Consider the following 162,329-nt stretch of genomic DNA (forward strand, 5'->3'; position numbering starts at 1 on the left):
AAAAATAATAGGCCTTTTAGTCAATAAAGCACTAATAGGATAGTAAAATTTTGTTAATTCTGTATATTTGATTCAAATTTATAAAAATGAAAAAAGTTATTTTAGCAAGCACATCCACTTTATACAGCGGTGGTTATTTAGAATATTTACTACCTACTTTAAGCAAGCATTTTGACGGAGTAAAGACTTTACTTTTTATACCGTATGCGCAACCAAACGGAATAAGTTATGACGAATACACTTCAAAAGTAAGGGAAGCTTTTTTAAAAATTGATATCACGGTAAAAGGAATACACGAATTTGAAAATACTATAGAAGCAGTACAAAATGCTGAAGCCATCTTTACAGGTGGTGGTAATACTTTTTTATTGGTAACCAAACTTTATGAAAAAGACTTAATCTCTATTTTAAAAGAGGTAATTGAAAATGGAACTCCTTATCTTGGAACAAGCGCGGGAAGCAATATTGGCGGTAAAACAATGAACACAACCAATGATATGCCTATCATTTTACCCCCTAGTTTTAACACATTGGGCTTAATTCCTTTTAATTTAAACCCTCATTATTTAGATCCAATTGAAGGGTCTACCCACATGGGCGAAACCCGAGAAATCCGTATTAACGAATTTCATAAACTAAATACGATTCCTGTTTTAGGATTACGAGAAGGAAGTTGGCTAGAAGTTTATAATAATAATATTTTTTTAAGAGGTGAACTTACTGCCAGACTTTTTAGATCGGGAGAGTTTCCTGTAGAAATGGCTCCTGAAGAAAATTTAAACTTTTTAACATAACAAGCAGGTATTAGAATCAAACGGATCTAGTTTTAAATAATTAAAAATTAGATCCGTTTTTTAATTATAGAAGCAACATCTTATTTATCACTTTAGTAAACTCAGATTGTCAAACTTTTTTCCTAATCCACAGGTTTGGACTTGATTTGTTTTGATTAGCAATATAAAAGTAATAAAAAAGCCCAAGAATTTCTTGGGCTTAGAGCGGAAGACGAGGCTCGAACTCGCGACAACCAGCTTGGAAGGCTGGAGCTCTACCAACTGAGCTACTTCCGCATTGCGAGTGCAAATATAAGCATGTTTTTTGTTTCTCCAAATTTTTTGAAGCATTTTTTTTAAAAAAATCGATCAATAACTTATTTACTCGATAAAATCTTATTTTAAAATGAATCTCTTCATTTATAAAATCTTATTTTTGTATATTATGATTATTTAAACAAGGAACTAAAAAGAGATATTTAATTCACTAAAAAAGAAATATTTATGAAGGTATATAAAAAGTCACAATTAAACATTTAATCTATCACTTCAACGACAGGAGAAATCACTTTATTATCAGTATTATCTGATTTCTCTCTATAGCTAAGACAAGATTGTGACCTTTTAGAACATCTTCATTTTTTTAAAGTGATCCATCAGATTTTTCATCAAATATTAATCTGTTTGATAAAATATATTATTCAATGCTAATTATCAGTTCCAAATAAAAGTAAGACTGTTTCATATAAAGATCAAACAAGAAAGCATGGGAATTATTATTAAATCATTTGGAACAGTTTTTGAAAATAAAATCCACATGATTAGTTTGGTTGAATACCAAAATAACCCCTGTAGATTTCTATGTTAAAATTAAAGGATCAAATACAAACGATTTTTGACATAATCAACATCAGTTTACACTATGTTATGCACAAAGAAATTAATATATGAAAAAGTTTTACTCAATACTACTATCTGTTTTAATATATGTAAGTTGTGCTAACAACACAAATCCTAGATTTTTTTCAACTGAAGAAAGTATAGAAAAAGCTTTGAAGAACGAAACTTTATTGGATAATTGGGATTTAGATGAAAACAGAATGGATTTATTAGAAGCTATCAGAAAATCGACAGAGGAGGGATTGAATCCAGAGGACTATCACTATTCTGAATTATTAAAATATGAAGATTCTATAGTCCTAACCTCTGACCAAAAAGAAAGTTACCACCAATTACTCACGATTGCTCTAATTAAATATAGTTCTCACTTAAGAAATGGAAAACTTAATGCTAATGAAATTTATTCTGACTGGGAAATAACACCAAAACCAATAGTAACGGATTCTATTTTATCTATTATTTTAGCAAAAAAACAAGTAGACAGTTTAATTAAGCAAAGTAAACCTCATCACTTTATTTATAATCAGTTGAAAAAGGCTTTGTTAAAGATTAACACTATGCCTGATGAAGTTTTTGATACTATTAAACCTAAATTAAACGAAAAACTATACTTTGGACTCAAAAACAGCGGTACAATTTCCAAAATTAAAAAGAGACTTCGACTATGGGGTGACTTAAAATCTAGTGACACGCTTGTCAATAAAACGTTTGATGAAAATTTAAAAAAAGCAATTATCTCATTTCAAAAGCGTCATGGTTTACAATCAGATGGCCTAATAGGTTTAGGTACTCTAAAAGCACTGAATTACAGCAAGGAATACCGCAAACGACAAATAATGGTAAATCTTGAAAGATGGCGATGGTTTCCTGCTGATTTAGGAAATAATTTTTTGGCTGTTAATCTTACTGATTTTGAACTACAGGTTGTAGAAAATAATGATACTACAAAAACTTATCGAGTAGTAATTGGTCAACCTAAACGCAAAACACCTATTTTATCTTCAAAAGTTGACAATATTATTTTTAATCCTACTTGGACGGTTCCCCCTACTATAATAAAAGAAGATCTAGTACCTGCTGCTACAAAAAGTAGAAATTATTTTTACAAAAGTAAAATCAAAATTTTTAATACTAAAAATAAAGAAATATCACCCTATTCTTGGAAACCTGAGGATGCTTTAACGTACAAATACGTTCAAAGTCCTGGTTATAACAATTCTTTAGGTTTAGTTAAAATAAATTTCAACAATAATCATTTGGTTTATATGCACGACACAAACCATCGGGAACTTTTTACAAATCAATATCGCGCTTTAAGTTCTGGCTGTGTTAGAATAGAAAAGCCCCTTCCTCTAGCGGAATATTTATTAAGAGACAAACTTAAAAAGGAGTATATAAAAGAAGAAGTTATTCAAAAAAACAAAACAAAAAACAGCGTTCCTACATACAAAAAGAAACTGATAGAAATACCTGTTTATTCATTAGCAGAAATTGACACTATTATTCAGAAGAAGGAAACAAAAGCTGTAAGAGTAAGTCAGAATTTCGGGATTCATTTTCTATACTTTACAGCTTGGTATGATAAGGGTTTGATACAATTTCGAAACGATATTTATCAATATGATTCTGAATTATATTTACGATTAAGTGATCAACTTACTAACAATATCATAAGCTCTAGTAGGGTGATAAATAAATAAACATGTTTTGTCTTTTACAGCATTTATCACATCATATTTAATTGCCTCAGGTATAGCTGGACACCCTTGACTCCTCCCTAAATAGCCTTGTATTTTTATAACAGCAGGATTAGCGTATTCGGCTCCGTGCATTACAACGGAACGATTTCTAGCATTGTCATTAATACCTCTTTCTTGTCCATCTAATTTAAGAGATAAACCATGCTTACCTATGTAGGTTTCTCCTGTTATATAAAAACCTAGGCTACTTTTACTAGAATTCAATTCATTTGAAAAACTACTAGCAAACTCACCTCCTGATTTCATTCCATGTGTAACCAAATTATTAAATAAAATTCTATTCGAAATTAAATCAATAACCCACATTCTTTTTTTAGTTGATGATAAACTAAAATCAATTACTGTTAATACTTCTTTTTCTATTAAACCTTTTTCTTTTAATGAATAATATCCTAACATTGCTTTCTTAAAACATTCCATAGGCGGTAGTACCAAATGGTTTGCGTCTAAAGAGAAATAGATCATCTCAATTTTGGCTAACGCAGCATAATCGCTTTTACTCGTTACCAAGTCAGAACTCACGTTATTAGCAGTCTTTGGGGAAAAAGACATTAAGAATAACAAAACAAGGGGTAAAAATCTGTAAACCATTGACAATCTTTTATTTATATTGTTATTACTACAATACAAATATCTAAAAAAAAATCCAGACGGCAAATTATTTCTGCATTTTGTCGGTTTTTTTTGCATTTTATCGATTTGTTGTTATATACGTTATATGGATTACATCTTTTTACCTCTTTTAAACTAGCAACTTCAATTATTTACTTTCTGTTAATAATTATCTCGTTTTTTAGTCTACTCCATATCAATGCAGCCAGAATAATAACTATAGTAACTTATTTTATATCCTATTAATCTCAAATTTTTCACTTAGACTCGAACGAAGTGAATTGACCAGGTTCTTCTTCCTTTTTATTTTTCTTTCACAACAAAATCTAGTGCGAAATCTGGAATAATTTCATCTCTAATTCACAAAAAAAATGACGTTTGATAAACTCGCTCTATAATATGTTCCAATTAAAGATTCTATTTAATTTCAAATTCCTAATTTTGAGGTTTCAAATAACACTTCTAAAGATGAGTAAAAAAGTAATTTTAATGATTCTTGATGGTTGGGGAAAATCACCTGACCCTAAAGTATCTGCTATAGATCAAGCCAATACTCCGTTCATAGACAATCTCTATACACGATTTCCGAATGCTACATTACGAACTGATGGACTTAATGTAGGATTACCTGACGGACAAATGGGAAATAGCGAAGTAGGTCACATGAACTTGGGTGCTGGAAGGATAGTGTATCAGGATTTAGCTAAAATTAATCTAGCAGTTCAAAACAAAACTTTAAATAATGAAAAGGTACTAATAAAGGCCTATGAATACGCTAAAAAAAATGACAAACCCGTACATTTTTTAGGATTAGTTTCAGATGGTGGTGTTCACTCGCATACGGATCATTTAAAGGGGCTATTAGATTCTGCACAAGATTATGGCTTAGAAAAAGTTTTTATTCATGCTTTTACAGATGGTCGTGATGTAGATCCTAAATCTGGGGAAAGACATATAAATGATTTAGCTGAATATTGTACGCATTCAGCGGCTAAAATTGCCACTATAACGGGGCGTTATTTTGCCATGGATCGTGACAAACGCTGGGAACGTATAAAAAAAGCGTATGATGTTATGGTACTAGGTATAGGTAAAAAGGCCAATGATCCTGTAACAGCTATACGAGAAAGTTATTTTAATAATATAACTGATGAATTTATAGAACCAATTGTATTAGTAAATGACAATCAAGAGCCTTTAGCTAAAATACAAAATGGGGATGTCGTTGTTTTCTTTAATTTCAGAACAGATAGAGGTCGTGAACTAACAGAAGTTCTTTCCCAAAAAGATCTTCAAGAGCAAAACATGAATCATTTAGACTTGTATTATGTAACGATGACCAACTATGATGACACTTATAAAAATGTACATGTTATTTATGATAAAGATAACATAACGGAAACATTAGGCGAAGTAGTAGCAAAAGCGGGTAAAAAACAAATTAGAATAGCTGAAACTGAAAAATATCCGCATGTTACCTTTTTCTTTTCTGGAGGTAGAGAAGAACCATTTGAAGGAGAAACCCGAATTTTGTGTCCATCGCCTAAAGTTGCTACCTATGATTTACAACCTGAGATGAGTGCTTTTGCCCTAAAAACTGCTTTAGTTTCAGAATTAAAAAATGGAAGTGTCGATTTTGTCTGTCTTAACTTTGCAAATGGTGACATGGTAGGACATACAGGCAATATGCAAGCAGCAATTAAAGCATGTGAAGCCGTAGATCAGTGTGTTCAAGAAGTTATAACAACCGCTTTAGAAAATTATTATACAACAATACTTATTGCTGATCATGGTAATTGTGATACCATGATTAACCCTGACGGAAGTCCTAATACGGCTCATACAACAAATCCTGTTCCTATTATTTTAATAGATCCTGAATTAAAAAATATTAATAGTGGTGTTTTAGGAGATATAGCGCCTACTATTTTGGAATTAATGGGGATTTGTAAACCAGAAGTTATGAGTGGAAAATCTCTTATATAAATCTTCCTTTGCAAGAAGTATTTAAGAAAGGTTAACCATCTAAAATGTTATTTAACTTTGCTCGCTTATTTTATTTGAATCTTTAATTTGTAAAATAGAGCGAGCAAAGTAAGTTAAATAAGACTAAGCATTTAGTATACTAAAAAATATTTTCACTAAGTTATTTCTTTTCGGTCTTTTTCCCTTATTTTCTGATTTTTTGTTCCCATTCCCAAGCACTCGTTAAAGCTTCTTCTAATGTAGATTCAGACTTCCATCCTAGAACTTCATTAGCTTTTGCTGTATGCGCATAGGCTTCAGTAATATCACCTTCTCTTCTTCCTACAATTTTATAAGGTAATTTTTGACCTGATACTTTCTCAAAAGTTGAAATCACTTCTAATACCGAACTTCCCGTTCCTGTTCCTACATTAAAAACCTCTACTTTTTCTACATTTTTTTTAGCTAAAAGACGTTCTAATGCTACTACGTGGGCTTTTGCTAAATCTACCACATGAATATAATCACGGATAGCTGTTCCATCTTCTGTAGGATAATCATCTCCAAAAACTGACAATTCTTGTCTTAATCCTATAGCTGTTTGTGTAATAAAAGGTATCAAATTCTGAGGAACACCTAATGGCAATTCTCCTATTTCAGTTGATGGATGTGCTCCAATTGGATTAAAATAACGCAATAAAACAGCATTTATGTTAGTTACTTTAGCTACATCTGTTATTATTTCTTCCCCTATTTGTTTTGTATTACCATAAGGTGATAGTGCAGATTGTACAGGAGCATCTTCTGTTATAGGCATTTTTTCTGCTTGCCCATAAACTGTACATGAAGAACTAAAAATAAAATGCGCTTCTGTTTTTTGTTCTAATTCTTGTAAAAGATAGACTAAAGCATTTATATTATTTTCATAATATAGTAATGGATTTTCTACACTTTCACCAACTGCTTTACTAGCTGCAAAATGAATTACTCCTTTTACATCTTGGTATTTTTGAAAAAAATCTTGAACTGACTTTTTATCACGCAAATCTATTTTTTCAAAAATAGGTTTCTTTCCTGTAATATTTTCAATTCGTTGCAAAACTTCTATCGACGAATTTGACAAATTATCTATTATAATTACCTCGAAACCTTTATTTTGTAATTCTACTACAGTATGAGACCCTATAAACCCCAAGCCTCCTGTTACTAATATTCTCATAAAATTTAATTAATTTGTTTATTATTATTTGTTATTGATTATTACTATCTATCCTATAAATTCTAACACTATTTCTGTAATAAATTTTATCTGTTCTTCATCTAATTCCGTATGCATCGGTAATGCAATTACTTCTTTAACTAACTGATTAGTAACTACAAAATCAGCGTCATTATAACGCACATCCGAATAGGCTTTTTGACTATGTAAAGGAATTGGATAATAAATTGCAGACGGTATTCCTTTTGATTGCAAATGTTCTAATAAGGCATCACGTTTGCCATTCGTAACTCGAAATACATATTGATGAAATACATGATCATCATGGTTAATATCAAATTGAGGTATAACAATATTAACATTTGAAGCTAAAGCGGCATTGTATTTGTGAGCGGCTTCTCTACGTGCTTTATTATAGGTATCTAAATGTGGGAGTTTTGTTTTTAATACACCTGCCTGAATACTATCCAAACGAGAATTTACCCCTACTACATCATGATGATAACGTATATACATCCCATGATTTACAATTCCTCTTATAACATGAGCTAATTGATCATCATTTGTAAAAATAGCTCCACCATCACCATAACAGCCTAAATTTTTAGATGGAAAAAAAGAAGTCGCTGCAACATGTCCTATGGCACCTACTTTTGCTTTTGAACCATCCTTAAAAGTATAATTAGCACCAATAGCTTGTGCATTATCTTCAATGACATATAAATTATTTTCACGCGCTATTTCCATTATTGCATCCATATTAGCTGCACGACCAAATAAATGCACTGGTACAATCGCTTTTGTTTTAGGTGTAATGGCTTTCTGAATTGCTTCAATAGAAATATTCATTGTATCAATGTCTACATCTACTAAAACAGGGGTTAACTGTAATAATGCAATTACTTCTACAGTAGCTGCAAAAGTAAAATCAGCTGTTATTACCTCATCTCCAGGTTTTAAACCTAATCCCATCATGGCAATTTGTAAAGCGTCTGTACCATTTGCACATGGAATTACATGTTTAACACCTAAATATTGTTCTAAATCAGATTGAAACTGCTGAACTAAAGGACCATTAATATAAGTTGTCGTATCTAAAACTTCCTGAATAGAAGCATTAACTTCTTCTTTAATTTTATCATATTGGCTTTTTAAATCAACCATTTGTATCTTTCTCATCGAGTAAATTTTAGATTACAAAGCTACTAATTTAATAGCTTTTCTACTAAATTTTAGAAAACTAATGTATTTTAGCATCATCAAATTTAATCTATGATTTTTCTATACAATATAATTATTCATTTTACGCAATTTTTTTTAAATATTGTGGCTCTTTTTAACCCTAAAATTAATTTATTTACTAAAGGTCGAAAAAATGTTTTTAAAACGTTAATTTCAAAAATTGATCCTACGGACAAAACCATTTGGTTTCATGCGGCTTCTTTAGGAGAATATGAACAGGGCTTACCTGTTATGGAAAAGATAAAAGAAACATTTCCTACTCATAAAATAATATTAACTTTTTTTTCTCCTTCAGGTTATGAAGTCAAAAAGGATAATACAATTGCGGATATTACGGTATACTTACCATTAGATACTAGGGCTAATGCTAAACGTTTTTTAAAAGTAATACATCCTGAAAAAGTTTTTTTTATTAAATACGAATATTGGCCTAATTATCTAAATGAGTTAGGAAAAAGAAAAATTGACACTTATCTTATTTCTGGTATATTTAGAACAAAACAATTGTTTTTTAAATGGTATGGAGGATTTTATCGAAATGCTCTAAAAAATTTTAATCATTTCTTTGTTCAAAACAGTTCTTCTAAGGATTTATTACAGACTATAGGTTTTTATAATTCCACGGTTTCTGGCGACACTCGTTTTGATCGAGTTGTAACTATTTTGGAAAGAAATAATTCTCTTCGTTTTATTGAAGAATTTAAAAACAATCAATTAACAGTTGTCATAGGTAGTTCTTGGCCTAAAGATGAGGAATTGCTAGTTCAATATATCAATCAATCCTCAGATGATGTAAAATTTATTATTGCACCACACAATATTAAAGGACCTCAGATATTAAATTTAATATCTAAAATCAGTAAATCTGTAGTATTATACTCTGAAATGAACAATCAATATCTAGCTGATTTTAATGTATTTGTTATAGATACTATTGGCATCTTAACTAAAATTTATTCTTATGCTGACATTGCGTATGTAGGGGGAGGCTTTGGGAATCCAGGAGTACATAATATTTTAGAACCAGCTACTTTTGGGGTACCTATAATAATTGGATCTAACTATTCACATTTTGCAGAAGCTACTGCTTTAGTACATCAAAAGGGTTGTATTTCTGTTTCAGATCAAACAGAATTAAATCAAGCTTTTGATTTACTCATTCAAAACAAAGATGAGAGACACGAAAAGGGACATATTTGCCAAACATTTGTCCAAATGAATGCTGGCGCAACCGAAACTATTATACATACTATTTCCAAATGATACATTTCAAACCAATAGAAAAAGATCAAATTAGCCTAGCCGTTCAAATGATGCAGGATTTTTATGCTATTGATAATTATCCTATAAATCCGTCTATTTCTTCAGCCTTATTTGATCAATTCATTTCTAATAACAATTTAGGTAAGTGCTGGTTTATATACCAGGAAAATAAAATTGTAGGATATATTATTCTTACTTTTATTTTTAGCTTTGAATACCAAGGCACTTTAGCTTTTATAGATGAATTATATCTTACTGAAAGTTCTAGAGGAAAAGGTATTGGAAAAAAAGCGTTGGATTTTATTAAAGAGCAGTCATTAAAACTAAATATAAAAATGATTTATTTAGAGGTTGAGGAACATAATAATAATGCTCAAAAATTATACACTTCAAATGACTTTATTATCCATAAAAGAAAAATAATGAAATATAAAATAACAAAATAACTTAACCCAAAATTCTACATTAGACTCGAACGAATTGAATTGGCAAAACCAATATCTTTTATTTTTCTTCCAATTCAAGCACGTACTCCAGTTTTATTCATCGAAATAGTTGACCATTTCCTCTTCTGGAATTTTCCGTGAGTACTTGAATTTATTAGAAAATTTTGTTACAAGAAAGAAGTCTAATACGGAATCTGGGGAAACAATTAAGAATCAACACGTAGTGGATTCTCTAAATTACAGAAATCACCCTCATTAAAAGTATACAATATACTTCATTCGTTTTCTTTAGTCAAGTCGACCTTGATTCGACAAAAAGGGAGAGTATTTACTAACCAAATATAAATATTACGTCCTTTATTATAGGATAACCTTTATTATTTATAGACTCATTTTTTCCTTAAATAGGCTAGCTTGTCTTCTTGATATTTCTATTTTTTGCTCATCATGTAAATGCACTAATAAATTTCCACTAAACCATAAGTCTATATTTTTAATATAATTGGTATTTATTATTTGGTTGCGATTAGCTCTAAAAAAATCTTCTGGAAGCTTTTTTTCAATTTGATTCAGCGATTTATTTAATATTGCTTTTTGGTCATTAAAAAAAACTTTGGTATAGTTTCCATCTACTTCAAAAAGATAGATATCTGCCACTTTTAACAACCAACATTTTTCACCATCTTTAATAAAAATCTGGTTAGACACTTCAACTTTTTGTTGAGCTTTTACTCTTTTATTTTCTAACTTTTGTTTAACTTTATCTATCGCTTTTGAAAATCTATTAGGACTTACAGGTTTCATTAAATAATCTAGAGCATTATATTCAAATGACTTTAAAGCGTATTCATCAAATGCTGTTGTAAAAATTGTAATAGGAACATTGTGTAACATCTCTAACAATTCAAAACCATCTTTTTCAGGCATATTGATATCTAAAAAAAGTAAATCTGGATTCATTGAATTAATCAATTCATAAGCTGTATCTACATTTTCAGCTTCTCCTAATACTTCTATTTCAGGAAAACTCTTGATAAGTTCTTTCAGTTCATTTCGTGCCAATCGAGAATCTTCTACTATAACTGCTTTAATTTTTATCATCTTGTGTAAATAAAGGAATTACAACTTTAGCTCTTACCATCTTATTTTCTTCTATGATTTCAAAAGTAGCTCTATTTGCATACAAAAGGAAAAGTCTTTCTTTTATATTTTTCAAACCTATTTGAGTAGAAGTACTCTTTTTTTTCAAGAAACCAGTATTTTCAACAATTAAATAAAGTTCATTCTTATTAATTTTTGAAATTAACTTAACAACTCCTCCTTCTTTTATATTAGACACACCATGTTTCACTGCATTTTCAACTAACATTTGAACAATCATAGGTGGAATAAAAAGTTTTAAAGTATTACAATCTATTTCTGTACGATATTCTAACCTATCTTCTAATTGTATTTTAGAAAGGGCAATGTAATTCCCTACCATTTCTATTTCTTCTTCTAAAACAATTTTATTTGTATCACTCTTAGTTAAGGAATAACGTAGCATTTCGGACAATCTAGTTAACATTTCTCTTGATTTTGAAGGATTTTCAAGAATTAACCCCCGAATATTATTCAAACTGTTAAACATAAAATGGGGGTTTATTTGACCTTTTAGAGTGTTTAATGTAATTTCTCTTAAATTAGTTTCTAATTCTAATTGTTTGATCCTAATCCCTTTTAAATATTTAAAAATTTTATATGACATTACAATAAAAAACCACACTAAAAAAGACACTGCAAACACAGGAATATTGGCCAATTTCATAAGAAAAGTCAACGTATTTTCTCTATCTAAAAAGTATCTTAATGGTATATTTAAAACGGGCCATAATAGGAGGTGATATAATAATTGAGAAAAAATAAAAACAAAGACAATACCTAAAAAAGAATTCTTTGAAATTTTTTCAATTTGAATTTTATAATCTATGTAAACGAGAATAATGTTAGATAACAAAAAACCTAACAAACCACATAATACCCCTTCTGATATAAAATAATATAATTTATTCCACTCTAAATTATCCCATTTTTCAACTTGAGAAAGTCTATACGATAGTTTATCAAAGGTTAAAATAGATAACAAATAAATTTGCCATCCAATAAAGTTCAAAACGTGATATCGCCAGTTTTTTATTAACTTCATTTAAAATAAAATTGCAATAATCAAATCTACTAACTTTGTTATTAAATGTAATATAAATTGTATCATACTATTATAATTTATCTTTAGTATAAAAACGAAGGCTAGGTTAACTAATCATTATGTTTACAAGTTTAAAATTTGCGATAATACAAAACTTGTATTTAATCCAAAAATATTTTATTAGCCGTTTAGCCCTCAATTCTATAAAAAAATTAAAATCCATTGATTAAAAAACACCTTTCTTAACCTTTAAAGTCATCCTATTTACTTAAAAATAGTCTAAAAAACATTTTTATAGAACCTCTTTTGATTCGTTTTCTACGTTTACCTTATTAAGAAAACACTTAAAAGAGCTTTTTTTTAAAAAATTTTTAATTAATCCTCTCATTTTTTACCTTTTTTTTAAAATAATAACTTCTATTCATTTTTTGATTGATGATTTCTATTCGTTTTTTGATTGATTTTTTATTTTTTTTTATAACGTATCAGATAAACAATAGACTAAAAAATAAGCCTACAAAAAATCTGTTTTTTTAATTTACAATTTAACCTAAATTACGCTTTAGAAACTTGTCGCAGAGAAAATGACTTGGAATATAAAAAAGCAACTCTTTTTGTCTAAACATAGCAAAACTACATCTATAGTAAAATTTTTCGTATATTTTTATTCTTCTCTACTCTTTTCATCTTCATTACAAAGTCTATTAAAAATTTAATTTTAACGGATTAAAGATAATACCAGAAGATCTTAATTCTTACTCAAAAATGATAAACGGTAAAATGAAATGACAAATGGTATTTCTTAATCAAAACTTAAAAAAAACTTCATAATTCTCCAAAAATTGTAACTTGCGTGCGCTATAAATACATATTATGAAATTTTTACGACTACTTCTTATTTTTGTGGTTTCTCCTTTTTTTGCTCAACAAGGCGGAATGTGGATTCCTTCTTTGTTAAAAGGAATGAATGAAACCGAAATGAAAAATCTTGGCATTAAAATATCAGCAGAAGATATTTATTCAGCCAACAAATCTAGTTTAAAAGACGCAGTTCCACACTTTGATGGAGGTTGCACTGCGGAAGTAATTTCTTCCAAAGGATTAATATTAACCAACCATCACTGCGGATATGACAATGTCCAAAGCCACTCAACAGTTGAACATGATTATTTAACTAACGGTTTTTGGGCTTACAAAATGGAGGAAGAACTTCCTAATAAAGATCTATTTGTAACTTTCATAGTTCGCATTGAAGATGTAACTTCTAAAGTTTTAGAAAACATCTCATCCATTTCATCTGAATTAGAAAAACAAAAGAAAATTCAGGAAAACATTATTCTTTTATCAAAAACATTACCTAAAGAGTCTTGGCAAGAAAATCAAATTAAAACTTTTTATGATGGCAATCAATATCTATTATTTGTAACAGAAACGTTTCGTGATGTTCGTTTAGTAGGTGCTCCTCCTAGTGCTATTGGTAAATTTGGTTCTGATACGGATAACTGGGTATGGCCCCGTCATGCAGGTGATTTTTCGTTATTCCGTATTTATGCCGATAAAAACAATCATCCAGCGGAATATTCAAAAGAGAATATACCTTACAAACCAAAGCACTTCTTCCCTATATCTATAAAAGGAGTAGAAGAAAATGATTTTACTATGGTTATGGGATATCCTGGTCGCACACAAGAATATCTACCTAGCTATGCTATTGAACAAATTATAAATGATTTAAATCCAGCACGCATTGAGCTTCGTGATGCCACTCTAAAAACACAGAACTCTTTTATGCGCAAAGACCCTGCAATTAAAATACAATACGCAGCAAAAAATGCTTCAATAGCCAATGCTTGGAAAAAATGGATGGGCGAAATAAAAGGATTAAAAAAAGCAAATGCCATCGAAGCTAAACGAAAATTTGAAGCAGAATTAACTGAAAAGATCAATAAAGCAGGCAAACAAGCAGAATATGGCAACTTATTAAATGAATTTAAAACAAATTACAACAATATCCGTGATTATGCCATTGCTCGTGATTATTTTACTGAAGTAGTAACGCGAAATTGTGAAATTTTAAATTTTGGCCATCGCCTGTATCAATTAGAACAGATTCTAAACACAAAAGGAGAACAAGTTTTTGATGATAAAAAAAACAGTTTGATTAAAAACCTTGAAAATTCATACAAAGATTTTAATCCAAATGTAGATGAAAAAGTTTTTGAACAATTGATCAACATCTATGCAACCAAATCACCTAAACAATTCTTACCTAAATCACTAAATAATATTAATGCGTCACAATTAGCATCTGATATTTTTCAAAATTCAAAACTAACAACTTATACGGGATTAAAAGATTTATTAAACGGTGATAGCAAAACTGTTATAGAAAAAATCAACCAAGACAAAGGTTATCTTTTAGCAAAATCAATGACGGAAGCTTATGATAAAAACGTAGCTCCTAGATACAATGAAATAAATTTGAAAAATATAGCATTACAACGCGCTTATATGAAAGCCATATTAGAATTAAGTCCTAAATCCGCTCGTATATTCCCCGACGCTAATAATACACTCCGTGTTACCTATGGAAAAGTAAAAGGATACAAACCTTCCGATGCTCTTATTTATTCTCCTTTTACCACTTTGGATGGCGTTATAGAAAAATACATCCCTGGTGATTATGAATTTGACGTACCCAAAAAACTGATTGATTTGTACAACTCTAAAAACTTTGGTCAATACGCAAATAAAGAAGGCAAAATGCCTGTTGCTTTTATTGCTACTAATCATACTACGGGCGGCAATTCTGGTTCTCCAGCATTAGACGCGAATGGCAATTTAATTGGTTGCAATTTTGATCGTGTATGGGAAGGCACTATGAGTGATCTTTTTTATAGTCCTGAAATTTGTAGAAACATCATGGTAGATGCTCGTTATATTTTATTTATAATAGACAAATTTGCAGGGGCTCAAAACTTGATTGAAGAAATAAAAATCATCAAACCAACAGGAACTTCTAAAAACAGATAAACAGTCTATTTATAGGGCTTTTTTATATATGAGGAAGCCCTATAAATACTGGCACAAATATTGTAATACATGACATTGTTGAGAAAGATTATTTTTTTAAAAAAAAAGTTTAGAAAAAATTTTTACATAATAAAAAATTTATATCTTTGCGACACGAATTAATAATTAACCTTTTATAATTAAGTAAGATGAAAAAAGTTGTTTTAACTATGGCTTTAGTTGCTATGATGAGTGTTTCTTGTAAAGATCAAGCTGCTGCTACTGAAGAAACTGCTGTAGAAGCTGTTGATACTGCTGCTGTTGAAGCTGTTGATTCTGCTGCTGCTGCTGTTGACACTGCTGCTGCTGCTGTTGATACTGCTGCTGCTGCTGTTAAAGAAGAAGTAAAAAAATAATTAGATAAAATCTAATATTTTTCAAAAAGAGCTCCGTTTATCGGGGCTTTTTCATTTTCAAAACCTTCCCCACCACACCTTACGCTTTTTTCCTACATTGTTCACCTTTTTTAAACCTCAAAACCAAAAACCTCCAACTCCGGAAACACAAATTCATTAGCCGCAAAATCCAACACCTCTGCCATAACTGCAGATCGCATCACCTCATCTACCCCCCTTTGCATCAACAATTGCGTAGTATACTTACGACTCGTTGCCACTTCTCTTTTTTCCACTATTAAGCGAAAATAAAACTTACCACTAGAAGTCTTAAAACGCATTATTGTTGCACACTCCAAACCCAACTTCAGTCTCTCTATATCCTCTTCACACTCAAAACGTAACTCATAACTATCACTAGTCATAATCGTCCTACCTTTCCTCGAAACGAATTCAAACTTATAATAACCATCCAAACGCTTACTAATCACAAAAGTCGCCATACAATAAAAAACAAATCAAACAAAAAAAAAAAAAAAAAGAAGCCGAAATTTTCAAACAAAAAACACTTCTTCGAAACAAAAGACCCTAAAAAGTAAAAAATAAAAAACCCAAAACCTATTTATTTCAAATATCCATAAAATAAAAAAGCCCTGATTCCTCAGAGCTTTTTCGTTGGTCTACAAGGATTCGAACCTTGAATGACTGAACCAAAATCAGTAGTGTTACCGTTACACCATAGACCATCAAACCTGCAATACTTCCGTTTTGCGAGTGCAAATATACAACCCTTTTTTTATTATTTCCAACTTTTTTAATCAAAAAAATCAATAAAAAAACAATTATACACACAAACAACTCAATGACAGACAATTAAAATAAAACCCAAAAAACACATCCCTCTTTCTCTTTACTTTCTTTATATAAAATAAAAAAAGATCAAAAAACAAGCCCTTGTTTTTATCGTTTTTCCAAACCAAACAACAACCACACCTATTAGACAATCAACAAACACACCACCTCTCACCAAAACAAACTTACACACCGCAATAAAAAACAAAAAAGCACTTCATCCCCAGAACACCTCACAAACTCCACTTTAAAACCCACCCTCTTTTATGCAATAGAAATAAAAAACAAAAAAGCCCTGATTTCTCAGGGCTTTTTTGTTGGTCTACAAGGATTCGAACCTTGAATGACTGAACCAAAATCAGTAGTGTTACCGTTACACCATAGACCAGTAAAATTGCTTAACTTTCGTTTTGCGAGTGCAAATATAAAAGCTTTTTTTAGTTTCGCAAAATTTTTAATTAAAAAAATTAAAAAAATCATTTTTAACCTTTTCTTTAAACAAAAAACAGTTTCTTTGTGTAAGAATTCAAAACACTTAACTATTAATATGTCATTCAACTTCAAAAAATGGAACACCCTACTAGGTTGGGTTACTTTTTTTATTGCACTGGTTGTTTATTCACTAACTGTTGAACCTACCATGAGTTTTTGGGATTGTGGCGAATATATTTCCACATCTGCTAAACTAGAAGTAGGCCATCCTCCAGGTGCACCTTTGTATCAAATGATCGGAGCTTTCTTTTCTATGTTTGCTATTAACAAAGAAAACATTGCTTTAATGGTAAACATGATGTCAGTTGTATCAAGTGCCTTTACAATTTTGTTTTTATTTTGGTCCGCCACTATACTTTTAAGAAAGCTCATTGGATCTGAAAAAGAGTTAAACAAAACTAACAGCATTGCTATTCTAGGGAGTTCTTTTATAGGTGCATTAGCTTTTACTTTTTCTGACAGCTTCTGGTTTAATGCTGTAGAAGCGGAGGTATATGCGATGGCAACTTTCTTAATCGCCATTTTGTTTTGGCTCGGACTTCGCTGGGAGGGAGACATGAACAAACCTAAAGGAAATCGCTGGCTACTCCTAATTGCCTTAGTGGTAGGTCTCTCCTTTGGCGTTCATTTTATGGCGTTATTAACAATTCCTTCTATTGGTTTTTTATACTACTTTAAACATTATGAAAAAGTAACTCTAAAAAGTTTTATCATAGCTAATATGGTTGTCATCTCCGTATTACTATTCATATTCAAGCTTCTTTTGCCTTGGACTATGACTTTTTTTGGAGCTACTGAGGTTTTTATTGTAAATAATATAGGATTACCTTTTAACTCTGGTACTATATTAGCCACTATACTTTTAATTGCTTTTTTTTATTTTGGATTAAAATATACACAACAAAAAGGAAATGTATTTTTAAATACTATCTTACTAACAATTTTGTTCATCTTTATAGGTTTTTCAACTTGGTTAATGCTTCCTATCCGTGCTAATGCCGACACTCCTATTAATGAAAACAAACCATCCGATGCGCGCGAACTTTTGGCTTATTATAATCGCGAACAGTATGGTGAACAAAAACTTTTTTATGGCCCTCAATTTTCAGACACCTATGCAGGATTAGATGAAAAGAATCCATATCTAGACGAAAAACCAAATTACGAACGTAATTACAAAACAGGTAAATATGTAATCGTAAACGATTACAAAAACGCTATACAAAATACAGACGATAATCATAAAGCTATACTGCCTCGTTTGTGGAGTAGCGAACACAATGTGAATTATATGAAATTCACATCGCCATTAGAATTTTCTGTAAAAGAAGAATACAATCAAGAACAAGAATTATTGCAAGTTGTATCTGAGTTTAGAAATGCTTTCAAATCAGGGAAATTAGATTTAGAAGATTATGACAAATTCTTAAAATCCTATGGAGAATATCTAAATATAGAAAAACCAAGTACGTTAGACAATCTTAGATTCATGGTAGAATATCAGTTTGGTTATATGTACTGGAGGTATTTAATGTGGAATTTTGCTGGACGTCAAAATGACGAACAAGGTAACTATGATCTTAAAGATGGAAATTGGCTAAGTGGTTTATCCTTTTTAGACAGTGCGCGTCTTACAAAACAAGAAAATCTTCCTGCTGACTGGAAAAATAATAAAGGACGTAACGTATATTATTTTATCCCTTTTATTTTAGGTTTAATGGGATTTTATTTTCATGCAAAAAAAGATTTAAAATCTTTTTATGTACTACTTTCTCTATTCTTATTTACAGGTTTAGCTCTTAAAATATACTTAAACGAGCGTCCTTTTGAAGTACGCGAACGAGATTACGCGTTGGTAGGCTCTTTTTATGTATTTGCTATTTGGATCGGATTAGGCGTATACGCTCTTTATGAATCTATCTATCAGTATATCCAACCTAAAATAGCATTACCGCTTACTTTGACTCTCTCTTTATTAGGTGCCCCCATTTTAATGGCTTCTGAAAACTGGGATGATCATGATCGTTCAAACAAATATACCGCGGTAACAGACGCTAAAGCTTACTTGGATTCTTGTGATAAAAATGCAATATTATTTACTATTGGTGATAATGACACTTTTCCATTGTGGTATGTACAAGAAATTGAAGGTTATAGAACTGACGTAAGAATTGTAAACACTAGTTTACTAATGACAGACTGGTATATTGATTCTATGCGTAAAAAAGCTTACGAATCAGATCCTATCCCTCTATCTTTTGAACATAAGGATTATGTAGATGGTAAACGTGACTATCTAATTTATGAAGAAAGGACAAAAGATCGTATCAGTATTAATGAGTTTATGGAGTTTGCACACAGTGACGACCCTAGAACATTAATTGAACTGAGAAACGGTCAGAAAGTACAATTCTATCCTACAAATAAAATCAGAATTCCTGTTGATAAAAATGCTGTAATATCTAATAAAGTTGTTAATCCAAAACAAAATGATTCTATTGTTCCTTATATTGATATAGATATTAAGGGAAGTGCTTTGTATAAAAATCGTTTAATGATGTTAGATATTGTTAGAAAAAACAACTGGAAACGCCCAATTTATTTCTCTACAGGAGCTTTTGGAGATGATGATTTCATCTGGATGAAAGAATATTTACAATTAGATGGTATGATTTATAAATTAGTTCCTATCAAAACACCTCTTCCAAAAGGAGCTTATAATTTTGACATGGGACAAATAGATACCGATAAAATGTACTCTATTTTTACTAAATTACAGTGGGGTAATGGCGATAGTCCTTCTATCTATCACGATCCTCAAACTCGTAAAAATTGTATATCTTATCGCACTCACATGTCACGTCTTATGACAAATCTAATAAACGAAGGAAAAACAGCTAAAGCAGAAAGGATAATTGACCTTGCTCTATCTAAGACTCCTATAGAATATTACGGTTTTTATAGTCTTATTGATCCTTTTGCAGAAGGCTATTATAAATTAGGCAAAAAAGAAAAAGCACGTGAAATAATAAAAAAAATAGCGTTAAAATATCAAGATGAATTACGTTATTATAGCGAATTACCTCAGAATGACCAACGTCAATTCTTTGCTAGTGATATTTACACTGATTTAATGCGTTATAAAGGCTTATTAGAAATAACAAAAATTCACAAAGATCAAGAGTTCCATAATCAAGAAAAGGAGGCTTTTAACAATCTCAACAAACGTTTTCCTTTTTTTGAAGTAGAAATGGAATAATATTTATAGTTTCAAAGAAAAATCATAAGGTTGTCCGAAAAGATTAAATCTTATTTCATTTCGATCAAAGGAGAAAATAGCATAATCATTAATAATGAAGACCTCTTTTCCTAACATCGAAGTAGCAAAAGTAAACTAACACTGAGTTACTATTTTTCTGATACTCTATTTTAAGCAAAAAGAGCGGTCTCATTTTAAGAGATCGCTTTTCTTTTGTAATAAGAATACTTTTTATATTTATAAAAGATTAAACTATTTTTATAAAAAAAACAGATATGTTTTATTGGGTCAAAACACAAAATTTTATTAGATGCTTATTTTTCAATTATATTTGGTTCATTCCTAATAAATCAAAAACAATTTATCTTACTTTTGATGACGGTCCAACTCCCGAAGTTACAGAATGGGTTTTAGATCTTTTAAAAGAACACAATATCAAAGCAACTTTCTTTTGTATTGGAAAGAACATCAAAGAATACCCTAAAATTTTTAAAAGAATTTTATCAGAAGGACATAGCATAGGAAATCATACATACAACCATATAAATGGATGGAAAAACTCAACACATGAATACCTAAATGATATCATATCTTGCGAAAAAACAATAGCAGAAAATTCGGGAATAAACCAATCCAATTTTAAAATTTTCAGACCTCCTTATGGAAAAATAAGACCTAATCAGTCCAAAGAATTAAAAAAAAGGGGATATAAAATTATAATGTGGGATATATTAACAGCTGATTTTGATTTATCAATAAGCAATGAAGAGTGTATAAAAAATGCTACCCAAAAAATTGAATCAGGTAGCATTATTGTTTTTCATGATAGTAAGAAGGCGTATCATCATTTAAAAAACTGTCTTCCTAAAGCGATCACTTTTTATAAAGAACAAGGTTTTAGTTTTGATATTATACGGAATTAAGACTTTAAAATTGTTCTTTAACAAGGTTAATAATAGTATTAGCATCTAATTCACCTGACTGACGCCATTTCATTTGTCCATCCTTATAAATCATCAAGGTTGGCAATCCTTTTATACGAAGTGCTTCTGCTAATTCTTGGTTTTTATCAACGTCAATTTTTATTACTTTGGCTCTATCACCTAATGCTGCTGCTACATCTTTTATAACAGGATGCATTGACTGAGAAGCTTCGTTCCAATCAGTATAAAAATCAATTAAAACAGGAACATGAGCACCTATTAACTCACCAAATTTTGACATATACGTACTTTTTAAATACAGTTTGCATTACAAATATACTGTTTTTAGCGATTTATGCTAATTTTTGAGCTTTTTTTAACTGAATTACTGTTATTTCTGGCATAATACCAACTCTTCCTGGATATGCGTGAAATCCAAACCCTCTATTTACATAAATATAACGTCCTAAATACTCATAACAACCTGCCCATTGTTTATACATATATTGTGCTAAACTCCATTTAAAGTAACCAGGGATTTCTATTCCAAATTGCATACCATGAGTATGCCCACTTAAAGTTAAATGAAATTTTTTATCATGATGCTTTATTACCTCCTCCCAATGGCTTGGATCATGGCTCATTAAAATTTTAAACTCTTCCTTTGTCAGTCCTTCTGAAGCCTTATCTATATCTCCTATCATACCAAAATGCTTACCCCAATTTTCGACTCCAACTAAAGCCAATGTAGCTCCATCTTTATGAATTTTAGTATATTGATTCAATAACAACTTAAAATTTATCTTTTGATGTATTCCTTTTATATTTTCAAAATTTTGATTTTTTGCTTTTTCTGATTTCCATTCTATATAAGCTCCATAATCATGATTCCCTAAAACAGAAAATTTACCAAAACGGTGTTCTTTAATACTTTTAAAAACGGAAATCCACGGATCCATTTCTTCTGCCTTTGCATTTACTATATCGCCTGTAAACAACAAAATATCTGAATCTTGTTGATTAATTAAATCAATAGCATATTGTATCTTTTCTGGATCATCAAAACTTCCTGAGTGAATATCGGAAATATGAGTAATTTTAAATCCATCAAAAGCATCTGGTAAATCATCAAAAAATAAATCTTGTTTAAAAACCTTAAAATTATATTTTCCTTTTGTTACTCCATAAATCAACGACAAAAAAGGAATAGTAGCCAAACCAAGAGCTACTTGACTAATAAATTTTCTTCTTTCAGGTAAAAAAGTGTTTCGATTATCATACTCTATAAAATAATTTGTTACTCCTGAAAGAAAACGAAAAACATCTTCTCCAAACATGAAAAGAGTTAAAATAATTTTAGGTAAATAAACGGTAAGTAACAATCCTAACGCAAACAAACTTTGTTTAGTCTGTCCTACTTTACGATCAAAATTGAAAACAGTATAAAATATAAATATATAAATCAATATACTTATACCTACTACTGTCCAAAATATCCATTTTGAACGTATTAAGGTTCGAAAGGCTTGTAATGAATAAATTTCTACCAGTAATAGTAAAATGGCAACTATTATAAAACGGAACAACATCTTCTTTTTTCAAGCAAAGTAACAAAATCGTGTTCAAGTTCACGCTACCTTTTAACAGAACTTTTATATTTTAAATCCTTTTTTATCTATTCTACCCCTAACTGAATTTCTTTTGTTATTATTTTTAGATGCGGAATTTAAAAACTTTTTTACTAGTGGAGTGCTTTAACTCAAATTACGCATTAGAAATCTGGATTTAAACTTTTCTATTGTTTGTAAAATGGTGTTTCTGTCCTATATTTCCCTATTTTCACTCCGTATCATAATCCCTTGCAAAAACTAAACTCTAGAACAAAAATCCTTATTTTCGCTTTAACCAAAAAAGTTTAAACCGCTTTATCCTTTTTAATTCAAATTATGTAGTAGAAATCTATTTATGAACAAAATACGTTTGAGCCTAAAAAATCAGGTTCTTTTTTTCGATATAACAAAACTAAGTTTACAAAAAAAATCTCTTTTTTTATCTTCATTACAAAATCTATCACACAATTTAGTTTTAAACTAAACGACAAGAAATTATTTACCTCTATCTTCTTTTAGCAAGTCCCCTAAATCATCTTCTTTTATATAAATTAATTGGACTTGTAATTGTAAGTAAAGAACGTTACTCAAAAAAATATTTTATATCCAATTTCAACTAACATATAGCAAATAACTTTTTATTTAATTATTAGAGTCATATTGGGTGTTATAATAGCATCAGTCGTTCCTCCTGTGTAACGCTGTGCATAAACCTCTACATAATCATTTATAGACAACTCTACAGAAGCATTTAAAGGTAGAACCAATATATCATTTGTTGTCAATCCTCTACCATATATTTTGTATTGTGATATGACTGTCCCATTTTTAGCAATATAAATTATATAAGTTCCAACAGCTGGCACTTGAAAAGAAATAGAACCTGTGACTTGAAATATTCTTTTCTTTTTTCCTACATATTTTAATCTGTTATTTACGCCTCCATCGGTAGAAAATCGAAATAAATTGGTAGAAGTAGATACCCCTTGAACTTTTACTATATTACTTGGATTAGAGGTATTAAACGATGTTGAAGCACCACTTCCCACTGGGTAATCAATCGCAAAATCAGCTACGGCCGAAGCATCGGTTTCAGTTGGGATACCTGGACAACGAACATTCCAATTATTATTAAAATTATATCCTGCATAACCTCCTACTGTATACGGATTCACGTATTTTCCTGTAGTAAGAGTACCTGTAAAAACAGTAGATTCTAATGTAGCATCACCTGTAATTACAGGATTTGAAGATACATCAAAGCCTATATTTGCTCCAGTAACTTCACTAAAACCTCCTTGTTTGGCTGCTAATGTAAAGGTTCCTATCAATTTTTCATATACTCCTGTATTATTACTAAACCACCCTGTATTACTCAATAATAATCTTGCTATATTTTCATACACTACACCATTTGCATTTCCATAATACTGAACAATACTGAGAAAAACTAACGCAAAATTTCTAAAAGAACCAACAGACGCGGAACTTGCTACTATGCAATCTCTAAAAATAAGACTTGCGGTTCCTCCTCCATCTATATTAAATACATTTCCTGAAAGGGCTGACAAAGTCAAAATGCGGATACTTCCTCCTGTAGTCCCTGTAAAAAGATCTCCTGAAGTTCTTACTAACTTATCTTCACCTGAATCTTGTCCACTCACATAGGCATTATTTAATTCTATAGGATAATTCAAAACAATTGTCCCATTTATTTCATACAACGTTCCTGAATCCAAAAGATATTTAGATCCTCCACCAGCAGCAAGCTCATCTGCTAACACGGTAGCTAGTACATCTGATGATCTTATTAATTTATACTTTAAACGACCATCTGAATTTATATTAATTCGGATCCAACTAGTAGCTGTTGTATCATAAAAATAAAACGACTTCAAATCTGTATCATATACTATTAATCCGTTTGCTGGATTGGTAATTGCCAACTTTTGAGCTGTTGTCATTCTAGGAGTTAACATTCCTTTATCGTTAGATACTATATCTAAAATAGAACTCGTATCAGGCGTTACGGTACCTATTCCTACTTGGGCTAACAAACCTGTTGTCATGAATAAAAAAAACAATAAGTAGGCAAGCAATGGTTTTTTTAGGGTTTTGTTTTTTTTCATTATTACATAAATTAACATTAAACACTAGAATTCACTTATAAAATTAACCTTTTTTTTCAATATAATAAAATAATAAGCCACCAAAACACAAAACTTAACATAAGGTTTTCACCTCCCTCTTGATTAAATCATATATATTATAGAAATCTTATTTTTGACAAGTCCTTTATCTAACAAGTTTTGTACTTTTGAATGCTTACAAAATAATAATCATGTCAACACAAAAACGTTTATTTCTACTCGACGCTTATGCGCTTATTTTTAGAGGTTATTATGCTTTTATTAAAAACCCTAGAATTAACTCTAAAGGATTAGACACTTCGGCTATTATTGGCTTTATGAATTCCTTAATGGATGTCATCAAACGTGAAAAACCGGATCATTTAGCGGTAGCATTTGACAAAGGAGGAAGCGATTATCGTTTAGAAATGTTTGCCGAGTATAAGGCTAATCGAGACGAAACACCTGAGGCTATTAAAATTGCCGTACCTTATATTCAAGAAATTTTAAATGCTATGCACATTCCGATCATAGAAGTCTCTGGTTATGAAGCGGATGATTTAATAGGTACATTGGCTAAAAAAGCGGAAAAACAAGGATATCAAGTTTTTATGGTTACACCAGATAAAGACTTTGGTCAGTTAGTATCTGAAAACATCTTTATGTACCGTCCTTCACGTGCTGGAAATGACATTGAAATCTGGGGTGTAGAAGAAGTAAAGGCGAAATTTGAAATAGAAAACCCTTTACAAGTAATCGACTTTTTAGGAATGATGGGAGATGCCGTAGATAATATTCCAGGCTTACCTGGTGTAGGCGAGAAAACAGCCAAAAAACTGTTAGCCGAATACGGTTCTATGGAAAATCTTTTAGCAAACACAGACAAGCTAAAAGGAAAAATGAAAGAAAACATTGAAAATAGCAAAGAAAAAGGAATTCTCTCCAAAAAACTAGCCACTATCCTATTGGATTGCCCTGTAGAGTTTGACGAAGAAAGTTTCGAACTCTCTAAACCTGATATTGAAAAAACCGATACTTTATTTCAAGAACTAGAATTCCGTCAAATGAAGGCTCAATTTGACAAATTATTTGGAGGAGGAAAAGAATATGACGAAATAGATACCACCGAATCTAGCTCTAAAAAAAACACAAAAAAAACGCCTGAAAACCAAATGGATTTATTTGGTTTTTCTGATCAGGAGGAAAACAAATCTATCGCTGGTTTTCAATACGCAAACCTTGATAACACAACACATTTTTACCAATTAGTTAACAATAACTTAGCTATTAACCTATTACTACAAAACTTACTAAAACAAACAGCTGTCTGTTTTGACACTGAAACCACAGGTATAGACACTACTAGTGCTGAATTAGTAGGCCTCGCTTTTTCTTGGGAAAAAGGCAAAGGATTTTACATCCCTTTTCCCGAAGACCAAGAAGAAACAAAAGAGTTAATACACAAGTTCAAACCATTTTTTGAAAATGAATCTATCACGAAAATAGGACAAAATATTAAATACGACTTAAAAATTTTAGCCAATTACGAAGTTGAAATAAAAGGCACTGTATTTGACACTATGATAGCCCATTATTTAATTAATCCTGATATGCGCCATAATATGGATGTATTATCAGAAACCTATTTACAATATAGTCCTAAATCTATCGAAACTTTAATAGGAAAAAAAGGGAAAAACCAATTATCAATGCGCCAAGTAGCATTGGAAGAAATTAAAGAATATGCTGTAGAGGATGCTGATATAACTTATCAACTAAAAGAACATTTCGAACCCATTTTAGAACGCGTAGGTACCCAAAAACTGTTTAATGAAATAGAAATTCCATTAGTTCAAGTTTTAGCGGATATGGAACGAGAAGGAATCAATCTTGATCAAAATTTCTTAAAATCTATGTCAATAGACATGCAAAAAGAAATTGATACTATAGAAAAAGACATCTATGAACAAGCTGGGGAAAAATTCAACTTAGCTTCCCCTAAACAATTAGGTGATATTTTATTTGAGAAGCTTCAAATTGGAGGGCCAAAACAAAAAAAAACCAAAACAGGACAATACGCAACAGGTGAAGAAATTTTAAGTTATCTTGCCAACGACCACAAAATAGTGCAGAACATTTTAGAATGGCGTCAACTTGTAAAATTAAAAAACACTTATGTAGATGCTCTTCCTTTACAGATTAACAGTAAAACAACTCGCGTACATACAGATTACATGCAAACAGTCGCGGCCACGGGAAGATTAAGCTCTAACAATCCTAACTTACAAAATATTCCTATTAGAACTGAAAGAGGCCGCCAAATCCGCAAAGCATTTATTGCTCGTGATGAAAATCACACATTACTTTCTGCGGATTACTCACAAATTGAATTACGTATTATAGCAGCACTTTCTGGAGAAGACACTATGATTACTGCTTTTAAAAATAACGAAGACATACACAAAAGCACTGCTGCAAAAGTCTTCAACATTCCTTTAGAAGAAGTAAACAAAGAACAACGTAGCAATGCTAAAACCGTTAATTTCGGAATTATTTATGGTGTATCGGCATTTGGCTTGAGCAATCAAACCTCATTATCAAGAAAAGAAAGCGCGGAACTAATTGAGGCTTATTACAATACTTATCCTAAACTAAAATCCTATATTACAAATCAAATTGATTTTGCTCGTGAAAATGGCTATGTAGAAACCATATCAGGACGTAGACGTTATTTAAAAGATATTAATTCAGCTAATGCTGTAGTTCGAAGTGCAGCAGAGCGTAATGCTGTAAATGCCCCTATCCAAGGTAGTGCTGCTGATATCATTAAAATTGCTATGATTAACATCCATAAACGCTTAAAAGAGGACCACTACCAATCTAAAATGTTGCTACAAGTTCATGACGAATTGGTATTTGATGTCCATAATTCCGAGCTAGAAAAAATCAAACCTATGATAAAAGAAGAAATGGAAAATGCTTTTAAAATGACAGTCCCTTTAGAAGTAGAAATCGGCGTAGGTAATGACTGGTTAGAAGCCCATTAAACATCCTTCTAAAAACAACTTTCATTTCGTTTAAAAAGAGATCTACACAAATTCTTGCTTGAATTGAAATGAAAGTTGTTTTTTTTTCTAAAATCGACCTCCTTCCCATCCCAACGATTCAACATCTGATTTGCTTGTGTAATAAAACCTCTCAAAAAATCAAGTACTCATAAAAAATTCTAGAAGAAGAAATAGACAACTATTTTGATGATTAACATTTGAACATATACTTAAATTGAAAGAAAATAAAGTAAAATAGATTAAGCTTAGCCGATTCACTGGGTCCGAGTCTAATTCGAAATTTGAATCTAACAAAGAGATTAAATCATTTATCCTTCAACCATATAATTCACAAATTACCTTTATTCATTAACTATCAAACATTTATATAGGCATTACACCTTACTTAGAAGCAAAAGGCAACCTATTTACAAAATGACCAAAATACATATAAACAATCCAATCAAGTCCTTCATACAGTATCACCAACAAACTAAAAGAGCATACAAAAGTTAACTTATTGAATGGCAATAAAAAAGAAAAACATTAAAGCTATTTGGTTTATTAATAAATAATTGTACTTTTGCACTCCCTTAATTGGGAATGGAATGTTTAATTAAAAAGTAATTATTGTGAACACATTAAGCTACAAGACAGTATCGGCAAACAAAGCTACTGCAGACAAACAGTGGATTGTTGTAGACGCTGAAGGTCATAACTTAGGTCGTCTTGCTTCAAAAGTTGCTATGCTTTTAAGAGGTAAGTACAAACCAAGTTATACGCCACACGTGGACTGTGGGGATAATGTAATTATTATCAACGCGGAAAAAATCAACCTTACAGGTAATAAGTTAGAGGACAAAACTTATGTTCGCTATACAGGTTACCCAGGAGGTCAAAGAACATTAACAGCTAAAGTAATGCAACAAAAGAACCCTGCATTATTAGTAGAAAAAGCTGTAAAAGGAATGTTACCTAAAAACAAATTAGGTGCTCAATTATTCCGTAATTTGAGTGTAAATGTAGGTTCAGAGCACAAACATGCGGCTCAAACACCTAAAACCGTTAATCTAAACGATCTTAAGTAATGGGAGTTATTCACAAAATCGGTAGAAGAAAATGTGCTGTGGCACGTGTTTATGTATCAGAAGGTACAGGAAACATCACTGTAAACAAAAAAGCATTTGAAACTTACTTCCCTACTGCAACTTTACAGTATAAAGTTATGCAACCATTAGCAATGACTGACAACGCTTCAAACTTTGATGTAAAAATCAACGTTTATGGTGGTGGTACAACTGGTCAAGCAGAAGCTGTACGTATGGCTATTGCTCGCGCTATGTGTGAAGTAGGAGAAGGAAATAGAGCAATCTTAAAACCTGAAGGATTACTAACTCGTGACCCTCGTATGGTAGAGCGTAAAAAATTCGGTCAGAAGAAAGCTCGTAAGAGATTCCAATTCTCTAAACGTTAATATTTATTATTATTTATTAAAAAAAACTAAGTTATGTTGCTTTTCCGTGCTGAGGCCGGAGATTAGTTTAGCATCTAAATGGGTTGAGATTATAAAAATTACATTTGTTAATTTAAATTTTAAAAACGCATTGCTAATTCAACAGAACGTAAACTATTTCTAAAATGGCAAATAAAGTAGAAGTTAAAGAATTACTAGAAGCAGGTGTTCACTTTGGACACATGACTAGAAAGTGGGATCCAAACATGGCTCCTTACATCTACATGGAGCGTAATGGTATCCACATTATCAACCTATACAAAACTGCAGCTAAAATTGAAGAAGCAAATGAAGCTTTGAAAAAAATCGCTGCATCTGGTAGAAAAATTTTATTCGTAGCTACCAAAAAACAAGCTAAAGATATCGTAGCTGAAAAAGCTAAAGCAGCTAACATGCCTTACATCACTGAAAGATGGCCAGGTGGTATGTTAACCAACTTCGTTACAATTCGTAAAGCTGTTAAAAAAATGGCTTCTATCGACAGAATGAAAAAAGACGGTACATTTGACACTTTATCTAAAAAAGAAAAGTTACAAATCGAGCGTTTACGTGCTAAGTTAGAAAAAAACTTAGGCTCTATCGCTGATATGTCAAGATTACCAGCTGCATTATTTGTAGTTGATATCAAAGCTGAACACATCGCAGTAAAAGAAGCTCAAAAATTAAACATTCCTGTATTTGCAATGGTTGATACAAACTCTGACCCACGTCAAGTTGACTATGTAATCCCTGCAAATGATGACGCTTCAAAATCTATTGATAAAGTATTATCATTAGTAACTGCTGCTATTACTGAAGGCTTATCAAACAGAACTTCAGAAAAAGAAGTAGAAGCAACTGAAGAAGCAAAAGCAGCTACAGCAGCTACAGCTTCTGAAGAATAATATTTTAAATTCCAGTCGCAAGTTCCAAATTCCATAAAATTATCAGTTTTGATAATTTGTTAAAATTGGAATTTAGAATTAGCTGATTGGAATTTTTTACTTTTAAAAATTATTAAATTTATTAAAATAAAAATAGTATGTCAACAATCACTGCTGCAGACGTAAATAAATTAAGACAAATTACAGGTGCCGGAATGATGGACTGTAAAAAAGCTTTGACTGAAGCTAATGGAGATTTCGATTTAGCTATCGAAAACTTACGCAAAAAAGGTCAAAAAGTAGCAGCTAACCGCTCTGATAGAGAATCTACCGAAGGAGCTGCTATTGCTGCTGTAAATACAGATAAAACAGTTGGTGTAGTTATTACATTAAACTGCGAAACTGATTTCGTAGGTAAAAACGAAGGTTTCGTAAAATTAGCTACTGATTTAGCAAACCAAGCTTTAGTTTACGCGACTAAAGAAGAATTATTAGCTTCTGACTTCGGAGGCATTACTGTAGCCGACAAGTTAATCGAACAAACAGGTGTAATTGGAGAAAAAATCGAAATCGGTTCTTTCGAAAGATTAGAAGGTGCTTTTATCGGTTCTTACATACATGCTGGAAACAAAATCGCTACTTTAACTGCATTATCTGCAAACGTAGAAGGTGCTGAAGAAGCAGCTAAAAGCGTTTCTATGCAAGCTGCCGCTATGAACCCAATTGCCCTAAACGAAGAAGGAGTTGATGCTGCTTTAATTGAAAAAGAAATTGAAATAGCAAAAGATCAATTAAGAGCTGAAGGCAAACCAGAAGCTATGTTAGACAATATTGCAAAAGGTAAATTAAACCGTTTCTTCAAAGACAACACTTTAATAAACCAAGATTTTATTAAAGACAGCTCTATGAGCGTTGCTCAGTATGTTAAAACAGTTGACGCTAACTTAACTGTTACTGGATTTAAAAGAGTTGCTTTAGGATAAAACCCTGAATATTTCAAAACAAAATAAAAGGTGTACTATAGTTTTTTTATAGGCACCTTTTTTATTTTTTAAAAGGTTTTCAAACACCTTCTTAAACCCTGATTACACATTATACTCGAACGAAGTAAATGAACAAAACAAATCCACTCTAACTCATTTTTACTCCAATTCAAGCACGCACGCCATATCTGCAAGAATTATTTTCTTTACCTTTTCATCTTCACTACAAAACCGAACACATATATTAAACAAAAAATGATTTTTGTTTATTTATCTCTTTGATTCTATGCTTTTTTTTCATAACTTTAACATATTATCAACCCAAAACACAAGCCTATGTCAGATTTTTTACAACAATTCGGAGAGGATCTAAAAAACAATGTTCCTGGTTTTATTGCAGTAGCAATAGCTGAAATTAAAAGTGGAATATCGTATTACACTTTATCAATGAACCCCAATTTTGACCCAGAATTAGCTTCCGCTTTCAATCTTGAAGTAGTAAAGGCTAAATTAAATGCAATTAATGCACTTGGACTCGATGAATATATAGAAGACATTATGATCAATCTTAAGAGTCAAATACACATTATTGACATTTCAGAAAACAACGAATATTTTATATACCTAGCCGTTGATTCAAAAAAAGCTAATTTAGGCATGACGAAAGCACTATTAAACAAGTACAAAAAAGACATTACGAAAAAAATGTAATTCCTTTTCAAATAAGATTGTCTGAAAATAGACCTTCAACTTAGCAAACAGGAAAAAAACCTTAAAAGAAGATAACATCCTGTCTTGCCTGAAATGATACAATTTTCAGACAATCTCTTAAAATATCTAAAAAACCCACGAAATCTTCCTTTCATTTATTCTAAAAACAAATAAAACTGCAAATAATACAACTTTATCAAGTGCATTATTCCTAAAATCCAATCACATATTCGTCGAAAAAATCAAATACAAAGTACTATTATAGTAGATCTTTACAAGATACTTAACAACCTCATTACAAAATATTTATCTTTATTTAGAAACAATAAAAATTAAATACAAGTAGAACATTTTCTACAAAAAATGAAAATAAAAATTTCATCATTACAATAAATTTGTATTGAAATTTAACCCTAAATACTTATTTATATGTCAGATTTTTTAAAACAATTTGGAGACGATTTAAAAAGCAATATCCCTGGTTTTTTAGCAGTTGCCGTTGCGGAAATTAAAAGCGGAATTTCTTATTACACATTGTCTTCAGACCCAAATTTTGATCCTGAACTAGCTTCTGCTTTTAACCTAGAAGTAGTAAAAGCTAAATTAAATGCCATTAGTGCATTAGGCCTTAATGAAACCATTGAAGATATCATGATTAATTTAAAATCTCAAATACACATCATTGATATTTCTGAAAACAATGAATATTTCATTTATCTAGCTGTTGACTCAAATAGAGCCAATTTAGGTATGACAAAAGCCCTGTTAAATAAATACAAAAAAGATATTACAAAAAAAATGTAATACCTCTCCAAACCTAAATCAACTCCCATAAACCATCTCCTAAAGATGGTTTTTTATTTTGAAAATCATCAACTTTATAGAAAGCTTTCTACAATTAAAATTTTTAAATCAATTTATATTCTATTATATTTGTTGAGTAAATTCTTACCCTAAAACACTCATTTATGTCAGATTTTTTAAAACAATTTGGAGAGGATCTTAAAAGCAATGTTCCTGGGTTTATAGCCGTTGCCATTTCTGAAATTAAAAGTGGAATCTCTTATTATACATTATCAGCAAATCCTAATTTTGATCCTGAGTTGGCTTCTGCTTTCAACTTAGAGGTTGTAAAGGCTCAATTAAATGCAATCAACGCATTAAGTCTTAACGAAACTATTGAGGATATAATGATTAATCTAAAATCTCAGATTCATATTATTGATATTTCAGAAAACAACGAATACTTTATTTATTTAGCCGTTGATTCTAGCAGAGCTAATTTAGGAATGACTAAGGCTTTATTAAACAAATACAAGAAAGACATTACTAAAAAAATGTAATCTTTTTAGTAAAAAAGATGTCCTCAAAAGTGATACAATATAACAAAAGGAGTCTTATAATCAATAAGTACAACTTATTTAATCCTGACTTTTACGTTTACCACCTTTAAAATTTTAAAATATCAACTACTCAGGACATCTTTTTTATTTTGACCATATTCCCTAAATACCGTTATCAAGTCTAAAGATTACTCCACCCCCACTATCAATTTACCCATACCTCACTCAGGAGGTTTTAATTTAAAAAAACAGTCTCTTTCATACATATTCAAAAAAAAAGACTCCTTAAAAGAAATAGATCGTATAAATAATATTATTTTTCCTTCTTAATTGATTCTAAATAAAACTCAACTTACAACAAAACGTTAAGCATATTATAAATTAAAAAAGGAAAAGCTATTTAAGGGTCATTTTCATTGTTTTTTCTTTCCAAATTTAGCAAACCACATTTTCCCAAATAATTTACTTACAAACAATAAAACAAATAATCAATCTCGTTCTAAACAAAATATAGTCTAATTTTTAACCCAAATTATGCGGTAAAATTTATTACAAATAAAGAAGAATTTTAAATCTAAAAAGTGCCTTTTTGATTGAATTCGAACTGTTCTTAAAAATTCATAATCTTGTCATTTATAGAACAGGAGCGAAATCACATACTCTAAACAATGTAACTTCTCCCTTGGATCGAAGCGACAAACTACGACTAGATTACGCCTTTTACTCCTTATCTACCAGAATTTTTTTTGTTCATTTTTTATCTTTTCATCTCGAGCATGAAATATAATCCAGAATCTGGGTTTAATATAATTTAAGACAACTGACACCTTTTACTCAAAACCTATAAAACCTTATTATTAGACATCCTTTTTAGGCGAAGTATCTAAAAAGTTAAACGCAACATCTAGTCTATCACGCCGACTAAAGGGAAAAGCCCCATTGTTTAGAGTATGCAATTTCTCCTTTTGATCAGATGATAAGATTACAAACTCTTAACACAGCTTCATAAGAACACAATTAAAACAAATATTTAAAAAAAATATATCAAAAAAATATATTAGAAACATTATTATTTAGAGCTAATAAAAATTAACAAAAGCAATATAATTTACAATTAAATAATTAAAAAATAACATTATTGTTTTTTAACTTTACGTGATAAACTTAACCCCTTTATATTATTTAAAATGTCAGACTTTTTAAAACAATTTGGAGAAGATCTCAAAAGTAATGTACCTGGATTCGTTGCTGTAGCTGTAGCAGAAGTAAAAAGTGGAATATCTTATTATTCTTTAACTGTAGAATCAAATTTTGACCCTGAACTAGCTTCTGCCTATAATCTAGAAGTCGTGAAAGCTAAATTAAATGCTATTCAAGCTTTAGGCTTAAATGAGACAATAGAAGATATCATGATTAATTTAAAATCACAAATTCATATTATTGATATTTCTGACAATAGCGAATATTTTATCTATTTAGCTGTTGATTCTACAAAAGCGAATTTAGGAATGACTAAAGCTTTATTAAACAAATACAAAAAAGATATTACAAAGAAGATGTAATTAAATTTATTTTCTTAGTTTAGATCTATATGACTGCCATTTGTTTTGGCAGTCATATCATTCTTAAAACAATAACGAAAAATAAACAAATCAATTACTCGATTAAAAGTAATAGAAAGCTTACAAAAATATAATTTTAAAAATCACTTTAAAATCTTTTTGTTATTTTTTTTTGTAATAAGTAATAATTTATTCGAAAATTGTTTTTTTACCTATCAATCGTTTCCACCACAAATACATTCAAAATAAAAAGTTAAAATCCCTCTCATTTAGTGGATTTTCCCGTAAATTTGTAATATTATTTCTACATAATACAACCCTCCCAATCTATCTTTAACAAAACGATCTTTAAGTAATGTTTGAATTATTTAACAAGAAAAAGCTTAATAAAATCAAACAGGCGTATGAAAAAAATTATTTTATTTCTATCGGTATTACTAATTATTGGATGCAATGCAGATTATAAATTAGATAAAAAACCTAAAGAATTTAATAAATTATTAAATTCAAAAGAGATATCTTCAATGAATGATTCTAATGAAGAAGATGTAAATGTTGTTTATTCGATTCCTTCAGAAAAGAGCAAATTTCCTATTATAATTGATCAAGAAGTTTATAATGAATTAGGAGATAGCCTATACACTCCTATAAAAGACATTAATACTATTAATAGTTTATTGATTCCAAAATATAAACAGGAAATCATATCTATAAACGACAACACACATCTATTCAGTAATTATAGTTTTGTAAAAATTGCCGAAAGAAAGATAAAAAATTTTAAGATCACTTTTTTTTCATCTCGTTACCATGGAAATAAATCTTTCACCACTACTTTTGTTAATGTAACAAAAGAAAATTCTAGTAAAATTATAGATTCAAAAAAAGTGGGTTATTATTATTCTTATCCAGGAGAAAGTAAGTTAGTGACTTTGGTAATGGATAAAAATGGAAAAATAGAAATTACCACCATGATTGATAGAGATAAACCGACTAGGGAAAATTTAAAGATCAATATGGATGGGAAAATTGTGGCTTCAAGGTAATCTCTTACAAAAATTTATAGTAAATACTGGTTTTGGAAAAAATTTAAAACTAGTAAATTGATTCAAATAAAATTGCAGAAATAAAACAAATTCAATTAAATACATGAAAAAAAATATTTTACTTTTGTCATCACTACTTATCATTGGCTGTAAATTTGACCCGCATTCTAAGGAAAAAAGCAAAAATAAAGAAGTTGCTTTAACAGAAGATACGCTTGTACAGAGCAATCAATCCAAAGAGAAAGAAGAAGATACTTCTTATATGATTCCTTCAGAAAAGGAAGCATTCCCGTTTATAATTGATCAAAAAGTTTATACTAAATTAAGTGATTTAGATAGTCAATATATCCTTATAAAAGACATTAATACTATTAATAAATTATTGATTCCAAAATACAAAAAGGAACTTATATCTATAAATAATAATTCTAACCTATTAAGTGATTATAGTTTTGTAAAAATAGCTGAAAGAAAAGTTAGAGATTTTAAAGTAACTTTCTTTTCGGCTCTCTACCATGGAGATGGGGATTTCATCACGACTTTTATTAATGTAACGAAAGAAAATTCTAGTAAAATTATAGATTCTAAAAAAGTTTGCGATTATTATTCTTACATGGGAGGAACAAAATTAGCTACTTTAATAATGGATAAAACAGGGAAATTAGAAATTACTACAACAATTGATAAAAAGAAACCTAATATGGAAAATCTAAAAATTGATATGGATGGAAGAATTATTTCTTCGAAATAATTTATTTTCAAAATTTATATCAAATTCATCAATTTTCAGAATCTCTTATTATAAAGTAGTATATTCAACACGTAGCTATCCTTAAAATCGTTTTTATACCTTATTTAAGCTTTATTTATTCTATTTTATAATATAGACAAGATCATCTTAGTTTCTCTAAAATTAATTATAGGAGCACTTTTTAGCGACAATAAAACTTTTTAAGCAAAGTATTTTTAATGGACTCAATATTAAAACTTCTTTTTTAAAAATCACCATTTATTTTAGAAATAAAAAAGGGTATCACACTATGGATACCCTTTTTTTATTTTTATTAATTTTTAGAATCTATATTGAACTGCAAAGTTCCAAGTTCTTCCTGATCCAAAAAAGGCTGTATTAGCGCCATTGATTCCTTTAAAATTTGCTGGAAAAACACTTCCATAAGTTGAATTAGTACCTGGTACATTTTGGTTATTTAAATAACTTCTTGTTGACTCTGTTATATAAAGTGTATCAAAAATGTTATTCATAGATAAACCAACGTTTACTAAATCTTCGTTATTAAGCTTGATCTTGTACTTTAAACTCGTATCAAATAACAAGAAAGAAGGTAATTTCAAGTCATTTACTGCATACGATTTTGGATACCAAACTGGATCATATTGTTCAGCTGGAGTATTACTATAAAAATTATCATGATATTTCCCTGTAAGGGTAAAAGATAATCTTCTAACAGGTTCTATCAACAATGAAAGACTACTCATCCACTCAGGTACACTTCCTATTCTGGTATCTTTTATATACAAATTTGTTGTTTGATTATTATCATATTCTATATATTTTGCATCTTTTGTATACACTCCTTCTCCAAATGAATGACTACTATAAATTGTAAATCTATTAAAAGGTTTATATGTAAAATCTAGTTCAACTCCTGAATTTCTTTTGCTTAGATCATGTGTAAAACCAGTAACTCCATAACCTGTTTCAAATAATTGTTCTGTAGAATTGTCTAAATAATTCATATAGGCTATTAAGTTTAAATTGAAGTTTTTACTTAAAAAAGTATACCCTGCTTCAACTGACTCAAAGTTTTCATTCTTAAAACCATCTTTGATTTTGTTAGTTCCAAAATCAAAAACATAGTTTAGGATAGGTACTCTGGATACTAAACCAGCGTTAAACCAAATATTATTTTTACTATTTACATTCCAGTTAGCCCCAAATTTTACATTGTAAGAATCTAAATTTACATGATTAGAAGATTCTGATAAATTAGTATTAAATATATCGTACGTTACTTTACTAAAATCATTTTCACTATATCCTCCTTGAAGTAGGAAGTTAAAATTCTTAAGATTTAACTGCAACTGTGAATAAGCGCCATAATACCATGTAATGTTTTCTTTATAATAATCTACTTTTATCGTTTTGATTGTTTTAAAAGGATTCCATAAATCATCTTTTAAAGAAAAAGTTTCTGTGGTATAGATTGATTTATTTTGTAATTGATCAACTAAATAACCATCTGCTCCAAATAAATCATTTAAATATTTAGTATGTCTAGAAACTGTTTTTCTTAAGTCGAGACCAACGTCTAACTTTAACTTAGATGTTAAGTTTGTTGAATAGTTAACTAAGCTTCCATATACTTGAGTTTTAGAAAAGTTTTCTGTTTGAGAAACGCCTGAATTTTTTGTATTAAATTCACTAGAGTTTAAGAATAACTTCTTTCCATTTATAACATAGGGCTCACGAAAATAGGTTACTGGCTGGTCATTCTTAATCAACACATTAGGCTTCAAACCTCTATTGTATGCTGCAATATAATTATAATCAATGGTATTATTAGAATCTAACAAATCACTAGATTCACCAAAAACATCAGTTCCTGTATAATCTTTAAAAGAAGTATTTCCATAAACACCGTAGCCTTTTAAAGCCAATATATTATTGCTGTTTATTTTATATTGCCATTCCAAACTCAAAGTTGGTGTATGGCTAGCTTGATTATTTAAAGCTATATTTTTACCATTATAATTATTATAAGTAGCGTTATAGCTTGTATTTAGGCCTGAATTAGTGGCAATATCACTTATAGTAGATATTCTATTTCTAAAATCAACCCAACTTGGCGCTCCTAATAATTTAAGTGTAAATTTGTGCTTATCTGTTTTATATCCCATTCCTAAATAATAACCTGTGGCATTAAAGGCTGTACCAGGAAAATACCCCGCACTAGAAGTATTTGATAATGATAAATTAAGACCAAATCCTTTGTCAACATTCCCTGTATTCAAATTCAAACTATATTTTCTGTAATCATTGTTTCCTGATTCAACTGATATATAGTTGTCGTATTTTGTAAAAGGGTCTCGCAATAAGAAGTTAACTGTACCTGCAACGGATGCGTTTACAAGTTTAGAAGAACCTAATCCTCTTTGAATTTGAATAGCATCTAAGGCATCACTTGCTGGAGCTATAAGCAACCAATTAACCTCACCACTTTCGAAGTCTCTTAAAGAGATACCATCTAATAAAGGTGTTATATTATTTTGATTATAGCCTCTAAGACGAAGTCTTGTTTTAGAGTAACTTCCTCCTAAACCAGTAGTGTACACTCCTGGTAATAAAGAAGCTCTTTCTATGAAATCTTTATTACTATTATGATTAAATTCGGTACTTTCAAAGATTGTATTGGTAGCTGTTGGTGATTTTCTTAAAAACGCTAAGTCGACTAAAGCCGATTCTGTTTCTAGATTTTTCAATAAATCTTCTTCTAAATAAATAGTACCTACATCTAATTTATTTTGAGTAAACTCTATAAATTTATACGTGGTCTTATATCCAGGTAGCTTTAATATTAGCTTTCCTGTCTTTTCTTTTGAGTTTAAGATAAAATTACCTGATTTATCTGTATGAACTTGATGAATATATTTCTTTTCGTCTGCACTGGCTAAAATCACTTTTACAGAAAAAAGATTGTCATCATTACCGTTTCTAATGTTACCAAAAACTTTAAATTGAGCAAAATTGGCTTGATTAAATACCATACTCAAGAAGAGTAGGAATTGCAGTTTTTTATTCATAGGTTTTTTTTTATAAGTGATAAGGGTTTAGTTAACAAGTTTGTGAGTTAAATAATTAACCAACTTTGCTTTGTTGGTATTTTTACAGTATAAAAATTTCTTTTTTGAGTTGGCTTCCAAATTTTTCAAAATAAAGGTTAAAAATTTATTTCCAATTGATAGTTCATATTTAGAATAATAAGATAATACTTTATCCGCTTCTATATTAGCTGATGCTAGTACTTGGTAGCGATCAAATTTTTTATCTAAACTGATTTGGTGATTTTCTAAATCTTCAATCTTAACAGGATTAAATTCTAATTCAATGGTACCGCCATTAAACAAAGCATAGGATGCCCAAGCTGATTGTCCTGTGAGATAAACATTTTTTTTATCTCTCATTTCATCGTTATAATAATATAACTGTTTAATATTTTCATTTAGTTTTAGAATTTCTAATTTTTTAGAATCATCATTTAGATATTCCAATTTTTGAAAATCACTATTGGGTATAACAGTTACCTTGAAACCATCTTTTTTTGTATAACTACAAAAAGTGGTTTGCGCTTCATTAATATTAATCAATGCTGCTTCGTCTTTGTCTTCTTTTTTTAGCAGCCCTTCAAAAATATATTCACAGCTCTTTTGATTAGTAAGAAAATCGATTTTTGAAATATTATTTATCAAAAGTTCTTTTTGAATATTGATCATTTCCACTTCAGAAAACAATTCTAAATCACTAATCAAAAATATTTTATCGGCCCCTACATTTTGTTCTAATTTTATTTTTTGAATGTTGGTATTTACTCCTGCTATTATTTTTTTTATCAGGCTCAAACGATCCCCATTAGGATCTGCCACGATTGGATCTGACCAAAAACTCTTAAGTTTAAACTCAGCGGCATCATCAGGCTTAGACTCTACAACAAGTACTTTTATTTCCTTATTATTAAATTCTAATCCCGCTATTTTTTTTTGAGCAAATCCGAAAAATGCTACTAAAAAAACAATAATTAAAAAAAAGTTTTTTTTGATCATAATAAAGACAAAAGGCTATCTAAAAATATTCAAAATCCGTTTTCATATTCAGTATAGTTAGTTTGTTTATATCTTGCTACTAAACGCAGATTTGAAAAAATGATTAATTAGATAATTCTTTTATTTGTTAATTACCATATTTTTTTTATCTTGTTAGATCTGTCCACTATGTAGGAAACTAACCATGCTGTTTGCCCTTGTTTAGCAAAGAATAATTTCTTTTCATTAATACTCGGAATATCCTCTAAGCAAACTAAAAGAAGAGCTGAACCTGCTATTAAATGTTTCTGAGAATACGTTTTTAAAACACGTTCTACTTCTTTATTTTTTTTAGCTAGTTCTTCAAATTTTTGAAAATTGTTCTTTACTATAGCATCATAATTTATTACATCTTCTAAAGTAAAGCTATTAAAATTATCTTTTGCTTCATTACCGTTATAAAGTGTATAAAAAGCCCATACAGCACCACCTGACATGTACACATTTTGTTTTTCTAAAGCTTGGGGTTTAGAATTGTACATGGCTTTTATTTGTTCTCTTAACATAGGAGTTAGTCCAAACAATTTTTCATTATATTCCCCTATACTTTCATTTTTGGCTTTCTTTTTAACAGTTTCTGTTAATGTGATACTTCCATAATCAAATGAAAGAGGAAAGAAAACAAAATTATCATTATTAAAGGTGTCTACATATCCTCCTTTAGTATTTCCTCCTCCAATATCTAAAACGGTTGAGTTTAAATAATTAATGGGAGGAATACATCCTTTTAGGAGCATTTTCCCTTCCGCTTGAGCATCTATAAAGTCAAGTTCTTTATTTGTTAATTTTTTAACTGCATCAACTAATTCTTTCGTATTAGATGCCATTGCTACACCAGAAGATCCTACTATAAAAATATTCTGTTCTGTAACTTTAAATTCATTTTTAACTCTTAAATAACTTCTATAAACTACTTCTGAAGCTATTTTAATATCTTCAGCTGCCAATTTACCATCAATCGCTATCCCTCGTGCAATACCTACATTTTCGGTCCAAAAGGATTTGATTTCATAACTTCCCTTTTTGATATTATCGACATCAAGGACTGAAATTTTAATTCCTTTACTTCCTATTTCAATTCCTCCAAAAAGGCTATCATCAAGAGATGCTGATGCAAATTGTGCAAAAACAAGTGATAGCAGTAAAAATATTTTTTTAACTTTCATAGTAAAAACATTATGCTGTTGTGTGTATTAAAAACAGTACGCAATTTACGCGTCTTTATTCAAAAAATCATGTAGAAAAAAAACTACAAGATGTACAGTATGAGAAAGCAATAATTTTTAAAACGAAATTATTACTTTACTATTTAATTAAACTTTCATTATTTCTGCTTCTTTAACAGCATAAAGTTCATCTACTTTTTTGATATAAGCATCTGTTAATTTTTGAACATTATCTTCTGCTGTTTTACAAGCATCTTCTGAGGTTCCTTCTTTTTCTAACTTTTTAATATCACTATTCGCTTCTTTACGAGCGTTTCGAACGCCAATTTTAGCATCTTCTGCTTCTGACTTTGCTTGTTTTGCTAATTCACGACGACGTTCTTCTGTTAAAGGAGGAACTGATATAATGATATTATCGCCATTATTCATAGGATTAAATCCAATATTTGCAATCATAATGGCTCTTTCTATAGGCTGAAGCATATTTTTTTCCCAAGGCGTTACGGTTATAGTACGCGCATCAGGAATATTAATATTTGCAACCTGAGAAAGAGGTGTTTGAGAACCATAATAATCTACGAAAACCCCTCCTAACATTTGCGGAGAAGCTTTTCCTGCTCTAATATTTAAAAACTCTTTTTCTAAGTGTGTCAAAGAACCTTCCATGGATTCTTTTGTACTATCTAATATAAAATTAATTTCTTCGGTCATACCTTTAATGAGTTTAGAGTTCAAATTTATTCAAAAAATGAATCAAAAATACTAAATATTAACAACGGTTCCTACATTTTCTCCTTCGCATATTTTTAACAAATTACCTTCTTTATTCATATCAAATACAATTATCGGCAATTTATTTTCTTGACTTAAAGTAAATGCTGTGGTATCCATTACATTTAATCCTTTGGCTAACACATCATTAAAGGAAATGTAATCAAATTTTACTGCATCAGGATTTTTTTCTGGATCTGCATTGTATACACCATCTACTCTAGTTCCTTTTAATATAACATCTGCATCTACTTCTATCCCTCTCAAAACAGCGGCTGTATCGGTTGTAAAATAGGGATTTCCTGTACCTGCACCAAAGATTACAATTCGTCCTTTTTCAAGATGTCTTACCGCTCTTCTTTTGATATAAGGTTCTGCTATTGCTTCTATCTTTAAGGCTGTTTGCAAACGGGTTAACATCCCCTTTTCTTCCAAAGCGCTTTGTAATGCCATACCGTTTATAACAGTAGCTAACATTCCCATATAATCTCCTTGTACTCTATCCATACCATTACTAGCACCAGCAACACCTCTGAAGATGTTTCCTCCTCCTATAACGATAGCAATTTCTACACCTAGGTCATGTATTTTTTTTATTTCCTCAGCGTATTCCGCTAATCTTTTTGGTTCTATTCCATATTGGCGTTCACCCATCAAGGCTTCTCCACTTAATTTTAAGAGTATTCTTTTATATTTCATTACGCGTTAATTTGCTATGCAAATATAAAAATTAAATCTTTATTTCGTAATTTCGTAAGTAAAGCAATTTTATTTCAGAAACCAGAAAGAGTTTTTTTATTTTTTTATGACAAAAATCAGTTTTTGTATTTTTTTTCGCCGTAACTTTACTGGTGTAAATAAGCAAATTTGGATTAAATATGGATTTAGAAATTAAAAAGCCATTACCTCTAAATGAGGAGGTCATTTGGGACACTACTAAAACTATTATGAGTAAAACAGACATCTATGGAACTATCGAATACGTTAATGAGGTATTTGTTGAGGTTTCTGGTTATCAAGAGTACGAATTAGTAGGACAGCCTCACAATATTCTTAGACACCCCGACATGCCTCAAATCATTTTTAAAGTTCTGTGGGAAAACATAAAAAAGGGGCAAAAATTTCACGGAATTATCAAAAATCTTTCAAAGTCAGGTCGTTATTATTGGGTGATAACAGATTTTGATTATGTGGTAGATGAAAACGCGAACATCACTAAATATATTGCCAGAAGAAAAGCTGTACCTAATGAAGTAATCAAAAAAGTAGAGGATTTATACACAAAGCTACTACAAATTGAAAAAGTACGAGGAATTGACGGAAGTGAAAAATTTTTAACAGGATACTTGGAAGAATTGGGTATGAGCTATGTTCAGCTAATAACTAAATTTATGGTAGACGAAACGAATGAAGAAGAAGAAAAGAAAGAATTAGAAGTAGCAAAAACAAATGATGATTTAGAGCATGTTCGTAGTGGATTTTTCTCTAAATTTTTTGCAACGAAACTTAACCTATTCTAATTTTTTATGGAATTTTTAAAAAGAAATCGAATACATTTTAACTTAGAAATAAAGATAATTGCCTTAATCACATTAATTAACCGAATGGGAGCCGTAGTGGTTCCCTTTTTATCAAAATATCTTAACGAAACACTTGGATTTACCTATTCTCAAATAGGTTGGATAATGGTTTGTTTTGGCATTGGCTCTTTAGTTGGAACATTTACTAGTGGTCGTTTATCAGACATCGTAGGATCCTACAAAGTAATGATTTTTAGCCTTTTTACAAGTGGTCTCATTTTTTTCCTTCTTAAATATGTAAAAACCTTTGAAACCATTTGCATTACCGTCTTTTTACTAACCACAATTGCGGACATGTATCGTCCAGCAATGATGTTAACCGTTAACAGCTATGTAAGTAAAGACATAAAATTACAATCGCTCTCTTTAATTCGATCTGCTTCAAATTTAGGTTTAGTTTTTGGCCCTGTAATTGGCGGATTAATTATATCTTACTGGAATTATAATGTCCTTTTTTGGGTAGATGGAATAACGTGTCTTTTGGCTATTTCTATTTTTTTCTTACTCGTAAAAGAACGCAAAGTTCCGTTTGATCTAAATCTAGCTAAAACTAATTTAGACAGATTAGCTCCAATTAAAGATATTCCTTTTGTATTAAACTGGATTATTGCCATGATTACAGGTTATTTATTTTTTCAAATTTTTACCATTTTACCTTTATTTCAGAAAAATTCTTTCCATTTAAAAGATGTTACAACGGGAATGCTTTTTGGATTTAGCGGTGTAGTTTTTATACTATTTGAAGTACGTTTAATCAATAAAATGCAGATAAAAAAAATAAATGAAACTTTGGCAATTGCAATTGGATTAGCACTGTTTTCCTTAGGCTACTTTTTCTTATACTCTATACATAACAGTTGGGTTTTATGGATTTTTATGGCACTTATGACTTTTGGAAATATGCTTACTTTTTCCTACGCAAGCGGTCTTGTATTAAAAAGGAGTCATAAAAATCATGAAGGAATATTTATGTCTGTATTTCAAATGAGTTATGGATTTGCCCATGTATTAAGTTCTAAAACAGGCTTATCTATTGTTCAATATCTTAGCTATGAAGCTAATTGGTTAATAAATTCTATAATAGCTATTATAGGAATTGGATTAACCTATCTTCTCTATTTAACTTTAAAAAAGGAACAGGTTTCTTTAAAAGAAAAAATAGCCAAACAATTGTTTAGCTAAATTATATACCATGTGATTGTAGAAGTCCTAAAAAGAAATTCATTATAAAAACATTTTAATGACTCATTCTGTTTTAGGACTTCTTTTCTTTTATAAACTAATACTTTTCTTGTATTTATTTAGCAATGCCTTCGTCATAGTTAAATTAGCTTCTGAAGCATCTACTACAAGATAAATCAAAAACTCATGATTATTTGAAACATCAATAACGTGATATTGAGAAGTTAACGAAATCGTTATATCTTGAATTTGTTGATTTTGTTTTAGTGCATGAATACCGTTTAGTTTAGCACGAACCATTTCTAAAATATAATTAGAATCAAGATCTATATTATAATCCTTTAAAACGGATTTTGAATGATAAATAATACCTTTGTAAATATCAAGAATACTAACAGCTATAAAGCCCGGCAAGTTTTTAGCAATAGATTCACCAAATTCTGTAAGTAGATCAGCCATTTTAAATTATTTTTTTGGGTAGCAAATGTAAGGAATATGATTTTTTTGGAGACTAAGTTTTGATTCATTTTTCAGGAATCTTCTCCAAGATATTTTTTTATGAGATAATGACTAAGATATATTAAGGGTGTCAATAAAACAGCTACACTTAATTTAAAGGTATATCCTGTTAAAGCGGAAGATATGAAAGTTTGAAAATTTATTTTTCCTGGTAACCAAAATGCGATTCCTAAAACAACAAAAGAATCTACTAATTGAGATATCACCGTAGAACCTGTGGCTCGCAACCAAATTTTAGTATCCCCTGTTTTTTGTTTTACAAAATGAAAAATACTTACATCTATTAATTGGGAAAAAATAAAAGCTATAACACTTCCTATAATAATCCACATACTTTGTCCAAATACTGCAATAAATTGAGCATCATCAACAGGGCTAATTCCTTTGGCAGAAGGTATAGATATAGCTAAAAAAAGCAGTAAAAATGCGTAAACAATAAGTCCCGCAGTTATATAAGAAAGCTTACGAACTCCTTTTTCTCCAAAATACTCATTAATCAAATCTGTTGTTAAAAAAACAATAGGCCAAGGAAGTATCCCAATACTCATTACAAATGGGCCTATCTGAATTAGCTTTCCTCCTATTAATTCTGCCACTATAGCATTTGTAATAAATATACCTGCTAAAACAGTAAACAGTACTTGTTTTCGATTTTTAAACATATAATCTTAAATCTATTCTTTTTAGGTCAAACAAAAAATTTGGCAGTTTTAAAACTACCAAATTTTTTTTACTTTTTTTGAGTATTCTGCCACGTAAGAAACCAACCAAGCTATATGTCCTTGTTTTGCAAAGTATAGTTTTTTTTCATCAATATTAGGTATTGCTTCAAGAGCTACAATTAAAATATTACTCCCTGATATTAAGTGTTTTTGCGAATATGTTTTTAAAACGCGATCTATTTCTGGATCTTTTTTTGCTAAATCTTCAAATTTTTTAAAGTTATTCTTTAAAATTGCATCGTAATTAATTACGTCTTCTAATTTAAATTCATTAAAATTTTCTTTTGCTATACCATTATAAAGCGTATAAAAGGCCCACACAGAACCTCCTGAAAGATAGATATTAGGCTTATCCAAGGCATTTTTACCTGAATTATACATAGCTCTTACCTGATCTCTTAATTCAGGCAAGTAACCGAATGCTTTTTCGGTAAAATCAGAAAGTGAATTTGATTTTGTTCTTTTATTTACAGCCTCTGTAAGAGTTATAGTTCCATAATTGAGATTAATAGGAAAAAACACAAAATTTTCATTATTAAGAACATCTATATATCCTCCTTTTGTATTACCTCCTCCAATATCTAAAACCATAGATGTCGCATAGTTTTCCGCCGGAATTAACCCTCTCATCAACATTTTACCTTCATTATTGGCCGTAATAAACTCTAAGTCCTTGTTGATAGCATTCTTTATTTTTTCTGTCAATTCATTCGTGTTCTTTGCTTGAGCAACTCCAGAAGATCCTACTACAAAAATATTTTCTACAGGTACATGAAATTCATTTTTTATTTTTAAAAAATCTGCTGCTACAACTTCTACAGCTTTCAAAATATCCTCATTAAGCAAATTTCCATCTATAGAAATACCTTTTGCTACACCTATATTATCAGTCCAAAAAGATTTTATTTCATAATCTCCTTTTTTAATGTTATCAACATCTATAACCGATACCTTTACTCCTTTACCTCCAATTTCAATTCCTCCATAAAGATTTTTACTTTGTGCTGTAGACAAAGTAATACTGGCAAACAAAAGAAAATGTGTAATTAACTTTTTAATTTTCATACTGTCAAATTTCATCCTCAATTTTAAGCAAATTTAAATACAAAAGCAAAAATAAAAGTAGAAATATTTCTATAGTTTTTATAGGATTTTACACCATTTCCTTTTTAAATTTGTCTAATATTTAAAACTTAACTTGTATATGAATTCAATTTTAAAAGACTTCAAAACTTTACCAAGAGAAGTTTGGTTTTTTTTCTTCATGATATTAATTAACAGAATGGGGGCTATGGTTGTTCCTTTCATGTCTAAATATCTATATGATGATCTAAAATTTGGCTACGCAGAAATAGGAACCATCATGATGTGCTTTGGTGCTGGTTCTATAGTTGGTACTTTTCTAGTAGGGAAAATCTCTAAAAACATTAGTAGTTATAAGCTAATGACTTACAGCATGTTTTTTAATGGCGTAATTTTATTTAGCTTACAATTTGTAAAAGGCTTCTATCCTTTATGCTTCACCGTTTTTATATTAAATGTTGTAGCTGATATGTTTAGACCTTCGATGATGGCTACTCTAAAAGACTTTGTTAAAAAAGAAGATAGAATTAAAGCCTTTTCTTTAATGAGAACCGCCTCTAATTTTGGCTTTATAATATCTCCTATCATTGCAGGTATATCAATTGCTACTGTTGGCTACTATTTACTTTTTTATATTGATGGTATATCATCTATCGTAGCAGTGGTGTTCTTTATAACTTTTGTAAAAGAAAAGAAATTGCTACACCAATTGACTTTCTCTAATTTGAATGAAGAAAAATTTGTTTTTCTAAAAGACAAATTACTATTAATACACTGTTTGATCACCATTATTACAGGTATCATATTTTTTCAAATATTTTCTGTATTACCATTGTATTATAGTGATGTCTTAAAATTATCTACAACATTCAACACTTACACATTGGTTTTTTATGGATTAGTTTTATTTTTCTTAGAAGTTGCCGTTGTATCATACATTAAAAAGAAAGAAATAAAAACCTTAAATGCCATTTTATACGGTTTACTTTCGATGTGTTTAGGGTATTTTATTTTAGTTGCTTTACAACAAACAATAGGAGTATTTCTTGCATTATCCTTCATAAGCTTTGGTGTTATGCTTACTTTTCCTTTTGCTGCTGATTTTGTACTTGAACGTTCTTATAAAAAAATGGAAGCTAAGTTCCTTTCTTATTTTCAAATGTGTTACGGAATAGCACAATTTTTAAGTGCCAAATTAAGTCTATTCATAATTCACCGACTAGGATATAACATTAATTTTATTTTAAATATTTTTTTAGGCATAACAGGAGTATTACTTTCTTATATATTGATTAATCTAGTAACAAAAGAAATAAAAGATAAAAAAGCAGCTATTCTAAACTCCTTTTTTAAGTAATTAAAAGCTTTAAACGAGAACCATTATGCTTGGAAAAGTTCATGAAATAGGAATTCAAGAATTTGACAAGGTCGAAAGTATTATTTTAAGATCAGGGCTTGTTTTAGACGAATTTCTAGGAGGAAGTAATGGTTCTTTGCCTTTACTCCAATATAAATTAGAACGAAATCAGTGTAAAATTTATACTTACGAAGTAAATAGGCAAGTTTATGGGTTTATACTATTACTAAACAAAAGAAGTATTATTTCAAAATTGGCATACGATTGGCATATTGCTTATTTGTATGTTGATGAAAACATGAGAAGAATAAAAATAGGCGAATCATTATTAGATCGTGCTATACAGTTTGCCTCATCTACTAAAGCTAATGAATTATCATTATACACAACTAAAGATAACCTTTCTGCTATAAAATTATATAAGAAAAAAGGGTTTTTAGAAAGTAACTTTTTAGCCAATTACCTTACTTTTAAACTATTTTTAAACGATCACAGGTAAGAATTTTATATTTTAGGTTTATGTTTATTCAAAAGCTAATCAGATTCTAAAAACTTTTTAAAGTCACCTAAAAAGGTGACTTTTTTATATAAATATTTTCTATATTTGATTTAAACGGTAACCTTCTTTTCATGAAACACTTTATCTTCTTTATATTACTTGTAATTACAGCTTCTTCTTGTGGCCCTAAGAGGCTCAAATGTGGACCAAAGCGTTGTGAAACGAACTACTTTAATAACAATTTGAATGAAAAAAATACAATTACTACTTATAACACTCCTCACATTTAACTTATCTGCTCAAGAAAAGAAACGGGATATAAAAGATGTAGAAGTAGAAACTTCATGTGGACTATGTCAATTTGGAACGAAAGATAAAAATTGTACCTTATCTATACGTTATCAAAATAAGGTATACAATGTTATTGGCACCACTATAGATGACCATGGAGATGCACATGCAAACGACGGATTTTGTAATACTATAAGAAAAGCTAAAGTTTCAGGAACATTAAAAGAAGGTATTTTTTTAGTACAAAAATTTAATTTAGTTCCTACAAATCAATAAATCATTTTTTTAAAAACTAAAAGTACAATCTATATTTAAATATTACTTTTTTTTCAGAACTTTGCAAACCTTTTGGATAATTCCCAAAAAAGATATGTTTTTTAGTGATGAAAAAGAAGATTGAAATTTTAGCTCCTGCAAAAGATTTAACTACAGGTATTGCTGCCATAAATGCTGGTGCTGATGCAGTATATGTAGGCGCGCCACAGTTTGGAGCTCGTTCTAGCGCACACAATTCTATTGAAGATGTAGCTGCCCTGGTTCAGTATGCACACCTTTATAATGTTCAAGTTTTTGTAGTAATCAATACTATTATTTATGACGGTGAATTAGAAACCTGTCGCCAATTAATTTGGAAATTATACGAAATAGGGGTCGACGCTCTTATTGTTCAAGACATGGGAGTATTAGAACTAGACTTACCTCCTATCCCTCTACATGCGAGTACACAAGCTAATAATCGCGATCCTAAAAAAATTAAATTCTTAGCAGACGCAGGTATTCAACGAGTAGTATTAGCTCGCGAATTAAATTTACACCAGATTAAAGAAATAAGCCAAGCAACTGATGTTGAATTAGAATTTTTTGTAACGGGTGCTTTATGTGTTTCGTTTAGTGGAAATTGTTACATGAGTGTAGCAAATGGCGAACGTTCAGCCAATAGAGGATCTTGCGCGCAAAACTGCCGACTACCTTATAACCTAATTGATGGACATGGCGAAACATTAATCCGTAATAGCCATTTATTATCCATAAAAGATTTTGATGTAACGGACCAAATACCCCATTTAATAGAAGCTGGAATTTGCTCTTTTAAAATTGAGGGTCGATTAAAAGATGTTGTATATGTTAAAAATAATGTATCTTTTTTACGAAAAAAATTAGACACATTTTTAGCTCAAAATAACGACAAATACACAAAAGCTTCTTCTGGAAGTTGCACTTATACTTTTGATTCCGAACTGACCCGCACCTTCAACCGCGGTTATACAGATTATTTTGTAAACGAAAGACACCAATCTATTGGTTCTTGGGACAGCCCTAAATCAAAAGGGCAGTATATCGGCAAATTAATCAAAACTGTTGGTAATTCTTATGTCATTGAAAATGGAGAATTACTAAACAATGGGGATGGACTCTGCTATATTAATGAAGATAAAATAGCTGAAGGTATTTATGTAAACAAAGCCGAAAATGGTTTTGTATACCCTAACGTATTAAAGGAAATAATGCCTGGTACTGAAATTTATCGTAATAATGACGCTGCTTTTATTAAATTAGTGGAAAGAGAAGACAGTGCGATAAGAAAAATAAGCACCTCATTATTATTGAAAGAAAACGAACATGGTTTTGAATTAATTGCTACGGATGAAGATGGTAATACAAGTACAGTACAATTAATACATCCTAAGGAAAAAACTAAAAATGGCGAATCTATAGCCGAAAACTTTAAAGTAAATTTAGCTAAAACAGGATTTACTCCTTATACCGCTGATGAAATAACCATTTCTTTTTCAGACAACTGGTTTCTCCCTATTTCTAAAATTAATGAAATGCGTAGAAATGTATATGAACAATTATCCGAAATTCGTTTACAAAACTACAATAGAAAAGAGTTTCAATTAGAAAAAACCTCGCATCCTTATCCTGAAACTAAACTGGATTTTACTTACAACGTAGCCAATAAAACCGCTCGTAAATTTTACGAACGTCATGGGGTTACCGAAATAGAAAAAGCATTTGAATTACAATGGGATCCAGGAAAATCACGTGTAATGACTACTAAATATTGTATTAAGTACGAATTGGAACGCTGTCCAAAATACCATCGCGAAAATATGGATCAAAAACTAAAAGAACCTTTAGTATTAAAGCAAGGTGAATTAGAGTATAAGTTAAAATTTAACTGCAAACCTTGTGAAATGGAAATTTGGGAAAAAGATGCCGAATTTGAAATTGAAGAAGATCATTTTCATTAATACATAAAAAATCCAAAAGGTCTTAATCTAATCATTTTAAAAAAAAAGAAATTAGATTATGCGCCCCCTCCTTTCGTGGGAGTGACAAACAAAACGTTGATCGTTTAGGAATAAATTATTCGGCGCTCTTGTCATCCCACGCCCAATGTCATTAAGTTAAGGAATTTTAGTTCAAAATTCACTTTGTTATATCGATGATTTTAAAAAGATTATGTAATTTCTTCTTACATCGAAATGAAAAACCAGACGATTAACTTAATGACATTGATCATGGTTCTAGTAAGGATCACATACAGTGAGTAACATTATACTTTAACCCTGATTACGTCTTAGAAATTTTCAAAAACATATTTTATTGATTGTTAGTACTATATAAATTACGAACTAGAATTACCAAATAAATAAATCATTTTATTTCAATAAGTTATAAAATTTATTTTTTCTAATGCGTAATCTGGGTTTAAAGGTTTTATCCCTTCACTCCGCTCGAGTTATCCCTTTGTCAACTCGAGCCAAGTAATGAAACAGGTGTAAAAAAATCTTTTTTTTTGCTTTTTATCTATTTGCCTAACGAAAAATTTTTAAAACTAGACACATCTATTATATCTTCTGTATCTGCATCATAAGTAATTTCTACTTGATCACCTACCCGTGTAATAGGTAATTGGTTAGATAGTTGTGAAGAACCTATAAATATTTTGCTTTCACCTTGTATCGTAAAATAGTAAAAACTATTCCCATTTTTCACATCATTTTGTATACGCGTTATTTCTGCTTTTATTCTTTTTTTATTTGTACCTGCTTCTAGTTTTATACTATCACCAGACATATTATACGCATTTTTATAAGCCATTAGAGTTTCCCGCATAGTATTTCCTACCCCAACAATTGTATAATCATGTATAGAAACCATAGCAAACATTTTTACCAAGCCACCTCTATCTTTTAACGTCATAACATAAGTTGGTATATTGTTAATATTATATGGAATAGGCAATGAAGCATTATATCCTTTTTCTTGTACTTTTCCTTGAGCTGAATTTTGTGCAGCAAATTCAGTTGCTCCACTTTGCTTATAAAACGTAGCTTGTTTAGTACGCGTATCGACTAATACAAATCCTACAGATGATTCGTCCTTTCCTACTGAGGTTAAACCTGTATACCAATAGGATTTATTATCTTTTCCATACACTAAACTCATATCTTCTGTTATTTTTAGTTTATCTGCATTAGAAAAATTCCAATACCCATGCACTAAATCTCCCCAATCATTTAATTGATCTTCAATAAAATTAATAGGTTGAATACGATCTACCCATTGGGGTGTTGTTGCTATAGTATATTCTTTTATAGTTCCTGTTTGTGCATCTACTACTAATACACCTGTAGCATCATTTCCTTTAAACCCTATTTTCTTATCGTATTTAGTAACTACCCAAAATGGTCTTCCTGTATCATCTACTTCAAATGTAAAATCTGTTAATCCAATAGTGTTGTATCCATTAAAATAAATATGTCTACGAATTTCATCCCCTAAATAAGCACTTGGTTGATATTTTATCTTTATGGTGTTTCCTTTATTAGTTTGCACCAATTTTACATCGCGTTCATTTGTTGCAGAAACCATTACATAACCCGCTGTCCCTTCTCTATTATTTAACCATTTAAAAAAACCAGAATGTAGCAAAGGGGCTACCCAATACAATTTATTATTAACTTTTTGAATGTAAAACTCACCTAAATGCACTTGACTACCTAAAGCAGGTTGGGAGCCTAATATTTTTTCACCTAATAGATAGGCTAGATCTTCATCTACTACCCGAACTTCATTTAACGAAATAGGTGCTATATGCTTAGAAATTTGATCTCCATTAGCTACTTTACCTATCAATTCTTGATATTTTTTAGTTTGTATCAAACGAGAACTAAAAATAGGCAGCACTAGTATATATACTAATAATATCCCTATGGCATATAATCCCACTTTTGAAGGTAGACTTACTATTTTTACTTGTTTTCCATCACGAGAAATTTGGAATTTGATGGAAAGAATACCCCATGCAAAAACTAAAACTAAAAGTAAAAGCGGTAGTTCTACAAAGCCATAATTGAGTACAGGTAAATTCAAATAAGTCAGAAAAAAACCTAATACAACTAGGATACATCCTTTAAATATATAATTCATAATATAAATGTTTGATGAGTGGTTAGACGCTATTCATTGATAAAAGTTACAAAAGTCGTTTCCCAAATAATTTTATGTATTTTTGTCCAAAATTCTGTTCAACAATTCTACTTTTAACTATAAAAAATATTTTTAATGAAAGCATATATTTTTCCAGGTCAAGGAGCACAATTTACCGGAATGGGTAAGGATTTATACGAATCATCAGAATTAGCTAAAACATTATTTGAACAAGCAAATACTATTCTAGGTTTTCGTATTACAGACATCATGTTTGAAGGCACTGCCGAAGAATTAAAAGAAACAAAAGTAACACAACCTGCCGTTTTTTTACATTCCGTTATTTCTGCTAAGGTTTTAGAGATAAAACCAGACATGGTAGCAGGACATTCTTTAGGTGAATTTTCGGCTTTAGTTGCAAATGGTGCTTTATCATTTGAGGATGGTTTAAAGTTAGTTTCACAACGTGCTTTGGCTATGCAAGAGGCTTGTGAAATGGTTCCTTCTACAATGGCTGCAGTTTTAAACCTAGACGATGCAGTAGTAGAAGCCATTTGTGCTTCTATAGATGGCGTAGTAGTAGCAGCTAATTACAACTGTCCAGGACAGTTGGTTATTTCAGGCGAGTTAAAAGCTGTAGAAATAGCTTGTGAAAAAATGAAAGAAGCAGGTGCTAAAAGAGCCTTAATTTTACCTGTTGGGGGTGCTTTTCACTCTCCTATGATGGAACCTGCAAGAGAAAAATTAGCCGCTGCTATTGAAAGTACTTCTTTTAACATACCTTCATGTCCCGTATATCAAAATGTAACGGCTAATGCCGTAAGCGATCCTGCTGAAATTAAAAATAATTTAATTGCGCAATTAACGGGGGCTGTAAAATGGACTCAATCTGTCAACCAAATGATTACAGATGGTGCAACTAGTTTTACCGAAGTTGGCCCTGGTAAAGTGCTTGTTGGTTTAGTAAACAAAATTAATAAAGAGGTAGCTACTATTTCTGCTTAATCTTATAGAACTATCACGCTAAAGGTAAAAATTTAGCGTGATAGTAATGTTTCATCATTTTACAAAAATTTCTTTCAATTGTCCGATGATGTTTCCGCTTCCTGAAATGGTGATTTCTCCAATTTTATCGGCAATTTTTTCTACGTATTCCATCTCTTTCAATTTCCAAAGCATTTCGTTTTCTTCCATCAATTTAGCGGTATTCAACATGCTTCTCATAGAAGCAGTTTCCTCACGTCTCATAATGGTGTTGGCTTGTGCTTTTTTTTCGGCAACCAAAACTTGGTTCATGATTTCTTTCATATCGCCTGGCAAAATCACGTCACGAATACCTGCATCAAAAACTGCTACGCCCAATGCCGTAACCTTGGTTTGTGTTTCTGCTAATATGGCTTGACCGATTTCATCTTTTTTAGTCAATAATTCATCCAAGGTATAACCGCCCACATAAGCACGCAATGCCAATTGCAACAAGATGTACAACTGTTTTTCATAGTCTTTATTTTCGGTCAACGCTTTTTGAATATCAGTAACTTGATATTTTGCAAAAAAGTTGATTCTCAAATTGGCTTTATCTTTCGTCAACAGTTCTTGGCCTGAAATTTCCATTTGTTGTTGACGCAAATCTGCGGTTTTTACTTCCAAAGTAGTCCCGTTATTCCAAAAATTATAGGTGCCTGCTTCCAAAACTTGAGTCAATTTACCATTAACAAACAACAACCCTTTTTCATAATTCAAAACATCAAATTTTTGGATAAAAGCTTTCATTTTTGGATGTTCCAATAGTTTTTTGTCTCTATTTTCAATGATTTCAGTTTGATTCAAATCAATCGTTTTAAAATCATATTGTGTAAATCCTTTCCAAAAAGCATATTTCCCAGCAGTTAGGACTTCTTTGAAATTATCATTTACATATTGCAAAACAATTTCGTTGTCTTTAACCGTAATCACATCCAATAAAGTGGCCAACTCTTCATTTTTCAATAAAATGTCCAAATGTGTTGGAGCTACAAATTCAAGCGTCATATTGTAGGTTATAAATTGGTACTGGTAAACGCCTTTCCAAAAGGCATATTTCCCTTTTTTTAATACCGTTTTGAAATTCTTATTTACAAATTGCAATACCACATGGTAATCAGCAACCTCAACTACTTCCAACATTTGAGCTAAGGTTTCATTTTTCAACAAAACATCCAATTCCAAATCAGTTTCAAAGGGTGTACGCATATCAAAATAACGTACTTCTAATTGTGTTCCAATCAAGAAGTGCTTACCTTCTGTCAAGACTTTTGTCAATTTCTTATTCTTAAAAACCAAACCAACTTGAAAGGTTTCTATGGTAATTCTTTGTATCATATTTTTCAATTTTTAGTGTATCTTTTTAAAAAATGTTCGAACGAAATCGCTTTATCCAAAGCGGAAATGAGTTGATTTACTTTACAGATTGAAAAGGGTTCAAATTCTGTTTAGCGTTCATATTTATTTAAAATTGAAGCTATCAAATCCAAAAGCAAAGCAATCTTCTAGTAAAAGCGAACCTAAATCAGGCTTTCTCAAAAGTGCTTGCTGATTCATTACACTGACGTATCAACTAAATAAGTCGCAAGCTTGTTCCGTTCTGAACATTCTTTTGTACTGGTGAATCTTTTTAAAGAGAGATTCCACTCTTTCAAAAAAACTACAGTGAAAGTGTAGCGCTCTAACCAACTGAGCTAACGCAACGTATTGCGTATCGGACTCGAACCGATGCGTTTGATTACAGAATCCCTAATTCTGTGCGTTTACCAATTTCGCCATTCTTCAACTCAATGAAGAAGTAGGACTCGAACCTACAAAATCAGTATTTTAAGGCAAATACTAAAACCATCAAATCAAGTTGCATAGTAAGTTGTAACACGCCTCACGCGTAACCCTCACCACATTAGTGCTATACCGAAACACCCAACTGGACTTGTTTGATATTTTTATAAATTAATGAACTTGTTTTCGTTGTACAAAGATTCAAAACTAACTACGCAATTAATTTACGTAGTTAGTAAATTAAACTTTAAAAGTCATAAATTCTTCTTTAATCATACTGATTATCAAAGTGTTTAACCGCTTGTTGATTGCTTTTTGACTTTCTTTGTCTAAAGATTCCAAAACAGTTTCATGTTCTTTTTTAAAATCGATCATGATGTCTTGGCTCATCCAACCCGTAAGTTTACCTATGCGTTTGGGGTGAAATTCACCTTCTTTGCTCAACACATTGTACAAACGGTTTTCAGTAGTAAACAATTTGATTAAACCCAGATTACGCGTTAGAGATTTTCAAAAAACATATTTTATTGATTGTTAGTACTATATAAAATTACGAACTAGAATTACCAAATAAATAAATCCTTTTATTTCAATAAATTATAAAATTTATTTTTCTAATGCGTAATCTGGGTTTAATAATATTGTACATTCTCTATCATGGGCAACTACATAGCAACCATCATAACATCCTCTTTCTCCAGACATTCCTAAATCCATTTCATTTGGGCGTGATAAAAAAGAGGTCAACATAAAGAAGACTATCAATAAGAAAGAAATGCTAACCATAGCGGTTAGGTCTACTCTTGGTTTTAAGTTTTTTGATTTACGTGTAAGGGGTTTTCTTCCGAAGGTATGTCTGGTTTCGCTCATGGTGCTAATTGTTGGTTTATAAAATACACCAAGAATTAGCACCATTTTTTAAAGAAAACCAAAAATTAGGCATACAATTCTTTTCTCATGGCTATAAGTATCTTTTCAACAGTAAGATAATGAGGTGTTTCCATAAGTGTGGTTTGGTTGTAAGTTTTTTCAATAATTTCCAAAAGATGCTCGGCTTTATCCATCAAAACCGCATAATCCAAATCGCCTGTTTTGATTTTCAAGAGTTCGTCACGGTTGGTCACACGGATATTTAATGTGCCTGTTTGCGCAATTTGCAATGCCGACTGTAATAATCGAACCGTGTGCATCATATTTTTACTGTCGTAATTTTTACCGTGCAACTGATTCAATTTATAACGCTCCTCGTTTCGTTTTGCAATCCAATCCCAATAGTCTTTATAATCTTTGCAATACTGAGAATAGGCATCCTGATTGCAATATAAATAACCTACTTCTTTTTCCCCTTTGGGAATAGAAGACAAAGACACTTCGTTGGACTTTTCATTTTTGATAATTCCTTTATAGCCTAGTGAAAGTTTGGTATCATAAAAAAGGGCGTACATTCCCCGAGAATGTGGCAGGTTAATCAAACCACATTGTTCTTGCGTGTAAGCATTTTGATGCAACCATTGTGGTAGCGTAATCGTTTTATAGCCTTGCAACACATAACAAAAATCCAAAAGTGATTTTCGTTCTTTCTCCATCGGATTCACAATTTTCTTATTGAGTCCCCTTGCTTTTTTGATTTGCGTCATGGCATAGCCCGCAAAAGTATCTTTACACAATTTGGATAAGAAATCTTCTAATCGCAACTGTTCCATAATAGGATGCTTGTATAAAATACAATCTGCTGGCGTGGCTAGGATTTCTAGAATGTTGGGATTGTTTTTAAGCAATAGCTCCACAAAACGCCCTAATTCGTAGTAGACTATATCGTTGGTTTCGTTACTAATTTGCGGAATATACTCCAACCCATAAAACTGCTCTTTGGGTAAATAATACACGCCTTTTATATCCGTATCGGATGTTGGGGTGTCCAGCCCAAAGGACTTGCTACCCTAGATTACTTCAAAGAGGATTAGGTTATTAGATTTAAGGTCTTGGATGGTCATACTTATATGTTTTCAAGGTACAAATTTGAAAATGAAGTACGCAGTTATTTTGCGTGGTTTTTTTTTGGCACGGAGTTTCACTGGCTAAGGCATAAATTTTCTAGGAGCGAAAGGCGAAAAGTTGTTTATATTCTGTTTGTTACATAGAGAAATGAGGGGTCTAATCTTTTTTTGAAAGTTTCTATTTTTAAATTTTATAACTCTTCAAAACCCTCTTTTGCATATTCTCTGCAATGCGCTTTGCATCCTGCAAATCACAATCTAAATTATCATAAATTAGTGCGGTTGCTAATGGCATTTGATTTTGCTTTAAAGCTAATAAAACTTCATTAACAGTTTCAGGTAGTAAATCTTCTTCTAAGTTTCCTTTCTTTCTCATTTTATTTTCTAATCCTGTTACTTCGTAATCCAATTTTTCTAGAATTTGTAGTCCATTATTAATTTGATATTGCTTTTGGACTGTAAAATCATACTTTTCAATACCAAGTTAAACAATTATTTCCTTAACAAAACTAGGTGTGTTAATATTAAGGATAATTTCTTCATCGTTTTTATAGGTTCTAAAATGACCTGAAAAAATCAAACTTCCTAGGTATAAATCATCGCGGATATCGAAATTTACCTTCACAAATTCGTTATTAGAATTCTTAGCTGGGTTAAAAATTTTCAAATCAAATCCCCCAACTACATATTTGTAGGTAATGTTTTCTATGGTTATGGTACGGAGTTTTGATTTCATAAGATATATTTTAATACGAGTACAAAATAAGGAAAGTTTTTGTATCACAACGTTTCACAAAGTAAGGTACGAAGTTTCTCAAAGTTTTTAACCGCAAAGAACGCTAGGTTTTACGCTAAGCTCGCAAAGTTGCTCTATCAAGTTTGTCACTCGGAACGAGGTTAACGCAAAAGAAAACGATTATTTTCAATTTTTCAATTTTTCAAATTAAATAACGTTATTTTAGAAATAACTTCGAAGATTATTAATTTTTGGCTGTGGAGGTCTTGATTGGTCTTTTAAATAAACTTTTATAAGGATTATTTTTAACATCATAAATTGTTAAAAACCTATAATTCATTTCTTTTATATAACTTAATGGTATTGCTTCTTTAGTTATGAATACATATTCAATTTTGAAAGAAGAATAGTCAATACTATCATTAAATACTCGAATAGAGTTTTTATTTTCTTTAAACCATTTCTCTCTTTCTTCAACTTTATTAATCCAACCTCTATTGTTTTTTGTAATGAAATTATTTATCTCTCTATTTATTTCATAGGGTGTTCTTGCAAAATTAGTATTCTTACTTTCAATGCAAAGTATTGTTTTAATTTCTAAATTTACTATCAAAATATCAAAATCTCCTAAATCAATAATACTTTTTAAAATATCTTTTTTCTTTGGACCAATTGTCACTTCCTTTTCAATAATAATACAATTCAAAGTAGATTTTAATAAATCATATAATTCGTTATTAAATACATCTCCTTTTTCCTTATTTATTTTCGATAAGAATGATTTCATTTTTGATTTTTTGGAATTATATCTACCCGAAAATATTAAATCATATAAATTCATAAAAGAATCATACAATGCTCTTGATCCAAAATAAATTATTTCTTCATTTTCGTTTGTTCTAATTATAAAAGGTTTTTGTAATAATGATAATTTCCTATTAAATCTCCACGGATAATTCTCTTTATTTTCATCATCAAAGTAATTAATTTGATTATTCACATTTACAACGATTGAAAAAGTATTAATGATTTTTTCTACTTCAATGAACTCAATCTTTAGCTTTTTACTTAAAGTAGAAATAAAATCTTTTTTTCTTTTTGAAACAACTGATTTCTTTTCTTCAAATGCTAATATTATACTTTCAAAAACAATATCTGTAAAACTATAATAATCAATTTCAAATTCGTCTTCAAAAGCGAGCATAAATTCATCTTTTTCAATATTATCATTAATATTTTTGTCTGTTTTGGGTAATTCAAAATGGTATTTCATAAATACATTAGAATAATCAAAAACATCTTCTCTGAATTTTTCATTATAAAATGGCTCAATATTCTTATCTCTAAATTCTTTACTGTTACCGATTCTTCCTGACTTTAAAATTGAAATTTCTATTTCAGATATATTAAAAATATGTTGATCATATAAGAAACCCCAATTAATTATGTTATTCATTAAAGCTATTGTTTCATCAAATTTATCACTGTTAAAATATTCATCTCCATTTGGAGGATTATTTATAACATATTCTATTAAACATCTAACACTTAAAGAGATCTGTGTGTTTTTTTTAAAATCATCAGAAATTAATTTTTGAATATCACAATAATCCTTAAAGCATTCAATCTTTGGAATCAATTGAAATTTACTGTGCTCTCTTTTAAAAATAATTAATTCGTAAAAACCAAGCAGTTTTGTAATAACATCTTCAAAATCGAATTTTGATATGTTATTTTTTATTAAGTTCTGAAAATGATTAATTATTTTTTTAAGTAATTCTTCTTTCTCAATTCCTTTTAAGATAATATCCTCTTTTGTTTCTGAATATCCTAATGATTTTGAAAGATTATCTAATTGATTATTTATATGATATAATGAAAGTTTTCTGTTATAATTTATTAGATTTTTAGGATTTTTTCGAACATCCATATCTGAAATTTGAAGTAATATTTTTTTCTTTTGATTTACAGGAATATTATCATTAATAAAAATATCAATTTCTTTCAAATCTAAATTTAAAATACGGTTATTGTTTGAATCATATATTTGAGATAAAATATATAAAATCCGTTTAATCAATAGTTGTTCGCCAAAGTTATCATTTCTAAAAATTACTTTATAAAAATATGAATCCAATTCAATATTAATTTCATTTTTATTTACTGAATAATTGATTTGTTCAAATGGGTCTATCGAATTATCTAATCTATCAAATTCTTCAAGAATGTTTTCAATATATTCAAAATCAATTTTAAACACTAAAGGCTTTATTTTATTGAGTTTCAAATATGGATTTAATCTTAATGATATTTCATTAAGCCAATATGCTATTCCAATACATATTTCAATAATAAAGTGATTCTTGTTAATTTCATTATTATCGTTCGAAGATTCAAACCAAATTTCTCTTTCGAATGCTCTTGATAATATTTTATTTGAAAATTTATCAATATTTTTAGTCCTATAAATAGGCAGATTAGCAGGTAAAAATTCTCTTTCAGCAGGAAGAAAAATAAAATCATCTTCATTTGGATATATTCCTAAATGAGCATCATTCTTAATAATTGCTTCAGTTTTAAAATCAAGCGCACTCCCAATTGTAACAAAAAGACCATCTGGTCTATAATTATCATCTATATAGAAACTCTCTTCATTTTTAATAAACATTGATATGTTGTCTAAAAAAAATGGAGTTATTAAATTGATTTTCGTTTTTGCTTTTGCAAAATTATATAAAGTAAGATTGTTTAATTTGTTGCTTTTATGAAGTATTAACAACTCATCCATTCTCAATCCTAAATGAATACATTTTTCATCTAAATCTTCAAACATAATCATTGTTGGTCTGCCTATTCCTAAAGTTATATTCAAATTAAATATCTCATATCTTTCGAAATCATTATTACTAATCAAATTATTATATGTTTGCTTTTTGTGTTTCAATATTTTATTTTGAATATCATTTCCAAAATAAGGTGTTAAAGGATAAACAGAATTATAGTCTTTAGCATCATCAAATTGATATGTTACATACGCTATTTTATCAGTATCAAAAATATAGATACCTTCATGAAACGGTAAATTATTTTGGATTAGATTAAAATCAATTTTTTTATAACCAAAATCATCTAATATAAAATTGCATTGTTCCCAACATTCTTTGGAAAATTGTTTTATTAAAGCATCCAAACAATTATGTTTTACTCCTAATTTATAAATATTAAAAACTATTGCAAAAACAAGATTTGTTGGTGAAATAACTATATAATCATTATCAATCTTGAGAATTGGCTTAAAAATTAAAGGGTTTTCATTAGGATCATTTGTTTTTAAATCATCTTTTGTTACATCAATTAAAAAGTTTTCTATTAAACTAAAATCTAAATGAATTTTATCACTTAATTCCTCAAACCTTTCTTTGCTAAAAATTAGTTTCCCCATATTCTTATCCAGGAAATCATCATTAGGAAAAAAAATATTATTTGAATCGGTATCTATATATGAAAGATTTCTTTCATAATTTAAAGATGAGCAAATTAAATCCGAAACTATAAGTAAAAAGAATGTTGAACCTAACGCTTCTTCAATAAAAGCATTTGGTAAAGAATTTTTATTTGAAAGTACATTAATTAATGATTGTAAAATATATACTTGTCCTTCGGTAACACCAGGAAAAACAATCATATTCCCTAAAGGGGTCATTATATTTTCTGTAAATAAATTTTCTGGGGGATCTTCCTGATAATTAAATGCATAACTTTTAGATAAATACTTATTTAATTTTTCAAAATCAATAGTCTTATCTTGGTGGTTTTCTGTTAGTAATACTTTTTTCTGAATTTCTTCTAATCGTATGTTTTTACCATGATTTTGTGGTAAAGATTTTAGTAATGCAATTACAGATAAAAGTTCTTTTTTATTGAATTGACTAAAAAAAGTTAAATCATTTTTATCTAATTTATTATTAAACAAATTTTCATTTTTAAAATTTCTAAAGTTATCATATGTTTTATTTAAACAACATTTTTTATATTTTAAACCACTTCCACATACACAGAAATCATTTCTACCAATTTTAGTCATATCAATCTTTATTTTATCAATTTCTTAAACACCCCATCCAACTCCTCACTCCTCTTCCTCCCACTTCCCAAACCACTTGCTTTTTCCTGATTAAACGCCATCGTTTCATTCAAAAAATCAGTAATCAAAACCTCCTTAGGATGCAAATAGCCTTCGGCTTGGTTGGCTTTTATGTCGAGTAACTCTCTTATTTTGTCTTGTATAACAGGTGGTGCCATAGGTAGTAAGTCGGTAAACAGTACGGGCGGAAAGCTATTGTTTTCCACTATCCATTTTCCAGCTAATGCCGTGCGTAAAGCATAAAAATAACTTTTGAGTTTTACGTGCTCTTGGTTACAGGCATCCATGAAATTACGGGTGGTACTCAAATAATGATGCAGGGTGGCAATGGGCGAAAAACAGTCGGTTGCCAATGCTCTTAAAGGGGCAATGGCTTGGGTGTTTTCATAATATACCACAGGGCTATACAACCATTCGAGCAAAGCTACATTGCTTTTGGCTAATAACTTTAGGGTTTTCCGTAAGTCCCAACCGCTACCGTCTAGGTTTTCAGTAGTCATAAACTCGATGGTGTCAGGTTGTTCCCAAAGCGAAAGGTAATAATTCAGCTCGTGTTTGTAAATAAAACGGATGTCGTAATCACTATCGGGTGAGGCAAATCCCCACGCACGACTGCCTGATTCTACGGCATAGAGGATTTCTACCCCTTTTTCCAATTCTATTTCTTTTAGTTTGTTTAGTATGTTGGTTTGCATGTTTCTCAAATTTAATAAATTAATACTATAAACCCACGTAAAATTACGTGGGTTATCAACAATTAATATTTTGCGTATCATTTTTATTTAAAACAAGATCAATCCTCTCTACTCCCATCATCCGCCATTCGAACCATTTTTGGAGTAAATTTTGCAACGACATCAACTAATTCTTTTTGTGATTCCATAACTAAATTGATATCCTTATAAGCCATTGGAGCTTCATCCAAACCTGCGCCAATAAGCGTCACTCCGTGATCTTGTAAAATGGATACCATATCATTCTTAGTAATATTCTTTATTGCTTGTGTTCTGCTCATTTGACGACCAGCGCCGTGTGAAGCTGAATTTATAGCTACTTCTTCTCCTTTTCCTCTCACTAAAAAACCCGGTGCGGTCATACTTCCTGGTATAATCCCCATCACACCTTTTCCTGCTGGGGTTGCTCCTTTTCGGTGTACAATAACCTCTTCTCCCTTATACGATTCTTTCCAGGCAAAATTATGATGATTTTCAACTTTTGCTAATATAGTTGCTCCCAAAGCTTTTTGAATTTTGTTATGAATAATTTCATGACAAGCCGAAGCGTAATCGCCAGCTAAATTCATTGCTATCCAATATTCTTGACCTAAATCCGAGTTTAAATCTAAGTATGCTAAATTTTGAGCTTCATGAGGCAACTTACATACTTGTTTTGCTAATTTAGTGTAATGTCCGGCTATTGTTGCACCAAAACCTCTAGAACCTGAGTGCGTTAATAAGGCAACATATTTTCCTTTTGGGATATTTAAAAAGATGTCCTCTTTTTCAAACTCCATTATCCCAAACTCAACAAAATGGTTTCCGCCTCCAGAAGTTCCTAATTGTGACCATGCTTTATCTTTAAGGTTGCTTAGAAATAGATTTTCATTAAAAGCTTTGTTCTGTAAAACGAAATGATCACTTTTATACTGACCGTGATAACCGTGTCCAGCTCCAAATTTTGAATTGGAAATCAATTCTTTCTTAAATTTTGCCTCATTTTCATAATAATAGAACTCCGAAATATCATAAACAGATAACGCCATTCTACAACCTATATCCACACCAACTCCATAAGGGATTATGGCATTTTTTGTTGCCAAAACACCACCAATAGGCAAGCCATATCCTTGATGAGCGTCTGGCATTAATGCACCCGCAACTGTAACAGGAAGTTTCATCGCAATTTCCATCTGTTTTTTCGCTCCTTCTTCTATATGATTTTCACCGTAAAGTACAAATGAATTTGGATCCTGAATAAGGTTAATGAAATCTTCGGGTTTCGTATTAGTCTGCTCTATTAATGCCGATGCCAACTTGCTGAAATTGTTATCGTCTAAAAAGTCTTCAGGGTTTCCTAAAACTTTTTTATAATGCTCCATCATCTGTTCACGAGTAAATCCCAAACGTTTTTTATTTATTTTCAAAGCTAAACCTAAAACAGGTCCCGATTGGTATCCCATCGCAATTAAATCATTTCCATTTATCTGTCTATTTTCCATAATCAAATCTCTTTCATATTGATGAACAAAGATTTAAAACAAACTACGCAATTATTTTACGTAGAAAAATATTCTTTTTATTTTTGAGCAAAACTATTCTGATGAATATCCAGAACCTATTTCTAGAAACCCTTTCTAAACTTGGCATCAGTCAAGCAGAAATTAATATAAAATGGGAATTATTACATAAAAATTATGCTAAAAAAAATCGCTACTATCATAATTGGATACATATTGAAGCCATGATTAAAAGTTGGTCAACACACAAAAAACAATTAGAAAATCCAGTTGAAGTGCTATTAGCGATATATTATCACGATGTTATTTATGTGAGCACCAAAAAGGACAATGAGTTAAAAAGTGCAGGATTAGCTTGCAAAGAATTAAAAGATGTTGAAGGCATTGATTTAAACATCATATACAATCTTATTTTATGTACGCAGACACACAAAGCTACGACCAACGATGCAAAGTGGCTCGTTGATTTTGATTTGCAAATATTAGGGAAAGATTGGGGAATTTATGAGAAGTATTGTAAACAAATTAGAAAAGAATACCGAATCTATCCCAACTTTATGTATAATCCAGGACGAAAAAAGGCATTAGAACATTTCTTAAAAAACGAATACATCTTTCAAACAAAAATTTTCAGAGATACATACGAATCCATAGCTAGAGAAAATATTAAAAAGGAAATTGAATGTCTTCTTAGATGATTAAAAGAATTAGAAAAAATCAAGAGCCATTGGGCAAAAGGCAATAGACATTATTAAAACTTGAATTTATTATTCTCATAAATTTTTGAAATCCTAAACTATTAAACTAAATAAATAATGGCTCAAAATAAAAATGCTTTAATCCGATATAAAACCATAGATAAATGTTTACAAAACAAATACCGTACATGGACATTAGAGGATTTGATAGAAGCGTGTTCAGTTGCTTTATATGAATATGAAGGCAAAGAGAATCCTGTCAGTAAACGTACCATTCAATTAGACATTCAAATGATGCGTAGCGAAAAACTAGGCTATAATGCGCCTATTGAGGTCTATGAAAAAAAATATTACCGCTATGCGGATGAGGACTTCACAATTACGGATATTCCGCTTACAGAAACGGATATTAATGTATTAACGGAAACGGTTTCTATGTTGAAACAATTTAAAGATTTTTCTTTGTTTAATGATGTTTCCGATATTTTACATCGATTGGAAGATAAAATCTATGCGGAAAAAACACATACACAACCCATCATTCATTTAGATAAAAATGAGAATTTGAAAGGGTTGCATTTTTTAGATGAGATCTATCAAGCTATAATTAAAAAAGTAGTACTTGTAATTACTTATAAATCATTCAAATCTAGAGAAGAGCAAACATTTAATTTTCATCCTTTTATTTTAAAGGAATTTAATAACAGATGGTTTGTTGTGGGAAAGAAAAAAGAGACGCAACCTATAAGTAATCTTGCATTAGACCGAATCATAAAAATTGATTATGATTTCAATACCCCGGTACTAGAACATAATTTCAATGCCGAAAAATATTACAAAAATGTGGTGGGGGTAACTACTAATGAGCGAGTACAACCTAAGGTAATCCAACTAAAAATAGATGCCTATAATGCACCTTATATTATTACCAAACCGATTCATAACACCCAACGTATAATACAACAGAATGACGATGGGAGTATTATTGTTAATTTATTTTTAATTGAAAATTTTGAATTAGAACGGATCATTTTGGGTTTTGGAGCCAGTATTGAGGTTTTAAAACCAGAACGTTTACGACACCGAATGCAGTTTGTTCTTGAAAAAGCGCTTAGAAATTATTCGTCTATCTTGGAATAATTTTTTTATTAGTAGGTAGTCTGTTTTTACGCATTGTTTTCTTTTTTGATAATAGAACATGAGTATGGTCTTTTACCTTCAATACTTTAAACCCAGATTCCGCATTAGAAAAAATAAATTTTATAACTTACTGAAATAGAAGGGTTTATTTATTTGATAATTCTAGTTCGTAATTTTATATAGTACTAAAAATCAATAAAATATGTTTTTTTTAAAATCTCTAACGCGTAATCAGGGTTAAAATAATTTCACTATCACTAACACGTCTTCTTTATGGTCAATTCCTTGTAAAATATCATCTATTAAACAAAAAATTAATATAATTATGTCTTTACTAAGCATCGGTTTTGTTTATTGGTTCGCAAAACAAATTTACTTAACCTTTGCTTTTCTTTTTTTTCCTTTTAAACTAGCAACTTGAATTAATTATATTAAATATCAGTATTACAAACAATATACTTTTTCTCATCTTACTGTACATTTGATTTTACAATTTTCCAGTGCCAGTGCCAAGTAGTTACTTTTGTATTAGCAGGAAATCCTGCCGAAGTACTTGCGTAGGACATAATATTTGTCGTTTTGAATTTAGTATAAACAAATTTCTGATTTTTATTGGTTATGGTTCCATCTTTATGAGTATGAAATAATCCTAACCCGTGAAGGCCTTCGTGATTTAGTGTATAATCATTTCTAATTTTAAATAAACATACATTTTTTTTTGCCTATATCTTGCACCTGACCCAATGTTCCTGAATAACCACCGCCTGGGAATACGACCATATCATAAGGCAATTCTGCAAAGCAAAAAACAATAAAATGATTTGCATATCTGCTATTACCTGTTAGGGCAAGAAATTTAGTTTTTAAATAAGTAAACATTTCTTTGCCTGTATAATCCTCATTTAACCCTCCATCAGTGGTATTTGTGTGTAATCCTGCTGCTGCTCTTACTGGATCATTAACGGCTTTTTCATAAATAAATCTACCATAAGTTTTAGCTCCTGTAGTTGGGTTTGTGGTAATGGTAAATTTGGAATCAGTAGTTAAATCAAATTCGTTAATTCCAATAGAGTTTGAATAGTCCTCAAATTTACCAAAGATTAAAAATTGATATAATGCATTTTGCAAATTAATATTTTCATTTGGATTAAATCGACCAGTAACTGCAATACCATTAATATTTGTTCTTACTTGCACAAAAACAAACTTTTGTTCTTTAATATTTTTCACAGCATTTTGTCCTGTTGTATTCTTATTAGGTAATACAATAATCTTGCCAGCAAGTTTACGAGCAAAAAAGTTGTTCAGCTGCTGGTCTTCTAGTATTTTTAAGGTTTATAGGCTGAATTATACCGTTTAAACTTTGAAAACACTGTAAAAAGCATTCATGTAAAACGGATAGCCTGTTATTGATTTAATTGTTTTATCATCAGATATTTTAATCAATTCTTCCATTTTTTGGTTTAAGTTGTCTAAAGTATCATAAATTTTCATTGCAATTTTATCTTTCATCCATTGCCACATTTTCTCAGCAGGGTTAAGTTCTGGGCAATATGGTGGAATTGGCAAAAGAAATATATTGTCAGGAATTATCACATCCTTTGTGGAATGAAATGCGGCATTATCAATTATCATAATCTTTAACTCTGTTGGCTTGTGATTGCTGAAATCTTCCAGATATTTTACAAATAATTCTTTGCAAACACTTTGTGTTGTCATACAAAAACTCTCACCTGTTATGGGGGAAAAACTTCCCCAGAGCCAATTATAAAGATAGCTATGTTTATAAGTACCGATGGCTTTTATTCCTTTTGCGGTAATAACTCTTTTCTGTTTTGTAATCAAACCGAAACGACTTTCATCCTGAAAATAGAGGTTTACAGATTCAAAGTTATTTTTATTAAGAATAATTCTACACTCTTCAAATTTGTTTTCAAGGTTTTTTAAAAAACGCCTCTGCGTTTTCATCCTTTTTATAGTGGGATTTTCTTGCAACTTTCAATTTTGATTGATGCTTGCGTTTGCAATGAGCATATAAAGCACCATAATTAACCGATTCGTTAAGCTCTTTTTCGAGAATCTTCAACAATTCAACATACGATGTTATTGTTGTTTTTGGATCATTCAATTTCTGCTCAATAGCATTGGCCATTTTCTCAGATATTTTCTTTGTATTATTTCCTCCACTTCTAACACTTAACATTTCAGAAATACCGCTTTTCAGATACTCCTGTGCCCAACCTCGTACAGTCTTCTCGGTTCTCCCTAATTTTTTAGCAATGGAACTATAAAAAACATATTTTCCTTTCTTAATTAGAATCAAAGTCTTTATTCTGTCTTTTTTCAAAGATCCAGATGTCTTTACTAGTAATTTATCTAAAAAATCAACATCTTCTTTTATTGCTATTTGGATTTTCTTTGGCATGCCTAAAGGTAAGTAATATTCCAGTAAATTCAAAATTTAAATAGTATAATCCTAACCCGTGAAGGCCTTCGTGATTTAGTGTATAATCATTTCTAATTTTAAATAAACATACATTTTTTTTTGCCTATATCTTGCACCTGACCTAATGTTCCTGAATAACCACCGTCTGGGAATACGACCATATCATAAGGTAATTCTGCAAAGCAAAAAATAACAAAATGATTTGCATATCTACTATTACCTGTTAGGGCAAGTAGTTTAATTTTTTTTAGAATTTAAGTATTGATCAAGCAAGCTTCCTTGTTTACCTTCTATAAATCTTTCTCCAACGTAAAGGGTTTCTCCTGTTGTACCATTAATAATATAGCAAACTAATTTTAATGGGTTAGTTTTATGATTACAATAAACTTCATATAGAGGAGTATTTAAATGTTTTTTTTCTTCACATCTATTTATATCATGAATCTGTTTTATGTCATAAATATCTATATCATAATCTGTTTTCATTTTTTTTGCTAAATCTTCTACCAAAAATTTATAGGGTAAATCTAGATTTGTTTCTTTTATTAGTTTTCCTGTCTCATCATATTCTTTAATAGAATTAATGGGGAAATTATAAAAGTCATTTCCTTCAGCAACAAGATTTAATTTATCATTATACACAAATGTTTGGATAAATGGTTTATTCTTCTTTTTTATTTTCAATATATAACCATTATTATTCGGAAAATATTGAATCATATCTCCATTCTTTTGAATTTTCATCCCAGTTATGTCATCAGTTGGCAAATCTGTATATTGATTTACATCAAATTTTTTCATATTATTAATTTCTGTGTTTGATTTTATTTGACTCCTACAAGATATAAAGATAAAAATACTTGTAATTAATACTACACTTCTCATTTTGCATTTTTTTTAATAATTTCCCATTGCCATTTCCACGTTGTTTTTCTTAATGCTCCATTATAGCTCATAATGTTATCTGTACCATGAAGAGAATCTGTATGTGCATGTTTGTATGCAAATTTTTGATTTGAATTGATAATTACACTATCTTTATGCGCATGGAATAGACCTAATCCGTGTAAACCTTCGTGACTTAATGTTAAATCATTTCTACCTTTAAATAAAACTAAATTTTTAATCCCAATTTCTTGAATTTGTCCAGCTGCATTATCATAAACATCATCAGCAATCACAAATACTGTAAAATAATCGTTGTATTTGCTATTCCCCGGTAATGCTAAAAATTTGCTGTGCATATCTTTAAAAAAATGAGGTACCTTATCTGTTGAATTAACTCTATAATCTTCATTAAATTTTCCTCTTAAGTCAAATTTGCCACCTCTACTATAATCAATATCAGTTGTTAAATCAAATGTCAATATATTTCCAGATGTATCTTTATCTTCTATTTTTGGAAAAATTAAAGATTGGTATAATGAATTTCGAAAACTTTTTTTCTCCGAATCTGTAAAAATTCCTAACTTAATGTTTGTTAAACCTCCTAATAAATTAGTTTTAACTTGCACAAAAACAAACTTTTGTTCTTTAATATTTTTCACTGCATTTTGTCCAATTGTATTCTTATTAGGCAATACAATAATCTTGCCAGCAAGTTTACGAGCAAAAAACTGTTCGGCCGCGGGTCTAGCTAGTGTACCTTTAGGGTAAACAAAAACTTTTATTTCTTGTTTTGTTGTAAATCCTTCAATGCATTTTATTTTTATAGTGTCAGCAGTGGCTTCACGTTTTGCTCCCAAAGCTTTGTCACTTATTAGTACAGGGTTTGCATCACTTCCGTCTAGCCCATTTATTTCAAAATAGCGTTTGTCAAAAACTATTCTTATTTGGTCTGGTGCATCTGTACCGCCTACTTCTACTAGTGTGCGGAGTTCTGCTTCAAAAGGAGGTTTTGGCATCCCAACAGGGACAGTTGTTGCGTCACTATAAGGTTTTGGGAATAAGTTTAAATAAGGAACAAAATAATCTTTTGTAAACGGCGCAGTTGCTGGTTTAGGAATAATATCGATAGGTATTTTATTGTATTCTTTCTCTAAGGACTTAAATGCTTCGTCTTTAGATTCATATTCAGTATTTGTGTCTCTGTGTGGAGCTTTGCCGTTGGGGGCTTCATAACCATTTTCTAGACAATCGTAATATTTAGCTTCTGTTGTTAAACCATTATCATCTACACGCAACCAGTCAAAACCAAATTGTCCTGTATAACTACCATCTTGCTTTGTTCTAAATTCAACAATACATTCAGTAGTTATTTTGCTAATTGTAGGAGCGGTTCTTGGATTTCCGTATGTAATTCCTTTTCCTGCAGTTATATTAACACTTCCTTCTAAAGAAGTTAAAGTAATAGGTCCTTTGGAATGAATATTGTATTCACCACCAACAATTTCTGTAATTTTTCCTCCAACAATTCTAGTTCTACTCATTATTAATGTTGTTTAGATTTTTCAGTTGAATTTATTTGAATTTCTTTTTCTGAATGTTTGTTTAAATTTTTTGTACTTATTAAATCCATTCCTTTACCTGAGCTAACAGAGGTTTTACCGCTTTTAGTTTCACTATGAACATCTCCTTCAATTACTTCCGTCAACTTTCCTGTTACCATGGTCATCATATCCATCGCAACGGTAGTGTTTTTCATGGCATCAATGGTTTCATTTTTATTCATTCCCGCACTTTCAGATATATTCATTCCAACGGAGGTTGTCATGTTTTTACCCACGTTAATAATCATATCTTCGCCTGCATTTACTATGAAATTCTTTGGCGCATTTACATTAATATTCCCATGACCGTCCATCGTACAAGTGTTGCCACTTGGGTCTTCAAGATGGATGCTGCCTTGAGCATCCATCATAGATGATTACTTTATTGGAACTGCTTTAGGTTTGATATTTCTTCTATAATCTTTTCTATAAATTATATTAAAATTGAATTTTTAAAACATTTATTAATATTTTGTTATCCAAATAAAAAACAGCGATAACCATTGAAATAAAAGAACTAACAGTATTGCTGTTTTATTAGGTTCAGAAATAGCCTTTAATTGTTGAATAGTTTTTAATTTTACTATTTCAGAAAAATTTTGTCCTTCTTTATCGAAATCAACATCATCTAATTTGATTTTTTTCATACCGAAAATGATGATTTTTCTTAACCATTTATTCTCTGTTCTGTCATTTTGAATATTTTGTATCAACAGTAATTTATTATGGGTAAAGTTTCCAGCATCTTTTAAAATTTTAGGCTGTTTACTTAGAAACTTTGATAGAAACTTATCAAATGCAGGTATTATTAAACTTTCTGACTTATCATTTATTATTTTATGAGTAAGTTTTGTTATGACATATTTATTTGTAAGTACAAAAAATAACATTGGACTCAAAAAAATTGTTAACAAACATAAAATAGCCCCTATTGGTCTAGTGGTTAAAAGCATAAGAGAAAAGGGAATAGCACTTACGTGTGCCGAATGACCACTATCTATCCCTCTTAATAGTAATATCAACTCAATTATAAAAACTATTATTGTAGAAACCAAACTTATAGTTATTATTTTAAAATATGTAAAAAAAGCGATTGAGAATAATTTGGTGGTATATTTGAAGTTATCCATTTTAGGGTGTCTTATTTTTTATATACTTTTCTAAATTCATAGTTTTCTTTTTCTTCACGAGCAATTTTAAGAAATTCTAGCGTGCCGTTAGAGGTGAAAGTTAATTCATAATACTGTAATCTACCCTCCTTACACTCGCATCCAGGAGCACGATAATCACCCCCAAATGTGTCCGTTGTATTGTGAGAATCATTTACCCCATCAATGTCTTGGTCAACATAGCCAAAGCGATCAGAAAAGGATAATTTCTCACGATTTTCATTGATTTCTTTAATTTTCATTCCTGCTTTTAATGGACTTCCGTGTAAATTAACAATGCCTTGGTAAGTGGTAAAAGGATAGACATAATTTTTCGGATGATTCTTTTCTTTAATCCTTTCTATTGACTTTAAAACATCGTCATATGATTCTCCCTCCATTTGAATTTTTTTCATTCTTTCCTCGTCATCCCTAGAGATTATTTTGACATCTTTAGCCTTACTTAATAATCCAGCTTTACCATCTGGGCTGTCAAGATTTACAAAATAAATATAAATTGCATCTACTATGTTTTCCCCTATTTCCCAATCGCTTACAGAAATTCCTAATTTATCCCAAGTATAACCTTGATCTGTCGTTCTATCTGGTTTTCCTAAAACTTTTTCCCATTGAGAGACCGAATCGCCTAAATCTAAGCGCTTTCCTTTGTAGTAAATACCACAACTATCGACTTTAATAGTGGCTTTTTCTAAATCTATTTCCTTATCTTGTTTCACTTGACAACTTACATTTATAAAAGTTAATATGATAACGTATAAAAATGATTTTATTTTCATTGACTGTTTTCTTTAAAATAGTTCATTATTTCTTTTATTTTTTTAACTGTTTTATCATTGAGAATTTCTGCCTCATGATGACTGTGCTCATAAATAGTAGCATATTTCAATTTTTCTAAAATATTAATAGGAGTTTTATTTAACCACTCTCTTATCAAATCAACTGTCCAATTTGATTTAGGTGAAGAAGGGTGTACAAAATATTTTTCAGCTACATAATTGGCTAATTGAGTATCATTCATCCCTTGCTTGAATTTCCTACCTACATCTTCAACTGCTATTTTTGCTAATTCAGCAGAAAGCTTATTTAGAGGATGTGTTAATGAATCTTTTGCTAGTTTTGAGTGAGACGGACAATTACCATATTTTGTATTTGTGTGACTTTGAGCTTCAGGGATTACTTCGTCAAAAGAATTAAGCATGATGTTAAACACTAATTTAGGAAAAATAGACATCACTTGAACACTGTAGTCCATCGCTTTTTGCTCTTGGGTATCATTTTCTTAGTTTTTAATAAAAAAACTATATTGTTGATAAACATTCATCTTCCACTTTCAAATCAAACAGCAAACCAAATACTTTTGAACTTAAAATGGTCGAAAGTCCACCTATTAGAAAATATTTTAAACATTCTATAATGATAATTATTTATACTTATAAATAGCCATAATAATATAACACACAATTAATAAAAGTATAGTTAAGGTTGAGAAACCAATAGGAATTAGCCATAAATTTATTCTCTCTTTAGCATTGAAATATAGAAAATACGAAAGAATTAAGACAAAAATACTTATGATAGCCCAAATATGTAATTCTATAAATGATTTTGGAATTTGAGCATCGCCATATTTATGTGTGTACAATAAATGAATACTTCCTAAAAATTGAAGTATAGTAATAGCCAAAGGAATTATTATAATTTTATTCATTTTAAACAGTTTCTTTATAAAAATTAAATTTTAGGCTCTCCCCTCATTTTTTCTTTTTCTTTATCAATCTATTTTTTTTCACTAGGACTTATCTGTTTCTCTGTCTTTTTCTTATATGCTTCTAGAGAGCCACCAGCAATAATATTTTCTCTGCCTCCTAAAATAGGATAAATTGAATTTGTAAAATATTTTTCCAGTTCCAATAAGGCATTATTAGTAATTCTTTCTTTTTCTTCTTTTTTAGATTCTTTACTCACTACTTCTTTTATGCCCTTGTAAAAAGTCAGAATCGAAACTGAGGCAAGAAAGGCATCTTGAGCCCCTTTGGACTCCCCATCTTTGTCAGGGTTACCATGCTTATCGGGATCCTGTGCTTCGTAACTTTGGAACTGTATCACCTTATTATCAGTATGCCTTTGAACATGTGATAAAGAATATGAATCTTGAACCATATGTAGTATCTTACCTATATGAAATAGCCCATCATCTCCAGACACATCTAACCCTTTTTTAAACCATTTTTTTGCTTGATCGACAATCAAATTTACAACTTGTTTGTTTGTATTTTTACCAGTTGGTGCCATAGAATGCCAAAACTGTTTACTTCCATGGTGAGACTCATAGGCTAATGTCCCTTTTTTATGTTCATTTCTCCAAGTATCATAATAACAAGTCTCAATCGAATCTTCGTTACCACATGGAACATCTGGCCAAGCACATCCTTCATCTAATCTAAAATCATATTTCACTCCGGCAATCTTAGCAGCTTTTTTTGTAATATCTTCGTGAATAGCTCCTCCTCCTCTAATTTTAACCCAGATTTCAAGAAAGTATTGTTCTTTGACAAATGAGAGCTAACTTGCACTTGCGAGCGAAGCCTATGTATAAAATGGTGAATTTATCCCCTCCCAGATTTTGGCTGAAATGTAAAAAGGCTTCCATTTGGAAGCCCTTTGAGACAATCAATGATGAAACACCATGTTATCTCGTATAGAATAATTTAAGCAAAGATATTACATTTCCTCGCATTTTAATAAAAAAATATTTTATGAAAAGTTTCGAAAAAATGCAAATTGTAAATCCCAATGCTGCAGGAATTGATGTTGGGTCACGTTCTCATTTTGTAGCCATAGGACAGGATGAAAATCAAATCAGAGAATTTAATGTTTATCAATCAGGATTATGCGCTTTGGTAGCTTATCTTCAAGAGAACAAGATTCGTAGTGTTGCTTTGGAGTCCACAGGGAGTTATTGGCAATCTTTGTTTATGATCTTGCAGGGAAATGGTTTTGAAGTTCTTTTGGTTCAAGGGACTCAAACAAAAAACCTCAAAGCAAAGACAGATGTGAAAGATGCACAATGGATACAGAAACTTCATTCTTTAGGGTTATTACGAGGTTCTTTTTTGCCCTCTGAAACCACTTTGCAGATAAGAACACTTCATAGACATCGTTCTAGTTTGATTGAACAAAGTTCAGGCTTTGTAAACAAAATGCAAAAAGCATTACGTTTAATGAACTTCAGACTCGACGTTGTGATAAGTGACATCACAGGAGTTTCTGGAATAAGAGTAATTGAGATGATACTATCAGGTGAAACTTCAGGTGAAAAATTAGCTGAATATTGCGACAAACGAGTTAAAAAAAGCAAAGAAGAAATAGCCGACGCTTTACAAGGTAAAATAAACAATGAATACCTACATGAGCTTTCCGATTGTTATGATATTTACAGACTTATTCAAGATAAAATAAAAAACACCGATACTCGTATTGATCAAGTGCTGAAAAATCAAACCAGAGAAATTGTTTTATCAGAAGATATCGAATTGGTAAAGAAACAGAATAAAGGGAAAAACCAACCCAAATTTGATGTACAGAAATATAGTTTAAAACTTTTTGGAGTAGATATCTTTGCTATAGAATCAGTTTGCTCAGGAACCGTTACTAGTTTTTTAGCCGAAATAGGCACCGATATATATAAATTCAAGACCTCCAAGCAATTTGTGAATTGGCTCAGGTTAGCTCCAAATAATAAAATTAGTGGAGGTAAGGTTTTGAGTAGCAGAACTCCAAAAGGGAAAAATAAATTTGCATTGACATTAAGAAATGCGGCAAATACAATTGAAAGAAAAAAAGAAGGTTACCTCGTTATGTTCTTTAAAAGGATTTCTTTTAAAAAAGGAAGAGGTGCTGCAATTACAGCAACAGCAAGAAAAATAGCAGTTATAATTTGGAATATGATAGTCAAAAAACAACATTATATACCAATAAATACAGACCAATATATTCAAGAAATGAAGAATAAAAAAACGATACAAATTAAAAAAATGATTAAAAAATACGGAATCGAAACTACTTCTTTATCAATTCCTTAAATTAAGTTAGATAGAATTACGCATTAGAAAAAATAAATTTTATAACTTACTGAAATAGAAGGGTTTATTTATTTGATAATTCTAGTTCGTAATTTTATATAGTACTAACAATCAATAAAATATGTTTTTTTAAAATCTCTAACGCGTAATCAGGGTTAAAATAATTTCACTATCACTAACACGTCTTCTTTATGGTCAATTCCTTGTAAAATATCATCTATTAAACAAAAAATTAATATAATTTTGTCTTTACTAAGCATCGGTTTTGTTTATTGGTTCGCAAAACAAATTTACTTAACCTTTGCTTTTCTTTTTTTCCCTTTTAAAGTAGCAACTTGAATTAATTACCATATTTATCAATTCCTCTATATATATTGGGTTCATCTTTTTGTTTTTGTAAAGAATTGAAATACTCCTCATCAAATTTCTCAAAATCTTTAGTGACTATTGGTTCTATAGCGTTATAGTTGGGAAACGTTTTTTGAGCATATCCCATTTCAAAAAACAATAGTAGAAGCAAGAACCATTTCATAAATAATTAGTTATTGATATAATCCATATATCGTTTTTCTAATAGTTTTCCACTTTCACCATCAAGAACAAATATTTCAATTAAATCAGTTTGTTTAAACCAACTTACATACCAAACATTTTGTTTAAATTTTTCATCATAAGTTCTGTTAATCTGACTATGTACACCATTAGTAATCGGTCCCTTAGTTAATGGTATTTTCTCTTTTTCGCAAAATTGTAGTATTTTCTCAAAAGTAAATTTGTAAGGTTCGTCATAGTTGGTTTCTTTTATAAGTTTTCCATCTTCACTAAACTCATACCAAATAGATTTACAAAATGAATTATTGAATGCTATTCCTTTTCTTTTAATATTACCGTTGGAATAAAAGATTTTAGATACAGCAAAATAAGAATTATTAAAGTTTTTGGTAAAACTAATTCCCGCATCTGCTTTAACTATAACAATGTAATTTCTTTCTTGATCGAAACCACGATAAATCTCAGGCTGTTCTTCTTTTAGAAAAGAATATTCATCTTGATTAAATTTTTCAAAATCTTTAGTAACTATTGGTTCGATAACGTTATAGTTGGGAAACGTTTTTTGAGCATATCCCATTTCAAAAAACAATAGTAGAAGTAAGAACCATTTCATAAATAATTAGTTATTGATATATTCACTATATTTTTTATCTATAACTTTACCAGTTTCAGCATCAAGGACAAAAGTTTCAATCAAATCAGATTGTTTGAACCAACTTACATACCAAACATTTTTTTTCAAAGCATTATCCATTCCTCTTGCTATTTCAGTATGAACGCCTCTAGTGATTGGACCTTTGGTTAAAGGAATTTTTTCCTTCTCACAAAATTGTAATACTTGCTCAAAAGTAAATTTGTAAGGTTCGTCATAGTTGGTTTCTTTTATAAGTTTTCCATCTTCACTAAACTCATACCAAGTGCCTATCTTACACTGTGAATTATTATTTAAGGCTGAACCTTTAATTTTAATATTACCATTCTTATAATATCCTTTTGTTAAAGTAAAATAAGAATTTGGAACTGTAAGTCTATAAGAGCTATCTGTTAATTCTAAATAAGAATTATCTTTTAAATAAATAGTAAAACTAACATCATTATATTTTATTTTCAGTTCATCATAATATTTTATTTTCAGTTCATCATAATATTTTTTATCAAATTTCTCAAAATCTTTAGTGACTATTGGTTCGATAGCGTTATAGTTGGGAAACGTTTTTTGAGCATATCCCATTTCAAAAAGCAATAGTAGAAGCAAGAACCATTTCATAAATAATTAGTTATTGATATAATTCATATATCGTTTTTCTAATAGCTTTCCACTTTCACCATCAAGAACAAATATTTCAATTAAATCAGTTTGTTTAAACCAACTTACATACCAAACATTTTGTTTAAATTTTTCATCATAAGTTCTGTTAATCTGACTATGTACACCATTAGTAATCGGTCCCTTAGTTAATGGTATTTTCTCTTTTTCGCAAAATTGTAGTATTTTCTCAAAAGTAAATTTGTAAGGTTCGTCATAGTTGGTTTCTTTTATAAGTTTTCCATCTTCACTAAACTCATACCAAGTGCCTATCTTGCATTGAATATTGTTGTTTAATGTTAATCCTTTTACTAAAATAGTACCATTACTTTTGTAAAATGTTTTAATTATCTTAAAATAATTACCTTTTTTTATTTCTTTATATACACCCTCATACATTTCTATATAGGTTCCGTCATCTAATGTTTTTTCTATATAATAAATTTTTTTAGATTCATTTTCATCTGTTTTTTTATTTTTATTAAAAAAATCATAATCAAATTTCTCAAAATCTTTAGTGACTATAGGTTCGATAATGTTATAGTTGGGAAACGTTTTTTGAGCATATCCCATTTCAAAAAGCAATAGTAGAAGCAAGAACCATTTCATAAATAATTAGTTATTGATATAATTCATATATCGTTTTTCTAATAGCTTTCCACTTTCACCATCAAGAACAAATATTTCAATTAAATCAGTTTGTTTAAACCAACTTACATACCAAACATTTTGTTTAAATTTTTCATCATAAGTTCTGTTAATCTGACTATGTACACCATTAGTAATCGGTCCCTTAGTTAATGGTATTTTCTCTTTTTCGCAAAATTGTAGTATTTTCTCAAAAGTAAATTTGTAAGGTTCGTCATAGTTGGTTTCTTTTATAAGTTTTCCATCTTCACTAAACTCATACCAAGTGCCTTTACAAAACCAATTATTAAAACCGACCCCTTTTCTTTTTATATTACCATTAGAATAATACATCATTGATAGCGTTAAATAAGAATTATTATACATTTTTAAATAACTAATCTCTCCATTCGTTTTGTCCATTTCTATATAATTTTTCTCTTTGTCAAAACCTCTAAAAATATTTTTTTGCTCCTCTTTAAGATAAAGAAAGTCATTTTGATTAAATTTTTCAAAATCTTTAGTAACTATTGGTTCGATAACGTTATAGTTGGTAAACGTTTTTTGAGCATATCCCATTTCAAAAAACAATAGTAGAAGCAAGAACCATTTCATAAATAATTAGTTATTGATATATTCACTATATTTTTTATCTATAACTTTACCAGTTTCAGCATCAAGGACAAAAGTTTCAATCAAATCAGATTGTTTGAACCAACTTACATACCAAACATTTTTTTTCAAAGCATTATCCATTCCTCTTGCTATTTCAGTATGAACGCCTCTAGTGATTGGACCTTTGGTTAAAGGAATTTTCTCCTTCTCACAAAATTGCAATACTTGCTCAAAAGTAAATTTGTAAGGTGTATCGTAGTTGGTTTCTTTTATAAGTTTTCCATCTTCACTAAACTCATACCAAGTGCCTATTTTGCATTGAATATTGTTGTTTAATGTTAATCCTTTTACTAAAATATTACCATTACTTTTGTAAAATGTTTTAATTATCTTAAAATAATTACCTTTTTTTATTTCTTTATATACACCCTCGTACATTTCTATATAGGTTCCATCATCTAATGTTTTTTCTATATAATAAAATTTTTTAGATTCATTTTCATCTGTTTTTTTATTTTTATTAAAAAAATCATAATCAAATTTCTCAAAGTCTTTTGTTATAATTGGCTCTTTCATAGTTGTGTCATTTATTCTTTGTGCTGTACACATTTTAAAAACAAGTAGTAGTAATAATATAAAAGGTCTCATAAATATTTTGTTTTTAAGTTATACTACCATTTGCTATTATCCATTGCCATTGCCATAGGGTATAGCGTTCTTGAGGTGGATTGAGATGGTGAGAGTAGTCTAGTAAATTTTCTGTTTTAGCATACTCAAAGGTAAATTTAGCATTAGCATCTGCTTCTTTGTTCGCAAAAGTGTGTGGTAATTTAAAACTATGTAAAAATTCATGAGCTGCCGTTTGGTCGTTTTTACCTGCAAAAAGCATTACATTTTTGCCACTACAATAACCATTAAGGGCTTGGTATGTATTACTAGTATTTATATAGCCCCCATTTTCTCCAAAATAAAAAGCTATAAAGTGGTTGTCATATTTATGTTCATCTCTAGGATTTATTGCTTTCAACTTATCACTCAATTTTTTTCTTAAAAATTTTTCTAAATCAACAAATCGTGCGGGTTGATGTGTGCTAGTTATGAAAGTTTTAGTAGTAGTGTTTTGCATAGGTTCATAATAAGAACACAAAACATTATTACCTCTAGAATCAGCTGTTACATATTTTCCTCCTGCTTGCAATTCAGGTTCGGTACTCATATCAAGGGTTTCGGTATCTACTTTTACTTCTATTAGTGCCTGATGTAAATATTTTTCAAATAGAACCTGCTGATTAGAAATGTTTGGTCTGTTAATATTATTTGGAATGTTTGCAACATTTGTTTCGACTTTTACTAAAACGATTTTTGCTTTTTTACGTTGTTTGTTTTTCCATACGAGCAGTTTACCTGCTAGTTTTTTCTCTTCAATAACTGTGCCATTTGCATTGGTGGTTTTGGTAATAGCGTTAAGTGTAATAGTTTGGTCTGAGGTAAATTCATCTAAACATTCTATAGTTAGATGGTCAATAAGTGCGTGTTTTCCTATTCCTTTTCCCTTTACATCAATCTCCATTGGTGTTATTAAAAAGTTTTTGTTTTCTTCAAATCGTAATATTTCAGGTTCTTCTTCTATGTCTACAACAAGGCTTAGAGTAGCTTTTGTATTACTGTAGTTAGTGACTTTTTTCTCTATTTTAGGTGGTTTACCTTGACCTTGAGGTGTTTTTTTTGTGATTTCTTTTGGGTATAAAGAAATCCAAGTACAAAAATAATCTTCTTTTATAGGGTTATTTTGTGAATCTTTAAGTTCGTTGCCTGAGCTGTCTTTCTTGTTTTTCCAAGTTATGGTGTGATATTTATAAGCTGCTTTGAGTTTATTAAATAAACCTTGGTCTGTTTTGTAAAAACCGTTGTAAGTATTAGAGTTAGTTACAAGATTAGTAAAAGCAGATTCTTTGTACTGTTTTGACTATTATTTTTTCATAATTTGTATCGCCAAAAATATTATTTCCTCCTGTAATTAGAGTGGTATCTTCAATTCGCATCCAATCACATCCATATTCTTCGCCTTTCCAATCTTTTTTAGGTCTAAAGTGAACAATACATTTAGCTTCAATTTTTCCTGACTCTACTGTGGGTGCGCTTCCCGGATTCCTGTGTGTAATTCCTTGTCCAGCGTTAGCAGTTACACTACCTTCTAAGGAAGTTAATACTATATTTTCGTTAGAATAAATATTGTATTCACCGCCAACAATTTCTGTGATTTTTCCTTTAACAATTCTAGTTCTACTCATAACTAATGTTGTTTAGATTTTTCAGCTGAATTTATTTGAATTTCTTTTTCTGAATGTTTGTTTAAATTTTCAGTACTAGTAATATCAATTCCTTTTCCTGAATTTACAGAAGTTTTACCTTTCTTTGTTTCACTATGCACATCTCCTTCAATTACTTCCGTCAACTTTCCTGTTACCATGGTCATCATATCCATTGCAACGGTAGTGTTTTTCATGGCACCAATGGTTTCATTTTTATTCATTCCTGCACTTTCAGATATATTCATTCCAACGGAGGTTGTCATGTTTTTACCCACGTTAATAATCATATCTTCCCCCGCATTTACTGTGAAATTCTTTGGCGCATTTACATTAATATTCCCATGACCGTCCATTGTCCAAGTGTTGCCGCTAGGATCCTCTATAAAAACAGAGCCTTGGGCATCGTTTAGAATAATTTTAGTTCCACTTCGGGTATGAATGGCTTTTACATCATTCCCGCTAGTATGATACCCACTGGTTGCGGCACCGTTATAATGAGTACCTAATACAAAAGGTTTTTCGGCGTTGCCACTTTCAAAACCAACCAGTACTTCCTCGCCTATTTCGGGGATAAAATGAAAGCCTTTGCCTGCTCCTGAGTGGGGTTGTATTAACCTAATCCAAGGGGTTTTTTGGTTTTTTCTTTCTTGCCATGGAAATTGTACCCGTAGACGTCCCATGCCCATAGGGTCGTTGTTGTCTACTACTCGTGCGGTTTGTTCTTCACAATTAGGATAAGCACTGTCGTCAAAATAAGGAGGTGTCCACAAATCGGGTATGGCTACAAATTCGTTGTAGTATTGGTTGCCATCATGAAAGTGTTTGATTTCTATGATCCGATAGGTTTCCATCGGTTTGTCGTTAATATCAATTAGCTTGGTTAGATCGCCTTGTTTGAGTTGGGGATCTTTACTTTTGCCTTTTACCACCATAAGGCTTTCGCGTAGCTCTTTTTGTTTTCTTACGGCATCTTGTAGTTCTTGGTCTGTTTTGCTACTAATTCCGGTTTGATTGTAGAGTTTGTTGGGTTTTTTATGAAATACGTCTTTTGAAGCCTTAAGGGCTGCGAGTTGGTAGGGGTTAAATTTGCTTTGTAATTGAGCAAAGGCGCTATCTCGTTGTAGGTTGTCTCCTGATTCTGTATAGTAGGTGGTGTAGGTAAATTGTTGTGGTTTTACCGATAGTTCAAAAGATACATGTATTAGGTCTATGTTTTCTTCTAATACAATTATTTTAGGACCTACTTTATTGCCTAATACCAAGCTTTGTCCGTCATAATACAGGTACTCGCCATAGCGTATGGCCAATTGTTTTAGGAACTGGTAATCGGTTTGGTTGTATTGTACGGTGTAAGGGATTACATGTTGGGTGTTGCCGTTTTTGGTAATTAGGTTGAAGTTGTCTTTTGGATATTCGGCGGTTATTTCTTGTATGATTTGTTCTAGGGTTTTGTTTTCAAAACTTTGGCATTCTAAGCCTTGTTCTAGCATAATGGTCGGTGCGTGTCCTGTAATGTATAACTGACTGTATCCATTTTTTTTTAAAAGGTTCAGATGGGTTATAATGCCTGTAAAGGTTTGTTTTATTTCACCAAATCGATGTAGGTGGATGTGTATGGTTTTGCCTAGATAACTTTTGGAGTTTTCCATAATGTATGCTTCTTGGTTGTCTAGGGAATCGGCACGGGTTGCAATAGTAAAGGTGTCGTGTTCGTTGGTTTTTTGGTCAAGTGTTAGATCAAAATGGGATTTTTCTAAAAAGGATTTGCCTTCTACTGTTAGGGTACAGTAAACTAAGGGGCTTGATTTATCGGCTAAAAAGTCTTTAAAAGTGCCAACGGAGGCGTATTTAGCTAGATCATCAGGATGATTGAGTCTGCCATAATCGCTGTTATAGGTTTCCATGGTCTGTGTTTTTTAGTTGTTTGGTTTTGTTAGTCTTTCCATTTTTTTTCATGGGTGGTATCGTTTAGTGTAAAACGTTTGGCTATGAGTCGCATGGCTATTTGTAAGGGTTGGTTGTTTTGGGAATCAAAGAACTCGGAAAAGGATACACAAAAGGCTTTTTCAAATTTTAGTTCTTGTAATTTGCTCATAGCGTCTCTACGAAAGAAAATAATGGTACCGTTTTTGGTTTGACTATGGTCTAGCATCCACTGTAGTAGGTTGGTTTTGCCGTTGCTTTCTATACGGATGTTGATTTCACCTCCTTGGGGCATGCCTTGTGGTTTTCCTGTCGCATCTATTTCTTGTGTGAAATTATAATCGCAGTTTAAGATATTATAGGTGTTACCGTCTAATTCTAATTTGGCTAAAAATGACATGTCTTAAATTTTTATAGTGTTTTTAAAAGAAGGAATTAAACCCAGATTACGCATTAGACCCGAGCGTAGCGAATAGACGAAGTAAATCTATTCCATCTTATTTTTCTTCCAATTCAAGCACGTACTCCAATTTTAATCATCAAAATAGTTGACTATTTCTTCTTCTAAAATTTTCCGTGAGCACTTGAATTTATTGAAAAATTTTGTTTCACAACGAAGTCTAATCCGGAATTCTATCTAACTTAATTTAAGGAATTGATAAAGAAGTAGTTTCGATTCCGTATTTTTTAATCATTTTTTTAATTTGTATCGTTTTTTTATTCTTCATTTCTTGAATATATTGGTCTGTATTTATTGGTATATAATGTTGTTTTTTGACTATCATATTCCAAATTATAACTGCTATTTTTCTTGCTGTTGCTGTAATTGCAGCACCTCTTCCTTTTTTAAAAGAAATCCTTTTAAAGAACATAACGAGGTAACCTTCTTTTTTTCTTTCAATTGTATTTGCCGCATTTCTTAATGTCAATGCAAATTTATTTTTCCCTTTTGGAGTTCTGCTACTCAAAACCTTACCTCCACTAATTTTATTATTTGGAGCTAACCTGAGCCAATTCACAAATTGCTTGGAGGTCTTGAATTTATATATATCGGTGCCTATTTCGGCTAAAAAACTAGTAACGGTTCCTGAGCAAACTGATTCTATAGCAAAGATATCTACTCCAAAAAGTTTTAAACTATATTTCTGTACATCAAATTTGGGTTGGTTTTTCCCTTTATTCTGTTTCTTTACCAATTCGATATCTTCTGATAAAACAATTTCTCTGGTTTGATTTTTCAGCACTTGATCAATACGAGTATCGGTGTTTTTTATTTTATCTTGAATAAGTCTGTAAATATCATAACAATCGGAAAGCTCATGTAGGTATTCATTGTTTATTTTACCTTGCAAAGCGTCGGCTATTTCTTCTTTGCTTTTTTTAACTCGTTTGTCGCAATATTCAGCTAATTTTTCACCTGAAGTTTCACCTGATAGTATCATCTCAATTACTCTTATTCCAGAAACTCCTGTGATGTCACTTATCACAACGTCGAGTCTGAAGTTCATTAAACGTAATGCTTTTTGCATTTTGTTTACAAAGCTTGAACTTTGTTCAATCAAACTAGAACGATGTCTATGAAGTGTTCTTATCTGCAAAGTGGTTTCAGAGGGCAAAAAAGAACCTCGTAATAGCCCTAAAGAATGAAGTTTCTGTATCCATTGTGCATCTTTCACATCTGTCTTTGCTTTAAGGTTTTTTGTTTGAGTCCCTTGAACCAAAAGAACTTCAAAACCATTTCCCTGCAAGATCATAAACAATGATTGCCAATAACTCCCTGTGGACTCCAAAGCAACACTACGAATCTTGTTCTCTTGAAGATAAGCTACCAAAGCGCATAATCCTGATTGATAAACATTAAATTCTCTAATTTGATTTTCATCCTGTCCTATGGCTACAAAATGAGAACGTGACCCAACATCAATTCCTGCAGCATTGGGATTTACAATTTGCATTTTTTCGAAACTTTTCATAAAATATCTTTTTATTAAAATGCGAGGAAATGTAATATCTTTGCTTAAATTATTCTATACGAGATAACATGGTGTTTCATCATTGATTGTCTCAAAGGGCTTCCAAATGGAAGCCTTTTTACATTTCAGCCAAAATCTGGGAGGGGATAAATTCACCATTTTATACATAGGCTTTGCTCGCAAGTGCAAGTTAGCTCTCATTTGTCAAAGAACAATACTTTCTTGAAATCTGGGTTAAAAAAGAGGCTGTCTGAAAAGTCAAAAATCAATCTTTAGTTGTCACTTCGACCATAGGAGAAGTCACAGTAATATGTGATTTGCTTCTCCTATTTGGGTAAAACTCTTGGTTTTTCTTTTAATCGAAATGACAGGATTGTGCCCTTTTAGGACAGCCTCTTAGGTGTTGTTATACCCATTCGTTTTGGTAAGCGCCTGATCCTAATTCAATTTTTTTAGCTGAAATAGTAAAGGTTTCGGTTAATGGGTTTACGCCAGTTGAGTCGAAGTTTTCTCTGAATTTTACAACATAAGCTTCTGAGAATTTTAATTCTTTTAAAACAGCATCGCTATCTCTTTTAAAGAATTTTACACTACCGTCTTTTCTTTCAAAAGAATTGGTCATCCACTCAAAGAACGAAGTGTCTGCTGTTCCTTCAATAGTTAACTCAATTTTACCTCCTCTTGTTACGGTAGAAGGTCTACCTGTTGCGTCTGTTTCTTGAAATAACCCGTAATTTACGTTTAATACGGTGTACTCTTTTCCTGCTACTACTAGTTTAGATTTAAATGACATATTTATAAAGATTTAAAAAAAATAAAAAATACAAGGGATGTAGATACCTAAAAATAATATAAGGAATGATTGGGGGGTGTTAGGTTTTTGTAAGTATGTAGGTAAATTGTTTTGTTTGTGTGGTATCATCGTATATTTGTTTTTTAATAATAATAACCATTTATGGAAATACAACTGAGTCAAATATACTGTGTTTTTCAAGAAAAAACAAATGTTTTGTTAAAAAAATAGCTTCACTTTGTTTTTTGAATAAAAAAAGAAAAATGTATTGGTAAATAATAAAAGGAGTTGTGGTTACTAGTGTTTTTTAACTAGAATTTGGTATTAGACTTCATACGTGAGATGAATAGACAAAAAAGGAACAAAAGCGTAATCCAGTTGTAGTTTGTTACTTCGAATCAAGGGAGAAATTCATTGTTTAAGGTATGTAATTTTGCTTCTATTTTATAAATGACAAGATTACGAATCATTTTTATAGTAAATAAATCACTGTTTTGTTTGTTACTCTGGGAAGGAGGAGTTGTATAATTCTATCTAACTTAGCTAAAATTATTCTATACGAGATAAGATGGTGTTTGATTATTGATTGTCTCAAAGGGCTTCTAAATGGAAGCTTTTTTATATTTCAGCCAAAATTTGGGTTTAAACTAAAAACTTAAAGGGGTCTATTTTTTTAAGATGTTTTATAGATATTATTTTAAAAGTGAAAATATATAAGGGGGGATAATTTTACTTTTAATATTTGAAAACTAGAGAGAATGTTTCAAAAAGGAATTTGTATACGAACAAGGTTAATATAGTGAACCTTCTTTTTATTTTTTTTAAATGACAGAAGGAAAGATAATACCTTCTTTATCAAAGAGTCTATCTTTTAATCTGGGTTTATTTTGGTATATATAGGACAGACTGCATTCCTAGTTGGATAAATATTACAATGGCTCTCCAAAAAAATAGTATTACATTATCTAACTTTACTTACTTGTTTTGCTTTAACTAGGATCAAATAAGGTAAACAATTAAGGTAAGTTGCATGATCAAAATCATGGTAACTTTTACTTCGTTAAAATGACGAACTAGATGACTCTATAGCAATACTATTTTTTAGGATGGCCTTATTTTTTATTTGAATTAAGCTAAAGCTTCTCTTATTCTTTTAATAGCTTCTCTTAATAATTCTTCGCTGGTAGCATAAGATAAGCGAATACAATTTGGGTTTCCAAAAGCATCTCCTGTTACGGTTGCCACATTTGCTTCTGCTAATAAATACATAGCGAAATCATTTGCATCTTTTATTTCTTTTCCTCTTAAGGTTTTGCCAAAATATTCGGAAACATCTGGAAAGAAATAAAAAGCACCTTCTGGCATTGTAAGTTTAAACCCTGGAATTTCGGATAATAATTGGTATACTATTCCTCTTCTTTTTTCAAATGAATCTACCATATATTTAATGGCTTCTGGATTAGCTTCTACTGCTGCTTTTGTTGCGCGTTGTGCAATAGTATTTGCTCCACTGGTAACTTGACCTTGCATTTTTGTACAGGCTTTCGCAATAAATTCAGGTGCTCCAATGTACCCCATTCGCCATCCTGTCATGGCAAATGCTTTTGCTACTCCATTAACTGTAATAACATTGTTTTCCATTCCTGGAATAGCACCTATACTGTAATAGTTTCCTGTATAATTGATATGTTCATAAATTTCGTCTGAAACAACATAGATATTAGGATGTTTTTTTAACACTTCTGCTAATCCTTCTAATTCTTCTTTACTATAAACAGAACCAGAAGGGTTACAAGGAGAACTAAACCACATCATCTTCGTTTTAGGAGTAATGGCTGCTTCTAACTGGTCTGGTGTCATTTTAAAATTAGATGCTACTGATGTCGGCACTTCTACAGGTACTCCTCCTGAAAGTTTTATAATTTCAAAATAAGATACCCAATAAGGTGCTGGTAGGATTACCTCATCTCCATTGTTTAACATTACTTGCGCAATGTTATATAACGATTGTTTAGCTCCTGTGGAAACAACAATTTGAGTGGGTGTATAGTGCAAATTATTATCTCTTTTAAACTTGGCACATATTGCTTCTTTTAGATCCAAATATCCTTCTACTGGCGGATAGGCGGAATAATTATCATCAATTGCTTTTTTAGCGGCTTCTTTTATAAAATCGGGTGTATTAAAATCGGGCTCACCTAAACTTAAGCTGATAATGTCTTTTCCTTGTGCTTTTAATTCTCTTGCTAAAGCAGCCATTGCTAACGTTTGAGAGACCGCTAAATTGTTAATTCTTTCTGATAAAATAGTATTCATTGTGTTGAAAATATTATTAATTGGTTGGTTGTCTTTATTTTTGAATCTGTAAAGATTTTATACCCCCTAACTATTTTTATGTTTTTTGTTTATAGACTCTTTAAGCTATTTGTGGTTTTTGCCCTAATTCTTTTAAATGTTTAAAGTGAGAAATAATGGCAGCTCTAGTTGTTTTATATTCGTAATATGGCAAATTACATTCTCTAGCTGTCTGTTTTACTATTTCAGCAATTTTACCATAATGAATATGACTGATATTCGGAAAAATGTGATGTTCAATTTGATGATTTAATCCTCCTGTATACCAATTAATTAACCAGTTTTTAGGCGCAAAATTTACAGTTGTAAATAATTGATGAATAGCCCAAGTGTTTTCCATTTCGCCTTCTACATTAGGCACTGGTGTTTCTGTATCTTCTATTACGTGAGCTAATTGAAAGATAACGCTTAATATTAATCCCGCGGTATAGTGCATAACAACAAAACCTAATACTACTTTCCACCAAGTAATTCCTAAAACTATAGGGATTACTAACCAGATAGAAAAATAAATAATTTTAGTAACAATTAGCGTTGTCCAACGAATCGCTGGATTTATAAATTCACCATACGACAATTTGCGTTTTAGATAACGCTTCATTTGAAGAAAATCGGTTGTAATAGCCCAATTAAAGGTTAATAATCCATAAAGAAAGATAGAATAATAATGTTGAAATTTATGAAAACGATGCCACTTTGCTTGCTTACTAAAACGTAAAATACGCCCTGCTTCTAGGTCTTCATCATGCCCTGGAATATTTGTATAAGTATGGTGTAATACGTTGTGCTGAACTTGCCAGTTATATACATTTCCTGCTAATATGTAAATACTTCCCCCCATTATCTTATTTAACCATTGTTTAGAGGAATAAGATCCGTGATTTCCATCGTGCATTACATTCATTCCTACTCCAGCCATTCCTACTCCAATAACTACATTGAGTAATAGATAGGCCCAAAAAGGCATTTGCATACTGATCAGAAAAAAGTAAGGGGTTAAAAAAATAGTAAACATTACTATTGTCTTTAAATAAAGTTTCCAGTTACCAGTTTTTTGTATATTATTTTCCTTAAAGTAGTTATTTACTCTTGTGTTTAAGGTTCTAAAGAACTTCATCGAATCAGTTCTAGAGAAAATAGGTTCTTTTGTCTGCATAATTATTAAAAATGTTTTCAAATTTAATTATTAATAAATTGAATTGATAACGAAAAGAAAGAATTTTTAAACAGTAAATTGTTTAATTTTGTCAAAAAAAATAAAAATGGAGCAAATCCTTACCTATTTTCCTAACTTATCAGAACTACAAATCAACCAATTTCAAGCATTAAAAGCTTTGTATGAAGATTGGAATTCCAAAATCAATGTCATTTCTAGAAAAGATATTGATGAATTATATGAAAAACATATTTTACATTCCATGGCAATAGCTAAAATCCAAGAGTTCAAACCTGGCAGCACTGTTATGGATGTAGGAACAGGGGGGGGTTTTCCAGGAATACCTTTAGCTATTTTGTTTCCTGAAACCAATTTTTATTTAATTGATGTAATTGCTAAAAAAATAAAGGTCGTAAATGCGATTGCAGAGGATATTGGGCTAAAAAATTTAAAAGCAGAACAAAAAAGAGCCCATACTGTTAATGATAAATTTGATTTTATTGTAAGTCGTGCTGTGACAAATATGCCCGATTTTGTAGAATGGGTAAAAGGAAAAACCAAAAAAAACAACCGTCATCCCGAAAGAGCTAATGGTATCTTATATTTGAAAGGAGGCGATTTGAGTGAAGAACTACAAGATTTTCCAGAATCGATTCAATATAACATAGCGGATTTTTTTTCGGAAGATTTTTTTGAAACAAAAAAAGTGGTGTATTTACCAATGTAGTTTTTTAGATACAAAATGTTAGGAGACTGCTCTAAAAGATCGTAATCTTATCATTGCCTAAAAAAGTTCAAACTATCGTTAAAATAACAAACTAAACGTTTGGTTTGTCTGACTCTGTATCTATTTTTAGAGAGTTCAATCATTACAATTCTTTCTATTTGTCATAAGCCTTTACCTTAATTTAAAAGTCTAGTCTATTTTTTTCCTGGGCTTTTAAATTTTATTAGAGGCAAAAATCAAAGACTCGTTTATCCGAAGATTCTATCGGTAATCCCTTTCATTTTTTGATTATGTAATCCTATGATTATAATGAAAATAGACCTAAGATAATCTTCTGTATTTTATACCAGACTATGCGTTGGCAATTTATTATAAATTCTTTTAGGTAATATATAAACAAAATCAATGTATTGATTAAAAAAAATAATAACGGAACAGCATCTAAAATGAAAAAAAAGCATATATTGTGACATAAATAAATTTAAACTAAAAAACATTATTTTAATTAGTAATAACCTTAGAGTCCTAGTTGAAGGGAAGCTGCTAAAAAATCTATGTGATGAAGAAAATATTGTTTTTATTGATGGCGTTATTGAGCACGAGTATTGGTCTTGCTCAACTAGATACTAAAATAGATCATAGATTTGTTGGTTGTTGGGAAGGAACAGAAGTCGAACAGTTGGAAAAAGGGATTAGTAAACAGTGGCGAACATGTCGTTTTGCTAATGGCAGTTGTGTGTTTTCTTTCGTTTTTATAGATGAAAAGGACAATGTTAATGAAACTAATAAAACAGGAACTTGGTGGGTAGAAAATGGTAGATTTTATGAAATTCTAAATACAGAAGGAAATGTAGATGAATATGAATATGAATTTGTAGGTGATAGCATAAGGTTTACAGGCACTAAGCTTACAGGATACAAGAATACTTATTATACTTTTATGGATCATAAAATAGAGAATTAACATAATCCTTTTTATTTCATTAGCTATAAGAGGTTATCATGAGGATTTGAAAACATTAAGAATAAAATCAAAACTCAAAAATTACTTGATTCTAACTTTAAACCCCGTTTTGAGGACAAAATCCTTAAAAACGGGGTTTATATTTAATGTAAATTATGCTTTAGAAATTTATTACAAATAAAGAAGAAATTTAAACCCAGATTCCGCATTAGACTTCGTTGTGAAACAAAATTTTTTAATAAATTCAAGTGCTCACGGAAAATTTTAGAAGAAGAAATAGTGAACTATTTTGATGATTAAAATTTGAGTCCGTGCTTGAATTGGAAGAAAAATAAAGTGGAATAGATTTACTTCGTCTATTCGCTACGCTCGGGTCTAATGCGTAATTCTATCTAACTTATTTTAAGTAATTGATAAAAATTAAAATCTCTAATTTGATTTTATCTTGTCCTATGGCTACAAAATGAGAATGTGATCCGACATTAATTGCTGCCACATTGGGATTTACAATTCGCATTTTTTCGAAACTTTTCATAAATTTTCTTTTTATTAAAATGCGAGGAAATGTAATATCTTAGCTAAAATTATTCTATACGAGATAACATGATGTTTGATCATTGATTGTCTTAAAGGGCTTCCATTTGGAAGCCTTTTTACATTTCAGCCAAAATTTGGAGGGGATAAATTCATCATTTTTTACATAGGCTTTGCTCGCAAGTGCAAGTTAGCTCTCATTTGTCAAAGAACAATACTTTCTTGAAATCTGGGTTAAATCTAAAAAGCGTACTTTTTTATTGCATTAGGGCTGTCTTAAAGGTTCATATTTTTATCGTTTATAAAATAGGAACAAAATCACATACATTAAATAATGTAATTTCTCCCTTGGGTTCAAGTGACAAACTACGACTAGATTACGGCTTTTCTTCCCTATCTATAAAAAATGTTCATTTTTTGTTTTTCATCTCGCTCATGAAGTCTAATGCGGCATTCTATCTAACTTAGCTAAAATTATTCTATACGAGATAACATGGTGTTTGATCATTGATTGTCTCAAAGGGCTTTCAAATGGAAGCCTTTTTAGATTTCAGCCAAAATTTGGGAGGGATAAATTCACCATTTTTTGCATAGGCTTCGCTCGCAAGTGCAAGTTAGCTCTCATTTGTAAAAGAACAATACTTTCTTGAAATTGGGGTTAAATTTTTTTACGCATTCTTGCAACGGGTATATCTAACTGTTCTCGATATTTGGCTACTGTTCTTCTTGCAATAGGATATCCTCTTTCCTTTAAAATAACAGCTAATTGATCATCAGGAAGAGGTTTGTTTTTGTTTTCTTCTTTAATAACTTGTTGCAAAATTTTTTTGATTTCAATAGTCGATACTTCTTCTCCTTGATCATTCATCATGGCTTCACTAAAGAAATCTTTAAGTAATTTAGTTCCGTAAGGTGTATCTACATATTTACTATTAGCCACACGGGAAACGGTAGAAATATCTAAGCCAATCATATCCGCAATGTCTTTTAGGATCATGGGCTTTAATTTTGTCTCATCTCCTTCTAAAAAATATTCTTTTTGGAAGTGCATAATGGCATTCATGGTGACATATAAGGTTTCTTGACGTTGTTTGATAGCATCAATAAACCATTTAGCTGAATCTAATTTTTGTTTAATGAATTGAACAGCGTCACGTTGTGCATTTGATTTTTCTTTAGAGTCTTTATATGTCTTCATCATTTCTTGATAATCTTTAGAAACGTGAAGTTCTGGAGCATTTCTACCATTTATAGTTAACTCTAATTCATCATCATTGATCCGAATCGTAAAATCAGGAACTATATGTTCTGTTATTTTAGTATTCCCCGTAAAAGCACCTCCTGGTTTTGGATTAAGTTTTTCAATTTCATCAATTGCTTTTTTTAAATGTTCTTTGGAGACGTTGTGTTTTTGGAGTAATTTTTCGTAGTGTTTTTTTGTAAACGAATCAAATTGCTCCTCAATTATTTTAATGGCTAATTCAACTGATTCTGTTGGGGTCTTATGTTTCAATTGGAGCAACAAGCATTCTTGTAAATCGCGAGCTCCTACACCTGAAGGCTCTAATTCATGAATAATAGAACAAAGGATTTTGTTAACACGTGTCTCATCCGTATAAATAGCTTGAGTAAATGCCATATCGTCTACGATATCAATGATACTTCTACGTAAGTACCCATCATCATCCATACTACCAATTAAAAATTCGGCTATATCATTTTCTTCGTCTGTTAAAACAAATGTATTGAGCTGATTAATTAAATCTTGATGAAAGCTAACGGGGGCAACAAAAGGGGCTTCATATTCCTCCTCATCATCACTATAGTTATTACTTTGTGTTTTATAGTCTGGTGTTTCGTCGTTGCTTAAATATTCATCTATATTGATATCATTGGCATCAATGCTTTCTGAATCATCAAAATCATCATATTCATCGGTATCAAATTCGTCTTTTTCAAACTTTTCTTCATCTTCTACGATTCCTCCTTCTAAAGCTGGATTTTCGTTCATTTCTTCCATCAAACGTTGTTCAAAAGCCTGAGTAGGCAATTGAATTAATTTCATCAACTGGATTTGTTGAGGAGAAAGTTTTTGAGATAATTTTAAGTTTAAATTTTGTTTTAACATTTTTAGTATTCGATTATTTGTTGATTTGGTTATTATATTAAGTTAATAACCAAATCAACGAATCTATTATTTATTAGAATTCAGCATTTTGTGGGGTTCTTGGAAAAGGAATCACGTCACGAATATTAGTCATACCTGTTACGAATAGCACTAAACGTTCAAAACCTAATCCAAAACCTGAGTGAACGGCAGAACCAAAACGGCGCGTATCTAAATACCACCATAGTTCTTCTTCATGGATACCTAATGTTTTCATTTTTTCAATTAAAACATCTAAACGTTCTTCTCTTTGTGAACCTCCTACGATTTCTCCTATTCCTGGGAATAAGATATCCATTGCCCGTACTGTTTCTTTTCCAGGCTCTGTATTTTCGTTTAAGCGCATATAGAATGCTTTTATTTTTGCTGGATAATCAAAAAGTATTACAGGACATTTAAAATGTTTTTCAACTAAAAAACGTTCGTGTTCACTTTGTAAGTCGGCCCCCCATTCTTCTATTAAATATTGGAATTTTTTCTTTTTATTAGGGGTTGAATCTTTTAGGATATCAATTGCTTCTGTATATGAAACACGTTTGAAATTATTGTCCAAAACAAAACTTAATTTTTCCAATAAAGCCATTTCACTACGTTCCGCTAGAGGTTTTTGTTTTTCTTCGTCTAGCAAACGAGTTTCTAAGAATTTTAGGTCATCTGAACAATTCTCAACAGCATATTTAATCACATATTTGATAAAATCTTCTGCTAAATCCATGTTATCAGCTAGGTCATTGAAAGCTACTTCTGGTTCTATCATCCAAAATTCAGCTAAATGACGAGAAGTATTTGAGTTTTCTGCACGGAATGTAGGTCCAAAGGTGTAAATTTGACCTAATGCCATTGCGTATGCCTCTCCTTCTAACTGACCTGATACTGTTAAGTTTGTTTCTCTACCAAAGAAATCTTCTTTAAAGTTGATTGTTCCATCTTCATTTTTAGGCGTGTTTTCAAAAGGCAAAGCTGTTACACGGAACATTTCTCCTGCCCCTTCTGCATCAGAACCTGTAATGATAGGTGTATTTACGTAGTAAAATCCTTTTTGTTGAAAATATTGATGAACGGCAAATGATAAAGCTGATCGAACGCGCATAATAGCTCCAAAAGTATTCGTACGAATGCGTAAATGTGCATTTTCTCGTAAGAATTCTAATGAGTGTTTTTTTGGCTGCATTGGGAATTTTTCTGGATCACTATCGCCTAAAATTTCCAATTTAGTAACTTGAATTTCGTATTTTTGACCTGAACCACGGCTTTCTACCAATTCTCCAGTAACAGCTACTGATGTTCCAGTAGTAATTCTTTTTAAAGTTGCTTCAGCTGTATTTTCAAAATCAACGACACATTGGATATTATGAATAGTTGAACCATCATTTAAAGCAATGAACTGGTTGTTTCTAAAAGTTCTTACCCATCCTTTAGCAGTCACTTCATGTAATGTCTTCGTGCTGTTTAGTAAATCTTTAATTAAGGTGTGTTTCATTTTAAATATCTGATATTAAGTTTTAGAATTTATTAAAAAATTCTAATAACGCTTTTAACTATAATGTGCAAATATAGTGGATTTGAGTTAAAAGCGAAAGTTTGCTGTTATATGGAATACATTATATTTAGTAAAAAAACGCCTAAATGTGTTTTGTCTGTTTTTTATTATTTTTTTGGGGTTGGTTTTCTGTAAATCAACGTCGTTTTGACTCAGATTATGTGATAGATTTTATGATGAAACAAATAGAGTAAAAAACACCGCAATTTTTTCTCGTAGATATGAATATTTTAAAAGTAGTCACTTAACGCATGTCCTAAAAGCTTGCAATCTTATCATTTCGACCATAAAAAGACCCAAAAGCTTTACTCGAATAGACGAAGCAAGTCACATGGCTCGAATAACATGTTTATTTTTTTAAATCAAAGCCTCTTTTTTATCTGTAATAAATTTCTAACGTGTAATCGGGTTTAATCCTTTTAAACAAAACCATATTGATCATAATCTAATTCTTTTATAATTTTTAGGTCGTTATGTATTGTGTTTAGAATAGACCATTTATTTTCTGTTGTTTATTACAATTATTCATTTTTAAGGTTGCTATTAATACTCTTTTAGAATGATATTTAACTATTTTTTTCTGCGGCATCTACTTCCTCATCACTGATTTCTAATATGTCGATGATAGGTTTTGGCAATTCTTGTTTGTTAGCTAATGTTTTGTTTAATGAAAGGACTAATGAAGGGAGTAAAACTAAATTAGATAGCATACCAAAACTTAAAGTCAAAGCTACGAGTCCTCCAAGAGCTACAGTTCCTCCAAAGCTAGACAGCATGAATACGGAAAATCCAAAGAAAAGTACTATAGAAGTATAAAACATACTAATTCCTGCATCGTCAAATGTAGCAAATACTGATTTTTTAATTTTCCAATCGTTACGAGAAAGTTCTAAACGGTACTGTGCTAAAAAACGTAGTGTATCGTCAACTGACATTCCAAAGGCAATTCCAAAAACTAAAATGGTAGAGGGCTTTAATGGAATCCCTAAAAACCCCATTAATCCTGCGGTCATTAGTAATGGTAGTAAATTAGGAATAATAGATACTAATACCATTTTAAATGAACGAAACATTAGGGCTACTAATGCAGCTGTCAGGGCAAATGCCATTAATAAAGAAGAAAGTAGGTTGTCTAATAAATATTGAGTTCCTTTTTGAAATACAGATGGTTTGCCTGTAATGATAACTTCATAACGAGGAGATGGAAATAATTTATCAATTTTGGCACGTAATTGGGTTTCAATTGCTTGCATTTTTTCTCCATTTTCATCTTTTATGAAAGTAGTTATACGGGCGTATTGTCCTGTTGAATCTACATAACTTTTCATTATATTTTCTTTCGCATTTTTAGTTGCATTTTTTGCATAAGAAAGGATAAAGGCTTGCTCTTGAGTTGTTGGTAATTCGTAAAAATTAGGATTTCCGTTATAGTAAGCTTGTTTCGAATATTTTATTAAATTAACAATAGAAAGAGGTTTTGATAATTCAGGAATTTCAAGAATTGTTTCTTCAAGTTCTTCCATACGTTTAAGCATGGAAAGTTTCATAATGCCTTTTTTACGCTTAGTATCTATCATAATTTCTAAAGGCATCACCCCATCAAATTCTTTTTCAAAGAAGCGAATATCATCAAAAAAAGCAGTTTTTTTAGGCATGTCTTCTATTATGGAGCCTGATATTTTGATTTTATGAATTCCAATCATCCCAATGATTAACAAGCAAAGCGAAACGGTGTATACTCCTACTTTATTATGTTTTACGGTATTAATAATCCATTTAAAGAAGGAGGTTAAGTACTCTCTTTCCAGGTGTCCTAAATGTCTTGAAATGGGAGCAGGAATATAGCTAAAAAATACGGGTATAATAAGTATACATAGTATGTAAATAGCCAATATATTAATAGAAGTAATAACGCCAAATTCTACCAATAATGAATTGTTTGTCGCAATAAAGGTGGCAAAACCAAAGGCGGTTGTTAAATTTGTCATTAAGGTTGCAGTACCTGTTTTTGTTATGACGCGTTGTAATGCTTTTGTTTTGTTTTTGTGTTTGTAATATTCTTGATGGTATTTATTTATTAAAAAAATACAATTGGGTATACCAATAACAATTACAAGTGTGGGAACTAGAGCTGTTAAAACGGTTATTTCGTAGTTTAGTAAACCTAATAATCCAAAGGACCACATAACGCCAATTATCACTATTAAAAGTGAAATGGCAGTAGCGCGAAAAGAACGAAAAAAGAAAAAGAAGATAAGTCCTGTAACTAATAAGGCAGCTCCTATAAAAAGACCAATTTCATCAATAATGGTTTTAGCGTTTAGTGTACGTATGTAAGGCATACCTGATTTATGAAGTGTAATGCCTGTTGTTTTTTCGAATTTTTCTAGTTCAGGGATGAGCTTTTGAAGAACGTAGTCTTTTCGTTTTTTGGTGTTAACAATTTTCTTATCTATATAAATAGCAGAACGAATAGCTCCTGATTTTTTGTTGTATAACAAACCCTCATAGAAAGGAAGGCTATCGAATAATTGTTTTTTAATATTTGTTAAATAACTTTGCTTATTGGTTTGACTGGGATCAATAAGATTTTTTAATTTAAAAGTATGCTTTGCATCATCTTTTATAAGTGTTTTTAGATTGTCTGGAGAAATAATTAAATCTACCTCTGAATGTTTTTGAATGTTATTGATCATATTACTCCAAGCTTTAAAGATCTTGGGAGTAAATAGTTTAGTATCTTTTGTAGCAATAACTATAAGATTACCTTCTTCTCCAAACGTCTTTAAAAAATGTGTATAATCAATATTTATCTTATCATTTTGTGGTATTAAATTAGCTTCTGTTTGAGTAAAGCGTATGTATTTCCACTGAAAAGCTAATCCTATTGTTAATGCAATAACAATCGAAAGAACGATCATTTTGTTACGTAAAATAAGTCGGGCAATTAATTCCCAAAAACCGAGGCTTAATAATTTTTTCATATTCTATAAAAGCGATTACAAATTTAGAAAAACCAATTCTATTTTTTTAGTCAATTTGTCTAACTTTTATGGATCAAATTTTGTAGCATTATTTTTTAATTAAATATTATAATTATTATTTTATTTGAATACATATTTTAGCATATTTGTAAGGATTATGTATTTATAAAAAATGAAAAAACTTAAAAACGCTATTTTTTATTTTACCGTTACGGGAGTGTTTACTGCTTTGATGTATTGGATTGTACAACAAGGGAAAAATTTGGAAATAGGACGGAAAGTTATAGCTCCTAATTCGGGTCATACACTATGGGGTCAATTTTTAGAATCACTTATTCATAATGTAAAACATCCTTTAGCTATTTTATTGGCACAAATTATAACAATAGTTATCGTAGCTCGTTTTTTTGGTTGGATTTTTAGAAAAATAGGCCAACCATCTGTAATAGGTGAAATTATTGCAGGGATATTTTTAGGTCCTTCTGTCGTAGGAATGTATTTTCCAGAATTTACAGCCCTAATTTTTCCTGCGGAATCTTTAGGAAACCTACAGTTTTTAAGTCAAATAGGTTTAATCCTTTTTATGTTTGTGATAGGGATGGAATTAGACTTGAAGGTTTTAAAAAACAAAGCTAATGATGCTGTAGTAATAAGTCATGCCAGTATCATTATTCCTTTTGCATTAGGAATGGTATTAGCCTATTTCGTTTATCACAAATTTGCACCACAAGGAGTAGAGTTTTTGTCTTTTGCTTTGTTTTTAGGTATTGCTATGAGTATTACGGCATTTCCTGTTTTGGCACGTATAGTACAAGAAAGAGGCTTGCATAAGACAAAATTAGGTACAATTGTAATTACTTGTGCAGCAGCTGATGATATAACAGCTTGGTGTTTATTAGCTGCGGTTATTGCTATCGTAAAAGCGGGTACTTTTGCTAGTTCATTGTACATAATTGCATTAGCTGCTGTTTATGTTTTGATTATGTTATTTCTAGTTAAACCATTTTTAAAGCGAGTGGGAGATTTATATTCAAAAAGCGAAAGTTTGAGTAAACCTGTAGTAGCCATTTTCTTTTTAACCTTAATTATCTCTTCATATTGTACTGAAATAATAGGAATTCATGCTTTATTTGGCGCTTTTATGACAGGTGCTATTATGCCAGATATTGCTAAGTTTAGGCATATTTTTATTGATAAGGTTGAAGATGTATCTTTAATATTATTACTTCCTTTATTTTTTGTATTTACAGGATTAAGAACACAAATAGGTCTTATTAATGAACCCTATTTATGGAAAATAACGGGTTTTATTATTTTGGTTGCTGTAACCGGTAAATTTATTGGAGGTGCCCTAACTTCTAAATTTGTCGGACAAACATGGAAAGATAGTTTGGTAATAGGTGCTCTTATGAATACGCGCGGTCTAATGGAATTAGTCGTACTAAATATAGGATATGATTTAGGAGTACTTACTTCCGAAATTTTTACGATGATGGTTATTATGGCTTTAGTAACCACCTTCATGACAGGACCTGCTTTAGATTTAATTAATTTTATTTTTAGAACAAAAGATAAAATTCTTCCGGAAATAATAGAAGGAGGATATAAATTCAAAATATTAATTTCTTTTGGAAATCATGAAAAAGGAAAATCATTATTAAAAGTAGCAAATGCTTTAACTAAAAAACAAAAGGAAAGTTCTGTTATTACTGCTATGCACCTTTCTGTAAGTGATGAAATGCACGGATATAATACGGAAGAATATGAAAAAGAATCGTTTGTTCCTATTTTAGAAGAATCTAAAAATTTAAGCCAAGAAATATCTACTATTTTTAAGGCAACTGTGGATATAGAAACGGATATTGCTGAAGTAGCAGGAAAAGGAGATTATGATTTATTGCTAGTTGGTCTAGGAAAATCGATTTTTGAAGGTTCTCTTTTAGGAAAAGTAATAGGCTTTACCACTCGATTAATCAATCCAGATCGTTTATTAGACAAGTTAACCGGTAAAGAAGGATTGTTTGCTAATTCTATATTTGATGAAAGGACAGAACAAATAATTTCTAAGAATAAAACACCTCTGGGAATATTAGCTGATAATGAATTACAATCTTTAGATAAAATTTTTGTTCCTTTCTTTTGTTCAGAAGATGCTTTTTTGGTAGACTATATCCAAAAGTTTGTTTATAATAATAACTCTAAGGTAAATGTAGTAGATGTAAAATATCAACTAGAAAATAATTATTTAATAAAAAACGCAATTGAGTCATTAGACAGAGAATTTCCAGATAATATTTCAATAGTTAAAGAGGATCAAGTTCAAAAAGCCTTTTTAGTGAAACAAGATTTGATGTTAATCAGTCTTGAAAGTTGGAAAAAATTAGTTGCATCTAACAATTTATGGTTAAGCAATTTACCATCGGTATTAATTATCAAACCCTAAATCAATTAGCAAACTTAGTTTTATAGCTAAATTATCTTTAAAAGTAGGTAACTGATTAGGCCCAAATCTGTAAAAGCTGGATATTCCTAAACCATTATAGATTTGGGTTATTTCTATACCTGATTCCCAATACCCTTTTTCGAGTGTTTTGAATACAATTTCTTTATGATTATTCTTTGAATTAAGATTTCCTATTCCATATCTTAAAACAGTATTAAAAACAGGTTTTATTTGCCTGCTGATTTCCCATTTTGGAAACTCATATTGAATATGACTATAAAACTGTTTATTTGAAAAAAATTCGTTAAAAAACATTGTTTCAAAACTATCGCTACCGGCAAAATTAATTCGCTCTATTATTTTTTCTTTTTGCAAATTGTTAGGAGAATGATTATATAAATGCGTGATAGGAACTCTACCGTTTATATAACCCATTTCTAATTGAAAATCAATTTTATGATTATTGAACACTCTCTTTTGATATTCAAATCGAAAATCATATCGCGTATATCGAAATAATTCATTCATTGAATTAGGGAGTGTTTTGGAAAATTGAAAGGTAAACGTAGGATATTCCTTTTTATACTCAATTCTACCACTAGGAGTTTGCATGTATTGACTAAAAGGATTCCATTGCAAGGAAAAGGTAAACGCATCCAAATAAAATTCTTTATAAGCCTTACCATCTAGCTCGTAATGATACTTAAATAAAGGGATAATATTACTTTTTGTTATTTGAAGAATAGACTCTGTTTTAGGAATTATTTTATTTTCTATAAAAGCTCTAAAAGTACGATGATTGTAAAAGGTAGTTAGGTTAAAAGGACGTGAATCGTAAATTTTAAATATTTTTTTGTCTATTTCAAGATACTCATTAGCTATTTCTGCTACATCATCTTGGTAACCCAAACCAATCCATGATTCAGAAGTACGACCTAGTAAGAAAGCTACTGAAGCCCCTTTCTTAAAATCATAATCTTTAGTTCCGTAGCCAAAATAAGCCTCTGTTTTAAGAAATTTAGAAAAATGATCATTGGTAATGCCACCTGCTCCTAAACGTATTCCTTCGTGATTATTATATTTAAAAAGATATCGTAAATCCAGATCAAAGAAACCTATAGGATAGTATCCTTTAATAATTTTACGCCCAATTTTGAGTTTATGCTCATATTTTCGAGTTTCTATTAAGCTATCTAAAGAAAGATAGGTAGGCAAACTTCGTTTATCAATAGAGTCTTTAAATGATTCAAACCAAATAGCTTCTTTTCGTTTGCTGGCGTTATCTGATAATGCTATAGGAAAATATTTTTTATCAATTAGAAAATCCCCTAAAGTTAATTCTGAATATTGAGTCGTAACGATTATTTCGATAAAATCGGTCGCGTATTTTTTTCTTGTGGGATTGTATTTTTTTTCTGAGTTTTCAAAAGTAATATACTCACCCAGAATTTTTACAGGATGCTTACTGTTTCCTTTTTTTAAAATTAATTGAGTATGCAAAGGAAACCAATTCTTTGCTATTTTGTTGTAGGTATAATGATGAATAGAATGACATTCAATTTTTCCTAATGTATAATAGTCCGCTTTAGCAATATTAAAATTTTCAGAATCTATATAAAGTTTACCCTGTATTAAGTTTAAATCGTTTTGTTTTTTTGGACTAAATGTTATTTCAATCAGTTTGCGATTTTGTTCGGAGGTATAACGAGTGATAGTATAAACATATTTTTTTAAACCCTTTTCTGAAATAGGATTTATATACTCTTTTTCGGCAATTTCTAATTTGGAATGATGTAAATTAAAGGGCTGTAATTGTAGTGTAAAATATTCAGCTATTGGTTCTTTAAAACCAGCCATGCGCGTCGCAATTATTTCTTCCTTTATGTTGTGATCTTTTTTTGTGATTACTGAAATTTTTTCGGCTTGATACAAATGTTGCTTGGAAATTATTTTTTTGAATCGGTAATCTGATGAATCAATTTCTTTAATGATTTTATTCCCTCTTTTAAATTTATAAAGAGTATCTATATAACCATAAGAACTTTTAGGATTAGCTGTAATGATTAGGTTGTTATAACTTGTTAATTTGTAATTAGATGCCTGGTTTATCTCTTTATAAAGTAACACTTTTTTGATATAAAAATCAGCCGTTTCCTGACTATATAAATAGATAGGAAATAAAAAAATACAAATTATCAAGTAGTTGTATTTAAACATTGGGGCTTTTTACTCAAAATTACAAAAAAGGTATTTAATTTTATAAAAAGGTATTAACAAGATTCACTGTATTGCTGCAACAAAACACCAAAATAAAAGTTAAACTTTTATTTTTAACAGTAATACTATTAATTTTATTTCTATATTTGTTATAAACATGAAATATGAAAGATATTTTTTCTAATTTAAAAATAGCGGTTAACAACAAATTATACGTTAAGGATCCTGAGACTTCAGAATTAGGAAGAAAAATTATCAAACATAGTATTCTTCTTATTGATGAGATAGGTTTTGAACTATTTACATTTAAAAAGCTGGGTGAACGTATCCAATCTAATGAGAGCTCTATTTATCGTTATTTCGAAAACAAACATAAGTTAATGTTATATTTATCTTCTTGGTATTGGAGTTGGATGGAATATCATATTGTTTTTAGTACAGCCAATATTGTAGATGCAATAGAAAAGTTAGAAAAAGCAATTCAAATAGTTTCTCAAGATACAAAGGATGACACTAATACACCGCACATAAATGAAGCTATCTTAAATAGAATTATAGTTTCTGAGTTTACTAAAACCTTTTTAACAAAAGAAGTGGATGAAGAAAATAGATCAGGTTATTTTTTAGTGTATAAGAGAGTAATCAATAGGATTGTTGCTATTATTAATGAAATAAATCCATCTTATAAATACGCAAAAAGTTTATCTTCTACTATAGTAGAAGGAGCATTACATCAACAATTTATAAAGCAACATTTTAAAACTATTACTAACTTTAATGAAAAAGACGAAGTCTCTGATTTTTTTATTGATTTAGCAAAAAAAACTATATTATGACGCCATTTGAACGATTTAAAAAACTTATTTCTTTAGATAAAAGGGATATTTCTCAAATTTTTTTATACGCTATTTTTGCAGGAATAATAAGTCTTTCATTGCCCTTAGGTATACAATCTATTATTAACTTTATACAAGCAGGACAAGTAAGTACTTCTTGGATTGTTTTAGTTTTTATAGTTATAGTAGGAGTTGCTTTAGGAGGTACTATGAAAATAATGCAATTTCGAATAACCGAAAATTTACAACAAAAAATATTTGTTCGTGCTTCTTTTGAATTTGCTTACCGATTTCCAAGAATAAAAACAAGCGAATTTCGTGATGAATATCCTCCTGAATTAGCCAATCGTTTCTTTGATACCTTAAGTATTCAAAAAGGCGTTTCAAAATTATTATTAGATATTTCAACGGCATTATTACAAATTTTATTTGGCATTGTTTTGTTATCCTTATATCATTCTTTTTTTATTTTTTTCGGAATCCTATTAACCGTTTTGTTGTATTTAATTTATCAAATGAATTTCAAAGCGGGATTAGCAACCAGTTTAAAAGAATCTAAATACAAATATAAAGTAGCGCATTGGTTACAAGAAATAGCTCGTAATCATATTAGTTTTAAAAATCAAAATTTATTTTTATTCTCTTTAGAAAAAAATGATAAATTGGTAAATGAATATCTAGAACAAAGGGAAAGTCATTTTAAAATACTCCGTAAACAATTTATCCAATTAGTAGCATTTAAAATTTTATTAACAGCTGGTTTATTAATAATTGGAGGTCTTTTAGTCCTAAATCAACAAATGAATATAGGACAGTTCGTAGCAGCTGAAATTGTTATTTTAAGTATTGTAACTGCTGTTGAAAAATTATTCTCAGGTTTAGAATTATTTTATGATGTACTTACTTCATTAGAAAAACTAGGAACAGTTGTAGATAAAGAAGTTGAAACACTCGTAATAGAAAAAGGACTGTATAAATTGGAAAGAAAAAGTCCTATAAGCATCGAAACAAAAGATTTAGCTTTAACCTATAAAGGATCCGACACTTCTGCTTTATCTCATATAAATATAAAAATAGAATCAAAAGATAGAATCTTAATTAAAGGAGATAATGGAGCAGGAAAGTCAACCCTTATCCGTTTACTAGCACGGTTAATAGAACCTACTTCAGGAACCATTTATCTTAATAACGTCAATTACAAGAAATATTCATTAGAAGAGTTTAGAGCTATCATAGGGGTCATCACCCTTAATGAAACGCCATTTGAAGGAACTATTCTTGAAAACATTACGGGTAATAATCCTACAATTACTATGGAACAAATAGCAAATGTTTTAGAAAGAGTAAAATTAACAGAAGTAATTAAAAATCTTCCCAACGGATTAGACACACAACTTTTTCCAGAAGGTAAGCAGATTAATTCATCAGTAACTCAAAAAATTGTTTTAGCACGCTGTATTATCCAACAACCTAAAATTTTATTTCTTGAAGAACCCGTAGACAAAACAGATGATAAATCCGCTAAAGAAATAATTGATTATCTAACTAGTAATGAACATGATTGGACACTAATTGTAATCAGTAAAGACCTATATTGGGAACAAAAATGCAATAAAATATTTACTATAGATAACGGTCATTTAGTCTAAATTATGCTTAATATAACACACAATAGAATAGAAAAATCAGTTGATTTAAACAAATATAAATCAACCAAAGTATTTGCTCAAAACGAACAATACAAAATCATAAAACGAATTTTTATAGGAACCGGATTTTTATTAATCCTATTCCTTTTTCTTCCTTGGACACAAAATATAAAAGGAGGAGGCTACGTAACAACCCTTAAGCCCAATCAACGGCCACAAGAAATTCAAACAACTATTGCAGGACGTATAGAAAAATGGTTCGTACAAGAAGGCGATTTTGTTAAAAAAGGCGATACAATTGTCTATATTTCAGAAATTAAAGAAGATTATTTTGATCCTAATTTAGTTCAAAATACGGGCAATCAGGTTAAAGCTAAAGAAAATGCCGCGGTATCTTATAGCCAAAAAGTAAAAGCTCTAGATGGACAGATGAATGCCATAGAAGCAGAAAAAAAATTAAAATACAAACAAGCCCAAAATAAACTAAAACAATCGTACTTAAAAGTTAAAAGTGACAGTATAGACCTAGAAGCTGTAAAAACCCAACTAAAAATCGCTCGTACCCAGTTTAACCGTTCAGTAAACTTAAATAAAGAAGGATTAAAACCTTTAACAGATGTAGAAGAAAAAAGAATAAAACTTCAAGATGTAGAAGCCAAAATAATAACGCAAGAAAATAAATACATTGCTGCTAAAAATGATGTATTAAATGCTCAAATGGAACTCAATCGTATTCAAGCAGAATATGCTGAAAAAACAGCTAAAGCAAGTAGTGACAGACAAACCGCCTTGAGTTCGAAGTATGATACAGAAGCACAGGTAAATAAATTAAAAAATCAATATGCAAATTATACCATTCGAAACGGACTATATTACATTACAGCACCACAAGATGGTTATGTAAATAGAGCTTTACAATCAGGTGTGGGAGAAACAATAAAAGAAGGAACCTCTATTGTCAGTATAATGCCTGCCAATTTTGAAATTGCAGTAGAAACCTACATAGACCCGATTGATTTTCCTTTAGTAAATAAAGGAGAAAAAGTTCGCGTATGGTTTGATGGATGGCCTACTATTGTGTTTAGCGGATGGCCTGATGCCTCTTATGGTACTTTTGGAGGTGTTATTGTAGCTAAAGAAAATTTTATTAGTGATAATGGCAAATATAGGGTTCTCATAGCACCTGATCCAAAAGATAAAGAATGGCCTACTTTATTGAGCATAGGAGCGGGAGTTAAAACATTAGCTTTGCTAAATGATGTCCCTATTTGGTTTGAAATTTGGAGAACTTTAAACGGTTTCCCTCCTAATTTTTATAAAGTAGAAAAGAAAAACAAAGAAGAAAAGAAAAAATAATGAAACAACTATTTTTAATACTTTTTTTAATTCCGATACTAATGAATGCACAAAACAAAGAACTCACCTATACGGAGTTTTTAGGTTATGTAAAAAAATACCATCCATTAGTTAAACAAGCCAATTTAAACATATCCGAATCAGAAGCCTTATTAATGCAAGCACGTGGTGCTTTTGATCCAAAAATAGAAGTTGATTTTGATCAAAAGAATTTTAAAAACAAAAATTATTATGCCCTTTTTAGTAGCAGTTTTAAAATTCCAACTTGGTACGGAATAGAGCTAAAAGCAGCGTTTAATAATAGTGAAGGTCTTTTTGTAAATCCAGAAATGACAACACCTAATAAAGGCTTAACTTCTCTTGGTATTAATGTGCCCATTGGACAAGGTTTATTTATAAACCAACGAATGGTTGATATTCGTAAAGCCAAAATAGCCCTTACACTTAATACCGCTGAACGTGATTTACAAGCTTTAGAAATATTATATGAAGCATCCGTAAGTTATTTTAATTGGAAACGTATTTATAACGAAGTACAACTATATGAATCTTATCTAAAAAATGCTTCCATCCGTTTTAAAGGAGTTGAAAAACTCATAGAACAAGGCGATAAACCCGCTATAGACAGTATAGAAGCAGGAATAACAGTAAGAAACCGACAACTAAATCTAGAAGAGGCTAAATTAAAATTAACAAAAGCTAAACTAGAAGTCTCGAATTATATTTGGATGGAAGACAATATTCCATTAGAAATAGAAGATACTCTTTATCCTGAAATTGAATTAGAAAAAACAATACGGAATACTTTGTCAAAAATTCAATGGAATAATTGGACTATTGAAAACCATCCAAAAATAAAAGCATTAAATGCTAAAATAGATATGTTAATCATAGAACAACGTTTAAAAGCCAATGCTCTTTTACCTAAGTTAGATGTTAGTTACCATTATCTTTCAGAACCAGATTATTTTACAAAGTATCGCTTTCAAGATTATAAATTAGGCGTAAATCTTACAATGCCTTTATTTCTAAGAAAAGAAAGAGGAAGTTTAAAATTAGCTAAATTAAAAGTACAAGACATACAATTTAGTTTACAGTTTGAAAAACAACAAATAAAAAACAAAATAGAAGCATTAAATCAAGAGCGAATATCATTAGAAAAACAACTTCAAATTAACAAAAAATTGGTGTCTGATTTTGAAAAAATGCTGTCAGCAGAAGAGCGTTTGTTTACCATAGGAGAAAGTTCTTTATTTCTTATTAATACCCGAGAAAACGCTTTAGTAAGTTCTAAACTTTCTGATATTGCCTTAGAAAATAGATTTTATAATCTATTGATTAGTGTTTATAAATCATGGGGTAACTATGCTTTATAAAAAAGTTGTGAACTAGGTTCTACACTTCAATTTTTGTTTTGTTTTATTAAAAAAACACAACCCCAAAATAAAGAGTGTTAAGGGTTCGGGGTACATTTAATTGAAAAGAACCTAGTCCAACTTATAATTTCTAATTTAAGCTGTAAATTTCATTTGTTGAATCCTAATAGCATTTAAAATAGCTAATAAAGCAACTCCAACATCTGCAAAAACAGCTTCCCACATGGTAGCCAAACCACCTGCTCCAAGTATTAAGACAACACTTTTTACAAAGAAAGCTAAACTAATATTTTGCCAAACAACTTTTTTAGTTTGTTTTCCAATTTCTATTGCCATAGGAATTTTACTAGGCATATCATCCTGAATAACAATATCAGCTGTTTCTATAGCAGCATCGCTTCCTAGACCTCCCATAGCAATTCCAATATTACTTATAGCAATTACTGGTGCATCATTTACACCATCACCTACAAAAGCCACGGTTTCATTTTGATCTATAATTTCTTTTACTTTATTTACCTTATCCTCAGGCAATAAATCACCAAATGATTTAGTAATTCCTAATTTAGAAGCTACAAATTTTACCACCGTATTCTTATCGCCACTTAACATAGTCGTTTTTACACCTAAAAATTTGAGTTTGTCAATTGTAATTTGTGCATCTTTTTTGATACTATCCGCTATTGTAAGATACCCTACAAAATGTTGATCATAAGCCACTGCAATCAAGGTATAAATAATATAATCAGGGTTTATATTATATGAAATATTAAATTTATCCATTAATTTAAAATTACCTACTAATAATTCTTTTCCATTTACAGATGCTTTTAATCCATGACCTGCTATTTCTTCTACATTTTGCAATACAATAGAAGGATTTATTTTACCAACATATTGCTGAATAGCGGAAGCCACAGGATGTGTACTTTGACTCTCAAGAGCGTTTACCATTTCTAAAATTTCATTTTTGTTGAAATTAGAATTAAAAGAAACTTCTTGAACCTTAAAAACACCTTCAGTCATAGTTCCTGTTTTATCCATTACTACATTTTGAATATTAGCAATACTGTCTAAAAAATTACTCCCTTTAAATAATATCCCATTTTTAGAAGCAGCTCCAATGCCTCCAAAATATCCTAGAGGAATGCTTATAACCAATGCACATGGACACGAAATCACTAAAAATACTAGGGCTCTGTACAACCAATCACTCAATACATAATTAGGAACAAAGCAAATCGGGATAATACAAATTAAAACAGCTAACAAAACCACAATAGGAGTATACAGTTTTGCAAATTTTCTGATAAACAACTCGGTTGGAGCCTTTTGTTGAGTCGCATTTTGCACTAATTCAAGGATTTTAGACAATTTACTATTTTTGTAATCAGTCGTTACTTTAACTTGTACAACTCTGTTTAGGTTTATCATACCTGCTAAAACTATTTCTCCTTTTGATTTTGTATCAGGTTTACTTTCTCCAGTTAGTGCAGCTGTATCAAAAGCTGCTTTTTCAGAAAGGAGCTCACCATCTAAACCTAATTTTTCTCCTGGTTTTAATTGCACTATATCCCCTATTTTGGCTTGAGAAGCTTTTATAATTCTTGAAATATTATTTTCAACAATGGTTACCTCATCGGGTCTCTGATCTAATAATAATTTAATATTAGTTTTAGCTCTGGTAACAGCTAAAGTTTGAAATACTTCTCCAACGGAATAAAAAAGCATAACGGCTACACCTTCTGGAAATTCATTTATGGCAAATGCACCTATAGTAGCAATAGACATTAATAAAAATTCGGAAAAAAAATCACCTTTCCTACTGCTTATAAAAGCTTCTTTTAAAACGGGAAACCCAACAGGAAAATAGGCTATTACATACCAACTTATTTTTATCCAACCTGTAAACCATGATTGAGTAATATAATTTTCTAGGCAAATAGCACCTAATAATAAGATAAAGGATATTATAGGGGGAAAAAACATTTTAAAAGAACTAACGTTCGTATCATGATGATGACCATCGTGATCTGAATGTATTTCTTTCGTAGTACAACATTCCGCTTTTTTATCGGAATGTTGTGCTGCTTGTTCGTTTGTATTGTGACTATTTTGATATTTCATTTCAATAAATTTAATGTTCGTGTTGGCCTCCTCCTTTAGATTGTGATAATAAATAAAAAGCTCCTTTTGTGACAATTTTAGTATTGGAAGGAATAGACTCTATTAATTTTATTTCCGTATATCCTAAATCAGTTGTACCAGGAACAACTTCGAGTGCTTTAAAATGAATTTCATTTTCTTCTTCTTTTTCATTTTCATGTGCTTCTTTTGGATCTTCTTTATGAGAATCTTCTTGGATATAGATATAATATTTTTCTCCATTTCGAACTACAGCATCTTTAGGTAAAGCTAAAACGGTTTGATTGGTAACATTAATGTTAGCCGTAACATACATCCCTGTAATTAAGTCTTTGCTATAACTAGGGTTTATTTTAGCATGAACAGCTACCGTTTTACTTTCATTAGAAAAGGATTTGTTAATCCCAAAAATTTTCCCTTTGATCATTCGATTGGATTGATTTGTTAGGATAAAATCTACTTCTTGCCCTACTGCAATTTTATCTAAATCTTTTTCGTACACGTTAAGATCTAGGTGCATTTCACTATTATTTACTACCTCAAATAAAGCCAATCCTGTATCTGTAAATGCGCCTTTTGTAATATTTATTTTTCCTATATAACCACTAATAGGAGCTAAAATAGGAATTAATGAAGTACTCCCCTTTAAGCTTATATTTAAAGCTTGTAGTTTGTTTTTTGCAGCTTGTGCTTTGGCTTTTTCAATAGTTAATTTGGATTTTACTTCTTGAAAAGTTTTTTTAGGGTTTACGTCTTCATCACTTAAGGTTTTTTGACGATTATATTCTAATTGTAAATAATCAATATTAGCTACAGCCGTTTGATAATCCTCTTGAATTTTAGTTACTTCTAAGTTTTGAATGGTAGCTAAAACTTTTCCTTTTTCTACATACGTTCCTTCTAAAACATAAATGTCTTTTACTATACCATTTATCAGTGTGGAAACATTGGCTTTGTTTTGAGGTGGTACAGTTGTGTAACCACTTGCTTTTATGGCACTGTTTAAATTTTTGCTTTCTATTTTTCCTGTTTCAATACCAATAGTTTTGTATTGTGCTTTCGTTAAGGCTACCTCATTTTCGGATTTTTTTTCATGAGAATCTTCCTTTTTGTTTTCTTTACAAGAAGAAAAAAGAACTAAAACAAAAATATTAAGCAGTAAGAAAAATTTTAATTGTGATTTTATATGATTCATTTTAATATCAATTAGTTGTTAGGTATGGATGGATATTGTAGAGCAATAGCACTTTGATTATAAGCATTTGTTACTTCTACGTTTTGCTTTTTAATGTCGATAGCTTGATTTAAAAAATTAATATACGACCAGTAACTTAAGTCTCCACTTGCATAACTTTTTTGAGCCATTATAATAATTTGTTCTGCGTATTGCAAACCTTCGTTTTGATAATATTCTAAATTCTTTTTATACTTTTCATAAGACTCCATTAATTCTTGATTTTGTAACTGAAGAACTAATTTGTTTTTGTATAGTAATAATTCCGATTGTACAGCATTAATTTCAGAAGCCTTAATTTTTGAGTTATTTACATTTCCAAATAGTGGAATTTGTAAACCTACTGTAAAACCTTGAAAAGGGGATTGTAATTGAATTGTTTGAAAAAAATATCCAATTCCCAATTTAGGTATTCTTAACGCTTTGTATATAGAAGTTTCCTTTTGATTTACCGAAATTTGTTGTTTATAATAATCCGTAACTAAATTTTCTACTTTGGTCTTATCCGTTGCCGTTAATTTATACTCTAAAGGAGTTAAAATGTCAGGTATAATAGTTTCTTCTGTTTGTAAAAAAAATTGTAGTTGTTTTTGATAAATAGACAAATCATGAATAATTTGTTTTTTTTGTGTTTCAATTTCTTTTATTTTAGCTTTAGCACTAATTACTTCTATATTACCCGTTTCTCCTGTTTTGTGTCTGAGCTCTGCATTTTTTAAGAAATTAGTATAAATGTCATTTAAATCAGTATTTAATTTTTGAGTAGCAATTCCATACAAATATTGATAAAAAGCAAGTGTTACAGCTTTTTCTAACTCATATTCTGTCATGGCTCTTCTTTTTTCGGCTAATTTAGCTAACTCATCTTGTAATTGTTTATTTGCTTTGGTAATACCTCCAATAGGAAAATACTGCTGAATTGTGATATTATGATCAAAATCCTTTGCATTAAATTGCCCTCCTTGATACTGAACTTGTAAGGGATCGGGTTGAAAAGCTGCTTTTTTTAAAACCTTTTGTTTTTCAATTTCTTTATCTGCAATCTTTAATTCGTGGTTATTTTTTTTAGCCAATTCAATAGCTGCTGATAACGCAATAGTTTTTGTATTTTGTCCAAAACAGAAAGAACTAAAAAACAATAATAAAATAGGGAAAAAAGAAAAATTGTTTTTTTTGTTATGTGTCATTTTTTCTTCAAATATTAAATACAAAATAGGTAAAACTATTAAGGTTAATAAAGTGGCTGAAATTAATCCTCCAATAACAACGGTTGCTAAAGGTTTTTGTACTTCAGCACCTCCGCTAGTAGAAAGCGCCATTGGCATAAAACCTAATGATGCTACTGCTGCAGTCATTAAAACAGGTCGTAATCTTGTTCGAGTACCTAAAAACACACGTTTAATAGGGTCGCTAATTCCTTCTGCTTTAAGTTGATTAAAATAAGAAATAAGTACAATTCCGTTCAAAACAGCTATTCCAAATAAAGCAATAAAACCAATTCCTGCAGAAATACTAAAAGGCATTCCTCGTAACCAAAGTGCAAAAACACCTCCTATAGCAGAAAGAGGAATAGCCGTAAAAATTAGTAAAGATTGCTTGATACTATTAAACGTAAAGTACAATAAAACCATGATTAAAGCAAGAGCAATAGGTAATGCAACGGATAATCGCTTATTAGCCTCCACTAGATTTTCAAATTGTCCGCCATACGTTATAAAGTAACCAGGAGGTAGTTTAAAGTTCTTATTTAATTTTAATTGAATTTCTTCTACCACACTTTTAATATCACGACCTCTAACATTTAATCCAACAGTAATTCTTCTCTTTCCGTTTTCTCGTGAAACTTGTACAGGTCCTTGTTCGTATGTAATTGATGCAACTTGCGATAAGGGTACCTGCTGACCACTATTTAGAGGTATAAATAAATTATTAACATCTGTTATATCTGTTCTAAAGTTTTTATCAAGCCTTACTACAATATCAAAACGTGTACTATTTTCGTAAATTTTACCCGCACTTTCACCCGCAAAAGAAGAACGTATGATTTTGTTAATATCTGTTATATTCAAACCATACAAAGCTATTTTGTTATAATCATATTTAATAGTTATTTGAGGTAATCCCGTAACCTTTTCAGCTTTTAAATCGCCAATACCTTCAATATTGTTAATTTTAGAGATCAATTCTTTTGCTTTTATATCTAATACTTCTAAATCATCACCAAAAATTTTAATGGCTATATCACTACGACTACCCGTCATTAATTCATTAAATCGCATTTGAATAGGTTGAGATATTTCAATATTTGCACCTGGAATAGCTTCCATTTCTTCTTTCATTAAATTAGCTAAATCTACCCAATTATCAGAAGTTACCCATTCACTTTTGTCTTTTAATACAATGATTAAATCGCCACTTTCTATAGGCATAGGGTCTGTTGGAATTTCACCACTTCCGATTTTTGTTACAATGGTTTTAATCTCAGGAAATTTGGCTTTTAGTATTTGCTCATATTTTGTAGTAGTTTCTACCATTTGAGACAAAGAACTTCCTGTCATGATAGTTGCATTTATGGCTAAATCGCCTTCTTCAATAGTCGGAATAAATTCGCCTCCCATATTTTGAAAAGTTAATAACGCTAAACTAAAAAGTCCGATAGCAATTCCTAATATTGTTTTTTTAAATGTTAATGCTTTTTCAAGTAAGGGAATGTATTTACTTTCTAACCAAGCCATCATTCGATCACTCAAGTTTTCTTTATGTTCCGTATTTTTAGATAAAAATAAAGCCGACATCATGGGTACATACGTAAGAGATAAAGTAAATGCTCCAATGACTGCAAACCCAACGGTCATGGCCATTGGTCTAAACATTTTTCCTTCTGTTCCTACTAAAGCAAGAATGGGTAAATACACAATTAAAATAATCATTTCTCCAAAAGCTGCACTACTTCTGATTTTAGAGGCAGATTGATAAACTTCTTCATCCATTTCTGCTTGTGTAAGAGGTTCTTTTCGTTTAATAAAAAATAAATGGTGCATGGTGGCCTCTACAATAATTACGGCACCATCTACAATAATCCCAAAATCAATGGCACCTAAGCTCATTAAGTTACCACTTATTCCAAAATAATTCATAAGAATTACAGCAAATAACATAGATAAAGGAATTACAGATGCCACAATAAGCCCTGCGCGGAAATTGCCTAAAAATAAGATTAATACAAAAATAACAATAAGTGCGCCCTCTACTAAATTTTTAGTAATTGTTCCTACGGCATTATCTACTAACTTACCTCGGTCAATAAAGGCTTCGGCTACTACACCTTCAGGAAGTGTTTTGTTAATCTGTTCCATTTTTTCTTTAACACGATTAACTACAGCACTTGAGTTTTCTCCTTTTAGCATTAAGGCCAATCCGCTAACAATTTCACCCTTTCCATCTTTGGTAGAAGCACCGTATCGTAGTGCAATCCCTTCCCGAACAGTTGCTACATCACGAATTAAAACAGGAGCCCCATTACGATTCTTAACCACTACATTTTGTAAATCTTGAACTCCTGTAGCCATACCTACCCCACGAATAAAATACGCATATTGATCTTTTTCAATATAGGCACCTCCTGTGTTTTGATTGTTTTTTTCAAGAGCTTGAAAAATTTCTGAAATAGTGACACCTAAGCTATTCAGTGTATTCGGATTAACTGCTATTTCATATTGTTTTAATTTTCCTCCCCATGTACTAACTTCTGCAACCCCTTCTACGCCTTGTAGTTGAGGTACAATAATCCAATCTTGAATCGTTCGTAATTTTGTAGCATCGTATTGCTTCTCATATCCTTTTTTAGCATATACATCATATTGATAAATTTCGCCAAGCCCAGTTGAAATGGGGGCTAATCCAGGGGAACCGGCATAATCTGGTATATTTTCTTGTGCTTCTTTTAAACGTTGAAAGATTTGTTCACGAGCCCAATAAATATCAACATCGTCTTTAAAAACAACAGTAACAACAGATAATCCAAATCGTGAAATACTGCGTAATTCTACAATTTTTGGAATTGTTTTTACAGATCGTTCTAGTGGATAGGTAATTAATTGTTCTACTTCCTGACTCGCAAGTGTAGGAGCTGTAGTGATGATTTGTACCTGATTGTTTGTTACATCTGGTAAGGCATCAAGAGGTAATTGTTTTACCGAGTAGCTTCCCCAAGCTAATAATACAACGGTAAAAAGCAGTATAATAAACTTATTTTTTATACTGAATTGTATGATTTTATCTAACATTGAAATAATATAATAAATTAAAAATAAGCAAACTATGTATTTGCTATCATATAAAGAGTACAGCTTAGCAGCTTATAACTCTATGAATACTATAAAATTTATTACGCTATTTTAGGGGGTTGCCAAATGCTATTATAGAAATTAGTGTAAAAAATAGATTTGTAAAGAGATTCTTTGTTTTCAGTATTTATAGCAGAAAACACTTCAAAATCATAAGAAATAATAGATTGGTATACCAATACTTGAATACCACAGCAATTACATACACAAAAAGGAGAACACAAATCATCATCATCGCTGTGAGAGTGCTTTTTGTTTTGTAAATCAGATTGAGCAGATTTAGCTATAGCTATATCATGTTCTATCATATCCAAGCACGGTAGCCCTGATAATATGAGGAAGTAAACAGATAATATGATATATAAAAATCGCATCGGTACAAAATAATAAAAAAAAAAGATAGAAACAAAGAAGATTTTTTGTTTTATAAGGACTAAACCTAAAAAGAACAGAGAATAGTAGAGCCACATGATTAATGACTCTACTTTAATGATTGCATTATATTGTTTTAAGATAGGTAATATATTCTTTTTCAATACGTTCTTGATGTGTAGGGTGTGCAATTTTCACCATTTCTGCAACACGTTGTTTGAGTGTTTTTCCGTACAAATCAGCTATCCCGTTTTCTGTAATGATATATTGTACGTGAGAACGGGTAGTTACAACACCCGCTCCTTGTTTTAAGAATGGGACAATTCTACTTTCTCCTCTTTTAGTAATAGAAGGCAAAGCAATAATAGCTTTTCCTCCTTCACTTAATGACGCACCACGAATAAAATCCATTTGTCCTCCTACTCCAGAATACATCTTCATACCTATAGAATCTGCACAAACTTGACCTGTTAAATCTACTTCGATGGCAGAATTAATAGCAACCATTCGTTTGTTTTTTCGTATTCTAGCTGTATCATTTACAAATGAAGATTCTTTCATTTCAATAAAAGGATTGTCATTTACAAAATCATATAATCGTTGAGATCCTATTAAAAAAGTAGCTAATGCTCTGCCTTCCAATATTCCTTTATAATTACAAGTAATAACATTTTTTTCAATTAAATCAATTACGCCATCACTAAACATTTCTGTATGAAGGCCTAAATCTTTATGACTTGTAAGTTTTGATAATACGGCATTAGGAATAGAACCAATCCCCATTTGTAAAGTACTTTTATTATCTATTAAACTAGCTACATAACTGCCTATTTTTTCTTCCTCAGCAGAAATAGAAGCTATTTCATGACCAAAAATAGGATGATTTACCTCTACCATGTAGTTTATCTCCGTTTCATGCAAAATTCCATCTCCAAAAGTTCTAGGCATTTGGGGATTAACTTGAGCAATCACTATTTTTGCATTTTTTATAGCAGCCAAAGTAGCCTCTATAGAAGTACCTAGCGAACAATAACCGTGTCTGTCAGGCGGTGATACATGAATAAAAACAACATCTAATAGAACTACTTTTTTTCGAAATAGATTAGGCAATTCACTTAAAAAAACGGGTGTATAAGAACCATTTCCTTCCCTTAATGTATGCCGTACATTAGCTCCTATAAAAAAGGAATTAACATGAAAACTAGCCGATAAAGAAGGATTTGCATAAGGCGCATCTCCTTCAGTGTGTAAATGACATATTTCCACATTTTTTAATTCAGAAGCTCTTTCTGTTAAAGCTTTTATTAATACACTGGGTGCTGCTGCTGCTGCTTGTATATAAATTCGATCACCAGATTTAACTACTTTTACAGCTTCCGCTGCGGATACATATTGACTCATAACCTAAAATTTTACTTCAAATGTAAATGTTTAGCCCGTATTGTAATATGATAAATCTCATGCTTAAAATTAGAGCGTTTATAAAAGTATTATTGTATTTTTGCACACTTACTTTTAAGAAATGAGTAAAATAATATTAAAAACACGAGAGGAAATAGAATTAATGCGCGAAAGTGCTTTAGTTGTTTCCAAAACTTTAGGGATGTTAGCTTCAGAAATCAAACCAGGAGTAAGTACCCTCTATTTAGATAAATTAGCAGAAACCTTTATTCGTGATCACGGAGCAGTACCTGCTTTCTTAGGAATGTATGGTTTTCCTAACTCTCTTTGTATGAGTCCTAACGCACAAGTCGTACACGGAATACCAACCGACAAACCTCTAGAAGAAGGAGATATCATTTCAGTTGATTGTGGAGCCTTAAAAAATGGCTTCTACGGAGATCACGCTTACACTTTTGAAGTAGGAGAAGTTGCTCTAGCTACTAAAATGCTTTTAAAAACTACAAAAGAATCCTTATATGTTGGTATTCGCGAATTAAAAGCAGGAAATAGAACAGAAGACGTAGGGCATGCCATTCAAAAATATTGTGAAAGTCATGGTTATGGAGTAGTACGTGAACTAGTCGGTCATGGTATAGGACAAACTATGCACGAAGCACCTGAAATGCCAAATTATGGTAAAAAAGGACGTGGTAAATTATTGGAAGAAGGTATAGTGGTTGCAATAGAACCCATGATTAACATGGGGACGAAAAATATTAAACAACATAAGGACGGGTGGACTATTACGACTGCTGATGGTAAACCTTCCGCTCACTTTGAACATGATGTAGCCATAATTGACGGAAAACCTGAACTTCTTTCAACCTTTGCATATATTTATCAAGCATTAGGTATACAAAGTAATGAAGAGGATGAATTTAGAACTAATAAATTAGTTATTTAATTTCGGATAATTAACAGAATAAATGAAGAGTTCTAAAATAAAAATGAAGCTATTAAGCCTTCTCAAGAAAAGAATGGAAATTTTTTAAAATCAACTGGTTGAAATAATCAAGAGGTTATCTAGAAAATTTGAAATGTTCAAAATTTTTATACAATATTTGTTATAAACGAATATCAACCTATTCAGATTAAAAACCTTCTTTTAAATGTGGGTGAATTTGAAATCTAAAAGAAATAAAAAATTTACACATAAAAAACTGTAAAATGGTGCAGTTTTTATGAAATGCTGTGAAAAGAAATGAAAAAAATATTTAAATTCTTTTTAAATGTGATCCCAAGACCAATTCTTATTAGAATTAGTTTTATAGTACGCCCTATTCTAGCCTTTTTATTAAAAGGGAGTCGATTTATAGATCCAATTGATGGAAAAAGCTTTCGCATGTTTTTGCCTTATGGATACGGAAATCAGCGTAACAATGTACTTTCGCCAAGTACACTTTCATTAGAAAGACACCGTTTGTTATGGTTGTATCTTCAAAATGAAACCGATTTTTTTACAGCTAAGGATATAAAAAAAGTACTGCATTTTGCTCCAGAACAAGAGTTCTATAAACGGTTCAAAAAACAGAAAAATATAACATACGTTACTACCGATTTATTTTCGCCATTAGCTGATGTAAAAGCAGATATATGTAATCTTCCATTTCAAGATAATTCGTATGACATTATTTTTTGTAATCATGTTTTAGAACATATTCCAGATGACACAAAAGCCATGCAAGAATTATATCGCGTACTAAAACCAGGAGGAATGGGTATTTTTCAGATTCCACAAGACTATTCTCGTCAAACTACTTTTACAGATGATACTATAACCGATCCAAAAGAACGAGCAAAAATTTTTGGACAATACGATCATGTACGTGTATATGGATTAGATTATTTTGACAAATTAAGAAGCATCGGTTTTACAGTAAAAGAAATAGATTATACTAAAACATTAGGAAATTCACTAATAGAAAAATATTGCTTAGCAAAAGGAGAAATTATTCCAGTTTGTCTTAAATAAAAAGAAACAATAAAATAGCTAAAGGAGGAATCTTATTAAAAATGATGAGGTTCCTCCTTTTTAAATAGTAGCATAAAATAACATCATAAATAAGAAAAGAATGTCTTTTTCGTTAGCACTCGATTTATCATGGAATGAAACAGAAGAACGTTGGATACCGTTTTTGTATTTAGTTAATACCAACCAACTACCCTTATATGTTTTTAAAATAGCCAATAAAGAAACTTTAAAAAGTATTTCAAAAGAATTAAATTCAGAAGAAAAAAAATTAGAGCTTCTCATAACAGATTTAAAAACAGAAAATATTCTGAAAAAATTGACAAAAAATAAAAAAGTTACTTCACTAAACTTACTCAAAGAAGATAAGACCGTCAAAAAAATTTTAGAAGAATACCTAAACAGAAAAATAGGAGCGATTCTAAACATCATTCAAGATTTAAAAATTCCCTTTAGTATAAACCTAAATTCAAAAAAAGAATTTTATTTAAACCAGGTACATTATACAAACAAGTCAATGTCAGCGCACTTGCATTTTGCTAAAAATGAAGAAGGAATCATTTATACACTCACTCTAGCTGATAACGAAAAAACAATATATCCTAATCAACACCCTATAAACATACTAACGCTATTCCCTTGTCAGATTATTTTTGATAAACAAGTCATTTTAATTCCTGATATAGACGGATTAAAGCTAAAACCATTTCTAAAAAACCAATCGGTACATATCCCAAAACGAATGGAAACTGAATATTTTAAAAAATTCATTCCTGATATTATAAAAAAAGTACCCATTAAAACAGAGGGGTTTCAAATACAGTCCTTTAATGAAATCATTTCCTACAACATAAAAGGAATCCATGATTTTTTGAGTCAACAATTTTTCATTCAAATACTTTTTAACTACAAAGGATATACTTTTTCATCCAATATGGATAAAAAACAACACGCTACTATAGCCTTTGAAGAAGATGATACCGTAAAAGTTATCCAATACAAAAGAGATCTAGAAAAAGAATTAACCATAGAAAAAAAATTAATTAATTTTGGATTTAAAAAAAACAGAGATGGAAACTTTTCTATAACTCATTCATCAAATGAATTAGCTAGTATAGAATTTGTTTTACAACATATAGAGGATTTACAAACAGCAGGTTTTCTTTTAGATGAATTTTTAATTGATCATAAAAAAATAAAAACCAACAAAACAACACTTTCTTTACAAAGTACTGAGCAAACAGATTGGTTTGATTTAAAAATGACCATTTCCTGCGGAAATTATAATTTCCCTTTTTCAGATATAGTGCCTAATATTAAAAATGAAAATCAATGGTTCTTACTTCCAGATGACACCTACTTTATTATTCCCAATGAGTGGATGAAACGCTATGCTAATTTAGCTAAGTTTGGAACAAAACAAACAGACGGAAGAATTAGTTTACCTAAAAGTCATTTTCAAAATCTGAATTTAGAAGAAGTTATTTTAGAAACAGAAAATATTTCCAAAAAAAACTTGATTTATACCCCCTCCATTTTGCTAAAGGCTACTTTGCGACCTTATCAAAGCCAAGGTGTACAATGGCTTTTAAATCATTATGCAAATGGCGTAGGAGCTTGTCTGGCGGACGATATGGGATTAGGAAAAACCTTGCAAACTTTAGCATTACTTATTGCAGTTCAAGAAAATGAACCAACACAAGTACCGAAAAGCAAAGAATTAGAACTTTTCACTGATTCAGAAACACAAGAAATTCCTCCCTTAAAAGCATTAGTTGTCGTTCCCTCTTCACTTGTCTTTAATTGGTATGATGAAACAAAAAAATTTGCACCTCACTTTAAATGTATAAAATATGTAGGAGCAGATCGAAAACTATTGACCAAAAAATTAAGCTATTATGATCTTGTTTTTACCAGTTTTTCTGTTTTAAGTAGAGACAGCTCGTTATTAGAAAAAATACCTTTTCATTATCTGATAGTAGATGAAAGCCAACAAATAAAAAATCGAAACTCTAAAATATTTAAAACTTTAACCCAAATACAAGCAGCACATAAAATTTCGTTAAGTGGTACGCCTATTGAAAATTCATTAGCTGATTTATGGTCACAAATGCAATTTATTAATCCCTCTATATTAGGAGAATTTGCCTTTTTTGATCAATATTTCAAAAAACCCATTGAAAAATACAAAGACGAAAGTAAAATAGAAGAACTCAAAAATATAATCAATCCTTATATATTGAGAAGAACCAAAACAGAAGTCTTAAAAGACCTTCCCGATTTAATTGAGCAAGTAATGTATTGTCAGATGGATGAAGAACAAGAAAAACAATACGAAGAAGAAAAATCAAAAGCCCGTAACTACCTTCTTAAATTAGAAGATGCTCCTTCTATGCTACACATACTGAATGTTTTAATGAAGTTACGCCAGTGGAGTAATCATCCTAAATTAGTTGATCCTAGTTTTAAAATGGCGTCAGGAAAATTTTATGATGTAACAGGGTATTTAGAAACGTTAGCAAAGGCAAAAAGTAAAACTTTAATTTTCAGCTCGTTTGTCAGTCATTTGGCCATTTACGAAGATTGGTCTCTTCAAAATAACATCCGTTTTTGTTCCCTAACTGGAAATACCCCAGCAGAAGAAAGAGAAAGCTATGTAAAACAATTTCAAACAGATGAAGAAACTTTATTCTTTTTCATATCCTTAAAAGCAGGCGGCGTAGGTCTTAATTTAACAAAAGCTTCTTATATTATCTTACTCGATCCTTGGTGGAATCCTTTTGCAGAAAAACAAGCCATAGCAAGAGCGCATAGAATTGGACAAGAAAATAAAGTAAACGTGATTCGTTTTATCACTCAAAACACCATCGAAGAAAAAATCTTACAACTTCAACAAAACAAAAAAGAGTTGTCAGATCGTATTATTGATGAAAGTACAATTCCTGAATCAGTAACCGAAAATTTAGCCTATCTATTACAATAAATTCGTTAAGAATCGGTTTAAAATAGTAATTTAGTTTTTTAATTAGCAAGTAAGAATAGTTTTAATCAAACCGTTAAGTCATGAAATCAAATTACATCTTCATACTATTGCTTTTTAGTTTTGTTACACAATCTCAATTAGTAGAAAATGTAGCTCCATTCAATATCAAAAACATTGCATTCAAACAAGCTACTAATGTTGTATTTCCTTTTTTTCAAATAAGGGAAAGTTTTGAATTTAGTTTTGATGATCTATATGGAACCGAAGAAGATTATTACTTCACATTAACCCATTGTAATTATGATTGGACTGTATCTGACTTAACTAGAAATGAATATTTAAACGGAAATGACAACCAACGAATTCAAGATTATCAAAACTCGTTCAATACCCTGCAAGGATACTCGCATTATCGGTTGAGTTTTCCTAATAGTTTTTGTCAAATAATCAAGAGTGGAAATTACATATTAACTATTTTAAACAAAAATAAAGAAATCGTATTTTCAAGAAAATTCATAATTTATGAAAATGGCATTGAAGTTCCCATTCAAATCAAACGTTCCAGAAATCTGGTTGATATTACAGAAAAACATAACATCGAGTTTACCGTAAAATCTAAAAATATCCTTTTTCAAAATCCACTACAAAATATAAAAATTGCTCTTTTTCAAAACGGCAGATGGAATACCGCCAAATATAATATTAAACCTCAATATACTATTGGCAATGATCTGATTTATCGTTACAACACAGAAACACAATTTTGGGCTGGAAACGAATATTACTACTACGATAATAAAGATATAAAAACGCCTACCAATAACATTGCAAAAGTTGAATCTAATTCAGGATTATATAAGACTTTATTATACACCAATGAGGTTAGAAAAGACAAAGGATATACCTTTTTTCCCGATATTAATGGACTATTTCAAAATAGAAATATTTTTGCACGAGATAACAATGATGTAGAAACAGATTATACTTGGGTTTATTTTTCCTTATTTGCCCCTAATTACCCAAAAGATCAAGCTATTTATGTAACAGGTTTGTTTAATAATTATCAAATGACAGATGAAAATAAAATGGATTATAATACGAGCAAAGGAATTTATGAAAAGGCCATTATGATTAAACAAGGCTTTATAAATTATAACTATACCTTAGTAAATTCAAAAAATCAAATAGATTACCAAAATGCAATTGATGGAAATTATTATCAAACAGAAAATAAATACCACGTTTTTGTATACTATAGAGCTAATGGTGAACGTTTTGATCGTATAATAGGAATAGGAGAAGCTAACTCACAAAATATAACAAATTAAATTTAATAAATATTAAAAACAAAAATAGTTTTATTTTTCGCTAAATTTGTGCTTTCAATAAAAGGTAAAATGGTTACGCAAGTTACAAAAGGAATCAAAATTTCGGTAGAAACAGTTTTTGAGGGAACCTACTTCAAGAATCAATCGGTACATTTTGCATTTTCATATCATATTACCATTGAAAATCACAGTAAAGATCAGGTACAGCTTTTGTCACGTCATTGGGATATATATGATGCTCTTAATGATCAAGAAACAGTAGAAGGAGAAGGAGTCGTAGGAGAAAAACCAATCTTAAAGTCCGGAGAAAAGTATCGGTATAATTCTGGTTGTTTACTTTCTTCGCCACATGGTAGTATGACAGGATATTTTACAATGATTAACTTTGCTACTACAAAAAAATTTAACGTTGCCATCCCTATTTTTTATTTAAATGCCCCTTTTGCATTAAGTTAATCGGGTAGCCATTATTAATTTCACAAAATCTAAAAAAGATGTTAGAGGATGCCTTTTTTAAAAGGCATTTTGTACTTTTGTTAAAGTTAATAAAAAAATGAACGTATAATTTAAATAAAAATACAATGCTTAAAGGATTTTTTAACGTACCAAAAGCGGTTAATGAGCCCGTAAAATCGTACGCTCCAAATTCTCCAGAAAAAGCGGCTGTATTAGCTGCTTATCAAGAAATGTGGAATTCAAAAGTAGAGGTTCCTCTATATATCGGTAGTGAAGAAATTCGTACAGGTAATACACGTAATATGACCCCACCGCATGATCATCAACATGTAGTAGGAACCTATCATTTAGCAACAAAAGAGCACGTACAAAAAGCTATTGACAATGCTTTAGAAAGCCGTACAAAATGGGCTAATATGGCATGGGAACAAAGAGCAGCGATCTTTTTAAAAGCAGCTGAATTAATTGCAGGTCCTTACCGTGCAAAAATTAATGCAGCCACTATGATTGCGCAATCAAAAACAATTCATCAAGCTGAAATAGATGCCGCTTGTGAATTAATAGACTTTTTACGTTATAACGTAGAGTTTATGACACAGATTTATAAAGACCAACCTGCTTCTGATTCATCTGTATGGAACCGAGTAGAATACCGCCCATTAGAAGGATTTGTATATGCTGTTACTCCTTTTAATTTTACAGCCATTGCAGCTAATTTACCTGCAAGTGCCGCTCTAATGGGGAACGTTGTTGTTTGGAAACCATCAGATAGCCAAGTATTTTCTGCAAAAGTAATCATTGATGTATTTAAAGAAGCTGGAGTCCCAGATGGTGTTATCAATGTAATTTTTGGTGACCCTGTAATGGTAACTGATACAATATTAGCTTCTCCTCATTTTGCTGGTATTCATTACACAGGTTCTACTTTTATCTTCAAAGAATTATGGAAAAAAATTGGAGAAAATATTCACTCCTACAAAACGTATCCAAGAATTGTAGGAGAAACAGGCGGTAAAGATTTTGTCCTAGCGCATCCTTCAGCCAATGTAAAACAAGTAGTAGCCAATACAATTCGTGGTGCATTTGAATTCCAAGGACAAAAATGTTCAGCAGCATCAAGAGCCTATTTTCCTTCTTCATTATGGCCTGCTATTAAAGAAGAAATGGGAAAAGAATTAGCTACTTTTAAACAAGGTTCGCCAGAAGATTTCTCCAACTTTGTAACAGCTGTTATCCACGAAGGATCATTTGATAAATTAGCTCAATATATTGATCAAGCTAAAGCTGATGCTGATGCTGAAATTATTTTTGGTGGGGGATATGACAAATCAAAAGGATACTTTGTAGAACCAACAGTCATTCTAACAACAAATCCTAAATATGCCACTATGGAAACCGAATTATTCGGACCAGTATTAACTATTTATGTATACGAAGACTCTACTTGGGCTGAAACGTTACAATTAATAGATGGCACTTCCGAATATGCCCTAACAGGAGCGGTATTTAGCGGTTGTCGTTATGCTATTGAAGAAGCTACCATAGCATTACAAAACTGTGCTGGTAACTTTTATATTAATGATAAACCAACAGGTGCAGTAGTAGGAATGCAGCCATTTGGAGGAGCTAGAGCTTCTGGAACCAATGATAAAGCAGGTTCTGCTCAAAACTTATTACGTTGGGTTTCTCCTAGAACTATCAAGGAAACCTTTGTAACACCAGTAGATTATAGATATCCGTTCTTAGGATAATTCAATATAAAAGAAACAGCTATCCGAAAAGTAGCAGCAACTCAATGATTAGTTTAGTACTTCAGTACTAGAACAAATCAGATCATTAAAACTAGAGACTATCTCACAAGGTGAGTAAGTTAAAAAGTTAAGGCTTGGATTTTATAATCTGAGCCTTTTTCAAATATAAGAACAAATTGATTTAAAACGATTTAATAATCAAAAAAGCTATTAACACCATTTAAGGTTCCAATTTACTGTAATAATCTCGTATAATCTCGTATAATCTCTTTTGATTTGTGTATTTTGTAGTGCGTTTTGGTTTAGGTAATTTCAAAACTAAAATGGTATCAAAGGAAGAAAAACAAACCTTGTTTAATATTCTTGATGCTTTCGCTACTAAGAAAAAACACAAAGACACCCTTTCGGGTTTACTGCAAGATGTAAAGTAAGAAAGAGGTTGTCCTTACTTTTGGACAGCCTCTTTAATTTATCTACTGTCTGTATTCATTTTTTCTTATAGAATCAATAAACTTCTCTAATTCTTTACTATTATAAAAATCCAAACATTTCATCATATACAAATTATTATTTAAATCATATGATTTATAATCTTTTTTAAGCCAATCGCTTATCATTTTTCTATAATTTTCATTTCCAAAAATATACTCTTCTTTTAAGTTTATTATTTGAACATAACTAGAACCATCATTATATTTAATAGATTCATTTTTTGTTGCTTCGTAATAACAATCACAAAACGCTTGGTTTTTAACTTTAAGAAGTTCATTTTCTAATTTGTTATTTTTTGTTTGAGATGAACATTTTGTCAAACAAATTACTAGAATTATATATATAGCCTTCATATCTAATTTATTTTGATGAGTAAAATGTAGTTGTGCATTCTTGATAAAAATGAGATCCTGCTCTACCACCGTATAGAACATCTACGTGTCCTGTAGCATCACTCCAACCACAATTCTTCTGTATAATTATTGAATTTTATCAACCTTATAAAAATAATTCAATTTATTAGCTCCACTAAAAGTACCGTTAGTTTTAGGAATAGTATAACCTGACTTATTTAAAGCGGTACTTAATCTTAAAGCACAGGTGTTTGCATAAGCTGGATTTGGATTGCCATTACTATCATAACCATGAAGTAGGTAATCGTTATAAATATCTCCTCCAATATTTTTGTAAACATCATCTCTATGGACAAAATTAGGATCAGATGTGTCACCCGATGGGTAAGCGTCATATATTTTTTTAATATCTGCTTCTGTTAAAGTTGTTTTGGGTTTTATCATTGCGTGAGCAGCGTGATTGAGTCCAGCAACCATACCTCCAATGACAACCCCTTGCCAGAAATTACCTCCACTAAGTTCAGCACCTACACCACCGCTAATCGCTCCAAAGGTAATAGTTCCTACGGTGCTTTTAGCAAAATCACCTCCAATAGCTCCAAAAGCACTAGCCCCTAAACTTCCAAAAGCACCACTCAAGGCTGCACTCCAAAAATTACCACCTTGAACACTTGATAAAACACCTTGAACAATTCCATGTGCAGCTGCTTGCGCAGCAACTGACCAAACTTCACCAATTGTATTTACTATTCTATCTCCTGCACTAAATAATGTACCAACACCATAAGTAGCTGCTGCACTAACTGCACCCCAAAACATTGCTTCATGTGCTTCATAAATGTTCCAATATTTAAGATTTCCATACTTAAAGTAAACATTTACAGTATAAGTTAATGCTGCTACTATAACACCTATAGTAATAGCAATTCCAATTCCATATTCTCCACTAGGATCATTAAACATAAGCGGGTTGTTCATGACATAACCATACTTATTATAACATTGGGTATTGGTAGGATCTTGTATGTTCTCGTCGGCATTCAAAAAACGACGCAACATCGGGTCATACAACCTTCCGTTCATGTGTATCAGACCTACATCTTGTAAATATTCATGGCTAGTATACCCTCTATCCAATACCTGCATACTGCCATGCGTCAAATTCCCCCAAGCATCAAAATGGCGTTCTTCTACTAGTTTCCCTTTTTCATCCGTTATCACTAGTATAGTCCCTAGGTAATCCTTATGCAAAAATAAAGGTTTTGCATCGGTTTCGGTATAATTTTTTACATATACAATGTTCGTTCTTAAGGGGTAAAACCAAAAGCTACAACTTTGCGGGTTGTAGCTTTTATGTTTAGTTGTGCGGTTTTGTGGTTCAAGCTTAAAGCTCGCACTAGCTCAAGAATCTAATGCTCGGACTATCGGGGAATTATTCTATTTAAAATAATTCAATTCCCACTCAATATCATCCAAGTCAGCGATAGTAAATAAAAACTTCTTACTAAATCTCTCATCTATAACACTACTCTCCCATCCATATTTTTCTACTGTATCTTTTTCAAATACATATAGCTCAATTCGCTTTTTTTTATTTTTTTCAATAAATGATTCCCATCTAGTCCTTACTGGATTAATACCTCCAAAATCATTACTTAAAATTTCAATACAAATATCAGATTTAGAACTATTATTATCAATTAAAGAATTAGTTACCAAACAGTAAATTGGACTATCTGTTTTATTATTGACTATAATTGATCTATCTTCAGTAAAATCACAAGCAAATAAGATTAATAACATTACGCCCAAAGCTTTTTTCATTCTTCTATTTATGATTAATTAAACTATTCATTATTTGAGGACTCAACATTTTACTATTAATACTATAATTAACAAAATCCCATCCTTTTGGTTGTCCAAAATAATAATATGAATATGTATTAGCCATTACTTCTGTCCAATTTGAACCAGCCCATGAAAATTGAGCTGTAGCAACACTTGAACCCATTGCATAACTATAAAAATGAAAGGTATCCATTTTCGCATGCAAATAATGACCATATTCATGCATTAATAACATTGTTGAAGAGTGGATTAACCTTGTTTTAGGTTGAATATTGAATCCGTTTTTCAGATAATTATAAAAATGCATTTCTGATGTATGGATAGTCCCAAAAACAGTAGTATTTCCTCCTCCATTATAAGACCATAAGTCTATTTCTGCTCCAAAAAAATCTTTTTTATATTTTGAAATATACTTTTTAACAAAATCTTTAGTAGATGCTTTTTTAGGTTTCGGACCTTGTCCCTCTGGGCTTTCATCCAATGTGTTATGCATCGCGTGATTCAACCCAGCCACCATACCTCCAATGACAACCCCTTGCCAGAAATTACCGCCACTAAGTTCAGCACCTACACCAACGCTAATCGCTCCAAAGGTAATAGTTCCTACGGTACTTTTAGCAAAATAACCTCCAATAGCACCAAAGGCACTAGCACCTAAACTTCCAAAAGCACCATAAATAGCAGATACATACGCATCACCTAACTTCCAATGTCGCAAACTTCCATCTCGTGCATAAATTGTAACCGTATAACTTAACACTGCAACTAAAGCTGCTACAGCTATAGCCACTCCTACAACATACTCCCCATCAGGATCGTTAAACATAAGCGGGTTATTCATTACATACCCATACTTATTATAACATTGGGTATTGGTAGGATCTTGTATATGCTCGTCGGCATTTAAAAAACGGCGCAACATCGGGTCATACAACCTCCCGTTCATGTGTATCAGCCCTACATCTTGCAAATGTTCATGGCTAGTATACCCTCTATCCAATACCTGCATACTGCCATGCGTCAAATTCCCCCAAGCATCAAAATGGCGTTCTTCTACTAGCTCTCCTTTTTCATCCGTTATCGCTAGTATAGTCCCTAGGTAATCCTTATGCAAAAATAAAGGTTTTACATTGGTTTCTGCATAATTTTTGACATATACGATGTTCGTTCTTAAGGGGTAAAACCAAAAGCTACAACTTTGCGGGTTGTAGCTTTTATGTTTAGTTGTTCAATTTTGTAGGTAGGAGCTTGAAGCACGCACTAGCCCAAGATTATCTAATGCTTGGACTACCTGGGGGCTGTGACAGTGCATCCATTGCAAAAACATAGATCTTAATCACTGCAAGATTTTCATTTTGCATAAAATGCTCAACCCTCATCGTATTATCCAAATCTACTTTGGCCATTTTAGGTGCTAATACATACGAATTAAACTTTGAGATATCAACCCTTAACTTCTCAGCTTCTAAAGGGTAACTGGAAAAGTTATTATTTAGCAAATCTTTAAATTTATTGAGCAACTGACAGCAATATAAAACCTCCACATCGGATATATAATGTTTCTTTATAATTAAGCTTAGAAAAAAATCTTTCACCCTTTTCAATAACGAAGGCTCTTCAACAAAAAAGGAGATCGTAGGTATATCTAGTTTTAATTTTGAAATTTTTAGAAGTTGGTCTACAACCTCTGAAATATTTATTTGTGTTTTATAATATTCCTTTAAATTACTCCATGAGTCCCATCGACTTCTATCAAGTGATAGATCAATTTGACGCAAATAGGCGTATAAAAAAACTAAGAATTTATAATTTATATCGATTTTTTGCATAAGTTTAAGTTTTAAAATGGCCACCAATTCCAACGAACAAAACTTGGATTGGCATTTTGAATATTTAAAGGTGTCCCTTCAGTCACTATCCGCCCTGCATTTCCAACTCCACCCATATAACCTGGAGGAGGAGTTATCATTTGACTTCGTGAGATAGAAAACTCAATAAAAGAGCCTTTACCTGCTTGTCCTAAATTAACATTGGTTGGCTTTAAAAATGGAGCGAATTCAACATCTACTCCATAAGGCATAGTTCTAGATGCATTAATAAAACCGCTATTTTTTATCCCTTTAAGTCCCATAGAAGAAGTATGATGACGTACCCTTACAAAATCATTAACAGGAGTCTCTGACATTTCCACCCTTGGAATCCTCATAGAACGAAGACCTTTACCCTCGTCAAACGGATTTATCGTTGATTTTTGAGTTATAACTCGAGGAGAAGACTTATAAGCCTGTTTAACCAAAGAATTAGAACTCTGACCATTTGAAACTGCTGCAGGCTTAGGTATTTCTATATCGGTTGCCTCTAACGTAGCACCTTGTAACGGTTGTAAGCCTTGAGGTTGTAAACTACTACTTAACACTTCTACAGGAGGCATTTTTCCTGTCCAAAAATTACCTCCTTTTAAAGAACTACTAATCCCTTGAGAAACACCACCAATAAGACCTCCAGCCACAAAACCAAATGCTGCAGAACGTAATCCATCTACTATTGGATTACCTCCCCCAAATACTAACGACCCCAAACTTCCTGACACAAAACCACCTGCCAAACCTCCTAAACCAGCACTTAAAGCTCCTCCAAAAAAACCTCCTGCACTTGGTGCTATTACCCCTGATAGATAGGGACCAGCCCATCCACCAACAACACTGCTAATAGCTCCAATAGCCCCACCAAAAACCATCGATTCCCAAGTGGCACTACTACTCCAATTCCATTTAAACGGATTATAAGTTCCATTTGCCTGTGCAGCGGCGAAATAAGCCCCAACAACAGCCCCAACAACTACAATAGCAATAGCAATTTCCCCATCAGGATCGCTAAACATAAGCGGGTTGTTCATGACATAACCATACTTATTATAACATTGGGTATTGGTAGGATCTTGTATGTTCTCGTCGGCATTTAAAAAACGGCGCAACATCGGGTCATACAACCTCCCGTTCATGTGTATCAGCCCCACATCTTGCAAATGTTCATGGCTAGTATACCCTCTATCCAATACCTGCATACTGCCATGCGTCAAATTCCCCCAAGCATCAAAATGGCGTTCTTCTACTAGTTTCCCTTTTTCATCCGTTATCGCTAGTATAGTACCTAGGTAATCCTTATGCAAAAATAAGGGTTTTGCATCGATTTCTGCATAATTTTTTACATATACTATGTTCGATTCGTAAGGCGTACCTCCTATATACAACAAATGTTTTTCTTGTCCTGTGGTATTATCTCGTACCACTTCAAAACTACCATCTTCCGAATAGTATTTCGTAAACTTAGCGGTAGTAGCCGCCTGATCTAAACTAAAATTTCCACCATAATGCATCACTTGTCTAGACTCGGTCAAACCGTAACCAAATGCATAATCCCCTTTTTTACCATCTATATAGAGAGGGTCATTATTTTCATTATAGCTTATAAACTGCAAGGCCGTATCCGCATCAGGATAGATTTCTAAGCCTGTAGCATTCAAATCTATCGATGTATTTTGATATACTTGATCGGGATTCTTGAAATTAACCTTACCCAATTGATCATTTTCTGTAATACGCCCTTTTTCATCATAGGTATTATAGGACATACTACCTGTTTTCAAATTCGTCCAGTTGATCAAACGGTTGTTATCGTCATAAACAAAATTCTCTTTAAGTGTACCAAAACTTCCATTACGGCTACGGTTTTTCAACTCATTTTTAATCGCATCAAAACTATAACCTAATTCTAATACCGAAACTGGAGATTGCCCCTGTAAATAAAGATTGTGTTTTGCTGAACTCAAAAAGTCGTTACTATCATAAGTGTTACTTATAGCTATAGCTCCTAAAGTAGCACCCAGTACCTGTCCTTTAGCATTCACATCGCCAAGTCGCCATAAAGTTTTTTGAGTTGCCTTATCTTTTATAGCTACTAAAGCACCGTTCCAGCCGTACTCATGTTCTAAAACCGCTTTAGTATAGGTACCTCCAGAATACAGCCCTTTTTCATAACTTAGTATACGTCCTGCATCGTCATACTTAATATTTTTTTGCATAAAATAACGATCGTTCGCGCTTTCACCCGATTCTATCAATCGTCCTTGTGCATCAAAAACAAAACGTTTGCCATACGGCATACCATTACACACCCCATTTACCTGAGTCAGCCTACCATAAGTATCATAACTAAACTGTATGTCCTTTTTGGTACTTACACCATCTTTTGAATTTTCTTTCTGACGGATCAATTGCCCTAAAGTATTATATTCATAGGTTTTATTTCCTTTCGGGCTAATCTCTTTGGTCATTTGCCCTAACCCATTGTACTCATAAGTATATTCACCATTGGCAGGATCATGAAAACTTGCTTTACGCCCCCAATTATCGTAGGTGGTTCTTACCGCGTTTTTACCATAATTAGCACTAACAACCTGTCCTACAGCATTGTAATTATAAGTAATAGTACCTCCTTTATCGGTACTACTTACCAGATTACCTAAAGCATCTTGCACTTTCTGAGTCACACGCTGATACCCATTTACCTCGGTAACTTCGGTGGTCATTCCTTCAACTTTGGTAGTCACAACCTTACCATTCGCGCTACTAACCGTAACTTTAGCGGGGAATACGCTATCGTCATAACTAATTCGATTCCATTTAGGCGTATCTTCATCGAAAACGAATGGATTCGATTCAGCCACTTTTCGTCCTAATACATCATATCTTGTACTCTTACCGATAAAGGAATCTAATCTTAAGCCTTTAGAATCCTCTTGAAGAACCTCCCCTTTAGTGTTCGTATAAACAGACTGTTGTTGACCATCGGGCAAATATTTTGCCACCACAGCATCTCCATCTTGACGCTTATAGGTATAATTTGTATACCCCTGTAAAGGATGATACGATTTTAAAATTTTCCCCCAAGTATCATATACAAAAGATTCAGTAATCCCTAACGGATTTTTCTGGGACAGTACTTGTCCCCAATCATTATAGGTAAATTCCGATTCTAACCCTAAAGCATCCTTTTTCTTCAATACAAAACGTCCCTTATCGTCATAAGTAGCACTTTCCGTACGCGTTTGCGAGTCAGTGCTATTACTAATAGTTTTAGAGGTTACATTTCCAAAACCATCGTATGTATATGTATCTAGTATATATTGACTCTCATCCTGATTATACGTTTTTTGAGTGGTTAGCAAATTATTAGCATACCCAAATTCGGTTTTACTTTTCTTTGTATCGCCATAAGCCGTTACCTCTTCTTGCTTACTCAGCAATCGGCCTACATAATAATCTTTACCTAATCCCGTATCATTATGAATATATTCAAGAATAGTTTTATGATTAGATAGTCCAGTTATACTCTGACTCTGTTCTTTTGGCAAATAATAACTATTATAAATAGTAGTAGTAATACCAATAGTTGATTTTAAAAAGTCCTTCTCATAAACTTTAATTGGCAATAATACATCAACATTATTAACCAATTTCTTAAAATCATAATCAATTTTTTTAAAAGATAGTATATTGGTCGTATTTTCATCTACATTTTTTCCTGAAAAAATAGAAATATCTCTTGTACTCCATTCTTTTTTAGGCATAGCCCACAACAAAGGATCTGACTCTACAACACTCCAAACCCTTGTTCCTTCAAAACCCTTACTATACCAACTTGAACGAGCTACTTTTCTAAAACCAACAGTTCCTCTACCTTGTAAATGACCAACTAAATCAGCATATTTAAAATTTTGGATTCTACCTACTTGTTCCAGTTGACTAACTACATAATGCTTATCTACTTTATCAAATGACACGAATGGATAATAAAATTTTTCTCCATCATTAATATAAATATCTGAATTATTCAAACCGTCCATTTTTTCAAATGTAATTTTGGTTTCAATCCCTCCTTGTAAAATTGCATTTACTCGTACAGACTTAGGTATATTATAATATGACATAGCCTTTACACTCGAGGTCTTAGTTGATTCGTCAAAAGCGCCTAAAATTAAATCCGTTGTCCCTTTTTTGACATTATTATTTATAAGCAATGAATAACTTTTTAATACTTCGTCTTCTCTCCAAAAATCATAATGATCTTTCACAAAAGACAAACTTAAATTATCACCTATGGCTTTAAATTTATATACTTCTAACTGTGTAAGACTCTGATTAATTCCAACTCTTATTTTAGATTTCAAAAGAGCATTCAAATAAACCAATTCTGATTTACCATCTGCATCTAAATCAACCAAATAATACTCTCTATTATGGTAATTATCAGACAAAACAACTTCCTTTTCGAAATAACATTTACAGTAATCAAACTTTTCAAAATAAACACCAGTATTCAACATTGGAATAGGAACAAACCCTTTACCATTGGACAGATAAACATACCAATTAAAAGTTTTCGATTCTTGTGGTATAAGCAAATCTGATTTCCCATCACCATTAATATCACCAACTCTTATCTCACTTAAATCACCATTAAGATTAGAAACTAATGAATTATATGGTTTTGTATTAATTTCAAATTGCAAAGTTGTTTTATTCCGACTAAAATTTGAAATTTGAATTCCTCCGTTTCTCAAATTTATAAAATCAATCTTACCATCTCCATCAAAATCACCACTCATTTTAGTATTTAGTATATCTTTATCTATTCCTAAAATTGTAAGAGAATTAACACCCGAAACAGAACTTTTTAAATCAAAAACAATAGTATCAAAATCACTATACCTTTGTGTATCAACACATTTATTTCTATTCCAATTAGGATTCGGTCTCATGTCCGATGTATATTGAAAAGGTATTTGATCATCACAAGGATAAAAATACTCAACAAAATGATCATGTTGTACCGATAATACCAACTCACTACTACCGTCTCCATCTAAATCGAATTCTTTTACTTGATTCACTTTCGTTTTAACATTATTAGTACTTATGGTTTCTCCAGTATATGGATCAGTATAACTCCATTCCTGCGATTGGTCATAAATATCAGCGGATAAAGTCTTCGAATATTGAAAAGTCAAAATATTATTTTCAATACTATAAATTTCAAAAACTTGATCCTTTTTTAGAGTTGGTGTTTTCAATACTTCCTTACGTATCAAAATACCTTGCTTCTTACTTACAATATTGTCTTTATTAACAAATGAAATCGGAATTGCTTTTTTAAACTCATCTACTGTAAAAGGTAAGGTTCCACTCATTACCAATTTACTGTCAGTAGAACCTTCAACTAATGAATTAAATAATTTTATACCATTATATTTTGTTACAGATTTACATTCATGTGTAACTTCAATTATTTCCACACAATCTTCAAAAGTACTATAATATTTCATATAATCTAGTACACCATCTCCATCAAAATCACCTACTATTTTATTTGCATCTTTATCTATAACATTCTGTTCTTTCCATACTGATTTATTAGAAGTTTCATATATAAAACTTACTGGATTAGCAGCTATATTTTTTGAATTGTACTCAGTAATTGATTCAACTCTATCATATAGTCTACTTACATCTTTATTATATCCAATTAAATACTTTTTAAATAAATTCCCATTAGAATTAACTACAACATTTGACAATAATTTTTTTTGAATATAAACACCTCTTTGATTTTCAATATATTCTTCAGTAGATCGTGAAACATAATTAAAAATCATACTATTAAAATGAGCTTTTCCTAAAAACTCATTTCCTCCCCACTCAATAGTTTTCAAATTTTTAACACTAGAAGTTTGATCATAAGAATAAGTAATATAATTACCTTGGGCATCTTTCCATTTTGAGATATTATATTCAGCTAAAGCAATATCACCTCTTTTACCATACCATGCCTGTGAACCATCTTCAAAAGTAACCTCCCAATATTCAGGTCCAATACCACCGCTGTCACCCACCGACTTAATCCTCATATTCGAGTATTTCTCGGTCACATATTCTGCTCCATCTTTACCATAAGTACCCGATTTCAACAATAAGCGTTGTCCATTAAAACTATAGTAATCACTATAATCAAATTGTACCCCTTTCACTTCACCATCTTTTTCTATATTCCTCCCTACGCGACTAATTGAACTGATTCCAGTAAGATTCCAACCATAACCTGCAATTCCGTTTCCACTACCACTATTATAAACCAAATTCATCTGTGGCGCTACACTCTTCACCCCTGGAGGTAGTGCTATAGGCAAGGTGTAAGTAAGCTGTCCTCCAGCATCTACATCTATAGTTCCTTTTGTATCATGAAAATTAGTACTATCAAAAGTCATCCCAGACGGATTGCCTGCACCTGCTTCAGAGCTCGTCGTACCGCTATATACAGCACCTCCACTTGTTGCAGTACCAATTTTTGCCACAAAAGGATCTACTACATTTGAATTTGCATAAAAACCAGGAGCCAATATTACTATGTTTGGATCTTCGACCGTCCGTTTACTTCCCTCTGTTTTGTTTAATATTGTTTGACTATAGCTCAATATTCCCCAAATTAAAGCTAATAGTATCGTTATTTTTTTCATTTATTTTGAAATTATCATTTTATTTGTCCGCTCAAATATAATGAGCTATCATTTTTAAAAATTGGAACTATAATATGGCATATATATAATATAAAATTTATTGATAAAACTTAAATAAATAAAGTTTCTTCTTTAGGATTTTTAAAAAAAACTTATTACTTCCTATTTTTCTTTTCTAATTCTTGTATACGCTTATTTTGTATTTCCAATTGTTTTTGTTGTTCAATCACATAAAGCGTTAATTCTTCAATTTTTTGTAATAACTTAATTTGAAATTCTCCTACATTAACGCCCTCTTGTTCCATAACTTTTGCTGATGCTATTTCGGGTAAATGTCTTTTTTCTTTTAGATGTTTCTCAACCTCCGATAACTTAGGTAACTTATAATCTTCTGCAAATACAAAATCAGCCGTTGGGGTAGTTGTAACTTTGATTTCTTTAGCTTCTAACTTTCCTTGAACAGCAGTATTCCCATCTGCTTTAACTATTAAAGCTTTACCCCATTCCCAATTGTTATTAACCCTTGGCGCAATATGCAAAGTATTTCTTCCATCATCTGGCGTATGAAAAATCCAAGAGTTGGAACCACCTGATACTATATCACTTGCATATAAATCTTTGCTTAACGTAATATTCCCATTTACATTCATATCGCCATTATCATGTAAAATTAAACGTTGATATCCATGTGAAAAATTACTAGGATAATTCCAAAACTGTAAACTATTACTATATAATCCTGTCATATTGTATATTCTCCATACTGCTCCTGCTTCCGTTTTATCAGGATTATATAAAGACAAGGCAGGCCCTTCTTGTCCCGAGTTTGTAATTCTGAGATATCCCCCCTTGACTTCCATTTTCTCAGCAGGATTATCTGTACCTACACCTACATTTCCATTATCTAAGAAAGTAACCAATTTCATATTATCATTCCTTCTCCTAATATAAAACTTCCATCCTGTACCATCTCCAAAATCAATAGATCCCGCATTTGGGCTCTCAAAAGCTGCTCTGAAAATAGGCGAAGCTCCATGTTGAAAGTTTAGAGATATATCCCCATGAACATCTAGTTTTGTAATAGGTAATATGGTTCCTATTCCTACATTCCCATTAGGCAAAAAAGTCATATAAGTTTTATCCCAATCTTTACCAATAAACCCATATTTTAAAGTTGGAGCACCATTTATGAAAGTAGATCCCATACCTCCAAACATAATTAAATTAAGATTGTTTGGATCCGAATTTTCACCTATTTGAAAACCTCTAGCCCATCCGCCATTCCAACCCGTTAAACTGCTAATATTCTGTCTAACACCATAATGAGGCCCATTCAAACCAATACCTACATTATCTATCACTTGTTGTCCATAACCACCCGAAGCAATCAAACCTAACAAAACACTCCCTAAAAACTTAATACTTATTCTCATATTTTTATTATCTATTTAACTCCTAATCTAACTTTATCTCGAAATTTAAAACCTTATAAACTCATAAACTTCAAAAATCTACTCCTTAACTACCTTCACACTCTTTTCACTTCCATTACTATACCTTACCATTATCACATACATCCCACTAGGCATAGTACTAAAATCAATGAGCAAATCATTTTTTTGATTCAAACTCCAAAATTCCCGTAAAATCTGCCCAGAAATCGATACCACACGCATCGAAACTATAACACTTTCACCAGCATTCTGCCATTTAAAATACAACTGCTCATGAACAGGATTAGGATAATATGTCAACTGCTCAATTTCAGGCACCTCCTGCAAATCAGTAGCTTTAACCTGTTCAACTGGCTTCACCGCCTCTCTAGCCGAAGTAACACAATTAACACAGATATAACGCTTTATCTGATTCCCTGCTGCATCATACTCAAATAGTAATTTAGTTACTTGCTGCCCATAGCCATTAACAACAAACAACAATAAAATAATCCCAAAAAAACCACGCATAAACCTATATTTTTTAAAAACGAGTGCAAAAGTACAACGAATAATTCAAACAAATAACAACACTACGCCTACCAGAAAATAAAAACACTGCAAATCAAACATTTAATAAAAATAAATCTATTAAACACCTATTTTATCGATAAAAAACACCTTCATTCACAAAGCAACTTCTACTAAAACAAAAAACAAGAGTGGTTAACCATAAAAAGGAAACTTTTAACTTAGAAACTCTCAAACTTTTACCCAAATTCCGCATTAGACTTCATGCGCGAGATGAAAAGACAAAAAAGGAACAAAAAAATTTCTTGTAGATAGGGAGCAAAAGCCATCATCCAGTCGTAATTTGTCATTTCGACGAAAGGAGGAGTCGCATAATCTACTTTCATTTTTGATAGTGCTGTGTTACTTACTGTATGTGATCCCTCCTTGTGTCAAGATTACGAATAATTTTTATAGTAAATAAATCACTGTTCTGTTTCTCATTCCGACGGAAAGGGGAATTGCATAATTCTATATGAGATAACATGGTGTTTGATCATTGATCGTCTCAAAGGGCTTCCAAATGGAAGCCTTTTTACATTTCAGCCGAAATTTGGGAGGGAATAAATTCACCATTTTATAGATAAGCTTCGCCCGCAAGTACAAGTCAGCTCTCATTTGTCAAAGAACAATACTTTTTTGAAATCGGGGTTAAAAATTAAAAATCAATAGTTTTTAATCATATTTTCAATTAAAAAATTGTGTGGTATTTATTTTTTTATAATTTTGTATCTACAGAGAAAAAAAATGAAAAATTTTAACAACATTATTACTGTCTTTATTATCGCTATTATTTATATAATAGAGACAGGGGGTGTTATGTATATATAATAATAATAATTTTAAGAAAAAGCCTCCTTCTATAGGAGGCTTTTTTTATTTATAAATTTTTAAAAGTAAAAAAATGAAAACAAATTTTACGAAGCACAAGATGCGAAAAAAGGATTTATTTTTTAATCCTATAACAAACCATTTTTTCTCTATTCCTTCTTCTATTCTATTCTCAATAGTCTACATTTATATTATTAACTAATATCTTCAGTTAATCATTTTTTTATCAAACATCTATATGTCTAATAGAATTTTCTATTGGAACAGCTATTTATTTGCCCAAAAAATAATAAAAACAACTTTTTTAAATAAAAATTAAAGCGTTTAACATCATAAAAACGAATGACTAAAATCCTTTGTTTACAATAGATAAAACTGTATGATCTCTATTTAAAACGTTGTAAAATAATATTTTTAGAATCATTTGAAAAAACACCCAATTATAACTTTGTTATTGCAATTATCACATTGCAGTATGATTTTAATAAAAAAATTTTGATATTATGGAAAAAATAACACCAACAAATAATCTATACTATAACGAAAACCATACTTTATATTTAAATGGTGAATTTTTAAAGTCAGAAAAAACATATTCCGATTTATATGGACAAACTTTACACTATGGATATGGTGTTTTTGAAGGAATTAGAGCCTATAATACGACCAATGGAACAAAAATTTTTAAATCCAATGAGCACTACGAACGTCTTAAAAAATCATGTGAACTAATCAATATCCCTTTTGAATTTGATATTACAGAATTAACCCAAAAAACCTATGAATTATTAGAACAAAATAATTTTAGAGATGCTTACATACGCCCTTTGGTTTTTTGTAGTCCCAATATGGGATTAAGTACACCTAATCATGTATCCTTAATGATATGTGCTTGGGAATGGGGCGCTTATTTAGGTGAAAAAAGATTAAATCTAGGAGTTTCTTCATTTTGTAGACCACATCCACGATCAACACAAATAGAAGCAAAAGTTTGTGGACATTATGTAAACTCAATATTAGCTTCCTCAGAGGCTAAAGCAAAAGGATTTGATGAAGCCTTATTACTTGATAGCGATGGGTTTTTAGCAGAAGGACCAGGAGCTAATTTGTTTTTTGAAAAAAACAATAAACTATACACCCCTCAATTAGGAAACATTTTACCAGGAATTACAAGAGCTACCGTAATAGCGTTGTGTAAAGAATTGGATATAGAGGTCATAGAAGGTCTTTATTTACAAGAAGAATTAGAAAAAGCAGATAGTGCCTTTTTATGCGGAACCGCTGCCGAAATAATAGGAATTGATTCCTTAAATCATAAGCGTTTTCCCCTTGAATGGGAAAAAACGTTAGGAAGAAAAATTCAAAAAGCCTATAAAGATTTAGTTACAGAAAAAAACTATTCATTAGAAGTAAAATAAAAAACCATGGAATTAAATAAATATAGTAAAATTATTACTCAAGATCCTACACAACCTGCAGCACAAGCCATGTTATACGGAATTGGTTTAAAAGAAGAACAACTAAAGCAACCTTTTGTAGGTATAGCTTCAATGGGCTATGATGGCAATACTTGTAATATGCACTTAAATCATCTCTCAAGTTATGTAAAAACCTCTGTTAATAAGCAAAAAATGGTAGGATTAATCTTTAACACCATAGGAATTAGTGATGGAATAACCAATGGAACAGATGGTATGCGTTACTCACTTGTAAGCCGCGAAATTATAGCAGATAGTATAGAAAGTGTGGTAGCAGGACATTATTATGATGCTCTAATAGCCGTTCCTGGTTGTGATAAAAATATGCCTGGGGCAATCATTGCAATGGGTAGGCTAAATAGACCTTCTATCATGATTTATGGAGGAACCATAGCACCTGGAAAATACCAAGGAAAAGATTTAAACATTGTATCCGCTTTTGAAGCACTTGGCGAAAAAATTGCAGGAACAATTTCAGAAGAAGACTTTAAAGGAATCATAAAAAATTCTTGTCCAGGTGCAGGTGCCTGTGGCGGTATGTATACCGCTAATACTATGGCAATAGCAATAGAAGCCTTAGGAATGAGTTTACCTTATTCAAGTTCAAATCCTGCTATTAGTTCAAATAAAGTAAAAGAGTGTGAAAGCGCAGCTGATTATATTAAAGTATTATTAGAAAGAAATATTTGCCCTAAAGACATCATGACTTTTAAAGCTTTTGAAAACGCCATCACTACATTAATAGCTTTAGGAGGTAGTACCAATGCTGTTTTACACATTATAGCTATGGCAAAAAGTGTAGGTATTAGCATTACACAAGATGATTTCCAGAGAATCAGCAATACTACACCATTGATTGCTGATTTTAAACCAGGTGGGAATTATTTAATGCAAAATTTACATGAAATAGGAGGTATTCCCAGCGTTCTAAAATATCTTTTAGAAAAAGGAAAATTACACGGAGATTGCATAACAGTAACAGGCAAAACAGTAGCTGAAAACTTAAAAAACATCGTATCCATTAATTTTCAAGATCAAAATATCATAAAACCCCTTGAAAAACCTTTAAAAAAAACAGGGCATCTACAAACTTTATATGGAAACCTTGCTGAAAAAGGAGCCATAGCAAAAATAACAGGAAAAGAAGGTGAACGTTTTTTAGGACCAGCTAAAGTATTTAATAGCGAAAAAGAATTAATGAAAGGAATCCAAAATAAAAAAATACAAGCAGGAGATGTCGTTGTTATTCGATATGTAGGACCTAAAGGAGGGCCTGGAATGCCTGAAATGTTAAAGCCAACATCTGCTATTATAGGAGCAGGATTAGGAAAAAGTGTTGCCCTTATTACAGATGGTCGATTTAGTGGAGGAACACATGGCTTTGTTGTTGGGCATATAACCCCAGAAGCTTTTGATGGAGGAACAATAGCATTAGTTCAAGAAGGAGATTTAATAGAAATTGATGCACAACAAAACAGACTCCATTTATCGATATCCAAACAAGAAATTGATAAACGGAAATTAGAATGGAAACAACCTGATTTAAAAGTCAACCAAGGAGTCTTATACAAATATGCAAAACTAGTTACCGATGCTTCTCAAGGTTGTGTTACAGATTGAAAAAACATAAACCATAACATTTTAAAAAATATGGAAACAAAAACAAAAAAACCCGTTACACAAGCTATAAACAAAACAAGACAAATATCAGGAAGCATAGCCGTATTAGACGCCTTACTTTCTGAAGGAATTAAAACCATTTTTGGGTATCCAGGAGGTGCTATTATGCCTATATACGATGCCTTATTTGATTATAGTCACCAAATACACCATATTTTAGTTAGGCACGAACAAGGAGCTATTCATGCAGCACAAGGATTTTCAAGAGCCAGTGGCAAAACAGGAGTGGTGTTAGCAACTAGTGGACCAGGAGCCACAAATTTAGTAACAGGACTAGCCGATGCTATGATAGACTCCACACCACTAGTATGTATTACAGGACAAGTATTTGCTCATTTATTAGGAACAGACGCTTTTCAAGAAACAGATATCATTAATATTTCAGCACCAGTAACTAAATGGAATTATCAAATTACAGATGCCAATGAAATCCCTATCATATTAGCTAAAGCTTTTTATTTAGCTGGCAGTGGTAGACCAGGACCTGTATTGATCGATATAGCAAAAAATGCACAGCTTCAACTATTTGAATATAAAGGATATAAACCATGTGATTATATAAGAAGCTACCGAGAAAAACCCATTATAAGACAAGAATATATAGAAAAAGCAGCCCAATTAATTAATAATGCTAAAAAGCCCTTAGTAGTTTTTGGACAAGGCGTAATCTTAGGAAATGCGGAAAAAGAATTCAAAAAATTTATTGAAAAAGCGGGACTCCCTACCGCTTGGACAATAATGGGAATGAGTGCCATACCCACTCATCATCCACTTGGTGTAGGAATGGTAGGCATGCACGGAAATTATGCACCTAATTATCTAACTAATGAATGTGATGTTCTAATAGCAATAGGAATGCGTTTTGATGATAGAGTAACAGGAAGACTCGATTTATATGCAAAACAAGCAAAAGTCATTCATTTTGATATAGACCCTGCTGAGGTGGATAAAAATGTTAAAACATGGGTTCCTGTTTGGGGAGATTGTAAGGAAACCTTACCTAAAGTAACCCAGTTACTAAAAACCAACAGCCATCCTGAATGGATGAAAGAATTTAGAATAAAAAAAGAAAAAGAAAACTCTCTTTTAATTCACAAAGAACTCTTTCCAACCGAAGGAGAACTTACAATGGGAGAAGTAATTCAAACCCTTAATGAACTTACTAAAGGAGACGCAATTATTGTAACAGATGTTGGTCAACATCAAATGATAGCTTGTCGTTATGCTTTACAAAACAAAACAAGAAGTAATATAACCAGTGGTGGTTTAGGAACCATGGGGTTTGCTTTACCAGCCGCAATTGGAGCTAAATTTGGAGCCCCTGAAAGACAAGTTGTTGCTATTATGGGAGATGGTGGAGCGCAAATGAATATTCAAGAATTAGGAACCATTATGCAATTTCAACCCAATGTAAAAATTCTAATTCTAAATAATAGTTTTTTAGGAATGGTTCGCCAATGGCAAGAACTATTTCATGAAAAAAGATACTCATTTACAGATATTCAAAGTCCTGATTTTGTTCAAGTAGCAAAAGGATATGGTATAAAAGGCGCACAAATAGCGGAAAGAAACCTTTTAAAACAAACCTTACAAGAATTTTTAGAATATAAAAAAGCCTATCTATTAGAAATAAAAGTGGCTAAAGAAGACAATGTATTTCCTATGGTGCCACAAGGAAGAGGAGTTGCGCAAATTGTTTTATCTAAAGAAGAAATATAAAATTTAGATTATGAAAAATGAATACACATTAACAATCTACACAGAAAACCATATAGGATTAATAACTAAAATTTCGATCCTTTTTTCAAGAAGAAAGATAAATATCGAAAGCCTCAATACATCACCTAGTGAAATTGAAAATATCTATAGATTTACATTAGTCATCAATGAAACAGAAGAAAAAATTAAAAATTTGGCACGACAATTAGAAAAATTAATAGATGTATTAAAAGTTTATTACAATACAAATGATGAAATTATTTGGCAACAAATGGCTTTATATAAGGTTCCTACCTCAGTTGCCATGAAAGAAGTACAAGTAGAAAGATTATTACGTGAATATGGAGCTAGAGCTGTGGTTATTAGAGAAGATTATACTGTTTTTGAAACAACTGGACAACAAGAAGAAATAGAAAAACTTTTAAAAAAATTAGAAGAATATCAACTTATCGAATTTGTCAGAAGTTCCCGTATAGCCATTATCAAAGACAATAAAGGAATACATCAAAAAATAAACAAATTGGAAAGAAATAATTCAACTGCAATTTCAAAAAGAACAAATGAAATACTTACAACCTGTTTTGAATTATAAACCATACAACAAAAAAATAAATATTATGGAAAATTATTTTAATACTTTACCTCATAGACTTAAAGTACAAGAATTAGCTAAATGCGAATTCATGGATAAAAATGAATTTACAAATGGAGTAGATAAACTTTTAAACAAAAAAATCATCATTATTGGTTGTGGAGCACAAGGGTTAGCACAAGGACAAAATTTAAGAGATAGTGGATTAAATGTAGCATACGCACTCCGTAAAGAAGCTATCGAAAACAAAAGAGAATCCTTTTTGAAAGCTTCTTCTAATGGATTTAAAGTAGGAACTTTAGAAGAATTAATACCAACAGCTGATTTAGTTTCTAATTTAACACCAGACAAGCAACATACAAAAGTAATAACTAAGATAGTACCCTTAATGAAAAAAGGAGCCTGTCTTTCTTATTCTCATGGTTTTAATATTGTAGAAGAAGGTATTAAAATTAGAGAAGACATAACAGTTATTATGATTGCACCCAAATCACCAGGATCTGAATTACGCAATGAATATTTAAGAGGTTTTGGAGTTCCTACATTAATTGCAGTACATACAGAAAATAATCCTAATAAAGACGGACTAGAAATTGCAAAAGCATATTGTGTGGGTATAGGAGGACATCATGCAGGAGTCTTAAAATCTTCATTTGTAGCGGAAGTAAAATCCGATTTAATGGGAGAACAAACCATACTTTGCGGATTACTTCAAACAGGATCTATCTTATGCTTTGATAAAATGATTGAAAAAGGAATAGAACCAGGTTATGCTTCTAAATTAATACAATATGGTTGGGAAGTAATAACAGAAGCCTTAAAAATTGGAGGAATTACCAATATGATGGATCGACTTTCCAATGCAGCAAAAATAGAAGCTTTTAAACTATCCGAAGAATTAAAGGAAATAATGACACCGTTATTTGATAAACACATGGATGCTATTTTATCTGGTACGTTTTCTAAAACTATGATGGAAGATTGGGCAGAAGACGATAAAAAATTACTCTCATGGAGAGCCGCTACAGCAGAAACAGCCTTTGAAAAAACACCCACTACCACACTAGAAATTACCGAACAAGAATATTTTGATAATGCTACTCTTATGGTTGCTTTTGTAAAATCAGGTGTAGAGTTAGCTTATGAAACAATGATTGCAGCAGGAATAAAAGAAGAATCTGCTTATTATGAATCGTTACACGAAACACCGTTAATAGCCAATACAATTGCTCGTAAAAAATTATTTGAAATGAATCGTGTAATTTCAGATACAGCAGAATATGGTTGCTATTTGTTTGATCATGCGTGTAAACCATTACTTGCTAATTTTATGAAAAAAGTAAACCTTAACTTAATAGGTCAAAATTATAATAATAAAACCAATAAAGAAGTAGATAATTTTGAATTAGTAACTGTTAATAAAGCTATTAGAAGTCATTCTATTGAGATTTGTGGTGCCCAATTACGTTCTGCCATGACCGAAATGAAAACCATCATAAAGGATACTTCTAATTCAAAAAAAACACATCAATATGAACTTGTATGAAGAAATAGTTTTAGCTAATAATCAATTAAGTGGAGTCGTAAATACGACTCCACTACTTCTAAATGTAAATATATCAGCAGAATATAAAGCTCAGGTTTTTTTAAAAAGAGAAGATTTACAAATCGTTCGCTCTTTTAAAATAAGAGGAGCATATAATAAAATAAAATCATTAAATGAGAAAGAACGCCAAAAAGGAATTATTTGTGCAAGCGCTGGTAATCACGCACAAGGAGTCGCTTTTTCTTGTAACCATTTGAAGATTTTTGGAAAAATATATATGCCTAAAACTACTCCAAAACAAAAAATAAAACAAGTTCAATTATTTGGTCGATCATATATAGAAATTATACTGACTGGTGATACTTTTGATGACGCGTACCAAAAAGCAATAGAAGACTGTAGTAAAAGTGATAAAACCTTTGTTCATCCATTTGATGACCAAAAAGTAATAGCAGGTCAAGGAACCGTTGCCTTAGAAATTTTAGAACAATCAACAACACCAATAGATTATATTTTTGTCCCTATAGGAGGAGGAGGATTTGCTTCCGGTATTGCAACGGTTTTAAAAAAACGGAGTCCTCAAACAAAAATAATAGGGGTTGAACCTCTAGGAGCTCCTTCTATGAAAACAGCCATCAATAAAGGAAGTAATATAGCTTTAACTTCAATAGATAAATTTGTTGATGGTGCCGCCGTTAAACAAGTTGGGAATCTTACCTATGAAGTTTGTAAAAATACATTAGATGACATTATACTTGTTCCAGAAGGAAAAGTCTGTACTACTATATTAAGATTATATAACGAAGAAGCATTGGTAGTAGAACCAGCTGGTGCATTATCTATTGCAGCCTTAGACTTATATAGCGAAAAAATAAAAAATAAAAACGTAATTTGTATTATAAGTGGTAGTAATAATGATATAGAACGTACAGAAGAAATAAAAGAACGTTCATTATTATATGAAGGATTGAAACATTATTTTATGATCCAATTTCCACAACGACCAGGAGCTTTAAAAGAATTTGTAAATAAAATATTGGGATGTGAAGATGACATAACCTACTTTCAATTTACTAAAAAAAACAACCGAGAAACAGGTCCTGTAATTGTAGGTTTAGAATTAAAAAATCCTTTGGATATAGAAATTATTAAATATAAAATGAAAACGAATCATTTTCAATATAGATATCTAAATGACAATAAAGATCTTTTTACTCAACTTGTAGGATAAAAAAAGCATATAAAAAAACAAGGGGTTAGAAAACGCAACTAACCCCTTACTTTTCTATCCTACTGTAACCATTTTTTTAATGTAGTCATCATTTTTTCCTGATCTTCTTTAGAAAAGTGTTTTATTCTCGTAGCATGTGTTCCTTGAGGAAGTACCATTTTTAAAGCATCTAATTTTTCATTAGGAGTAGGAGCACAAGCATACCAAGGATCCAATCCACCGTAAATATATAAAATTTTAGAACCTTTTTTTTCAGCGTAATCTCGCACTAACTTAATATAAGACTTATCGTACTTCAAATCAACATTTCGAGGAGCAAACCTACTATTACTAGGAGATTTAACAATTCTAAGCAAATCTTTTACAGGAGCTAAATCAAAACTATAATAACCCAGCTCTGAAAAATGTTGATAAAAAGAAGGCAAAAGTCTATGAACCCCCTTATCCGAATAAACATCAAAACCTACCACATGATTTAAATAATCAAATAATTCTTTTGGAGAAGAATTAATTGGAGGAATTTTATCACAATTTCCATTCCATTGCCAGAAAGAAAAAGGAAACTCCAAAACTGCATATTCAAAAGCCTCAGAAATAGGCACTTCATTAAAAGTTAAATTATTTTTCTTTGCATAAGAGGCAACTTCTAGCTCAATAGCTGTTCTATTAAGCATTAATTGTCTTTGCATTTGCATGATTAAATTTCGACATTCAGAAGTGCCAACTAGTCTAGTATAATGTTTTATAGTTCGTTCATCTTCTGTACCATTTATCATAGGCGCTACATAAGGTATTGCTACATCTATATCTTCAGGATATTTCGATTTGTAAATAAGCGTTGTTTCACCACCTTTACTAATCCCTGTAGAAATCCATTTTCCAGAATATATTTTTTTTAATTTTTCAACTATTTGATGATAATCCTCTATTGCTTGATCATTAGTTAAATACTGCCAAGGAATAATGCTAGGTCTAGAGTCACCATAAAAACGGTATTCTATTATTAGTTGATTAGCATCTAATAAAGATGATACTTCGTTTTTTTCATAACGAGCATTATAACCTTCTGTTTCAATGACCATAGGCTTAGAAAAATCCCTATGAGAAAGATATATACAATGTTTAAAAGTTCCTTTTGATAAATCATGATGATCTATTGGCTCATCTAATATAATTTTATAAGACTCCGTATAATCTTTAAGATTATTTACCTTTTCAATACTGGCCTTATTAAAAACTTCTTGAAGTTTTAAAAGTAAATTTGATTTTTCTTGAGAATTAGAACTAATAGTAAAAAGAATAAATAAGATATTAGAAAATAAATAAGACTTTTTCATTTTATTTTTTTTTAATCAAAAATCATAGAAATAGACATCTCAAAAGAATAGTATATTAACCCAATATAATTCAATATTAGCTATTTAAGTGACATCATAGTAAAAAAATAGTTATAACCCTCAATTCAAAAGAAAAATTAGTTTTTAAATCTTTTTCTATAATTCATGGGCGATGCTTTTTTAATTTCTTTAAACTTTCTATTAAAATTAGAAATATTATTAAATCCAGTAAGTTCAGCAATTTCCACAACACTCATTTCGTCATCAGATGTTAATAAGCGAGAAGCTTTTTCGATACGTAATTCAATTAAAAATTGAAAAAAAGTTTTGTTTGTTCTTACTTTAAAATATCGACAAAAAGCATTTTTAGTCATATTAGCGATATCAGCAATTTCCTCTAAAGATATTTTTTTATCAAAATTAGTCATTACAAATTCATATACAACTTGCATTCGCTTTCCTTCAGAATCCGTAATATCTTTATCATATCTAAAAGAAGAAAGTGATTTTTTATTAGATAAAGTTAGCTTATTTAATAACTGCAAAAATTTAATAAACTTAGTCGTATCCTTAGCTGTAGACAATTCAAGAATAAGTGAATAAATTTTTTCCTTTTTAGATAACACCTTATATCCATTGCGAGTATCACTAAAAAAGTTTAATATTTTAGTTGATTCAGGAAGTATTTGTAAACTTTCTTGTATTACTGTAGCATCAAAAAAGACAGAATGAACCAAACTTATCTCTTCATCTTTATTTACCTCACTTCTAAAAACATGAGGTAAATTACTTCCAAAAACAATAATATCTCCAGAATTATATTCAGATATTGTATCTCCTACTATTATAGTTCCCTCTCCCTTTTCTATATAACTAATTTGAATTTCTTCGTGTTGATGAAGTTTATCATATAATATCAGTTCTTTATCAAATTGATAAATAATAGCTTCTTCTTTAGCCTTTGGTATTTTAAAGGGAAATACTTTCATAAGTAGGTACTTGAGTTACTCAAATTTATAACTTCAATGTATTATTATCATATTTTTAATCTATTATTTTTAGTAATGGATAATATAATATCATTTTAGGCTAAAAACTGATTATTAGCTTCATGATATTCAAAATAATTTTGTCAAAAAACAGCAATTATGAGTTTTCAATGGAAAGGCGTAATGCCAGCAGTTACTACAAAATTTACAGCAGATGATAAGCTTGATTTTAACATGTTCGAAGTTAACATTAAAGCGCAGCTTGATGCAGGAGCAGAAGGAATTATTTTAGGAGGAACCCTAGGAGAAGCAAGTACTTTGTTTGAAGAGGAAAAAAGAGAGCTTATTCGTGAAACAGTTCGTATTGTAAAAGGACAAATTCCTGTTATAATGAATGTAGCAGAACAAACAACCAAAGGAGCTATAGAAGCAGCCAATAAGGCCGAACAAGATGGAGCTAGAGGATTAATGATGTTACCCCCAATGCGATATAAAGCAACAGATTATGAAACTGTTATGTTTTTTTCAGAAGTAGCTAAAAGCACTTCATTGCCTATTATGGTCTATAATAACCCAGTAGATTACAAAATTGAAGTAACCTTAGACATGTTTGAAGAATTGCTAAAATTTGATAATATACAAGCAGTAAAAGAATCAACAAGAGATATTTCTAATGTTACCCGAATTAAAAATAGATTTGGAGATAGATTAAAAATTTTATCAGGAGTAGACACCTTAGCTTTAGAAAGTTTATTAATGGGAGCCGACGGATGGGTAGCAGGATTAGTAGATGCTTTCCCTGCAGAAACCGTAGCTATATATAAATTAGCAAAAGCAGGTAGAATAGAAGAAGCTATAGCAATTTATAGATGGTTTTTACCATTGTTAGAATTAGATATTAGCCCTCAATTAGTGCAAAATATCAAATTAGCAGAAGTAGCAACAGGTATAGGAACCGAATACGTTAGAGCACCTCGTTTACCTTTAGCTGGAACTGAAAAACAAAAAGTTTTAACAATTATAGAAGAAGGATTAAAAACAAGACCTATTTTACCAGATTACAAAAACCTATCCGTAGCAGCAGAAATAGCATAAACAAACGTAAAAAATACTGTTTTAATAAAGTTCATTCGATAAGCTTCTTTTCATAAGGTTGATAATGTTTTTTCAGAAGCTATCTTAACCTACAGGAAAAATCTTGTAGGTTACTTTATTAAATAAAAAAAGACAAAATATGATTACTGGAAAAAATTATATAGGAAACCATTTGGTTGCAAGCGGTTCTAAAATTTTAAAAACTTTTAATCCGGAACTAAACCAAGAAAATGATTGGAATTTTATAGAAGCTACAACGGAAGAGATAGAAAAAGCCGTTCAGTTAGCACATAAAGCCTATCAAGAATACAAAAATTTTTCAGGAAAGAAAAAAGCTTTATTTCTAAATGCAATTGCAGATGAAATATTAGCACTAGGAGATACCGTTTTAGAAATTTATGTTAAAGAATCAGGACTACCAAAAGGAAGAGCTGAAGGAGAAAGAGGAAGAACAATAGGACAACTCCGCGCTTTTGCTCAAATGCTCGAAGAAGGAAGCTGGGTAGAAGCTACGATTGATACAGCGGTTCCCGATAGACAACCTTTACCTAAAGTAGATTTAAGAAAAATGCTTTATCCCTTAGGCCCCGTAGCCGTTTTTGGATCGAGTAATTTCCCTTTCGCTTTTTCTACAGCAGGAGGAGATACCGCTTCAGCATTAGCAGCAGGATGTCCTGTAATTGTAAAAAGTCATTCTATGCACATAGGAACAGGTGAATTAATAGCCTCTGCTGTAATAAAAGCTGCTCAAAAAACAGGTATGCCTGAAGGTGTTTTTTCTAACCTAATAGGAAGTGGAATAAACTTAGGAACAACATTAGTAAAACACCCATTAATTAAAGCTGTTGGATTTACAGGAAGTATCATCGGAGGTAGAACCCTTTTTAATTTAGCAGCGGAACGCCCTGAACCAATTCCTGTATTTGCAGAAATGGGAAGTATCAATCCCGTTGTACTACTCCCTAGCGAATTAAAAAAGAACACCTCCTTTTGGGCTAAACAATTTGCAAGTTCTATCACTTTAGGAGCGGGACAGTTTTGTACGAATCCTGGTTTAATCATTGGATTAGAAAGCCCAGAATTAAACTCTTTTGCATCAGAATTAACATCCGAAGTTTTACAAATAGCACCTTCTTGTATGTTACATTATTCTATTAAAAAAAATTATGACGAAGGACAACAAGAATTAAGCTTACAAAAAGAAGTAGAAATTATAGCTATTTATGATGGGAAAATACAGCCTAATTATGCCCCTCAAACAGTATTACGAGTTAATGCAACAGAATTTTTAAAAAATAAAACATTAAGTCACGAAGTATTTGGACCATTTTCAATATTAGTAATCTGCAAATCAAAAGAAGAAATGACTACTCTTATAAATAGTTTAGAGGGGCAATTAACGGGTACAATTATTGCAGATTCAGAGGAATTAAATTCATATAGAGAAGTAGTAGAAGCATTAAAAGGACGAGTAGGACGTTTAATTTTTAATGGAGTCCCAACAGGAGTTGAGGTTTGTGCATCTATGTTGCATGGTGGCCCTTATCCTGCTTCATCCGATTCAAGATTTACTGCTGTAGGTATTCATGCCGTAAAACGTTGGGTAAGACCTATAAGTTATCAAAATTGGCCTAATGAATTATTACCAGAAGAATTAAAAGATGAAAACCCTTTAGGCATTGCAAGAACCGTAAATGATAAATTAGAATTAGCAACAGCTTTTATTACAGTATAACAAATGGGAAGAAAAACTTTTTTTTGTATAGATGCTCATACTTGTGGGAATCCCGTAAGAGTTGTAGCAGGTGGTGGCCCTGATTTAAAAGGAGCTAACATGAGCCAAAAAAGACAACATTTTTTGAAAGAATACGATTGGATTCGTAAAGGCTTAATGTTTGAACCTAGAGGACACGATATGATGAGTGGTAGCATTTTATATCCACCTGTTAATCAAGAAAATGATTTTGGTATTTTGTTTATAGAAACATCTGGTTGTCTCCCTATGTGTGGTCATGGAACCATTGGTACGATTACTATAGCCATTGAAGAAGGACTAGTTACGCCAAAAAAACCAGGCAAAATTAAAATGGAAGCACCAGCAGGTCTTGTACAAATAGAATATAAACAAGTCGGTAAAAAAGTAGAATGGGTACGTCTTACTAATGTTAAATCTTACTTAGCTGCACAAGATTTAACTATAGAATGTCCCGAATTAGGTGAAATAACATTTGACGTAGCTTATGGAGGAAACTATTATGCAATAGTTGACCCACAGAAAAATTTTAGCGGCATACAAAATTTTACTGCAAATAAAATAATACAATACAGTCAAATAGTTCGTGCACGTATAAACGAAAAATATCCAAATCAATTTATACACCCAGAAAATGACACTATTAAAGATGTAAGTCATTTGTTATGGACAGGAACTCCAATTGATCCAAATTCTTCTGGAAGAAATGCCGTTTTTTATGGAGACAAAGCTATAGATCGTTCTCCTTGTGGTACAGGAACTTCTGCAAGAATGGCTCAATTACACGCAAAAGGAATGTTAAAAAAAGAGCAAGAATTCATACACGAAAGTTTTATTGGAAGTAAATTTATAGGACAAATAGTAGAAGAAACCAATATCGGTTCAATCCCCGCAATAGTACCCAGTATTCAAGGATGGGCCAAAGTATATGGCTATAACAATATTATCATTGATGATGATGATGATCCGTATGCTTATGGATTTCAAGTTATATAAAGTTATACGCAAATAAATAAAAGGTACTTAAAAAAACAAAGTTTTATACGGAAAGCTTTTTAAATATTTCAAACCAATAAAATATTAAAAAAATGAAAAAAATAAGTATAATAGGAGGAGGCATCATAGGTTTATGTACCGCTTATTATTTAGCAATAGAAGGATATGAGGTAGAAATATTTGACAGTTCAGACCTAACAGATGGTTGTTCTTATGGAAATGCGGGAATGATAGTACCTTCTCATGTCATTCCCTTAGCACAACCAGGCATGATTGCACAAGGAATTAAATGGATGTTTGACAGTAAAAGTCCATTTTATATTCAACCCCGTTTTGATATTCAATTGTTAAAATGGGGATGGGGATTTTACAAAAATGCCACAAAGCAGCATGTTGAAAATGCAAAACCTGCTCTTAGAAATTTATCTTTATTAAGTAAAGAACTTTATCGTGATTTAGCTCACAAAAGCCAATCTTTTTACTACGAAGAAAAAGGACTTTTGATGCTGTTTAAAACAGATAAAACAGGAGAAGAAATTATACACGAAGGAGAAGAAGCTAAAAAACTAGGGTTAGAAGTTGATTTTTTGTCAAAGACAGAAGTAGAAAAATTAGAAAAAGGAACAAAAACAGCTATAATAGGAGGAGTTCATTATAAATGTGATTCACATTTATATCCTCAAAAATTCATGGCGTTTATAAAAGAAGAATTAATTAAAAAACAAGTAACAATTCACCGTAATTGTACTGTAACAGATTTTATCTTAAAAGATGAAAAAGTAAACCAATTAGTTACTTCTAAAGGTAATTTTAATACAGACGAAGTTGTAATAGCCACAGGAGCATGGAGCCCTAATTTAGCAAAAAAAATAGGAGCAGGTATTTCTCTTTTACCAGGTAAGGGTTATAGTTTTACTTTACTAAACAAAGAGGAAAAACCAATGATTCCTTCTATTTTGTGTGAAGGTAAAGTAGCTGTTACCCCTATGAATCATGATATCCGTTTTGGTGGTACGATGGAAATTACACATACGAAAGATACAAAAATAAACCGAAATAGATTGCAAGGTATAGTTAATACAGTAAATGCTTTTTACCCTGAAATGAAAGTAGCAATGCCTAACGATCAAGATGTTTGGTATGGTTTTCGCCCTTGTACACCATCGGGAATGCCAATAATTACTAGAAATAAAAAAATCAAAAACGTAATTTTAGCAACAGGGCACGCCATGATGGGATTAAGTTTAGCACCTGCTACAGGTAAATTAGTTTCTGAAATTATAGCTGATAAATTACTTTCTGTATCAATCAATCAATTTCAATTAAGTTGATTGATCTAATAATAAAAACAAACTGATTAAGAGGAAAATTTGTTTTAAGTTGGGTTAAAAGGAAGGGGTTCACTTTTTAAAAGTCGAACCCTTTCAAATTTTAAAAGATCAGAGCTTAAAAAAACAGTCTCTTTCAATTGATAAACCATCCATAAAGTGTGTGAATTAAAAAGTGCTTTACACACTTTTTAAATACAGTATTGCAACTTGCTACGCCCGCTCACGCGGTGATTGCGATATTCCATTAGCAATTTCTATAAAACAAAAACCCCTCATCGTATAGATGAAGGGTTTTAAAGAAAGGCAGCGATCTACTCTCCCACAATATGCAGTACCATCGACGCTGGCGGGCTTAACTTCTCTGTTCGAAATGGGAAGAGGTGAGCCCCGCCGCAATAACCACCTTAAGGTTTTTAAAGGCATTAGCTAATAGCCATAAGCCACTAGTTTGTGCTTTTCCATTAAACTCTTGGCTTATGCCTTTTGCCTAATGGCTAATATTTTAACATATTGAGATAAATATTCAAATTTGTTTATAATCCTTTTTAGGAAAAGAAAGAATTTACGAGCCCCCAGTGGTTCCCCCTTTGGGGGTTAGGGGGCTCTTACAATAAGCTTACGGGTTATTAGTACTACTTGACTCTGACATTACTGCCTTTACATCTATAGCCTATCAACGTGGTCATCTTCCACGACCCTTAAAAGAAATCTCATCTTGTGGTGGGTTTCGCGCTTATATGCTTTCAGCGCTTATCCCTTCCCAACGTAGCTACTCTGCGGTGCTCCTGGCGGAACAACAGATACACCAGCGGTTGGTCCAACTCGGTCCTCTCGTACTAGAGTCAGATCCACTCAAATTTCTAACGCCCACAGTAGATAGAGACCGAACTGTCTCACGACGTTCTGAACCCAGCTCGCGTGCCACTTTAATGGGCGAACAGCCCAACCCTTGGGACCTTCTCCAGCCCCAGGATGTGACGAGCCGACATCGAGGTGCCAAACCCCCCCGTCGATGTGAGCTCTTGGGGGAGATCAGCCTGTTATCCCCGGCGTACCTTTTATCCTTTGAGCGATGGCCCTTCCATGCGGAACCACCGGATCACTATGCTCTACTTTCGTACCTGATCGACCTGTATGTCTCTCAGTCAAGCTCCCTTTTGCCATTGCACTCTACGCACGGTTACCAAGCGTGCTGAGGGAACCTTTAGAAGCCTCCGTTACTCTTTTGGAGGCGACCACCCCAGTCAAACTACCCACCAAGCAATGTCCTCCTTTTTTAGGAGTTAGACCTCAGATAAGCAAAGGGTGGTATTTCAACAATGACTCCACAACGCCTGGCGACGCCATTTCACAGTCTCCCACCTATCCTACACATCACTTATCCAAGACCAATACTAAGCTATAGTAAAGGTGCACAGGGTCTTTTCGTCCCACTGCGGGTAATCGGCATCTTCACCGATACTACAATTTCACCGAGCTCATGGCTGAGACAGTGTCCAGATCGTTACACCATTCGTGCAGGTCGGAACTTACCCGACAAGGAATTTCGCTACCTTAGGACCGTTATAGTTACGGCCGCCGTTTACTGGGGCTTCAATTCAATGCTTCTCCGAAGATAACATCTCCTCTTAACCTTCCAGCACCGGGCAGGTGTCAGGCCCTATACGTCATCTTACGATTTTGCAGAGCCCTGTGTTTTTGATAAACAGTCGCCTGGACCTTTTCACTGCGGCCAGCTTGCGCTGGCGACCTTTCTCCCGAAGTTACAGGTCTATTTTGCCTAATTCCTTAGCCATGAATCTCTCGAGCGCCTTAGGATACTCTCCTCAACTACCTGTGTCGGTTTACGGTACGGGTACTTATAATCTATGTTTAGAAGGTTTTCTTGGCAGCCTTTAGGTACACTATCCCTTCATCCGAAGAATCCGAGTACTATCGCATTTCACCAGTCCCAGCGGATTTGCCTACCGGGCCTTTAGCTAAGTGCTTTAACGAACTATTCCGTCAGTTCGCGGTACTTTCACCACTGCGTCACTCCATCACAATTATAACTAGTACGGGAATATTAACCCGTTGGCCATCGACTACTCCTTTCGGATTTGCCTTAGGACCCGACTAACCCGCAGCTGATTAGCATAGCTGCGGAAACCTTAGTTTTTCGGCGGGGGTGTTTCTCGCACCCCTTATCGTTACTTATGCCTACATTTTCTTTTCTAACCTCTCCAGCACCTCTCACAAGATACCTTCGGCGATGTTAGAATGCTCCCCTACCACTTGTACTTAGTACAAATCCATAGCTTCGGTAGTATGCTTATGCCCGATTATTATCCATGCTCGATCGCTCGACTAGTGAGCTGTTACGCACTCTTTAAATGAATGGCTGCTTCCAAGCCAACATCCTAGCTGTCGATGCAATCAAACCGCGTTTGTTCAACTTAGCATACATTTGGGGACCTTAGCTGATGGTCTGGGTTCTTTCCCTCTCGGACTTGGACCTTAGCACCCAAGCCCTCACTGCTCAATATATTATATAGCATTCGGAGTTTGTCAGGAATTGGTAGGCGGTGAAGCCCCCGCATCCAATCAGTAGCTCTACCTCTATATAACTTAACTTGAGCGCTGCACCTAAATGCATTTCGGGGAGTACGAGCTATTTCCGAGTTTGATTGGCCTTTCACCCCTACCCACAGATCATCCCAAGACTTTTCAACGTCAACGGGTTCGGACCTCCACTTTGGGTTAACAAAGCTTCATCCTGTCCATGGGTAGATCACACGGTTTCGCGTCTACCACTACTGACTTAAGCGTATAAATACGCTTTCAATCCCTTGGATTGAATCGCGCCCTATTCAGACTCGCTTTCGCTACGGATCCGTGACTTAATCACTTAACCTTGCCAGCAACGGTAACTCGTAGGCTCATTATGCAAAAGGCACGCCGTCACAGCTTATGCTGCTCCGACCGCTTGTAGGCGTATGGTTTCAGGTTCTATTTCACTCCGTTATTCACGGTTCTTTTCACCTTTCCCTCACGGTACTGGTTCACTATCGGTCTCTCAGGAGTATTTAGCCTTAGCGGATGGTCCCGCCAGATTCAGACAGGGTTTCACGTGCCCCGCCCTACTCAGGATAACACTATTCTTTATATTCTTTACTTATACGGGACTATCACCCTCTTGGGTTAACCTTTCCAGGTTATTCTAATTCAGTTTACAAGAAATATTGTGGTCCTACAACCCCGTTATTGCCGTAACAACAACGGTTTGGGCTAATGCGCTTTCGCTCGCCACTACTTACGCAATCACTTTTGTTTTCTTCTCCTCCGCCTACTTAGATGTTTCAGTTCAGCGGGTTCGCCTCCTATCGGATACTATGTCTTCAACATAGTGGGTTGCCCCATTGGGATATCTGCGGATCAATTCGTATGTGCCGATCCCCGCAGCTTTTCGCAGCTTATCACGTCCTTCTTCGCCTCTGAGAGCCTAGGCATTCCCCATACGCCCTTATTTTGCTTATT

General features: G+C 31.2%; 124 protein-coding genes, 3 tRNA genes, 2 rRNA genes and 1 pseudogene (1 of these 130 cut by a window edge). 53 read left to right on the plus strand and 77 right to left on the minus strand.

Annotation, left to right across the window (positions count from 1 at the left end):
* Positions 1-86 precede the first annotated feature (86 nt).
* Positions 87-794: a dipeptidase PepE gene (pepE, locus tag NAB20_RS01135; RefSeq protein ID WP_375605370.1), complete on the plus strand. Its 708-nt coding sequence runs from the start codon at positions 87-89 to the stop codon at positions 792-794.
* Between the two features lie 203 nt (positions 795-997).
* Here the strand turns inward: pepE and NAB20_RS01140 are convergent.
* Positions 998-1,070 (minus strand) — tRNA-Gly (locus tag NAB20_RS01140).
* A gap of 650 nt (positions 1,071-1,720) precedes the next feature.
* Here NAB20_RS01140 and NAB20_RS01145 point away from each other — a divergent pair.
* Positions 1,721-3,373 carry a murein L,D-transpeptidase gene (locus tag NAB20_RS01145; protein ID WP_105196495.1) on the plus strand — a complete coding sequence of 551 codons (1,653 nt, stop codon included), beginning with the start codon at positions 1,721-1,723 and terminating at the stop codon, positions 3,371-3,373.
* Here the strand turns inward: NAB20_RS01145 and NAB20_RS01150 are convergent.
* Complete coding sequence (locus tag NAB20_RS01150; RefSeq protein ID WP_375605371.1) at positions 3,317-4,024, minus strand: murein L,D-transpeptidase catalytic domain family protein; 708 nt, start codon at positions 4,022-4,024, stop codon at positions 3,317-3,319. The genes NAB20_RS01145 and NAB20_RS01150 overlap by 57 nt on opposite strands.
* Before the next feature lie 489 nt (positions 4,025-4,513).
* On the opposite strand from NAB20_RS01150, the gene gpmI reads away from it, so the two are divergent.
* Complete coding sequence (gene gpmI / locus NAB20_RS01155; protein WP_375605372.1) at positions 4,514-6,031, plus strand: 2,3-bisphosphoglycerate-independent phosphoglycerate mutase; 1,518 nt, start codon at positions 4,514-4,516, stop codon at positions 6,029-6,031.
* A 184-nt stretch (positions 6,032-6,215) separates the two neighbouring features.
* On the opposite strand, the gene galE is transcribed toward gpmI, so the two are convergent.
* Complete coding sequence (gene galE / locus NAB20_RS01160) at positions 6,216-7,229, minus strand: UDP-glucose 4-epimerase GalE (RefSeq protein WP_105196498.1); 1,014 nt, start codon at positions 7,227-7,229, stop codon at positions 6,216-6,218.
* 48 nt (positions 7,230-7,277) lie between these two features.
* Positions 7,278-8,408 (minus strand): DegT/DnrJ/EryC1/StrS aminotransferase family protein, encoded by a 1,131-nt coding sequence (locus NAB20_RS01165; protein WP_105196499.1) that lies wholly within the window; start codon positions 8,406-8,408, stop codon positions 7,278-7,280.
* A 93-nt stretch (positions 8,409-8,501) separates the two neighbouring features.
* On the opposite strand from NAB20_RS01165, the gene NAB20_RS01170 reads away from it, so the two are divergent.
* Positions 8,502-9,734 (plus strand): 3-deoxy-D-manno-octulosonic acid transferase, encoded by a 1,233-nt coding sequence (locus tag NAB20_RS01170; protein ID WP_375605373.1) that lies wholly within the window; start codon positions 8,502-8,504, stop codon positions 9,732-9,734.
* Entirely contained in the window at positions 9,731-10,180 is a 450-nt protein-coding gene (locus NAB20_RS01175) for a GNAT family N-acetyltransferase (protein WP_375605374.1), read from the plus strand. The genes NAB20_RS01170 and NAB20_RS01175 overlap by 4 nt, the downstream gene beginning before the upstream one ends.
* A 381-nt stretch (positions 10,181-10,561) precedes the next feature.
* Here the strand turns inward: NAB20_RS01175 and NAB20_RS01180 are convergent, their stop codons facing one another.
* Together NAB20_RS01180 and NAB20_RS01185 are read right to left on the minus strand one after the other, a co-directional pair.
* Positions 10,562-11,281 (minus strand): LytTR family DNA-binding domain-containing protein, encoded by a 720-nt coding sequence (locus NAB20_RS01180; RefSeq protein WP_105196502.1) that lies wholly within the window; start codon positions 11,279-11,281, stop codon positions 10,562-10,564.
* On the minus strand, positions 11,268-12,365 hold the full coding sequence (locus tag NAB20_RS01185; protein WP_088395079.1) for a sensor histidine kinase: 1,098 nt from the start codon (positions 12,363-12,365) through the stop codon (positions 11,268-11,270). The genes NAB20_RS01180 and NAB20_RS01185 overlap by 14 nt, the downstream gene beginning before the upstream one ends.
* Positions 12,366-13,238: 873 nt before the next feature.
* Here NAB20_RS01185 and NAB20_RS01190 point away from each other — a divergent pair.
* Both NAB20_RS01190 and NAB20_RS01195 read left to right on the plus strand, forming a co-directional pair.
* Positions 13,239-15,398 (plus strand): S46 family peptidase, encoded by a 2,160-nt coding sequence (locus NAB20_RS01190; RefSeq protein WP_105196504.1) that lies wholly within the window; start codon positions 13,239-13,241, stop codon positions 15,396-15,398.
* 188 nt (positions 15,399-15,586) lie between these two features.
* On the plus strand, positions 15,587-15,793 hold the full coding sequence (locus NAB20_RS01195; protein WP_105196505.1) for a hypothetical protein: 207 nt from the start codon (positions 15,587-15,589) through the stop codon (positions 15,791-15,793).
* A 110-nt stretch (positions 15,794-15,903) separates the two neighbouring features.
* On the opposite strand, the gene NAB20_RS01200 is transcribed toward NAB20_RS01195, so the two are convergent.
* The 3 genes from NAB20_RS01200 to NAB20_RS01210 all read right to left on the minus strand — a co-directional run bounded on the left by NAB20_RS01200 (position 15,904) and on the right by NAB20_RS01210 (position 17,012).
* Positions 15,904-16,275: a YegP family protein gene (locus tag NAB20_RS01200; protein ID WP_105196506.1), complete on the minus strand. Its 372-nt coding sequence runs from the start codon at positions 16,273-16,275 to the stop codon at positions 15,904-15,906.
* A gap of 172 nt (positions 16,276-16,447) precedes the next feature.
* Positions 16,448-16,518 (minus strand) — tRNA-Gln (locus tag NAB20_RS01205).
* A 423-nt stretch (positions 16,519-16,941) separates the two neighbouring features.
* A tRNA-Gln gene (locus tag NAB20_RS01210) sits at positions 16,942-17,012 on the minus strand.
* Between the two features lie 159 nt (positions 17,013-17,171).
* On the opposite strand from NAB20_RS01210, the gene NAB20_RS01215 reads away from it, so the two are divergent.
* Positions 17,172-20,375: a protein O-mannosyl-transferase family gene (locus NAB20_RS01215; RefSeq protein WP_105196507.1), complete on the plus strand. Its 3,204-nt coding sequence runs from the start codon at positions 17,172-17,174 to the stop codon at positions 20,373-20,375.
* Positions 20,376-20,650: 275 nt separating this feature from the next.
* Positions 20,651-21,298, plus strand: coding sequence for a polysaccharide deacetylase family protein (locus NAB20_RS01220; protein WP_088392427.1), 648 nt, complete (start codon positions 20,651-20,653; stop codon positions 21,296-21,298).
* A 4-nt stretch (positions 21,299-21,302) separates the two neighbouring features.
* Here NAB20_RS01220 and NAB20_RS01225 read toward each other — a convergent pair whose 3' ends face one another.
* The 3 genes from NAB20_RS01225 to NAB20_RS01235 form a co-directional block, all read right to left on the minus strand.
* Positions 21,303-21,599 carry a co-chaperone YbbN gene (locus NAB20_RS01225; protein ID WP_088392425.1) on the minus strand — a complete coding sequence of 99 codons (297 nt, stop codon included), beginning with the start codon at positions 21,597-21,599 and terminating at the stop codon, positions 21,303-21,305.
* 52 nt (positions 21,600-21,651) lie between these two features.
* On the minus strand, positions 21,652-22,887 hold the full coding sequence (locus NAB20_RS01230; RefSeq protein WP_375605375.1) for a metallophosphoesterase: 1,236 nt from the start codon (positions 22,885-22,887) through the stop codon (positions 21,652-21,654).
* 659 nt (positions 22,888-23,546) lie between these two features.
* The gene (locus tag NAB20_RS01235) at positions 23,547-25,037 is read right to left on the minus strand and encodes a hypothetical protein (RefSeq protein ID WP_375605376.1); all 1,491 of its coding nucleotides are present in this window, start codon (positions 25,035-25,037) and stop codon (positions 23,547-23,549) included.
* A gap of 212 nt (positions 25,038-25,249) precedes the next feature.
* Here NAB20_RS01235 and polA point away from each other — a divergent pair, with 212 nt between their 5' ends.
* The 11 genes from polA to NAB20_RS01290 all read left to right on the plus strand — a co-directional run bounded on the left by polA (position 25,250) and on the right by NAB20_RS01290 (position 36,856).
* Positions 25,250-28,084: a DNA polymerase I gene (gene polA, locus NAB20_RS01240; protein ID WP_375605377.1), complete on the plus strand. Its 2,835-nt coding sequence runs from the start codon at positions 25,250-25,252 to the stop codon at positions 28,082-28,084.
* A 632-nt stretch (positions 28,085-28,716) separates the two neighbouring features.
* Positions 28,717-29,172 carry a 50S ribosomal protein L13 gene (rplM, locus tag NAB20_RS01245; protein WP_088392419.1) on the plus strand — a complete coding sequence of 152 codons (456 nt, stop codon included), beginning with the start codon at positions 28,717-28,719 and terminating at the stop codon, positions 29,170-29,172.
* Positions 29,172-29,558 (plus strand): 30S ribosomal protein S9, encoded by a 387-nt coding sequence (rpsI, locus tag NAB20_RS01250; RefSeq protein ID WP_088392417.1) that lies wholly within the window; start codon positions 29,172-29,174, stop codon positions 29,556-29,558. The genes rplM and rpsI overlap by 1 nt, the downstream gene beginning before the upstream one ends.
* A gap of 164 nt (positions 29,559-29,722) precedes the next feature.
* Positions 29,723-30,481, plus strand: a complete 759-nt coding sequence (rpsB, locus tag NAB20_RS01255; protein ID WP_088392415.1) for a 30S ribosomal protein S2 — start codon at positions 29,723-29,725, stop codon at positions 30,479-30,481.
* 137 nt (positions 30,482-30,618) lie between these two features.
* Positions 30,619-31,443 carry a translation elongation factor Ts gene (gene tsf / locus NAB20_RS01260; protein WP_105196512.1) on the plus strand — a complete coding sequence of 275 codons (825 nt, stop codon included), beginning with the start codon at positions 30,619-30,621 and terminating at the stop codon, positions 31,441-31,443.
* A gap of 336 nt (positions 31,444-31,779) precedes the next feature.
* Complete coding sequence (locus tag NAB20_RS01265) at positions 31,780-32,154, plus strand: hypothetical protein (RefSeq protein ID WP_088390552.1); 375 nt, start codon at positions 31,780-31,782, stop codon at positions 32,152-32,154.
* A 429-nt stretch (positions 32,155-32,583) separates the two neighbouring features.
* Complete coding sequence (locus tag NAB20_RS01270) at positions 32,584-32,958, plus strand: hypothetical protein (RefSeq protein ID WP_088390554.1); 375 nt, start codon at positions 32,584-32,586, stop codon at positions 32,956-32,958.
* Between the two features lie 164 nt (positions 32,959-33,122).
* Positions 33,123-33,497 (plus strand): hypothetical protein, encoded by a 375-nt coding sequence (locus tag NAB20_RS01275; RefSeq protein ID WP_105196513.1) that lies wholly within the window; start codon positions 33,123-33,125, stop codon positions 33,495-33,497.
* 1,187 nt (positions 33,498-34,684) lie between these two features.
* Positions 34,685-35,059, plus strand: a complete 375-nt coding sequence (locus NAB20_RS01280; RefSeq protein ID WP_088390558.1) for a hypothetical protein — start codon at positions 34,685-34,687, stop codon at positions 35,057-35,059.
* Positions 35,060-35,463: 404 nt separating this feature from the next.
* Entirely contained in the window at positions 35,464-36,105 is a 642-nt protein-coding gene (locus NAB20_RS01285) for a hypothetical protein (protein WP_088390560.1), read from the plus strand.
* 103 nt (positions 36,106-36,208) lie between these two features.
* Positions 36,209-36,856, plus strand: coding sequence for a hypothetical protein (locus NAB20_RS01290; protein ID WP_375605378.1), 648 nt, complete (start codon positions 36,209-36,211; stop codon positions 36,854-36,856).
* A 320-nt stretch (positions 36,857-37,176) separates the two neighbouring features.
* Here the strand turns inward: NAB20_RS01290 and NAB20_RS01295 are convergent, their stop codons facing one another.
* The 5 genes from NAB20_RS01295 to pyrH form a co-directional block, all read right to left on the minus strand.
* Positions 37,177-39,927: a TonB-dependent receptor plug domain-containing protein gene (locus tag NAB20_RS01295; protein WP_375605379.1), complete on the minus strand. Its 2,751-nt coding sequence runs from the start codon at positions 39,925-39,927 to the stop codon at positions 37,177-37,179.
* 27 nt (positions 39,928-39,954) lie between these two features.
* Positions 39,955-40,944: a hypothetical protein gene (locus NAB20_RS01300; protein ID WP_105196342.1), complete on the minus strand. Its 990-nt coding sequence runs from the start codon at positions 40,942-40,944 to the stop codon at positions 39,955-39,957.
* Positions 40,945-41,075: 131 nt separating this feature from the next.
* Complete coding sequence (locus tag NAB20_RS01305) at positions 41,076-42,149, minus strand: exopolyphosphatase (protein ID WP_105196343.1); 1,074 nt, start codon at positions 42,147-42,149, stop codon at positions 41,076-41,078.
* A 147-nt stretch (positions 42,150-42,296) separates the two neighbouring features.
* Entirely contained in the window at positions 42,297-42,860 is a 564-nt protein-coding gene (gene frr, locus NAB20_RS01310) for a ribosome recycling factor (protein ID WP_105196344.1), read from the minus strand.
* A 51-nt stretch (positions 42,861-42,911) separates the two neighbouring features.
* Positions 42,912-43,619: a UMP kinase gene (gene pyrH, locus NAB20_RS01315; RefSeq protein WP_105196345.1), complete on the minus strand. Its 708-nt coding sequence runs from the start codon at positions 43,617-43,619 to the stop codon at positions 42,912-42,914.
* A 179-nt stretch (positions 43,620-43,798) separates the two neighbouring features.
* Between pyrH and NAB20_RS01320 the strand changes: the two genes are divergently transcribed.
* On the plus strand, positions 43,799-44,440 hold the full coding sequence (locus tag NAB20_RS01320; RefSeq protein WP_105196346.1) for a PAS domain-containing protein: 642 nt from the start codon (positions 43,799-43,801) through the stop codon (positions 44,438-44,440).
* 6 nt (positions 44,441-44,446) lie between these two features.
* Entirely contained in the window at positions 44,447-45,682 is a 1,236-nt protein-coding gene (locus NAB20_RS01325; protein ID WP_105196347.1) for an MFS transporter, read from the plus strand.
* A gap of 90 nt (positions 45,683-45,772) precedes the next feature.
* On the opposite strand, the gene NAB20_RS01330 is transcribed toward NAB20_RS01325, so the two are convergent.
* The 3 genes from NAB20_RS01330 to NAB20_RS01340 all read right to left on the minus strand — a co-directional run bounded on the left by NAB20_RS01330 (position 45,773) and on the right by NAB20_RS01340 (position 47,988).
* Positions 45,773-46,141, minus strand: coding sequence for a hypothetical protein (locus NAB20_RS01330; RefSeq protein WP_105196348.1), 369 nt, complete (start codon positions 46,139-46,141; stop codon positions 45,773-45,775).
* Between the two features lie 71 nt (positions 46,142-46,212).
* Positions 46,213-46,863 (minus strand): queuosine precursor transporter, encoded by a 651-nt coding sequence (locus tag NAB20_RS01335; RefSeq protein ID WP_088390580.1) that lies wholly within the window; start codon positions 46,861-46,863, stop codon positions 46,213-46,215.
* 54 nt (positions 46,864-46,917) lie between these two features.
* Positions 46,918-47,988: an exopolyphosphatase gene (locus NAB20_RS01340; protein ID WP_127823838.1), complete on the minus strand. Its 1,071-nt coding sequence runs from the start codon at positions 47,986-47,988 to the stop codon at positions 46,918-46,920.
* A gap of 139 nt (positions 47,989-48,127) precedes the next feature.
* Between NAB20_RS01340 and NAB20_RS01345 the strand changes: the two genes are divergently transcribed.
* The 4 genes from NAB20_RS01345 (at position 48,128) to NAB20_RS01360 (ending at position 52,408) form a co-directional block, all read left to right on the plus strand.
* Positions 48,128-49,363, plus strand: a complete 1,236-nt coding sequence (locus tag NAB20_RS01345; RefSeq protein WP_375605380.1) for an MFS transporter — start codon at positions 48,128-48,130, stop codon at positions 49,361-49,363.
* A gap of 25 nt (positions 49,364-49,388) precedes the next feature.
* Positions 49,389-49,862, plus strand: coding sequence for an N-acetyltransferase (locus NAB20_RS01350; RefSeq protein ID WP_088390584.1), 474 nt, complete (start codon positions 49,389-49,391; stop codon positions 49,860-49,862).
* 246 nt (positions 49,863-50,108) lie between these two features.
* Positions 50,109-50,429, plus strand: a complete 321-nt coding sequence (locus NAB20_RS01355; RefSeq protein ID WP_235877399.1) for a DUF6370 family protein — start codon at positions 50,109-50,111, stop codon at positions 50,427-50,429.
* A gap of 107 nt (positions 50,430-50,536) precedes the next feature.
* Positions 50,537-52,408, plus strand: a complete 1,872-nt coding sequence (locus NAB20_RS01360) for a U32 family peptidase (RefSeq protein ID WP_088390588.1) — start codon at positions 50,537-50,539, stop codon at positions 52,406-52,408.
* A 559-nt stretch (positions 52,409-52,967) separates the two neighbouring features.
* On the opposite strand, the gene NAB20_RS01365 is transcribed toward NAB20_RS01360, so the two are convergent.
* Positions 52,968-54,593: a hypothetical protein gene (locus NAB20_RS01365; RefSeq protein ID WP_375605381.1), complete on the minus strand. Its 1,626-nt coding sequence runs from the start codon at positions 54,591-54,593 to the stop codon at positions 52,968-52,970.
* Between the two features lie 135 nt (positions 54,594-54,728).
* Here NAB20_RS01365 and fabD point away from each other — a divergent pair, with 135 nt between their 5' ends.
* Positions 54,729-55,598: an ACP S-malonyltransferase gene (fabD, locus tag NAB20_RS01370; RefSeq protein WP_105196351.1), complete on the plus strand. Its 870-nt coding sequence runs from the start codon at positions 54,729-54,731 to the stop codon at positions 55,596-55,598.
* Between the two features lie 54 nt (positions 55,599-55,652).
* On the opposite strand, the gene NAB20_RS01375 is transcribed toward fabD, so the two are convergent.
* From NAB20_RS01375 to NAB20_RS01415, 9 genes and pseudogenes are all read right to left on the minus strand, one after another.
* Positions 55,653-56,954 carry a slipin family protein gene (locus NAB20_RS01375; RefSeq protein ID WP_375605382.1) on the minus strand — a complete coding sequence of 434 codons (1,302 nt, stop codon included), beginning with the start codon at positions 56,952-56,954 and terminating at the stop codon, positions 55,653-55,655.
* Between the two features lie 684 nt (positions 56,955-57,638).
* Positions 57,639-57,875 carry a hypothetical protein gene (locus NAB20_RS01380; RefSeq protein WP_375605383.1) on the minus strand — a complete coding sequence of 79 codons (237 nt, stop codon included), beginning with the start codon at positions 57,873-57,875 and terminating at the stop codon, positions 57,639-57,641.
* Between the two features lie 129 nt (positions 57,876-58,004).
* Positions 58,005-58,313, minus strand: a complete 309-nt coding sequence (locus tag NAB20_RS01385) for a biopolymer transporter ExbD (RefSeq protein ID WP_308726914.1) — start codon at positions 58,311-58,313, stop codon at positions 58,005-58,007.
* A gap of 20 nt (positions 58,314-58,333) precedes the next feature.
* Positions 58,334-59,392 (minus strand): annotated as a pseudogene (locus NAB20_RS01390) (DNA polymerase beta superfamily protein).
* Between the two features lie 187 nt (positions 59,393-59,579).
* Complete coding sequence (locus NAB20_RS01395) at positions 59,580-59,804, minus strand: hypothetical protein (protein ID WP_375605384.1); 225 nt, start codon at positions 59,802-59,804, stop codon at positions 59,580-59,582.
* A 75-nt stretch (positions 59,805-59,879) separates the two neighbouring features.
* On the minus strand, positions 59,880-60,131 hold the full coding sequence (locus NAB20_RS01400; RefSeq protein WP_375605385.1) for a hypothetical protein: 252 nt from the start codon (positions 60,129-60,131) through the stop codon (positions 59,880-59,882).
* Positions 60,132-60,375: 244 nt separating this feature from the next.
* Positions 60,376-64,215 carry a YecA family protein gene (locus NAB20_RS01405; RefSeq protein WP_375605386.1) on the minus strand — a complete coding sequence of 1,280 codons (3,840 nt, stop codon included), beginning with the start codon at positions 64,213-64,215 and terminating at the stop codon, positions 60,376-60,378.
* 8 nt (positions 64,216-64,223) lie between these two features.
* Positions 64,224-64,970, minus strand: a complete 747-nt coding sequence (locus tag NAB20_RS01410) for a DNA polymerase beta superfamily protein (RefSeq protein WP_375605769.1) — start codon at positions 64,968-64,970, stop codon at positions 64,224-64,226.
* 98 nt (positions 64,971-65,068) lie between these two features.
* Positions 65,069-66,493, minus strand: a complete 1,425-nt coding sequence (locus NAB20_RS01415; protein ID WP_105196356.1) for an RtcB family protein — start codon at positions 66,491-66,493, stop codon at positions 65,069-65,071.
* Between the two features lie 101 nt (positions 66,494-66,594).
* On the opposite strand from NAB20_RS01415, the gene NAB20_RS01420 reads away from it, so the two are divergent.
* Together NAB20_RS01420 and NAB20_RS01425 are read left to right on the plus strand one after the other, a co-directional pair.
* A complete protein-coding gene (locus NAB20_RS01420) occupies positions 66,595-67,209 on the plus strand; it encodes a hypothetical protein (RefSeq protein ID WP_088390612.1) in 615 nt (204 codons plus the stop codon).
* A 117-nt stretch (positions 67,210-67,326) separates the two neighbouring features.
* The gene (locus tag NAB20_RS01425) at positions 67,327-68,349 is read left to right on the plus strand and encodes a YafY family protein (RefSeq protein WP_127823849.1); all 1,023 of its coding nucleotides are present in this window, start codon (positions 67,327-67,329) and stop codon (positions 68,347-68,349) included.
* 696 nt (positions 68,350-69,045) lie between these two features.
* Here NAB20_RS01425 and NAB20_RS01430 read toward each other — a convergent pair.
* From NAB20_RS01430 to NAB20_RS01480, 11 genes are all read right to left on the minus strand, one after another.
* Positions 69,046-69,579 (minus strand): hypothetical protein, encoded by a 534-nt coding sequence (locus tag NAB20_RS01430; RefSeq protein WP_375605387.1) that lies wholly within the window; start codon positions 69,577-69,579, stop codon positions 69,046-69,048.
* 126 nt (positions 69,580-69,705) lie between these two features.
* The gene (locus NAB20_RS01435) at positions 69,706-70,317 is read right to left on the minus strand and encodes an IS630 family transposase (RefSeq protein ID WP_375605388.1); all 612 of its coding nucleotides are present in this window, start codon (positions 70,315-70,317) and stop codon (positions 69,706-69,708) included.
* Complete coding sequence (locus NAB20_RS01440; RefSeq protein ID WP_375605389.1) at positions 70,283-70,807, minus strand: transposase; 525 nt, start codon at positions 70,805-70,807, stop codon at positions 70,283-70,285. The genes NAB20_RS01435 and NAB20_RS01440 overlap by 35 nt, the downstream gene beginning before the upstream one ends.
* A gap of 225 nt (positions 70,808-71,032) precedes the next feature.
* Positions 71,033-71,680 carry a hypothetical protein gene (locus NAB20_RS01445; RefSeq protein WP_127823850.1) on the minus strand — a complete coding sequence of 216 codons (648 nt, stop codon included), beginning with the start codon at positions 71,678-71,680 and terminating at the stop codon, positions 71,033-71,035.
* Complete coding sequence (locus NAB20_RS01450) at positions 71,677-73,224, minus strand: hypothetical protein (RefSeq protein ID WP_375605390.1); 1,548 nt, start codon at positions 73,222-73,224, stop codon at positions 71,677-71,679. The genes NAB20_RS01445 and NAB20_RS01450 overlap by 4 nt, the downstream gene beginning before the upstream one ends.
* Before the next feature lie 2 nt (positions 73,225-73,226).
* Positions 73,227-73,655: a hypothetical protein gene (locus NAB20_RS01455; RefSeq protein ID WP_375605391.1), complete on the minus strand. Its 429-nt coding sequence runs from the start codon at positions 73,653-73,655 to the stop codon at positions 73,227-73,229.
* 93 nt (positions 73,656-73,748) lie between these two features.
* A complete protein-coding gene (locus NAB20_RS01460; RefSeq protein WP_375605392.1) occupies positions 73,749-74,414 on the minus strand; it encodes a hypothetical protein in 666 nt (221 codons plus the stop codon).
* Positions 74,415-74,425: 11 nt separating this feature from the next.
* Positions 74,426-75,229 carry a hypothetical protein gene (locus NAB20_RS01465; RefSeq protein ID WP_375605393.1) on the minus strand — a complete coding sequence of 268 codons (804 nt, stop codon included), beginning with the start codon at positions 75,227-75,229 and terminating at the stop codon, positions 74,426-74,428.
* Entirely contained in the window at positions 75,226-75,705 is a 480-nt protein-coding gene (locus NAB20_RS01470) for a hypothetical protein (RefSeq protein WP_375605394.1), read from the minus strand. The genes NAB20_RS01465 and NAB20_RS01470 overlap by 4 nt, the downstream gene beginning before the upstream one ends.
* Before the next feature lie 168 nt (positions 75,706-75,873).
* On the minus strand, positions 75,874-76,161 hold the full coding sequence (locus NAB20_RS01475) for a hypothetical protein (RefSeq protein ID WP_088394782.1): 288 nt from the start codon (positions 76,159-76,161) through the stop codon (positions 75,874-75,876).
* Positions 76,162-76,229: 68 nt separating this feature from the next.
* Positions 76,230-76,910: a hypothetical protein gene (locus tag NAB20_RS01480; RefSeq protein WP_375605395.1), complete on the minus strand. Its 681-nt coding sequence runs from the start codon at positions 76,908-76,910 to the stop codon at positions 76,230-76,232.
* A gap of 299 nt (positions 76,911-77,209) precedes the next feature.
* On the opposite strand from NAB20_RS01480, the gene NAB20_RS01485 reads away from it, so the two are divergent.
* A complete protein-coding gene (locus NAB20_RS01485; RefSeq protein ID WP_375604915.1) occupies positions 77,210-78,535 on the plus strand; it encodes an IS110 family transposase in 1,326 nt (441 codons plus the stop codon).
* Positions 78,536-78,875: 340 nt separating this feature from the next.
* Here NAB20_RS01485 and NAB20_RS01490 read toward each other — a convergent pair whose 3' ends face one another.
* From NAB20_RS01490 to NAB20_RS01555, 14 genes are all read right to left on the minus strand, one after another.
* A complete protein-coding gene (locus NAB20_RS01490; protein ID WP_146105928.1) occupies positions 78,876-79,067 on the minus strand; it encodes a hypothetical protein in 192 nt (63 codons plus the stop codon).
* Positions 79,068-79,073: 6 nt separating this feature from the next.
* Positions 79,074-79,700: a hypothetical protein gene (locus NAB20_RS01495; RefSeq protein WP_375605396.1), complete on the minus strand. Its 627-nt coding sequence runs from the start codon at positions 79,698-79,700 to the stop codon at positions 79,074-79,076.
* A 6-nt stretch (positions 79,701-79,706) separates the two neighbouring features.
* Positions 79,707-80,354 carry a hypothetical protein gene (locus NAB20_RS01500; protein WP_375605397.1) on the minus strand — a complete coding sequence of 216 codons (648 nt, stop codon included), beginning with the start codon at positions 80,352-80,354 and terminating at the stop codon, positions 79,707-79,709.
* A gap of 6 nt (positions 80,355-80,360) precedes the next feature.
* Positions 80,361-81,002: a hypothetical protein gene (locus NAB20_RS01505; RefSeq protein ID WP_375605398.1), complete on the minus strand. Its 642-nt coding sequence runs from the start codon at positions 81,000-81,002 to the stop codon at positions 80,361-80,363.
* Positions 81,003-81,008: 6 nt separating this feature from the next.
* Positions 81,009-81,635 (minus strand): hypothetical protein, encoded by a 627-nt coding sequence (locus NAB20_RS01510; RefSeq protein ID WP_375605399.1) that lies wholly within the window; start codon positions 81,633-81,635, stop codon positions 81,009-81,011.
* 6 nt (positions 81,636-81,641) lie between these two features.
* Positions 81,642-82,283, minus strand: a complete 642-nt coding sequence (locus NAB20_RS01515) for a hypothetical protein (RefSeq protein WP_375605400.1) — start codon at positions 82,281-82,283, stop codon at positions 81,642-81,644.
* Between the two features lie 13 nt (positions 82,284-82,296).
* Positions 82,297-83,205, minus strand: a complete 909-nt coding sequence (locus NAB20_RS01520) for a hypothetical protein (RefSeq protein ID WP_375605401.1) — start codon at positions 83,203-83,205, stop codon at positions 82,297-82,299.
* 364 nt (positions 83,206-83,569) lie between these two features.
* On the minus strand, positions 83,570-83,926 hold the full coding sequence (locus NAB20_RS01525; protein WP_375605402.1) for a hypothetical protein: 357 nt from the start codon (positions 83,924-83,926) through the stop codon (positions 83,570-83,572).
* Positions 83,927-83,928: 2 nt separating this feature from the next.
* Positions 83,929-85,851, minus strand: coding sequence for a type VI secretion system Vgr family protein (locus NAB20_RS01530; RefSeq protein WP_375605403.1), 1,923 nt, complete (start codon positions 85,849-85,851; stop codon positions 83,929-83,931).
* A 29-nt stretch (positions 85,852-85,880) separates the two neighbouring features.
* Positions 85,881-86,270: a type VI secretion system tube protein TssD gene (gene tssD / locus NAB20_RS01535; protein WP_088395034.1), complete on the minus strand. Its 390-nt coding sequence runs from the start codon at positions 86,268-86,270 to the stop codon at positions 85,881-85,883.
* Between the two features lie 247 nt (positions 86,271-86,517).
* Complete coding sequence (locus NAB20_RS01540) at positions 86,518-87,843, minus strand: IS110 family transposase (protein ID WP_375605029.1); 1,326 nt, start codon at positions 87,841-87,843, stop codon at positions 86,518-86,520.
* Between the two features lie 406 nt (positions 87,844-88,249).
* Positions 88,250-88,636, minus strand: a complete 387-nt coding sequence (gene tssD, locus NAB20_RS01545; RefSeq protein WP_105195469.1) for a type VI secretion system tube protein TssD — start codon at positions 88,634-88,636, stop codon at positions 88,250-88,252.
* A gap of 1,128 nt (positions 88,637-89,764) precedes the next feature.
* Complete coding sequence (locus NAB20_RS01550; protein ID WP_088394497.1) at positions 89,765-90,952, minus strand: pyridoxal phosphate-dependent aminotransferase; 1,188 nt, start codon at positions 90,950-90,952, stop codon at positions 89,765-89,767.
* Positions 90,953-91,052: 100 nt separating this feature from the next.
* The gene (locus NAB20_RS01555) at positions 91,053-92,147 is read right to left on the minus strand and encodes an acyl-CoA desaturase (protein WP_105195467.1); all 1,095 of its coding nucleotides are present in this window, start codon (positions 92,145-92,147) and stop codon (positions 91,053-91,055) included.
* Between the two features lie 106 nt (positions 92,148-92,253).
* Between NAB20_RS01555 and rsmG the strand changes: the two genes are divergently transcribed.
* Together rsmG and NAB20_RS01565 are read left to right on the plus strand one after the other, a co-directional pair.
* Positions 92,254-92,874, plus strand: a complete 621-nt coding sequence (rsmG, locus tag NAB20_RS01560) for a 16S rRNA (guanine(527)-N(7))-methyltransferase RsmG (RefSeq protein ID WP_088394501.1) — start codon at positions 92,254-92,256, stop codon at positions 92,872-92,874.
* Between the two features lie 559 nt (positions 92,875-93,433).
* Positions 93,434-93,838: a hypothetical protein gene (locus tag NAB20_RS01565; protein WP_123901372.1), complete on the plus strand. Its 405-nt coding sequence runs from the start codon at positions 93,434-93,436 to the stop codon at positions 93,836-93,838.
* Positions 93,839-94,235: 397 nt separating this feature from the next.
* Here NAB20_RS01565 and NAB20_RS01570 read toward each other — a convergent pair whose 3' ends face one another.
* The 4 genes from NAB20_RS01570 to NAB20_RS01585 form a co-directional block, all read right to left on the minus strand.
* The gene (locus tag NAB20_RS01570) at positions 94,236-94,373 is read right to left on the minus strand and encodes a hypothetical protein (protein WP_375605404.1); all 138 of its coding nucleotides are present in this window, start codon (positions 94,371-94,373) and stop codon (positions 94,236-94,238) included.
* A gap of 657 nt (positions 94,374-95,030) precedes the next feature.
* The gene (rpoN, locus tag NAB20_RS01575; protein WP_105195466.1) at positions 95,031-96,500 is read right to left on the minus strand and encodes an RNA polymerase factor sigma-54; all 1,470 of its coding nucleotides are present in this window, start codon (positions 96,498-96,500) and stop codon (positions 95,031-95,033) included.
* 73 nt (positions 96,501-96,573) lie between these two features.
* Positions 96,574-98,019, minus strand: a complete 1,446-nt coding sequence (asnS, locus tag NAB20_RS01580) for an asparagine--tRNA ligase (RefSeq protein ID WP_088391433.1) — start codon at positions 98,017-98,019, stop codon at positions 96,574-96,576.
* 626 nt (positions 98,020-98,645) lie between these two features.
* Positions 98,646-101,063, minus strand: a complete 2,418-nt coding sequence (locus NAB20_RS01585; protein WP_375605405.1) for an RND family transporter — start codon at positions 101,061-101,063, stop codon at positions 98,646-98,648.
* 172 nt (positions 101,064-101,235) lie between these two features.
* Between NAB20_RS01585 and NAB20_RS01590 the strand changes: the two genes are divergently transcribed.
* On the plus strand, positions 101,236-103,506 hold the full coding sequence (locus NAB20_RS01590) for a cation:proton antiporter (RefSeq protein WP_088391437.1): 2,271 nt from the start codon (positions 101,236-101,238) through the stop codon (positions 103,504-103,506).
* Here the strand turns inward: NAB20_RS01590 and NAB20_RS01595 are convergent.
* A complete protein-coding gene (locus tag NAB20_RS01595; protein WP_127823861.1) occupies positions 103,489-105,723 on the minus strand; it encodes a DUF5686 family protein in 2,235 nt (744 codons plus the stop codon). The genes NAB20_RS01590 and NAB20_RS01595 overlap by 18 nt on opposite strands.
* Before the next feature lie 164 nt (positions 105,724-105,887).
* On the opposite strand from NAB20_RS01595, the gene NAB20_RS01600 reads away from it, so the two are divergent.
* The 4 genes from NAB20_RS01600 to NAB20_RS01615 are packed head-to-tail and all read left to right on the plus strand — an operon-like array spanning position 105,888 to position 110,940.
* On the plus strand, positions 105,888-106,559 hold the full coding sequence (locus NAB20_RS01600; protein WP_105195463.1) for a TetR/AcrR family transcriptional regulator: 672 nt from the start codon (positions 105,888-105,890) through the stop codon (positions 106,557-106,559).
* The gene (locus tag NAB20_RS01605; protein ID WP_375605406.1) at positions 106,556-108,208 is read left to right on the plus strand and encodes a peptidase domain-containing ABC transporter; all 1,653 of its coding nucleotides are present in this window, start codon (positions 106,556-106,558) and stop codon (positions 108,206-108,208) included. Before NAB20_RS01600 ends, NAB20_RS01605 begins: the two co-directional genes overlap by 4 nt.
* A 3-nt stretch (positions 108,209-108,211) precedes the next feature.
* Positions 108,212-109,564: an HlyD family secretion protein gene (locus NAB20_RS01610; RefSeq protein WP_088391445.1), complete on the plus strand. Its 1,353-nt coding sequence runs from the start codon at positions 108,212-108,214 to the stop codon at positions 109,562-109,564.
* Positions 109,564-110,940 (plus strand): TolC family protein, encoded by a 1,377-nt coding sequence (locus NAB20_RS01615; RefSeq protein WP_105195460.1) that lies wholly within the window; start codon positions 109,564-109,566, stop codon positions 110,938-110,940. The genes NAB20_RS01610 and NAB20_RS01615 overlap by 1 nt, the downstream gene beginning before the upstream one ends.
* A gap of 135 nt (positions 110,941-111,075) precedes the next feature.
* Here the strand turns inward: NAB20_RS01615 and NAB20_RS01620 are convergent, their stop codons facing one another.
* From NAB20_RS01620 to NAB20_RS01640, 5 genes are all read right to left on the minus strand, one after another.
* Complete coding sequence (locus NAB20_RS01620) at positions 111,076-113,067, minus strand: heavy metal translocating P-type ATPase (RefSeq protein WP_105195459.1); 1,992 nt, start codon at positions 113,065-113,067, stop codon at positions 111,076-111,078.
* Between the two features lie 10 nt (positions 113,068-113,077).
* Positions 113,078-114,280 carry an efflux RND transporter periplasmic adaptor subunit gene (locus tag NAB20_RS01625; protein WP_105195458.1) on the minus strand — a complete coding sequence of 401 codons (1,203 nt, stop codon included), beginning with the start codon at positions 114,278-114,280 and terminating at the stop codon, positions 113,078-113,080.
* An 11-nt stretch (positions 114,281-114,291) separates the two neighbouring features.
* Positions 114,292-118,605, minus strand: a complete 4,314-nt coding sequence (locus NAB20_RS01630) for a CusA/CzcA family heavy metal efflux RND transporter (protein WP_375605407.1) — start codon at positions 118,603-118,605, stop codon at positions 114,292-114,294.
* 101 nt (positions 118,606-118,706) lie between these two features.
* Positions 118,707-119,039 (minus strand): DUF6660 family protein, encoded by a 333-nt coding sequence (locus tag NAB20_RS01635; RefSeq protein ID WP_088391455.1) that lies wholly within the window; start codon positions 119,037-119,039, stop codon positions 118,707-118,709.
* 124 nt (positions 119,040-119,163) lie between these two features.
* Positions 119,164-120,438 (minus strand): acetyl-CoA hydrolase/transferase family protein, encoded by a 1,275-nt coding sequence (locus NAB20_RS01640; RefSeq protein ID WP_105195456.1) that lies wholly within the window; start codon positions 120,436-120,438, stop codon positions 119,164-119,166.
* Positions 120,439-120,559: 121 nt separating this feature from the next.
* Between NAB20_RS01640 and map the strand changes: the two genes are divergently transcribed.
* The 6 genes from map to pruA all read left to right on the plus strand — a co-directional run bounded on the left by map (position 120,560) and on the right by pruA (position 128,967).
* Positions 120,560-121,384, plus strand: coding sequence for a type I methionyl aminopeptidase (gene map / locus NAB20_RS01645; RefSeq protein ID WP_105195455.1), 825 nt, complete (start codon positions 120,560-120,562; stop codon positions 121,382-121,384).
* Positions 121,385-121,681: 297 nt separating this feature from the next.
* On the plus strand, positions 121,682-122,452 hold the full coding sequence (locus NAB20_RS01650) for a class I SAM-dependent methyltransferase (RefSeq protein WP_088393391.1): 771 nt from the start codon (positions 121,682-121,684) through the stop codon (positions 122,450-122,452).
* Positions 122,453-122,552: 100 nt separating this feature from the next.
* Positions 122,553-125,432 carry an SNF2-related protein gene (locus NAB20_RS01655; RefSeq protein ID WP_375605408.1) on the plus strand — a complete coding sequence of 960 codons (2,880 nt, stop codon included), beginning with the start codon at positions 122,553-122,555 and terminating at the stop codon, positions 125,430-125,432.
* An 80-nt stretch (positions 125,433-125,512) separates the two neighbouring features.
* Positions 125,513-126,760 carry a DUF5103 domain-containing protein gene (locus NAB20_RS01660; RefSeq protein WP_105195453.1) on the plus strand — a complete coding sequence of 416 codons (1,248 nt, stop codon included), beginning with the start codon at positions 125,513-125,515 and terminating at the stop codon, positions 126,758-126,760.
* 69 nt (positions 126,761-126,829) lie between these two features.
* The gene (gene apaG / locus NAB20_RS01665; protein ID WP_088393385.1) at positions 126,830-127,216 is read left to right on the plus strand and encodes a Co2+/Mg2+ efflux protein ApaG; all 387 of its coding nucleotides are present in this window, start codon (positions 126,830-126,832) and stop codon (positions 127,214-127,216) included.
* Positions 127,217-127,341: 125 nt separating this feature from the next.
* Positions 127,342-128,967, plus strand: a complete 1,626-nt coding sequence (pruA, locus tag NAB20_RS01670) for an L-glutamate gamma-semialdehyde dehydrogenase (protein ID WP_105195452.1) — start codon at positions 127,342-127,344, stop codon at positions 128,965-128,967.
* A gap of 473 nt (positions 128,968-129,440) precedes the next feature.
* On the opposite strand, the gene NAB20_RS01675 is transcribed toward pruA, so the two are convergent.
* The 8 genes from NAB20_RS01675 to NAB20_RS01710 all read right to left on the minus strand — a co-directional run bounded on the left by NAB20_RS01675 (position 129,441) and on the right by NAB20_RS01710 (position 142,196).
* Positions 129,441-129,812 carry a hypothetical protein gene (locus NAB20_RS01675; RefSeq protein WP_375605409.1) on the minus strand — a complete coding sequence of 124 codons (372 nt, stop codon included), beginning with the start codon at positions 129,810-129,812 and terminating at the stop codon, positions 129,441-129,443.
* 126 nt (positions 129,813-129,938) lie between these two features.
* Entirely contained in the window at positions 129,939-131,063 is a 1,125-nt protein-coding gene (locus NAB20_RS01680; RefSeq protein ID WP_375605410.1) for an RHS repeat-associated core domain-containing protein, read from the minus strand.
* Positions 131,064-131,249: 186 nt separating this feature from the next.
* Positions 131,250-131,636: a hypothetical protein gene (locus NAB20_RS01685; RefSeq protein WP_375605411.1), complete on the minus strand. Its 387-nt coding sequence runs from the start codon at positions 131,634-131,636 to the stop codon at positions 131,250-131,252.
* A 4-nt stretch (positions 131,637-131,640) separates the two neighbouring features.
* The gene (locus NAB20_RS01690) at positions 131,641-132,774 is read right to left on the minus strand and encodes an RHS repeat domain-containing protein (protein ID WP_375605412.1); all 1,134 of its coding nucleotides are present in this window, start codon (positions 132,772-132,774) and stop codon (positions 131,641-131,643) included.
* A 157-nt stretch (positions 132,775-132,931) separates the two neighbouring features.
* Positions 132,932-133,489 (minus strand): hypothetical protein, encoded by a 558-nt coding sequence (locus tag NAB20_RS01695; RefSeq protein ID WP_375605413.1) that lies wholly within the window; start codon positions 133,487-133,489, stop codon positions 132,932-132,934.
* Between the two features lie 11 nt (positions 133,490-133,500).
* Positions 133,501-140,232: an RHS repeat-associated core domain-containing protein gene (locus tag NAB20_RS01700; RefSeq protein ID WP_375605414.1), complete on the minus strand. Its 6,732-nt coding sequence runs from the start codon at positions 140,230-140,232 to the stop codon at positions 133,501-133,503.
* Positions 140,233-140,387: 155 nt separating this feature from the next.
* A complete protein-coding gene (locus NAB20_RS01705) occupies positions 140,388-141,665 on the minus strand; it encodes a hypothetical protein (protein WP_375605415.1) in 1,278 nt (425 codons plus the stop codon).
* Positions 141,666-141,743: 78 nt separating this feature from the next.
* A complete protein-coding gene (locus tag NAB20_RS01710; RefSeq protein ID WP_127823872.1) occupies positions 141,744-142,196 on the minus strand; it encodes a T9SS type A sorting domain-containing protein in 453 nt (150 codons plus the stop codon).
* Positions 142,197-143,569: 1,373 nt separating this feature from the next.
* Here NAB20_RS01710 and NAB20_RS01715 point away from each other — a divergent pair.
* From NAB20_RS01715 to ilvA, 6 genes are read left to right on the plus strand one after another with little or no spacing between them, the layout of a single operon-like run.
* A complete protein-coding gene (locus NAB20_RS01715; RefSeq protein WP_105195438.1) occupies positions 143,570-144,484 on the plus strand; it encodes a branched-chain amino acid transaminase in 915 nt (304 codons plus the stop codon).
* 6 nt (positions 144,485-144,490) lie between these two features.
* Positions 144,491-146,164, plus strand: coding sequence for a dihydroxy-acid dehydratase (gene ilvD / locus NAB20_RS01720; protein WP_088391630.1), 1,674 nt, complete (start codon positions 144,491-144,493; stop codon positions 146,162-146,164).
* Positions 146,165-146,194: 30 nt separating this feature from the next.
* A complete protein-coding gene (gene ilvB / locus NAB20_RS01725) occupies positions 146,195-147,943 on the plus strand; it encodes a biosynthetic-type acetolactate synthase large subunit (protein ID WP_375605416.1) in 1,749 nt (582 codons plus the stop codon).
* Between the two features lie 10 nt (positions 147,944-147,953).
* Complete coding sequence (gene ilvN, locus NAB20_RS01730; RefSeq protein WP_181142840.1) at positions 147,954-148,535, plus strand: acetolactate synthase small subunit; 582 nt, start codon at positions 147,954-147,956, stop codon at positions 148,533-148,535.
* Between the two features lie 25 nt (positions 148,536-148,560).
* A complete protein-coding gene (ilvC, locus tag NAB20_RS01735) occupies positions 148,561-150,081 on the plus strand; it encodes a ketol-acid reductoisomerase (RefSeq protein ID WP_105195470.1) in 1,521 nt (506 codons plus the stop codon).
* Positions 150,068-151,312, plus strand: a complete 1,245-nt coding sequence (gene ilvA / locus NAB20_RS01740) for a threonine ammonia-lyase IlvA (RefSeq protein ID WP_105195434.1) — start codon at positions 150,068-150,070, stop codon at positions 151,310-151,312. Before ilvC ends, ilvA begins: the two co-directional genes overlap by 14 nt.
* 59 nt (positions 151,313-151,371) lie before the next feature.
* Here the strand turns inward: ilvA and NAB20_RS01745 are convergent, their stop codons facing one another.
* Positions 151,372-152,649: a S28 family serine protease gene (locus tag NAB20_RS01745; RefSeq protein WP_105195433.1), complete on the minus strand. Its 1,278-nt coding sequence runs from the start codon at positions 152,647-152,649 to the stop codon at positions 151,372-151,374.
* 137 nt (positions 152,650-152,786) lie between these two features.
* Positions 152,787-153,638: an AraC family transcriptional regulator gene (locus NAB20_RS01750; protein ID WP_105195432.1), complete on the minus strand. Its 852-nt coding sequence runs from the start codon at positions 153,636-153,638 to the stop codon at positions 152,787-152,789.
* A 159-nt stretch (positions 153,639-153,797) separates the two neighbouring features.
* Here NAB20_RS01750 and NAB20_RS01755 point away from each other — a divergent pair, with 159 nt between their 5' ends.
* The 4 genes from NAB20_RS01755 (at position 153,798) to NAB20_RS01770 (ending at position 158,813) form a co-directional block, all read left to right on the plus strand.
* Positions 153,798-154,733: a dihydrodipicolinate synthase family protein gene (locus NAB20_RS01755; protein WP_105195431.1), complete on the plus strand. Its 936-nt coding sequence runs from the start codon at positions 153,798-153,800 to the stop codon at positions 154,731-154,733.
* A gap of 139 nt (positions 154,734-154,872) precedes the next feature.
* The gene (locus NAB20_RS01760; protein ID WP_375605417.1) at positions 154,873-156,468 is read left to right on the plus strand and encodes an aldehyde dehydrogenase (NADP(+)); all 1,596 of its coding nucleotides are present in this window, start codon (positions 154,873-154,875) and stop codon (positions 156,466-156,468) included.
* 3 nt (positions 156,469-156,471) lie between these two features.
* Complete coding sequence (locus NAB20_RS01765; protein WP_088391644.1) at positions 156,472-157,482, plus strand: 4-hydroxyproline epimerase; 1,011 nt, start codon at positions 156,472-156,474, stop codon at positions 157,480-157,482.
* A 92-nt stretch (positions 157,483-157,574) separates the two neighbouring features.
* Positions 157,575-158,813 (plus strand): NAD(P)/FAD-dependent oxidoreductase, encoded by a 1,239-nt coding sequence (locus NAB20_RS01770; protein ID WP_375605418.1) that lies wholly within the window; start codon positions 157,575-157,577, stop codon positions 158,811-158,813.
* Positions 158,814-159,111: 298 nt separating this feature from the next.
* On the opposite strand, the gene rrf is transcribed toward NAB20_RS01770, so the two are convergent.
* Together rrf and NAB20_RS01780 are read right to left on the minus strand one after the other, a co-directional pair.
* Positions 159,112-159,220 (minus strand): 5S ribosomal RNA (gene rrf / locus NAB20_RS01775).
* 199 nt (positions 159,221-159,419) lie between these two features.
* Positions 159,420-162,329, minus strand: a 23S ribosomal RNA gene (locus tag NAB20_RS01780) (it continues 1 nt past the right edge of the window).

The organism is Flavobacterium davisii, from assembly GCF_042182265.1.
Classification (GTDB): domain Bacteria; phylum Bacteroidota; class Bacteroidia; order Flavobacteriales; family Flavobacteriaceae; genus Flavobacterium; species Flavobacterium davisii.

What these genes read in the sequence shown, in the direction of transcription:
- NAB20_RS01290 (WP_375605378.1), top strand. Translation starts at nt 36,209, where the DNA reads ATGAAAAAAAATATTTTACTTTTGTCATCACTACTTATCATTGGCTGT.
- NAB20_RS01340 (WP_127823838.1), bottom strand. Translation starts at nt 47,988, where the DNA reads ATGAAAATTAAAAAGTTAATTACACATTTTCTTTTGTTTGCCAGTATT.
- NAB20_RS01475 (WP_088394782.1), bottom strand. Translation starts at nt 76,161, where the DNA reads ATGAATAAAATTATAATAATTCCTTTGGCTATTACTATACTTCAATTT.
- apaG (WP_088393385.1), top strand. Translation starts at nt 126,830, where the DNA reads ATGGTTACGCAAGTTACAAAAGGAATCAAAATTTCGGTAGAAACAGTT.
- NAB20_RS01425 (WP_127823849.1), top strand. Translation starts at nt 67,327, where the DNA reads ATGGCTCAAAATAAAAATGCTTTAATCCGATATAAAACCATAGATAAA.
- NAB20_RS01170 (WP_375605373.1), top strand. Translation starts at nt 8,502, where the DNA reads ATGATTTTTCTATACAATATAATTATTCATTTTACGCAATTTTTTTTA.
- NAB20_RS01225 (WP_088392425.1), bottom strand. Translation starts at nt 21,599, where the DNA reads ATGTCAAAATTTGGTGAGTTAATAGGTGCTCATGTTCCTGTTTTAATT.
- NAB20_RS01350 (WP_088390584.1), top strand. Translation starts at nt 49,389, where the DNA reads ATGCTTGGAAAAGTTCATGAAATAGGAATTCAAGAATTTGACAAGGTC.
- NAB20_RS01325 (WP_105196347.1), top strand. Translation starts at nt 44,447, where the DNA reads ATGGAATTTTTAAAAAGAAATCGAATACATTTTAACTTAGAAATAAAG.
- NAB20_RS01700 (WP_375605414.1), bottom strand. Translation starts at nt 140,232, where the DNA reads ATGAAAAAAATAACGATACTATTAGCTTTAATTTGGGGAATATTGAGC.
- NAB20_RS01525 (WP_375605402.1), bottom strand. Translation starts at nt 83,926, where the DNA reads ATGAGTAGAACTAGAATTGTTAAAGGAAAAATCACAGAAATTGTTGGC.
- NAB20_RS01230 (WP_375605375.1), bottom strand. Translation starts at nt 22,887, where the DNA reads ATGTTGTTCCGTTTTATAATAGTTGCCATTTTACTATTACTGGTAGAA.
- NAB20_RS01635 (WP_088391455.1), bottom strand. Translation starts at nt 119,039, where the DNA reads ATGCGATTTTTATATATCATATTATCTGTTTACTTCCTCATATTATCA.
- NAB20_RS01530 (WP_375605403.1), bottom strand. Translation starts at nt 85,851, where the DNA reads ATGGAAACCTATAACAGCGATTATGGCAGACTCAATCATCCTGATGAT.
- NAB20_RS01715 (WP_105195438.1), top strand. Translation starts at nt 143,570, where the DNA reads ATGGAAAAAATAACACCAACAAATAATCTATACTATAACGAAAACCAT.
- NAB20_RS01280 (WP_088390558.1), top strand. Translation starts at nt 34,685, where the DNA reads ATGTCAGACTTTTTAAAACAATTTGGAGAAGATCTCAAAAGTAATGTA.
- NAB20_RS01605 (WP_375605406.1), top strand. Translation starts at nt 106,556, where the DNA reads ATGACGCCATTTGAACGATTTAAAAAACTTATTTCTTTAGATAAAAGG.
- NAB20_RS01750 (WP_105195432.1), bottom strand. Translation starts at nt 153,638, where the DNA reads ATGAAAGTATTTCCCTTTAAAATACCAAAGGCTAAAGAAGAAGCTATT.
- NAB20_RS01620 (WP_105195459.1), bottom strand. Translation starts at nt 113,067, where the DNA reads ATGAAATATCAAAATAGTCACAATACAAACGAACAAGCAGCACAACAT.
- NAB20_RS01625 (WP_105195458.1), bottom strand. Translation starts at nt 114,280, where the DNA reads ATGAATCATATAAAATCACAATTAAAATTTTTCTTACTGCTTAATATT.
- NAB20_RS01490 (WP_146105928.1), bottom strand. Translation starts at nt 79,067, where the DNA reads ATGAAATGGTTCTTGCTTCTACTATTGTTTTTTGAAATGGGATATGCT.
- NAB20_RS01270 (WP_088390554.1), top strand. Translation starts at nt 32,584, where the DNA reads ATGTCAGATTTTTTAAAACAATTTGGAGACGATTTAAAAAGCAATATC.
- NAB20_RS01485 (WP_375604915.1), top strand. Translation starts at nt 77,210, where the DNA reads ATGAAAAGTTTCGAAAAAATGCAAATTGTAAATCCCAATGCTGCAGGA.
- NAB20_RS01755 (WP_105195431.1), top strand. Translation starts at nt 153,798, where the DNA reads ATGAGTTTTCAATGGAAAGGCGTAATGCCAGCAGTTACTACAAAATTT.
- tssD (WP_088395034.1), bottom strand. Translation starts at nt 86,270, where the DNA reads ATGTCATTTTTAGCCAAATTAGAATTAGACGGTAACACCTATAATATC.
- NAB20_RS01520 (WP_375605401.1), bottom strand. Translation starts at nt 83,205, where the DNA reads ATGGAGATTGATGTAAAGGGAAAAGGAATAGGAAAACACGCACTTATT.
- ilvA (WP_105195434.1), top strand. Translation starts at nt 150,068, where the DNA reads ATGAACTTGTATGAAGAAATAGTTTTAGCTAATAATCAATTAAGTGGA.
- NAB20_RS01435 (WP_375605388.1), bottom strand. Translation starts at nt 70,317, where the DNA reads ATGAAAACGCAGAGGCGTTTTTTAAAAAACCTTGAAAACAAATTTGAA.
- asnS (WP_088391433.1), bottom strand. Translation starts at nt 98,019, where the DNA reads ATGAAACACACCTTAATTAAAGATTTACTAAACAGCACGAAGACATTA.
- NAB20_RS01220 (WP_088392427.1), top strand. Translation starts at nt 20,651, where the DNA reads ATGTTTTATTGGGTCAAAACACAAAATTTTATTAGATGCTTATTTTTC.
- NAB20_RS01400 (WP_375605385.1), bottom strand. Translation starts at nt 60,131, where the DNA reads ATGAAATCAAAACTCCGTACCATAACCATAGAAAACATTACCTACAAA.
- NAB20_RS01455 (WP_375605391.1), bottom strand. Translation starts at nt 73,655, where the DNA reads ATGATGGATGCTCAAGGCAGCATCCATCTTGAAGACCCAAGTGGCAAC.
- NAB20_RS01760 (WP_375605417.1), top strand. Translation starts at nt 154,873, where the DNA reads ATGATTACTGGAAAAAATTATATAGGAAACCATTTGGTTGCAAGCGGT.
- NAB20_RS01215 (WP_105196507.1), top strand. Translation starts at nt 17,172, where the DNA reads ATGTCATTCAACTTCAAAAAATGGAACACCCTACTAGGTTGGGTTACT.
- NAB20_RS01675 (WP_375605409.1), bottom strand. Translation starts at nt 129,812, where the DNA reads ATGAAGGCTATATATATAATTCTAGTAATTTGTTTGACAAAATGTTCA.
- NAB20_RS01295 (WP_375605379.1), bottom strand. Translation starts at nt 39,927, where the DNA reads ATGAATAAAAAACTGCAATTCCTACTCTTCTTGAGTATGGTATTTAAT.
- NAB20_RS01565 (WP_123901372.1), top strand. Translation starts at nt 93,434, where the DNA reads ATGAAGAAAATATTGTTTTTATTGATGGCGTTATTGAGCACGAGTATT.
- fabD (WP_105196351.1), top strand. Translation starts at nt 54,729, where the DNA reads ATGAAAGCATATATTTTTCCAGGTCAAGGAGCACAATTTACCGGAATG.
- frr (WP_105196344.1), bottom strand. Translation starts at nt 42,860, where the DNA reads ATGACCGAAGAAATTAATTTTATATTAGATAGTACAAAAGAATCCATG.
- NAB20_RS01470 (WP_375605394.1), bottom strand. Translation starts at nt 75,705, where the DNA reads ATGGACTACAGTGTTCAAGTGATGTCTATTTTTCCTAAATTAGTGTTT.
- NAB20_RS01495 (WP_375605396.1), bottom strand. Translation starts at nt 79,700, where the DNA reads ATGAAATGGTTCTTACTTCTACTATTGTTTTTTGAAATGGGATATGCT.
- NAB20_RS01175 (WP_375605374.1), top strand. Translation starts at nt 9,731, where the DNA reads ATGATACATTTCAAACCAATAGAAAAAGATCAAATTAGCCTAGCCGTT.
- NAB20_RS01710 (WP_127823872.1), bottom strand. Translation starts at nt 142,196, where the DNA reads ATGCGTGGTTTTTTTGGGATTATTTTATTGTTGTTTGTTGTTAATGGC.
- ilvC (WP_105195470.1), top strand. Translation starts at nt 148,561, where the DNA reads ATGGAAAATTATTTTAATACTTTACCTCATAGACTTAAAGTACAAGAA.
- map (WP_105195455.1), top strand. Translation starts at nt 120,560, where the DNA reads ATGAGTAAAATAATATTAAAAACACGAGAGGAAATAGAATTAATGCGC.
- NAB20_RS01590 (WP_088391437.1), top strand. Translation starts at nt 101,236, where the DNA reads ATGAAAAAACTTAAAAACGCTATTTTTTATTTTACCGTTACGGGAGTG.
- NAB20_RS01550 (WP_088394497.1), bottom strand. Translation starts at nt 90,952, where the DNA reads ATGAATACTATTTTATCAGAAAGAATTAACAATTTAGCGGTCTCTCAA.
- NAB20_RS01345 (WP_375605380.1), top strand. Translation starts at nt 48,128, where the DNA reads ATGAATTCAATTTTAAAAGACTTCAAAACTTTACCAAGAGAAGTTTGG.
- NAB20_RS01180 (WP_105196502.1), bottom strand. Translation starts at nt 11,281, where the DNA reads ATGATAAAAATTAAAGCAGTTATAGTAGAAGATTCTCGATTGGCACGA.
- NAB20_RS01765 (WP_088391644.1), top strand. Translation starts at nt 156,472, where the DNA reads ATGGGAAGAAAAACTTTTTTTTGTATAGATGCTCATACTTGTGGGAAT.
- NAB20_RS01365 (WP_375605381.1), bottom strand. Translation starts at nt 54,593, where the DNA reads ATGAATTATATATTTAAAGGATGTATCCTAGTTGTATTAGGTTTTTTT.
- NAB20_RS01450 (WP_375605390.1), bottom strand. Translation starts at nt 73,224, where the DNA reads ATGAGTAGAACTAGAATTGTTGGAGGAAAAATTACAGAAATTGTTGGT.
- NAB20_RS01655 (WP_375605408.1), top strand. Translation starts at nt 122,553, where the DNA reads ATGTCTTTTTCGTTAGCACTCGATTTATCATGGAATGAAACAGAAGAA.
- pyrH (WP_105196345.1), bottom strand. Translation starts at nt 43,619, where the DNA reads ATGAAATATAAAAGAATACTCTTAAAATTAAGTGGAGAAGCCTTGATG.
- ilvB (WP_375605416.1), top strand. Translation starts at nt 146,195, where the DNA reads ATGGAAACAAAAACAAAAAAACCCGTTACACAAGCTATAAACAAAACA.
- NAB20_RS01695 (WP_375605413.1), bottom strand. Translation starts at nt 133,489, where the DNA reads ATGCAAAAAATCGATATAAATTATAAATTCTTAGTTTTTTTATACGCC.
- rpsB (WP_088392415.1), top strand. Translation starts at nt 29,723, where the DNA reads ATGGCAAATAAAGTAGAAGTTAAAGAATTACTAGAAGCAGGTGTTCAC.
- NAB20_RS01375 (WP_375605382.1), bottom strand. Translation starts at nt 56,954, where the DNA reads ATGATACAAAGAATTACCATAGAAACCTTTCAAGTTGGTTTGGTTTTT.
- NAB20_RS01385 (WP_308726914.1), bottom strand. Translation starts at nt 58,313, where the DNA reads ATGGTGCTAATTCTTGGTGTATTTTATAAACCAACAATTAGCACCATG.
- NAB20_RS01570 (WP_375605404.1), bottom strand. Translation starts at nt 94,373, where the DNA reads ATGAAAAGTTTCGAAAAAATGCGAATTGTAAATCCCAATGTGGCAGCA.
- NAB20_RS01355 (WP_235877399.1), top strand. Translation starts at nt 50,109, where the DNA reads ATGAAAAAAATACAATTACTACTTATAACACTCCTCACATTTAACTTA.
- ilvD (WP_088391630.1), top strand. Translation starts at nt 144,491, where the DNA reads ATGGAATTAAATAAATATAGTAAAATTATTACTCAAGATCCTACACAA.
- tssD (WP_105195469.1), bottom strand. Translation starts at nt 88,636, where the DNA reads ATGTCATTTAAATCTAAACTAGTAGTAGCAGGAAAAGAGTACACCGTA.
- NAB20_RS01510 (WP_375605399.1), bottom strand. Translation starts at nt 81,635, where the DNA reads ATGAAATGGTTCTTGCTTCTACTATTGTTTTTTGAAATGGGATATGCT.
- NAB20_RS01360 (WP_088390588.1), top strand. Translation starts at nt 50,537, where the DNA reads ATGAAAAAGAAGATTGAAATTTTAGCTCCTGCAAAAGATTTAACTACA.
- NAB20_RS01705 (WP_375605415.1), bottom strand. Translation starts at nt 141,665, where the DNA reads ATGAGAATAAGTATTAAGTTTTTAGGGAGTGTTTTGTTAGGTTTGATT.
- NAB20_RS01555 (WP_105195467.1), bottom strand. Translation starts at nt 92,147, where the DNA reads ATGCAGACAAAAGAACCTATTTTCTCTAGAACTGATTCGATGAAGTTC.
- NAB20_RS01585 (WP_375605405.1), bottom strand. Translation starts at nt 101,063, where the DNA reads ATGAAAAAATTATTAAGCCTCGGTTTTTGGGAATTAATTGCCCGACTT.
- NAB20_RS01275 (WP_105196513.1), top strand. Translation starts at nt 33,123, where the DNA reads ATGTCAGATTTTTTAAAACAATTTGGAGAGGATCTTAAAAGCAATGTT.
- NAB20_RS01195 (WP_105196505.1), top strand. Translation starts at nt 15,587, where the DNA reads ATGAAAAAAGTTGTTTTAACTATGGCTTTAGTTGCTATGATGAGTGTT.
- NAB20_RS01660 (WP_105195453.1), top strand. Translation starts at nt 125,513, where the DNA reads ATGAAATCAAATTACATCTTCATACTATTGCTTTTTAGTTTTGTTACA.
- rsmG (WP_088394501.1), top strand. Translation starts at nt 92,254, where the DNA reads ATGGAGCAAATCCTTACCTATTTTCCTAACTTATCAGAACTACAAATC.
- NAB20_RS01540 (WP_375605029.1), bottom strand. Translation starts at nt 87,843, where the DNA reads ATGAAAAGTTTCGAAAAAATGCAAATTGTAAATCCCAATGCTGCAGGA.
- NAB20_RS01595 (WP_127823861.1), bottom strand. Translation starts at nt 105,723, where the DNA reads ATGTTTAAATACAACTACTTGATAATTTGTATTTTTTTATTTCCTATC.
- NAB20_RS01515 (WP_375605400.1), bottom strand. Translation starts at nt 82,283, where the DNA reads ATGAGACCTTTTATATTATTACTACTACTTGTTTTTAAAATGTGTACA.
- galE (WP_105196498.1), bottom strand. Translation starts at nt 7,229, where the DNA reads ATGAGAATATTAGTAACAGGAGGCTTGGGGTTTATAGGGTCTCATACT.
- NAB20_RS01330 (WP_105196348.1), bottom strand. Translation starts at nt 46,141, where the DNA reads ATGGCTGATCTACTTACAGAATTTGGTGAATCTATTGCTAAAAACTTG.
- NAB20_RS01145 (WP_105196495.1), top strand. Translation starts at nt 1,721, where the DNA reads ATGAAAAAGTTTTACTCAATACTACTATCTGTTTTAATATATGTAAGT.
- NAB20_RS01235 (WP_375605376.1), bottom strand. Translation starts at nt 25,037, where the DNA reads ATGAAAAAAAACAAAACCCTAAAAAAACCATTGCTTGCCTACTTATTG.
- pruA (WP_105195452.1), top strand. Translation starts at nt 127,342, where the DNA reads ATGCTTAAAGGATTTTTTAACGTACCAAAAGCGGTTAATGAGCCCGTA.
- NAB20_RS01190 (WP_105196504.1), top strand. Translation starts at nt 13,239, where the DNA reads ATGAAATTTTTACGACTACTTCTTATTTTTGTGGTTTCTCCTTTTTTT.
- gpmI (WP_375605372.1), top strand. Translation starts at nt 4,514, where the DNA reads ATGAGTAAAAAAGTAATTTTAATGATTCTTGATGGTTGGGGAAAATCA.
- NAB20_RS01265 (WP_088390552.1), top strand. Translation starts at nt 31,780, where the DNA reads ATGTCAGATTTTTTACAACAATTCGGAGAGGATCTAAAAAACAATGTT.
- NAB20_RS01335 (WP_088390580.1), bottom strand. Translation starts at nt 46,863, where the DNA reads ATGTTTAAAAATCGAAAACAAGTACTGTTTACTGTTTTAGCAGGTATA.
- NAB20_RS01600 (WP_105195463.1), top strand. Translation starts at nt 105,888, where the DNA reads ATGAAAGATATTTTTTCTAATTTAAAAATAGCGGTTAACAACAAATTA.
- rpsI (WP_088392417.1), top strand. Translation starts at nt 29,172, where the DNA reads ATGGGAGTTATTCACAAAATCGGTAGAAGAAAATGTGCTGTGGCACGT.
- NAB20_RS01185 (WP_088395079.1), bottom strand. Translation starts at nt 12,365, where the DNA reads ATGAAGTTAATAAAAAACTGGCGATATCACGTTTTGAACTTTATTGGA.
- NAB20_RS01445 (WP_127823850.1), bottom strand. Translation starts at nt 71,680, where the DNA reads ATGAGAAGTGTAGTATTAATTACAAGTATTTTTATCTTTATATCTTGT.
- NAB20_RS01305 (WP_105196343.1), bottom strand. Translation starts at nt 42,149, where the DNA reads ATGAAAGTTAAAAAAATATTTTTACTGCTATCACTTGTTTTTGCACAA.
- NAB20_RS01300 (WP_105196342.1), bottom strand. Translation starts at nt 40,944, where the DNA reads ATGATCAAAAAAAACTTTTTTTTAATTATTGTTTTTTTAGTAGCATTT.
- NAB20_RS01770 (WP_375605418.1), top strand. Translation starts at nt 157,575, where the DNA reads ATGAAAAAAATAAGTATAATAGGAGGAGGCATCATAGGTTTATGTACC.
- NAB20_RS01415 (WP_105196356.1), bottom strand. Translation starts at nt 66,493, where the DNA reads ATGGAAAATAGACAGATAAATGGAAATGATTTAATTGCGATGGGATAC.
- NAB20_RS01320 (WP_105196346.1), top strand. Translation starts at nt 43,799, where the DNA reads ATGGATTTAGAAATTAAAAAGCCATTACCTCTAAATGAGGAGGTCATT.
- NAB20_RS01640 (WP_105195456.1), bottom strand. Translation starts at nt 120,438, where the DNA reads ATGAGTCAATATGTATCCGCAGCGGAAGCTGTAAAAGTAGTTAAATCT.
- tsf (WP_105196512.1), top strand. Translation starts at nt 30,619, where the DNA reads ATGTCAACAATCACTGCTGCAGACGTAAATAAATTAAGACAAATTACA.
- NAB20_RS01505 (WP_375605398.1), bottom strand. Translation starts at nt 81,002, where the DNA reads ATGAAATGGTTCTTGCTTCTACTATTGCTTTTTGAAATGGGATATGCT.
- ilvN (WP_181142840.1), top strand. Translation starts at nt 147,954, where the DNA reads ATGAAAAATGAATACACATTAACAATCTACACAGAAAACCATATAGGA.
- NAB20_RS01405 (WP_375605386.1), bottom strand. Translation starts at nt 64,215, where the DNA reads ATGACTAAAATTGGTAGAAATGATTTCTGTGTATGTGGAAGTGGTTTA.
- pepE (WP_375605370.1), top strand. Translation starts at nt 87, where the DNA reads ATGAAAAAAGTTATTTTAGCAAGCACATCCACTTTATACAGCGGTGGT.
- NAB20_RS01650 (WP_088393391.1), top strand. Translation starts at nt 121,682, where the DNA reads ATGAAAAAAATATTTAAATTCTTTTTAAATGTGATCCCAAGACCAATT.
- NAB20_RS01460 (WP_375605392.1), bottom strand. Translation starts at nt 74,414, where the DNA reads ATGGATAACTTCAAATATACCACCAAATTATTCTCAATCGCTTTTTTT.
- NAB20_RS01685 (WP_375605411.1), bottom strand. Translation starts at nt 131,636, where the DNA reads ATGAAAAAAGCTTTGGGCGTAATGTTATTAATCTTATTTGCTTGTGAT.
- NAB20_RS01630 (WP_375605407.1), bottom strand. Translation starts at nt 118,605, where the DNA reads ATGTTAGATAAAATCATACAATTCAGTATAAAAAATAAGTTTATTATA.
- rpoN (WP_105195466.1), bottom strand. Translation starts at nt 96,500, where the DNA reads ATGTTAAAACAAAATTTAAACTTAAAATTATCTCAAAAACTTTCTCCT.
- NAB20_RS01410 (WP_375605769.1), bottom strand. Translation starts at nt 64,970, where the DNA reads ATGCAAACCAACATACTAAACAAACTAAAAGAAATAGAATTGGAAAAA.
- NAB20_RS01610 (WP_088391445.1), top strand. Translation starts at nt 108,212, where the DNA reads ATGCTTAATATAACACACAATAGAATAGAAAAATCAGTTGATTTAAAC.
- NAB20_RS01285 (WP_088390560.1), top strand. Translation starts at nt 35,464, where the DNA reads ATGAAAAAAATTATTTTATTTCTATCGGTATTACTAATTATTGGATGC.
- NAB20_RS01465 (WP_375605393.1), bottom strand. Translation starts at nt 75,229, where the DNA reads ATGAAAATAAAATCATTTTTATACGTTATCATATTAACTTTTATAAAT.
- NAB20_RS01745 (WP_105195433.1), bottom strand. Translation starts at nt 152,649, where the DNA reads ATGAAAAAGTCTTATTTATTTTCTAATATCTTATTTATTCTTTTTACT.
- NAB20_RS01165 (WP_105196499.1), bottom strand. Translation starts at nt 8,408, where the DNA reads ATGAGAAAGATACAAATGGTTGATTTAAAAAGCCAATATGATAAAATT.
- polA (WP_375605377.1), top strand. Translation starts at nt 25,250, where the DNA reads ATGTCAACACAAAAACGTTTATTTCTACTCGACGCTTATGCGCTTATT.
- NAB20_RS01150 (WP_375605371.1), bottom strand. Translation starts at nt 4,024, where the DNA reads ATGGTTTACAGATTTTTACCCCTTGTTTTGTTATTCTTAATGTCTTTT.
- NAB20_RS01615 (WP_105195460.1), top strand. Translation starts at nt 109,564, where the DNA reads ATGAAACAACTATTTTTAATACTTTTTTTAATTCCGATACTAATGAAT.
- NAB20_RS01200 (WP_105196506.1), bottom strand. Translation starts at nt 16,275, where the DNA reads ATGGCGACTTTTGTGATTAGTAAGCGTTTGGATGGTTATTATAAGTTT.
- NAB20_RS01420 (WP_088390612.1), top strand. Translation starts at nt 66,595, where the DNA reads ATGAATATCCAGAACCTATTTCTAGAAACCCTTTCTAAACTTGGCATC.
- NAB20_RS01500 (WP_375605397.1), bottom strand. Translation starts at nt 80,354, where the DNA reads ATGAAATGGTTCTTGCTTCTACTATTGCTTTTTGAAATGGGATATGCT.